Annotated in this window: 195 protein-coding genes, 2 pseudogenes and 1 riboswitch (1 of these 198 cut by a window edge); of the genes and pseudogenes, 114 read left to right on the forward strand and 83 right to left on the reverse strand. The window is 72.8% G+C overall.

What is annotated here, in order from left to right:
* The 7 genes from RAN62_RS03955 to RAN62_RS03985 all read left to right on the forward strand — a co-directional run.
* Nucleotides 1-1827: polymorphic toxin-type HINT domain-containing protein (locus tag RAN62_RS03955; protein ID WP_305783068.1), on the forward strand; the 1827-nt coding region annotated here is incomplete at its 5' end.
* 2 nt (nt 1828-1829) lie between these two features.
* The gene (locus tag RAN62_RS03960) at nt 1830-2318 is read left to right on the forward strand and encodes a hypothetical protein (RefSeq protein ID WP_305783069.1); all 489 of its coding nucleotides are present in this window, start codon (nt 1830-1832) and stop codon (nt 2316-2318) included.
* Between the two features lie 30 nt (nt 2319-2348).
* Entirely contained in the window at nt 2349-3998 is a 1650-nt protein-coding gene (locus tag RAN62_RS03965; RefSeq protein ID WP_305783070.1) for an RICIN domain-containing protein, read from the forward strand.
* A gap of 113 nt (nt 3999-4111) precedes the next feature.
* Nucleotides 4112-5038 carry a DUF6282 family protein gene (locus tag RAN62_RS03970; RefSeq protein WP_305783071.1) on the forward strand — a complete coding sequence of 309 codons (927 nt, stop codon included), beginning with the start codon at nt 4112-4114 and terminating at the stop codon, nt 5036-5038.
* Entirely contained in the window at nt 5035-5784 is a 750-nt protein-coding gene (locus RAN62_RS03975; protein WP_305783072.1) for an ABC transporter ATP-binding protein, read from the forward strand. Before RAN62_RS03970 ends, RAN62_RS03975 begins: the two co-directional genes overlap by 4 nt.
* On the forward strand, nt 5781-6593 hold the full coding sequence (locus tag RAN62_RS03980; protein ID WP_305783073.1) for an ABC transporter permease: 813 nt from the start codon (nt 5781-5783) through the stop codon (nt 6591-6593). Before RAN62_RS03975 ends, RAN62_RS03980 begins: the two co-directional genes overlap by 4 nt.
* 18 nt (nt 6594-6611) lie before the next feature.
* Nucleotides 6612-7640, forward strand: coding sequence for an ABC transporter substrate-binding protein (locus RAN62_RS03985; RefSeq protein WP_305783074.1), 1029 nt, complete (start codon nt 6612-6614; stop codon nt 7638-7640).
* Here RAN62_RS03985 and RAN62_RS03990 read toward each other — a convergent pair.
* Complete coding sequence (locus RAN62_RS03990) at nt 7627-7962, reverse strand: STAS domain-containing protein (protein ID WP_305783075.1); 336 nt, start codon at nt 7960-7962, stop codon at nt 7627-7629. The genes RAN62_RS03985 and RAN62_RS03990 overlap by 14 nt on opposite strands.
* Nucleotides 7963-8131: 169 nt before the next feature.
* On the opposite strand from RAN62_RS03990, the gene RAN62_RS03995 reads away from it, so the two are divergent.
* Nucleotides 8132-8941 (forward strand): SigB/SigF/SigG family RNA polymerase sigma factor, encoded by an 810-nt coding sequence (locus tag RAN62_RS03995; RefSeq protein ID WP_305783076.1) that lies wholly within the window; start codon nt 8132-8134, stop codon nt 8939-8941.
* A gap of 222 nt (nt 8942-9163) precedes the next feature.
* Nucleotides 9164-10024: an aldo/keto reductase gene (locus tag RAN62_RS04000; RefSeq protein WP_305783077.1), complete on the forward strand. Its 861-nt coding sequence runs from the start codon at nt 9164-9166 to the stop codon at nt 10022-10024.
* A gap of 24 nt (nt 10025-10048) precedes the next feature.
* Here RAN62_RS04000 and RAN62_RS04005 read toward each other — a convergent pair whose 3' ends face one another.
* The gene (locus RAN62_RS04005) at nt 10049-11308 is read right to left on the reverse strand and encodes a YbiU family protein (RefSeq protein WP_305783078.1); all 1260 of its coding nucleotides are present in this window, start codon (nt 11306-11308) and stop codon (nt 10049-10051) included.
* 91 nt (nt 11309-11399) lie between these two features.
* On the opposite strand from RAN62_RS04005, the gene RAN62_RS04010 reads away from it, so the two are divergent.
* Nucleotides 11400-12548, forward strand: a complete 1149-nt coding sequence (locus RAN62_RS04010) for an ROK family transcriptional regulator (protein WP_305783079.1) — start codon at nt 11400-11402, stop codon at nt 12546-12548.
* 46 nt (nt 12549-12594) lie between these two features.
* Here RAN62_RS04010 and RAN62_RS04015 read toward each other — a convergent pair whose 3' ends face one another.
* Nucleotides 12595-13752: an AI-2E family transporter gene (locus tag RAN62_RS04015; protein WP_305783080.1), complete on the reverse strand. Its 1158-nt coding sequence runs from the start codon at nt 13750-13752 to the stop codon at nt 12595-12597.
* A 56-nt stretch (nt 13753-13808) separates the two neighbouring features.
* Entirely contained in the window at nt 13809-14573 is a 765-nt protein-coding gene (locus RAN62_RS04020) for a pectate lyase (protein ID WP_305783081.1), read from the reverse strand.
* A 131-nt stretch (nt 14574-14704) separates the two neighbouring features.
* Between RAN62_RS04020 and RAN62_RS04025 the strand changes: the two genes are divergently transcribed.
* The 4 genes from RAN62_RS04025 to RAN62_RS04040 all read left to right on the forward strand — a co-directional run bounded on the left by RAN62_RS04025 (nt 14705) and on the right by RAN62_RS04040 (nt 17484).
* Nucleotides 14705-15811, forward strand: coding sequence for an XdhC family protein (locus RAN62_RS04025; protein WP_305783082.1), 1107 nt, complete (start codon nt 14705-14707; stop codon nt 15809-15811).
* 13 nt (nt 15812-15824) lie between these two features.
* Nucleotides 15825-16670, forward strand: a complete 846-nt coding sequence (locus RAN62_RS04030; protein WP_305783083.1) for a DUF72 domain-containing protein — start codon at nt 15825-15827, stop codon at nt 16668-16670.
* 70 nt (nt 16671-16740) lie between these two features.
* A complete protein-coding gene (locus RAN62_RS04035) occupies nt 16741-17205 on the forward strand; it encodes a nitroreductase/quinone reductase family protein (RefSeq protein ID WP_305783084.1) in 465 nt (154 codons plus the stop codon).
* A gap of 42 nt (nt 17206-17247) precedes the next feature.
* Nucleotides 17248-17484, forward strand: a complete 237-nt coding sequence (locus tag RAN62_RS04040; RefSeq protein WP_305783085.1) for a hypothetical protein — start codon at nt 17248-17250, stop codon at nt 17482-17484.
* Nucleotides 17485-17592: 108 nt separating this feature from the next.
* On the opposite strand, the gene RAN62_RS04045 is transcribed toward RAN62_RS04040, so the two are convergent.
* Together RAN62_RS04045 and RAN62_RS04050 are read right to left on the reverse strand one after the other, a co-directional pair.
* Nucleotides 17593-18321: an SDR family NAD(P)-dependent oxidoreductase gene (locus RAN62_RS04045; protein ID WP_305783086.1), complete on the reverse strand. Its 729-nt coding sequence runs from the start codon at nt 18319-18321 to the stop codon at nt 17593-17595.
* Nucleotides 18322-18331: 10 nt separating this feature from the next.
* Nucleotides 18332-19153, reverse strand: coding sequence for a helix-turn-helix domain-containing protein (locus RAN62_RS04050; RefSeq protein ID WP_305783087.1), 822 nt, complete (start codon nt 19151-19153; stop codon nt 18332-18334).
* Between RAN62_RS04050 and RAN62_RS04055 the strand changes: the two genes are divergently transcribed.
* A complete protein-coding gene (locus RAN62_RS04055) occupies nt 19152-20342 on the forward strand; it encodes an aminopeptidase (RefSeq protein ID WP_305783088.1) in 1191 nt (396 codons plus the stop codon). The two genes, RAN62_RS04050 and RAN62_RS04055, sit on opposite strands and share 2 nt — an antisense overlap.
* Here RAN62_RS04055 and RAN62_RS04060 read toward each other — a convergent pair.
* Nucleotides 20339-21133, reverse strand: a complete 795-nt coding sequence (locus RAN62_RS04060; RefSeq protein WP_305783089.1) for a nitroreductase family protein — start codon at nt 21131-21133, stop codon at nt 20339-20341. The genes RAN62_RS04055 and RAN62_RS04060 overlap by 4 nt on opposite strands.
* A 58-nt stretch (nt 21134-21191) precedes the next feature.
* Here RAN62_RS04060 and RAN62_RS04065 point away from each other — a divergent pair, with 58 nt between their 5' ends.
* Complete coding sequence (locus tag RAN62_RS04065) at nt 21192-22856, forward strand: FAD-dependent oxidoreductase (protein ID WP_305783090.1); 1665 nt, start codon at nt 21192-21194, stop codon at nt 22854-22856.
* Here the strand turns inward: RAN62_RS04065 and RAN62_RS04070 are convergent.
* On the reverse strand, nt 22821-23939 hold the full coding sequence (locus RAN62_RS04070; protein WP_305783091.1) for a flavin-containing monooxygenase: 1119 nt from the start codon (nt 23937-23939) through the stop codon (nt 22821-22823). The two genes, RAN62_RS04065 and RAN62_RS04070, sit on opposite strands and share 36 nt — an antisense overlap.
* A gap of 21 nt (nt 23940-23960) precedes the next feature.
* Nucleotides 23961-24518: a TetR/AcrR family transcriptional regulator gene (locus RAN62_RS04075; protein WP_305783092.1), complete on the reverse strand. Its 558-nt coding sequence runs from the start codon at nt 24516-24518 to the stop codon at nt 23961-23963.
* 86 nt (nt 24519-24604) lie between these two features.
* On the opposite strand from RAN62_RS04075, the gene RAN62_RS04080 reads away from it, so the two are divergent.
* Nucleotides 24605-25789, forward strand: a complete 1185-nt coding sequence (locus tag RAN62_RS04080) for an MFS transporter (protein WP_305783093.1) — start codon at nt 24605-24607, stop codon at nt 25787-25789.
* Here RAN62_RS04080 and RAN62_RS04085 read toward each other — a convergent pair whose 3' ends face one another.
* From RAN62_RS04085 to RAN62_RS04105, 5 genes are all read right to left on the reverse strand, one after another.
* Nucleotides 25790-26026 carry a hypothetical protein gene (locus tag RAN62_RS04085; RefSeq protein ID WP_305783094.1) on the reverse strand — a complete coding sequence of 79 codons (237 nt, stop codon included), beginning with the start codon at nt 26024-26026 and terminating at the stop codon, nt 25790-25792.
* A 25-nt stretch (nt 26027-26051) separates the two neighbouring features.
* Nucleotides 26052-27218, reverse strand: a complete 1167-nt coding sequence (locus RAN62_RS04090) for a glycosyltransferase family 2 protein (protein WP_305783095.1) — start codon at nt 27216-27218, stop codon at nt 26052-26054.
* A gap of 201 nt (nt 27219-27419) precedes the next feature.
* Entirely contained in the window at nt 27420-27716 is a 297-nt protein-coding gene (locus RAN62_RS04095; protein WP_305783096.1) for a WXG100 family type VII secretion target, read from the reverse strand.
* Nucleotides 27717-27728: 12 nt separating this feature from the next.
* Nucleotides 27729-28328: a hypothetical protein gene (locus RAN62_RS04100; protein WP_305783097.1), complete on the reverse strand. Its 600-nt coding sequence runs from the start codon at nt 28326-28328 to the stop codon at nt 27729-27731.
* A complete protein-coding gene (locus RAN62_RS04105) occupies nt 28325-28624 on the reverse strand; it encodes a hypothetical protein (protein ID WP_305783098.1) in 300 nt (99 codons plus the stop codon). The genes RAN62_RS04100 and RAN62_RS04105 overlap by 4 nt, the downstream gene beginning before the upstream one ends.
* A 160-nt stretch (nt 28625-28784) precedes the next feature.
* Between RAN62_RS04105 and RAN62_RS04110 the strand changes: the two genes are divergently transcribed.
* Together RAN62_RS04110 and RAN62_RS04115 are read left to right on the forward strand one after the other, a co-directional pair.
* Nucleotides 28785-31409, forward strand: a complete 2625-nt coding sequence (locus tag RAN62_RS04110) for a putative T7SS-secreted protein (protein ID WP_305783099.1) — start codon at nt 28785-28787, stop codon at nt 31407-31409.
* Nucleotides 31406-31741 (forward strand): YrhB domain-containing protein, encoded by a 336-nt coding sequence (locus tag RAN62_RS04115; RefSeq protein ID WP_305783100.1) that lies wholly within the window; start codon nt 31406-31408, stop codon nt 31739-31741. Before RAN62_RS04110 ends, RAN62_RS04115 begins: the two co-directional genes overlap by 4 nt.
* Here the strand turns inward: RAN62_RS04115 and RAN62_RS04120 are convergent.
* Nucleotides 31738-32589, reverse strand: a pseudogene (locus RAN62_RS04120) (leucine zipper domain-containing protein). The gene RAN62_RS04115 and the pseudogene RAN62_RS04120 overlap by 4 nt on opposite strands.
* A gap of 72 nt (nt 32590-32661) precedes the next feature.
* On the reverse strand, nt 32662-33078 hold the full coding sequence (locus RAN62_RS04125; RefSeq protein WP_305783101.1) for a MarR family winged helix-turn-helix transcriptional regulator: 417 nt from the start codon (nt 33076-33078) through the stop codon (nt 32662-32664).
* 53 nt (nt 33079-33131) lie between these two features.
* Between RAN62_RS04125 and RAN62_RS04130 the strand changes: the two genes are divergently transcribed.
* A complete protein-coding gene (locus RAN62_RS04130) occupies nt 33132-33884 on the forward strand; it encodes an alpha/beta fold hydrolase (RefSeq protein ID WP_305783102.1) in 753 nt (250 codons plus the stop codon).
* Between the two features lie 9 nt (nt 33885-33893).
* On the forward strand, nt 33894-34562 hold the full coding sequence (locus tag RAN62_RS04135) for a class I SAM-dependent methyltransferase (RefSeq protein ID WP_305783103.1): 669 nt from the start codon (nt 33894-33896) through the stop codon (nt 34560-34562).
* Here RAN62_RS04135 and RAN62_RS04140 read toward each other — a convergent pair.
* Nucleotides 34559-35929: a hypothetical protein gene (locus RAN62_RS04140; RefSeq protein ID WP_305783104.1), complete on the reverse strand. Its 1371-nt coding sequence runs from the start codon at nt 35927-35929 to the stop codon at nt 34559-34561. The two genes, RAN62_RS04135 and RAN62_RS04140, sit on opposite strands and share 4 nt — an antisense overlap.
* 136 nt (nt 35930-36065) lie before the next feature.
* On the opposite strand from RAN62_RS04140, the gene RAN62_RS04145 reads away from it, so the two are divergent.
* Nucleotides 36066-40427: a type VII secretion EssC family protein gene (locus RAN62_RS04145; protein WP_305783105.1), complete on the forward strand. Its 4362-nt coding sequence runs from the start codon at nt 36066-36068 to the stop codon at nt 40425-40427.
* A gap of 38 nt (nt 40428-40465) precedes the next feature.
* Here the strand turns inward: RAN62_RS04145 and RAN62_RS04150 are convergent, their stop codons facing one another.
* On the reverse strand, nt 40466-41011 hold the full coding sequence (locus RAN62_RS04150; RefSeq protein WP_305783106.1) for a hypothetical protein: 546 nt from the start codon (nt 41009-41011) through the stop codon (nt 40466-40468).
* Nucleotides 41008-41370 carry a hypothetical protein gene (locus tag RAN62_RS04155; protein ID WP_305783107.1) on the reverse strand — a complete coding sequence of 121 codons (363 nt, stop codon included), beginning with the start codon at nt 41368-41370 and terminating at the stop codon, nt 41008-41010. Before RAN62_RS04155 ends, RAN62_RS04150 begins: the two co-directional genes overlap by 4 nt.
* Nucleotides 41371-41558: 188 nt before the next feature.
* On the opposite strand from RAN62_RS04155, the gene RAN62_RS04160 reads away from it, so the two are divergent.
* On the forward strand, nt 41559-42218 hold the full coding sequence (locus tag RAN62_RS04160; protein ID WP_305783108.1) for a Type 1 glutamine amidotransferase-like domain-containing protein: 660 nt from the start codon (nt 41559-41561) through the stop codon (nt 42216-42218).
* A 216-nt stretch (nt 42219-42434) separates the two neighbouring features.
* Here the strand turns inward: RAN62_RS04160 and RAN62_RS04165 are convergent, their stop codons facing one another.
* The 5 genes from RAN62_RS04165 to RAN62_RS04185 form a co-directional block, all read right to left on the reverse strand.
* The gene (locus RAN62_RS04165) at nt 42435-43427 is read right to left on the reverse strand and encodes a hypothetical protein (protein ID WP_305783109.1); all 993 of its coding nucleotides are present in this window, start codon (nt 43425-43427) and stop codon (nt 42435-42437) included.
* 120 nt (nt 43428-43547) lie between these two features.
* A complete protein-coding gene (yjfF, locus tag RAN62_RS04170) occupies nt 43548-44564 on the reverse strand; it encodes a galactofuranose ABC transporter, permease protein YjfF (protein ID WP_305783110.1) in 1017 nt (338 codons plus the stop codon).
* Entirely contained in the window at nt 44561-45559 is a 999-nt protein-coding gene (locus tag RAN62_RS04175; RefSeq protein ID WP_305783111.1) for an ABC transporter permease, read from the reverse strand. The genes yjfF and RAN62_RS04175 overlap by 4 nt, the downstream gene beginning before the upstream one ends.
* Complete coding sequence (locus tag RAN62_RS04180; RefSeq protein WP_305783112.1) at nt 45556-47085, reverse strand: sugar ABC transporter ATP-binding protein; 1530 nt, start codon at nt 47083-47085, stop codon at nt 45556-45558. Before RAN62_RS04180 ends, RAN62_RS04175 begins: the two co-directional genes overlap by 4 nt.
* 8 nt (nt 47086-47093) lie before the next feature.
* Nucleotides 47094-48077 (reverse strand): ABC transporter substrate-binding protein, encoded by a 984-nt coding sequence (locus RAN62_RS04185; protein WP_305783113.1) that lies wholly within the window; start codon nt 48075-48077, stop codon nt 47094-47096.
* Nucleotides 48078-48426: 349 nt separating this feature from the next.
* On the opposite strand from RAN62_RS04185, the gene RAN62_RS04190 reads away from it, so the two are divergent.
* Complete coding sequence (locus RAN62_RS04190) at nt 48427-48825, forward strand: ChaB family protein (RefSeq protein ID WP_305783114.1); 399 nt, start codon at nt 48427-48429, stop codon at nt 48823-48825.
* On the opposite strand, the gene RAN62_RS04195 is transcribed toward RAN62_RS04190, so the two are convergent.
* The gene (locus RAN62_RS04195) at nt 48826-49749 is read right to left on the reverse strand and encodes an NAD-dependent epimerase/dehydratase family protein (RefSeq protein WP_305783115.1); all 924 of its coding nucleotides are present in this window, start codon (nt 49747-49749) and stop codon (nt 48826-48828) included.
* Between the two features lie 53 nt (nt 49750-49802).
* On the opposite strand from RAN62_RS04195, the gene RAN62_RS04200 reads away from it, so the two are divergent.
* Nucleotides 49803-50498: a TetR/AcrR family transcriptional regulator gene (locus RAN62_RS04200; RefSeq protein WP_305783116.1), complete on the forward strand. Its 696-nt coding sequence runs from the start codon at nt 49803-49805 to the stop codon at nt 50496-50498.
* Between the two features lie 69 nt (nt 50499-50567).
* Here RAN62_RS04200 and RAN62_RS04205 read toward each other — a convergent pair whose 3' ends face one another.
* Nucleotides 50568-51134, reverse strand: a complete 567-nt coding sequence (locus tag RAN62_RS04205) for an AAA family ATPase (RefSeq protein ID WP_305783117.1) — start codon at nt 51132-51134, stop codon at nt 50568-50570.
* A gap of 88 nt (nt 51135-51222) precedes the next feature.
* Between RAN62_RS04205 and RAN62_RS04210 the strand changes: the two genes are divergently transcribed.
* The 7 genes from RAN62_RS04210 (at nt 51223) to RAN62_RS04240 (ending at nt 60341) form a co-directional block, all read left to right on the forward strand.
* Entirely contained in the window at nt 51223-54342 is a 3120-nt protein-coding gene (locus tag RAN62_RS04210; RefSeq protein ID WP_305783118.1) for an FtsX-like permease family protein, read from the forward strand.
* Nucleotides 54339-57017: an FtsX-like permease family protein gene (locus RAN62_RS04215; protein ID WP_305783119.1), complete on the forward strand. Its 2679-nt coding sequence runs from the start codon at nt 54339-54341 to the stop codon at nt 57015-57017. Before RAN62_RS04210 ends, RAN62_RS04215 begins: the two co-directional genes overlap by 4 nt.
* Complete coding sequence (locus RAN62_RS04220; RefSeq protein WP_305783120.1) at nt 57017-57952, forward strand: ABC transporter ATP-binding protein; 936 nt, start codon at nt 57017-57019, stop codon at nt 57950-57952. The genes RAN62_RS04215 and RAN62_RS04220 overlap by 1 nt, the downstream gene beginning before the upstream one ends.
* Nucleotides 57945-58622, forward strand: a complete 678-nt coding sequence (locus RAN62_RS04225) for an ABC transporter ATP-binding protein (RefSeq protein WP_305783121.1) — start codon at nt 57945-57947, stop codon at nt 58620-58622. The genes RAN62_RS04220 and RAN62_RS04225 overlap by 8 nt, the downstream gene beginning before the upstream one ends.
* Nucleotides 58623-58651: 29 nt before the next feature.
* The gene (locus RAN62_RS04230) at nt 58652-58891 is read left to right on the forward strand and encodes a hypothetical protein (RefSeq protein WP_305783122.1); all 240 of its coding nucleotides are present in this window, start codon (nt 58652-58654) and stop codon (nt 58889-58891) included.
* A 206-nt stretch (nt 58892-59097) separates the two neighbouring features.
* Nucleotides 59098-60042, forward strand: coding sequence for an AraC family transcriptional regulator (locus RAN62_RS04235; RefSeq protein WP_305783695.1), 945 nt, complete (start codon nt 59098-59100; stop codon nt 60040-60042).
* 47 nt (nt 60043-60089) lie between these two features.
* Nucleotides 60090-60341, forward strand: a complete 252-nt coding sequence (locus tag RAN62_RS04240) for a DUF3040 domain-containing protein (RefSeq protein WP_305783123.1) — start codon at nt 60090-60092, stop codon at nt 60339-60341.
* Here the strand turns inward: RAN62_RS04240 and RAN62_RS04245 are convergent.
* From RAN62_RS04245 to RAN62_RS04255, 3 genes are all read right to left on the reverse strand, one after another.
* Nucleotides 60271-62505 carry a putative bifunctional diguanylate cyclase/phosphodiesterase gene (locus tag RAN62_RS04245; RefSeq protein WP_305783124.1) on the reverse strand — a complete coding sequence of 745 codons (2235 nt, stop codon included), beginning with the start codon at nt 62503-62505 and terminating at the stop codon, nt 60271-60273. The genes RAN62_RS04240 and RAN62_RS04245 overlap by 71 nt on opposite strands.
* 228 nt (nt 62506-62733) lie before the next feature.
* A complete protein-coding gene (locus tag RAN62_RS04250) occupies nt 62734-63996 on the reverse strand; it encodes an ABC transporter permease family protein (RefSeq protein ID WP_305783125.1) in 1263 nt (420 codons plus the stop codon).
* The gene (locus tag RAN62_RS04255) at nt 63993-64712 is read right to left on the reverse strand and encodes an ABC transporter ATP-binding protein (RefSeq protein WP_305783126.1); all 720 of its coding nucleotides are present in this window, start codon (nt 64710-64712) and stop codon (nt 63993-63995) included. The genes RAN62_RS04250 and RAN62_RS04255 overlap by 4 nt, the downstream gene beginning before the upstream one ends.
* Before the next feature lie 117 nt (nt 64713-64829).
* On the opposite strand from RAN62_RS04255, the gene RAN62_RS04260 reads away from it, so the two are divergent.
* Both RAN62_RS04260 and RAN62_RS04265 read left to right on the forward strand, forming a co-directional pair.
* Complete coding sequence (locus RAN62_RS04260; protein ID WP_438874464.1) at nt 64830-65546, forward strand: Clp protease N-terminal domain-containing protein; 717 nt, start codon at nt 64830-64832, stop codon at nt 65544-65546.
* Nucleotides 65547-65764: 218 nt separating this feature from the next.
* The gene (locus RAN62_RS04265) at nt 65765-67108 is read left to right on the forward strand and encodes a lysylphosphatidylglycerol synthase transmembrane domain-containing protein (RefSeq protein WP_305783128.1); all 1344 of its coding nucleotides are present in this window, start codon (nt 65765-65767) and stop codon (nt 67106-67108) included.
* Here RAN62_RS04265 and RAN62_RS04270 read toward each other — a convergent pair.
* Nucleotides 67019-70498, reverse strand: a complete 3480-nt coding sequence (locus RAN62_RS04270) for a helix-turn-helix transcriptional regulator (protein ID WP_305783129.1) — start codon at nt 70496-70498, stop codon at nt 67019-67021. The two genes, RAN62_RS04265 and RAN62_RS04270, sit on opposite strands and share 90 nt — an antisense overlap.
* Nucleotides 70495-73287, reverse strand: a complete 2793-nt coding sequence (locus RAN62_RS04275; RefSeq protein WP_305783130.1) for a helix-turn-helix transcriptional regulator — start codon at nt 73285-73287, stop codon at nt 70495-70497. The genes RAN62_RS04270 and RAN62_RS04275 overlap by 4 nt, the downstream gene beginning before the upstream one ends.
* A 171-nt stretch (nt 73288-73458) precedes the next feature.
* Between RAN62_RS04275 and RAN62_RS04280 the strand changes: the two genes are divergently transcribed.
* Nucleotides 73459-73890 carry a GlcG/HbpS family heme-binding protein gene (locus RAN62_RS04280; protein ID WP_305783131.1) on the forward strand — a complete coding sequence of 144 codons (432 nt, stop codon included), beginning with the start codon at nt 73459-73461 and terminating at the stop codon, nt 73888-73890.
* 18 nt (nt 73891-73908) lie between these two features.
* Nucleotides 73909-74604, forward strand: a complete 696-nt coding sequence (locus RAN62_RS04285) for a helix-turn-helix transcriptional regulator (protein WP_305783132.1) — start codon at nt 73909-73911, stop codon at nt 74602-74604.
* Between the two features lie 317 nt (nt 74605-74921).
* Here RAN62_RS04285 and RAN62_RS04290 read toward each other — a convergent pair whose 3' ends face one another.
* Nucleotides 74922-75554, reverse strand: coding sequence for a helix-turn-helix transcriptional regulator (locus RAN62_RS04290; RefSeq protein ID WP_305783133.1), 633 nt, complete (start codon nt 75552-75554; stop codon nt 74922-74924).
* A gap of 639 nt (nt 75555-76193) precedes the next feature.
* On the opposite strand from RAN62_RS04290, the gene RAN62_RS04295 reads away from it, so the two are divergent.
* Nucleotides 76194-77015 (forward strand): RNA polymerase sigma factor, encoded by an 822-nt coding sequence (locus tag RAN62_RS04295; protein WP_305783134.1) that lies wholly within the window; start codon nt 76194-76196, stop codon nt 77013-77015.
* A 52-nt stretch (nt 77016-77067) separates the two neighbouring features.
* Entirely contained in the window at nt 77068-77760 is a 693-nt protein-coding gene (locus RAN62_RS04300; protein WP_305783135.1) for a carboxypeptidase-like regulatory domain-containing protein, read from the forward strand.
* A gap of 304 nt (nt 77761-78064) precedes the next feature.
* On the opposite strand, the gene RAN62_RS04305 is transcribed toward RAN62_RS04300, so the two are convergent.
* Nucleotides 78065-79423 carry a S8 family peptidase gene (locus RAN62_RS04305; RefSeq protein WP_305783136.1) on the reverse strand — a complete coding sequence of 453 codons (1359 nt, stop codon included), beginning with the start codon at nt 79421-79423 and terminating at the stop codon, nt 78065-78067.
* Between the two features lie 35 nt (nt 79424-79458).
* Here RAN62_RS04305 and RAN62_RS04310 point away from each other — a divergent pair, with 35 nt between their 5' ends.
* Complete coding sequence (locus RAN62_RS04310) at nt 79459-82401, forward strand: CHAT domain-containing protein (RefSeq protein ID WP_305783137.1); 2943 nt, start codon at nt 79459-79461, stop codon at nt 82399-82401.
* Between the two features lie 165 nt (nt 82402-82566).
* The gene (locus RAN62_RS04315; RefSeq protein WP_305783138.1) at nt 82567-83145 is read left to right on the forward strand and encodes a redoxin domain-containing protein; all 579 of its coding nucleotides are present in this window, start codon (nt 82567-82569) and stop codon (nt 83143-83145) included.
* 123 nt (nt 83146-83268) lie between these two features.
* Here RAN62_RS04315 and RAN62_RS04320 read toward each other — a convergent pair whose 3' ends face one another.
* The 4 genes from RAN62_RS04320 to RAN62_RS04335 all read right to left on the reverse strand — a co-directional run bounded on the left by RAN62_RS04320 (nt 83269) and on the right by RAN62_RS04335 (nt 88064).
* A complete protein-coding gene (locus tag RAN62_RS04320) occupies nt 83269-84882 on the reverse strand; it encodes a methyl-accepting chemotaxis protein (RefSeq protein WP_305783139.1) in 1614 nt (537 codons plus the stop codon).
* A 229-nt stretch (nt 84883-85111) separates the two neighbouring features.
* A complete protein-coding gene (locus tag RAN62_RS04325) occupies nt 85112-85510 on the reverse strand; it encodes an RrF2 family transcriptional regulator (protein ID WP_305783140.1) in 399 nt (132 codons plus the stop codon).
* 70 nt (nt 85511-85580) lie between these two features.
* Complete coding sequence (locus RAN62_RS04330; protein ID WP_305783141.1) at nt 85581-86396, reverse strand: SAM-dependent methyltransferase; 816 nt, start codon at nt 86394-86396, stop codon at nt 85581-85583.
* Nucleotides 86397-86459: 63 nt separating this feature from the next.
* A complete protein-coding gene (locus tag RAN62_RS04335; RefSeq protein ID WP_305783142.1) occupies nt 86460-88064 on the reverse strand; it encodes a sensor domain-containing diguanylate cyclase in 1605 nt (534 codons plus the stop codon).
* 163 nt (nt 88065-88227) lie between these two features.
* Here RAN62_RS04335 and RAN62_RS04340 point away from each other — a divergent pair, with 163 nt between their 5' ends.
* From RAN62_RS04340 to RAN62_RS04370, 7 genes are all read left to right on the forward strand, one after another.
* Nucleotides 88228-88407 (forward strand): hypothetical protein, encoded by a 180-nt coding sequence (locus tag RAN62_RS04340; RefSeq protein WP_305783143.1) that lies wholly within the window; start codon nt 88228-88230, stop codon nt 88405-88407.
* A 67-nt stretch (nt 88408-88474) separates the two neighbouring features.
* Nucleotides 88475-88894 (forward strand): TOBE domain-containing protein, encoded by a 420-nt coding sequence (locus RAN62_RS04345; protein WP_305783144.1) that lies wholly within the window; start codon nt 88475-88477, stop codon nt 88892-88894.
* Complete coding sequence (gene modA / locus RAN62_RS04350) at nt 88891-89649, forward strand: molybdate ABC transporter substrate-binding protein (protein ID WP_438874465.1); 759 nt, start codon at nt 88891-88893, stop codon at nt 89647-89649. Before RAN62_RS04345 ends, modA begins: the two co-directional genes overlap by 4 nt.
* A gap of 5 nt (nt 89650-89654) precedes the next feature.
* The gene (locus RAN62_RS04355; RefSeq protein WP_305783145.1) at nt 89655-90455 is read left to right on the forward strand and encodes an ABC transporter permease; all 801 of its coding nucleotides are present in this window, start codon (nt 89655-89657) and stop codon (nt 90453-90455) included.
* Nucleotides 90452-91492, forward strand: a complete 1041-nt coding sequence (locus RAN62_RS04360; RefSeq protein ID WP_305783146.1) for an ABC transporter ATP-binding protein — start codon at nt 90452-90454, stop codon at nt 91490-91492. The genes RAN62_RS04355 and RAN62_RS04360 overlap by 4 nt, the downstream gene beginning before the upstream one ends.
* Nucleotides 91493-91527: 35 nt before the next feature.
* Nucleotides 91528-93447 carry a Na+/H+ antiporter NhaA gene (gene nhaA, locus RAN62_RS04365; protein WP_438874466.1) on the forward strand — a complete coding sequence of 640 codons (1920 nt, stop codon included), beginning with the start codon at nt 91528-91530 and terminating at the stop codon, nt 93445-93447.
* Nucleotides 93448-93457: 10 nt separating this feature from the next.
* On the forward strand, nt 93458-94510 hold the full coding sequence (locus tag RAN62_RS04370; protein ID WP_305783147.1) for a LacI family DNA-binding transcriptional regulator: 1053 nt from the start codon (nt 93458-93460) through the stop codon (nt 94508-94510).
* 58 nt (nt 94511-94568) lie between these two features.
* On the opposite strand, the gene RAN62_RS04375 is transcribed toward RAN62_RS04370, so the two are convergent.
* Nucleotides 94569-95258: a class I SAM-dependent methyltransferase gene (locus RAN62_RS04375; RefSeq protein ID WP_305783148.1), complete on the reverse strand. Its 690-nt coding sequence runs from the start codon at nt 95256-95258 to the stop codon at nt 94569-94571.
* A 257-nt stretch (nt 95259-95515) separates the two neighbouring features.
* Here RAN62_RS04375 and RAN62_RS04380 point away from each other — a divergent pair, with 257 nt between their 5' ends.
* Genes RAN62_RS04380 through RAN62_RS04395 form a run of 4 tightly spaced genes read left to right on the forward strand, consistent with a single transcriptional unit; the run spans nt 95516 to nt 99226 of the window.
* Nucleotides 95516-96478, forward strand: coding sequence for an ABC transporter substrate-binding protein (locus RAN62_RS04380; protein WP_305783149.1), 963 nt, complete (start codon nt 95516-95518; stop codon nt 96476-96478).
* On the forward strand, nt 96478-97383 hold the full coding sequence (locus RAN62_RS04385; protein ID WP_305783150.1) for an amino acid ABC transporter permease: 906 nt from the start codon (nt 96478-96480) through the stop codon (nt 97381-97383). The genes RAN62_RS04380 and RAN62_RS04385 overlap by 1 nt, the downstream gene beginning before the upstream one ends.
* Nucleotides 97380-98153, forward strand: a complete 774-nt coding sequence (locus tag RAN62_RS04390) for an amino acid ABC transporter ATP-binding protein (RefSeq protein ID WP_305783151.1) — start codon at nt 97380-97382, stop codon at nt 98151-98153. Before RAN62_RS04385 ends, RAN62_RS04390 begins: the two co-directional genes overlap by 4 nt.
* Nucleotides 98150-99226, forward strand: coding sequence for an aminotransferase class V-fold PLP-dependent enzyme (locus tag RAN62_RS04395; RefSeq protein ID WP_305783152.1), 1077 nt, complete (start codon nt 98150-98152; stop codon nt 99224-99226). The genes RAN62_RS04390 and RAN62_RS04395 overlap by 4 nt, the downstream gene beginning before the upstream one ends.
* Before the next feature lie 13 nt (nt 99227-99239).
* On the opposite strand, the gene RAN62_RS04400 is transcribed toward RAN62_RS04395, so the two are convergent.
* Nucleotides 99240-111050 carry a beta strand repeat-containing protein gene (locus RAN62_RS04400; RefSeq protein ID WP_305783153.1) on the reverse strand — a complete coding sequence of 3937 codons (11811 nt, stop codon included), beginning with the start codon at nt 111048-111050 and terminating at the stop codon, nt 99240-99242.
* A gap of 235 nt (nt 111051-111285) precedes the next feature.
* Between RAN62_RS04400 and RAN62_RS04405 the strand changes: the two genes are divergently transcribed.
* A complete protein-coding gene (locus RAN62_RS04405) occupies nt 111286-111795 on the forward strand; it encodes a hypothetical protein (protein ID WP_305783154.1) in 510 nt (169 codons plus the stop codon).
* A 6-nt stretch (nt 111796-111801) separates the two neighbouring features.
* Here the strand turns inward: RAN62_RS04405 and RAN62_RS04410 are convergent, their stop codons facing one another.
* Nucleotides 111802-113166 carry a pentapeptide repeat-containing protein gene (locus RAN62_RS04410; RefSeq protein ID WP_305783155.1) on the reverse strand — a complete coding sequence of 455 codons (1365 nt, stop codon included), beginning with the start codon at nt 113164-113166 and terminating at the stop codon, nt 111802-111804.
* A gap of 221 nt (nt 113167-113387) precedes the next feature.
* Here RAN62_RS04410 and RAN62_RS04415 point away from each other — a divergent pair, with 221 nt between their 5' ends.
* Together RAN62_RS04415 and RAN62_RS04420 are read left to right on the forward strand one after the other, a co-directional pair.
* Entirely contained in the window at nt 113388-114152 is a 765-nt protein-coding gene (locus RAN62_RS04415) for a pectate lyase family protein (protein ID WP_305783156.1), read from the forward strand.
* Between the two features lie 123 nt (nt 114153-114275).
* Nucleotides 114276-114986, forward strand: a complete 711-nt coding sequence (locus RAN62_RS04420; RefSeq protein ID WP_305783157.1) for an ATP-binding cassette domain-containing protein — start codon at nt 114276-114278, stop codon at nt 114984-114986.
* Here RAN62_RS04420 and RAN62_RS04425 read toward each other — a convergent pair.
* From RAN62_RS04425 to RAN62_RS04445, 5 genes are all read right to left on the reverse strand, one after another.
* Nucleotides 114945-115376, reverse strand: coding sequence for an MEKHLA domain-containing protein (locus RAN62_RS04425; RefSeq protein WP_305783158.1), 432 nt, complete (start codon nt 115374-115376; stop codon nt 114945-114947). The two genes, RAN62_RS04420 and RAN62_RS04425, sit on opposite strands and share 42 nt — an antisense overlap.
* Complete coding sequence (locus RAN62_RS04430) at nt 115373-116860, reverse strand: hypothetical protein (RefSeq protein ID WP_305783159.1); 1488 nt, start codon at nt 116858-116860, stop codon at nt 115373-115375. Before RAN62_RS04430 ends, RAN62_RS04425 begins: the two co-directional genes overlap by 4 nt.
* Before the next feature lie 86 nt (nt 116861-116946).
* Nucleotides 116947-117273, reverse strand: a complete 327-nt coding sequence (locus RAN62_RS04435; RefSeq protein WP_305783160.1) for a TraR/DksA family transcriptional regulator — start codon at nt 117271-117273, stop codon at nt 116947-116949.
* A gap of 19 nt (nt 117274-117292) precedes the next feature.
* Entirely contained in the window at nt 117293-117625 is a 333-nt protein-coding gene (locus RAN62_RS04440) for an STAS domain-containing protein (RefSeq protein WP_305783161.1), read from the reverse strand.
* Between the two features lie 109 nt (nt 117626-117734).
* Nucleotides 117735-118445, reverse strand: coding sequence for a nicotinamide mononucleotide transporter family protein (locus tag RAN62_RS04445; protein ID WP_305783162.1), 711 nt, complete (start codon nt 118443-118445; stop codon nt 117735-117737).
* Nucleotides 118446-118507: 62 nt separating this feature from the next.
* Nucleotides 118508-118636: riboswitch (FMN riboswitch) on the reverse strand.
* Between the two features lie 183 nt (nt 118637-118819).
* Here RAN62_RS04445 and RAN62_RS04450 point away from each other — a divergent pair.
* The 5 genes from RAN62_RS04450 to RAN62_RS04470 all read left to right on the forward strand — a co-directional run bounded on the left by RAN62_RS04450 (nt 118820) and on the right by RAN62_RS04470 (nt 128634).
* A complete protein-coding gene (locus RAN62_RS04450; protein ID WP_305783163.1) occupies nt 118820-119878 on the forward strand; it encodes a serine/threonine-protein kinase in 1059 nt (352 codons plus the stop codon).
* Nucleotides 119879-120062: 184 nt separating this feature from the next.
* Nucleotides 120063-122996: a glycoside hydrolase family 3 protein gene (locus tag RAN62_RS04455; RefSeq protein WP_305783164.1), complete on the forward strand. Its 2934-nt coding sequence runs from the start codon at nt 120063-120065 to the stop codon at nt 122994-122996.
* Between the two features lie 19 nt (nt 122997-123015).
* Complete coding sequence (locus tag RAN62_RS04460) at nt 123016-125895, forward strand: beta-galactosidase (protein ID WP_305783165.1); 2880 nt, start codon at nt 123016-123018, stop codon at nt 125893-125895.
* Between the two features lie 178 nt (nt 125896-126073).
* A complete protein-coding gene (locus tag RAN62_RS04465; protein ID WP_305783166.1) occupies nt 126074-127084 on the forward strand; it encodes a LacI family DNA-binding transcriptional regulator in 1011 nt (336 codons plus the stop codon).
* A 29-nt stretch (nt 127085-127113) separates the two neighbouring features.
* A complete protein-coding gene (locus RAN62_RS04470) occupies nt 127114-128634 on the forward strand; it encodes a protein kinase domain-containing protein (RefSeq protein WP_305783167.1) in 1521 nt (506 codons plus the stop codon).
* Here RAN62_RS04470 and RAN62_RS04475 read toward each other — a convergent pair.
* Nucleotides 128598-129371, reverse strand: coding sequence for an FHA domain-containing protein (locus RAN62_RS04475; protein ID WP_305783168.1), 774 nt, complete (start codon nt 129369-129371; stop codon nt 128598-128600). The genes RAN62_RS04470 and RAN62_RS04475 overlap by 37 nt on opposite strands.
* Nucleotides 129372-129515: 144 nt before the next feature.
* Here RAN62_RS04475 and RAN62_RS04480 point away from each other — a divergent pair, with 144 nt between their 5' ends.
* From RAN62_RS04480 to RAN62_RS04505, 6 genes are all read left to right on the forward strand, one after another.
* On the forward strand, nt 129516-132956 hold the full coding sequence (locus RAN62_RS04480; protein WP_305783169.1) for an RHS repeat domain-containing protein: 3441 nt from the start codon (nt 129516-129518) through the stop codon (nt 132954-132956).
* A 193-nt stretch (nt 132957-133149) separates the two neighbouring features.
* Nucleotides 133150-134457, forward strand: coding sequence for an ABC transporter substrate-binding protein (locus tag RAN62_RS04485; RefSeq protein WP_305783170.1), 1308 nt, complete (start codon nt 133150-133152; stop codon nt 134455-134457).
* 47 nt (nt 134458-134504) lie between these two features.
* The gene (locus RAN62_RS04490; RefSeq protein ID WP_305783171.1) at nt 134505-135344 is read left to right on the forward strand and encodes a carbohydrate ABC transporter permease; all 840 of its coding nucleotides are present in this window, start codon (nt 134505-134507) and stop codon (nt 135342-135344) included.
* A complete protein-coding gene (locus RAN62_RS04495) occupies nt 135341-136219 on the forward strand; it encodes a carbohydrate ABC transporter permease (RefSeq protein WP_305783172.1) in 879 nt (292 codons plus the stop codon). The genes RAN62_RS04490 and RAN62_RS04495 overlap by 4 nt, the downstream gene beginning before the upstream one ends.
* An 8-nt stretch (nt 136220-136227) precedes the next feature.
* Nucleotides 136228-138456, forward strand: a complete 2229-nt coding sequence (gene yicI, locus RAN62_RS04500) for an alpha-xylosidase (protein ID WP_305783173.1) — start codon at nt 136228-136230, stop codon at nt 138454-138456.
* A 34-nt stretch (nt 138457-138490) separates the two neighbouring features.
* Complete coding sequence (locus tag RAN62_RS04505) at nt 138491-139864, forward strand: uracil-xanthine permease family protein (RefSeq protein ID WP_305783174.1); 1374 nt, start codon at nt 138491-138493, stop codon at nt 139862-139864.
* Here the strand turns inward: RAN62_RS04505 and RAN62_RS04510 are convergent.
* Nucleotides 139806-140279 (reverse strand): hypothetical protein, encoded by a 474-nt coding sequence (locus tag RAN62_RS04510; RefSeq protein ID WP_305783175.1) that lies wholly within the window; start codon nt 140277-140279, stop codon nt 139806-139808. The two genes, RAN62_RS04505 and RAN62_RS04510, sit on opposite strands and share 59 nt — an antisense overlap.
* Here RAN62_RS04510 and RAN62_RS04515 point away from each other — a divergent pair.
* Together RAN62_RS04515 and RAN62_RS04520 are read left to right on the forward strand one after the other, a co-directional pair.
* Nucleotides 140259-141140 (forward strand): DUF1989 domain-containing protein, encoded by an 882-nt coding sequence (locus tag RAN62_RS04515; protein ID WP_305783176.1) that lies wholly within the window; start codon nt 140259-140261, stop codon nt 141138-141140. The genes RAN62_RS04510 and RAN62_RS04515 overlap by 21 nt on opposite strands.
* 317 nt (nt 141141-141457) lie before the next feature.
* The gene (locus RAN62_RS04520; protein WP_305783177.1) at nt 141458-142222 is read left to right on the forward strand and encodes a dihydrodipicolinate synthase family protein; all 765 of its coding nucleotides are present in this window, start codon (nt 141458-141460) and stop codon (nt 142220-142222) included.
* A 124-nt stretch (nt 142223-142346) separates the two neighbouring features.
* Here the strand turns inward: RAN62_RS04520 and RAN62_RS04525 are convergent, their stop codons facing one another.
* Together RAN62_RS04525 and RAN62_RS04530 are read right to left on the reverse strand one after the other, a co-directional pair.
* On the reverse strand, nt 142347-142703 hold the full coding sequence (locus RAN62_RS04525) for a hypothetical protein (protein ID WP_305783178.1): 357 nt from the start codon (nt 142701-142703) through the stop codon (nt 142347-142349).
* Nucleotides 142704-142716: 13 nt separating this feature from the next.
* The gene (locus RAN62_RS04530) at nt 142717-143199 is read right to left on the reverse strand and encodes a TetR/AcrR family transcriptional regulator (protein WP_305783179.1); all 483 of its coding nucleotides are present in this window, start codon (nt 143197-143199) and stop codon (nt 142717-142719) included.
* A gap of 76 nt (nt 143200-143275) precedes the next feature.
* Between RAN62_RS04530 and RAN62_RS04535 the strand changes: the two genes are divergently transcribed.
* From RAN62_RS04535 to fliQ, 5 genes are all read left to right on the forward strand, one after another.
* Nucleotides 143276-144160: a TIGR03560 family F420-dependent LLM class oxidoreductase gene (locus tag RAN62_RS04535; RefSeq protein WP_305783180.1), complete on the forward strand. Its 885-nt coding sequence runs from the start codon at nt 143276-143278 to the stop codon at nt 144158-144160.
* Nucleotides 144161-144245: 85 nt separating this feature from the next.
* Nucleotides 144246-144653, forward strand: a complete 408-nt coding sequence (locus RAN62_RS04540) for a winged helix-turn-helix transcriptional regulator (RefSeq protein ID WP_305783181.1) — start codon at nt 144246-144248, stop codon at nt 144651-144653.
* Between the two features lie 258 nt (nt 144654-144911).
* The gene (locus RAN62_RS04545; RefSeq protein WP_305783182.1) at nt 144912-146321 is read left to right on the forward strand and encodes an NADP-dependent succinic semialdehyde dehydrogenase; all 1410 of its coding nucleotides are present in this window, start codon (nt 144912-144914) and stop codon (nt 146319-146321) included.
* Between the two features lie 87 nt (nt 146322-146408).
* The gene (locus RAN62_RS04550; protein WP_305783183.1) at nt 146409-148046 is read left to right on the forward strand and encodes a purine-cytosine permease family protein; all 1638 of its coding nucleotides are present in this window, start codon (nt 146409-146411) and stop codon (nt 148044-148046) included.
* Between the two features lie 321 nt (nt 148047-148367).
* Nucleotides 148368-148637: a flagellar biosynthesis protein FliQ gene (gene fliQ / locus RAN62_RS04555; protein ID WP_305783184.1), complete on the forward strand. Its 270-nt coding sequence runs from the start codon at nt 148368-148370 to the stop codon at nt 148635-148637.
* 266 nt (nt 148638-148903) lie between these two features.
* On the opposite strand, the gene araD is transcribed toward fliQ, so the two are convergent.
* The 8 genes from araD to RAN62_RS04595 form a co-directional block, all read right to left on the reverse strand.
* Nucleotides 148904-149614 carry an L-ribulose-5-phosphate 4-epimerase AraD gene (gene araD, locus RAN62_RS04560; RefSeq protein ID WP_305783185.1) on the reverse strand — a complete coding sequence of 237 codons (711 nt, stop codon included), beginning with the start codon at nt 149612-149614 and terminating at the stop codon, nt 148904-148906.
* Between the two features lie 306 nt (nt 149615-149920).
* Complete coding sequence (locus RAN62_RS04565; protein ID WP_305783186.1) at nt 149921-151021, reverse strand: aromatic ring-hydroxylating oxygenase subunit alpha; 1101 nt, start codon at nt 151019-151021, stop codon at nt 149921-149923.
* Between the two features lie 94 nt (nt 151022-151115).
* Complete coding sequence (gene solA, locus RAN62_RS04570; RefSeq protein ID WP_305783187.1) at nt 151116-152249, reverse strand: N-methyl-L-tryptophan oxidase; 1134 nt, start codon at nt 152247-152249, stop codon at nt 151116-151118.
* Nucleotides 152246-154834, reverse strand: a complete 2589-nt coding sequence (locus tag RAN62_RS04575; RefSeq protein WP_305783188.1) for a GcvT family protein — start codon at nt 154832-154834, stop codon at nt 152246-152248. Before RAN62_RS04575 ends, solA begins: the two co-directional genes overlap by 4 nt.
* Nucleotides 154831-155772 (reverse strand): ABC transporter substrate-binding protein, encoded by a 942-nt coding sequence (locus tag RAN62_RS04580; RefSeq protein WP_305783189.1) that lies wholly within the window; start codon nt 155770-155772, stop codon nt 154831-154833. Before RAN62_RS04580 ends, RAN62_RS04575 begins: the two co-directional genes overlap by 4 nt.
* Nucleotides 155769-157757, reverse strand: coding sequence for an ABC transporter permease (locus RAN62_RS04585; RefSeq protein ID WP_305783190.1), 1989 nt, complete (start codon nt 157755-157757; stop codon nt 155769-155771). Before RAN62_RS04585 ends, RAN62_RS04580 begins: the two co-directional genes overlap by 4 nt.
* Nucleotides 157754-158989, reverse strand: a complete 1236-nt coding sequence (locus RAN62_RS04590; RefSeq protein ID WP_438874467.1) for a quaternary amine ABC transporter ATP-binding protein — start codon at nt 158987-158989, stop codon at nt 157754-157756. The genes RAN62_RS04585 and RAN62_RS04590 overlap by 4 nt, the downstream gene beginning before the upstream one ends.
* An 11-nt stretch (nt 158990-159000) precedes the next feature.
* Nucleotides 159001-160698: a GMC family oxidoreductase gene (locus RAN62_RS04595; protein WP_305783191.1), complete on the reverse strand. Its 1698-nt coding sequence runs from the start codon at nt 160696-160698 to the stop codon at nt 159001-159003.
* Between the two features lie 123 nt (nt 160699-160821).
* On the opposite strand from RAN62_RS04595, the gene RAN62_RS04600 reads away from it, so the two are divergent.
* The gene (locus RAN62_RS04600; RefSeq protein ID WP_305783192.1) at nt 160822-161229 is read left to right on the forward strand and encodes an SMI1/KNR4 family protein; all 408 of its coding nucleotides are present in this window, start codon (nt 160822-160824) and stop codon (nt 161227-161229) included.
* A gap of 81 nt (nt 161230-161310) precedes the next feature.
* Here the strand turns inward: RAN62_RS04600 and RAN62_RS04605 are convergent, their stop codons facing one another.
* Nucleotides 161311-161859 carry a CGNR zinc finger domain-containing protein gene (locus RAN62_RS04605; RefSeq protein WP_305783193.1) on the reverse strand — a complete coding sequence of 183 codons (549 nt, stop codon included), beginning with the start codon at nt 161857-161859 and terminating at the stop codon, nt 161311-161313.
* 119 nt (nt 161860-161978) lie between these two features.
* On the opposite strand from RAN62_RS04605, the gene RAN62_RS04610 reads away from it, so the two are divergent.
* The 4 genes from RAN62_RS04610 (at nt 161979) to RAN62_RS04625 (ending at nt 166059) form a co-directional block, all read left to right on the forward strand.
* The gene (locus tag RAN62_RS04610; RefSeq protein ID WP_305783194.1) at nt 161979-162818 is read left to right on the forward strand and encodes an MBL fold metallo-hydrolase; all 840 of its coding nucleotides are present in this window, start codon (nt 161979-161981) and stop codon (nt 162816-162818) included.
* A gap of 238 nt (nt 162819-163056) precedes the next feature.
* On the forward strand, nt 163057-163581 hold the full coding sequence (locus tag RAN62_RS04615) for an NfeD family protein (protein ID WP_305783195.1): 525 nt from the start codon (nt 163057-163059) through the stop codon (nt 163579-163581).
* Nucleotides 163581-165002 (forward strand): flotillin family protein, encoded by a 1422-nt coding sequence (locus RAN62_RS04620; protein WP_305783196.1) that lies wholly within the window; start codon nt 163581-163583, stop codon nt 165000-165002. The genes RAN62_RS04615 and RAN62_RS04620 overlap by 1 nt, the downstream gene beginning before the upstream one ends.
* Nucleotides 165003-165039: 37 nt before the next feature.
* On the forward strand, nt 165040-166059 hold the full coding sequence (locus RAN62_RS04625) for an aldo/keto reductase (RefSeq protein WP_305783197.1): 1020 nt from the start codon (nt 165040-165042) through the stop codon (nt 166057-166059).
* A 24-nt stretch (nt 166060-166083) separates the two neighbouring features.
* Here RAN62_RS04625 and RAN62_RS04630 read toward each other — a convergent pair whose 3' ends face one another.
* A complete protein-coding gene (locus RAN62_RS04630; protein ID WP_305783198.1) occupies nt 166084-167136 on the reverse strand; it encodes a serine hydrolase domain-containing protein in 1053 nt (350 codons plus the stop codon).
* A gap of 216 nt (nt 167137-167352) precedes the next feature.
* Here RAN62_RS04630 and RAN62_RS04635 point away from each other — a divergent pair, with 216 nt between their 5' ends.
* From RAN62_RS04635 to RAN62_RS04670, 8 genes are read left to right on the forward strand one after another with little or no spacing between them, the layout of a single operon-like run.
* Nucleotides 167353-168960, forward strand: a complete 1608-nt coding sequence (locus tag RAN62_RS04635) for an ABC transporter substrate-binding protein (protein WP_305783199.1) — start codon at nt 167353-167355, stop codon at nt 168958-168960.
* Nucleotides 168957-169868: an ABC transporter permease gene (locus RAN62_RS04640; protein ID WP_305783200.1), complete on the forward strand. Its 912-nt coding sequence runs from the start codon at nt 168957-168959 to the stop codon at nt 169866-169868. The genes RAN62_RS04635 and RAN62_RS04640 overlap by 4 nt, the downstream gene beginning before the upstream one ends.
* A 1-nt stretch (nt 169869) precedes the next feature.
* Nucleotides 169870-170676 carry an ABC transporter permease gene (locus RAN62_RS04645; protein WP_305783201.1) on the forward strand — a complete coding sequence of 269 codons (807 nt, stop codon included), beginning with the start codon at nt 169870-169872 and terminating at the stop codon, nt 170674-170676.
* Nucleotides 170673-172184 carry an ATP-binding cassette domain-containing protein gene (locus tag RAN62_RS04650; protein WP_305783202.1) on the forward strand — a complete coding sequence of 504 codons (1512 nt, stop codon included), beginning with the start codon at nt 170673-170675 and terminating at the stop codon, nt 172182-172184. The genes RAN62_RS04645 and RAN62_RS04650 overlap by 4 nt, the downstream gene beginning before the upstream one ends.
* A complete protein-coding gene (locus tag RAN62_RS04655) occupies nt 172181-173305 on the forward strand; it encodes an LLM class flavin-dependent oxidoreductase (protein ID WP_305783203.1) in 1125 nt (374 codons plus the stop codon). The genes RAN62_RS04650 and RAN62_RS04655 overlap by 4 nt, the downstream gene beginning before the upstream one ends.
* The gene (locus RAN62_RS04660) at nt 173298-174620 is read left to right on the forward strand and encodes an NtaA/DmoA family FMN-dependent monooxygenase (RefSeq protein WP_305783204.1); all 1323 of its coding nucleotides are present in this window, start codon (nt 173298-173300) and stop codon (nt 174618-174620) included. Before RAN62_RS04655 ends, RAN62_RS04660 begins: the two co-directional genes overlap by 8 nt.
* A complete protein-coding gene (locus RAN62_RS04665) occupies nt 174617-175639 on the forward strand; it encodes an LLM class flavin-dependent oxidoreductase (RefSeq protein ID WP_305783205.1) in 1023 nt (340 codons plus the stop codon). The genes RAN62_RS04660 and RAN62_RS04665 overlap by 4 nt, the downstream gene beginning before the upstream one ends.
* Entirely contained in the window at nt 175636-176742 is a 1107-nt protein-coding gene (locus RAN62_RS04670) for an LLM class flavin-dependent oxidoreductase (RefSeq protein WP_305783206.1), read from the forward strand. Before RAN62_RS04665 ends, RAN62_RS04670 begins: the two co-directional genes overlap by 4 nt.
* 15 nt (nt 176743-176757) lie before the next feature.
* On the opposite strand, the gene RAN62_RS04675 is transcribed toward RAN62_RS04670, so the two are convergent.
* Nucleotides 176758-177660, reverse strand: coding sequence for a GNAT family N-acetyltransferase (locus RAN62_RS04675; RefSeq protein ID WP_305783698.1), 903 nt, complete (start codon nt 177658-177660; stop codon nt 176758-176760).
* Between the two features lie 167 nt (nt 177661-177827).
* Between RAN62_RS04675 and RAN62_RS04680 the strand changes: the two genes are divergently transcribed.
* The gene (locus RAN62_RS04680) at nt 177828-178601 is read left to right on the forward strand and encodes an alpha/beta fold hydrolase (RefSeq protein ID WP_305783207.1); all 774 of its coding nucleotides are present in this window, start codon (nt 177828-177830) and stop codon (nt 178599-178601) included.
* Here RAN62_RS04680 and RAN62_RS04685 read toward each other — a convergent pair.
* The 5 genes and pseudogenes from RAN62_RS04685 to RAN62_RS04700 all read right to left on the reverse strand — a co-directional run bounded on the left by RAN62_RS04685 (nt 178598) and on the right by RAN62_RS04700 (nt 183735).
* Nucleotides 178598-179740 carry an LLM class flavin-dependent oxidoreductase gene (locus RAN62_RS04685; RefSeq protein ID WP_305783208.1) on the reverse strand — a complete coding sequence of 381 codons (1143 nt, stop codon included), beginning with the start codon at nt 179738-179740 and terminating at the stop codon, nt 178598-178600. The genes RAN62_RS04680 and RAN62_RS04685 overlap by 4 nt on opposite strands.
* A 22-nt stretch (nt 179741-179762) precedes the next feature.
* Nucleotides 179763-181124, reverse strand: coding sequence for an FAD-binding oxidoreductase (locus RAN62_RS04690; protein ID WP_305783209.1), 1362 nt, complete (start codon nt 181122-181124; stop codon nt 179763-179765).
* Nucleotides 181121-181960 (reverse strand): sulfurtransferase, encoded by an 840-nt coding sequence (locus RAN62_RS41045; protein ID WP_438874472.1) that lies wholly within the window; start codon nt 181958-181960, stop codon nt 181121-181123. Before RAN62_RS41045 ends, RAN62_RS04690 begins: the two co-directional genes overlap by 4 nt.
* Nucleotides 181961-182041: 81 nt before the next feature.
* A pseudogene (locus RAN62_RS41050) lies at nt 182042-183013 on the reverse strand (ketopantoate reductase family protein); the annotation flags it as partial.
* On the reverse strand, nt 183010-183735 hold the full coding sequence (locus RAN62_RS04700; RefSeq protein WP_305783211.1) for an alpha/beta hydrolase: 726 nt from the start codon (nt 183733-183735) through the stop codon (nt 183010-183012). The pseudogene RAN62_RS41050 and the gene RAN62_RS04700, both read right to left, overlap by 4 nt.
* A 98-nt stretch (nt 183736-183833) precedes the next feature.
* Here RAN62_RS04700 and RAN62_RS04705 point away from each other — a divergent pair, with 98 nt between their 5' ends.
* Complete coding sequence (locus tag RAN62_RS04705; protein ID WP_305783212.1) at nt 183834-184670, forward strand: LysR family transcriptional regulator; 837 nt, start codon at nt 183834-183836, stop codon at nt 184668-184670.
* A gap of 767 nt (nt 184671-185437) precedes the next feature.
* On the opposite strand, the gene RAN62_RS41345 is transcribed toward RAN62_RS04705, so the two are convergent.
* The 3 genes from RAN62_RS41345 to RAN62_RS04720 are packed head-to-tail and all read right to left on the reverse strand — an operon-like array spanning nt 185438 to nt 187291.
* The gene (locus RAN62_RS41345; protein WP_305783213.1) at nt 185438-185758 is read right to left on the reverse strand and encodes a LuxR C-terminal-related transcriptional regulator; all 321 of its coding nucleotides are present in this window, start codon (nt 185756-185758) and stop codon (nt 185438-185440) included.
* Between the two features lie 18 nt (nt 185759-185776).
* Complete coding sequence (locus tag RAN62_RS04715) at nt 185777-186874, reverse strand: M20 family metallopeptidase (RefSeq protein WP_305783214.1); 1098 nt, start codon at nt 186872-186874, stop codon at nt 185777-185779.
* A gap of 12 nt (nt 186875-186886) precedes the next feature.
* Entirely contained in the window at nt 186887-187291 is a 405-nt protein-coding gene (locus RAN62_RS04720; RefSeq protein ID WP_305783699.1) for a helix-turn-helix domain-containing protein, read from the reverse strand.
* Here RAN62_RS04720 and RAN62_RS04725 point away from each other — a divergent pair.
* On the forward strand, nt 187178-187630 hold the full coding sequence (locus tag RAN62_RS04725) for a hypothetical protein (RefSeq protein WP_305783718.1): 453 nt from the start codon (nt 187178-187180) through the stop codon (nt 187628-187630). The two genes, RAN62_RS04720 and RAN62_RS04725, sit on opposite strands and share 114 nt — an antisense overlap.
* Here the strand turns inward: RAN62_RS04725 and RAN62_RS04730 are convergent.
* Complete coding sequence (locus tag RAN62_RS04730; RefSeq protein WP_305783215.1) at nt 187618-189018, reverse strand: FAD-binding oxidoreductase; 1401 nt, start codon at nt 189016-189018, stop codon at nt 187618-187620. The two genes, RAN62_RS04725 and RAN62_RS04730, sit on opposite strands and share 13 nt — an antisense overlap.
* A 162-nt stretch (nt 189019-189180) precedes the next feature.
* On the opposite strand from RAN62_RS04730, the gene RAN62_RS04735 reads away from it, so the two are divergent.
* The 4 genes from RAN62_RS04735 to RAN62_RS04750 are packed head-to-tail and all read left to right on the forward strand — an operon-like array spanning nt 189181 to nt 192205.
* On the forward strand, nt 189181-189468 hold the full coding sequence (locus RAN62_RS04735) for a hypothetical protein (protein WP_305783216.1): 288 nt from the start codon (nt 189181-189183) through the stop codon (nt 189466-189468).
* Nucleotides 189468-190883, forward strand: coding sequence for a DUF4331 domain-containing protein (locus tag RAN62_RS04740; protein ID WP_305783217.1), 1416 nt, complete (start codon nt 189468-189470; stop codon nt 190881-190883). Before RAN62_RS04735 ends, RAN62_RS04740 begins: the two co-directional genes overlap by 1 nt.
* The gene (locus RAN62_RS04745; protein WP_305783218.1) at nt 190880-191200 is read left to right on the forward strand and encodes a phospholipase; all 321 of its coding nucleotides are present in this window, start codon (nt 190880-190882) and stop codon (nt 191198-191200) included. The genes RAN62_RS04740 and RAN62_RS04745 overlap by 4 nt, the downstream gene beginning before the upstream one ends.
* A 27-nt stretch (nt 191201-191227) precedes the next feature.
* On the forward strand, nt 191228-192205 hold the full coding sequence (locus RAN62_RS04750) for an AraC family transcriptional regulator (RefSeq protein ID WP_305783219.1): 978 nt from the start codon (nt 191228-191230) through the stop codon (nt 192203-192205).
* A 670-nt stretch (nt 192206-192875) separates the two neighbouring features.
* On the opposite strand, the gene RAN62_RS04755 is transcribed toward RAN62_RS04750, so the two are convergent.
* Nucleotides 192876-193892: an EamA family transporter gene (locus RAN62_RS04755; protein WP_305783220.1), complete on the reverse strand. Its 1017-nt coding sequence runs from the start codon at nt 193890-193892 to the stop codon at nt 192876-192878.
* Nucleotides 193893-193920: 28 nt separating this feature from the next.
* Between RAN62_RS04755 and RAN62_RS04760 the strand changes: the two genes are divergently transcribed.
* On the forward strand, nt 193921-194400 hold the full coding sequence (locus RAN62_RS04760; RefSeq protein ID WP_305783700.1) for an Lrp/AsnC family transcriptional regulator: 480 nt from the start codon (nt 193921-193923) through the stop codon (nt 194398-194400).
* Here RAN62_RS04760 and glgC read toward each other — a convergent pair.
* Nucleotides 194382-195614: a glucose-1-phosphate adenylyltransferase gene (gene glgC, locus RAN62_RS04765; RefSeq protein ID WP_305783221.1), complete on the reverse strand. Its 1233-nt coding sequence runs from the start codon at nt 195612-195614 to the stop codon at nt 194382-194384. The genes RAN62_RS04760 and glgC overlap by 19 nt on opposite strands.
* Before the next feature lie 60 nt (nt 195615-195674).
* On the opposite strand from glgC, the gene glgA reads away from it, so the two are divergent.
* Nucleotides 195675-196889 carry a glycogen synthase gene (glgA, locus tag RAN62_RS04770; protein WP_305783222.1) on the forward strand — a complete coding sequence of 405 codons (1215 nt, stop codon included), beginning with the start codon at nt 195675-195677 and terminating at the stop codon, nt 196887-196889.
* Nucleotides 196890-197061: 172 nt separating this feature from the next.
* Here glgA and RAN62_RS04775 read toward each other — a convergent pair whose 3' ends face one another.
* Together RAN62_RS04775 and RAN62_RS04780 are read right to left on the reverse strand one after the other, a co-directional pair.
* The gene (locus RAN62_RS04775) at nt 197062-197961 is read right to left on the reverse strand and encodes an NAD(P)/FAD-dependent oxidoreductase (protein ID WP_305783223.1); all 900 of its coding nucleotides are present in this window, start codon (nt 197959-197961) and stop codon (nt 197062-197064) included.
* Between the two features lie 10 nt (nt 197962-197971).
* Nucleotides 197972-198847: a S1 family peptidase gene (locus RAN62_RS04780; RefSeq protein WP_305783224.1), complete on the reverse strand. Its 876-nt coding sequence runs from the start codon at nt 198845-198847 to the stop codon at nt 197972-197974.
* 131 nt (nt 198848-198978) lie between these two features.
* Here RAN62_RS04780 and RAN62_RS04785 point away from each other — a divergent pair, with 131 nt between their 5' ends.
* Nucleotides 198979-200613: a glycoside hydrolase family 10-like protein gene (locus tag RAN62_RS04785; protein ID WP_305783225.1), complete on the forward strand. Its 1635-nt coding sequence runs from the start codon at nt 198979-198981 to the stop codon at nt 200611-200613.
* A 302-nt stretch (nt 200614-200915) separates the two neighbouring features.
* Here the strand turns inward: RAN62_RS04785 and RAN62_RS04790 are convergent, their stop codons facing one another.
* A complete protein-coding gene (locus RAN62_RS04790) occupies nt 200916-202550 on the reverse strand; it encodes an ABC-F family ATP-binding cassette domain-containing protein (protein WP_305783226.1) in 1635 nt (544 codons plus the stop codon).
* A gap of 310 nt (nt 202551-202860) precedes the next feature.
* Nucleotides 202861-203478, reverse strand: a complete 618-nt coding sequence (locus RAN62_RS04795) for a TetR/AcrR family transcriptional regulator (RefSeq protein WP_305783227.1) — start codon at nt 203476-203478, stop codon at nt 202861-202863.
* 93 nt (nt 203479-203571) lie between these two features.
* Between RAN62_RS04795 and RAN62_RS04800 the strand changes: the two genes are divergently transcribed.
* Nucleotides 203572-204741: an FAD-dependent monooxygenase gene (locus RAN62_RS04800; protein WP_305783228.1), complete on the forward strand. Its 1170-nt coding sequence runs from the start codon at nt 203572-203574 to the stop codon at nt 204739-204741.
* 16 nt (nt 204742-204757) lie between these two features.
* Here the strand turns inward: RAN62_RS04800 and RAN62_RS04805 are convergent, their stop codons facing one another.
* Complete coding sequence (locus tag RAN62_RS04805; RefSeq protein WP_305783701.1) at nt 204758-205588, reverse strand: PhzF family phenazine biosynthesis protein; 831 nt, start codon at nt 205586-205588, stop codon at nt 204758-204760.
* 151 nt (nt 205589-205739) lie between these two features.
* Here RAN62_RS04805 and RAN62_RS04810 point away from each other — a divergent pair, with 151 nt between their 5' ends.
* Nucleotides 205740-207161: a sigma 54-interacting transcriptional regulator gene (locus RAN62_RS04810; RefSeq protein ID WP_305783229.1), complete on the forward strand. Its 1422-nt coding sequence runs from the start codon at nt 205740-205742 to the stop codon at nt 207159-207161.
* A gap of 2 nt (nt 207162-207163) precedes the next feature.
* The gene (locus tag RAN62_RS04815; protein ID WP_305783230.1) at nt 207164-209275 is read left to right on the forward strand and encodes a vWA domain-containing protein; all 2112 of its coding nucleotides are present in this window, start codon (nt 207164-207166) and stop codon (nt 209273-209275) included.
* 318 nt (nt 209276-209593) lie between these two features.
* Here RAN62_RS04815 and RAN62_RS04820 read toward each other — a convergent pair whose 3' ends face one another.
* On the reverse strand, nt 209594-209926 hold the full coding sequence (locus tag RAN62_RS04820; RefSeq protein ID WP_305783231.1) for a YnfA family protein: 333 nt from the start codon (nt 209924-209926) through the stop codon (nt 209594-209596).
* A 540-nt stretch (nt 209927-210466) separates the two neighbouring features.
* Here RAN62_RS04820 and clsA point away from each other — a divergent pair.
* From clsA to RAN62_RS04875, 11 genes are all read left to right on the forward strand, one after another.
* Entirely contained in the window at nt 210467-211069 is a 603-nt protein-coding gene (gene clsA, locus RAN62_RS04825; protein WP_305783232.1) for a cardiolipin synthase ClsA, read from the forward strand.
* Nucleotides 211066-212163, forward strand: coding sequence for a DUF881 domain-containing protein (locus tag RAN62_RS04830; protein WP_305783233.1), 1098 nt, complete (start codon nt 211066-211068; stop codon nt 212161-212163). Before clsA ends, RAN62_RS04830 begins: the two co-directional genes overlap by 4 nt.
* A complete protein-coding gene (locus tag RAN62_RS04835) occupies nt 212160-212492 on the forward strand; it encodes a small basic family protein (RefSeq protein ID WP_305783234.1) in 333 nt (110 codons plus the stop codon). The genes RAN62_RS04830 and RAN62_RS04835 overlap by 4 nt, the downstream gene beginning before the upstream one ends.
* A 2-nt stretch (nt 212493-212494) precedes the next feature.
* Nucleotides 212495-213490, forward strand: coding sequence for a DUF881 domain-containing protein (locus tag RAN62_RS04840; protein WP_305783235.1), 996 nt, complete (start codon nt 212495-212497; stop codon nt 213488-213490).
* Between the two features lie 28 nt (nt 213491-213518).
* Nucleotides 213519-213899: a glycine cleavage system protein GcvH gene (gene gcvH, locus RAN62_RS04845; protein ID WP_305783236.1), complete on the forward strand. Its 381-nt coding sequence runs from the start codon at nt 213519-213521 to the stop codon at nt 213897-213899.
* Nucleotides 213900-214124: 225 nt separating this feature from the next.
* The gene (gene odhI, locus RAN62_RS04850) at nt 214125-214577 is read left to right on the forward strand and encodes an oxoglutarate dehydrogenase inhibitor Odhl (protein WP_015622093.1); all 453 of its coding nucleotides are present in this window, start codon (nt 214125-214127) and stop codon (nt 214575-214577) included.
* 62 nt (nt 214578-214639) lie between these two features.
* Entirely contained in the window at nt 214640-215323 is a 684-nt protein-coding gene (gene ftsR / locus RAN62_RS04855; RefSeq protein WP_305783237.1) for a transcriptional regulator FtsR, read from the forward strand.
* Between the two features lie 355 nt (nt 215324-215678).
* Entirely contained in the window at nt 215679-216143 is a 465-nt protein-coding gene (locus RAN62_RS04860) for a bifunctional nuclease family protein (RefSeq protein WP_305783238.1), read from the forward strand.
* 318 nt (nt 216144-216461) lie between these two features.
* Nucleotides 216462-217010 (forward strand): MerR family transcriptional regulator, encoded by a 549-nt coding sequence (locus RAN62_RS04865; RefSeq protein WP_305783239.1) that lies wholly within the window; start codon nt 216462-216464, stop codon nt 217008-217010.
* An 83-nt stretch (nt 217011-217093) separates the two neighbouring features.
* Nucleotides 217094-217705, forward strand: coding sequence for a class I SAM-dependent methyltransferase (locus RAN62_RS04870; protein ID WP_305783240.1), 612 nt, complete (start codon nt 217094-217096; stop codon nt 217703-217705).
* A 73-nt stretch (nt 217706-217778) separates the two neighbouring features.
* Nucleotides 217779-219323, forward strand: a complete 1545-nt coding sequence (locus tag RAN62_RS04875) for a PP2C family protein-serine/threonine phosphatase (RefSeq protein ID WP_305783241.1) — start codon at nt 217779-217781, stop codon at nt 219321-219323.
* Between the two features lie 95 nt (nt 219324-219418).
* Here RAN62_RS04875 and RAN62_RS04880 read toward each other — a convergent pair whose 3' ends face one another.
* Complete coding sequence (locus RAN62_RS04880) at nt 219419-219997, reverse strand: TetR/AcrR family transcriptional regulator (protein ID WP_305783242.1); 579 nt, start codon at nt 219995-219997, stop codon at nt 219419-219421.
* Between the two features lie 89 nt (nt 219998-220086).
* Here RAN62_RS04880 and RAN62_RS04885 point away from each other — a divergent pair, with 89 nt between their 5' ends.
* Nucleotides 220087-220869: a glucose 1-dehydrogenase gene (locus RAN62_RS04885; RefSeq protein ID WP_305783243.1), complete on the forward strand. Its 783-nt coding sequence runs from the start codon at nt 220087-220089 to the stop codon at nt 220867-220869.
* A gap of 189 nt (nt 220870-221058) precedes the next feature.
* Here RAN62_RS04885 and RAN62_RS04890 read toward each other — a convergent pair whose 3' ends face one another.
* The 5 genes from RAN62_RS04890 to RAN62_RS04910 form a co-directional block, all read right to left on the reverse strand.
* A complete protein-coding gene (locus RAN62_RS04890) occupies nt 221059-222534 on the reverse strand; it encodes an arabinofuranosidase catalytic domain-containing protein (protein ID WP_305783244.1) in 1476 nt (491 codons plus the stop codon).
* Nucleotides 222535-222614: 80 nt separating this feature from the next.
* Nucleotides 222615-224480 (reverse strand): glycoside hydrolase family 30 protein, encoded by a 1866-nt coding sequence (locus RAN62_RS04895; protein WP_305783245.1) that lies wholly within the window; start codon nt 224478-224480, stop codon nt 222615-222617.
* Nucleotides 224474-226957 carry an MGH1-like glycoside hydrolase domain-containing protein gene (locus RAN62_RS04900; protein ID WP_305783246.1) on the reverse strand — a complete coding sequence of 828 codons (2484 nt, stop codon included), beginning with the start codon at nt 226955-226957 and terminating at the stop codon, nt 224474-224476. The genes RAN62_RS04895 and RAN62_RS04900 overlap by 7 nt, the downstream gene beginning before the upstream one ends.
* A 109-nt stretch (nt 226958-227066) precedes the next feature.
* Nucleotides 227067-227561: a DUF6624 domain-containing protein gene (locus RAN62_RS04905; RefSeq protein ID WP_305783247.1), complete on the reverse strand. Its 495-nt coding sequence runs from the start codon at nt 227559-227561 to the stop codon at nt 227067-227069.
* Nucleotides 227562-227601: 40 nt separating this feature from the next.
* The gene (locus RAN62_RS04910; protein ID WP_305783248.1) at nt 227602-228474 is read right to left on the reverse strand and encodes an EamA family transporter; all 873 of its coding nucleotides are present in this window, start codon (nt 228472-228474) and stop codon (nt 227602-227604) included.
* A gap of 84 nt (nt 228475-228558) precedes the next feature.
* On the opposite strand from RAN62_RS04910, the gene RAN62_RS04915 reads away from it, so the two are divergent.
* The 4 genes from RAN62_RS04915 to RAN62_RS04930 form a co-directional block, all read left to right on the forward strand.
* Nucleotides 228559-229419 (forward strand): LysR family transcriptional regulator, encoded by an 861-nt coding sequence (locus RAN62_RS04915; RefSeq protein WP_305783249.1) that lies wholly within the window; start codon nt 228559-228561, stop codon nt 229417-229419.
* 52 nt (nt 229420-229471) lie between these two features.
* Nucleotides 229472-229984 carry an RNA polymerase sigma factor gene (locus RAN62_RS04920; RefSeq protein WP_305783250.1) on the forward strand — a complete coding sequence of 171 codons (513 nt, stop codon included), beginning with the start codon at nt 229472-229474 and terminating at the stop codon, nt 229982-229984.
* Nucleotides 229968-230519 (forward strand): LytR C-terminal domain-containing protein, encoded by a 552-nt coding sequence (locus tag RAN62_RS04925; protein WP_305783251.1) that lies wholly within the window; start codon nt 229968-229970, stop codon nt 230517-230519. Before RAN62_RS04920 ends, RAN62_RS04925 begins: the two co-directional genes overlap by 17 nt.
* Before the next feature lie 108 nt (nt 230520-230627).
* Nucleotides 230628-230686: the 5' portion of a hypothetical protein gene (locus RAN62_RS04930; RefSeq protein ID WP_305783252.1), read on the forward strand. It continues 907 nt past the right edge of the window; 59 of the gene's 966 nt are visible here — the first part of the coding sequence; it begins with the start codon at nt 230628-230630; its stop codon lies off the right edge, out of view.

The following is a 230686-nucleotide window of genomic DNA, read 5'->3' on the forward strand; positions in this document are numbered from 1 at the left end:
AAGGCCGTCAGCGCGGTCGTCAGTCCCATTGTCAACGTGGTCAAGACCGCCTACCATGCGACGGTCGCGGCGGGCAGCTGGCTCGTCAACCAGGCCCGCGCGGCGGCGTCCTTCGTGGTGCGCACGGTCGTCAACGTGGCCAAGAGCTCGTACCACGCGCTGCAGCGGGCGGGCACGGCGCTGCGGGCCAGCTACGACCGGTACATCAAGCCGGCCATGGCCCGGGCGCAGAACTGGGCGGCGCAGAAGGCGGCCCAGATCCATCAGGCCGCGGTCCAGGTCAAGGAACGCGCGAAGGCGGCCATCAGCTCGGCCGTCCAGCACGTCTCGCTCAAGGGCCTGGGCAACGCGGTCAAGAACCAGCTGAAGGCCGGCCTCAAGGCCATCACCATCAGCGTGGCCGCGGCCCTGCCCGCGGTGACGCAGAGCTTCAGCAACGTCGTCCAGGACTTCAGCTCCGCCGCCGCCGACCTCTACGCCGGCGCGGTCAAAGCCGGAAACGCGGTCGTCTCCGGCGTCCAGAAGGCCGGCGACTGGGTCGTCGACCACAAGGCCGAGATCATCGGCGGCATCGCCGGCGCCGTGGTGGGCGTGGGCTGCGGCGCCCTGATCGGCGTCACCGGCGTGGGGGCGGTCGCTTGTGCCGCGGCCGGCGGCGCGGTCGGCTCCCTGGTCACCGACCTGGTCGAGGGCGGCAAGGGCTGGAAGGAAATGGCCGCCGACGCCCTCCTGGGCGGCACGATCGGCGCCGTCATGGGCCCACTGTCCTCGATCGGCGGCTCGGCCGTCTCGGGCGCGGTCCGCGGCCTGCTCAGCGGCGGCGTCCGCGAGGCCCTGTCGATGAGCGGCTCGGCGGCGACCAGCGCGCTGAAGTCGTTCGGCTCGCGCCAGGTCGGCGGCGTGGTCGGCAAGGCCCTGGCCAACCGGTCGGCAAGCTCGGCCGGCCGCGAAGCCGTGGAGTCGGCGGGCGCCAGCGCCCGCCAGACCATCGACGACGCGGCCCCGGAGCCGACCAGCTGCCCGTGGCCGCGCAACAGCTTCGCCGCGGGGACCGCAGTGGTCATGGCGGACGGCACCACCAAGCCGATCGAGCAGGTCAGGGTCGGCGACAAGGTCCTGGCCACCGACCCCACCACCGGCCGGACGGAGACCCGTGAGGTCACCGCTCAGATCATCGGCAGCGGCACCAAGCAGATGGTCGAGCTCACCGTGGACACGGACGGGACCTCGGGCGACGAGACCGGCACGATCACGGCCACCGAGGGTCACCCCTTCTGGGCGCCCGACCTGGGCCGGTGGGTGGACGCCGGAAAGCTGAGGCCGGGGTCGTTGCTCCGGACCTCGGCCGGGACGTACGTCCAGGTGAGTGCGACCCGGCACTGGACCGCCGACGCGACGGTCTACAACCTGACCGTCGACGGGCTGCACACCTACTACGTCTTCACCGCCGGCGCCAATGTCCTGGTCCACAACCAGGGCCCGCTGGAGCCCGGTCAGCAGTACCTCTGGCGCGCGGTGAAGTACCCCGAGCTCTGGGGCATCAAGAAGACCCGGACCTACACCACCCAGGACGGCGGGAGCAAGTACTTCGCCTTCACCGAACGGGGCGCCGCCGAGTACGCCAAGCGTGCCTACAGCGCGCTTCCCGAGGAAGGGCGGTACACCATGACACGGACGGTGGTGAACACCGCGGACATTCCGGCGCTGGCACGCATGACCTACACCGCCGATGTCCAAGAGGGCGGTGTGGCGTTGCCTGACGAGACATTGTCCAAGCTCGGACGGCCGCGCATCATGCCGGAAATGAGTACGGGAGTCGGGTGCTGAGGATGCTCTTCGTCGTCGCGTCGGCCACGGCGCGCGGGTTCGCCGAAGCGTCGCACGCCCTGGCGGATCTTCCCTTCGCGGAAGTGCGGCAGGGGTCGATCCTCGAGGTGGACCCCGGCGCCGATGCCCTGGTCATGCATTACACGCTGGCGAGCGATCGCTACGGCGGGCGACCGGTTCCCGGCACGGCCCAGGTGCTCGCGAACAGGACCGGGGACGGGCTGCCGCCGGTCGTCCTCGCCACCCCACCGCTGGAGGCGGGCGCCGGCCTCGGCCCGGACGTCACCGCGGAGACGGAGCGGCACGCCGAGCGCATGGTCGGCCTGGCCCTCGACGCGTGGCTGGCCTCCGACCTGCGCCCCGCGTCGGCCGACGACGCCTTGTGCCTGATCCACCTCGAGGGAGCGGGCCTGGACTTCGGCGAGACCGGCGCTCTGCTGCGGGGACTCGGACGGGCCCTCGCAGCGCATGCCCCCACGGCTTTTTCCTGACCTTCAGTGCCTTCAGAGAACGGGGAAGTGATGAAGTTGAGTTCCATCGGCCGGATGGTCGCTGCCGTGGTGGTGGCGGTCGCCGGGGTGGCGGCGGTGCCTGCCTCGGCGCAGGCGGCGATCACGCCGGCGGCCGGGATCTTGGTGAAGATTGCCAATGCCGAGAAGTGCATGAATGTCAAGGGTGGCAGTCTGCAGAACGATTCGGTGATCATTCAGCAGGCCTGCAACGACAGTTTCACCAGCGAGAAGTGGCGCGTGGTGCCGAAGGCGGCCGGCAACTATCAGATCGTCAACAATCTGTCGGGCAAGTGCCTGAATGTGCCGAACAGCCAGACCGCGAATGACGTGCAGATCATTCAGTACACGTGCAATGACACGGCCACGAACAACCTGTGGAAGATCGAGCCGGTCGCGGGCAAGACGACGCTCCGGGTCCGGAGCGTGGCCACCAGCAAGTGCCTCAGCGTCAAGGGGAACGGGTCGGCGGATCAGACCGCCATCGTGCAGTTCACCTGTTCGACGTCGGACAGCGGGCTGAACCACCAGTTCTACTTCCCGCCGGCGGGGCCGACCTTCGCGGCGCTGCAGCCGCAGGTGAAGGGGCCGATCGTGGCCGTGCAGGGCGGGGCGGGCACGGGGGCGGTCTTCGGCCCGATCGTGTACGCCTACACCAACGACGCCGGGCACGTGTACCGCGCGTACCAGGAGAACCCGGACGTCACGTCGGGCATCGTCTGGGAGGCGCTGCCCAACCTGGACCAGTACGCCGGGCACGCCACCGTGGCCGCGCAGGCCGACGGCCGGGTGCAGATCGGGGTGCGCGGGGCGGCCGACGGTGACCTCAACCTGTCGACCCAGACGGCCAAGGGCCAGAACACGTACAGCGGGCTGGCCGACGTCGGCGGGTCGAGCGCGTCGCAGCCGGTCACCGGGCGGCTGCCCGACGGCAAGCTGGTCACGTTCTCGCTGGTCGCCGGCAGCCTGTGGCACCTGCCGCAGGACGGGACCAACCTGCCGCACGGCGCGTGGCGGCAGATCGGCGGCTCGGGGCTGGTCGGGGAGCCGGCGCTGGCGACCGTGCGGGACGGCATCCGGGTGTTCGCGCTGAACTCGGCGGGCGCGGTGCAGACGGCGCTCTACAAGAACGGCGCCCTGGGCGACTTCACCAGCCTCGGCGGTTCCGGATTCACCGGTACGCCGGCCGCGGTCGCCGTCACCGGCTACTGGACGCGCGTCGTGGTGCGCGACGCCACCGGCACGCTGCAGTACAAGGCGGAGCACACGGACGGCACGTTCGACGCGGACTGGACGCCGCTCGGCACGTTCGTCGCGGCCGGCTCGCCCGACCTGGTCATGGACCCGGTGACCGGCGCGCTGGCGATCGTCGCCCGCGGCGAGGACACGTATGTGCACTCGCTCTTCGAGACCAGCGCCAGCAGCAACGTCTGGACCGAGGGTGCCCCGGTCATGCGGCCGGTCGTCACCGACCCGACCATCGTGACCTACACCGCCACCGGCGGCGCGAACTGGGGTTACACGGTCCGCGACGAGAACCTGGTGCCCTACCTCTACACCAAGAATGAGGCTGGGGCGGGGCTGGCCGCCCGGGCCGCCGCGAAGGCGGCTCCGACCTCCGGCTTCACCGGGCACGCGCTGCCCAAGCCGCCCGTCGGCTGACGTACCAGCAGTCACGAGGACCCCGGACCGGAAACGGTCCGGGGTTCTTGACTTTTGTTGACAATCCTGTGAACGATATCCGGGCAGAGACCCCCGCCACCGGGAGGATCATCGTGCCGGACCAGGAGCATCCCCCGCCGTCCGATCGCGCCCGCGCCCTCGTGACCGGCGCCTACGACACGCACGTCCACATCGCCCCTGACGTCATGGAGCGCCGGGTCGACGACGTCACGCTCGCCCGGCGTTGCGCGGAGGTGGGGCTGGCGGGCTTCGTCCTCAAGTCGCACTATGTCCCCACGGCCGAGCGGGCCGAGGTCGTGCGCGGGATCGTGCCGGGCGTCGACGTGCTCGGCGCCCTCACGCTCAACGGCTCGGTCGGCGGGCTCAACCCCGGCGCCGTCGAGATCGCGGGCCGGCAGGGCGCCCGGGTCGTGTGGCTGCCCACCGTGGACTCGCGCAACCAGCGCGACAGCCGGGCCGAGGCGCCGCCGGGGGCCACCCCGCCGATGTGGGCGCAGCTGCAGGACGAGCTCGCCGAGCAGGGCATCATGGCGCCGGCGATCGACGTCCTGGATCCGGACGGTGGCGTGGTGCCCGCGCTCCGGCAGGTGCTGACGTTGATCGCGAAGCACGACATGGTGCTGGCCACGGGACACCTGTCCGGCCCGGAGATCGGGGCCGTCGTCGCGGCGGCGGGCGAGGCCGGCGTACGCAAGATCGTCGTCACCCACCCGGAGTTCACCTCCCAGCGCCTGCCCGTCGAGACCCAGCGCGAGCTGGCCGCGCGGGGCGCGCTGATGGAACGCTGCTTCACCACCCCGCACAGCGGCAAGGTCACGTGGGAGCGGCTCGCCGACCACATCCGCCGCGTCGGGCCGGAGCACTCGGTGCTCTCCAGCGATCTCGGGCAGCCGTTCAACCCGCCGGTCGAGGACGGCCTCGCGCTGCTCGCCGACAAGCTCCTCGAGTACGGCTTCAGCGACGACGAGATCCGCACGATGGCCGTGACGAACAGTCGCGCGCTGATGGGATCCCGATGACCGCCTTCGAGGTACGCGGCGTCGCCAAGCGGTTCCCGAAGGGCGCCGACGACATCGTGGCCCTGCGCGACGTTGACCTGACCGTCGAGCCCGGCGAGTTCCTGGTGCTTCTGGGGCGCAGCGGCTGCGGCAAGTCCACGCTGCTCAACCTGCTCGCGGGGCTGACCCGGCCGTCCGGGGGCAGCATCCGGCACCGCGGCCGGCCCGTCACCGGCCCGCGCACCGAGGTCGGCTACCTGACCCAGCAGGACACGCTGATGCCGTGGCGGGATGTCACCCGTAACGTCGAGATGCCGCGTGAGCTGCGGGGCGAGGGCCGGCGGGAGCGACGGGCGGCCGCGCTGGCGCTGATCGAGCGGGTCGGGCTGCGCGGGTTCGAGAAGCACTATCCGCGCGAGCTGTCCGGGGGGATGCGGCGCCGGGCGAGCCTGGCGCGGATGCTCGCTGGGGATCCCGAAACGCTGCTCCTGGATGAGCCTTTCGGAGCTCTGGACGCACAGTTGCGCACCGAGCTGCAGGGCGAGCTGCTGCGGTTGTGGCAGGGCTCCGGGCGTACCGTCGTGTTCGTCACCCACGACATCCAGGAGGCCGTCACCCTGGCCGACCGGGTCGTGGTCCTCGGCCCGCTGGGCCGGATCGTGCTGGACCTGCCGATCGACCTGCCGCGGCCGCGGGATCCCGAGGACGTCCGCGTGGACGCGCGCTTCGTGGAATTGCATCGCCGTCTGGCGGAAGCGCTCCGATGAGTACGGGTCCCGTTCGTGAGCGTTCCGGCCGGGGTTTCCGCGCGCGCCACGGCCGCACGGCGACCGTGTGGGCGTGGCGGGCGATCCTGCTCGTCGCGTTCCTGGTCGCGTGGCAGGTGCTCTCGGGCCGGGTGCTCGACCCCCAGTACGTCAGCTCGCCGGACGGCATCGTCACCCGGCTCGGCGACTGGCTGGCCGACGGCACGCTCGCCACCAACACGTGGATCACCGTGCAGGAGATCGTGCTCGGCTTCCTGCTCGGCGCGGGGGCAGCGGCCCTGATCGCGTACGTCATAGCGCCCTTGCGCATCGTCTGGGACGTCTTGGATCCCCTGGTGATGGCCTTGTACTCGATCCCGAAGGTCGCGCTCGCGCCGCTGTTCATCGTGTGGTTCGGCATCGGCACGTCCATGAAGGTGCTGCTCGCCGCGGTGACCGTGTTCTTCCTGGTGTTCCTCAACACGGCCGCCGGGATCCACGACGTCGACCCGGCGCTGGTCGACGCCGTGCGGCTCATGGGCGGCCGGCGGCGGGACATCGCGCTCAAGGTCATCCTGCCCGCGTCGCTGACGGGCCTGCTCACGGGGCTGCGGGTCGCCATCCCGTACGCGTTGATCGGCGCGGTCATCGGCGAGCTGGTCGCCTCGAACCGGGGCCTGGGCTATCTGATCAGCGACTCGTCGGCGACGTTCGACACCGACGGCGTCTTCGCCACGCTCGTCGTGCTGAGCCTGGTCGCCGCCGCCCTCAACGCCCTCGTCACGCTGCTCGGCCGGCGGGCGAACCGGTGGAAGCCGCTCACCACCTGACACCCGCAGGAGGCTCGCATGTCCGTCGTGTCCCGTCGCACCCTGCTCACCGCCGCCTTGACCGCCGCTCTGCCCGTGCCCCTCGCCGCCTGTCTCGACCAGGACGCGGACGAGCCGGCCACCGGGGCCGACGCCATGAAGGTGAACGTCGGCCAGATCAGCAACTCCGTGGCCTTCTTCCCGCTTTTCGTCGCCGAGGAGAAGGGCCTCTTCGCGGCGGAGGGGCTGACGCTGGGGGAGCGGCCCCGGCTCGGCACCGGGGCCAAGCTCGCCGCCGCCCTGCAGTCCGGCAGCATCGACGCCGGGGCCGGCGTGATGACCGACGCGTTCAACCTCTACAAGATCAATCCGGACATGCGCATCGTGGGCGCGCTGGTCGAGCAGTACTACGTCGACGTCATCGCGGGCCCCGGCATCACCACGGCCGCCGACGCGACGCTCGCCGCCAAGGTGCAGGCGCTGCGCGGCAAGAAGATCGGCATCACGGGACCGGGCAGTGGGACCGAGGCGCTCCTGACGTACCTGCTCAAGCAGCAGAACCTGGACGCCAGGACCGACCTCACGCTGGTCAATCTGGGCGCCGACGCCTCCGCCTCGCTCGGGGCGCTCAAGGCCGGGCGGGTGGACGGGCTGTCGTTCTTCCAGCCCGTCGGGCAGCAGGTCGAGGCGCAGAAGATCGGGCGGATTCTGATCAGCCCGGCGCGCGGGGACGTGCCCGAGCTGCGCGGGGCGCTGCACGGCGTGGTCTTCACCACGCAGAAGGTGCTCGACCGGAAGGGGGCGGCGGTGACGGCCTTCGTCCGGGCGCTGGCCGCCGCCGAGCAGGCGATCCACGGCAGCCCGGACGCGGTCGGCGCGTTGCTGCAGAAGTATCAGACGACGATGGACGCGGAGACCGTTCAGGCTCTCGTGCCTGTGCTGCAGCAGGAGATCCCCGACTCGCCGGTGCCCCGGGAGGCGGCATACACGGTGTCGGCGACCTTCCACCGGGCCAGCGGGCTGGTCGCCGCGCCGCCGGCCTTCGGCGCCGTCGTCACGCCCCGGTGAGCAGGGCGTAGACGCCGGCTACCTCCATGATGCGGCGGGCGGCGTGCTGCGACCCTTGGATGCGGAACCGCAAGCCGTGGTCCTGGGCGTGGTTGAAGGCGCCGATCAGCGCGCCGAGGCCCGCCGAGTCGAGGAAGGGCACGCCGCCGAGGTCGGCGACGACGGTGTCGGTGCCCGGCTCGTCGAGCTCGGCGACGAGCAGCCGGCGCACCTCGTCGGCGCCGGTGAGATCGATGTCACCGGTGAGGCTGACCGTGCGCACGCCGTCGGCGTGCTCGACGCGTGACGACCACGAAGGCGGCGGATACATCGGCTTCCTCACGTCGTGGGAAGCCTCTTCGCTACCCTGGCCCGCCGGTGCCGAAACGGAGGAGGTGACGATCATTCGTTCGGCGGGCCAAATTCGGTCGTTCGGACGAGTTTGGGGACACGTGACCAGCGGGCAATAGCGGTCCACGCGTGGGAAAGCAGTCACGAACAGGAGCCCTTTCATGACCGTCGTCGCAGTGTCCGCTCCCGACACCGACACCAAGGCCGATGCGTCGGCCAGCACGGACCGTGCCGGTGAGCTGATCAACGCGCTGGCGAGCCTCCCCGCGGGGCACCCGTCCCGCCCGGCCGTCCGTGACCGGACCATCGAGGCGTGGCTGCCGCTGGCCCGCCACCTGGCCAACCGCTACGCCGGCCGCGGCGAGCCGACCGACGACCTCTACCAGGTCGCCGTGGTCGGGCTGATCAAGGCCGTCGACCGCTTCGAGGCCGACCGGGGCGTCGATTTCGCGGGCTTCGCGATCCCCACGATCATCGGCGAGCTCAAGCGGCACTTCCGCGACCGCACCTGGTCGATCCGGGTGCCGCGCCGCCTGCAGGAGCTGCGCCTGGCCATCACCGCGGCCAACAGTGCCCTCACGCACAGCCTCGGCCGCTCGCCGCAGGTCTCCGACATCGCCGAGCACCTGGGCATCACCGAGGAAGAGGTCCTCGAGGGCCTGGAGGGCGCCCGCGCCTACAACTCGGCCAGCCTCTCCACGCCGGTCGGCGCCGACGGCAGCACCGAGCTGGGCGACACCCTGGGCGGGGCCGACCCCGAGTTCGAGCTGGCCGAGCTGCGCGTGGCCCTGGGCCCGGCGCTCGCCTCCCTCGACGAGCGCGAGCAGAAGATCGTGAGCCTGCGCTTCTACGGCAACATGACCCAGTCGCAGATCGCGGAGCAGGTCGGCATCTCCCAGATGCACGTCTCCCGGCTGCTGACCAAGGCGCTGGCCAAGCTGCGCACGCGCCTGGACGAGTTCGCCGTCTGAGCCGTCCTTCCCGGCGCTTCTCCTTCGCGCGGCCGCGATCCCACCTGGCGGGGTCGCGGCCGCTTCGCGTTCTCTCCCACCCGGTCCTCGACAGCTCTTCGCTTGACGCTCGTCACATGGCAGCCGCCCGGGCGCGGGGCTAGCTTAGTGGTGATCGGGCTGACGGCTTCGGCCGCTTTCGTCCCTCGACTTTTCGACTCTCGATTTCATCAGGAGCGCACCATGGGCGTCGCGGACAGCGGGACCATCGAGCTCGGCGGGCGGGCCGTGCACCGGCTCGGCTTCGGCGCGATGCGCATCACGGGGCCGGGCATCTGGGGCCCGCCGCGCGACCACGACGAGGCCGTGCGCGTGCTGCGCCGCTCGGCCGAGCTCGGGGTGACGTTCATCGACACCGCCGACTCCTACGGGCCGTTCGTCTCGGAGGAGCTGATCCGCGAAGCGCTCCACGACGGCCGCGGCTACGGGGACATCGTCGTCGCCACCAAGGGCGGCCTGACCCGCAGCGGCCCCGACGTGTGGCCGCCGCTCGGCCGCCGCGAATACCTGCGCCAGTGCCTCCTCATGTCGCTGCGCCGCCTCGGGGTCGACCGCATCGACCTGTGGCAGCTGCACCGCATCGACCCGCGCACGCCGCGCGAGGAGCAGTTCGCCGAGATCAAGTCGTTCGTGGACGAGGGGCTGGCCGGGCAGATCGGCCTCTCCGAGGTGACCGTCGAGGACGTCAAGGAGGCGCAGGCCGCGGGCGTCCCGGTCGCCTCGGTGCAGAACCGCTACAACCTCGGCGACCGGCGCGCGGAGGAGCTGCTCGACTACTGCACCGAGCAGGGCATCGCCTTCATCCCGTGGGCGCCGGTCGACGCGGGCACCCTGGCCCGGCCCGGCGGCCCGCTCGAGGAGGTGGCCAAGGCCCACCCTGGCACGACCACCGGGCAGCTGGCCCTGGCCTGGCTCCTGCGCCGCTCGCCGGTGATGGTGCCGATCCCGGGCACGTCCTCGGTCGCGCACCTGGAGGAGAACCTGGCCGCCGCCGACGTGCGCCTCACCGACGAGGAGTTCGAGACGCTGTCGCAGGCCGCCTGACGAGCGCGTGGCCCGGCGGCGCGGTCAGAGGCCGAGTCCGCGGCGGCCGGTGTTGTTGAGGGCGGCGGCGGGGAAGCGGTCGGGCCACTCGCGCTCGTAGTGCTCGGGCGGGAAGTCGGCCGGGCTGTCGCCGGTGGCGAAGGCCGCGCGCACCGACGCGGCGTAGCGCTCGTTCCGGGGGCACCACGGCGCGGCGGGGATGTACATGACGTTGCCCCAGCCTTGCTGGTCCCGGACCGGCGCGACGCTGTGGATCATGTCGCAATGCCACCACACGGAGTCGCCGGCGCGGACGTCGGGGATGCCGGAGAGCGCGCGCATCAGCAGCGGGTGCCACTTCTCGCTCGCCGGGAAAACCTGGTTGACCGTGACACCGCACATGTCGTCGTCCGAGACGTCGGCCAGCAGCGGGCGCAGCATCAGATAGGCCATCGCCTCGGGGACCGGGACGGTGTGCAGGACGCCTTGGTCGTGATCCATGTCGGACAGCGCGGTCCACCCCTGGAACGTCCGGAAGGCCGAGCACATGGTCGACCCCGGGTACTGCGGGCCGTCCGTGCGGTGGGCCGCGTCCCACGGGTCGTACTGCTCGACGCTGCCGTCGAAGAGGTGCCGGAACGCGCGCTGGTTGGCCGAGGTCATCCACAGGTCGAGCGTGCCGGGATCCAGATGGGTGCCCAGCCCATCCGAATCGGCGCCGGCCGGACGACGGCGGATGCGGTCGGGATACAACGAGTCCCGGTCCGGGTCGAACCAGCGGACGCCCTCGGACTCGTGCGTCCACTGGCTGTTGAGGAACGCCTGCACGCGCGCCATCCGGTCGCTCTGCCGCGCCTCCATCTGCGCCGACGACCAGTAGATCGGGTAGATCTCGGGCTTGGATCCGACACTACCGAAGAAGTCGTCGCCGGGGCCGCGGTAGTTCTCGAAGAAGTGGTTGCCGTCCACGTAGTCGACGATGTCCCGGTCCCACGCCAGCGCCTGCTCACGTGGGAAGTGCCCGCGCACGACAAGGCAGCCGCGCCGGCGCAGCAACGCGATCTGCTCGGCCGGCACGGATCCCGCGGCCAGCTGGTCGTACTCGATGACCGGCCAGACGGATTCCCCGCTCTTGTGCGCCGCCTCGATCTCCTCCACGGCGACCCGGACGCGATCTTCGACAACCCCGAAGACCTCCTCGACGGTACGGCCGGACGCGGCGATGCGATCCCGCAACGCGGCCTTGATCTCGCGCACGGCGGCGGGCAGGTCGGTGGGAGTCTCCTCCCAGTGGGGCAGCGACATGGCGGTTCCTCCTTCTAGTCAGCTCTCCTTATTTGGACGACGGTAAGCGGGCGGGCGCCTTCCAGGCAAGGGCCCTGTCTAGAATCGGCACATGGAAGCCGCCAAGCCGTCGCTGGATCTGGTCCGCTCGGTCACCGACGAGCACGTGCTGCGCGCGCTCATGCGGCACCGGCGGCTGACCCGGGCCGAGCTGGCCCAGGAGACCGGGATCTCGAAGCCGACCGCCGGGGAGAGCGTGCGGCGGCTGACCGAGCGGGGACTGCTCGTCGACACGGGCGAGCGCACGCCGGGCGGCCGGGGGAAGGGCCGCGTGGGGTCCTACTACGCGCTGTCCGGGTCCACGGGGACGGCACTGGCCGTGGCGATCGCGCCGGAGGGGGTCGTGGCGGAGGTCGTCGACGTATACGGGTCGACGGTCGCGCGGACCCGGCGGGAGATCAGCCGCCCGGCGCGCCCGGCCGACGTGGCTCGCGCGCTGCAGGAGGCGGTGGCCACGGCTGCCGGCGACGCGGAGTCAGGGGCGGGGCGGCCGCGGCTCGCGGTGGTGAGCGCCGCGGATCCGGTCGACCGGGCGACGGGGCGGCTGGTGCAGCTGCCCGACGCGCCGTTCCTGGTGGGGGAGCTGGATCCCGTGGCGGTGCTCGGGGCGCACGTCGACGGCCCGGTCACCGTGGACAACGACGTCAACTGGGCCGCCCGCGCCGAGCGGGATCACGCGGACGGCGGGGAGCTGCGCGATTTCGCGTACCTCTATTTGGGCGAGGGTCTGGGGTGTGCCGTCGTCAGCGACGGTGTGGTGCGGCGCGGGCACGGAGGGCTCGCGGGAGAGATCGCCTACCTGCTGACGGCCGGGGCGGACGGGCGGGCCGTGCGGTTCATCGACGTGTTCGCGGAGCTGGGACTGCGGCGGGCGGGCTCGAGCGGGATCCACACCGATCGGCTGCTCGCGGCTCTGCGCTCGCCGGGGGCGGCGGCGACGTTGCGGGAAGCGCTTTCGGGAGTGCTGGCCGCCGTCGTCGCTCTGGCCGACCCGGGGTGCGTGGTGCTAGGCGGGTCGTGGGGGCCGGCCCTGCTCGACGACGCCGCGGAGCCCACGCCGGGGGAAGCGCTTTCGCTCGATGGGCGGATGCCGTGGGCGGTGCCGGTCCGGGCCGCCCGGATGCGGGACGACCCGGCGTTCGCGGGGGCCCGGGCGGATGCTGTGACCCGCCTGCGCGCCGCGATCGTGGCCCCGGCGTAGCCCCGCGTTCGCCCGCCCGCGGCCGGCGGGCGGGCGCTCGGGGTGGTCAGGCTCCGGCGGGAGCGGCGGCGGCCGGCGGCGGGTCGTCCGGGACGACGGGCGGCTCCGGCGCCGGGTCGTGGTCGGGGTCGGGGTCGGGCTCGGGGTCGCTGAGCTGCTCGCGCAGGTAGTTCCACATGACCGCGATCACCGCCGACACCGGCACGGCGAGGAGGCTGCCCACGATGCCGGCCAGGCTGCCGCCCAGGGTGACGGCCAGCAGGACCACGGCGGCGTGCAGGCCCAGGCCCCGGCTCTGGATCATGGGCTGGAAGACGTTGCCCTCGAGCTGCTGGACCAGAATGATGATGCCCAGGACGATCAGGGCGTCGGTCCAGCCGTTGGAGACCAGGGCGATCAGCACCGCGACGAAGCCGGCGAAGAGCGCGCCGACGATCGGGATGAACGCCGTCACGAAGGTCAGCACGGCCAGCGGCAGCACCAGCGGGACGCCGACGATCCACAGGCCGAGGCCGATGAAGACCGCGTCGAGCAGGCCGACGAAGGCCTGCGAGCGGACGAAGGCGCCGAGGGTGTTCCAGCTGCGCTCGGTCACGGCGGGGACGTCGGTGGCGAGGCGGCCCGGGAGCTGGCGGGTGAGCCAGGGCAGGAAGCGCGGCCCGTCCTTGAGGAAGAAGAACATGAGGAAGAGCGCCAGCACCGTGGTCACGACGCCGTTGACCACGGTGCTCACGCCGGTGACCGTGTAGTTGACGATGTCGCTGGCCCGGCCCTGGATCTGGCCGATCGCCGAGTCGAGCACCTGGTTGATCTGGTCGTCCTGGATGTTCAGCGGGGGACCGGACGCCCAGTCGCGCAGCTGCTGGATCCCGTCCACGACACCGTCGGCGAGCTGCGGGGACTGGCCCGCCACCGGCACCGCGATCCCGACCAGGGTGCCGGCCGCGATGAGCAGCGCCAGGATGGTGACCACCGAGGCGGCCAGGGCGGGCTTCCAGCCGTGCTTGCGCAGGAAGCGTACGGGCGGCCAGGTCAGCGTGGTCAGCAGCAGCGCGATGACCAGCGGCCAGATGATCGACCACGCCTTCCCCAGCAGCCACAGCGCCACGGCGGTCATGAGCAGCACCAGCAGCACCTCGAGCGAGACTCTCGCGGAGGTGCGCAGGGCGGCTCGGGTCTTCGGGGCGCTCAGCGATCCAGGCATGCGCTCACCCTATGGTCAGCCGACCGGGGACTTGCGCAGGACACGGCGCGCGTGGATCACTGCGTGGTGACACCCGTGGCGACGCAGGTCACACCGTCCGGCTCGTCGGCGATCTTCGTGGGTTCCTCACCCGTGTCGTTGCCCTCGAACAGCTCGCAGATGTGCGTGTCCGCCGGCACCGTGACGTTCGAGATCGTCGCGCGGTCACCGAGATTCGCGTTGACCCCGGCGAGAACCTTCCCGGGGGCGTTCGCCGTCACGTTCTCGATGGTCACCGTACGGGCGGCCTGCTCGTCGCAGTTGCCGCACGACCGGTAGAGCTTGCCGAAGTCGCTCACCGTGAAGTCGCGGATGGTGACCGACCCGCCGGCGCCGCGGTTGTCCTGGAACACCTTGTCCGTGCCGCTCGCGGCGGATCCGCCCTCGACGAGCACGGTCGCGTTCTCACCCCGGAAGGTCGCCGCGTCCTCGCCGACGTCCTCCCAGGACACGTCGAGCAGGCTGCAGCTGCCCGAGCAGTGGACGCCGTCCGCGGCGGGGGAGCCGAGGATCACATTCCGCAGCGTGGCGCCGTCGGCCAGCTCGAAGAGCGCGTCCTGCCCCTCGTCCTGGCCACCGTCGCCGAGCTCGCCGCCGCCGACGAAGCGCTGCCCCGCCCCGTCGAACACCCCGTCGACCTGGATGGTCTCGGTGACGACCGTGTCGGCCTTGGTCTCCTTCTCGGCGGCGCTCGCCAGCTGCGTCGTCACCGTGGCGGCCACCGCGGCGGCCGCGACGGCGGCCAGGGCGATGATCCGGGTCCTGCGTGAACGCTGTGCCACGTGCGTCTCCTTGCGTCCGGGCGGCCCGCGGGAGGCGGGCCACTGGACCATCACCACGGGCGGGCGCGGCGTTCGGATTAATCAACCTTCTTGACAAAGCGCTTTCCCCAGTACGGACCTAGGATCGGATGATGCGTGAGGTGCTCGACGAGCTGGTGGCGGCGTGGCGGCAGGGCGAGGCGGCCGGGCTGGCGACCGTGACGGCCACGTGGTCGAGCGCTCCTCGCCGCCCGGGAGCGGCCATGCTCGTGCGGGCCGACGGGGCCGCCACGGGCAGCGTCTCGGGCGGCTGCGTCGAGGGCGCCGTCTACGAGCTGTGCCGGGAGACCGCCGCCTCGGGCGAGCCGCGGACGGCGAGCTTCGGCGTGTCCGACGATGACGCGTTCGAGGTGGGGCTGCCGTGCGGCGGCACGCTGGACGTGTTCGTGGAGCCGGCCGGCTTCCCCGAGCTGGGCCGGCTGGCCGAGCTCGTCGCCGCCGGCACCCCGGTCGCGTTGCTGACCTGCGTCGAAGGGCCGCCGGAGCGGATCGGCCGGCACCTCGTCATCACGCCGGACGCGCGCTTCGGCACGCTCGGGCACGACCGGGCCGACGACGCGGCCGCGGACGACGGGCGGGGGCTGCTCGCGGCCGGGCGTACGGGGATCCTGCGCTACGGCCCGGACGGGCAGCGGCGCGGAAGCGGTCTCTCGGTGCTGGTGACGTCCTTCGCCCCGGCCGCCCGGATGCTCGTCTTCGGGGCGACCGACCACGCCGCGGCGGTGGCCCGGATCGGCTCGTTCCTCGGCTACCACGTGACCGTCTGCGACGCGCGGCCCGTGTTCGCCACGGTGTCGCGCTTCCCCGAGGCGGACGAGGTCGTGGTCGACTGGCCGCACCGCTACCTGACGGCGGAGGCGGCGGCGGGCCGCATCGATCCGCGGACGGTGCTCTGCGTGCTCACCCACGACCCCAAGTTCGACGTGCCGGTGCTGGAGGCGGCGCTGCGCCTGCCGGTCGCGTACGTGGGGGCGATGGGCTCCCGGCGCACCCACGACGACCGGCTCAAACGCCTCCGCGAGGCCGGCCTGACCGCGGCCGAGCTGGACCGCCTGGCCTCGCCGATCGGGCTCGACCTGGGCGCGCGCACGCCCGAGGAGACCGCCGTCAGCATCGCCGCCGAGATCGTGGCGCTGCGCTGGCAGGGCTCGGGCTCCCGCCTCGCCGCCACGGACGGTCCCATCCACGCGGACCGCTGATAGGTTGGCCCGCATGCGTCTTCATGTGGGCTGCGCGATGTGGACGCACAAGGCGTGGCAGGGCCGGGTCGTGGCGCCGGGCTCGCAGGAGCGCCTCCGGTCCTATGCGAGCTGGTGCAACGCCGTCGAGGGCAACACGACGTTCTACGCGACGCCGGCCCGGGCGACGGTGGATACCTGGGCCGCGCAGACGGATCCGAGCTTCCGCTTCGTGCTCAAGCTGCCCAAGCCGGTGACCCACGAGCACCGGCTCGCGGGCGGCGACGAGGTCCTGCGCGCGTTCCTGGACGCGATCGAGCCGCTCGGGACCCGCGTGCACGCCCTGTGGATCCAGCTGCCCGGGTCCTTCGGCCCCGGCGACACCCCGGCGCTGGCCGGCTTCCTGCGCCGGCTCCCGCCCGCTTTCCGGTACGCCGTCGAGGTCCGCGATCGCGCTTTCTTCACCGACCCGGGGGCGACCGCCGCGCTCGAGGACGTGCTCACGCGGGCGAACGCCGAGTGGGTGCCCTTCGACACCACCACGTTCTTCGAGTCCCCGCCCACCAGCGACGCCGAACGTGACGCGTGGTCCAAGAAGCCCCGCATGCCCTTCCGCGACCGGGCTCTCACCGCCGACCCGATCGTCCGCTACCTGGGCCGCGACGACCCCGCCCGTACGGTCGAAGGCTGGCAGCCCTGGGTGACCACGACCGCCGCCTGGCTCCGCGAGGGCCGCTCGCCGACCGTGTTCCTGCACACCCCGGACAACGCCGAGGCCCCGGATCTGGCCCGCCGCTTCCACGCCGAGGTGCGCGCCCTGGTCCCGGAGCTCGACCCGCTCCCGGACCCCGAGCCGGTCGCCCCCGCCACCCTCTTCTGACCCTTCGCCGGTTCTGGCACGTGGCGAAGCGCGGTTCCCCCGGGGCGCGCGACGGGGACACGCTCAGGGCATGGCTTTCGACACGCGGAAGGGCACGCGCGGCGCCCGGCAGCCCCGGGGGCGGGCGCTGATCTGGTTCAACCGGCTGATCATGCGGCGGATCCGCGGCGGGGCCCGCTTCCGGCGACGGCAGATGCTGGTGCTGACGACAGTCGGACGGAAGAGCGGGGTGCCGCGGCAGACACCGGTCACGTGGTTCGCGGGAGACGGCGGCGGGTGGATCGTGGTGGCGTCGGCGGGCGGTGCGGCGGCGAACCCCGCGTGGTTCCTCAACCTGGCGGCGCGGCCCGAGGCCGACGTCGAGGTGGCCGGGCGGACCGTGCCCGTCGTCGCGGAGCACCTGCACGGCGAGGAGCGGGCGCGGGTGTGGGAGCGCATCGTCCGCGAGGCGCCACGCTTCGGCGGCTACCAGCGGAAGACCGACCGCGAGCTGCCGGTGGTGCTGCTCACCGAGCGCCGGGGGCAGCCGGGTTGATGTTGCGGCCCGGGGCGGGCGGGGCGGCGGTAGGTTGGGGGCATGGGGCGGGAGGCGGTCGAGCTGCGGCGTTGTCCGCGGTGCGGGCATCTGACCCGGGCGGACCGCATGGTCAAGGGGTACGGGCGGGACTGTGCCACGCAGCTCGGGCTCATCGGGCGGTCGGTCGACACCGGGCATCAGGGGCCCGACCTGCTCGACCTGCTGCAGGGCGACGGGGAGACCGAGCCGCCGGACAGTTGCGACGGGTGGGACCGGCCGGCCGACCGCGCCGACTGACAACGGTGCCCCCGCCGCAGCGTGCACAAGCGCGCGGCGAAAGACGCGGCGGGCACAAGCGCGCGGCCGGAAGACCCGCGGGCGCGCGGCGGGGAGACCCGCGGACGGTCAGTTGACCATGCCGCCGGTGGCGCGGATGTTCTGGCCGGTGACCCAGGCGGCGGACGGGCCCGCCAGCCACGTGACCACGGCGGCCACGTCGTCGGCGGTGCCGATGCGGCCGAGCGGGGTCAGGGACCGGGCGCGGGCCAGCGTCTCGGGGGTGTGGACGCTACGGAGCATGTCGGTGTCGGTGGCGCCCGGAGAGACCGTGTTGACGGTGATGCCTCGTTCGCCGAGCTCGGCGGCGGCGACGGCGGCGATCTGTTCCAGGGCCGCCTTGCTCGCGCAGTAGAGGGCCAGGCCCGGCCCGTGCATGACCGTGTTGAGCGTGGAGACGGCGACGATCCGGCCACCGTCGTGCAGCAGACCGGTGGCCTCGCGCAGGGCCAGCAGCGGGAACAAGGTGTTGACCGTCAGCACCCGGTCGAAGTCGGCGACGGTGATGTCCTTGATCGGCGTCTGGTCGACGATGCCCGCGTTGAGGACCAGGATGTCGAGACCATCGTCCCGCACGGGCGCGAAGGCCGCCTCGATGGCGCCGGGCAAGGAGGCGGCGCCGGGGGAGGACTGGTCGGCCCGGACCGCGATCACGCCGTCCGGGTCGTCGGCGGCCGGCTGCTGCCGGTAGGTGTAGACCACGCGGGCGCCCGCCGCGACGAGGTGCCGGACGACGGCGTGACCGATGCCGCGCGAGCCGCCCGTGACGAGAGCCGTCTTGCCGGTGAGTGAGGCCATGCCCGCGACGCTAGGTGCGTACCGTCCAATGGTCTTGAACGATTGCGCACAGCTCGCCCGGCGTCAGCCCGCCCAGCGCCCGCATCTCCCGCGTCAGGTGGGCCTGGTCGGCGAAGCCGGCCGCCGCGGCCGCTTCCGCCGGCCGGGAGCCGCTCGCGAGCAGCGCGGCGGCCCGCTGCAGCCGGGCGATCCGCGCGATCCTCCCGGGCGACAGGCCGAGCTGCTCGCGCACCACCAGCTCGAGACGCCGGCGGGAGACGCCCAGGCCCGCGGCGACCGCCCCGATGCGGAGCCGGCGATCGGCGTGCAGCCGGCGCCACGCGGTCATCAGCAGGTCGTCCGGCGCCGGGTCCAGCGCCGCCGTCAGCAGCTCGTCGAGCAGCGCCCACCGAGCGGGCCAGCCCGGCGCCGCGGCCAGTCGCTCACTCCACTCCCCGGCGCGCGCTCCGAGGACCGCCGCCAGGTCGAGCGTCTCCCCGGCCAGCTCACGCGCCGGTACGCCCAGCAGCCCGCGCACGCCCGCCGGGGTGAGGGCGACGCTGACTCCGTACCCCCAGGGGGTGCGGGTTTCGAGGTGGGCCTGCCCCCGCATGCCGGTGACCAGTCCCGAGCCGGTGCCGAAGTCGACGATCAGCGTGGTCGCCGTGATCGGCAGCAGCCGGTGCCCGACGCGCGCGGCGGCGGGGGAGCCGAAGCCGGAGTAGCCGAGCACGTGCCCGCGCAACCGCCGCGGCGGCGGGCCGAGGATCGACTCGCAGCCCACCGGCAGGCGCTGCGCCGGCATGGAGTGGATCAGCAGGGGACCGTCGCGATGGTCCATGATGGCAGCCATGACTCTCCTGGAGCGCTACGCGAACCTGGTCGTACGGGCCGGTGTCAACCTACAGCCGGGGCAGGGCCTCGTGCTGGCCACGGACACCGCGCACCTGGAGATCGCGCGCGCTGTGACCGAGGCGGCCTATGCCGCCGGGGCCGCCTTCGTCGAGCCGGTCTTCGACGACGGGCCGATGCGCCGGTCCGCGCTCGACCACCTGAGCGTGGAGCAGCTGACCGCGGACCGGCCGTGGGTGCTGAGCCGCAACGCCGCGTGGGACGAGGCCGGCGTCGCCTTCATCGCGCTGGTCGGCAGCGACCCGGCGGTGTTCGAGGGCGCGGATCCGGCGTTGCTGGCGGCCCGGCGCCAGGAGGAGGCGCGCACGATGCGCAAGGTGGCCACCGGCACCGCCCATCGCTGGTCCGTCATCGGTGCCCCGAACCCGGGCTGGGCGCGGCAGATCTTCGGCGAGCCCGACACCGACCGGCTCTGGGAGGTCGTCGCCACGGCGCTGCGCCTCGACGATCCCGACCCGGTCGCGGCCTGGCGTGCACGGGCCGACGTGCTCGCGTCCCGCGCCGCGCGGCTGGACGCCCTGGAGCTGACCGAGGTGCGCTACACCGGCGACGGCACCGATCTGCGGGTCGGCCTGGTGCCGGGGTGCCGCTGGACCGGCGGCGGGCTGGTCGACGACGGCGGCACGCTCTTCATGCCCAACCTGCCGACCGAGGAGGTCTTCACCAGCCCGCACCGCGACCGCGCCGAGGGCACGATCCGCCTCACCAAGCCGGTCGTCGTGGCCGGGCAGCTGGTGACCGGGCTGCGGGCGACCTTCTCCGGCGGGCGGGTCACCGAGGTCACGGCCGACGCGGGCGCCGAGGTGGTCCGCGCGCAGCTCGACACCGACGAGGGCGCCCGGCGGCTGGGCGAGGTCTCGCTGGTCGACCGGGACAGCCGGATCGCCGCGGCGGGCATCGTCTTCCACAACACGCTCTTCGACGAGAACGCCGGCTGTCACGTGGCCTGGGGCAACAGCTTCGCCTTCGCGCTGCCGTCGCTCGACGCCGACCAGCGGCTCGCCGCGGGCCTCAACACCTCCCTGGTGCACACCGACGTCGTCATCGGCGGCGACGGGCTGACGGTCACCGCAACGGGCCGCGACGGCGAGGTCACGCTGCTGCGCGACGACGAGTGGGTGCTGCCCTAACGGGACGGCAGGCCCAGCTGCGCGAGCGTCTCGCGCAGCGTGTGCCGCCCGGCCATCGACTCCGGCCCGCGCAGCCGGGCGAGCACGCGCGAGCTCCACGTGCCGGCCCCCCCGAAACGCCGGAAGTACGCCGCCAGCCGCTCGTCGTACACCGGAATGTGCTCGTCGGCCGCGGCGGCGTCGTACTGCTCGTGGTGCAGCACGGCCGCCTGCGGCAGGCGGGGCTTGACGTCCGCCGCCTCGGCCGGGTCGGGCTCGCCGACCGCCAGCCCGAACGCGGCGACCGCGTGCGGCGGCAGGCTCAGCTCCGCCGCGATCTCGGCCGGATGGTTGCGCACCGCCCCGACGAACACGCTGCCGAGCCCGAGCGACTGGGCCGCCACGACCGCGTTCTGCGCGGCGAGCGCGGTGTCGACGAACCCGATGAGCGTCGTCTCCAGGTAGTCCGCCGCGTCCAGGGGCGTGCCCGCCGCCTCCGCCAGCCGCCGCGCCCGCGACAGATCCGCGACCCACACGAGGAAGAGCGGCGCCCGCGCCACGAACTCCTGCGCCCCGGCCAGCTCGGCCAGCCGCGCCTTCCGCCCCGGATCCCGCACGGCGACGACACTCCACGGCTGCAGGTTCGACGAGGTGGCCGCCGACTGGGCCGCCGCGACGAGCGCGGCGAGCTCGGCGTCGCTCACGGGCCGGTCGGTGAACTCGCGCACCGACCGGCGCGCCAGCTGAAGCTCCAGCACATCGGTGGAGACGCCGAGATCGAGGGGTACGCCGTAGCGCGCGGAAGCAGTCATCGAGGAGCAACTGTATCCGCGGTTGACAGCCCGGCGGCGGCGGTGCGACGGTCGGCGGATGGCGTACGACTTCGACGTGCTCGTCATCGGGTCGGGGTTCGGTGGGTCGGTGAGCGCGTTGCGGCTGACCGAGAAGGGCTATCGCGTCGGGGTGCTGGAGTCCGGGCGGCGGTTCGCGGACGCGGACTTCGCGAAGACGTCGTGGCGGGTGCGCGACTATCTGTGGGCGCCGGCGCTCGGGTGCTACGGGATTCTGCGGCTCACGATGCTGCGCGACGTGCTCGTGCTGTCCGGGGCGGGCGTCGGCGGGGGATCGCTCGGCTATGCCAACACGCTCTACGAGCCGCCGGACACGTTCTACGCCGATCCGCGGTGGGCGGGGCCGGGCGACTGGAAGGCGGAGCTCGCACCGTGGTTCGACCAGGCGTCGCGGATGCTCGGCGTGGTGACCAGTCCGCTGACCACGCGCGCGGACGTGGTGCTGCGCGAGGTGGCCGCCGAGCTCGGGGTCGGGCCCACCTATCGGCGTACGCCGGTCGGGGTGCTCTTCGCCCGCGAGGGTGAACGCGGCGGGCAGCCGGTGCCGGATCCGTTCTTCGGCGGCGCGGGTCCCGGGCGGCACACGTGCACGACGTGCGGCTCGTGCATGACCGGATGCCGGGTCGGCGCCAAGAACACGCTCGTCAAGAACTACCTGTGGCTGGCGGAACGAGCCGGCGCCACGGTGTGGCCACGGACGACCGTGACGTCGATCCGGCCGGTCGCCGGCGGATACGTCGTGCGGGCCACCGGGCGGCGCACCTTCACGGCCCGGCAGGTGATCGTCGCGGCCGGCGCGCTCGGGACCCAACGGCTGCTGCTGCGGATGCGGGACAAGGGGCTGCTGCCGCATCTGTCGCCCCGGCTCGGGGAGCTCACGCGCACGAACTCGGAGTCCATCGTGGGCGCTCGGGCCCGTACGGAGAAGGGGTTGCACCGGGGGATCGCCATCACCTCGTCGATCCATCCGGATCCGGTGACCCACATCGAGCCGTTCCGCTACGGTCCGGGCAGCAATCTGCTCGCCGCGCTCGCGACCGCGCTCGTCGGCGACACCGGGCGGCGGCCGCGCTGGCTCGCTGCCGTGGCGACGGTCCTGCGGGCGGGCCGCGACCTTCCCCTGTACGTCTCCCCGCGCCGCTGGTCGGACCAGAGCATCGCCTTGCTGGGCATGCAGACACTCGACAACTCGCTGACGCTGGTCCGCCGGCGCGGGCGCCTCACGAGCCGGCCCGGCATCGGCGCGCCCAACCCCGTCTCGGTCCCGGCCGCCCACGACGTCGCCCGGCGCGTCGCGGCGAAGATCGGCGGCGTGCCGATGGGCTCGGTCACCGAACTCGCCGGGCGCCCGATCACCGCGCACTTCCTCGGCGGCTGCACGATCGGATCCAGTCCCGCCTCAGGTGTGTGCGATCCCTATCAACGGGTGTACGGACATCCGGGCTTGCACATAGTCGACGGTTCGGTGCTTCCGGCCAATCCGGGCGTCAACCCGTCCCTCACCATCACCGCCCTCGCCGAGCGCGCCCTCGCGTTGTGGCCGAACCACGGCGACCCGGATCCACGCCCGCCGCTCGGGGATCCCTACGAGCCGGTGCCGCCGGTCGCGCCGCGCCACCCGGCCGTGCCCGCGACCGCGCCGGGCGCCCTACGCCTGGGCGATGGCCCGGGCCACGCGGCGTGACTCCAGCGCGCCCTGGCGCAGCATGCCGCCCAGCGTGACGTCGTAGCCCACGAAGTAGAGCCCGGGCCGGGCCGCCGCACCCCCGTGCACGTGCGGCACGCCGGTCTCGTCGAACAGCGCCGGATCGTCGAACAGGTCGCGCAGCCCGGTGCCGTAGCCGGTGGCGGCGATGACCGCGTCCGGCTGGACGCTCGTGCCGTCGGCCAGCAGCACGGACGACTCGGTGAAGCGCTCCACGGCGGCGACCGGGCGGACCCGGCCGGCCCGGACGTCGCGCACGATGCCGACGTCCTGCAACGGCACGTAGCGCTCGGTGCGCAGCCGGGTCTTCAGGCCCGTGGCGGGGCGCGGGATCCCGTAGGGGCGAAGGTCGGGAATCTCGGCCCGGGACTGGGCGGCGGCCATCGCGTTGAACATCGGCTCGGGCAGCCACCCGCCCAGCAGGACGCCGCTGAGCTGCGCCGGCCAGCCCGCGGTCTGGCGCCGGACGATCTGCGGCGGGGTGCGGATCGCCAGGCTGACCGCCGCCGCGCCGCCCGCCGCGAGGTCCGAGGCGATCTCGGCGCCGCTGTTGCCCGGGCCGACCACGAGCACGTCCTTGCCCCGGAACGGCTCGGCGTTGCGATAGTCCGCCGAGTGCGTCAGCTCGCCCGTCCACTGCTCGCGACCGGGCCACGGCGGCACCACCGGCGTGTGGAGATAGCCGGTCGCCACGACGAGAGTCCGCGCCGCCTGCTCGGATCCGTCGAGCAGACGCAGGATCCAGCCGTCGGCGCCCGCCTTGACCCCGGTGACGGTGGTGCCCGTGCGCACGTCCAGACCGAAACGATCGGCGTACGCCTCCAGATAGCGCACCAGGTCGTCCCGGCGCACCCAGCGCCCGTACGCCCGGGGGATCGGGAATCCCGGCAGGCCGGACAGCCGGCGGGTGGTGTGCAGCTTGAGCCGGTCGTAGCGGCCCCGCCAGCTCGAGGCGACCCCCGGGCCGCGCTCGAGCACGACCGGCTCGACGCCCCGCGACTTGAGCTGGGCGGCCACGGCGAGACCGGCGGCACCGGCTCCCAGCACGATCACGTCGGACACGGTGTCTCCCGTCGCTTGTGGTCAGCGCAGCCGCTCGGCGATGGCGGTCACGGTGTCCAGCACCAGCGTGCGATCCAGGAGCTTACGCTCGTACGCCTGGTGGATCGACCAGCCCTCGATCAAGGCGTCGATCGCCCGGCTCGCCCGCTCCGAGAAGTGCGTCCGGAGGCTGGCGTGACTGCGGGCGATCCACCGGCGGCCGGTCTCCGCCACGGTCGCGTTGTGGTTCGCGTAGGCGTACATCTCGTAGATCAGCGTCTGCTCGCGCTCGGTCGCGTACTCGTCGCCGCAGATGAGATCGGTCACGGCCGCGCACGCGGCAGCGAGGTCCGGGGCCGCGGCGAGGGCGGCCCCGTAGCGCTCGGACATCGACTCGCCGAGATGGGCGAACGCCTGCTCGAGGATCGCGTCGAGGCTCTCGAAGTGGTAGGTGAGCGAGCCCAGCGGCACGCCGGCCTGCTCGGCGATGCGGCGGTGGGTGGTGCGGTGCACGCCGTGGCCCGCGATCACCACCAGGGCGGCGTCGAGGATGCGCTGCTTGCGCTGGGGGTCGTTGGCGACCCGCCGGGCCCCGGCCATGTGATCCTCCTCGCGGCGGCGCCGCCGGAAAGTGTGTACGTTCGTACACAGATTACGTCGTGCAGGGTTTTGCGCAGGGAGATCCTATGGACATCGCCACCGCCCGGCGCCGGGCCGCGCTCTTCGCGCTGTTCTTCGTGCCCGGGCTGGGCATCTCGTCGTGGGTCACCCGCACCCCGGCGATCCGCGACCTGCTCGGCGCGTCGACGGCCGAGATGGGCCTCGTGCTCTTCGGCCTGTCGGCGGGCTCCATGGCCGGCATCCTCAGCTCCGGCCTGCTCGTGCGCAGATTCGGCACCCGCCCGGTCATCGCCGCCGGCGCCCTGGCCGCCGTGGTGAGCCTCTTCGTCATCGGCGGCGGCGCGGCGCTGTCGCAGAGCCTCGTCGTGGCGGCCGGGCTGTTCCTCTTCGGGCTGGGCGTGGGCGGCGGCGAGGTCGGCATGAACGTCGAGGGCGCCGCCGTCGAGCGCATCATCGACCGGCCGGTGCTGCCGACGCTGCACGGCTTCTTCAGCTTCGGCACGGTGATCGGCGCCCTGGCCGGCATGCTCCTCACCGCCGTCGACTTCCCGGTGCAGTGGCACCTCGTCGCCGTCGGCGTGCTCACCCTGCCCGTCGCCCTGGTCGCCATCCGCCAGATCCCGGCGGGCACCGGCCGCGCCGAGGGCCGGGCCACGACCAAGGGCGCCCCGGTCTGGCGCGACACCCGGCTGCTGCTGATCGGCGTCATCGTCCTCGCCATGGCCCTCGCCGAAGGCGCCGCCAACGACTGGCTGCCCCTCATCATGGTCGACGGCCACGGCTTCGACGCGGCCTGGGGCTCCGCCGTCTACGTCGTCTTCGCCGCGGCCATGACCATCGGCCGCTTCGGCGGCAACTGGTTCCTCGACCGCTTCGGCCGCGCGGCCGTCCTGTGCGCCAGCGCGATCGTCGGAGGCGCGGGCCTCGCCCTCGTCATCTTCGTCGACAACAAGATCGTGGCGGCGGCGTCGGTCCTGCTCTGGGGCCTCGGCGCGGCGCTGGGCTTCCCCGTGGCCCTGTCCGCCGCCGGCGACTCGGGCGAGAATGCGACGGCCCGCGTGTCCCTGGTCGCGACGGTCGGCTACGTGGCCTTCCTGGTCGGGCCGCCGGCGCTCGGCTTCCTCGGCGAGCACTACGGGCTGCGCGGGGCGATGATCGCCGTGCTGGCCCTGGTCGCCGTGGCCGTGGTGGCCGCCCCGGCGTTGCGTACGCCGGCGGCCGAGCCCGAACGCGAGCCCGAGCCGGCCTGATCAGGCCCGGTGCCGCGGCTTGCGGCGCCGGGTCACCGGGCGCCCGTTCCAGGTGACCCGGAAGCGGCTTCCCCGCACGCCCACCGGCACCGGCTCGACAGCAACACGCGGCGCCAGCTTGGACAAGGTGATCAGCGTGCCCCCGATGACGGCAGCGGCGATCCCCAGCCACACCAGGTTGAGCGCGGTCATCGTCACGCCGCCGAGCGTCAGCCCGATCCCGGTCCGGGGCAACATTCCGTGATACATAGCGGTCTCTTCTCTAGGTCGCGATCCAGGCGCCCTGGTGGCCCCGGACGAATTTGAGGAACGCCTTGGCGTAGATGAAGGTCAGCAGCAGCGTGTAGAGCTGCTCGGGCACGAAGAGGGCGGCGTAGCAGCGGGCCCGCCAGCCCATGCCCCACACGCTCCACACCCGCTCGGCGAGCAGGACGAGAGAGGGCAGCGTCCACCACCACGAGAAGTCAATGCCGCCCAGCACGATCAGCGACGCCGCCACCGCCAGCAGATAGCCGGCCGCCACCAGTGCCGACAGCAGGAGACCGGCCTGTTGCCGCCAGTAGACCCAGCGCATGTGGAACGGCATCAGCCGGCCGTACTGGGCAATGTTGCGCAGGGCCCCGAGATACCAGCGCTCCCGCTGGGCGACCAGCTTCGGCACCGACTCCATCACGTCCGTGGTCGCGCCCATGCCGTACGCGGGGGACCGCACGTCGTATCCGCAGGCTTGCAAGGCGAATGTCAGCTCGTTGTCCTCGGTCAGCGAGTGCGTGTCGTAGAACGACCGCCCGGCCGGCAGCAGCTCCCCGCGCCGCCGCTGCTCCCGGACGTCGAGCAGCGCGCCGTACGAGAACAAGGTCCCCGTGCCGGTGAGCACGAAGGCGCGCCCGGCCATGCGCTCGGCCACCTGCCCGTACCGGTGATACTCCATGCGCTGCAGGTAGCCGAGGGTGGTGCGGCACTCGCGCCCGGCGAAGGTTCCCCCGACGCCGCCGACGCCCGAGGTCATGTGCTGCTCGGCGATCCGCAGGAAGCCCGGGGCCAGCGTCGTGTCGGCGTCCATGACCAGAACGGCCCAGTTCCACGGGTCGCCCACATCGGGCGCCAGGCGGTCGAACGCGTAGTTGAGGGCGCCGGCCTTTTTGTCCGGGTTGTGACCGGGGTAGGCCAGCACCTCCGCGCCGGACGCCGCCGCGACTCGAGCGGTGTCGTCGGTGCAGTTGTTCGGCACGACCACGATGCGGTCGGGGCGCCGCGTCTGCGCCCGCAGGGAACGGATCGTGTCGGCGATCGCGGCGCCCTCGTTGTACGCGGGGACGACGGCGACGATGTGCAGACGACGTTCGCCCGGGATGACGCGCCGGGTCGACTGGCCCGGGATGCGAGGTGCGGTGGTGGTGCTGGTCCGTCGATGCGTACCTGCCGTCATGCACGTCCCTTGATAGGCCTCAGGGGTGGGCACCCGCGGTGGGTGCGGCAATGACGGTAGGCGCGGGGACCCGGCGGCGGTATCACGCACGCGTGGTCGTCCGGCCGGTTGTGCGACGCCTGAATGATCGGCGGATGTCGACGGAACGCGGAAAGGGCGGGCCGCCGATGTGGCGCCCGCCCTTTCCGGTGATGCGAATTCTTACTTGTTGAGGGCCTTCGCGAGCTCCTCGTCCGCCTGCTGGAACGTGTCCGCGGCGGCGGTCAGGTACTTGCCCATGCCCTCGAGGCCCTCGGCCATCTTGGTGGCGCCGTCGTTGAACTCGCGGTAGGACTCGTCGAACTGCTTGCTGGACGAGTCGGTGACGTAGCCGCCGTTGACCAGGTTCTGGACCATGTTCTGCAGCTCGGTGAGCTTGCTCATGATCTCTTCTTTGCCCCGCGTGAGCCGGTTGGCGGCGTCGCGCATCTCCTGGTACGTCACATTGACGTTCGCCATGGTCGTGCCTCCCTAGGATTCGATGAATCGGAACGTGCCGGTGATGGCGTCGAAGACGTCGAAGAGCTCCGCCTCGAGGGCCAGCAACGGGGAACTGCCGGTGATGAGCGCGACCCGCGCCGGGTTCGGCCCGGGGAAGGGCACGAAGGTCTGCATGATCAGCGACCGGACCCAGCCGGCGCCGTCGGGCAGGGTGATGTCGTCGACGCCGCGGGTGCGCGGGACGCGGCCCAGCGTCGGGATCTCCACGGACTCGACCTCGCGCCACAGCGAGTCGGCGCCGCGCTTCGGGGTCGCGGTGAGGTGGGCGGCGATCGCGTCGGCGGCACCCTCCTCGTTCGGGGCGTCCACGATGCTGACGGTCACGGTGGCGGTCATGACCGCGCCGCCGAGGCCGGCGACGAGGGTGCCGCAGTAGCGGGCGCCGCTGTCGTACGCCCGGCGGGCCGTCTCGCGCAGCACCCGGGCCAGCGTGGCGCGGTGCTCGTGCAGCTCGGGGACGTCCTTGAGGCGCTCGGCGACCAGCGTGTTGATCGCGGCGTTGCGGGCGTCGGGGTGCAGCTCGACCTCGAACCAGGAGTCCGGGACCGTGATGGAGAAGGCGCTGGTCACTGCTCCCCGCTCTCGCGCAGCTGCTGGGCGAGGTCGTCGTCGGCCTTGCGCAGGCTCTCGACGGCCTGGTTGGCCATTTTGATCAGCTGCTCGCAGTTCTTGTCGACCCGGCCGCGACCGTCGCGCCAATGTGACTCAAAGTGACTGACGGCGCCATCGACCTCGCGGCCGCCGAGGTCGCCGGAGAACTCGTTCATCCACGAGCGGGCCGAGTCCATGCCGCTGCGAATGGTCTCCAGCTGGTTCGCAAAGTCGGTCAGACCATCGAGATTGACCGTCAATCGATCGGCAGCCATGCATCCCCGTCTCTGCTCGCCCCGTGCGCCGCCGACGAGAGTACAAGCCCTGTCAAAGATCATCCACTGCGGTGGATCAGGACCGAGCGTAATCGTCTCCGCTAGACTGCCCCTTCGCGCGCCGGCGACAACGCGGCGGGCTGCGGGAGGGGGATCGCCGATGAGCCGGCCGACGGACTGGGACGTCCTCGACATGTCCGGTGACCCGACGCCGGGGGATCCGGCCCGGCTGCGGCAGCTGGCCGGGCGGTTCCACGACTTCGCCGAGACGGCGCACCGGGCGAAACTGGCCGTCGAGTCGTTGCAGGGCGACGGCTCGCTGCTGACGTGGGTCGGCCTGTCCGGCGACGCCTTCCGCAAGCAGTTCGGCGACTTCCCGAACCAGGTCAACAAGCTCTACCAGTCGCACCTCATGGCCGGTGACGCACTCGAAGCCTTCGCCCCGGTCCTGGAGACCGCGCAGGCCCAGGCCGACCGGGCCTTGGTCGACGGGCGGACGGCGGCCGAGAAGGTCCGTTCACTGCAAGGCGCCCTCGACATCGCGCAGACCGATTTCACCGGCGCGTCGCAAGCCGCGAAGACCGCGCAGGCCGAGACGGTCAAGCCCGACCCCGACCAGGTCAAGCAGGCGATCAAGGACGCCGACGCCGCCCAGCAACGCCTCAGCGCGGCGCAGGGGCAGGTCAACGGCGCCCAGCAGGAGCTCGACCTGGCCAAGCAGCTGGCCGAGCAGGCCAAGCAGATGCGCGACGGCGCGGCCCGGACCTGCGTACGGCAGATCGAGGACGCCTCCGACGCGGGCATCCAGCCCCGTAACTTCTGGCAGAAGCTTGGTGACGCCCTCAAGGAACTGTGGAACATCATCTGCGAGGTCGCCAAGTGGGTCGCCCTCGTCGCCGGCATCATCGCCATGATCATCGGTGGCCCGCTGGCCTGGATCGCGCTCGCCGCCGGCGCCATTCTCCTGGTCAAGGCGATAGTCGACTTCGCACAGGGCAAAGGGTCCGTCCTGGACCTGGTCATGGGCATTCTGGGCATCATTCCGGGCGTGAAGGGGCTGACCTCTCTCTCCAAGCTCTCGGCGCTCTACAAGGCCGGCGGCGTCAAGGAGATCGCCAAGGCCACTCTCACCGGCATGAAGAACATGGCCAAGGACATGGTCGGCCTCGTGAAGGCCGCCGGTCAGGGCGCGGTCACGATTGTCAAGAAACTCGGCGACAGCGGCACCTCGGTGCTCGGCGCGGTCAAGAATGCCGGCGTCATCGTCGGCGACGCCGTGAAGGCCGGCGGCGCGAAGATCGGCGATCTCTTCACCGGCGGCGCCCCGAAACCCACCTTCGGCGCCCCTCTGGCCCTGCCGCCCCTGCCCGTCGGCGTGGTCGGGAAAAGCTTCACCCAGCGCTTCCAGGACCTCGCCGCGCTCAAGTCGAGCACGTCGGTCGCCGAGGCGGGCAAGGTGCGCGCCACCTTCGCGAGCAAACTGCAGGCGGACCAGGCGGCGGTCGATGCGAAATACCAGAATCTGCTCACCACCAAGGTCGGTGAGATCAAGGCGGACACCGCCGCGAAGCTGAACCAGGGCAAGCTCGACATCGAGGCGCGCTATCAGCAGGATCTGGCCGCGACGAAGCTCCGGCTCACCACCGACTTCGCGAACAAGCTCAATCTGGAGAAGGCCGCCATCAACGCGCGCTACGACCAGATGATCCAGGCCCGGCCGCAGGAGCTGCAGGCCGCCCATCTGCAACAGCACAACCTCGAGCTGGCGAATATCAAAGGCCAGTTCGAGACGTATGTGAACGGGCTGCACGGCCCGGACGCGGCCGCCGACGCGCAGGCCGCCCGGGTCCAGTACGACCAGCTGGTCAAGAATCTGGAAAGCCGCTCCGACCAGGCCTACCAGGCGGATCTGGCGCAGAACATCCAGCAGCTGGAAAACCTGCGCGCCACCGATCTCACCAACGCGGAGAACCTTTCCGTCACCGCCCGCGACGCCGCGATCCACCAGGCGGACGTGCAACTGACCAACGTCGCCAAGCAGGATCTGGCGGCACTGGAGCTGAAACTGGGCGGGGAGGAGGGGCTCGCCATCCAGACCGCCACGACGAACCTCGACAATCTGCGGATCGGCGAGCTGAACCAGGTCGAGAACATCTCCAACACCGCCCGCGACGCCGAGCTCGTCACCGTGCAGGGCCAGATCGACACGCATTTCAAGACGCTCGACACGGACCTGCACCGCGCGATGCTCAACGGCGTGGGCCAGGACGTCGTGACGAGCAAGGGCACGGTCAAGACCATCAGCCAGTACGCCCCCGGGATCGACCCGGCCGACCTCGACACCATCGTCGCGAAGAACTGGCCGAAGCTGGACCAGATCAACCCGAATCGCGACCTGAATGTCGACGTCAACTGCAGTCTCTGTGTCACGAGCGTCGACAAGCTGGTGAAGACCGGCGTCGTGGTGCCCGCGCCGAAGCTCAACCACCCGCAGATCCTGCCGACGATCGAGAACAGGGTCGGCGGCGGGCACACCTTCTCGCAATTCAACTCGTACGCCGACGTGCTCGCCGAGATGCGGGACACGCCCCGCCGTACGGTCGGCATCATCGGGTACAAATTCGACCATCCGGTGAACGGGCCGCAGGGGCACGTGCTCAATGTGGTCAGCTTCGGCAAGGAACGGGTGGCGATCGTCGACGGCCAGAGCGGCAAGCTCGGCGACCTCCCGAATCTCGACTTCTCCCAGCCGGGGAACGAACTGTGGTTCATGAAGATGCCGTGAGGGGACCGGACATGGACGAGACGGCGGCACGCGCGCACGCCGAGGCGAAACTGCGCGAGATCGAGGACCCGGACATTCCGCTGCGCCTGCTCGGCCCGGCGGTCGACATCGACTGGGCGTGGTACTTCCCGTTCAACTCCGCCGCGTACGCGGAAACCGGCTCCTTCCGCGACATGGTCTTCAGCGGCCCGGTCGTCGTCAACAAGGACGGCACCGACGTCTGGGTCGCCGCGTCCGCCCCGCCGCTCGAGCAGTGGCTCAACGCGTACGCGGAGAAGCGCGGCTATCCGCCCGTACCGGTGCCGGAACCCCCGTCCCCCTTCGGCGCCTAGATGTAGTGCCCAGCACCGTTGTTGACTCGGGTGATCGGTGGTTGCCCGGCGAGGGCGGTGTGCCAGGCTTTGCCACGGCGGTAGGCCAGGGCGTTGTCGGTCATCACGCGTTCGATGCCGGCGATGCCTAGCTCGGTGAAGTGGGCGGCGGCGCGGCGCAGGAACCCGGCGCAGGTGCCGGTCTTTTCGTCGGAGTGGATTTCGGCGTAGGCAAGGCGGGTGTGGTCGTCGATGGCGGCGTGGACGTATTCGTAGCCCACGCGTCGACCGGCGTTGCGTTCGGCTTCTGCGTGACGGTTTTGTTCGCTGTCGCGGCCGTGAACGCGCCAGCCGCCGCCCTCACGGAGCCGGCCGATCTTCTTGACGTCGACGTGGATGAGTTCGCCGGGCCGGTCGCGTTCGTAGCGGCGGACGAGCTGGCCGGTGGGCCGGTCCAGTCAGGCAAGGCGGTTGAGGCTCTGGCGGGTGAGCACGGCGTGCACGGTTGAGGCGGGCATATTCAGCAGGGGTGCGATCCGGCGTGGGCCACGTTCGCGGTCCTGGCGCAGGGCTGGGACACGGGCTTTGAGTTCCGGTGGTGTCGTCGCCGGGATCTGATGGGCGGTGCTGGGCCGGTCGTGCAGTCCCTGTTCGCCTTCGGCGTGCCACCGGGCGACCCATTTGTGGCCGGTCTGCCGAAAGATGCCGAGTTCTTTGACCACATGAGCGACCGGACGTCGCTCATGTACGACACGCTGGATGAGCAGGCGTCGTCCGTGCAGGGGCAGGCGGGCGTTACGGTCGGCTGTAGAAGACCTCCGGTCATGGGTGAAGCGTCGCAACTTCCACCTCGCTGGAGGTCTTCTCATTTCTCAAGCTGGCACGCCGCGTCAACAACGCTCATGATCACTACACCTGACGAAAGACCCACGCCCGCTCGGCTAAGCGTCGCCGGGGACGAGTTGCTGGAGCAGCTTGTCGAAGGCCGCCAGCTCCGCCGGCCCGAACGGCGCGAAGGACTCGCGCAGGACCTGCTCCATGCGGGCCTGGCCCGCCTCGCGCAGGCGCTCGCCGCGCTCGGTCAGCTCGTGGCGCACCGAGCGGCCGGGCCCCGGGACGCGCTCGATCAGGCCGTGGCCGGCCATCCGGGTGGTGAGGGTGCCGAAGGCCTGGCCGCTCTGGAAGGTGAGCCGGGCCAGGTCGTTGAGGGACGCGCCCGGGTTGGCGGCGATGTGGCGCAGGGCGTCCCACTGAACCAGGGACAGGCCGAGGGGCGCCAGCGCGGCGTCGGCGGCTCGGTGATGCCTGACCTGCAGCTGCTTCACCGCTCGGCCGACTTCCAGGAGGGATCGCGTCATGCTGTCCAGCATACCAACTTGTTTATCCAAACATGTTGGCATAGCGTGGCGGCATGCTGATCTCCCTGGACGACATCACCCTTCACGTCGACGAGCACGGCACCGGCCGGCCCGTTCTGCTCCTGCACGGCGGCGCCGGGCCGGCCTCGGTCGGCGGCTTCGCCGCGCTGCTGGCCGGCGGGGGCGACCTCCGCGTGCTCGCACCCACCCATCCCGGCTTCAACGGCACCGAGCGGCCCGCCTCGCTCACCGACATCCGCGGGCTGGCCCGGCTCTACGCGCGGCTGCTCGACGAGCTCGACCTCTCGGACGTCCTCGTCATCGGCAGCTCGATCGGCGGCTGGACCGCCGCGGAGCTCGCCGCGCTCGGCTCGCCCCGGATCACGCGCCTGGTCCTGGTCGACGCGGTCGGGCTCGACGTGCCGGAGCACCCGGTGGCCGACTTCTTCGCGCTGAGCTTCCCGGAGCTCGCGCGGCTGAGCTACGCCGACCCGGAGAAGTTCCGCATCGACCCCGAGGCCATGTCCCCGGAGGCCCGGGAGACCATGGCCGGCAACCGGGCCACCCTCGCGGTCTACGCGAGCACGATGACCGACCCCACCCTGCGCGGGCGGCTCGCCTCGATCGGCGTTCCGACCCTGGTGGTGTGGGGGGAGGCGGACGGCATCGTGACCCCGGCGTACGGCAAGGAGTACGCCGCCGCCATCCCCGGCGCCCACTTCGCCGAGCTGCCCGGGGCCGGCCACATGCCTCAGCTCGAGACGCCCGGGCTGCTGCTGGCCGCGGTCCGGGAGCAGACCGACTAAGGTGCTCGCGTGACCGCCGACCCGAGCACTGTGGAGCTGCGCGACGCGCACGACAAGCTGGCCGACTTCTATGTGGAGCACCTCGACGGGCTCCTCGCGCGGATGCCGGTCGAGCGGATGATGCTCGACCTCTTCGGGGAGGTGACGCGCGAGGCGGGCCTGGGCCCCGAGATCGTCGACGTGGGGAGCGGGACCGGGCGGCTCATCCCGTACCTGAAGGGGCTGGGTCTGAGCCCGCGCGGCGTTGACCTGGCGCCGGAGATGGTGCGGGTGGCCCGCCGGGATCATCCGGGGGTGGACTTTCGCGTCGGCGACCTGCGCGCGCTGCCGTTCGGCGACGCGGAGCTGGCCGGCGCGGTGTGCTGGTACTCGCTGATCTTCCTCGCGCCCGAGGATCGGCCCCGGGCGTTCGCCGAGCTGGCCCGCGTGGTCAAGCCGGGCGGCCACGTGGTGATCGCCGCGCAGGACGGCGACGGCAGCCGGCAGCGGCGCGGGAAGGCGACGGGGCTGGGCATCGAGTTCGACGCCTACTGGATGTCGGCGGACGAGCTGGCGGAGCGGCTCACCACGGCCGGCTTCGTGCCGGTCTTCCGAGGGAGCCGCCCACCGCTGGACATCGAGCGGGTGCCCGGCAATTACGTCCTGGCGGAACGCAAAGGCGCCGAGCGGAAAAGCTAGGCGTAGACGGTGATGCCGAGCGCACCGGTGTCGAGCCGCCCGTCCGGGCCGATGCTGAAGCGCCACCGGTCGTAACGGGTCTGCCCGAGCACGATGACCACCCACACCGCGTCGGCCCGGCTGACCAGGTGCTGCACGCGCTCCAGATCACGGGCGCCGGGGGCCGAGCCCAGGATCAGCACCCCGATGCTGGCGGCAAGGTTGGCCGGACCGCTGCGCAGCGCGACCGTGTGATCGCCGTCGCCGCCCTCGGCCTCGGTGATGGCCTCGCGGACCCCGCCCAGCGACGTGAGCCGGGGGCCGCCGGCCAGGTGCGGGCGGATGTCGCCGGCGACGACCCGCACACCCTCGGCCCACGGGCTGTTGGTGAGCTCCTCGGCCCAGGAGGCGACCAGGGCGCGGGCCGCGGCGCCGTCGCCCTGCAGGCTGATGATGCCGGTGGCCTGGCCCAGGTCGACCAGCTCGCGGACGCCGCCCGCCACGCCGAGGGTCACCAGGCGCGGGCACGGGCTGCCGACGTCGCCGGCGGGCAGGGCCTGCAGGTCGCGCAGGGAGGCCTGCCACACCCGGCCGTTCTCCACGGCCTCCCACGGGTCGGTCGGGTCGCCGTCGGGGGCCGCGAGGCGCAGGACGATGCGGGTCTCGTCGAGCGAGACGCCGTAGACGGCGGGGACCGGACGACCCGCGGCGCTCGCCCCGGTGACCAGGACCCGCAGGGCCCGGTCGATGGTCCAGGCCGCCGCGGTGTCGAAGCTGCGGGCGGGTGCGGCGGTGGCGGGCTTGCCGCGCTGCTTGACCGGCTTGGGCGCCTTGCCCCGCGCCGGCTTGCGGCGGCGCAGCAGCAGCCAGACGACGACGCCGAGGCCGGCCAGGACGAGCACGCCGGCGACGATCAGGACGATGAGCAGGCCCGACGAGGAGGAGTCGTCCGCGGCCGGGGCAGCCGCCTGTGTGGGAGCCGCCGCGGGCTCCGAGGAAGGCGCCGGCCCGCCGGGCAGGGGGCCGAACTCGACGCCCTCGCCCTCGGCGTCCTCGGGCAGGACCAGGATCCAGCCGGGCTCGATCTGCTCGGGCTTCTCCATGCTGCGCCCGTCGGGCTGGACCCGGCCCTTGTTCAGCTCGAACAGCTCCGGGTTGCGGTTGCCGTCGCCGAGGAAGCGCTCGGCGATCTCGTAGAGGAACTCGGGCTCGCCGTTGTAGGCCGACTGCACCCGGTAGTACTTGACGTCCTCCCGCCGCTGCTCCACCACGCTCACGGAGGCGGCGGCCGGGGCCGCGGACGCGGGCGCCGCGGCGACCACCGGCACGGCGAGCAACAGACCGAGCAGCACGGTGGCGGAGCGGCGGAGCGTTCGACGGGGGCCCATGGGCAGACTTCCTCGCGGCGAGATCATTGATCACTGACGCGCACACCTTACATTTACGCGGTGCGATAGCCTCAGCCCACCGTCCGCGCCGGGAAAACCGTGCACCGCCCGCGCGGATCCCCCGGCCGGAGGCACAGTGCAGCTCTTACTTACCATCGTCGATCCACGCACCGGCGACACCGCGGACGTGTCGCTCACCACCGACAGTGAGACCAAGGTGGAGGCACTCGGTCACGCAGCGCAACGATTGCTGCGGGACGCGCATCGGCGTACCGGGGGATCGCAGGGCTCGGCCACCCTCTTCGCCGGCGGCAAGCCGCTGGACCCCGGCCTGACGCTGCGCGAGTCGGACGTCCGCGACGGTGCCGTCCTCGGCCTCGACTCGCCCACCGGCTGGCCGCCGCAGGAGCAGGCCGGCCTGCTGGAGGTACGCGTCGTCCGCGGCCCCGCCGCCGGCACGTTCGTGCGGCTCGGCGCGGGCAGCGGCGACCTGGGCAGCGACCGCGGCTGCTGGGTGCCCGTCGCCGACCCGGGCCTGCCGCCCTTCGCCGCCGCGATCAGCGTCGACGTGCGCGCCCGCTGCTCGGTCGAGCCGGAGCACGGCACGCCGCTCACGCTCGACGGCGAGGAGGTGACCGGCCGCACCGAGTGGCAGCCCGGGCAGCTCCTGCACATCGGCGGGTCCGTGCTAGAGCTCGCCGAGTACACCCGGCCCGACGCCGCCCTGGAGCCGTCCGCCGACGGCACCGGCCTGGACTACAACCGGCCCCCGCGCATCCGCTCGCCCCGGCACCAGACGCGGTTCCGGCTGCCCGCGCCGCCCAAGGAGCCGCCGCGCAACCCGCTGCCCTGGCTCGTGGCGCTGCTGCCGCTGGTCGGCGCGGTCGCGCTGGTCTTCCTGACCGGCAACAAGACGCTGCTGCTGCTGGCCCTGCTCAGCCCGCTGTCGATCCTCGGTAACTACGTCATGCAGCGCCGCAACGGCAAGCGGTCCTACGCCGACCTGCGCAAGGAGTACACCGAGCACAAGGCGCGCATCGAGGCCGACGCCCGTGCCGCCCTCGAGGTCGAAAAGGCCGAGCGCCGCACCAACGCGCCCGACCCCGCGCTGATCGCCGTCATCGCCACCGGGCCGCGCCGCCGCCTGTGGGAGCGCCGGCGCCGCGACGAGGACCACCTGCTGCTGCGGGTGGGCAGCGGCGACCTGCCCGCGGAGGTCGCGCTGGAGGATCCGGAGCAGGACGAGCACCGGCGTACGGTGCACTGGACCATCCCGGACGTGCCGGTGACCCTGCCCCTGCGCGAGCACGGGGTCATCGGCTTCGCCGGCCCCGGCGACACCGCCCGGGCCCTGGGCCGCTGGGCCGTGGTCCAGGCGGCGGTGCTGCACAGCCCGACCGACGTGCAGGTGACCGTGCTCACCGACCCGGCCGGCAAGCAGAGCTGGGACTGGCTGCGCTGGCTCCCGCACGCCCGATCGAACAACCCGGCCGGCCCCGCCGTGCTGATCGGCCTCGACGCCGACTCGGTCGGCCGCCGCGTCGCCGCGCTGCTCGAGATGATCGACGCGCGGCAGGCCGTGCGCAAGGAGACCGGCTCGGCGGGCTTCCGCGAGCCCGACATGCTGGTCGTCCTGGACGGGTCGCGCCGGCTGCGCTCGCTGCCGGGCGTGGTCCAGCTGCTGCGCGAGGGTCCGGCGGTCGGCGTGTACGCCATCTGCCTCGACGCCGACGAGCGGCTGCTCCCCGCCGAGTGCCAGGCCGTGGCGGTCGCCGAGGGCGGGGCGCTGCGGATCTCGCGTACGGGGGCGGACGAGCTGACCGGGATCACGCCGGACGCGCTCCCGGCCGAGTGGGCGGCGTGGATCGCCCGGTCGCTCGCCCCGGTCCGCGACGTCAGCGACGACGAGGAGGACGCCGCGCTGCCCGGCTCGAGCCGGCTGCTCGACGTCCTGTCGCTCGACCCGCCGGACCCGCAGGCGATCGTCTCCCGCTGGGCGATCCGCGGGGCCACCACGGCGGCCGTGGTCGGCGAGTCGTTCGACGGCGCGTTCGAGATCGACCTGCGCCGCGACGGCCCGCACGGCCTCATCGCCGGCACCACCGGCTCCGGCAAGTCCGAGCTGCTGCAGACCATCGTCGCCTCACTCGCCGTGGCCAACCGGCCCGACGCGATGACGTTCGTGCTGGTGGACTACAAGGGCGGCAGCGCGTTCGGCGACTGTGTCCGGCTGCCGCACACGGTCGGCATGGTCACCGACCTCGACGAGCACCTGGTCGCCCGGGCCCTGGAGTCGCTGTCGGCCGAGCTGCGCCGCCGCGAGCACATCCTGGCCGGCGCGGGCGCCAAGGACATCGAGGACTACACCCGGGTCGCCGGCCGGCAGCCCGGCGCCGTCGTGCTGCCCCGGCTGCTCATCGTCATCGACGAGTTCGCGTCGATGGCCCGCGAGCTGCCCGACTTCGTGACGGGCCTGGTCAACATCGCGCAGCGGGGCCGGTCGCTCGGCATCCACCTGCTGCTGGCCACGCAGCGTCCCAGCGGCGTCGTCTCGCCCGAGATCCGGGCCAACACCAACCTGCGCATCGCCCTGCGGGTCACCGACGCGGCGGAGAGCCAGGACGTGCTCAACGCCCCGGACGCGGCGCGCATCGCGAAGAGCACCCCCGGCCGGGCGTACGTGCGGCTGGGTCACGCCTCGCTCGTGCCCTTCCAGGCCGGTCGCGTCGGGGGCCGCCGCCCCGGCAGCGCGGGGGTCACCGACGCCGCGCCGCCGGACCTGCGCATCCTCGACTGGTCCGACCTGGCCCGGCCGATCGAGACCGTCCGGGCCGCGCGGCAGCAGACCCAGGACGAGATCACCGACCTGCAGGTCCTGGTCGAGGCCCTGCGCGACGCCGCCTCGCTCGCCGGGGTCGCCGAGCAGCACAGCCCGTGGCTGCCGGCCCTGCCGTCGTCGGTCGTTCTCTCCGACCTGGCGCCCGGGCTCGTCCCCTTCGGCCTCGAGGACCTGCCCTCGCAGCAGGAACAGCGCACGGCCACGCTCGCGCTGGACCAGTTCGGGCACCTCATCGCCGCGGGCGCGCCCCGCACCGGACGCTCCCAGCTCCTGCGCACCATCGCCGGATCGCTGGCCCGGGTGCACAGCAGCGCCGACGTGCACCTTTACGGGCTCGACTGCGGCAACGGCGCGCTGCTGCCGCTCAACGGGCTGCCGCACACCGGGGCGGTCGTCACGCGTACGGAGGTGGACCGGGCCGTTCGCATGATCACCCGGATCGGGGAGGAGATCCGCCGCCGGCAGAGCATCCTCGCGGCGAGCGGCTTCGCCGACGTCACCGAGCAGCGCGCCGCGGCCGCCCCCGAGGGCCGGCTGTCGCACATCTTCCTGCTGCTCGACCGCTGGGAGGGCTTCCTGTCCACGCTGGGCGAGCTGGACGCGGGCACGCTGACCGACCAGATCTTCACGTTCCTGCGCGAGGGCGCCAGCGTCGGCGTCCACGTCGTCATCACCGGCGACCGGTCCGTGCTCAGCGGCCGCATCGCCACGCTCACCGAGGACAAGCTGGCGTTCCGGCTCGCCGACCGCAGCGACATGGCGATGATCGGCCTGCACCCGCGCAACCTGCCCGAGGAGATCGCCCCGGGCCGCGCCTTCCGCGCCGAGACGGGCGTCGAGGTGCAGGTCGCGCTGCTGGTGCCGGACCCGAGCGGCGCGGCCCAGGCGGCGGCGCTGGCCGAGATCGGCCGCGAGACCCAGGAGCGTGACGCGGCGGTCCCGGCGGTGCTGCGGCCGTTCCGGCTGGGCGAGCTGCCCACCCAGATCGCGTACGCCGAAGCGGCCGCCCTGCCCCGCGCGGGCGACGGTCCCGGCTGGGTCCTCGCCGGTGCCGGCGTGCTCAACGGCCAGGATCTGACCGCCTTCGGCCCCGACCTCGCCGCCGGGGTCCCGGCCTTCGCGGTCGGCGGCCCGGCCAAGTCCGGCCGGTCGTCGATGCTGGTCGCCATGGCCCGCTCCGCCCTCGACCGCGGGCAGCAGGTCATCGCCATGGCCCCGCGCACGTCCCCGGTCCGCGACCTGGCGGGCAAGCCGGGCGTCATCGCGGTCTTCACCGGCAGCGACCTGTCACCTGAGGAGCTGAACGCGGCCCTTGCCCAGGTGACCGGCCGTGCGCTGATCGTGGTCGACGACGCCTCGACGCTGCGCGACGCGGCCGCCTCCAGCGAGCTGCGCGACGTCATCCGCAACGGCGAGGCCCGCCAGCTCGGCGTCGTCTACGCCGGCGACCCGGAGGACCTGGGCGTCGGCTTCAGCGGCTGGCTGGTCGACGCCCGCCGCAGCCGCCGCGGGGCGCTGCTGTCGCCCCAGAACCGTACGGACGGCGACCTGATCGGCCTCCGCCTGCCGCGCACCGCGGTCGGCCAGCCGGTCCGCCCGGGACGCGCCCTGCTGCACCTGGGCGACGGCGAGCCGCTGGACATCCAGGTCCCGGAGTGAACCCTGGGGCCGGGCGCTTCCGGGCGTCCGGCCCCCTCTCATCCGCGGTCGAAGAACTCGCCCTGTTCCGCCAGCTCCGCGAACCATGCGGCCCGGTCGACCGGCACCCACGAGGTGGCCGTCCAGAACCGCTCGGCCGCGGGCGAGGCGCCGCTGAGCCACACGGCCACGTGCCGCAGGCTGGGCGCGTCGGGCGTCCGGACGGTCAGGTCCACGCTGCGCAGACACGGTTGAGCACCGCACGGACGCGCTCCCGGCACGCCGGTGAAGTTCACGAAGACCCGCACCTCCCCGTACGAGTAGACGTCCGTCACGCCGTCGTCGGCCAGCGGCGCGCTCGGATCGATCCGCACGAGACCGGGCGGCATCTCCGGCGGCACGAGGGCGAAGTGCTGGGTCTGCCCGCCCCGCCGCGACGCGTCGACGGCAGCCGCCGACAGCTCGAGGGCATGCGCGGCCCGGAACCGCTCGGCGGCCGCGTGGCGCTCCGCCTCCCGATGCGCGCGGCGCACCTGCCCGGCGACGGCGATCGCCACCGTCGCGACGAGAACCACGGAGATGACGATCGAGGCGGCACGCTTCACGGCTCGTGACTGTAGCCCAGGGCTTCGTCCCGTGTGGAGTAGCGGCGGGCCGCGCTGACGGCACCGTCGCGTACGCGGAAAAGGGTCGCCACCCGGGTGACCTGCTCGGGCGCGGCGTCCCAGGTCGCCTCCTGCTCGACGACCACGGTGGTCGCGTCCACCGGGTGGGTGCGCAGCGGCCGCAGCCGGATGCCGGAGCGGAAGATCCACTCGACGAAGGCCTCCGCGGCGATCACCTGCGCGCCGCGCGGGCCGGCGACCTCGACCGGATCGGTCATTGCGGCCCGCGCCGCCCCGGCCTCCCGGCCGTTGACCGCGTCGTGCCACGCCGCGATCGGGTCTTCCCAAGCGTTCGGCATGGGTTAAATTCTTGCAGAACCGTGTCGGATCCGGCGCACGTCGTTCGTGGGACAGGTGAGAGGCAGCCGACGAGGTTGCCGGGACAAGGGAGTCATGCGATGCCGCGGTACCTGATCTCGATCGACGACGGCGGGATGGATCACAACACCGGCGCGGAGCTGGACGCGATGCTGCGCGGGGCGGCCCGGTGAAGCTCCTGCTGACGTCGGGCGGCGTCACCAACCCCAGCATCGAGGCGGCGCTGGTCCGCCTGCTCGGCAAGCCGATCGCCGAGTGTCACGCCCTCTGCGTTCCCACCGCCCAGTGGGGTCACCCCATGTGCGGGCCGGCCTCCGTGCAGGGCTTCGTCGGCGCCGGGCCCGGCTTCCGGCACTTCTCCGGGCTGGGCTGGGCGTCGCTCGGCGTCCTCGAACTCACCGCGCTGCCCACCGTCGGGGCGGACCGCTGGGTCCCGTGGGTCCGCGAGGCCGACGTGCTGCTGGCCGACGGCGGCGACGCGACGTACCTGGCCCACTGGATGCGGGAGTCCGGGCTGGCCGATCTGCTGTCCACCCTGCCGGACAAGGTCTGGGTGGGCGTGAGCGCCGGCAGCATGGTGATGGCCCCGCGCATCGGCGACTACTTCGTCGAGTGGGCGGGCGCCCCGGACGACCGCACCCTGGGCGTCGTCGACTTCGCGATCTTCCCCCACCTCAACCTCTTCCCGACCAACACCCCGGCCGACGCCGCACGCTGGGCGGCGGACATCGGCGGCCCCGCCTACGCCATCGACGAGCAGACCGCCCTCACCGTCGTCGACGGCACGGTCGAGGTCGTCTCCGAGGGAGAGTGGACCAAGTTCGGCTGAGCCTTACCCCTCGGGAGCAGGCGCCTGCTGCCGGACGTACGGCAGGCGCAGGCCCCGCTCCTCGAGAACGGTTTCGTAGAAGCGCAGCGCCGCGGCCAGCTCTCCGACCGCGTCCTCGAGATCGGCCCCGGCATCGGCGTCGCCCCACGAGCCGCGCAGCGTGGCAACGGCCGCCGCAAGCGCGCACTCGGGCGAGAAGCCGGTGCTCGGCGCGCTTCAACTGCGGGCGAGTTTCAGGGTGCCCACGCCGGCGGTGGCGTCCACGTCGATGCGGTTGCGGCCGGTGCGGAAGGCGGCGTTCTGGAAGGTCGCGTTGCGGGCGACGCCCTCGTCCTTGCGGCCGTCGAAGGTCACCTCGCCGGCGCCGCGTCGCGTGCGGACGCGGACCGGCACGCCCCGGCCGGCCTTGATCGAGAACTGGTCGATGCCGCCGGACACGCGGACCGGCAGGGTGCCGCTCGGGCGGGGCAGGTGGAGCTCGAGGTCGGCCGCGTCGCCGGCGAGGGTCAGGCCGGAGAGCTTGGCCTCGTCGAGGCCGAACAGGCCCCGGCTGAGCCCGCCCGAGACGGTGATCTGCCAGCGGACGGCGCCGGAGAGCGTCACCTCGACCTCTTCGTCGCCGGGGCGGCCGGCCGGGTCTAGGAAGAGGCGGAGCTTGCCGTCCGCCTCCACCACGCGTGGCGTGATGCTGCTGCCCTGGCGGGCCGTGATGCGGTAGAGGTCGGCGCCGGTGTCGCCCACCAGCAGACCGGCGAAGGCGGCGTCGCTGACCAGCTCGAAGGTGCCGGTGGTGCGGCCGCCGGCCGGGGCGGTGACATAGGCCGCCGGCGGGCCCGCGCTGTCGAACCACGGGTCTTCGCCGAGGCCGGGCGGCCCGGTGTCCGCGGGGGAGGGGCTCGCCGGGGCGAGACCTGGCGCTGCCGGCAGAGCGGCGGGCGTACGGATGTCGAGCGGATCGTGGCGCCACAGCACGACCCCGGCGCCGGCGACGATCAGCAGCAGCGCGAGGGTGACCACGAGCCCGTACCGGCGGCGGCGCGGGGGCGTGGGCTCGTCGCGGGTTCGCAAAGTGATGACGGGACCGGGCGGCGCCGGGGTGGGATCCCCGTCGTAGTAGTCGGCCGGCGGGCTCATCCGGTGCGGGGCGTCGGGCCAGTAGTCGGCGATGGCGGGGAGGGGGCCGGGGTCGAGTGGCGGCTGCTGGTCCACGGCGGACTCCTGTGACTCGGTAGTTGTCCTCAGTGACTACGCAGCCGGGGCCCCGGGGGATGAACGAAAGCGGCGGTGGCCCGGAAAGAAGTCCGGGCCACCGCCGCCGCGGGGGCAGGGTCACCGCACCCGGCGGGTGACCAGCCGTTGGAGGACGATGAAGGCGAACAGCAGCGCGCCGACGACGATGCGGGTCCACCACGAGCTGAGCGTGCCCTGGAAGGTGAGGATCGTCTGGATCAGGCCCAGCACGAGGACGCCGAGGACGGTCCCGAAGAGATAACCGGAACCGCCGGTGAGCAGGACGCCGCCGATCACCACGGCGGCGATGGCGTCCAGTTCGAGGCCCTGGGCGTGCAGGCTGTAGCCCGAGAGCATGTAGAAGCTGAGCAGCAGCCCGCCCAGTGCCGAGCAGAAGCCGCTGACCGCGTAGACGCCGATCCGGGTGCGGCCGACCGGCAGACCCATGAGCAGCGCGGAGTCCGCGTTGCCACCGATCGCGTAGACCGTACGGCCGAATCGGGTGTAAGCCAGCACGTAGGCCCCCAGCAGGACCACCACCAGGGCGACCACGACGCTCGACGAGATGAACACGCCGGGGGCGAAACGGATCCGCTGCTGGGCGACCGAGGTCCAGAAGCCGTCGGTGATGGTGATCGAGTTGCGGTTGATGAGCAGCGCCAGCCCCCGGGCGAGGAACATGCCCGCGAGCGTGGCGATGAACGGCTCGATCTTGAAGAAGTGGATGACCGCGCCCATGCCGGTGCCGAAGAGCGTGCCGCCCAGCAGCATCGCCGGGAGCACGACGGCCGGCGGCCAGCCCGCGTCGAGCAGGGTGGCGGCGAGCGTCGTGGTGAGGGCCACCACGGCACCGACGGAGAGGTCGATGCCGCCGGTCAGGATCACGAACGTCATGCCGGCCGCGACCACGAGCAGGAACGCGTTGTCGACCAGGATGTTGAGGACGACCTGGGTGTCGGAGAAGCCGCGATAGTTGGCGGTGCCGATGACGTACATGATGATCAGCAGGGCCAGGGTGGCCAGGACCGGCAGCTGCCGCAGCTTGGGCCGGTAGACCCGGTTGCGCGCCGGCGGCGCCTGCTTGTTCGTCGCGGGGGTGGTGCCGAGGGCCGTCATGCTGGTGCCCCGATCGCGTTCTTCCGGCGCCGCAGGACCAGCGTGCGGAACGTGGCCGACTGGACCAGGCAGAGGACGACCACGACGACCGCCTTGAAGAGCAGTGTCGTCTCGACCGGGATGCCGAGCGTGACCGTGGTGACGTTGAGCGCCTCGATGAGGACGGCGCCGAGCGTGGTGCCGGCCAGCGAGAAGTGGCCGCCGGTCAGCGCCGTGCCGCCGATGACGACGGCGAGGATGGCGTCCAGCTCGATGAGGTTGCCGGCCGCGTTGCTGTCCGCGCTGGAGACGTTCGAGCTGTAGATGAGGCCCGCGATGCCCGCGCACAGCCCGGCGAAGACATAGACGAGCAGGGTCAGCCGCCGGGCGTGGACACCGGCGAGCCGGCTCGCGACCGGGTTGCCGCCGACCGCCTGCAACAGCAGGCCCAGGGCCGTGCGGCGGGTGAGCACGACCGCCACGGCCACCATCGCGGCGGCGATGAGCACGGACACCGGGATCGCCAGGGCGTATCCGGCGCCGATCACCCGGTACGCGTCGTCGGTCACGTTGATGATCTGGCCACCGGTGATGAGCTGCGCGATCCCGCGCCCGGCGACCATGAGGATCAGCGTCGCGATGATCGGCTGGATCCCGATCACCGACACCAGGACCCCGTTCCAGAGGCCCAGGATCAGGCTCAGGGCGAGCGCCGCGAGCACGGCCACGGCCCAGCCGGCGCCGTCGGCGATCCGGACGCAGGCCAGCGCGCCCGAGATCGCCATCACCGACCCCACCGACAGGTCGATGCCGCCGGTCGCGATGACCAGAGTCATGCCCACGGCGACCAGGATCAGGGGCGCCGCCCGGCGCAGGATGTCGACGACCGACCCGTAGAGGTGGCCGTCCTGCAGCGTGACGGAGAAGAAGCCGGGGGAGCTGATCAGGTTGCTGAGCAGCAGCACCACCAGGACGGCGGCCGGCCAGAAGAGCCGGTGCCGGACGACGGTTCTCATTGCGATGTTCCCTCCGCGATGGTGCGCATGATGCGGTCGGCGTCGAGCCCGCCGGTGTTGTCCAGCTCCTCGACCAGCCGCCGGTCGCGCAGCACCTCGATCTTGTGGCTGAGCCGCAGCACCTCCTCCAGCTCCGCGCTGACGAACAGCACGGCCATGCCGCCGCCGGCCAGCTCCGCCACGAGCCGCTGGATCTCCGCCTTGGCGCCCACGTCGATGCCGCGGGTCGGCTCGTCGACGATGAGCAGCTTCGGCTCGGTGATCAGCCAGCGGGCGAGCAGCACCTTCTGCTGGTTGCCGCCGCTGAGCGTGCGGACGGGCAGCTCGGGATCGGCCGGGCGGATCTGCAGCGCCGCGACGTACTTCGCGACGAGCTCGTCCTGGATCCGGCGGGGGAGGGGACGGGTCCAGCCGCGCGCCGCCTGCAGGGCCAGGACGATGTTCTCGCGTACGGTCAGATCGGCCACGAGGCCCTCGGTGCGCCTGTTCTCCGAGCTGAACGCGATGCCGTGCGCCATGGCGGCGTGCGGGCTGCGGATCGTCACCGGCCGCCCGCCGACGGCGAGGGTGCCCTCGTCCGCGTGGTCGGCGCCGAAGAGCAGGCGCGCGAGTTCCGTACGCCCGGAGCCCAGCAGCCCGGCCAGCCCGACCACCTCCCCGGCGTGGATCGCGAGCTGGAACGGCTCGATGGCCCCGCGCCGCCCGAGCCCGCGCGCCTCGACGACGGGCTCGCCGCGTTCCAGCGCCGCGGCCGCCGCCCGGGGTTGCTCCTCGATCTCCTCGAGCGTCGCCAGCTCCTTGCCGATCATGGCCGTGACCAGCTGCATCCGGGGCAGCTCGGCGGTGCGCCACTCGCCGATGAGCCGGCCGTTGCGCAGCACGGTCATGCGGTCGGCGATCGCGTAGACCTGGTCGAGGAAGTGCGAGACGAACAGGATCGCCACCCCGTCGTCCTTGAGCCGCCGCACGACCTGGAACAGCTGCTCCACCTCGCCGGCGTCGAGACTCGACGTCGGCTCGTCGAGGATCAAGACCCGCGCGTCGATATCCACGGCGCGGGCGATGGCGATCATCTGCTGGATGGCCAGGGAGTAGCTGGTCAGCGGGGCGGTGACGTCAAGATCGAGATCCAGGCGGGCCAGCAGCGCGCGGGCCCGCTTGCGCATCTCGCCCCACCGGATCCGGCCCAGCGTACGCGGCTCCCGGCCGATGAAGATGTTCTCGGCGACCGAGAGGTTGGCGCACAGGTTGACCTCTTGGTAGACGGTGCTGATCCCGGCCTGTTGCGCCTGGAGCGGGCCGGCGAACCGCACCGGCGAGCCGGCCAGCCGGACGTCGCCGCCGTCGATGTCGTACACGCCGGTCAGGACCTTGATGAGGGTCGACTTGCCGGCGCCGTTCTCGCCCATGAGGGCGTGGACCTCGCCCGGGAAGAGCCGGAAGTCGACCCCGTCCAGCGCGGTGACCCCGGGGAACACCTTGCGGATGCCGGCCATCTCGAGGACGGCCGGCGTGCTGTCCGTCATGGGGCGGCTCAGTACTTCCGCTCGGGCAGGACCTGCTTGGCCTGCTCCGGGGTGAAGGTCGTCTCCTCGGTGAGCACACGCTGCTCGACCTGCTCGCCGTCGTTGACCTTCTTGGCCAGGTCCATCAGCTGCGGGCCGAGCAGCGGGGAGCACTCGACGATGTAGTTGATCTTGCCCTGGGAGAGCGCGGTCATGCCGTCCTTCACCGCGTCGACCGTGATGATTTTGATGTCGGTGCCGGGCTTCTTGCCGGCCGCCTCGATCGCCTCGATGGCGCCCAGGCCCATGTCGTCGTTGTGCGCGTAGAGCACGTCGATCTTCGGCTGCGACTTGAGGAAGGTCTCCATGACCTGCTTGCCGTCGGTGCGGGTGAACTGCCCGGTCTGCGACGCGACGACCTTGAACTTCGGGTCGGCCTTGATGACGTCGGCGAATCCGGCCTTGCGGTCGTTGGCGGGGGCGGCGCCGGGCGTACCCTGCAATTCCACGATGTTGACCGGGTCGTTCCTGCCCTCGTATTCCTTGACCAGCCACTCGCCGGCCTTCTTGCCCTCGAGCACGAAGTCCGAGCCGATGAACGTCTTGTAGAGGCTGGTGTCCGGCGAATCGATCGCGCGGTCGGTGAGAATGACCGGGATGTCCGCGTCCTTGGCCTCCTTGAGCACGGTGTCCCAGCCCGACTCGACCACCGGGGAGAAGGCGATCACGTCGACCCGCTGCGTGATGAACGAGCGGATCGCCTTGATCTGGTTCTCCTGCTTGCCCTGCGCGTCGACGAACTTCAGGTCCACCCCGGAGGCGGCGGCCGAGTCCTGGATGGACTTGGTGTTCGCGGTGCGCCAGCCGCTCTCCGCGCCGACCTGCGAGAAGCCGAGCACCAGCTTGCCGTCCCCGCCGCCGCTGCCGCCGCCGGCGTCGTCACCCGCGCAGCCGGCGAGGGAGGCGGCGGTTATGAGGGTGGCCGCCAGGGCGGCCAGGGATCGCTTTCCCATGGAGATCAACCTCTCGAAAGCATCTGTTAGCGTTAACAAAATCGCCGTGCGGGCAGCACGGAACCGTCGCGCGAAGGATGAGCCGACGCGGGGAAGAGTGCGGTCGCTCGTCATTCAAGATCGTCGGAGGTCGATCCGGCCGCCTTGGTTTCATGAGTGTTACCGCTCACTCCACCACCGTCAAGAGTTGATCTGCAACGGTCCGCGACGATGCCATTCCTGATCTTGCGAATGGTTGATCAATGAACCATTAACAATCTTTTCCGGGCAGCTCAGCGTCGTCCCGCCGTTTGGAGTGGTGATCTCGCGGGCACGACCAGGGGTGGTAATCGTCGCGAGGGGAGACATCATGCCGGCGCGTGAAGACATGCCCAGCACGCTCAAGCGGTCGCCGAAGAAGGCGCAGGACACGTTCGTCAAGACGCACGACTCGGCCGTCGAGGAGTACGGCGAGGGCGAGCGCGCCCACCGCACGGCGTTCTCCGCGGTCAAGCACTCGTTCGAGAAGGTCGGCGATCACTGGGAGCCCAAGGAGAAGAAGGGCCCCAGCGACGCCAAGGCGGCCGGCGGGCGCTCCACCAAGGCCGAAACGGCCGGGGGAGTCGACGCCAACGCCAGCAAGCAACACCTGATGGACGTCGCGAAGCGGCTAGAGATCAGCGGGCGGTCGCGGATGACCAAGCCCGAGCTTGTCGACGCCATCCAGAAGGCGAACAACCGCAACACCCGCAAGGCGCGCGGTAAGTAGTCAGAGCACGTTCTCCCGGTACCACGCGATCGTCGCGGCCAGGCCGTCGTCCAGAACGACCGGGGCGACCCCGAACGCCTGCTCGAACGCCGACGAGTCCATGATCTGCGGCTCGGTGTGCTGGTAGAACAGCTCCTCGTACTCCGCCATGAACGTCGCGTCGAACGGGCCCCAGGGCTCCGCGGCGGTGAGCGTGTGCACGTCGAAGGCGGCGCCGGTCAGCGTACGGATGCGGTCGAGGACCTCGTCCGTGGTGGGCGCCGGCGCCGTCGGCAGGTGCCAGACCCGGCCCCACGCGCCGTCGCCCGCCTCGGCCAGGGTGGCGAGACCGGCGGCGACATCCCCGATGTACGTGACACTGTGCGCCGCCGTCCGATCGCCGAGCGCCAGGACGGTGCCGCCGGTCAGCGCCGCCGGGAAGATGGCCGCGCCGAGGCTGGAGTTGAGCACCCGGGGGCCGTAGAAGTCGGCGGCCCGGCCGAGGACCACGGGCAGGCCGCTGGACAGGTAGGCCTCGTCGAGCTCGGCGCGCATCCGGCCCTTGCGGGAGGTGGCCCGCCACGGGCTCTGCTCGGTGAGCACCGCGCCGTGCGACGGCCCGTAGGGGTAGAGGGTGTCGAGCACCACGAGCCGGGCGTCGGCGGCGGCGACGGCGTCGAGCACCGTGCGCTGCACCCGGGGCATGACGTCGACCTGGTGCTCGTATCCGACGTTGACGCAGTGGTGGACCACGGTGGCTCCGGCGACGGCGGCGCGCGCGGCGGCGGGATCCAGGATGTCGGCGGCGACGGGCTCGGCGCCGGGTGCGACCTGGCGGCCCTTGCGGTCGACCGTCCGCACGCTGTGCCCGCGTCGGAGCAGCTCCTCGGCGAGGGTGGTGCCGGCGGGCCCGGTTCCGAGAACGACGTGAAGGTCAGTAGTCATAGTTACACGGTAGCACTTTGGTTAGAGGTTGTAACCATCGTAAGATGCTCCGCGTGCAGAACAGCCCCCGGCGGCGCTATCGCGAGCAGGTCATCGGCGAGATCAAGCAGGCGGCCCTGGCCCAGATCGACGCCGGCGGTCCCGGCGCGCTGAGCCTCAACGCCGTCGCCAAGACCCTCGGCGTCTCGGGGCCGGCCCTCTACAAGTACTTCCGCAACCGCGACGAGTTGCTGACGGTGCTGCTGCTCGATGCCTATGACGACGTGGCGGGGGCCGTCCGGGAAACCTTGGAGGCAACCGCCGACGAGCCGGCGCGGCACCGCCTGTGGGCCCTCGCCGCCGCCTTCCTCGGCTGGGCGGCCGCGCAGCCCCACCGGTTCGCTCTCATCGCCGGGACGCCGTTGCCCGGTTACGAGGCGCCGCCGGAGAGCGTCGGCAAGGCGCGCGCGGTCCTCGGCCCGTTCCTCACCGTGCTCGCGCAGGGCCGCCCGGCGCCGGTGGCCGGATCGCTGACCGGTCAGCTGGGAGAGTGGGCCGCCACCACTCCGGCCGTCGCCGACTGGGTCCGGACCTGGGCCCCCGACGGCGACCCGGCGCTGCTCCTGACCACCGTCCTCAGCGTGTGGTCCCGCCTGCACGGCGTCGTGAGCCTGACCGTGCACGGGCAGTTCACGGGCATGGGCTTCGACCCGGCCGCCCTCCTCCGCGCCGAGATGGACGCCGTGGCCGACCGCCTGGGCCTGGACTGACCGCTCACCAGGCGGCGCAGGGTTTGAGCCCGGTCGAGGTTCCGGCCGGCCCGCGCGCGGCCACCCCGGTCAGGGGCTTGGCCGGCGGCACCGGGGGCAGCTGACCGGGCACGGGGTCAGAGCGGCGGCTGTGGCGAGGCCGCTGCGGTGCAGGACGGTCGTGACGATCTCCTCAAGGCTCGCCGCCGGGCCGAGGACGGTTTCGCCGGGCAGGCCGAGGACGTCGGAGGGGGCGTACCAGCCGCGCATCTCCGTCTCGGTGATGTGGGCCATGTCCGGGCGGGTGGCGTGGCGGCGCAGGGTTTCGGCGAAGGGGATGTCCAAGTAGTACACGTGGGCCGGGCCGGGGTGGGTGGCGATCAGGTCGGTCAGGGCCGGGCCGTAGTGCTGGGCGTGGAGGATGCCTTCGAGCACGACGTGGTAACCGAGGTCGAGGGCGCTGCGGGCCGTGGCGGCGATGAAGGCGGGGGCCACCCCGCCGTCGTGGTCGTGCTCGCGCAGCACGATGCGGCGCAGGTGGTCCTGCTCGAGGAGCGCGCACCCACGGCCGTAGCGGCGGCGGATCTCCCGGGCGGCGGTCGTCTTCCCGCTCGCCGAGTTGCCGCGGATGATCACCAGAACCGGAGAGATCAACATGTGATCAAAGGGGGTGGGTGCGGGGCGGGTCATGGACCTATAGTGCTTCCGCAGTGATCGGGGGCGGCATTACGGGGGACGCGCGGACATGAGCTTGGTGCTACGCCGGGCGGCTGCCGCGCGCTCGCTGCTGGCCGCGGCCGGGGCGCTCGCGCTCATCGCGACGCTGCTGCTGACCGGGCTGGCCGCCTACAGCACGCGGATGGTCGCCGCCGGGACCGCGGGCACGATCGAGGCGTCGGCGCCCGGCGAGCGGTCCGTGCTCGTCCGCGGCTCGGGCGGCCGGGACGCCGCCGCGTTCGCCGAGCGGGACGCCGCCGTGCGGGAGCGGTTCGCGAACGGGCTGGGCGGGCGACCGGTCGGGGTGGTCGCCGCGGGGTACGCGTCGGGGCGGGCGCTCGGCGGGGACACCGGCGACGCGGTGCCGGACCAGGGCGGGCTCGTCTACGCGTCGGTCGGCTTCTTCGAGGACCTGGCCGCGCACGCCGAGCTGACCGCCGGGGCGTGGCCGCAGCCCGGGAAGCAGCCGCAGCAGACCGCCGTCGGGGAGGGCGCCGCGCGGGTGCTCGGGCTGGCCCCCGGCGACCGGGTGCCCGTGGTGGACCGCGTCTCGGAGAAGACCACGGTCGTGGTCGTCAGCGGCGTGTGGCGGCCGCGGTCGGCGGGCGACCCGTACTGGCGGCTCGCCCCGGACGTCGCCGGGGGCGTGCTGCCCGGCTCCGCGACCTACGGGCCGTTCGCGGTCGGCCGCGAGGACTTCGACCGGAGCTTCGCGACCGGGGCCTCCGCGGCCTGGGTGGCGGCCGTCGACCTCACCGGGGCCGACGTCGCCGGGGTGCGCCGGGCGGCCACCGCCGCCACGGCCGAGGAGGAGGCGCTGCCGGACGCGACCGGCCTGGGCACCTCGGCGACGGTCGAGGCGGCCGGGCCCGCCGAGCTGGCCGGGCGGCTCGAGAACGCCGACCTGGTCGGCCGGTCCGCCCTGGTCACCCCGATCCTGCTGGTCAGCGTGCTGAGCGGGCTCGCGCTGGTGCTGGTGGCCGCGCTCCTCACCGAGCACCGGCGGGCCGAGTCGGCGCTGCTGCGGGCCCGGGGCGCCACGAACGTCCAGCTGGCCGGGTTCGGGGCCGCCGAGGCGGCCGCCCTGGTCCTGCCGGCCGCTCTCGTCGCTCCGCCCCTCGCCGCGGCGGCCGTGCACTTCTCCGCCGCGCGGGGCTGGTTCGGGCTGCGGGCGTACCCGGGCTGGGGTCCCGAGCCGCAGCTGTGGTTCGTGGCGGTGCTGGCGGCGGCGGGTTGCGCGCTGGCCATCACGCTGCCGGTCGTGCGCGGCGGCACGTACGTGAGTGAGATGGCCGCCCGGTCCCGGCCCGGCCGCCGCGCCTTCGTCCAGCGGGCCGGCGCCGACCTGCTGCTCGTGGCGCTGGCGGTGCTCGGCTGGCTGCAGCTGCGGCAGTACTCGTCGCCGCTGTCCGCGGGGTCGGGCGCCGGGCTGGGCATCGACCCGCTGCTCGCCGCCGCCCCGACCATCGGCATCCTCGCCGGGGCCACCCTCGCCCTGCGGCTGTTGCAGCCCGCCTCCCGGCTGGCCGAGCGGCGGCTGGGCCGGGGCACCAACTTCTCGGCGCTGTTCGGCATCTGGCAGGCCGGTCGCCGTCCGCACGCCGGGCCGGTGCTGCTCCTGGCGCTCGCCGTCGCCGCGGGCACGGTCGGCTGGTGCCTGGCCGGGACCGCCCGGCAGTCGGTCAACGACCAGGCCGACCACGAGGTGGGCGCCGACCTGCGCCTGGTCGAGACCGGCAACGCCGCCCCGGACAGCCGGCCCGCCGCGCTCGCCACCCTGCCCGGGGCCACGGCGATCGTCCCGGCCTGGCGGGAAAGCCTGCAGCCGCCCACGCCGGGCAGCGCCTCGGTCGACCTGATCGCGATCGACGCGGAGGAGCTCGGCCGGACCGTCCGGATCCGCGACGACCTCTACGACGGCGGTCCGGCCGCGCTCACCGAGGACCTGACCCGCCGCCGTCCGGCCGACTCGTTCCCCGAGCTGCCCGCAGGGGACCGGCTCACCGGCCGCGCGTCGCTGACCGGGAGCGCCGGGTCGCCGTCGCTGACCGCGGTGCTGCTCGACGCCACGGGCGCGCAGGTGCGCGTACCCCTCGAGCAGGGTTCTTTCTCGGTGGCCCTGCCCGCGGTGCGGCGACCGCTGCGGCTCGCCGGGTTCCAGGTCACCGCGAGCGGCGGTGAGGTGGAACTGGTCCTGTCCGGCGTGGCCGTCGGAGGCCGGCCCCTGCCGTTCGCCGGCGCGTGGCAGGCGGCGGCCCCCGCCGCCAGCCTGAAGAAGGCCGAGACCGGCCCGGGCTCGCTGCGGGTGCTCTATCCGGGCGGGAGCACGACGCGGCTGCAGTTCACGGTGACGCCGGACATCGCGATCGCCGAGGTGCCGGTGGTGGTCACCGCGGCGGCCCGGGCGGCGCTGCGCTTCGACGACGAGGGGGAGACCCGGCTGCGGATGGGCGGCACCACCGTGCCGGTCCAGGTGGTCGGCACGATCGCGGCGGTCCCCGGTACGCAGGCCGGCGGCGCGCTGCTCGTCGACCGGCCGACGCTCCAGGCCTATCTGCTCGGGCGCGCCGGGCTGCCGCACGGCACCCAGGAGTGGTGGATCGCGACGGGCGCGGGCGACCACACGGCGGCGGCCGCGGCGGCCACGCGGCTCGGCGGGCTGGACGTGCTCGACCGGCGGGCGATCGGCGCGGCGTCGGCCGTCGACGCGTACGGGCTCGGCGGCCGGACCGCCCTGCTGGTGGCCGCGATCGGGGCCCTGCTCCTCGCGGCGGCCGGCATCCTGGTCGACGTGCGCACCACGGCCCGCCGGCGCATCTCCGAGCTGGCGGTGCTCGACACGCTGGGCGCGGGCCCGGTGACGCTGGCCCGGTCGCTCATGACCGAGCAGGCGTTCCTCGCGGGGACCGGGGTGCTCGCGGGGCTGGCCGTCGGCATCGGCGTGGCCGCCACGATGGCGCCGCTGCTGATCCTGACCCCCGCGGCGACGCGTCCGATCCCCGAGCCGGTGCTGGTCGTCGACTGGTGGCGCGCCGGAGGAACAGCGGCGTTGCTGCTGGTGCTCGCGCTCACGCTGAGCGCCCTGACCGGGGCCACGCTGCGCCGCCGGCTGGCCCCGGCCCGCCTCAAGCTGGGAGCCGACCGATGAGAGCCGTGCTGCGCCGCGTCCGCGCGTACGCCGGGAACCTGGGCCTGCTCGCCGCCCTGACCCTGGTGGCGGCGCTGATCGCCGCGGGCGTGCCCCGGCTGGCGAACCACTACACCGACGAGGGGCTGCGCTCGGACGTCGGCGGGCTGTCGTGGGAGGCGCGGGATCTGATCTTCGCGACCAACCCCGACGAGACCGACGGCATCCGGGCCACCGCCGGCGACGGCTTCCGCCAACTCGTCAGCGGCGGGCTGCCCGCCCCGATCCCCGGGTTCGTCGAGGACAGCTGGTTCCGGGCGAGCGTCGAGGCTCCGGGCACGACATTGTCCGGTCCCGCCCCGTACAACGCGAAGTGCCGGCCCACGGTGCGCGCGCTCTACCAGACCGGGGCCGCTGCGGCCGTACGCATGGTGGAGGGCCGCCTCCCGAAGAGCGCGAGCCGCGCGGAAGCCGTGGTCACCGCGGAGGCCGCGGCGCTGGCCGGTCTGAAGGTCGGCACGACGCTGACCGTGGCCACCGAGTACGGCACCGCCGCGCTGCGGATCGTCGGCGTCTACCAGCCGCTCGACTCTGCCTCGCCGCAGTGGGCGGGCACCGCGACCGAGCGGATCTCCTGCCCGGCGATCGACGACGGGTTCACCTGGCGGGCCACCGCGTTGACCGACGCAGCGGGCGCCGAGCTGGCCGGACGCGAAACGGCCCTCCTGCGCTACCAGTGGCGGTACCGCCTGCGCGCCGAGGCCCTGACCGCCCCGGACATCGAGCCGCTGACCACCGCGATCGTGCAGGCGCGCCGGGAGCCGCCGCGCGACTACCTGTCCCTGTCCACCGGGCTCGACCGGGAGCTGACGGTCTTCGCCGGCCGGCTGCACGGCGCCCGCGCGACCGTCGCCGTCGTCCAGGCCGGGCTGATCGTCACCGTGGCCGGGCTCATGGTGCTGGCGGCGCTGCTCATGGCCGACCGGCGGCGGGCCGAGCAGGTGCTGCTGCGGGCGCGCGGGGCGAGCAGCGGGCGGACGGCCGCCCGGGCCCTCGCGGAGGCGGCCCTGGTCGGCATCCCGGCCGTGGCGCTCGGCCGGCTCGCGGCGTCGCTCCTCCCGGGCCGGGCCGGCGACAGCGAGGTCCTCCTGCTGGGTGTTCTGCTCCTGCTCGCCGTCGGCGTCCCGGCCTTCCTCGCGGCGCGGCCTCCGGCGGGCGGCGGGCGTGCGGTCGCCCGGCCGGGCCTGCGCCGGACCACGGCCGAGATCTTCCTGCTGCTGCTCACCGGGCTCGGCGTGGTCCTCGTCCGCCGGCGCGGCCTGCAGAACGACACCGATCCCTTCCTGTCGGTCGTGCCGGTCCTGCTGGGAGCGTCGGCGGCCCTTCTGGTCGTACGCCTGACGCCCGCCCCGCTCCGCCTCGCCGGCCGGCTCGCCGCCCGGGGCCGCGGCGCCGTCGGCTTCCTCGGACTGGCCCGCGCCGGCCGGGGCTCCACGGTGTCCGCCGGTCCGCTCGCGGTGCTCGTGGTCGCGGCCGCCACCGGCATCTTCACCGCGGCGGTCAGCACCACGATCGACGACGCCCGGGACCGCGCCACGGACCGGTCGGTGGCCGCCGACGCCCGCCTGAGCGGCTACTCGTTCCAGCCCGGCACCGAGACCGCGATCGCCCGGGTGCCCGGCGTGGAGGCGGCCGCGCCCCTCCTCACGTACGCCGGGGTGCGGCTCTTGAACTCCCGGGGTTCCGGCTCCGACAGCGCCCAGCTGATCATCGTCGACGGCACCGCCGCGACCGAGGTGGCCCGGCGCAGCGGCGTGCGCGAACAGCTGCCCGCCGCGCTGTCCGAGACCCGCACGGCCGAGCCGCTGCCCGCCGTCGTGTCGCCCGACGTCGCCGCGGAGATCGGCCCGACCGGCGTCGTCTATGTGCAGGGCCACCCGTACGACTTCCGCGTCGCCGAGGTGACCGACGCCCTGCCGCTGCTCGACGCCGGAGCCCGCCGCTACATCGCGCTGCCGTGGCGGGCGATCCCGGTCCTGCCCGAGCAGCCGCTGATCCCGACCGAGTTCCTGCTCGCCGGCACCGGTTACGACCCGGCGCGGGTGCTCAGCGTGGCCGACGCCGGGCAGCGCGAGTACTACCTGGGCGTGCTGCGCCGCACGATCGGCGGCGACGCGGTCACCGAGGTCAGCGACGCCATGCTGCCGCGCCGGGCCGCCCTGACGACCTGGGGCGACCATCGCAGCGCGCTGCAGGACAACGGCGTCAACGCCCTGCTCAGCTTCGTGTTCACCGCGGGCGCGGCGGGCTCGGCGGCGCTGGCGCTGCTCGCGGTGGGACTCGCGGTGCTCGCCGGGGCGCCCGCGCGCGGACGGGCGCTGTCCCGCCTGCGTACGCTCGGCCTCTCCCGCCGTCAGGGCCGTAACCTGCTGATCCTCGAGCTGACGCCGCTGCTGGCGGTGGCTTTCCTGGCCGGCACGCTCGTCGGCTGGGCGCTGCCGCAGCTGCTCGGGCCGGTGCTGGGCCTCGACGCGTTCACGGCGGGCGTCGGCGCCTCGCCCGGTGTCGGGTGGGGGCTGGCCCTGCGGGCGCTCGCGCTGCTCGTGGCGGGAGTGGTGAGCGCGGTGGTGGTGGAGAGCCTGGCCCACCGGCGGATGGGTCTCGGACAGTCGCTGCGGCTGGGGGAGGAAAGCTGATGACGGGTCCCGATCTTCCGGAGTTGCAGCGCCGGGCGGCCGAGCGCGCCGCGGCGCGGGCGGGCGGGACGGACCGGCTGCGCGGGCACATCGTCTGCGACGGCCTGGTCCGGATCTTCAAGACCGAGGGCGTCGAGGTGGTCGCGCTGCAGAGCCTCGACCTGACCGTCGACCGCGGGGAGCTGCTCGCCATCGTCGGCGCGTCCGGCTCCGGCAAGTCGACGATGCTCAACATCCTGTCCGGCCTCGACGTGCCGACCGCCGGCATCGCCCGGGTGGCCGGTTACGACCTGCTGACCATGAACGCCCGGCGGCGGCTGCGCTACCGGCGCAAGATCGTCGGGTTCGTGTGGCAGCAGACCGCGCGCAACCTGCTGCCTTATCTCACCGCGCGGGAGAACGTCGAGCTGCCGATGTCGCTGGCGGGCTCCCGCAAGAAGGGCCGCGCCCTGGAGCTGCTGGAGATGACCGGTGTCGCGCACCTGGCGGACCGGCGGCCGGCGGAGATGAGCGGCGGCGAGCAGCAGCGCACGGCGGTGGCGGTCGCGGTCGCCAATGACCCCGAGGTGCTCTTCGCCGACGAGCCGACCGGCGAGCTCGACGAGGCCACCGCGGCGGACGTCTTCGCCGCGCTGCGCACCATCAACGCCGAGCTCGGCGTGACCATCGTGGTGGTCACCCACGACCACACCGTCGCGGACCAGGTCCGCCGCACGGTCGCGATCCGGGACGGCCGGACCGCCTCGGAGGTACGCCGCAGCGCCCGCACCGGCGCCGACGGGCTGGAGGAGATCGTGTCCCAGGAGTACGCCCTGCTCGACCGGGCGGGCCGGATGCAGTTGCCCGCCGGCTTCGTCGAGGCCCTGTCGCTGAAGGACCGGGTGCAGCTGACGCTCGAGCCCGACCACGTGCAGGTGCGGCCCGGCGATGAGTGACGTGCTGATCCGCGCGGCCGGGGTGGGCCGCGACTACGGGACCGGCGGCGGGGTCGTGCACGCCGTCCGCGACGTCTCCTTCGAGACCGGCCGGGGCGAGCTCGTCGCCGTCCGCGGCCGCTCCGGGGCGGGCAAGACGACGCTGCTCAATATCGTCGGGGGCCTGGACAAACCCACCCGGGGCAGCGTCGAGGTCGACGGGCACGACGTCTCCGGCGCCGGCGAGGACGCCCTGCTCAAGCTGCGCCGGTCGACGATCGGGTTCGTGTTCCAGTCGTTCGGGCTGATCCCGATCCTGTCCGCCGCCGAGAACGTGAGCGTCCCCCTGCGGCTGGCCGGCTTCGACCCCTCGGCGCGGGCCGAGCGGGTGGCCCTGCTGCTGGAGCTGGTCGGGCTGGGCGGGCAGGCCAACCAGCGGCCGTTCGAGCTCTCCGGCGGCCAGCAGCAGCGCGTCGCCGTGGCCCGGGCCCTGGCCAACGACCCGCCGCTGCTCATCGCCGACGAGCCGACCGGGCAGCTCGACTCCGACACCGGGCGCGCGATCATGGACCTGCTCCGGGCCCTGGTCGACGCCCGGGGCATGACCGCGCTGGTCGCCACGCACGACGCGACGCTCATGGACCGGGCCGACCGGGTGCTCACCCTGCGCGACGGGCGGCTCGAGGCTTAGACCCCTCCGCGCGGGGAATGAGGCGTCTCATGACCACACATGATCGGCACCCGACGGATGAACCGGACGGCACGACCGCGTACGAGGCCTCCCTGCGCCGCCCGGGTGACAGCGTGACCAAGCCGGCGCCCTCCGGGGACGACCCGTCCGTGGCGGGCGTGGGCGACTTCGCGGGCGCCGAGGCCGGCGACAGCCCGGCGGTGAACCCGCACGCCGGGTACGACGAGGAGGCGACGTCCGGCGACACGTCGGTCTACCGCCCGGATTGATTTGCCATTCGGCTTTGTCATGGGACACCCCTGAGCGGCCCGGCGGCGAGTATGCTCCGGCCTCGAACGGGTGTCCCACAAGGATCATGCGTCGCCGGGTTTCAGCGCGCGAGCCGCGTGGCATGCGGGGCCCTTCGGGACTCTCGTCCCACGGAAGGAAGCGGGCGATGGCCGCCTGGCATGCTGGAACAGTGCAGTCCGTGACCATGACCACCTCCGATCTCGATCAGGCTCGATCGCTCATCAGCGACCACTTCTATTCGCACGCCGTCGACGTGCTGTCCCCGGCGCCCTGGCGGGCCGAGTTCCACGTGGCCTCCGGCGACGCGGTGACCGTCGGCGACTGTTATTTCGGCGCCGACGTGCGGATGCGCTTCGGCGACCTGGGCGCCTACCACGTCGACGTGCCGCTCACCGGCGAGCTGGTGTGGCGGCAGGCCCCCCGCGAGATGTCCGTGGCCACACCCACCTGCGCCGCGGTCTTCCAGCCCGTGGGGGAGAGCACGCTCGAACGCTGGAGCGGCGACTGCCAGCTGCTCGCTGTCAAGATCGAGCAGGACGCGCTGGAGCGGGAGCTCGCCGCGATGCTCGACGCACCGGTCGGGCAACGGGTGCTGTTCGCGCCCACCTTCGACCTGAGCCGGGGCGAGGGCGCCAGCTGGCTGCGACTGCTGAAATTGATCAGCGCCGACGCCCGCGAGCAGCAGAGCCTGCTGCACCATCCCGAGGTCGGCGACCGGCTCCGCGACTCCGTGATCACCGGGCTGCTGCTGGCCGGCCAGCACCAGTACCGCCCGATGCTGGACGGGGCCGGCGCGGTGGCCGCCTCGCCCCGGGCGGTGCGCCGGGTGGTCGAGGCCGTGCGCGCGGATCCGCAACGCTCGTACACGATCGGGGAGCTGGCCCGGATCGCCCTGGTCAGCCGGCGCAGCCTGCAGTACGCGTTCCAGCGCCACCTCGGCACGACGCCGATGGCCTACCTGCGCGACGTGCGGCTGGAGCTGTCGCACGACATGCTGCGCGACTGCGACCCGTCGGTCACCACGGTGGCCGACGTGGCGTACCGGAGCGGGTTCGCGCACCTCGGGCGGTTCGCGGCGGCGTACCGTACAAGATTCGGGGTGAGCCCCTCCACGACGCTGCGGTCTTGACCTCTTGACGAGGGGGGCTGTGGTCTTTATTTCCTGACGAGGTGGGCATGGCGCAGGACCCGGACGACGCCCGGCGCTTCGACGACATCGTCGCGCGGCTGCACCACGAGGATCCGGGTTTCACCTCGGCCTTCCAGGAGGAGCCGCACCGCAAGCCGGGGCGCACGCGGATGCTGATCGGCATCGGCTTCTGCCTGGTCGCCCTGGGCATGCTGGCGTTCGGCGGGGTCAAGGGCGCGGTGCTGGCGGTCCTCCCGTGGCTCGTGGGGATGGCGTGCGTGCTGAAAGGGCAAGGCTGAAGTCCTCCGCCGGCCCGGGCCGGGCGAAGAGGTAACCCTGCGCCGTCGAGCAGCCCAGCATCTGCAGCTCCGCCACCTGCGCGGCCGTCTCGATGCCCTCGGCGACGGTGGTCAGGCCGAGCACGCCGGCCAGCCGGATGACGGCCTCGGCGACCCCGGCGCCCCGGGTGGTGCCGTCGAGCTTCGCCACGAAGCTACGGTCGATCTTGAGGATGTCCACCGGCAGGTCGGACAGCAGGTGCAGCGACGAATAGCCCGTGCCGAAGTCGTCGACGGCCACCCGGATCCCGTACGCCCGGAGCGCCTCGCACGCCGGCCCGGCCACCGCCGCGTCGACGATCGCCGACTCGGTGATCTCCAGCACCAGCGCGCCGGGCGGCAGGCCGGTCCGGTCCAGCACCGCGCGGACCTGCTCCGGGAAGTCGGGCCGCTCCAGCTGCTGGGCCGACACGTTGACGCTCGCGTAGAGGGGCGTCGTCGCGCGCCACTGCTGCACCTGGCGGCACGCCTCCTCGAGCGCCCACAGACCCAGCTCGGCGATGAGACCCGTACGCTCGGCGATCGGCACGAACTCGGCCGGCGGCACCGCCCCGAGCACCGGGTGCTCCCAGCGCAGCAGGGCCTCCACGCCGACCGGCTGCCCGGTGGCCAGGTCGACCAGCGGCTGGTAGGCCAGCTTCAGCTCCGCCGACCCGGCCGCCGTGGCCAGCGCGTCGGCCAGGGCCGCGTCCCGGGTGCGGCGGTCGGCCATCGCCGGGTCGTAGCGGAGCCAGCCGTGGCTGCCGGAGCGCTTCGACTCGTACATGGCGATGTCGGCGCGGTGCTGCAGCTCGCGGGCGGTGTCGCCGGGCTCCTTGGTGGCCAGCCCGATGCTGCACCGGATGATGACCTGCTGGCCGTCGATCTCCAGCGGGCTGGTGCGCAGGGCGGTCAGGATGCGCTCGGCCACGGCCGTCGCCTGGGCGTCCGTGTCGATGTCGCGCAGCAGCACCACGAACTCGTCGCCGCCGACCCGGGCCGCCACGTCGCCGCGGCGCACGGACTGCCGCACCTGGCGGGCGAACTCGACGAGCACGCGGTCGCCGGCGTCGTGCCCGAGGGTGTCGTTGACCTGCTTGAACCCGTCGAGGTCGAGCAGCATGAGCGCGGCCCGCTCGTCCTTGAGGCTTTGGAGGCTTCTTTGCAGCCCGGTGACGTTGGCGAGCCCGGTGAGGCGGTCGGTGACGTTGAGGCGCCGGCTGTCCTGCAGCCAGAACCACTGGCGCAGGGCGAGCGCGGACGTCGTCACGGCCTGGGCGATGGTCAGCGCGCCCCAGTGCAGGAAGACCTTCTCGTGGATCGTCACGGCCACGAGCAGCAGGTTGCCGGCGCCCACGGCCACGAACGGGACGTGGGCGGACCAGGCGGGGACCCGGCCCGTGCCATTGTCGGCCGGGGCGGGGGCGGCGGCCTGGCGTACGGCGGCGACCGTCATCACCAGCGAGGCGAGCAGCAGCGCGGCGTTGGACACGGCCGAGCCGCTGGTCTGCGCCCCGTTGATCCGGATCGCGGAGAAGATCGTGTCCGCGGCGGCGTAGAGCAGAATGCCCGTCAGCAGCAGCATCGACGGGCCGGTCAGCCGGGTCACCGGGCCGCGCATGAGGACGGCGCTGACCGCGGCGAGCAGCAGCAGGTTGCCGATCGGATAGCCGGCCTCGAAGATCAGCCCCGGACCGTCGTCGCCGCGGCTCAGCACCGGGTCGAGCACGAAGTACCACACCACGAGGAAGCCGCTGCTGAACACGGTGACGACCTCGGCCACGAACGCGCGCCGCAGGCCCCGGTCGAGGCGCTGGGCCGAGGTGGCCAGCGCGGCCGCGGTCAGACAGGCGAACATGATCAGGCCGGCGGCGACGCCGATCCACCACCAGGCGCGGCCGGCGGTGACCTCGTGCGCGGTGAACGCCAGGGTCGCGCTGAGGGAGAAGGCCCGCCCGGCGGCGGCCAGCCGCCACGACATCCGGTACGCCCCGCGCCGCGCCGCCCGGACGCTGTAGACCGCCCCGAAGCCGTCCAGCACGAGCAGCGACAGCAGCATCACGACGCCCCGCAGGTCCCCGTCCAGCAGGGCGGCGACCTGCCCGGCCACGGTGAGCGCGACGAGCACCACCGCGGTCCGCGGCAACCTCCAAGTCCTCCACACGCCCGCATGTTCGGCTTCCGTGACGCCGCCCACAGCCCGGAGCAGCCTTGCTCCCGTCCCGCACCCGCCCCGCACCCGTCGGCCCGGCTTACTCGGCGGCCAGGGTGCGCGGAACGTCTCCCGCTCCCGCTCCGCACCCGTCGGCCGGCTTACTCTGCGGCCAGGGTGCGCGGAACGTCTCCCGCTCCCGCTCCGCACCCGTCGGCCGGCTTACTCGGCCGCCAGGGTGCGCGGAACGTCCTGGCGCAGGGCGGCGGCCGTCGGCAGGACCGTGGCGGCGAGCGTCAGCAGCAGGCCCGTGCCCGTGACAGACAGCACCGCGCCCAGACCGAACGCCGGAGCGTGCCCAGCCGCCAGCGCCCCGGCCACCGCGGTGACGGTCACGCAGGCCAGCCCGAGCAGCAAAGCCGTCCCGGCGTAGATGATCGCCTCGCAGGCCGCCGCGCCCAGGATCACCGCCGGGGTCGCGCCGGCCGCCGCGAGGAGGGCGTGCTCGTGATCCCGGCTCCGGCTCGCCATGAAGATCGTCGTCGCGGCGCCCAGGACGGCGAGCAGCAGCGGACCGCCGAGCAGCAGGATCACCGTGGCCGGGGTGACACTGCCGCCCGAGGCCGACCACAGACCGCCGGCCAGGGCGATCGCCACCATGAGCGGACTGATCGTCGCGGTGCTGCGGCCGGCGTGGAAGGCGGTCGTCTCCCGGGCCAGCCACCACGCGACCGACACGCGGGCGGGCACCAGCGCCGTCCACGCGCGCAGGAGCCGGGTCAGGACCAGCGGGCCGAGGGCCGCCAGCAGGCCCGCGGCGAGGGGCCCGAGCAGCATCAGGGGTACGCCGAGACGGTCGTCAGCCGTACCCGGAAGGCTCGCCAGCACGGCCGCGAGCACGGCGGCCGTGGCGGCAGCGGTCACCCAGCGGCCCGCCGTCATGCCTCGCTCGGGCAGCTCCGGCTCGCGCAGCGTCTGGATCGGCGGCGTGTGCGCCGCCCGGCCCGCGCTGCGCCCGCCGCCCAGCAGCACCACGGCGGCCACGAAGACGATCACCGAGCCCGCCGCCACCGGCCCGAGCAGCGGCCGTTCCAGGTCCAGCGCCGAGCGGAAGAGCACCCCCAGCACCGGTACGGTCGCCGCGCACCCGATCGCCGCCCCGGCCACCGCCACGAGCAGCAGCTGCGCGGTCACCACGAGCCGGACGAGCCCGGGGCGGATGCCGACGAGCTGCCAGAGCGCGTAGGAACGGCCCTGCAACGTGACCGTCAGCCGGGCCACCGAGCCCAGGACGATGAGTGCGGTCACGGTGACGAAGACGGTGATCGTGCCGCCGACGGCGTACAGGGAGAGGGCTGTCGTGCCGCCCACCGCGACCGCGGTCCGGAAGCCGGCGGCGACCACGGTGGCCGGCGCCGCGGTGACCGCGGCGATCAGCAGCGCGCCCAGCCAGATCCGGGAGCCGGCGACGACGAGCGTGATCATTCGACGGCCTCGGCGATCTCCTCGGCGCGGGGCCGGACCAGCTCCCGGTGGACGAGCCCGTCGCGCAGCACCACCACGCGGTCCGCCCGCGCCGCCGCCCGCAGGTCGTGCGTCACCATGATCACCGACCGGCCCGCCCCGGCGACCCCGGTCAGCAGGTCGAGCACCTGCGAGCCCGCCCCGGTGTCGAGCGCCCCGGTCGGCTCGTCGGCGAAGACCACGTCCGGCTGCAGGGCGAGCACGCGCGCGATCGCCACCCGCTGCTGCTGCCCGCCGGACAGCGCCGCCGGCCGGAAGCCCGCCCGCTCGCGCAACCCCACCTCCGCGAGCGCGTGGTCCACCCGGGACGCGTCGATGCCGCGCCGGGCCAGCCGCGCGGGCAGGGCGACATTTTCCCGGGCGGTCAGAGCGGGAATCAAGTTGTACGACTGGAAGACGAACCCCACGTGATCGCGCCGCAGCGTGGCCAGGGCACCCCGGCTGAGCTCGCCGAGCGACCGGCCCAGGACGCGCACCGTGCCCGTGGTGGCCGGCTCGAGCCCCGACATGCAGTAGAGCAATGTGGACTTGCCGGAGCCGCTGGGCCCGACGACGGCCAGGAACTCGCCGGGCGGCACGGCGAGGTCGATGCCGCGCAGGACGGGCACCGGGTCACCGCCGCCCGCCGCCGGGAAGCACTTCGTGAGGCCGGCGACATCGATCAGCGGATCAGGCATGGCTTCGATTGTGCCGACGGCGAGGGGTGTCCGGGATCGCGCTGCCCTCGGGGGACCACCCGGCTTCCCGTTCCGGCTGTCGTCAACTTCTGGTTGACGATGCGGCCCCGTCAACCTATGGTTGACGGCATGACGCAAACGACCCCGCCGGTCAGGCTGGACGACCTGATCACGGCCATCACGAAGAACAACACCGACGCCCTCGACCGCCTCTCCGACGCGGTGCTGCTGGCGGACCATATCGGAGAGATCGCCGACCACCTCATCGGCCACTTCGTCGACCAGGCCCGCCGCTCGGGCGCGTCCTGGACCGACATCGGCCGCAGCATGGGCGTGACCAAGCAGGCCGCCCAGAAGCGCTTCGTGGGCAAGCCCGACGCCGACCCTTCGCACGGCTTCAGCAAGTTCTCCCAGCCGGCCCGCAGCGCGGTCGTCGCCGCCATGAGCGAGGCGAAACTGGCCGGCAACGCCGAGATGATCCCCGCCCATCTCGTGCTCGGCCTGCTCGGCACCGAGGGCACGGCGACCGCGGCGCTGCGGGCGCAGGGCCTCGACCCCACCCAGGCGCGGGACACGGTCGTCGCGACGCTGCCGGCCCGCGGGGACGACGAGCCGGTCCTGATCCCGTACGACGCCCGCGCTAAGAAGGCCCTTGACCTCACCTTCCGGGCCGCCCTCCGCCTTGGCGCCGAGGGGGTCAGCAGCGGTCACGTGCTGCTGGGGCTGCTCGAGGAGGAGAACGGCGCCGGAGTGCTGGCCGCCCTCGGGGTGGACGCGGCGGCGGCTGAGAGTTTCGTCGCCCAGGCTCCGGCCGAGCCCGCCGTCTCCGCTTGACGGAGGCCGCTCCTTTTCCCCGTCCGCTTGATGGCGCTGGTTCACCCGTCCGCTTGAGGGCGCTGGTTCACCGTCCGCTCGATGGCGCTGGGGCGGCTTCGCGTCCGGATGGCGGTGACCGGGCGCCGCTGCGTCGGGGTGACGGCGACGGTGCGCAACGCCACAAGCTCGCAGCGGGGCGGGAGGGGGTTCGAGGTCACCGGGCAGGCTGATGCCCCGTGACCTCGAAACGACCGTCCCGCCGCTGGTGGCAGCTCACCCTCGGGCTGGCGGTGGCCGTAGCCGCCTTCGTGGGCCTGCGCGACCGGCTGCCCGATCCCGGCGACCTGCTGACCACCCTGAGCACGGTCGACGGCTGGTGGGTGCGGGTCGCGGTGCTGGCCGGCCTGGCCTCGCAGGTCGCGCTGGGCGAGCAGCAGCGACTGTTGCTCGCCGGCTTCGGCGTCCGGCTCCCACGGCGCACCGCGGTGGCGATGACGGTGGCCGGCTCCGCAATCAGCGGCGCCCTCCCCGCGGGCGGCGCAATCTCAGCCGCCTTCACCTTCCAAATCTTCCGCCGCCACGGCGCCACCCCCGGCACCGCCGCCGCTGTCACCGTGCTCTCCGGCGCGGTGTCGGCCGTCACGCTCATCCTCCTGTACGCCGCCAGCTGGCTCGCCGTCCCCCGGACCCGCCTCGACATCTGGCGTCACCCCGTCGCCCTGGCCGGACTCGCCACCGTGCTGATCTGCGCCGCCATCGCCGCCCGTCGCCCACCCGCACCGTCCCTCACAACCCGCCTGCGCCAGCCGTCCGTCGCAACCCGCCTCCGCGTGCCGTCCTCCGTGACCCGCCTGCGCCTGCCGTCCTTCGCGACCCGCCTGCGCGTGTCGTCCTCCGTGATCCGCCTGCGCATGTCGCCCTTCACGGCCCGACTGCGCCCGCGGTCCCTCGTAGCCCGGCTCCGCGTCTCTTCCTTGGCGACCAGGCTCCGCGTGTCGTCCTGCGCGACCCGGCTGCGCGTTTCGCCTCTCGCGGCCCGGCTGGCCTCCGGTCTCAGGCTCGACCGGGCGCTCGGGGCGGCCGGCGGGACGTGGCGCCAGGTCCGCGCCGTGCCCGCCCGCATCTGGGCGAGCACGCTCGTGGTCGCCCTGGTCAACTGGGCGGCCAACCTCCTGTGCCTCATCGCCGCGGCAGCCGCGTGTCACGCCGAGCTGAGCGGCGCGCAGCTGAGCCTCATCTACCTCGCCGTGCAGGTACTGCGCCAGATCCCCCTGACCCCGGGCGGCACCGGCCTGATCGAAGCGGGCATGCTGGCCGCCATGATCGCCGCCGGCTGTCCGGAACCGGTGGCCGCCGCCGTGGTCCTGGTCTACCGGCTGGCGTCCTTCTGGCTGCTGCTCCCCCTGGGTCTGGCCGGCTACCTGGCATTGCGCAGCCGCTCGACCGAACCGGCCGCCGGGCAGCCCGAGTGCGTGGACGAGCAGCGCGCCTCACTCGAAGAGACCACCGAGCTCACGCCGGCTGCTCACCCCCAGCTTCGGAAAGGCATGGTAGAGATGCGTACTCACCGTCCGCGGTGACAGCAACAACTCCGCCGCGATCTCATGGTTGCGCATCCCCCGAGCAGCCAGCCGAACAATCTGGCGCTGCTGCGGGGTAAGACTGCTCAGCGCGCTGACCCCGCCCCGCCGACGAAGTCGCGTCGGCTCATCGCCCGCGCCCCGCCCACCCGTGCCGCCACCCGCGCCTCGCCCGCTCGTGCCGCCACCCGCACCCCGCCCGCTCGTGTGGCCACCCACGCCCCGCCGAGCTGTGCCGCCACCCACGCCCCGCCCGGCCGTGTGATGGCCCGCGCCTCGACCGCCCGTACCGTCGCCCGCGAACCGCCCGGCCGTCTGGTCGCCCGCGTCTGGACCGCCCGAGGTGTCGCCGGCGCCCGCAGAAGCCATGCTGCTGCTCGCGCCCCGCCCGGCCGTCTGCTTGCTCGCGCCTGGACTGCCCGAGGTGTCGCCAGCGCCCCGCCCGGCCGTGTGGTCGTCCGCGCCCGGACCGTTCGTGCTCTCACCCGCGCTCCGACCAACCCTCCCGGCGGCGCCCTGACCGGTGCCCGTTGCCCGGTTACCCGAAGAGGTTCCGGCCGGCCCTTCGCCTGGTCCTGCTCCGGCCGGCCCGTCGCCCGGCGCCGCTCCGATCGACCCGTTGTCCGCGGCGGACCAGGAAGACCGACCACCCGATCGGCCTCCGCGCAAGCGACCGTCCGGAGAATCGCCCACCGGCCCCGCGTCCGAGACCGGCGGCGCACCAGCGGCGGACAGCTCGGCGCGCGCGAACTCCGCCAGCCGGGCCGCCCCGACCGCTTCGAACCCGGCGAGAGCCGCCGCGAGCTGCACCCGGGCCTCGGCGACCCGGCGGTGGCGCCGCAGCCGGCTGCCGTAGTTGAGGCGGGCGACGGCCTTGTCGAAGGGCCAGGTGTCCGCGAGCGGATCGGCGATCACCCGCCGGAACAAGGTCTCGCTCTGGTCGTCGTCGATCAGCAGGGCGCGCACCTGATCGACGGCCAGGCGCTTGCGAACGGTGTCCGGCGGCCCGTACGCCTCCAGCAGCCGGATCGCCTCCGCCGTCCGCCCGGCGCGGGGCGCGCACAGGGCAGTGCCGAGCAGCAGCACGCTCGAGCGGTCGGCGTCGAGCGGGGTGCCGTCCGCGGCGAACAGCCGGCGATGGTGCCTGTATGCCGCCTCGAAGTCCCCCTCCGCGAAGGCCGCCAGCCCCAGCGCTTGGCGCAGAACCACGTGCAGGCGCCCGTTCTGGTGCAGGTCGGCGGCGGCCCACACCGACTCGGCCAGCTCCCGGGCGCGGGGACCGTCCCCGGTCACGCCGAGCAGATTCGCCTCCACCGCGGCGAGTTCGAGCTCCAGCAGCGGCAGATCAGCGCCCGCACATAGCCGCCGGCCCTCGGCCACCAGGACGCCCGCCTCCGACCACCTTCCGGCGTCGATGAGGTTGGTCAGCAACGTCAGCCACAGCTCGGGTACCCCGGCCATGCCGCCCGTGTCCCGCAGCACCTCCAGCGCACGCAGACGCAACGTCAGAGCTGTCGCGGTGTCGCCCCCGGCCTCCGCGACCTGCGCGAACAGCAGGGCCCGCGGCACCGAACCGGGTGTTAGCTCCGCAGCCAGCCGGGGCACCTGAAGATGCATCACGTGGCTCCCCAGAACCGCGGCCGCCGACGCGCGCAGCATCGGCAGATCGGCCCGGGACAGCTCACTCGGCTCCGCGGGCCGGTCCAGCGGCAAGGCGTCGGCGCGGCTGAGCAGATCGGCGACGACGGACCGATGCTCGGCCAGCCCGGAGACCCGGGCTACGAACGCCGCCGTGGCCGTCACCATGAGCCCGTCGAGCCGATTGTCCGGCGCCCGATGGCGTACGCAGTCGAGCAGCAGATCCATCGCCTCCCGGATCCGCCCGGTGCGCACCATGGCCGCCGTCGCCGCCCGGACCACACCCGGAATCCGCGCGGTGGCCGGATCGAGCCGGCAAACCTCGGCATACAGATCCAGCACCCACGTCGCCTGGCCCGCACTCTCCGCGCCGGCCATCGCCCCGGCGTAGCGCCGAGCCGCGGCGACCGGCTCCGGCGTCAGCTCGGCCGCCCGTTGCAGCGCCCGGGCCCGCTCGAGCGCCGGCCCACCGGCGAAAGCCTGCTGCAGATCCGCGGCGATCGTCTCGCTCGAGCCGGTCGCGGCGCAGGCCACGTGCATCGCGTACGCCGCCGAGCCGCAAGGCAGCACCGCAGCGAGCCGTTCGTGCAGCGCCGCCCGATCCACCGCGGGCACCGACAAGTACGCCGCGATCTCCGCCCGCGGATCGCTGAACCGCACCGTCGTGCCCTGCACCTCCAGCAGCCCGGCCTCCACGGCCGGCCCCAGCACCGCCATCCCGCCGTCCGCCGCAGCACCGCCGTCCGCCGCAGCACTGTCGGTCGCCACGCGGCCATCGAGCGTGCCGTGTTCTGTCGCCGCGCCGCCGCCGCTCGCCGTGCCGTGTTCCGTCGCCGCACCACCGTCAGTCGCCGTGCCGTCGTTCTTCGCCATGCCGGCGTCGTTCGCCGCGACGCTGTTCGCCGTCACGTTGGCTCTTGCGGCCGCGACCAGCACAGTCAAGTCCTCGTCACCGGCCCGGGCCGCAGCGAGCCGCACCAGCTCCCACGTGTCCGGAGGCAGCGCCGCGAACCGGCTCGCGTAGCGGTGACGCATCGGCAGCGTCCGATCAGGCGCGAGCCGCCGGATGTCCTGGTCGGACGCCCCCGCGAACGCCGCGGCCAGATCGATGAGCGCCCGGGGCCGGCCGGCGGCCCGGCGGAGCAGGTCGAGCCGGCCGCGTCCCCGGGGCAAGCCGGGTTGGGCGGCGAGCAGCCTGCCGGCGTCCGCGGGCAGAAGCGGCGCCAGCACCATCCGGGACGGGACCGGGCCGAGCCCCGCCGCGCCGTCCGGGCGTACCCCCAGCAGGAAAACGATCGGATGACCGCGCAGGTGCGTCATGAGCCGCAGCAGCACCTGCCGGGAGAGATCGTCGGCGAAGTGCAGGTCGTCGATCACGACGGCCACGGGGGAGTGGGAGGCCAGGGCAGTCAGCAGGCTCTCGGCGCCGGTGACCAGCGTCGTGGCGTCGCCGGTGCTCAGGGTCACGGCGGCGGCCGCTGCCGGCTGCGCGTCCGGAGGCAGCTCGGCGACCAGCGGGCGCAGCGACTGCAGCAGCTGCTGAAGAACCAGGCCAGGCAGCTCCCGCTCGTCGGGGTAGCCGGTGGCCTGCACAACGCGGTAGCCCTGCCGCGCCGCCTCCCGGGCCGTCGCGGAGAGCAGCGCGGTCATGCCGAGGCCGCCGCCGGCCACGACGGCGAGGGCAGTCCCGTCCGTACGTCCGGGAGCCACCGCCGCGGCGAGCAGCCGGAGCTCGTCGTCGCGCCCGATCATCGCTCCTCCTGCGGGACGACGGCGCGCAGCTGCTCGCGGCGGGCGATGCCGAGCTTCGGATAGATCTGGTAGAGATGGAAGCCGATCGTCCTCGGGGAGAGCCCGAAGCGGCCGGCGATGGCCTTGTTGGACAGTCCGCGGGCGGCGAGCCGGGCGATCTGCTGGTGCTGCGCGGTCAGCTCGTCGAAGGCCGCGTTGCCGGTGCTCGTCGCGCGCACGCCGGTGGCGCGCACCTTGGCTCGCACGGCGTCGGCCTCCGCTGTGGCGCCGAGCTTGAGAAAGGTGTCCAGGGCGGAGAGCAGCCAGGGCCGGGCCTCGGCGGGCCGGCGCCGCTGCCGCAGCTGGTCGGCGTGGTGCACCTCGACGGTCGCGACGTCGTAGGGGCCGTCGGCCGCCGGGCCCGGCGTGGTCAGCAGCTCGGTCAGGCGGCTCCCGTCCTCGCCCGGGTCCAGCATCGCGAGGGCGGCGTCCCACGACCAGCGCCGGCGCGGGCCGAGCCACGACTGCTTGTCCCGGGCGGCCCGCAGCAGCCGCCACGCCCCGGCCTGCTGACCCGCCGCCACGGCTGCGGCGGCCACCTCGATCACGGTCCACGAGCACCACAGATAGTGCAGCGGCGTTCCGTCGGACTCGAAGATCTGCCGCAGATGTTTCCAGCCGCCGATCGGGTCGCCGGCGGCCGTCGCGACGCGGCCGGTGGCCCGATGGATGAGCATGCGAACCATGCGGTCGTCGTCCGGGCGCGCCGGACCCAGAGCGCGCAGAAGCCGCAGGGCCCGGTCGAGCCGGCCCCGGCGTACGGCCAGGGCGGCGTGCTGAGCGAGCAGCCGGCGCCGGATCCCCGTGACGCTGTCGGCCCGGGCGGCTTCGTCGGCCTCCGTGAGCACCTCCTCCGCCTCCTCGAACAGCCCCAGGTCGAAGAGCACCTCCGCCAGCGCCACCGCGATGATCAAAGTGAGCCCGAGCGAACCGTCGGCGCGGGCGCGGTGCAGCGCCCGGCGGTAGTGGTCCAGGGCAATGCCGGACTCGTCCAGCGCCAGCGCGACCCCGCCGACGCTCATCAGGCGCGACCGTTCGGCGTCACCGGTGAGGGTGCGCAGGATCGGCGACGCCGCGAGGGGACCCCATTGCGCGGTCCAGCTGCCCGGATCGGCGATCGCGTGCAGCATGGCGAGATGGGCGGGCGCCTCGTCGGCGGGGTGCGCCTCGTGATGGATCTCGGCCGGCCCGGCGAGCTCCACGACCCGCGTGTGGATGCGGCGCAGGCGGGTCAGCCCGGCCGGGTCGCCCTCCGCGATCACCACCCGGGCGGCCACGTTGCCCAGGGCGATGGCGAGCTTCGGCGGCACGCCGGTGCTCAGCAGCCGGTCGGCCAGCTCGAAGGTGGGCGGCGCCGGCCGGAACATCATCACGTTGCCGAGTCCGGTGGCGGCCGTGCCCACCGTCACGTCGTCGACGGTCGTCTCGGTGACCCGTTGCCACAGGGCCGCCGACCACGCCACGTCGCCGCAGCGGAGCGCCTCTTGCGCCGCTCGCCCGTACCTCCGGGCGGCCTCGCGCGGGTCGGTGCTGCACTCGGCCGCCCGCTGGAGCAACCCCGCGGTCTCCAGGCCCCGCCGGGCGCGGACCGCCTCGTCGGCCGCTCGCTCGAACGCGAGCGCCATGAAGTCACCGGCCGCCGCCGCGCTGTTGGCCAGGTGCCAGTCCCGCTGCCCGCTCCAGGCCGGGAGCAGCGCGGCCAGCCGCGAGTGCGCCTCCTGTCTCGCCCGCGGCTCGGCCGTGAAGTAACACGTCGCGCGCACCATCGGATGCCGGAACGTCAGCCGTCCGTCGAGGACCTGGATCATGCCCGCGAGCTCGGCGGGCGCGCAGTCCGCGAGGCTCCCACCGGCCGCCGAGAGTACGTTGCTCAGCGGGTCGTCGTCGGCCGCGGCGGCGTGCAGCAGCACTCGCCGGGTGGCCTCCGGCAGCTCGGTCAGGCTCGGGGCAAAGGCGCGCGCCAGCGGGCCGGTCAGGCGGAAACGCAGGGCGGGCAGCGGCTCGGTGGGACCTGTCCCGGCCGCGCGCCGGGCCAGCTCCCGAATCGCGAGCGGATTGCCACCGGCCCGCTCCAGGATGCTCGCGCGGACCCGGCCGGTAGGCGCCGACGGGTACGCGTCGAGCAGCCCCGCCGCGGCGGACTCAGGCAACGGGGGTACGGCCAGCACGGTCACCTCCGCGGCGACCGGTCCGAACGCCGTGAGGCTGCGGGCAGCGTACAGAAGAAGAAAGCGCTCGCGGCGCAGTCGCCGGACCACGAACTGCAGCAGCAGGATCGACTCGGCATGCTCCTCGGCCACGTCGTCGACCGCGAGTGCCAGGGGAGCCGTGCGGCACAGGTGGAGCACGACCGCGAGCGTCGCCAGCCGCAGAGGGACGGGTCCCGGGGCCGTGGGGGCGCCGGCGAGCCACTCCTCGAGCGGGGCGCGCAGGGACGTCGGGAGAGTGCCGGCCGCCAGCAACCCTTCGAGCACGTCGTGGGTGGCCGTCCTCTGCGCCGTCGGGGCGGCAGCGACGGTAGACATAGGTGAGTCGCTCACCGGGGAGAGACTGACTGACGCTGAGGGTGGCGCCGTCACGATGCGGAAGCCGGCGGCCGCGGCGTCGGCGACGGCCCGGTGGAGGAGGGCCGTCTTGCCCACGCCGGCCTCGCCGGTGATCAGCACGACCTGCGGGCTGGTCAGGGCCGCACCGCGGGCCTGGGCGAGCAGTGCCAGCTCAGGCGCGCGGCCGGTGATCCGGATGGTCATTGCTCTCCCTTCGTCGGTTGATGCGTCGCTTCTGGCCCTCGATCTAAGCCCGCGATCCGGCCGGGCGCCATGTCATGCAGAACACGCTGTCCGTCGTCGTGACCAGTCTTCCGACGTATGACACCGCCGCCCCGGCGCGGCAGTCTGGAGCGAGCGAAGAAGGAGGAGCCCATGAGACAGGTCGTCGTGCAGATCTCACCCACCACGCTGCCCTTGTCCATGGCGCAGTCGCTCACCGACGTGGCGGTGGCGCGTGCGGAGGAGCTCGGCATCCCCTGCACGATCACGGTCGTCGACGGCGGCGCCCACGTGGTGCAGGTCACCCGGATGGACGGCGCGGCCCTCGGCTCGATCGACGTCTCGCTGGCCAAGGCGCGCACCGCCGTCTATTGCGGGGCCGCGACCACGGAGCTGGTGAGTGCGGTGCTGCCCGGGTCGCCGCTGTTCACCCTGGCGACCGCGGCCGGGCTGCCGCTCGCCTTCATTCCGGGCGCCGTCCCGGTGAAGGACGCCGCCGGGGTGGTCATCGGCGCGATCGGCGCCGGGGGCGGCTCGCCCCAGCAGGACCACGAGATCGCCGCCGCGGCCGCCGGCGCGCTCTGAGATCGATTCGGGGGAGTCATGACTGTCACCGTCGCCGTCCGCGGCACCGACCCGCTGCGCACCGCCGGGCTCGCCGGCCTCATCGGGGCCGCCCCGGAGCTGACCCTCGTCCCGGGCACCGGCGCGGAGGTCCTCGTCTGGGCCGCCCCGCGCCTCGACGACCAGGTCGTCCCGCACCTGCGCCGCCCGCCCGCTGCCGCCTCCCACGGCGCGGCTGGCGTCCCGGGCACAGGAGGCCCGGATCAGGGTGTCTCGCCCGCCCTGCCGGGGCTGGGCGTCCCCTACGCGCCGCCGGTGGTGCTGGTCGTCGACGAGCTGGGCGCCGCGGAGCTGCCGCTCGCCGTCGAGTGCGGGGTGATGGGCGTCCTGCCGCGCCGCGCCGTGACCGCCGAGCGGCTCGTGCACGCGGTGCGGGCGGCGGCGGAGGGGGCCGCGGTGCTGCCCCCGCGACTGGTGGGCGACCTGCTGCAGCACCTGCGGGAGTTGCACGACGGGGTCCTCCGCGAGGCCGGGATGAGCGCCGGGGGGTTGACCGGGCGCGAGGTCGAGGTGGTGCGCATGATGGCCGAGGGTCTCGAGACCACGGAGATCGGCGTGAAGCTGGGCTACTCCGAGCGAACGGTCAAAACGGTCATCCACGGCATGATCCAGCGACTGGGTCTGCGCAACCGGCCGCACATCGTCGCCTACGCGATGCGATACGGCCTGCTCTGAGAACGAGCGCGACCGGCGAGCCGAGCGGAGCGGCCGCGCGGTTGCGGACGAAGAGTGGCGGTCGGCGCGACATCCGACGCCGCGCTGCTGGCTCCGGTACGTGCGACGATCGGTGCCGCGCTGCTGGCTGCGGTACGTACGACGATCGACGTCGCGCTGGCGGGTGCGGTACGTGCGACGCTCGATGCCGCGCTGCCGCGCTGCCGCCCTGCCGCCCTGCCGCCCTGCCGACTGCGGCTGGCGCGTCGGCGGACCTACAGCGCGGGCGGAGGGCGGCGGGTGTTGGGGCGAGGCGGCGGCCGCGGACGGGAGGGCGCTCAGATCACGCCGTAGCGCATGGCGTGCGCGATGATGTGGGAGCGGTTGCGCAGGTCGAGGCGGCGGATGATTCCGCTGATGACGCTTTTGACCGTACGTTCGGAGCAGTGCAGGCGCGTGCCGATCTCCGCGGTCTCGAGGCCCTCCGCCATGAGCTTGATCACGGCGACCTCCCGTGGCGTGAGGCCGGACGCGCCGAGGCCGGTCTCGTGCAGCACCTCGGCCTCCCGGCGCCGGACGCGCTCGATCAGCTCACCGGCCAGTCCCGCCGGCAGGCAGCCGCCCGCGCCCACCGCCGCGCGGATGCTCGCGCCCAGGCGGTCCGCCGTCACTGCCGCCGTCGGGAGCACGTCGACCACGCGGCACTCCACGGCGAGCAGCATCTCGTTGCGGGTGATCCCGTCGACGACGAGCACCACCGGGCGCCGCGTCTCGATGGACGACCGGCGCAGCACGGGGACCACCCGGGCGTCGACCCGCTCGGCCGCCTGCACGAGCACGTCGGCGTCCGTCCCCGGCCCGGCGGCGACCGTGACGTCCGGATCGTCGGCCAGCATCCGGGCCAGGCCGGCCAGGCTGAGGGGATCCGTGGCCCGCAACGCCACCGTGATCGTCCGCGTCGTCGCGCGCATCGTCGGTCTCCTTCCGGGCGGCCGCCGGGGCCGTCCCGATCTCACCCTGCCCGGACACCGCCACGCCGCCTTGAGTCAAATGACTGACGCTCCGACATTTAACAAGCCCGTCATCGACGCCCCGGCGCCGTGGCGTGTCCCCGGAGCGCGGGTGGTGTCCCGAAAGCGCGCCGGTCCGGCCCCGGCGGCCCGGCCGGATGGACGGGGCCCTCCGGCATGGACTATCGTTCAGGTCACGCCGTTGCGAGTTCTTCCCCCGTGGAATTCGCAGCGGCGCTTACTTTTCCCGGCCCGCCCAGCCACGCGACCGGGCCCCGCCCAGCCACGCGACCGGGCCTCGGGCCGGAGTCGATCCCCTTCCCGGGCCGCGCCGCCGGCCGCTCGGCGGGTCACGGCATCCGGCCGGCGGCGGTCACCCCCGCAGGTGCGGTGTTTCGTCCGGCGGGGCGGTCGGCTTGAATGAACCCCGTTTCGCCGTTTCCCCGGGCTGCCCGGCCCAGTCCGTGGTCTATGGTGAATCGGCACATCTACGGCCGCCGATGGACGTTCCGGGCGGCCACGGCGGAGTCACGGATCACGGCGCGCGCAGGGGCGGAGCGGGCCGGTCCGGGGCGCCGCCAGATCCAGTGGGGGGCAACGATGACTGTGGGGCGGCGGGACGACGACGAGGTGCTGCGCCCGGGCGACGGCGGGACCCACCACGGCCCCGCCGTCGACGGCGCGCACGGCGACGACGGCCGCGAGGAGAAAGCAACCCGCGACCGGGTAGGGGCTCAGCAGGCGAACGGCGGCCGCGCCCGGGACGAGTACGTGAGCGGCGACCGCGCCGGCGACGAGAACGCCAACGGCGACCACGCCGGCGGGACGGACGGCGGTCGTCTTCGGGAGGACGACGTGGCGGGGCTGGTCGCCGGGGCGCTCAAGGGCAGTGCGGACGCCTGGGACGGGCTCGTCGAGCGGTTCAGCAACCGGGTGTGGGCGATCTGCCGGGTCTATCGGCTCGGGCCCGCCGATGCCGCCGACGTGTTCCAGCAGACGTGGCTGCGGGCCCTGGAGAATCTCTCGACGCTGCGGGATCACGCCGCCTTCGGCGCGTGGCTCGGCACGACCTGCCGCAACGAGGCCCGGGCGGCGCTGCGGCGGGCGAAGCGGACCCATCCCGTCGACGAGACGTGGCTGCTCGATCTGGAGGCCGGCCCGGACGGCGACCCCGAGCTGCCGATGCTGGTCGAGGCCCGGGACGCCGAGCTGTGGGCCGCGTTCAACCGGCTGATGCCGCGGTGCCAGCGGGTGCTGCGGGTGCTGGTGGTGGACGCCGAGGACAGGCGACCGTCGTACGAGCTCGCGGCCAGCTCGCTCGACATCCCGATCGGGAGCCTGGGCCCGACGCGGAAGCGGTGCCTGGCCCAGTTGCGCAAATTCCTGACAGAACGTATCGAGGACGAGGGACTGCACTCGTGAGAGTGATGGACACGCTACGCACCGCGTCGCCCTGCCTCCCCGAGGAGACCCCGTGACCGACCCGACCTCCCCCTCCGGACCCCCCGATCCCGCCGGAGACGACCCCCGCCCCGGGCCTGAGCGCCGTCCCGCCCCCGATCCCGCCGAGAGCAGCGCGGCCTCCCCGCCCGAGCCGGATCAGCACGAGAGATCGGGCCGGCGACGACAGGATGAGGGTGCGGGCCAGGCCGAGGGCGCGCAATCGCACAGCAGCGAGGCGGAGGATCAAAGGCTGCTCGTCCGGCTCGGAGCGGTGCTGCGGGAGGTCGACCCCGCCCCGCGCGATCTCGTGGCGCTGGCCAAGGCGAGTTTCATCCTGCGTGATCTCGACGCGGAGCTGGCCGAGCTGGTCGAGGACTCCGCCGCCCCGGACCCCGAGCGGCAACCGCTTGCCGTGCGCGGCTCGGCCACCGTGCCGCAGCCCCGGCAGCTGACCTTCCAGGTGGTCGACGAGCGCGGGCAGGACGAGGTGATCGTCGCGGTACAAGTGGAGGCGGCGGGGGAGCTCCGTCGCCTGTCCGGTCATCTTTTCCCGCCCGAGCCGGCCGACATCGAGCTGCGCCGCCCCGGCACCGCGGAGGTGCAGCGGGTGCCCGCCGACGAGGGCGGCTTCTTCGTGCTGGAGGATGTGCCGCCCGGGCCGATGAGCCTCACCGTCCGCCGCGAGGGAGCCTTCGCCGTCGCCACCCGCTGGACCCTCGTCTGACCGAGGCGCCGCCGAGGAGGGCTTGGAAGCCACCGCCGAGGCAGCGCTCAGAAGCCACCGCCAGGGAGGCGCCCGGAAGCGCCGGCCGAGGAGGCGCCCGGAAGCGACCGCCGAGGAGGCGCCCGGAAGCGGACGAATCGGCGCCGCGCCCGGAAGCGGACAAAGCAGCCCCGCAGCCGGAGGCAAACAAAGCAGCGCAGCGACCGGAAGCGGACAAAGCAGCGCCGCAAGCGGACAAAGCAGCGCCGCCCGGGCGCCCGATCACGGGCACCCGGGCGACGCCTCACCCCCCGGAGAAGAGCTGTCAGACCGGCGTCCCGCGCAGCACGTGGATCACCTTGCCGTAGCCCGGAAGCGTCGTCCGCCCGGTCGTCAGCGCCGCGTAGGCCGCCTTCGGGCTCAGGCTCGCGTTCTCGCCGCACAGGGCCGCGACGGCCGCCGCGACCTGCGGGGCGGAGAAGCTCGTGCCGCTCCACGTGGCCCAGGAGTCGGCGCCGAAGGAGACGTCGGGACCGAGCTTGGCCGGGTCGTTCTCCGGCGGGAGCAGGCCCTGGACGAAGGTCGACACGACGCCCACGCCGACCGTCGAGCAGTCGACCCAGGAGCCCTTGTTGGAGAACGTCGCCGGGGTCAGGCCGCTGGTCAGCGCGCCGACCGCGGTGACGCCGTCGAAGGCGGCCGGATAGAACGGCGTGTCGCGGCCGTCGTTGCCGGCGCTGGCGACGATCAGGACGTCGGGGTGGTCGGTGGTGATGTGCCGGACGGCCTCCTGCAGGGCCAGCGGGGGCGTGCCGCCGACCGCCGGGGCGCCGAAGGACGCGTTGATGATCAGGCGCTTGCCCGCCGCGTCGTCGACCGCCTTGAGCATCATGTCGGCGGCGTCGTCGTCGGTGCCCGTGCCGTCCGGGCCGGTGAAGCGGTAGACCACGAGCTCGCAGTCGGGCGCGATCTGCCGGACGATGCCGGCCGCGAACGTGCCGTGCCCGCCGAACCAGTCGATGCGACCCGTGGGCTGCACCTCGTCGAGCGGGTCGACCCCGTCGCGCACGATACCCGTGTCCCAGCCGTCCCCCCGCGTGACGGCGGTCAGGCCGGTGTCGATGACGGCGACCCGCACCGGGGCGGTCGCGCCGTTGGTGGCGAAGGCCGCCGGCGCCACGGTGCTGCCCGGGTAGGAGTCGCCCTTGATGATGTAGCCCAGCGGCACGATGGTGTTCTGCGCGACCTGGACACCGGCCACGTCGCGCAGCCGCTGGGCGTCAGTGCCGAGGGCGCGGGTGTTGCCGTCGGTGCGGCGGAAGACCCGGGTGCGGCGCCGGCTGTGCCGGGCCGGGCCGCGGACCTCCGTGTACGCCCGGAGCACCTCGCGACACGCCGCCAGCTGCGCGTCGTCGCCGTCGATCACCAGCTCGCCCTCGGCGATCAGCACCGTGTGCGGCTCGTCGGGCGGCGTGAGCGACAGGAAGCGCCGGGCCCCGGGGGCCGTGGCGCGTTGCGCGCGCAGGCGGATGCGGTCGAGCACCTCCGCCAGCTCCTGGCGGGTGGTGGCCTCGGTCTCGGACCGGTTGAGCTTCTCGACCTGCCGGCGCACGGCGGGCTGGTCCCTGGCGAGCTGCGCGGCGTCGCGCCTGTCGGGCAGCGGCCAGCGATCAGCGATCGTCATGGATTCTTCACCCTTCCCCTGGATAGTCTGCTGCGGTGGGAACTGACGGACCGTCCGGCCCCGGCCCGTCCGGTGTGGAGACCGGGACCGGGCTGCGGGACGAGGCTGATGCCGCCTTCACAAGAGTCGTGCGCGATCCGGCCAGATACGCCGCGGGCGCCGAAGCTCTCGTGACGACCGCCACTGCGGCGGGCGATCACGAGGCGCTCGTCGTCGCCCTGCGCGCGGTGGCGTGGACCCGGCACGTGGCGCTGGACAACGAGGGCGCCAAGTCCTTGCTGGACCGGGCCGTGACGCTCGCCGCCCGGCACGAGCTGCCACGCCGGCTCGGCGAGGTACTGCTGACCCGGTCGGTGGCGCTGCAGGAGCTGGGCCGGGAGGCGGCGGCTGCCCGGGACCTGCGCCGGGCCGAGCCGCTCGTGGCGCCCGGCGACCGGCCCGAGCTGCTGCTGCAACTGGCGGTCATCGATCACAACGGCGGGCGGCTGACCACGGCCGAGGCGACGTACCAGGCGGTGCTGGCCGATCCCGCCACGCCACCCTTCGTCTGGGTCAAGGCGGCGAACAATCTGGCCCTGCTCCAGACGGTCGTCGGCCGCCCGCACGAGGCGCTGGCCAATCTGGACCGGGCCGCCGAGCTGGCGCGCGAGATGGGCAGCCGGCTGCCCGCGGTGATCGCCACGAGCGCCGCGTGGGCCAGCTATCACGCCGGGCGCCTGGCCGAGAGCGTGCGGCGTTTCGAGGAGGCCGGGCGCCTGCACACGGCCGCCGGGCTGCCGGTGGGGGAGCACCTTCAGGAGTACGCGGACGTGCTGCGCGACCTCCGCCTGCTCGACGAGGCGATGACCGCCGCCCGCGAGGCCCATGTGGAGCTCGACAAGCACGGCGCCCGGCTCATGGCGGCCGACGCCCGGCTGCGCTGTGCCCGGCTCGCCTTGGAGCTGGGCGATGCCGCCGCCGCGCTGGCCGACGCGCGCGCCGCCGCGGTCGAGTTCCGGCGCCAGCGCCGCCGGGCCTGGGTCGCCCGGGCCGCCGTCACCGAGGCGGAGGCCCGGGCCTGTCTCGACGGGAACTCGCCCGGCGTGCTGACCCAGCTGTGCCGGGCGGCGGCCACGCTCGAGCGGCTCGGCCTGCGCGAGGAGGCGGCGTACGCCCATCTGGCGGCCGGCCGCTCGGCGCTGGCGCTGGGCCGCCTACCGATGGCCCGGCGGGAGCTGACCGCCGTGGGTGACCTGGCGGAGGGGCAGTCGTTGCTGGTCCGGCTGCGCGGCCACCTGGCGCGGGCGCTGCTGGCCGAGGCCGAGGCGCCCGGCGAGGTGGTGCGGGCGTGCCTGCGCGGGCTGCGCGACCTGGCCCGGCACCGGTCGGCCCTGCCGTCGCTGGAGCTGCGCGTGCTGGCCTCCGGGCACGGCGCCGAGCTCGGCCAGCTGGGCCTGCGCACCCTGCTGTCCGGCGCGGGCGGCCCGGCGCGGCAGACGAGCGCGGCGAACGCCCCGGCCGGGAGCGCGCGTCAGACCGGCGCGGCGAATACCCCGGCCGTGAGCGCGCGGCAGGCCGGCGCGGCGAATATTTCGGTCGAGAGCGCGCGGCAGGCCGGCGCGGCAAACACCCCGGCCGGAAGCGCGCGACAGACCGGCGTGGCGACCATCGCGGCCCTGAGCGCGCGGCAGGAAAGCTCGCCGAACACCCCCGCCGCGAGCGTACTGGCCTGGCTCGAGCGCACCCGGTCGGCGGCGCTGCTGCGCGTGCACCCGCCGGCGACCGGCGTCGACGAGGACGTGGTCGCGCTGCGCGGGGTCGAGCGGGAGCTGCGGGAGGCGCGCCTCGACCGGGGCGAGGAGCCGGCCGCGCTGCTCGCCCGGCAGAGCGCCCTGGAGTCGCGGATCCGGCGCAGGTCGTGGTCGCAGGACGAGGGCATCGGCGCCGCCGCGGCCACCCCGGTGGGCGCGGCCGAGCTGCGGCGCGCGCTGGACGGGCGCTGGCTGGCCGAGTACGCGGTCCTGGGCGACCGGGTCATCGCCGTCGTCGTGGAGCCCCGGCGCACCCGGCTCGTCGAGCTCGGCGACGTCGCGGCGGTCCGGCGCGAGTCCGGGGCCGCCGAGTTCGCGTTGCGCCGGCTGCTGCTGGGGACCCGGTTCGCCGCTCCGGCCCGGCATGCGGCGCAGAACGCGGTGGCGGGCCTCACGAAGTTGCTCGTCGCGCCGATCGGCGTCCCCGGCGACGTACCGCTGGTGGTCGTGCCGTCGACGCGCCTGTCGGGCGTACCGTGGTCGGCTCTGCACTCGGCGCCCGTGTCGGTGTCGCCGTCGGCCGGTCTGTGGGCGCATGCTCGCGCCGCCGTTCCGCCGTGTGGAGAGCGCGGAGAACGCGGAGAGAACGTCGGCCCTGACCGCGACGCCCGGCCGGCGCAAGCATCCGGGAGCGGTGGCGTCGCGGTCGTCGCGGGGCCCGATCTGGCGGGCGCGGCGGGGGAGGTCAAGGCGGTGGCGGCGGAGCATGACGACGTACGCGTCCTGCTGCCCCCGCACAGCACGGCCGGCGCCGCCATCGAACTCGCCCGGGGCGCGGACCTCGCCCACTTCGCGTGTCACGGGCGCTTCCGGTCCGACAGCCCCCTGTTCAGCTCGCTGGAGTTGAGCGACGGCCCGCTGACCCTGTACGAGATGCTGGCCCAGGGCGTCGCCCCGCGGCGCGTGGTGCTGGCGTCGTGCCAGTCGGGGGCGCACCAGGCGTACGGCGGGGACGAGGTCCTGGGGTTCGCGGGCGCGATGATGTCGCACGGCAGCGCCGGGGTGGTCGCCGCCGACCTGCCGATCCCGGACGGCGCGTGCGCGGCGGCGATGGCGGTGCTGCACCGGCACCTGGCCGGGGGCGCCGGGCTGCCCGAGGCGGTGTGGCACGCGCGGGCGGCCGTGGCCGGCGGGGGAGCGGAGGAGTACGTCGCCTGGTACGGGCTCACCGCCTATGGACCCGGCTGACGGCCGGCGATCCGGCTCGTCGCGGACGGACCTGGCCCACGGGCCACGAACCGGTGAACTTTCGGCGCGGAGGGGTGTGCTTCGCGTCGCACTGCCGCCGTTGATTCATGTGAATTCCATCAAACGGGGGCACTCGTGGGGAAACCGCCCCGGTAGCCTGGATCCATGACCGTGACCCAGGCTCAGGTTCGGCCCGCCGACGACGCCGCTTTCCAGCGCCAGCTGGAGCGCGACGCCGTGTGGAGCCGCATGATCTCCCCGGGCGCACGCATCCCGGACCTGCCCCTGGTCGAGGCCGACCTCGGCCCGATCTTCCTGCGCAAGCTGCTCGACACCGGCCCGCTGGTGCTGATCTTCGTCCGGCACGCGGGCTCGGCCGAGGGCGAGGCGGCGCTCACGGCCTACGACGAGGAGCTCGCCGGCACCGACGCCCATGTGGTCGCGGTCAGCCCGCAGCGCCCCGACCTGCTCGCCGCGATGAAGCACCGGCTGGGCCTGTCGCTGCTCGTGGCGGCCGACCCGCGGCACGCGCTGATCGACCGGTTCGGGCTGGGCTTCACGTCCGCGGGGGCCAAGGGCACGCTGGGCACCGGCCGCATGACGCTGCCCCACCCGGCGGTGGTCGTCGCCGACCGGGCCGGGCTGGTGCGCTTCGCCGAGGTGAGCGCCGGCCCCGCGCCCGCCACGCCGTCGTCGGCCATCCTCACCGCGATCGCCAACGCCGAGGTCCGCCCCCGCCGCTGACCCGGCCCGCCGTCGACGAGACCACTGGCGGAGGGAGCCGAGGTCCGCCCGCCGGAGAAAGGAGCCGGCCGCGCCGCTCGGATGAGCGACACGGCCGGCACCGTGCGGGGCTGGGGGAGAACCTCAGACGCGGAAGCGAGCCACCGCGTCGTTGAGCGTCCGCGCCAGTCCGGACAGCTCGCCGGCCGCGTCCGCCGCCCGCCCGGCCCCGGCCCGGGAGCCGTCCGCCGTCTGCGACACCTCGCTGACGCTGCGGGCGATGTGGTCGACGCCGGTGGCGGCCTGGCTGACGCTGCGGGTGATCTCGTGCGTGGTGGCGGTCTGCTCCTCGACCGCGGAGGCCACGGTCGTCTGGTGCTCGTTGATCTGCTCGACGATCGCGCTGATCTCGGCCAGGGCCTCGGCGGCCTCCGCGCTGCTGGACTGGATGGCGGCGATCTTGGCGCTGATCTCGCCGGTGGCCTTGGCGGTCTCCTGGGCGAGGTCCTTGACCTCGGTGGCGACGACGGCGAAGCCCTTGCCCGCCTCGCCGGCCCGGGCGGCCTCGATGGTGGCGTTGAGGGCGAGCAGGTTGGTCTGCTCGGCGATCTGGTTGATCACCTTGACCACGTCGCCGACCTCGGCGCTCGCCGCGCCCAGGGCCGCGACCGACGTGTTGGTGCGGGCGGCGGTGCTGAGGGCTTCCTGGGCCACCGACACGGCGCTGGCGGCGCTGCGGGAGATCTCGGCGATGGCGGAGTTCATCTCCTCGCTGGCCGCGGCGACGGTGCCGACGCTCGAGGCGACCTCGTTGGCGGCGTCGGCGGCGGTCTGCGAGCGGCTCGCGGTGGTCGACGCGCCGTCGGCGATCTGCGTGGAGACCTGGGTCAGCGCGGTCGAGGCGTCGGTGAGGCGGCGGGCGTTGTCGAGGACCACGGCGACGCTGGAGCGCATCGACTCGACCGAGCGCCGCAGGCCGCGGGCCATCGTGCCGACCTCGTCATTGGTGCCCGGGTCGTCGACGTGCATGGACAGGTCGCCCTCGGCGATGCGGTCGAGGGTGCCGGCGACCTGGCGCAGCGGCTTGCTGATGCCGCGGGCGACCCACAGCGCCAGCCCGATGCCGACCACCAGCGCGATCGCCAGCGTGGTCAGCGAGACGGTCAGCGCGGTGCGGTAACCGGCCACGAGCTCGGCGCGCAGGGCGGCGGCCTGGGCGTCCTCGGCGGCGAGCATCTGCTTGAGGAGGGTCTTGGAGGCCTCGTACGTGTCCTTGGCCACGTTCTCCCGCAGCCGCATGAACTCGGCGGTGTCGCCCTTCTCGGCGGCCGGCAGCAGCTGCTCGTCGACGATCTTGATGTACGCGGCGGACGATGTCCGGAACTGCTCGACCACGGCGGGGTCGGCGGCGCCGGGCTCGTACTTGTCGATCAGCTCCTGCAGGGCGGTCTCGTCGTCGGCGACGTCCTTGAGCATCGACTTCTGGTCGTCGGAGCCGGGCTCGAGCAGCGCCACCGCGTTCTGGTCGATGCGCAGCAGCCGGAAGGTGTCCCGCAGGTCGGAGGCGATGACCAGCGACGTGAGATTGTTGTCGTAGATCTCCTCGCCGTGGGCGCGCACCTGGCTCGTCTGCATCAGGGTGGCGACGGTGGCCAGCCCCGACACGAGCAACGCGACGAGGACCGCCACGGTGATCTTCACGCCGACCGGCCGGTCCGCCCAGAGGCGTCGCCGTGCTGCCGTCCCCGTACCGCTCATGGTGCTCCTCAAGCGCGTGCTGCCCGATGAATGACCTCTCGGTCAGACACATCGGCCGGCAGATGCCCGAGTTGACCCCGGCGAGCCAGACTTTTGCCGCGACGCCCCGGCGCTCAAAGCCAGGCGCCTCCCAAGGCCAGGCGCCCCAAAGGCCAGGCGCCCAAAGCTCGGTGCCCCAAAAACCCGGCGCCCAAAAGCCAGGCGCCTGAAGCCCGGCGCCCGAAAGCGGTCAGGCCGCGCGGCGGTGCAGGTCGGCCAGCGTCGTGGTGTCGAGGACGCGGTCGACGGCCTGCCCGGCGGCGGCCCAGACCCCGCGCATCGCCTCGGCAGCCGCGCCCCGGGCGGTGGCGGCCGGCCCGTCGCCCTCGGGAACCCCGCCGACGGCCCGCAGGATGTCGCCGACGCTGATCTCGGCGGGCGGGCGGGCCAGGATGTAGCCGCCGCGCACGCCCCGCTTGCTCACCAGCAGGCCGGCGTGGCGCAGGTCGACCAGGATGCCCTGCAGGAAGCTGAACGGGATGTGCTGCGCCTCCGCCAGGGCCGACGCGCGCGCCGGGTGGGAGCCGGTGCCGGCGGCCACGGCCAGCATGGCCCGCACGGCATAGTCGCTGCGCGCTGAGATGTGCACGGCACTCCGATCTCCCGGCTGGCCGCCAGCATACCGAAGCTCCCCAATTCCCACAGGAGGGGTAGAGAAATCAGGCCTTCCGGCCCACCGCCGTCCAGACGTTGACCTGCTGGTCGGTCCAGTCCGGGTCGCCCGGGTCGGGCCGCCAGCGCTGGGCCGGCACCACGCCGGGCGCGACGACCTCGAGCCCGGTGAAGAGCTCGGCGAACTCGTCACGGCCGCGGGTCCAGACGTCGCTCTTGCCCTGCTCCATCATCTCGCGATAGCGGGCCTGCTGGTCGGGCGAGCCGAAGTCGGAGGTGGCGTGGGTGGCGACCAGGTAGCTGCCGGACGGCAGGGCGGCGAGCAGCTCCTCGACGATGGGCCGGGCCGCGCCGTCGCCGGGCAGGAAGTGCAGGACCGCGATCAGCATCAGCCCGACCGGGCGCCCGAGGTCGAGGGTCTCGCGCAGCGCCGGGTGCCGCAGGATCGTCCCGGGGTCGCGCAGGTCCGCCTCGATGTAGGAGGTGCGGCCCTGCGGGCTCGTGGTCAGCAGCGCCCGCGCGTGCACCATGACCAGCGGGTCGTTGTCGACATAGACGATCCGGGACTCGGGCGCCACCGACTGGGCGACCTCGTGCGTGTTGTCCGCGGTCGGCAGGCCGGTGCCGATGTCCAGGAACTGCCGGATGCCGGCCTCGGCGGCGAGGAAACGGGTCGCCCGGCGCAGCAGGGCCCGGTTCGCCAGCGCGCCCGTGCGGACGTCGGGGAAGGCCGCCTCGATCATGTCGCCCGACGCCCGGTCGGCGGCGAAGTTGTCCTTGCCGCCGAGCCAGTAGTTGTAGCGGCGGGCCGGATGCGGCACCGTCGAGTCGATCGCGGGCCGGCCGCTGCCCGTTGCTTCCACTGTGTACTCCGATCGCCGGGGACGCCCGGCGCCATCATGGCAGGTGCCGGCCCGCCGGCAAAGTCAGCGCGGTGCGGCGACGACGAACCGGCCCTTGCCCGACTTCTTCGCCTCGTACATGGCCATGTCGGCCTCGCGCAGCACGTCGTCGGCGTCGTCGCCCGGGCGGTTGCGGGCGATCCCGACGCTCGCGCTCACCGTGGCCGGGCCCGCGCCGAGGTCGTACGGGCGGCCGATGACCTCGACGATCCGCTCCGCGGCGGCCCGGAAGTCCTCGGCGGACGCCAGCCGCTCGGTGATGACGGCGAACTCGTCGCCGCCGAAGCGGGCGATCGTGTCGCTCGCGCGCAGGCACCCGCGCAGCCGCTCCGCCACCTGGATGAGCAGCTCGTCCCCGGCGCCGTGCCCGAGCCGGTCGTTGACCTCCTTGAAGCCGTCGAGGTCGAGGAAGATCACCGCGAACGTGTGCCCGGTGCGCGCGTGGGTCAGCAGCGCGTGGGCCACCCGCTCGTAGAACAGCACCCGGTTGGCCAGCCCGGTCAGCGGGTCGTGCAACGCCAGGTGCCGCAGCTCGCTCTCCCGCTCGCGCAGCCGCACCTCGACGGTCTCGCGCCGGGCGATGTCCTCGCGCAGGTCGGCGGTCGCCCGTTCGACCTGGGTCACCGCCCGGTTGCGGGCCCCGGCCAGCAGCCCGACCAGCAGGGCCAGGATCAGCGTCACGCCGATGCAGGCCCCGATCGCCACGGCCGTGAGCTCGTGGTCGGAGTTGTGGCGCAGACGGCTGGTGGGCAGCAGCGTCAGCCGCCACACCCGCTGGCCGACACTGATCGCGCGTTCGCGTACCAGGGATCGGTCGGGGTCGAGGGTGCCCACGTCGGCGCTGGCGATGACCACCGCGCCGGACACCGACGCCTCGTCGAGGATCACGCGCACCATGCCCTCGGCGCGCTCGCTGAGCGTACGGTCCAGGAAGTCCTTGCCGTGCACGCCCATGACCAGCCACCCGCGGAAGACGCCGGTGCGGGTCCGTACCGGCGCGACCAGGCTGAACGAGGCCTGCTGGCGCGCCGCCGGCAGGCTGCGGTCCTTGAGGAGCACGTACGAGCGGGTGGTGGCCAGCAGCCCGGTGGACCGCGCGACCGTCATGGTCTCGACCAGCTCCGGCACCGTGCTTGTGTCCGCGCCGGGCGTCGCCGCCGGGGATCCGTCGACCGACTGCGAGTAGACGACGAAGGCGTGGTCCTCCCGGGCGCCGACCGGCCGCAGCGTGAGTCCCGTGGCGCCCTCGGCCCGCCAGTAACGCTGGATCGGGGCGAACTCGTCGGCGGAGGCGGGCACCACGAAGGCGAAACCGGACACGCCGGGGAAGCGATCGGCCTCGAGACCGCCGGTGATGTCGGTGAAGTCGTCGCGGCTCAGGTCGCCCTGGGCGGCGAGGGCCCGGGACAGGTCGGTGAGGGTGCCGCCGTACCGCTCGACCTCGGCCGAGACGCCGGAGCCGACGTCGGACGCGTACCGGTTCATGGACTGGGCGGCGTAGCGCTCCTCGGCGCGCTCGAGGGCGTAGCCGACGACGCCGGTCACGACGCCCCCGGCGACCAGCACCGCAGCCACCAGCAGCACCACGACCCAGGAGCGTCCGGTGCGGGGGCCCGCGGTCCACCTCACGCTCCTCCGTTCGGCGCTCCCGGCGATCTCCTGAGCCGCGCGCCACCGGCGTCACTTTCCTGCCCTCCTGGGGGAAGTTGCCCGGTTCGCGCTTGGGAGCGATCCCAGCGGGGTAGAACGGGCCTCGTCCCTGACCGATCACGAGACCAGGAGCCCGCACCGCATGGTTCCCGACAGCATGGCCGCCCCGCAGTTCCGGGCCGAGAACGCCGGCGACCAGGACCCCGTCGTCCTGACCGCCGACCACAGCGACGAGGCGATGCTCCGCCTCCGCCACCCCTTCCAGGCGCCGCTGACGGGCCCGGACTCCGGGGTCGTCGCATCTGCGGGCTCCGTGGGGTGATGCACGTCTTATAAGCGGGGCCCCAGCGGTGCTGCGTGTCGCAGATGCGGCCGGTAGGGTGAGCGCCGTGACGACGTTTCGCATCGGCGAGGCCGCCGATCTGCTCGGCGTCAGCGCGGACACCGTGCGCCGCTGGGTGGATGCCGGGCGGCTCACCGCGCTGCGTGACGAGCACGGCCATCGGCAGATCGACGGCGCCGAGCTGGCCGCGTTCGTCCGGGGCCAGGCCCGCGAGGCCGAGCTCGGCGGCGAGTCGTCGGCCCGCAACCGGCTGCGCGGCATCGTGACCGCCGTGGTCAAGGACACCGTCATGGCCCAGGTCGACATCCAGGCCGGCCCGTTCCGGGTGGTGTCGCTCATGAGCCGGGAGGCCGCCGACGAGCTGGACCTGCGGGTCGGTTGCGTGGCCGTGGCCGTCATCAAGTCGACCACGGTGGTGGTGGAGCGATCCGCCCCGGCCGTGGCACCCCGGGGGAGGACCAGTTGAGGACACTGCGGGCCGGGCTTGCCCTGCTCATCGCGTTCGGCGCGGCCGGTTGTGGTGACGACGACACGAGCGCGGCGGTGACCGGCCAGGTGTCGGTGTTCGCGGCCGCGTCGCTGACCGAGTCGTTCACCACCATCGGCAAGCAGTTCGAGGCGGCGCACCCGGGCACCACCGTCACCTTCAACTTCGCCGGCAGCTCGGCGCTGGCGACGCAGATCAACGAAGGTGCCCCGGCCGACGTGTTCGCCTCGGCGGCGCCGAAGAACATGGCCACCGTGACCGACGCCGGCAACGCCTCCGGCGCCCCGGTCACCTTCGCGCGGAACCAGCTGGTGATCGCGACCGGCAAGGGCGATCCGAAGACGATCGCCGGGCTCGCCGACCTGACCAAGCCCGGTCTCAAGGTGGCGCTGTGCGCCGAGGCGGTGCCGTGCGGCGCGGCCGCGAAGACGGCGCTGGACGCGGCCGGGGTGAAGCTGACCCCGGTCACCCTCGAGCAGGACGTCAAGGCCGCTCTGTCCAAGGTGAAGCTGGGCGAGGTCGACGCGGCGCTGGTCTACCGCACCGACGCGAAGGCCGCCGCGGCCGACGTCGACGCGGTCGAGTTTCCCGAGTCGGCCCAGGCGGTCAACGACTATCCGATCGTGGTGCTCAAGGAGGCGAAGAACCCGGCCGGGGCGCAGGCCTTCGTCGACTATGTGGGGTCCGCCGACGGCGAGAAGGTGCTGACGGAAGCCGGCTTCCAGGCGCCCTGACCGCGATGACCCGTACCCCGAAAGGCGGCCGCGTGCCGCTGCCGCTGCTGCTGCCCGCCGTGCTGGGTCTGGTCTTCCTGATCCTGCCGGTGATCGGGCTGCTGGCCCGGGTGCCCTGGGCGACTCTGCCGCACCGGCTGACCTCGCCCGAGGTCCTCGACGCGCTGCGCCTGTCGGTGCTCACCGCGACGGCGGCCACCGTGTGCTGCCTGGTGCTCGGGGTGCCGCTGGCGTGGCTGCTGGCCCGGGTCACCTTTCCCGGCCGCCGGATCGTCCGGGCGCTGATCACCGTGCCGCTGGTGCTGCCGCCGGTGGTCGGCGGCATCGCGCTGCTCCTGGCCCTGGGCCGCCGCGGCCTGGTCGGCCAGTGGCTCGACGAGACCTTCGGCATCGCGCTGCCGTTCACCACGGCCGGCGTGGTGGTCGCCGAGTCGTTCGTGGCCCTGCCGTTCCTGGTCATCGCGGTCGAGGGCGCCCTGCGCGGGGCCGACGTGCGCTACGAGGAGGCCGCGGCCACGCTGGGCGCCGGCCGGTGGACCACCTTCACCCACGTCACGCTGCCGCTGGTGGGCCCCGGCATCGCGGCCGGCGCGGTGCTGTGCTGGGCCCGGGCGCTGGGCGAGTTCGGTGCCACCATCACCTTCGCGGGCAACTTCCCGGGCGTCACCCAGACGATGCCGCTGGCGGTCTATCAGACGATGGAGAGCGGCGACCTGGACGGCGCGGTCGTGCTCAGTCTCATCCTGCTGGCGGTCTCGGTCACCGTCCTCGCCGCCCTCCGCGACCGCTGGCTGACGGCACCATGACCCTGCTGGACGCCCACCTGGTCGTGGAGCGGGGGACCTTCCGCCTCGACATCGCGCTGACCGTCGCGGCGGGGGAGACGGTCGCCCTGCTCGGCCCCAACGGCGCCGGCAAGACCACCGCGCTGCGCGCCCTCGCCGGTCTCACGCCTCTGAGCGGCGGGCACCTGCGGCTGGGCGACCGGGAGCTGACCCGGACGCCGCCCGAGCAGCGCCCGATCGGCGTCGTCTTCCAGGACTACCTGCTCTTCCCGCACCTGAGCGCCCGGGACAACGTCGCCTTCGGGCCGCGCCGGCACGGGGCCGACCGCCGCGCCGCGCACGCCGTCGCCGACCGGTGGCTCGAGCGGGTCGGGCTCGCCGAGCACGCGCGCCGCAAGCCCCGGCAGCTGTCCGGCGGGCAGGCCCAGCGCGTCGCCCTGGCCCGGGCCCTCGCCGTGGATCCCGAGCTGCTGCTGCTCGACGAGCCGCTGGCCGCCCTCGACGCCCGGACCCGGCTCGACACCCGGGCCGAGCTGCACCGCCACCTCGGCGCCCACCCCGGCGCGGCGCTGCTGGTCACCCACGACCCGCTCGACGCCCTCGTGCTCGCCGACCGGCTCGTCATCGTCGAGGGCGGGCGCGTCGTCCAGGAGGGGGACGCGGCCACGATCACCGCCCGGCCGCGGACCGACTACGTCGCCCAGCTGGTCGGGCTCAACCTCTTCCGGGGGCGGGGCACCGGCACCCACGTCGAGGTCGCCGGCGGCTTCGCGCTGACCACCGCCGAGGCCGTGCACGGCAACGCCTTCGTCGCGTTCCCGCCCTCGGCGGTCGCCCTGTTCACCCGGCAACCCGACGGCAGCCCCCGCAACACCTGGCCCGCCGTGCTGCGCGACATCCAGCGGCACGGCGACAACCTGCGCGTACGCCTCGACGGCCCGATCACCGTCGCGGCCGACATCACCCCGGCCGCCGCCGCCCACCTCGACCTCGTCCCCGGCCGGCAGCTGTGGGCCGCGGTCAAGGCCACCGAGACGCGCGTCTACCCCGACTTGTGAGTTCTCCAGGGCCGATCTTGCGCGGCGGCCCCGGGATGAGCAGGCTGGGGGCCGTGAGTGTGAGCCCCGGCGCGGAACTGCGCGGACGAACCCCGTGGAGCCGCCAGCTGGCCGGCCCGTTGCGCGCTTTCCTGCGTACGGAAGCCGGCAGCGCGGGTGTCCTCGTGGCCGCCATCGCCGCCGCCCTGATCTGGGCGAACGTGGACGTCGCGTCCTACGAGGCGGTGTGGGGCACCGAGCTGGCCGTGCGGCTGGGCGGGCACGGCATCGGCGAGGAGTTGCGGACCTGGGTCAACAGCGGGTTGATGACGCTGTTCTTCCTGGTCGTGGGGCTGGAGGCGCGTCGCGAGTTCGACCTCGGGGAGCTGCGCGACCGGCGCCGGTTCGTGCTGCCGAGCCTGGCCGGGCTGGCCGGGATGCTGTTGCCGGTGCTCGTCTACCTGGCCTTCACCGGGGGCGGGCCGGACGCGCACGGCTGGGGCGTCGCGATGTCGACCGACACCGCGCTCGCGCTGGGCCTGCTCGCGCTGATCGGCCGCAACGTCCCCGACCAGGTACGCGTCTTCCTCCTCACCGTCTTCGTCGTCGACGACCTGGTGGCCCTCGTGGTGATCGCCGTCGTCTACAGCGAGGAGATCGACCTCATGGCGCTGGCCGTCGCCGCGGTCGCGTTCGCCGTGTTCGTGGCCATGCGCTACCTCGGCGTCCGCGCCTACCCCGTCTACGCCCTGGTCGGCGTGGCGCTGTGGGCGGCCATGATGGGCAGCGGCGTCGACCCCGTGGTCGCGGGGCTGGCGATGGGCCTGACCGCCGTCGCGTACAGCCCTGCCCGGGCCACCCTCGAGGAGGCCAGCGGGCTGTTCAAGCTGTTCCGCGAGCAGCCCACGCCGGAGATCGCCCGGTCGGCGGCCATCGGGGTGATCGAGACGCTGTCGCCCAACGACCGGTTGCAGCGGCGCTTCCACCCGTGGTCGAGCTATGTCATCGTGCCGCTGTTCGGGCTGGCCAACGCCGGGATCGTGCTCGACGGGGGCACGCTGGCCCGGGCCTACACGTCCCCGGTGACGTGGGGCGTCATCGCCGGCTACCTGGTCGGCAAGCCGATCGCCGTGGTCGGGGTGTCGGCGCTGCTCACGTGGCTGTCCGGCGGGCGCGTCCGGCCCGGCGTGGGCTGGGCCGCGGTGCTGGGCAGCGGCACGATCGCGGGCATCGGCTTCACGGTGTCCCTGCTCATCGCCGCACTCGCCTTCACCGGCCCGGAGCTGGCCGACGCGAAGATCGGGGTGCTGTCCGCGGCGGCCGGGGCGTCGGCGCTGACGTGGGCGGTGTTCCGGGTCACGCGGCTGCTGCCCCCGGCGCGCCGGGCCCGGCTGCTGCTCGGCGCCACGGAGGACCTCGTCGACCTGATCCCCGAGGTCGATCCGGAGCGCGACCACTGCCGGGGGCCGGCCGACGCGTCGGTCACCGTGGTCGAGTACGGGGACTTCCAGTGCCCGTACTGCGGTCAGGCGGAGCCCGCCGTGCGCGACCTGATCACCGACACTGACCTGCGCTATGTCTGGCGGCACCTGCCGCTGCCGGACGTGCACCCGCAGGCCGAGCTCGCGGCGGAGGCGGCCGAGGCCGCGGCGGCCCAGGGCCGCTTCTGGGAGATGCACGACCGGCTGCTCGCGCACCAGGACCACCTGCGGGTGACCGACCTGATCCGGTACGCCGAGGAGCTCGGACTCGACGCCGAGCGCTTCCACACCGAGCTGACCTCCCGGCTGCACCGGGACCGGGTCGCCGAGGACGTGGACTCGGCCGACCTCAGCGGGGTCTCGGGCACGCCGACGTTCTTCATCAACGGGCGCCGGCACTACGGTGCCTACGACATCGCGACCCTGCAGCACGAGGTCAAGATCGCCCGGGTCCGGGCCGGTTTTTCCCGGACGGAGCCGGTCGAACCGGGCTAGCCTGCAACCGATGGCCGGAAATCGGGCGCCCACGATCTACGACGTCGCCCGCCACGCCGGCGTGGCCGCGTCGACCGTCTCGCGTGCCTTCTCCCGGCCCGGCCGGGTCGCCCCGGCCACCGTCGGCAGGATCCTCGCCGCCGCGGACGAGCTCGGCTACCGCCTCAACCCGCTGGCCCGCGCGGTCACCACCGGCCGGACGGCGATGATCGCGCTCGTGGTCACCGACGTCGCCTGTCCCTACACGGCGGGCATGCTGCGCGGCGCCCAGACCGCCGCGGCCGAGGCGGGCTATTCCACGATCCTGGCCGACCTGGCCTGCCCGGAGGCCGCCGCCGACCTCGACCGCGTCGTCGCCAGCGTCGACGGCCTGGTGATCGCCGCGCCCCGCCTGCCCGACGAGGAGGTACGCCGCCTGGCCGCCGAGCGCCCGCTGGTGCTCCTCGACCGCGTCCTGCCCGGCCTCCCGGGCGTGGTGCCCGACGTGCCCGGTGGCATGCGGGCCGCCGTCGCGCACCTGGCCGCCCTCGGCCACGAGCTGGTCACCTATGTCGCCGGCCCCGAGGGCACCTGGCCGGACGGCATCCGGCGCCGGGCCCTGCGCCAGGCGGGCAGCGAGCACGGCGTCCAGTGCCGGGGCATCGGCCCGTTCCCCGCGACGCTGGCCGGGGGCCTGGCCGCGGCGGGCGACCTGCTGAGCCGGCCCACCACCGCCGTCGTCGCCCACGACGACCTCATCGCCGCGGGCCTGATCCACGCCCTGACCGCGCGCGGCATCCTGGTCCCGCAAGAGGTCAGCGTGATCGGCTTCGGCAACGTCGCCGCGGGCGCGCTGATCACCCCGGGCCTGACGACCGTGGCGGCGCCGCTGCGGCTGATGGGCGACACGGCCGTGCGGTCGCTGCTGTCCCGGCTGGGTGGCGCCGAGGTGCCGGACGAGCCGGCCGTCCTGCCGGTGCGCCTGGTGACCCGCGGCTCGACCGCCCACCGCCGGCTCAACCGCACGGCCCCGGGCGGACCGGTCGTGGTCGCCGGCTCGGGCACCTTCCTGCCCACTAGCTGACCGGACCGCGGTCCGGCTCAGCCTGCGGCGCTCGATCCGGCGGGCCTCGCGCGCCTGATCAGCGGTGATCCGGGTCGCGCCAGACGAGGGCGCACGCGAACGGGTCGACGGTGTCGGCGAACTCGGCCCCGGCGAACACGCCCGCGTAGCGGCGGTGGAAGTCCGGCCGGGTCAGCGGCTGGTTCAGCCGGGCGTGCCGCATCCACACGGGGTGCTGGCGCAGCCGGAGGACAGTCCACGCGTCGCTGATCGACCGCCTCCGGCGCAGAGTGCGTACGGCATCGGTCAGGCCCCACCACCGGTGCATCAGCAGCGCCCGCGGACCGGGCGAGACAATGTCCACGATCACCGCCGTGCCGCCCGGCGCGACCAGCGACCGGACGTGCCGCAGCACCACCTCGACGTCGTGCTGGGCGAACAGGTGGAACAGCGTGTTGACCGACAATACCACGTCGAACCGGCCGTCCTCGTCCGGCGAGACGTCGAGCAGGCTGCCGATCCGGTACTCGACGGTGGGGCGGGCGCGTTCCACCCGGGCGATCGCGACTTCCCGCTCGGCGATGTCCACGGCGAGGACATGGGCGCAGCGGTCCGCCAGCAAGCCGGTGAACCGCCCGGAGCCGCACCCCAGGTCCACCCCGCGGGCCCCGGCCGCCGGCAGCAGGCGGGCGAGGTGCGGCCGGTAGACCGCGTCGGTGATCTCGGCGTACCGCGCGTACAGCTCGGCGATCGGATCGAACAGCGCCATCCCCAGCCCAGACTCATCGAGGTGTCGATCGGCGTGATCCGCTGCTCCTTCCCGGAGCGCGGCGTGTGTGCGGATCGTAGAACCGGCCCGCGGGCGGGGTCCAGGAACGGGTCGCCTCGTCGACAGCCGGACCGTCGGTGAGGTCGACGACGGAGCGGGAGCGGTCGTGCGGGATCACCTCTTTGGCATGATAATTCTCCCGCACGGGTGATCTTGATGTGTCGTGACCACTGACGTCTGCCAGGAAGGGTCCCCCCATGAGCTCTCTCCGTAGTCTGCCGGTACGCGTCGCCGTCGCCGGTCTCGCGGCCACCCTGGCCCTCACCGCCTGCGGCGGCCCGTCCGCACCCCAGCCCGGTGACAAGGCCGGCGGCGCGAGCGGCGGCTCGCCGACCGTCCCCGACACCTCGGCGATCCTCGCCGCCGTCACCAAGGACGACGCGCTCGCGAGCAAGATCCCGGCCGAGCTGGCCGGCGCGGGCGTGCTCAAGGTCGGCTCCTATGTGCAGTCGGCGCCGAACAACTTCTATGCCGCCGACGGCACCACCGTGATCGGCTCCGACCACGACCTGATCACCGCGGTCGCCACGAAGCTCGGGCTGCGCATCGAGTACCAGAACCAGGACTTCGGCGCGCTGATCACCAGCCTTCAGTCGGCGCGGGTGGACGTGACCATCGCGGCCATGAACGACACCGCCGAGCGGCAGAAGGCCATCGACTTCGTCGACTACCTGACCTCCGGCATCACCATCATGATCAAGAAGGGCAACCCGGCCGGGATCACCGGCCCGGACACGCTCTGCGGCAAGAAGATCGCCGTGGTCACCGGCACCAGCCAGCAGGAGTTCGCCGAGAGGACGAGCACCGACTGCCAGGCCAGGGGGCAGGCGGCCCTGGCCGTCACGGTCACCGACAGCGACAGCCAGAACCAGACCCAGCTGCGCACGGGCCGGATCGACGCCATCGTCAACGACCTGCCGAGCGCCGTCTACGTCTCCCGGACCACCCAGAACGGCGAGGCCTTCGAGGTCGTGCCGGGTGACGTGATCGACGGCGCCCCGTACGGCATCGGGGTGAACAAGAGCAAGCCGCAGCTGCGCGACGCGATCGCCGGGGCCCTCGACGCGCTGATCGCGGACGGCACGTACGGCAAGATCCTCGACGCGTGGGGCATCACCTCGGGCAGCCTGACCAAGGCCACCGTCAACGGCGGCAAGTGATGACCCAGGACCTGCTGCCGCAGGTGCGGCTGCGGCACTGGGGCCGCTGGATCAGCGGTGTCCTCATCGTGCTGATCCTGCTGGCGCTGGGCTGGGGCGCCGCGCAGGGCGACATCGCGTACGGCGACATCCCGTACTACCTGCGTTCGCCGATCATCCTCAAGGGCCTGGTCGGCACCATTGTCCTGGCTGTCGTCGCGCAGGGCGTGGCCATCGTCATCGGCGTCCTGATCGCGCTGATGCGCATCTCGCACAACCCGGTGGCGCGCGCCTTCGCCGGCGCGTACACCTGGCTGTTCCGGGGTCTGCCGGTGCTCCTGCAGATCCTGCTCTGGTACAACCTGGCGCTGATCTTCCCGCGGCTGTCGGTCGGCGTCCCGTTCACCGGCCTGAAGATCCTCGACGTCGAGACCAACGCGGTCATGACCACCTTCGTCGCGGCGTTCCTCGGCCTGGCGCTGAACGAGAGCGCCTACATGGCCGAGATCGTCCGGGCCGGGCTCAAGAGCGTCGACCGGGGTCAGATCGAGGCCGCGCAGTCGATCGGCGAGACTCCCACCCAGCGCCTGCGGCGGATCGTGCTGCCGCAGGCGATGCGGGTGATCATCCCGCCGACCGGCAACGACTTCATCAACATGCTCAAGGGCACGGCGATGGCGTCGGTGATCGGCTACGTGGAGCTGATCCGCGCCGCGAACAACATCTCGTCCTTCAACCTCCAGGTGATGGAGACCCTGATCGCCGCGGCGATCTGGTACATGGTCGTCGTCACCGTGGCCAGCGTCGGGCAGTACTACCTGGAACGCGGGTTCGACCGGCAGGACCGCCGGGCCGGGCCCCCGTCGCTGAGGCGCAGGCTCGCCCTGAACCTCGGCCGGCCGCCGATGGTGAGGAGTCCGCAGTGAACGACCCGGGTCTGGTCCTGGACGCCCGCAGGATCACCAAGGCGTACGGCGACCACGTCGTGCTGAACGAGGTATCCCTGCAAGTGCGCTCGGGCGAGGTGGTCTGCATCATCGGCCCGTCCGGTGCCGGCAAGTCGACCTTCCTGCGCACGCTCAACCATCTGGAGAAGCCGGACAGCGGCGAGGTGTGGGTCGGGGGCGAGCCGATGGGCTTCCGCCTGCGCGACGGCAAGCTGCACGAGCTCAGCGAGCGCAAGGTCTCGGCCCAGCGCGCGCGGACCGCCATGGTGTTCCAGCACTTCAACCTCTTCCCGCACCTCACGGTGCTGGCCAACGTCATGGAGGGCCCGGTACGCGTGCAGCGCCGGCCCGCCGCCGAGGTGCGCGCCGAGGCCCTCGAGGTGCTGGGCCGCGTCGGCCTGTCGGAGAAGGCGGACGCCTATCCGGGGCAGCTCTCCGGCGGCCAGCGCCAGCGCGTCGCCATCGCCCGCGCCGTCGCCATGAAACCGCTGTTCCTGCTCTTCGACGAGCCCACCTCGGCGCTCGACCCGGAACTCGTGGGGGAGGTCCTCACCGTCATGTCCGACCTGGCCGCGCAGGGCATGACGATGCTCGTCGTGACCCATGAGATCCAGTTCGCCCGCGAGGTCGCCGACCGGGTCGTCTTCATGGCCGACGCCGGGATCGTCGAGCAGGGCCCGGTCGACCAGGTGCTGGTCGCCCCGCGGGAGGCGCGCACCCGCCAGTTCCTCAAGCGGGTGCTGGCGTGAGCGACTACCTGTCGTCCTTCGAGGAGCCGCCGGGCTATCTGAACTTCGCGAGTTACGGCCCGCCCTCCCGGGCCGTGCTCCGGAGCGTCACCGACGCCGTCGAGGGGTCGGTGACCGGCGTCCCCAGCGCCGGGCTGCACGCGGCCGACGGGCGCGCCCTGGCCGCGGTCTCCCGCCTGACCGGCTTCCCGCCGGCGGCCTGCACCCTGGCCACCAGCACGTCGGCGGGCCTGCAGCAGGTCGCCTTCGGCCTGCCCGGCGGCGAGGTGCTGGTCAGCGGGGGCGAGTTCCCGTCCAACCTCTACCCCTGGTGGCGGGCGCAGGAGGCCGGGCTGCTGCGGGTACGCCAGATCGGCAGCACCGAGATGACGCCGGACGTCGTGGCCGGCGCGCTCACGCCGGCGACGACCGCGGTGGCGCTCAGTGCCGTCGACTTCCGCACCGGCTACCGTGCCGACCTGGCCGCCCTGCGCGAGGTGATCGGCGACCGGCTGCTGATCGTCGACGGGATCCAGGGCTTCGGTGTCCTCGACCAGGACTGGACGCACGCGGACGCGCTGGCGGCCGGCGGCCAGAAGTGGCTGCGCGCGGGCTGGGGCACCGGGTTCGTCGCGCTCTCCGCCCGCGCGCTCGACCGCCTGCGCCCGGTCCTGGGCGGCTGGACCGGCGTCGAGGACCCGACCGGGTACGACGGCCGCCCGCACCCCCTGCGGGAGGGCGCCGGCCGGCTCTCGGTCACCAACCTGTCCCCGTACGCCTCGGCCGCCCTCGGCACCGCCCTGGAGCAGCTGGAGAGCTTCGGCGTCGCCACGGTCGAGGCCCGGATCCGGGAGCGGGTCGACGCCCTCCTCGCGGCGGTGTCCGCGCCGGTGCTGTCCCCTGTGGACACGCGTCACCGGGCCGGCATCGTCGTCGTGAAGGTCGCCGACGCCCCGCAGGCCCTCGCCCGCCTGCAGGACGCCGGGATCACCGCCACCGCGCACGGCGCCGGCCGCATCCGGCTGAGCGTCCACGCGACCACGGACCCCGGCGTCTTCCCGCTCGTCGCCGCCGTCCTGGAAGAAGCCGCGTGAAGCGGTCACCGGGTCAGCGGCGGCGGGTGCGGGCTCCGATCCGGGCGACCGCACCACCGACCACCAGCAGGACGGCCAGCAGGATGAGGCCGGTCAGGTCCTGGCCCGTCTTCGGCAGGTTGCCCGAGCCGTTCGAGCCGCTGCCGGCCGGTGTGTCGGTCCCCGTGTCGCCGTCGGAGTTCGAGTCATCCGGGTCGGAGGTGTCGGTGTCGGAATCGGTGGCCGAGCCGGCGATGGTCAGCGACGCCGTGGCCGTGTTGTTGACCGTGTTGCCCTCGGCGCTGGTCGTGCTGATCGTGACGTTCACCGGGAACGTGCCGGCCTTGGCGGTCTTGGCGACGGCCAGGTAGAGCCACAGCTCGCTGCTGGCGCCGACCGGGGCCTCCGGGCCGGTGCATGTGACGGCGTTAGCGTCCACGTCCGGCGCCGCCGTGCAGGCCAGTTCGATCGTGTCGGCGGCGGTGGCCTGCGCGGTGAAACCGGCCGCCGTGGCGTCGAGCAGGACGGCCGCCTTCGTCAGCGTGGTCCCGGCCGGCGGGTCGATGACGAAGCTGACGTCGGCCGCGCTGGTCGTGCCGTTGTTGCTGTACGGCAGCTTGAGCAGGAGCGTGGCGCCCTTCGTGGCCTTCGGCTGCGGGTTCGAGTACTCGATGTTCAGGTCCACCGACGGCGCGCTGACCGTGAACGTGGGCAGGGCCTGGTCGTCGGAGGAGCCACAGGCACCGTTGCCGCCGCCGTCGACGCAGCCGCCGCTGATCGTGGAGCCGACCGCCGCGCTGCTGCTCACCACGAGCGGCAAGTCGATCTGGGTCGTCTCGCCGTTGGCGATGCCCAGGGTGCAGACCACGAGCCGGGCGCCCGAGCCCGGGACGCAGCCGTCGGGCAGCGTGCCCGCGGTCGTGTTTGTGGGCAGGACGATCGTCGCCACGTACGGGTTCGCGTCCTGCGGCCCCGAGTTGCTCAGCGTGATCGGCAGCACCGTGGTCTGGCCCGGCGCGGGTCGCGGCACGGTCGGGGCGCCGACGGTGACCGTGACGTTGTAGCTCGCGGCGGTCGCGGTGACCAGCGTCCCGGAGCTGCTGAGCGTGCCCGCGGTGGTGTCGCCGGCCAGCAGGACGCCGGTCGGGGTCCACTTGGTGCCGGTGGTGACCGTGCTCGCGAGCGTCACGGCGACCGTGATCGTCAGCGGTGTCCCGGCGGCCAGCGTGAGCCCGGTGCAGGTGATGGCGCTCGCACCGATCGTGCAGTCGCTGCCCCCGGCGTTCGCGCCGGTGACAGTCATGCCGGCGGGCTTGCCGGCGAGCGGGATCGTCAGCGTCAGATCGTCGTACGACGCGATCGCCGACGTGAATCGGATCGTCGCCGGGCCCGAGTCGCCCGCGGCCACGGTCGCCGGTGTGAAGGCGGTGGTGACGTTGCCGGTCAGCGGCCGGTCCGCGGCGAAGGAGACGACCGTCGCGTTGCCGCCGCAGACCGCCGGGCTGCCGGAGACCGTGACGCAGCCGTTCGCGACCGGGTCGCCGTTGCTCGCCGTGCTGCTGACGACCACCGGGACCGTCCACGTGCGGCTCGTCCCGGCGGCCTGCGCGAACCGGCAGGTCAGCGTGGTCGCCGCGCTGCGGTTGCAGTCGAGGGCGACCTGCCCCGCCAGCGTGCCGAAGGTGCTGTTGGTCGGGGCGGTCACAGTGGCGGTCACGGCGGCCGCGTCGGACGGGCCGCTGTTCGTCACGGTGATCTGCGTCGAGGTGACGTCCCCGGGCAGCACATCGCCGGTCGGCCCGGTGACGGTCGCGGTGACGGTGCTGGTGGCGGTGCCGACCGTCAGCGCGGTGACCGGCCGGGTGACGGCGACGTCGCCCTGCCGGACGCCGACCTGTGGCGCCCAGGCCGACCCGGTGACCGCGGCCGCCGTCGCCGAGACCGCGAGCGCGATGCCGGTCGACGCCCCGGCCGCGAGCGTGATGTCCGAGCAGGTGACGGCGGTGGCGCCCACGACGCAGCCGGCGGGGGTCGCGCCGGTGACGGTCACCCCGGCGGGGAGCCCGCTCAATGGGATCGTCACGGTCAGCCCGCTGCGGGCGTCGGCGGCGCGGACGGTCACTGTCGCGGTGCCCGTACGCCCGGGAATGATCGCGATGGTGTCGGCCGTGACCGTGATCGCCTGGTCGAGCGTCCGCGTCAGCGGGATGCCGGGCACGTCTTCCTCGGTGGGGCCGCACACCCCGTTGCCGTCGGCGTCGACGCAGCCGTCGCCGAGCGTGGTCGTCGGGTCGGCGTCCGCGTTGACGATCAGCGGGATCTCCCAGACCAGCGGCGCCGCGGCCGCGGTCAGGTCGAAGCGACAGGTGAGGCGACGGTTGTCAGCCGGCGCGCAGTCCTGGGAAGCCTGCCCGGTGAGCGCGCCGAAGGTGGTGCCGGTCGGCGCGAGAATGCTCGTGGTCGCGTTCACGGCGTCGGACGGGCCGGTGTTGTCGGCGGTCACGGTCAGGGTCGCCGTGCCGCCGGGCGTGACCCCGGCCGCCGCGACGGACGAGTCGTAGACGATCGGCGCGACCGGCGGGCCGGCCGTCACGAGCGTGGCGGCGGAGGTCAGCGTGCCCGCCGTCGCGTCGCCGGCCAGCGTGATGCCGGTCTGGTTCCACGTGCCGGTGGCCGTGCCGGAGAGCGCCACCGGCAGCGTCACGACCAGCGGTGTCCCGGCGGCCAGCGACAGCCCGGTGCAGGTGATCGCCGTGGCGCCCACGACGCAGGTCCCGGCCCCGGTGACGGTCATCCCGGCCGGCTTGCCGCTCAGCGGGATCGTCAGGGTCAGGTCGTCGTAGGAGGCGGTCGAGGTGTACCGCAGGGTGGCGGTCCCCGAGGAGCCGGGAGTCACGGTCACCGGGGTGACGGCGAGCGTCGCCGACTCCTGCAGGCCCCGGCCCGCGGCCAGCGAGGTCACCAGGGCGTTGCCGCCGCAGACCGGCGCACCGCCGGCGACGGTGACGCAGCCGTTCGCGACCCGGTCGCCGTTGGCGGCGGTGCCGTCGACCAGCACCGGGATCGTCCAGGTGCGGCTGGTCCCGGCGGTCTGGCCGAAGGAGCAGGTCAGGGTCGTGGTGCCGGCGACGCCGCAGTCCAGGGCGACCTGGCCCGAGAGCGGCCCGAAGGTGCTGTTCGTCGGGGCGGTGACCGTGGCGGTCACGCCGGTCGCGTCGGACGGGCCGGGGTTCGTGACGGTGATCTGCGTCGAGGTGACGTCGCCCGGCAGCACGGTGCCGGCCGGGCCGGTGACGGTCGCGGTGAGCGGGGCGACGGGCGTGCCGGTGACGGCCAGCCGGCCGCTGCCGGTCGCCGTCTCGCCGCCGGCCTCGAGGGTGATGCCGGTCGCCGTCCAGGTCACTCCGGCGCGCAGCGCGGCCGTGGCCCGGATCAGCAGGGCGACCGGGTCCGAGGTGCCTGCCGCCACGTCGACGCCGGTGCAGCGCACCTCGCCCGTCCAGCCGCAGACGGACCCGGTGGGCCCGGCGGCGGAGACGACGGTGAGACCGGCGGGGAGCGAGGTCAGCGGGACGGTCACGGTGGCACCGGGCACGGCCCGGTCGGCGACGACCCGCACGTACGCGATCCCGGTCTGACCCGGCACGACTGTCGCGTCCCGCGTGGTGAGCTGCACCCGGCCGCTGAGCGGCGTGCCGAGGACGATCTCCGGCAGGTCCGTCGTGCAGCCGCTGCCGGTGTCCACGCAGCCGTCGCCGAGCGTGGTGCCGCCCCCGGCCGTCGCCGCGACGCGGATCGGCAGCGTGAAGCGGAGCGTGGCGGCCGCGTCGACGTCGACCGTGCACGTCGCGGCGCGGGGATCGGCCGCCGTGCAGAAGGCGGGCAGCGGGTCGATGAACGTGGTGCTCTGCGGCGCGCGGAAGGTGAGCACGCGGGCCCGGGCGTTCGACGGGCCGCTGTTGGCGACCGCGACGGCCAGGGACGAGTCGGCGCCCGGCAGGACGGTGCCCGGGGCCGGGGGAGTGACGGTCACGGTCAGCGTGCTCGCGGCGGCGCCGACGGTCAGCGCGGTCACCGGCCGGACCACGGCGATCTGACCCTGGGTCACGGAGACCTGCGGAGTCCAGGTGGCCCCGGCTGTCGCGGCCGCCGTCGTCGTCACGGCCAGGGCGATCGGGGTGGATCCGCCGGCGGCCAGTGTGATGCCCGTGCAGGTGACGTCGGTCGTGCCCACGATGCAGTCGGTGGTGCCGCCCTGGCGGGCGCCTGTCACGGTCACCCCGGCGGGGAGCCCGGTCAGCGGGATCGTCACGGTCAGCCCGCTGCGCGCGTCGGCCGCGCGGACGGTCACTGTCGCGGTGCCCGTACGCCCGGGAATGATCGCGACGTTGTCGGCCGTGACCGTGATGGCCTGGTCGAGCGTCCGGGTGAGCGGGATGCCGGGCAGGTCTTCCTCGGTGGGCCCGCAGACCCCGTTGCCGTCGGCGTCGACGCAGCCGTCGCCGAGCGTGGTCGTCGGGTCGGCATCCGCGTTGACGACCAGCGGAATCGTCCAGACCAGCGGCGCCGCGGCCGCGGTCAGGTCGAAGCGGCAGTCCAGGCGACGGTCCCCGGCGGGCGTGCAGTCGGCCGCCGCCTGGCCGCCGAGCGGGCCGAAGGTCGTGCCGGTCGGCGCGAGGATGCTCGTGGTCGCGTTCACGGCGTCGGACGGGCCGGTGTTGTCGGCGGTCACGGTCAGGGTCGCCGTGCCGCCCGGGGTCACCCCGGCCGCCGCGACGGTGGCGTCGTAGACGATCGGGGCCACGGGCGGCCCGGTGGTGATCAGCGTGCCGGTCCCGTACGCCTGCTGGCCGGCGGCGTTGCGCAAGGTGATCTGGCCCGGGTTCCAGGTGACCCCGGCGGCCGCGGCCCCGGACGCGCGAGCGGTCACGCGGACGACCTCGTTGCGGCCCGTGGTGAGCGCCAGCCCGGTGCACACGATGTCGCCGGTGGACGTGCACGAGCCGGGCGCGACGCCGGTGATCGTCAGGCCGGCGGGCAGCGTGCCGGTCGGCACGGTCAGGGTCAGGCCGGTGAGGTCCTGGGTCGAGGTGACGACGACCGTGCCGGTGGCCGGGTCGCCGCCCGGGACCGCGGTGCCCGCCTCGACGGTGAGCGTGGCGGCCGCGCCCAGCGGCGTCTGCAGCTCGACCGGCGGCAGGGGCTGGTCCGGCGCCCCGCCGCAGACCCCGTCGAGGTTCGCGTCCCAGCAGCCGTCGTCGAGGACGACGTCCGGGTCCGCGGTGCCCGGCACGAGCAGGCCGAGGGTGAAGACGCGGTCGCCGGCGGGCAGGTCGGCCGCGCAGGTGACCAGGGTGGTGGCGGCGGTGCAGAAGCCGGCGGCCGGGCCGCCCAGCGGGGCGAAGGTCGTGCCGGTCGGCGCCTTGAACTGCACCCGCGCGCCCGGGTAGAGCGACGGGCCCTCGTTGGTCAGCGTCACCGCCAGCTCGGCCGTGCCGCCCGGCGGGACCGTGCCGGGGCCGGGGGCGTCGACGGCGACGGTGAGCGGGTGGACGGGCGCGCCGATCCGGGCGGCCACCGGGGTGAAGGTCGCGGTCTCGGTGCCGTCGGTGACCGTGACCGTGGGCGTCCAGGTGGCCTGGGCCGCGTCCGGAGCCGCGGTCAGCCGCAGGGTGAGCGTGACCGGGAGGTCGACGTTCGCGCAGTCCGTGCAGGGTGTCGCGCTCGTCAGCGTCAGGCCGGCCGGCAGCGCCGAGGTGTCCAGCCGCACGGTCGAGCCGGGCCGGGGCTGCGAGCTGCTCACGGTGATCGTGGCAGTGCCGGTCGTGCCCGGCGTGATCGACGGGTTGGTGCTGGTCACGGTCACGACGCCGGCCAGCGGGGCGCGCAGGGCGAGGTCGGGCAGGACCACGTCGCCGGTCCCGCCGCAGGCCCCGGTGCCGTCGAGGTCGGCGCAGCCGCCGGTGATCCGCACGTCCGGGTCCGCGTCGGCCGGGATCACCACGGGCAGCGTCAGGACCAGCGGCTCGCTGGTGGCGGCCAGATTGACCCGGCAGGTCAGCGTGGTCGTCGTGGTGGCGGTGCACGCCTCGGCGGTGGCGCCGGACAGTGGGCCGAAGGTGGTGCCGACCGGCGCGGTCACGGCGACCGGCGCGTCGACGGCGTCCGAGGGGCCCTGGTTGTCGAGCACGAGGTCGATGGCGGCGGTACCGCCGGGCAGGACGGTGCCCTCGGCCGGGGCGCGCGTGGTGCCGGTCAGCGTGAAGCTCGCCGCGCCGGTGCGCAGCAGCACGCCGTCCGCGGACCGGCTGGCCCCGGCGCCGTTGGTGACGGTGATGCCGGTGGCGGTCCAGGTCGCGGCGGGCGCGGCCGAGGAGACAGCCAGCGGTACGGACACCGTGGCGGCACCCCCGGCGGCGATGTCGACGCCGGTGCACCGGATCGTGGAAGCGTCGCCGGTGCACGTGCCGCCCGGGGCGACGGACGGCGTGCCGATGGTGACGCCGGCGGGCAGCCCGGCCAGCGGCACGGTGACGGTCAGCCCGGTCTGGGCCGGGTCGGTGGTCACGGTGACCCGGGCGACGCCGGTGCGGCCCGGGGTGACCGTGACCGGGGTGGTGCTGAGGGCGACCTGCTGGGCGAACGGCGTCGCGAGCGGCACCGGCGGCACGGTCACGTCGGGCGGCGAGCAGGTGCGGTTGTTGTCGAGGTCCACGCAGCCACCGGTCAGGGGCCGGCGCGGGTCCGCGTCCGGGGCGACGACGATCGGCACGGCCACCACGATCGGGTCCGCGTCGGCGGGCAGGCCGAACGTACAGGTCAAGCGGGTCGCACCCGGCTCGGTGTCACAGATCGCGCCGGTCGGCGCGGGCAGGTCGCCGATGGTCGAGCCGGTCGGCGCGTCGAAGCCGATCGTGGTGGTGGGCAGGTCGGACGGGCCGGCGTTGTCGAGCGTGATGTCGAGCGTGCCGGTGCCGCCGGGCAGGATCGGCTCGTCCGGGCCGTCCACGGTCGCCTGCAGCGTGGCGGCGGGCGCGCCGACGACGGCCAGCTGCCCGTCCTGCGTGAGCTGCCCGTCGCTGCCGGCGTCGAGGACGATCCCGGTGGCGGTCCAGGCGGTGCCCTGGGCGGCGGCGGCCGTCGCCCGTACGCGCAGAGCGGTCACCGGCGTCGTCGACCCGTCGGTCACGTCGATCCCGGTGCACCGCACCTCGGACGCGGTCTGCGTGCACCCGGGCGCCACGGCTGTGACCGTCAGCGACGCGGGCACGGCGGCCAGCGGGATCACGAGCGTGAGGCCGCTCAGGTCACCGCGCTGCGACTGGACGCCGACGGTGACAGGCTCCTCCGTACCGGGGGTGACCGTGGTCGGGGTGGTGAGGATCCGCGCCCGCCGGTCGAGCGGCACGCTCAGGTCGAACTCGGGAATCGCGACGCAGTCGGTCGTGCCGGAGAAGGTCACGCAGCCGCCGGCGACGGGCGTGAACGGATCGGCGTTGACGTCGACGGCCAGGGGCAGCGCCAGCTCCGGCGTGCTCGTCCCGGCCGCGAGCGTCACCGAGCAGGTGAGCGACCGGGCGTCGCCGGCCACGGTGCAAGCGGTGGCGGCGTCGCCGGAGAGCGTGCCGAAGGTGGTGTCGGCCGGCGCCGTGACCGTGAAGGAGCGGCCGGTCACGTCGGAGGGCCCGGCGTTCGAGACCACGAGGGCCAGGCTCGTGGTGCCGCCCGCGGCGACCGTACCGTCGGCGGGCGGGGTGACCACCGCGGTGACGGTGGCCTGCGACGGCCCGGCGGTGGCGAGCGTGCCGTCCGCCGTGACGTGCTCGGGACCGTTCGTGACGTCGATGCCCGTGACGGCCCAGGCGGTGCCCGGGGCGACGGCCGCGCCGACGGCCACGGTCAGCGCGAGGGCGAGGGGCTCGTCCTTCTTCAGGTCGACGTCGTCGCACGTGATCGACGCGGCACCGACGGCGCAACCGGTGGCCGCCGTGACCCGGAAACCGGCCGGCAGGTCCGTGAGCGGGATGGTGACGTCGAGGTCGGTCTCCGGGCGGGTGGCGGTCAGCGTGACCGTGGCGGTGCCGGTGCGCCCGGGCGCGATCGTGGCGGACGTCGTGCCGATGGTGACGATGTCCGCGAGCGGGGTCTCGAGCCAGAAGTCCGGGATCCGCGGCTCGCCCGGGTCGCACAACCCGTTCGCGTCGATGTCATAGCAGCCGCCCTCGACCACGTCGTCCGCGTCGGCCTGCGCGCTGACGGTCAGATCGAAGTCGTACGAGATCGGCGCGGCCGCCGCGGTGAGCGTGACCGGGCAGGTGGCCGAGCGTCCGTCACCGGCGATCGTGCAACCGGCCGGGCCGTTGCTCAGCGTGGTGCCTGTGGGCGCGATGACGGCGACACTCGCACCGGTCGCGTCGGACGGGCCCTCGTTGTCGACGGTGACGCGCAGCCGGCCCGTGCCGCCGGGGATCAATGTCCCGTTGGCGGGCGGCGTGAACGTGGTCGCGAGCGTGAACTGCGGCGCCCCGATCGTGGCGAGCGGGCCATCCGCCGTCACCTGCTCGGCGCCCTGCGCCACGGTGATCCCTGTGGCCGTCCACGTCGGTCCCTGCGCGACGCCGGGCGGCACGGAGACGGTCAGCCGGATCGGTGTTGTCGTGCCGTTCTCGACGGAGACATCGGTGCACGTGACCGTGGTGCTCGTGACCGTGCAGTCGCCCGCGCTGGTCACGGTCATGCCGGTGGGCAGGTCCGCGAGCGGCACGGTGACGGTCAGACCGCTCACGTCGCCGTGGGTGGCCCGGACGTTCACGGTGGCCGTGCCGGTGGTGCCCGGGGTCACGGTCACCGGGGTCGTGGTGACGGCGACCTGCTGCGCGAACGGCACCTTGAGCATGATCGGGTCGAACGCGACGTCGGGCGCCGGGCCGCAGCTGCCGTCGTTGTCCAGGTCGACGCAGCCGCCGCCGAGCGGGGTGGCGACGTCCGCCCCGGCCGGCACGACGACGGGCAGCGTGAGCTGCGGGCTGCTCGCCCCGGCGGCCAGGGTCACGGTGCACGTCGCGGTGGTGGTGCCGGGCGTGACCTGGCAGGCCGTGGCGGCCGCCCCGGTAGGCGTCCCGAGGGTGGTGCCGGTCGGCGCGAGCACCCGGAAGGCGGTCGCCGGCGCGTCGGACGGGCCCGCGTTGCGGACGGTCAGGCCCAGGTTCGTGGTCTGGCCCGGCTCGACCGTGTTGTCCGCGGGGCCGGTGACGGTGGCGCCCAGCGCGTAGACCGGGGTGCCCGCGGTGGCGAGGGCGCCGGTCACGGTCAGCTCCTCGCCACCGTCGGACACCGTGATGCCGGTCGCGGTCCAGGTCGCCGGCGGGGTCACGTTCGCGGCCACGGCGACGGTCAGCGGGATGACGAGCTCGCGGCCCGCGGTGAGGTCGACGCCCGTACAGGTGATGGCGGTCCCGGTCCGCGTGCAGTCGCCGCCGGTCACCGTGAAGCCGCTCGGCAGGTCGGCCAGCGGGATCGTGACGGTCAGGTCGTCCTCGTCCTGCGTCGACGTGAGCCGCACCCGGGCGGTGCCGTCCCGGCCGGGCACGATCGTGGCCTGCGTGGTGGTGACCGTCAGCCGGTTCGCGATCGGCGTGCGCAGGTTGACCGTCGGCAGGGCCACGTCGCCGGTGTCCCCGCACGTGGTGTTGTTGTCGAGGCTCACACAGCCGCCGGTCAGCGGGACGGCCGGGTCGGCGTTCGCGGCCACGGCCAGCGGCAGGGTCAAGGTGACGGCGGGCCCGGCGACGGGGATGTCGCTGGTGCAGCGCAGGGCGGTGGGGGAGAGCTGGGTGCAGGCGGCGGCCGCCCCGGTCAGCGGGCCGAAGGTGGTGTTCTGCGGCGCCACGACGATGTAGGAGGCGTTCCGCGCGTCGGACGGGCCGCGGTCGGACACGGTCACGGTCATCGTGGCGGTCTGCCCCGGGCGTACGGTCCGGTCGGCGGGACCGGTCGCGCTGACGCCGAGCGTCCAGGTCGGGTCGGCCGTCACCAGGGTGCCGGTGGCCGTGCCGGTGGAGTCCCCGCTGCTCGCCGTGACGGGCGCGCCCGCTGCGGCCGTCCAGCCCGCGGTGACTCCAGCTGCCAGGCGCACGGGTACGGACACCACGACGCTGCCCGTCGCCGGCACTGTGACGCCGGTGCAGCGCACGCCCGTCCCGTCGGCCGTACAGGTGCCGCCCCCGGTCGTCGTCACGGGGCCGAAGGTGTAGCCGGCGGGCGGGGCGGGCAGCGTGATCGTCGTGCCCGTGGCCGGGATGATGCCGACGTTGCGCACGGTCACCCGGAGCGTCGCCGGGTCGCCACCCGGGATCACGGTCACCGGGGTGACGGTCACGCCGTTGTCGAGGTTGACGTCCGGGTCGCTGACGGTCAGCAGCCGCCCCTGCCCGGTGATCGCGGTGCCGTTGAGGATGGCGGTGAGCCCGGCGAGGTTCCAGACGGTGGTGGGCGGCGTCGTCGTGGTGGCCGCCACCCGTACGGTGATGGGGGTCGATCCACCGCCCGGCACGGTGACGCCGGTGCAGGTGATGGCGGTCGAGGTGACCGTGCAGGGGTTGCCGCCGGCCGTGGCGGAGACGACCGACACGCCCTGCGGCCGCCCGTCGAGCGGGATCGTGACCGTCGTCGTGGCGTCGGACGGCCCGTCGTTCGTGACCGTGATCGTGGCGTTGGCCTGCTTGCCGGCCGCCAGCGAGATCGGGTTGACCGAGATCAGGCCGCCGGTGCTGTAGGCGGGCTGCCGGTTGACCAGCGTCCCGCCGCCGCGCACGGTGATCGTGGTGCCGGTGACCGCCGCGATCGGCGTGCTCACCGCGGTGATGGTGTTCGCGGCGGGCGCCCAGTCCGCGGCCGTGACCGCCGACGCGGCCAGCGACACCGGCAGCGACACGGCGACGCTGCCGGAACCGGGCACGGTCACGCCGGTGCACACGACGAACCCGCCGGTCACCGAGCAGCTGCCGCCGCCGGTCACGGTGGGCGTCCCGAGCGTGTAGCCGGCGGGCGGCACCGGGATGCGGATGGTCGTGTTCGGCGCCGCGATGTCACCGGTGTTGGTCACGGTGACGCGCGGCGTGCCGGTCTCGCCCGGCGCCAGGTTGGCGGCGGCCAGGTTGACCGCGCCCAGCTTCACGATGCCCGAGCAGGTCGACTCGGCCACGACGACCGAGCCGCTGGCCACGACGGCCAGCCCGCCGAGCAGATCAAGATCCACCGCCCGGACGGTGTAGTCGAGCCGTCCCGTCGTCGCGTTGTAGGCGGCGATCCGGTGGTCGATCGTGCCCGTGAGCACGCCCGGCACATTGATCGCCACGTTGGCGTCGGGGTTCACGTTCGCCCCGGCGACGGTCAGGTTGGCGACATCGGTCGTCGTCGTGATCCCGGCCGCCGTCATCTGGCAGGTCGTCTGGATCGCGCCGGTGGTCACCGCCCCGAGCACGTTCAGCCCGGCCGTGCCCGCCTGCGCCCGCCCGCCGCCCGGAGCCGCCGCCCCGACCGCCGTGTTGACCGCGCCCACGGTGAGCAGCTGCGGCAGCAACCCACCGCCGAGGGTCGCGCCCAGCGTGTTCCCGGAGGAGTCGGCCTGCCCGGTCGTCCACGTGCGCGCCGGGTTCGGCAGCGCGAGGGTGAGCGGCAGCCCGCCCGCGAGCAGGTTGATCGTCGCCCTGATCCCCTGGGCCGTCGTGTTGACCGGGCCCACGGCGGCGTACGCCGCGATGGGCGGCCCCACCAGGACCACCACCAGCAGGGTGGCCACCGCAAGCGCCACCCGTTTCGTCATCTCAAGCGCCCACGTCGCCACGGAGCGAACACTAGGACCCCGGAAACGAACAGTCTTCGTTTTTCGCATTTTCCGGACGACCGGCCGGCCGGGCAACCGGTTGCCACGCGTTTCCGCAGCTCAAGCCCTCTTCTCGTGCGGTCGCCCGCCCGCCTCGGGACGGCCGGCTCGCCGGGTGTCGTCGCCGGTGGGCGGGCTCCTGTTGAGTGTCGGTGATCTGGTTGATACCGCCGGTGCCGCACCGGACAGTACTGAAATGACCGGCACCTTCGAACCTGACCGCCCGCCCGCCGGCCCGGGCGATTTCTCCCTGCAGGGCGAGATCAGCGGCGTCAAGCTGATCACCGACCGATCGTCCCGGGGGAAGTCCAACCTCGTTGTCGACGCCACCCGTTCGTTCGAGATCGAGGTCGAGTGGCACGTCTTCGGCAACCTCGTGCCGATCTGGCTGACAGCACTGTCGGTACGCACCAAGGAGTGGGTCGTCACCGTCTACGCAGAGGCGCAAGGGCCAGGGGAAGAGGTTGTGCTGGGCCAGGTCGGGGTTCCGCTCGGCGGGCCGCTGTTCTCGCAGGACGAAGCCTATCGAGCGGTTCTGACAGTGCCGCCGTCCGCGCTGCCCGAGGAACAGATCGCAGATCCGGCTCATGCCGGTGTGTACAAAATCATCGTAATCACCGTTCTGAGTTCGGATCTCGGTGAGATCGGATATGACCTGAACGGGTATGCCGAGGGGCCGGTGATCAAAGTGGAAAGTCCGCTCTGAGAATTGTCATGCCTGCGAGCGGACCAACGCTCCCCGGGTCGGATCGTCCCACTCGGGCCGGACCCTCCAGCCGCGGGGCCAGATCCGGCGAGCGCCGTCCCCGGACCTGGCCAAGTCCACGTCGTCGAGATGGAGTACGCGCGCACCGCGTAGTCCGGCGTCGTTCGTGAATGTCGCCCCGTCGAACCGCGCATCCCTGGTAAAGACCGCGTGGTAGAACTTGACGCCGCGGCTGAACGTCGCACCGGTGAAACCGGCTGTGCCGGCGAATTCCGCGTCGGCGAATCCGGCGACGCCGTTGAACTCGACCTCCGCGAATCTGGCGAGACGGGCGAAGGTCGTCCGGCCGAACCGGGCATCTCCGTTGAACGTGGCCCGGCCGAACAATGCGTCCGCCGACAAGGTGGCGTTGCGGAACAAGGCACCTTTTTCGAACACCGCTCGATCGAATCGCGCATCGCCGAGGAAAGTGGCCTGGGTGAAGTTGGTGTCTTCATCAAAAACAGCTCCGACACAATGCGCTCCGCCTTGGAAGGCGACATCGTCGAAGTAGGCCGCACGCTTGAACTCAGCCTCCGCGAAAAGCGCATTGCCGTCGAAATTCGCCCGGGTGAAACGAGCGTCACCCCGAAAGACTGTTCGCGCGAACGAGGTACTGCCGGCGAAGGTCGCGCCGTCGAACCGGGCGGCGGCGACCTCGGCGTCCTGGAAGGTCCAGTCGATGAGCGTTGCGCCGATCAGGTCGAGGCTGATCCCCGGCCAGAATCTCTCGTCCGGCGCACCCTTGATGTTGTGCGCGGTCTTGCGCGGGGTCCCGACGAGTGGCCGGAGATGCGCGGCGAGGAGTTGCTGGGCGATCAGCCGCACCTGTAGCTCCTGCCGGTCGCCCGGGCTCGAGTCTTCGGACAATGTGGCGAACGGCATGCGGAGATAACCACAGAGAACCTCCGAAACAGATGGTCGGCGTTCGGGATTGTCCTGCGCCAGCTGCACGAGCGAATACATGGCTCCCAGTCGGACCGGAGCGTGCTCGTCGCCGAGCCGGTCGACAGCCTTGATGAAGAATTCGTTGATCTGTTCCGCCTGCTCGAGGGAGTAGGTGCGGTCATGTTCCAAGCGGTTGTATCGGAAAGTTCGGTAGGTCACGAGGGCGCCGCTCGCGACGGCAATTCCCACGAAGGCCTGAACCAGCGTCGTGCGTACGTCGTTCTTGGCTTTGAGGACCTGCTCAGCGGTCAGATCGGCCTGGGGGAAGCGGGTGAACAGCCAGGGGCCGATCACGATCACGAACACCAGGAGAGCCGCGACGACGAGCCCGCCGAGCGTCAGCAGTGCGGGCACCGCGACCTTCCGTAGCTGGAGCCGTTCCATCGCTCCATGAGACAGTGCCTGTTCGCTGCCGCCTACCGGGTTCCCGACAGGGGCGCTGACGCAGGGTTTCCTTGTCGGTGATCGCATGACGCATGTTCCGGCGCAGAACACGATCTCCGAGACAGGGGCCAGTGCCGGAACGCTGGGCGTTTTGTGTTGTCGGACCGTCGCCCGCGGCGTCTACTCATCGCCGCGCTTCTATCTTTTACCGGGAGTCCGTCATGGGAATGATCTCCGCCGCCCGGGGGCGCCACCGCGCCCGGCGGCTCGCCGGGGTGCTGGCAGCGTCGGCCAACGGGCTGTGCGTCAGCAACAAGGACGGCTCGACGGCCGGCAACAACCCGGTGGTGCAGGAGACCTGCGCCACCATCTCCCGCATGCAGTGGTCCTTCACCGCCGTCAGCGCGCCGGGCCGGTGGTCTCATACCGCGGACGGCTTTGCCCAGGTTACGACCGATGGCGCGAGCGGGACGACGGTCACGTTCACGGACGTCAACGACGGTTACATCGACAGCCGGATCGACACCATCAACGTCACGGTGTCCTGGAACAAGATGGGCAACCACAACAAGACGTTCGGCATCGGCTGGACCACCAACGTGACGGCCCGGATGACGATCCACCACAACCACATCTTCAACAGCACGCAACGCAATCCGAGCGCGGACAACCTGCAGTACTGCCACCTCTACAACAACTACCTGCAGAACGTGACCAGCTACGGCAACTACGCCCGGGGCGCGACGAAGATGGTCATCGAGAACGGCTACTTCGACAAGGTGAACAACCCGTACTACCCCGACACCGCCACCGGCGCGCAGCTGCGTCAGAGCGGCAGCACCGTGGTCAACTCCACGGGCCGGCAGGAGACGTCCGGGTCGGCGTTCACCCCGGGCAGCTTCTATTCGTACACCCTCGACCCGACCGCGAACGTGCCCAGCCTGGTCTCGACCTCCTCCGGTCCCCGGGCCGACATCGTCATGTGACGGAGGCCCGGCCGCGCCCCCTTCCCGGGGCGCGGCGGGTGGGGCCTTCGAGTTTTCTCGCAGGCTTGCTTCGATCATCGGTGGCGGGCTATGCAAGGGGCGACCCTGGGGGGAGCCGCCGCCATGGAGAATGCGCCGACCACCACCGAGCCGCTGCTCGAGGCGGAGGGCCTGCGCAAGAGCTTCGGCCCGCGACCGGTCGTCGACGACGTCTCGCTGAGCGTCGATGCGGGACAGGTGCTGGCCGTCGTGGGCGGCGGAGGCGCGGGCAAGTCCACGCTGCTCGACCTGCTCAGCGGCGCGGCGGCTCCGGACACGGGCACGGTGTGGCTGGACGGGGAAGATGTGACGCGGCTGGGGGTGGACGAGCGGCGCCGGCGGGGCGTCGGGCGTACCCGGCAGGTGCCCCGGCCCCTCGCCGGGGTGACCGTCTTTGAGAGCGTGCTCGCCGCCGCGGCCGGGTTGCGGGGTCACCGCGCGCAGGCCGCGGCGGCCGGGGCGCTGGAACGGGCCGGGATCCGGCGCTGCGCCGGGGAGCCCGCCGGGCGGCTGCCGCCGCTGGACCGGCGGCGGCTCGAGCTGGCCCGCGCCCTCGCCGCCGGGCCGCGGGTGCTGCTGCTCGACGGGATCGCCGGCGGGCTGACCGGGGCCGAGGGGCGGATCCTGCTCAACACGGTGTCCCGGCTGCGCTCCGACGGGCTCGCGGTCGTCTGGGCCGGACGCACCGCGCCCGCGGCCGCCGACGCGTGGTTGTCGCTCGGCGGCGCGGGCGGCCCGGGCGACGGGCCCCGGTCAGCTCCAGCGCCGGATGAGGGCGGCCTGCCCGGCCGGTGAGCCGTCGTCGCGGGTGAGGTTCCAGAGCGTGACGTCCTCGATCCAGAAGACGCGGCCGTCCTTCGCGACCCGCCGGCCCCGGTAGTGCTCGGCGTAGCCCTGCCGCGCGACCGTGTCCAGGAACTCCTGCCGGGATCCTCGATCCTCGTCACCCGCGCTCAGCCGGGACGGCAGGCCCACGAACTCGTCCCAGTCGTATCCGAAGAGCCGCTGCGCCGCCCGGTTGGCGTAGGTGAACAGCGGGTCGGCGGACGTGTCGTGGGCCAGCAGGGCGGACGGGGCGTCGTACAGCCAGGGGGTCTTGTCCTGTCCGGCCGGGACCAGCGGCCGGCCGAGCAGGGCCGCGTAGCTGCGGTCGAGCAGGTCCGCGAAGGCGGCGTCGCGCGTCACTGCACGAAGATGTCGACCGAGGGCCGCATCCGGGCGCAGATCGCCAGCACCTCATGGATCGGGTGCTCCTCGAACGCCTCGATCAGGGTCGTGTCCAGCACCGCGGTCTTGTGATCCACCGCCGGGTACGCCGTCTGCGTCAGCAGGTAGTCGAAGCGCGGCGCCCATTTCCGGGAGCCGAGGCGCGCGGTCGTCGAGCAGTTGTCCACCATGAACGAAACGCCACGAGCGTGCATGTACGGGTTGAGCGAATCCGTCGCTTCGATCACCGACTCGTTCGCGATCTCCGAGTACGGGTGTCCCTGCTCGACGAACGTGTCGATCTGCCCCATCATGACGCCGCAGAACGTCCCGGCCGTGAACGGATCCAGGGGCAGCGTGGCATCGTCCCGGGTCTGCCGCGCCACCGCGCCCGCCCGCCACATGTCGCCCTGGTCGATCTTGCCCATCGGGAACCGGGCGAGCCGCTCGCCGGCCAGGATCACGCTGCGGATCTCGTTGCCCGACGCGACCTCGTCGTAGATCTCGTGGGTCAGCTCGAGCCCGACCGGATACGCGGCCGCGTACGCCTTGGCGAACGTCTCCCGGTCGTCGCCGCCGAACGCCCGGAAGAGTCCGATCAGGCCCTCCTTGGACACGATCCGGGAGATCGGCCCGGTCACGCAGTCCACCGAGCGCCGGTAGGCGGCGGTCTCGTCCAGCCCCTGGTCGCGCAGCCGCCGGTAGAGCGACTCGACGATCCCGTGCACCCCGCCGAGCAGGATCGACCGCTCGCCGGTCAGGTCGGACAGGTACTCCGAGCGCAGCGTCGTGCGGAAGGTGTACGGCGCCCCGAGCCCCACCGACCAGCCCAGCGCCCGCTCGACCGCCCGGCCGCTGACGTCCTGGTGCACCGCGAAGCTGGCGTTGATCCCGGCGCCGTTGGTCTCCGCGCCCTGCAGGTAGAGCGCGCGCACCGAGGCGCCCATCCCCTTGGGACACACCGCGACGACGTCGATCCCCTCGGGGAAGCCGCTGCCCTGCTGATCGAGATAGCCGAGCAGGAACCCGTGCGACAGTCCGAGCGTGGCCCCCGGCCGCAGCGCCGCGAAGATCTCCTCGTGCAGCGCGACCTGGGCGGCGTCGGAGATCAGCAGCAGCACCATGTCGGAGGCCCGGATCACCTCGAACATCTCGCCCAGGGTCCCGTCGGCCTCGGTGAAGCCGGCGGCCCGCGCGGCCTCGAACGACGAGGAGCCGTCCCGCAGCCCGACCACGACCTTCACCCGGCCGCCCAGCGAGTCCCGCAGGTTCTGCGCCTGCGCGGAGCCCTGCGGCCCCCACCCGACGACGGCGATCTGGTTCAGCCCCGCGAAGGCTTGCGGCAGCCGCTCGAAGAGGTCGCGCCCGCCGACGACGATCCCCTCCCGCGTCCCGTTGAGGTCGATGTACTCCTTGTCGAAGACGGTCGTCTCGAAGTCCAGCTCTTGTGTCGTCACAGCCATGCCGCAGATCCCACCGGCCGGGCCCCGCGAGCGGAACATGGACACGCCCGAATGCCCGCATCGCCCTCCGAGTCTGCCCGAAACGGTCAGGCGCAGGCGATGCAGTGGCGGGCGAAGGGCCGGATCTCGAGGCGCTCGGCGCCGATCGGGCGGCCGCAGCGTTCGCACACGCCGTAGGTGCCCGCGTCGACCCGGCGCAGGGCGTCGTCCACCTCGGCGACCCGCTGCCGGGCAGCGGCCAGCAGCGCCGTCAGCTGGGCCCGCTCGTAGCCGACGGTCGCGCCCTCGGGGTCGTGCTCGTCGTCGGCGTTGGAGTCGCGGGACGCCGCGAAGAGTGCCCGCAGGTCGCGGTCGAGCTCGGCGGCCTCGGCCTCCGCGGTCGCGCGCCGGCGCAGCAGCTCGTCCCGGATCATGCCTCGAGGGTAAGCCGCGTCAGGGCGTCGCGACCGGCCAGCGCAGCCGGTCGTGGGGCAGGCCGGCGGCGGTCAGCTGCCGGGCCAGCGCCGGCGTGGCCGCGTGCACGAACACCGCGACCTGATGATCGTCGCCCAGGCGGCAGGTGGCGGCCAGCGTGCCCGCGTTGATCGGGTCGAGGGCGGCGACGTCGTGCAGGTCGAGCACCAGCCGCAGCGGGCGGATCGTGCGGACCGCGTGCACGAGCGTGATGCGCAGATCGACCGCGTCGTCGGCGCCCAGGGCGCCGTGGGGCTGGACGACCAGGGTGCCGTCCGAAGTGGTTGCGACGTCGACCAGGGTCGCGGCCATCAGCACGTCCTCCGTAACCCGCTGTTGGGTGCGCAGACAGCCTAGAAACCCCGCCCCGCAACGTCGAGCCGGCCCGGAAGAATTCACCTCGTCACGGCGCGGTAACGCCTCAGGCGACGGTCTCCATGGTGGGGGAGTCGACGCGCTGGACCTGGGCGGTGCGGGAGAGGCGGAGCCAGACCACGAAGCCCCAGATCACGAACGCGGCGTAGACCGCGTAGAGGATCGCGGACGGGTAGTAGCGGAAGTGCAGCAGCTCCGGCACGCCGACCAGGTCGACGGCGATCCAGCAGAGCCAGAACTCGACCCAGCCGCGGGCCATCGCGTAGGTGGCGAGGATCGAGCCGACGAAGATCCAGGAGTCGGCGAGGTAGTACCACCACGGGACCGGGAAACCGGCGCCGATCGCGCGGAAGATCAGGAAGCAGAGCGCCACCGCGACCAGGGCGACCGGGATGCCGATCGCGCGCTGGCGGGCCGTCGCCCAGTGCGGGACGACCGCGGTGCCGCCGGTCGCTTGCTTGTTGCGCCGCCAGGCCCACCAGCCGTACACGCTGGTGATGACGAAGAAGACCTGGCGCGACGCCTGCCCGTACAGGGGAGTGCCCTGGTCGTTGCCGAGGGCCTGGCCCAGGAAGACGGTGAACAGCAGCACGTTGCCGACGATGCCGACCGGCCAGGCCCAGGCGTTGCGGCGCAGGCCGAACAGCGCCGAGCCGAGACCGAAGGCGTTGCCGACGATCTCGCGCCAGTAGATCGCCTGGGTGTCGGTCACCTGCCACTGGGCGTCGTAGAACGAGGTCAGCAGGTTGTCGATCATCGGGTCCACCTCCACGCGGAAGGTGCACGCCGGGGACAGACCGCGCACGGTACGACCAGCGAGCGCGCCGCCTCCCTTCCGGACTTTCACCGTCGGTCCCGGAATTGCACCGGGTCAACCGGCCGCCGGCTGCGGTCGGGTCGCGGACTGTCACCGCCGGTTCGGACTTGCACCGACCCCGGGACGCGCTCGAAACTTGTTGCCAGAGCAAATACTAGACCCGGAATGCCTGGTCCGGGCGGGGAGCGACGAAGGACACAGGCTCAACGACCCGCCCGGAGCCGGGTGACGCTTCGGCCGGAGGGCGTGCGCTGATCGGACAATCCGGCGCCCGGGCGTTGCCACGGCGGACCCCCACGGGTCAGCATCGACCGGTGCCGCAGACCCCTGAGACCGGCCCCGGCGAGCTGAGCGGCCGGCTGGTCGGCCGTTCGTACGTGCTCATCTGCCCGGTCGGCCGCGGCGCCACGGGCACGGTCTGGCGCGGCCTGGAGAGCGCCACCGGCGACCCGGTCGCCGTCAAGCTCATGCATGAGGGGCTGCTCGCTCAGCCGTCGATGGTCACCCGCTTCGTGCAGGAGCGCACGATCCTCAAGCGGGTCCGGCACGAGCACGTGGTCGGCGTCCGCGACCTGTTCAGCGTGGGGGATTCGCTCGGCCTGGCCATGGAGTACGCCGACGGCGGCAGCCTGCGCGACAAGCTGCGCCGCGACGGGACGTTGCCGCCCGCCGAGGCCGCCCGCCTGCTGGCCCAGGCGGCGGCCGCCCTGCGTGTGGCGCACGAGCTCGGCGTCGTGCACCGCGACATCAAGCCGGACAACATCCTGCTGTCGGCGCGCGGCGACGTACGGCTCTCCGACTTCGGCATCGCCCGGGTCCTCGACGAGCCGGGTGTGACCTCCGGGCGCACCGTCGTCGGCACCCCGCACTACATGGCGCCCGAGGCGATCAGCGGCGGCGAGGCTCACCCGGCGGTCGACGTGTACGCCGTCGGCATCGTCCTCTTCGAGCTGGTCACCGGGCGCACGCCCTTCACCGGGGAGCCCTTCGCGGTGCTGCAGAGCCACCTCGACCACCGGCCGCGCCGCCCGGCCGGCCTGGACGACGAGCTGTGGGCCGTGATCGCCCGCTGCCTGGAGAAGGACCCGCGGCGCCGGCCGGACGCGCAGACGTTGCACCAGGCGCTGCTCCGGCTCGCCGCCCGGCTCGAGGGTGTCCCGCGGCTCCCGGCCCCGGCGGCCCCGCCGCTGCGGGTGACGCCGCCGCCCGTGCCCCGGCAGAAGCCCCGGCGCCCGCCGAACCGCGCCCGCGACTGGGCGTTCGGCCGCAAGCCGCTCGCCCTGCTGCTGCTCGTGGCGCTGTCCGCCACGGCGGTGTCCGCCGCCGTGGGTCCGGTCCGCGTGGACCGTGCTCAGGTACGCCAAGCCGCGTAATTCGACGGCGTTACCGGCACATTTCGTCCGGGCTCTTGAGTGAGGCATCGCACGCCATCTATGGTTGGCGCTCGTCCAGCCCTTTTCCGCTGCCTCCCTGCCCACCCCGTAGTCGAAGCGCTTCGACGGCTCCCACCTGCACCTGCGTGGAGCGTGTCCGGCGCGCGAGCGAGGACGAAGGACCATGCGAAAAGTCGAATTCCGGCGCGCTCTCGCCGCCGTCGCCCTGTTGCTTCTCACCCTGGCCGCCGTGCCCGGCCGGGCCTTGGCCGCCGAGCCCGCCCCGCCGTTCCGCGACCCGTCGCTGCCCCTGGAGACCCGCGTCGCCGACCTGGTCGACCGGCTCACCCTCGACGAGAAGATCTCGCTGCTGCACCAGTACCAGCCGGCCATCCCGCGGCTGGGCATCAAGCTCTTCAAGGCCGGCACCGAGGCCCTGCACGGCATCGCGTGGTCGAACGACGTCGACCACAACGGCGACGTCGTCACCGCCACCGGCACCGTCTTCCCGCAGCCGGTCGGCCTGGCCAGCACCTGGGATCCGGAGCTGCTCGAACGGGTCGGCAACGCCGTCGGCGACGAGGCCCGCGGCTACAACAAGATCAATGACCGGGTGTGGGGGCTCAACCTGTGGGCGCCCGTGGTCAACCTGCTGCGCGACCCGCGCTGGGGACGCAACGAGGAGGGCTACTCCGAGGACCCGTTCCTGACCGGGGAGATCTCGACCGCGTACGGCACCGGGCTCACCGGCGGCGACCCCGGCCACCTCAAGACCGCGCCGACCCTCAAGCACTATCTCGCGTACAACAACGAGGCCCGCCGCGACGTGAGCTCCTCCAACCTGCCGCAGCGTGTCCTCAACGAGTACGACCGCGCGGCCTTCAAGCCGGCTCTGGAAGCGGATGCCGCCACGGGCGTGATGGCGTCGTACAACCTGGTCAACGGTCGTCCCGCCACCGTGGATCCCGACCTCGCCACGATAGAGAGGAGCTGGAGCGACTATCCGCTGTTCAACGTCACCGACGCCTACGCGCCTTACAATCTGACCGGCTCGCAGCAGTACTACGCGACCCAGGCCGAGGCGAGCGCCGCGATCATCAAGGCCGGCCTCGACAGCTTCACCGTGGACAACACCGACGGCGGCCCCACGATCGCGTCGGTCAAGGCGGCACTCGCGCAGGGGCTGCTCACCGAGCGGGACATCGACCGGGCCGCCGGGCACGCGCTGAGCATCCGGTTCCGGCTGGGCGAGTTCGATCCGGACGGGGGCCCGTACGCGGGAATCGGTCCCGAGGTCGTCAACAGCCCCGCGCACCAGCGCCTCGCCCGCGAGACCGCCGCCGAGGCCGCGGTCCTGCTCAAGAACCAGAAGCAGGCGCTGCCGCTCAAGCCGGGCGGGAAGGTCGCGGTGGTCGGGCCGCTGTCCGACACCCTTTACAACGATTGGTACGGCGGGAAGCTCCCGTACCAGGTCACAGTGGCCGACGGCATCCGCGAGCGCGCCTCGGCCGTCACCCAGAGCGAAGGCTCGGACCGTATCGCCCTCAAGGACGTCACCACCGGCCGGTACGTGACCGCGGGCGGCACCACCGACACGACGCCCGTGACGGTCACCGGCACCGGCGCCACCGCGAACGCGCAGTTCGACGTGGTCGACTGGGGCCAGGACGTCGTCACGTTGCGCAATGTGGGCACCGGGCGGTACCTGGGCTCGGGCGGCGGCGGCTTCGTCACCCGCGACGAGCAGCCCTCCGGCTGGTACGTCCAGCAGCAGTTCAAGATCGAGGCGCAGGGCGACGGCACGGTCGTCCTCCGCTATGCCGGCTACGAGACCAGTGAGAGCTGGTTCGGATCCAACGTCTATCTGACCGTGTCCGCCGACGGCCGGCTGGTGCTCGGCTCGCCCGACGCCGCCGGGGCCGCCCACTTCACTCGCGAGGTGCTCGTGGACGGCATCGCCCAGGCCGTCGCCGCCGCGAAGGCCGCCGACAACGCCGTGGTCGTCGTCGGCAGCATGCCCTTCATCAACGGCCGCGAGATCAAGGACCGCACCAGCACGGCCCTCGCCGCCGGGCAGAGCGAGCTGGTCAAGGCGGTGCTGCGGGCCAACCCGCGGACGACCGTGGTGTTGCAGACCAGCTACCCCGACAGCATCACGTGGGAGCAGGACCACGTCCCGGCCATCCTGTGGACCACCCACGCCGGCGCCGAGACCGGGCACGCCGTCGCCGACGTCCTCTACGGCAAGGTCAACCCCTCCGGCAAGGTCACCCAGACCTGGTACCGCTCCGACGACCAGCTGCCGCCCGACCTGTACGAGTACGACATCATCGGCAGCAAGCAGACGTACCTGTACTCGACCGCCAAGCCGTTGTATCCCTTCGGCCACGGGTTGTCGTACACGTCCTTCAAGTACTCGAACCTGAAGGTGCGCGGCACCAAGGTCAGTGTCGACGTCACCAACAAGGGCAAGGTCGCCGGCGACGAGGTCGTCCAGCTCTACACGCACCAGCGCACCTCGCGCGACGTGCAGCCGGTCAAGGAGCTGCGCGCCTTCGACAAGGTGCACGTGGCGCCGGGCCGCACGAAGACCGTGACGCTGTCCTTCGACCGCGCCGACCTCGCCCACTGGGACGTGACCCGGCAGCGCTGGGTCGTCGAGACGGCCACCCACGACGTGCTCGTCGGCTCGTCGTCGGCGGACATCCGGGTGCGCGGCTCGCTGGCCGTGCGGGGCGAGACGATCCCGCCGCGGGACCTGACGCGATCGACGCGGGCGGAGGCCTTCGACACGTACGCCGGGGTCCGTCTCGTGGACGAGACCAAGGCGCGCGGCACGGCCGTCGGGTCCACGGCGGACGGTCAGTGGGTCGGATACCGGGACGCCCGCTTCGGACGCACGTTCACCGCGTCCGTGGCCAAGGAGTCGGCGGGCACCGGGACGATCCAGATCCGGCGCGGGTCGCCGACCGGGCCGGTGCTGGGCACGGTGACGGTTCCGAGCACCGGGAGCCGGTACGCGTACACCTCGGTCACCGCGCCGGTGGCCCGTGGGTCCGGCGACCTGTACCTGCTGCTGAGCAACGGCATCCGCATCGCCGACTTCCGGATCCAGTGACATGAGGACGTCATCCACGATGCCGGTCACTCGCCGGGTGCTCCTCACGCTGCTGACCGCCGTCCTCGTCGCGTCCGGGCTGGGTCACCCCGCCCGGGCCGGCGCGGCCCCGGCCGCTGAGGCGAAGGCGGCCGCGCCTTCTCGCGTCTCCTACGATGCGCATTCGCTCACGGTGGACGGTGAGCGGGTGTTCGTTCGCGCAGCCGAGTTCCACTACTTCCGGCTGCCGAGCCCGGCGCTGTGGCGCGACATCCTCGAGAAGTACAAGGCGGCCGGCTTCAACACCGTCTCGCTCTACTTCAGCTGGGCGTATCACTCGCCGAAGCGCGGCGTGTACGACTTCACCGGTGTGCGTGACGTCGACAAGCTGCTGCGTACGGCGGAGGACCTGGGGTTGTGGGTCGTCGCCCGGCCGGGGCCCTACATCAATGCCGAGACCAGCGGGGGTGGCTTCCCCGCGTGGCTCAAGCGGGTGCCGGGGCGGGCGCGCAGCAGTGAGGCCGGCTACACCGCGGCCTATCGGGAGTGGCTCGCGCACATCAATCCGATCCTTGCCCGGCACCAGGTGGACCGGGGCGGGAGCGTGCTGCTCTACAACGTCGAGAACGAGTACCAGGCGAACACCGACGCGCAGTACATGCAGGACCTGCAGGACACCGCGCGGGCGGACGGCATCACCGTGCCGATCACCACGAACGTCTGCTGCGACGCGGCGTCGTGGGCGTCGACGTGGGGATCCGGGCTGGGCGCCGTGCAGATTCCGGGCGTGGACGACTATCCGCAGACGTTCGACTGCGCTTCTTACGAAACGGTGTGGGGCGACTGGGGTGAGGGGGTCACCGAGCGGATCCGGCCCGACGCCCCGGGATACGCGGCGGAATATCAGGCCGGCGCGATCGACCTCGACAACGCCGGGTACGAGGCCTGCCGGAAGCTGACCGGCGTGCCGTACATGAAGTACTTCCAGAAGAACAATCTCGTGCAGAGCGGATCCACGCTGCTGAGCTACTACATGGGCTTCGGCGGCACGAACTGGGGCTGGCTCGGGCAGCCGAACGACGTCTACACCAGCTACGACTACGGCGCCGCGATCACCGAGGCGCGACAGCTGACCGCCAAGTACGACGAGTTCAAGCGGCAGAACTACTTCCAGCGCGCCGTCACCCCGCTGACGTCCACGGACGCCGCCCCCGGACCGGCGTCGAGCAATGCGGCGTTGTCCACCGCGGCGCGGGTCAACACCGCGGAGGGTACGCAGATCGTTCTCCTGCGGCACACGGATCGCGCGGCTGTCTCGGACGACCGCGCGACGCTGGACTGGGCGACGCCGGACGGCCGCTACCAGGTGCCCGTGCGCCTGATCGGCCGGGACGCGAAGCTGTTCCTCGCCGGGTACGACCTCGGCGGCCAGCGGCTCGTCTACTCCACGTCGGAGCTGCTGACCCACGAGCCGATCGGCGGCCGGGACGTGGCCGTGCTCTACGGCACCGGCGGCACAGCGGGCGAGACCGTGCTGCGCTATTCGTCGCGCCCGAAGGTCACCGTCCTCGACGGCAAGGTCGCGTCGTCGTTCTCGGGCGGCGATCTGCGCCTCTCCTACACCCACCAGGGTCTCGCCCGGGTCCTGATCACCGGGGGCGGGCGCCGGCCGTTGCTGCTGATGCTCGGCACCGACGCCTCGGCGGCCACCTTCTGGCGGGCCGACACGGCGTCCGGTCCGGTCCTGGTGCGGGGGACCGACCTTCTGCGTTCGGCGTCTTCCCGGGGGTCGTCGCTGTCCCTGCGGGCCGACACCGCGACGGCGGGACCGATCGAGATCTGGTCCGGCACCGCGGGCGGCGCTCAACCTAGCCTCCTAGGAAGCCAAGGCCGGGCGACCACGGTCACCGTCAACGGGCTGCGCGTCAACACCAATGCCACGGCCAGTGGATCGGTTGTCGGGCGTCTGCCGGGTCCGGCCAAGGTCAGGCTGCCGCAGCTCAGCGGGTGGCAGGGGAAGGCCGAAGCACCGGAGGCCAAGCCGGGGTTCGACGACGCGCGCTGGCGGGTCGCGGACGCGGGGCTGCCGTCCGACGACTACGGGTTCCACAGCGGCGCGGTCTGGTATCGGGGCCGGTTCACCGCCACCGGGGCCGAGACCTCGATCGACCTGAACGCGATCACCGGGCGCCGCGGCGTCTACCTCGTGTGGCTCGACGGGCGCTATCTCGGCTCGGCGGCGGGCGGGACCCAGGCCGACTCGGACGCGCCGATCAATCCGGATCCGGGGCCGGGACATTTCGCCGTACCCCCGGGGGTCCTGAAAGGTGGGCAGCAGGCGGTCGTGTCCGTGCTCGTGCAGAACATGGGCAACAACGACGACTGGACGGCCGACGACAACCGCTTCCGGCAGCCGCGCGGGCTCGTGCGGGCGTCGATCGCGGGCGGCGGCGACGTGACCTGGCGGATCCAGGGCGCGCGGGGCGGCGAGGACCTGCCCGATCCGGTGCGGGGGCCGCTCAACCTGGGCGGGCTCTACGGCGAGCGGGCCGGCTGGACGCTGCCGGGGCACGTCGCCTGGCCGCGGGCACAGTGGGCGGCGCCGGCCGGGGTGACCTGGTTCCGCACCGAGTTCGCGCTCGACCTGCCGCGCGCGCAGGACACGTCGTTGGCGCTGCGGTTCCCGGGCACGCCGCCGGCCGGGCAGCGGGTGCAACTGTTCCTCAACGGCTGGAACCTGGGGCACTACGGCGGGCAGATCGGGCCGCAGACCGACTTCGTCCTGCCCGCCGGCGTGCTGAAGGAACACGGGTCCAACACCCTCGCGCTGAGCGTGGTCGCCACGGCCCCCGGGACGGTCACGCCGCCCGTCCTGGTGACCGCGGGCACACAGCGTGGCGGCCCGGGGTTGGTCCCGTGAATCAGACGGCCTGCGGCGGGCCCAGCTTCCGCCTCGCTGCGCGGGGCGAAACCTGGACTCCGCCTCGGCGACGCCTGATCCGCGGGACCAACCCCGGCAGAGAATCGTTAGGATCCCGATGAGCGACGGGGCGCGTGCCGGTTCCGGCACGTCCGACGGGCTCGGCGGGGGAGGGGCGATGGCGACGATCAGCGATGTCGCCCGGGCGGCCGGGGTCTCGATGAGCACGGTGTCGTACGTGCTCAGCGGCCGCCGCCCCATCTCGGCCGAGACCAGCGCCCGGGTCCGCGCCGCCATCGCCGACCTGGGCTACCACCCGCACGCCGGGGCGCGCGCCCTGGCCAGCAGCCGGACCAGTGTCCTGGCCCTCGTGGTGCCGCTGCGCGCCGACGTCAACGTGCCCGTGATCATGCAGTTCGTGACCGCGGTGGTGACGGCGGCGCGCGCGGTCAACCACGACGTGCTGCTGCTGACCAAGGACGAGGGCACCGCCGGTCTCGAGCGGGTCGCCGGCGCCACCATGGTCGACGCGCTGATCCTCATGGACGTCGAGGGCGACGACGTGCGCATCCCGGCGCTGGGCGGGCTCAAGCAGCCGTCCGTGCTGATCGGGCTGCCCGACGACGCGGCCGGGATCGCGTGCGTGGACCTGGACTTCGCGGCCACGGCGCGCGAGTGCCTGGCCCACCTGGCGGGTCACGGCCACCGCCGGGTCGCCCTGGTGGGACCGTCGCCGGCGGTCTACGAGCGCGGGACGACGTACGCGGGAAGGTTCCTGGGTGGTTTCACCAAGGCCGCGGAGGAGCTCGGCCTGGAGGCGGTGGCGCACTCGTGCGAGCCGGGCACGACCGGCGTGCGCGACTGCCTGGCCTGGATCGACACCGAGCAGCCGGGCACGACGGCGCTGGTGGTGCACAACGAGGAGGCGCTCGGGCCGCTGCTCGAGGAGCTGCGCGCCCGGGGCCGCCGGATCCCGGACGACCTGTCGATCGTGGCGGTGTGCCCGCGCGACGTGGCGGTGGCCAGCCCGGTCGCCCTGACCTCGGCCGACATCCCGGCGCACGAGGTCGGCACCCTCGCCGTGCAGACCGCGATGGATCTCCTCGACGGCCGTCCCGCGCCGGGCGCCCGCCTGCTGCCCCCCACCCTGGTCGAACGGGACAGCTGCGCGGCGCCCCGGCGACCTTGATCGTGGCGTGAGGACTCCGAGGGGGAACGGTGGACGGCGACGCGCTGGGGGAGCTCGAGCCGGGGCGGGTCGTCGGCCCGTGGCGGGTGGTGCGCAGAATCGGTGCCGGCAGCTGGAGCACCGTGTACGAGGCGCGGCGGGTGGACGGCGGCCGGCCGTACGCGGCAGCTCTGAAGGTGTTGCCCACCGGCACGCCGACGCGGCGGCAGCTGGAGCATCTGGCCGGGCTCGCCGACCGGGAGCTGCACGCGCATCGCCATCTGGCGCACCCGTTCCTGCTGGCGATCCACGGCTCGTGGGTGGTGGACGATCCGGCGAGTCCCGGCATCGACGGGGCCACCGTGCTGGCCACGGAGCTCGCTCTGGAGTCCGCCGCGGACGCGCTGGCGGCGGGGACCGGTGGGCTGGCCGGTGCGACCAGGATTCTCGCGGAGGTGACGGCCGGGCTGGCGTACCTGCACGAGGCGGGATGGGTGCACGGTGACCTGAAGCCGTCGAATGTGCTGCTCATGGCTGACGGCTCGGCCCGGCTCGGTGACTTCGGGTTGTCCGCCGAGCTGATCGGGACGCACGCTTTGCTGCCCCCGGCGGGCACGATGGACTTCGTCCCGCCCGAGCGGTGGGCGGAGGAGCTGCGTGACGGCAGTGTGCCGGTCCGCCAGACCGCTGACGTGTGGGCTCTCGGGGTGACGGCATGTCTGTTGCTGACCGGGGGTTATCCGTTCGCCGGCGTGACCGCGCGGGCGCGCGCCGCGGCGGCTGCGGCCTACGCGGACGGCCGGGCCGAGTTGCGTCTCCCGCCGGCGCTGAGCCCGGAGTGGCGGGAGTTCGTCGCCGGCTGCCTGTCTCCCGATCACGGGCGGCGGGCGGGCGTCACAGCCGCGAGCCTGGCCCGGCGGGCCCGGGAGCTGAGCGCTGTGCCGGCTCCGGGGCGACGGCGGCGCACTGTGATGACCCGCACGCTGGTCGCGGCCGCGGCGGTGCTCGCCACGGCGGCCGGGGCAGGGGTGCTGCTGGGCGCCGGCGGCCCGGGCGGAGCCCGCGATCCCGAGCCCGGCTATGAGCGGTATTTCCGGACCGATGCCGTGCCGGCCCGCTACCGCGACCTGATCGTGCGGGCGGGCACCCGGTGTCCCGATGACCCCGCTGTCACGCCGGTGCTGGTGGCTGCGATGCTCGAAGCCGAGACCGGGTTCGACCCCGATTACCGGGACCCGGTGGCCGACGAGTACGGCATCGCCCGGTGGACGCCGCGGGTGCTGCAGTACTACCTGCCGCCCGGGCAGCGGACGGTGACCCCGGAGCCGCCGTTCCCGCCGGAGATGTCCATCCCGCCGCTGGGCGACTACCTGTGCCGGGCCTCCGCCGCCGTCGAGGAGGTGCCCGGCGACCGGGAGGTGAATCTCGCGCTCGCCTTCCGCACTTCCGTGAGCAAGGTCCGGGCAGCCGGTGGTGTCCCGGCGGATCCCTCTCTGGCGGCCTATGCCGCGCGGTTGCGCTCGGCGCTCGCCACCTATCGCGCGGTGGATCCGGCACCCGCGCGCACCTGAGCGCCGGCCGGGCCGAGCAGGGCGAGATGCTCGGGACGCACGAGGTCGAACCGCAGGGCCAAGGAGATCAGGGCGGCCCGCTGCCAGTCCGCCTTGCCCGCCGGCGCAGGCGGCTTCACCCGCAGCTTGACCCGAGCCAGATAGTCGATGTGGAAGTTGACCGACGTCCGGGTCAGCCCAGCGGCACCGGGCGCGCCGGCCAGCCGGTCCAGGATCTCCGGCACCGTACGCACCACCGGGCTCGTGGTGTCGCGCAGGCGCGGTTCGCAGAGCGCGACGAGGACCAGGAAGTACTTGGCGTTCTCGTCGAGGGGGAACGCCGTGCGCGTGGGGTCGCCCGCCGGCTGGTGCGCCGAGCGCTCGGCGTACGCGTGCTGAGGCGCGAAGACGAGGAAGGCCGCCGGCCGGACTGTGCCCGGCACGACGACGCGCGCGAACTCGAACGGGACGGGCATGTCGAGCCGTAGCGGAGCGGCTTTGACGAACTCGCCCCCGCCTTCCGGGTTCTCCACGACGTAGGTGCTGCGGTGGCTGAGATTGGTCAGCAGCCAGTGGTCCTCCGTCGCGGTGACGGTGCCGGCCAGGCGGGAGACACCGGCGTCGGCGCCGGCGAGGACGATGTCGGCTCCCGCGTCACGCCCGAAGCGGGCGGTGGCGCCGACGGGCAGCTCGAGGGTCCGCGAGGGGGCGTCCGCCTGGACGACGATGCCGCGCCACGGCAGGGCAGTTGATCGCACCCATCGATTGTCGTGCGCGTACGGCCGGGGGTCCAGAGCGTCCGGTCCCTGCAAGCTTCCAGGATCGCGGCCGCATTCGCTCGTGTGAGCATCGTCGATGTCCGGACACGAAGAGAAATCTTTCGCTCACGAAACGGGGTCACTGTGACTCGACAACCTGTCCGCGTCGCGGTAGCGGCCGCCCTCGCCGCCACCGCGCTCGTCGCGCCCGCACCGGCTGCGGCCGCTCCTACGCCTGGTCCCGGGCACCACCCGGTGTCCCCGCCGGACCGGTCCCGGGCGAGCGCGTCAGTGGTGGACGGCCCGGGCCGGGGCGCCGCCACTGCCTCACCGCGCTCCCTCGGCACGGTGGCGCTGCCGGCCCAGGGTGGCCCGGCTGCCCGCATCGCCGCGGCGCCCGACGTTCCCAAGGGGACCGGCCCGGTGCGCAACGGCACCTTCTTCTCCGTCCCGCTCTCCGACACCCTGCTGGTGCAAGTGAACGTGGGCTCGGGCAACCTGCTGCTGCGCAGCCGGGATCTGACCCTGCCCGGCCTCGGCGACGACGTCGAGCTCGGAGCCACCTACAACAGCCTCCTGGCGGGCTCGGCCGCCGGCGCGGGCGCCTTCGGACCCGGCTGGAGCACCGGCACCGGTACCGACGAGCGGCTGATCGCCGCCGACGACGGCACCGTGACCTACCTGACCGGCGACGGCGTCGCCGGGGTGTTCACGCCGACCTCGTCGGGTGCCTCCACCTACACCAGCCCCGGCGAGTTCAAGGCGAAGCTCACCAAGGTCACCGGTACGGGCTGGACACTGCAGGAGAACGGCGGCCGGAAGCTGACCTTCACCACGGCCGGCCGACTCGACAAGTGGGCCGACCGCAACGGCAACACGACCGATCTCGAGCTGGGCGGCGACGGCCGGGAAACCGCGGTCGTGTCGACCCGGGGCGGCTCGGGCGCGCGCCGGGCCGCGGTGGAGTGGACAGGCGCCGGGCAACTGGCGGCGTACCGGCAGAGCGGTGACGACGGTACGACCAGGGCCGCCACCTACACGTACGCGGGCGGCCGGTTGAGCGGTATCACCCACCCCACGACCCGGGCGGCCCATTTCGGCTACAGCTCCGCGGGCGACCTGACCTCCATCACCCTGACCGCCGGGTGGGGCGGATCGCAGCGCACGACCGTCACCTACGACAGCGCCCACCGCGTGACCTCGCTGACCCGGGTGACCGATGCCGGCACCGGGGCGGGCGCCACCACCCGCTTCGCCTACCCCAGCGCCACCCAGAGCCTGGTCGCCGACGCCAACACCGACCTGTCGCTGCCGGTGACGTCCGTGGCCCGCACCACCTACACCGTGGACGCGTCGAAGCGGATCACCGCGGTGAAGGACCCCGCCGGCAACACCCGCAGCGCCACCTACACGCCCTTCCAGGACGTGCTCACCGCCACCTCGGCGGAGGGCGGGTCGGTGACCAACACCTACGGCGCCAACGGTGGCCAGTCGCTGACGGCGTCCTTCCCGTCGACCGGTGCGTCCGCCGGCGGCAGCACCGTCACCTACGGCAACGCGGGGACGACCACGAACCCCACGGCAGGGTTCCAGCGATCCGCCGACAAGGACCGGCAGGGCAACTCCTCGTCCTACACCTACAACGGCGCCGGTAACCGGCTCTCCGTCGCGGACGCCTCCGCCGCCACCCCGAAGGTGACCTACAACGCCGACGGGACGGTGGCCACCTCGACCGACCCGGCCAACGGCACCAACGCGACCCGTTATCAGGTGAACACGACCAGCAAGCAGGTCACCGGCATCACCCCGGTGACCGGCACCAGCCTGGGCGCGCGGGACTTCACGTACGACGCCTTCGGCCGGTTGCGCACCGCGAGCGACGGCGCCGGGCGCACCGTCACTTACGGGTACGACACCGACGATCGGCTGATCGACGTCGACTACTCCGACGGCACGGACGGTGTGGTGTTCGCCTACGATGCCTACGGCAATCTCTACCAGCGGGACGACGCGGCGGGCGTCGTGTATCTCGATCACGACCCGCTGAACCGGCTCACCCGCCGGGCCGCCACCACCGGCGGCGGTGATCTCGCGTACGGCTACGATCCGGTCGGCAATCTGACCTCACTGACCGACGGCCGCGGCACCACCACCTACTCCTACGACAGCCGCAACCTGCTGACGACCATGGAGACGGCCACCGGCGCGCGGTACGCCTTCGAGTACGACAAGGACGGGCGCCGGACCGCCACGTACTTCGACACCAACACCGCCAAGACGGCGTGGGCGGCCCGGACGGTCACCACCTACGACAAGACCGGCCGGCTGGGCCGCATCTCGACGGTCCGCGACTCGGGCGCGCAGACCACGGTGTCGGACGTGTCCACGTGCTACACCCCCTTCTCGTACAACGGCTCCTGCTCGGCGCCGGCCGCGGACCGCGACCTGGTGCAGTGGGACTACAACCATCTGACCGCCACCCGCTCCGACTTCACTTATGACAAGGGGAACCGGCTGACCGGCGCGACCAACTACGGGGGCGCGTCGTGGTCGTACACCTACGACGCGAACGGCTTCCGCCGTACCGTCGTGCGCAGCGGCACCACCACCCAGACCCTGACGCCCAACGCCGCCAACCAGGTCACCAACAGCGGCAACACGTTCGACGGCGCGGGCAACCAGCTTGCGGGCGCGGGTTCGGGCGGACCGGCGCTCGTCTGGAACGCCGCCGGGCAGATGGTCGAGGCGGGCGGCACCCCGTTCGTCTACGCGGGCCTGGGCCAGGACGAGTTCATCACGACCGCCACCGCCGACCTCGTCTACGGCCGCAGCGGCACGACAGGGCTGCCGTGGATCCAGTCCTACCGTCAGTACTACTCCGACGGTGACTACACCCAGGGTTACGTCGAGCGCGATCCCACCGGCCAGCCGCTCGGGCTCACGATCGACGGCGAGTCCTACTACCTGGTCACCGACCGGCAGGGCTCGGTCGTCGGCCTCGTCGACCGCGACGGCGCCGAGCAGGCCAAGTATGTCTACGACCCGTACGGCGGCCTGGTCAGCTCCTCGGGCGACCACGCCGAGGACAACCCGCTGCGCTACACCGGCGCCTTCCAGGACAACCTGTGGGGGCTCGGCACGCAGTTGACCAAGCTGGGGACGCGCTGGTACAACCCGTTCCAGGGCCGGTTCGTCCAGCAGGACCCGATCACGCGGCTGCTCGACCCGTCCGAGGGCAACCGCTATGCCTACGCCGCCGACAACCCGGTCAACTACGTCGACCCCACCGGCCGCGCGATCGCCAAGTGCGAGGCCTCGGAGAAGCTGGTCGGCTGGGGCGTCGGACTGGGTCTCGGTGTCATCGGCGGGGCGATCGGAAGCGCGGTGGGACCCGCGGGGACGATCGCGGGTGTCAGCGCCGGCGCCGCAGCCGGCGCGGTGATCGGCCAGCGGATCGGAGCGGGCTTCGGCGGCGCGGCGAAGGAGGCCTGCGTGCAGAACGCGTCAGGCCGTAAGAGCCTCGACCGGGGCAACGTCCTCGAGGAAGCGGTCTATGCCGCGGTCCCGGACATCCCCTTCCTCTAGGAGGAAAGCGCCGGTCCGGATCGTGCCCGTGCGGGCGCGTCCGGGCCGGCGCCGGGCAAGAAACTTCCCGGACACACTGTTGACATCGACCGTGGCGGAAACCTAGCGTCCTCCCCAGTGTCGAAGCGCTTCGACACTGCGATCGTCGAAGCGCTTCGACGACACCCGGAAGCCACCCCACGGGAGACCCGGCATGGCGCATACCCGACTCAAAGCCGCCGCAGGCGCGCTGCTTCTCGCGGCGTCCCTCGGCCTCACCGCATGCGGATCCAACGGCGAAGGCGACGAGGGCGCCGACGCCAAGTCCCTGACCCTCTGGCACTACGAGGCGCCCAACAGCGCCATGGGCATCGCCTGGAACAAGGCGATCGAGCTGTTCAAGTCGAGCCACCCCGGCGTGGAGGTGAAGTTCGAGGAGAAGAGCTTCGAGCAGATCCAGCAGAACGCCGGCATGATCCTCAACTCGGACAGCGCGCCCGACATCCTCGAGTACAACAAGGGCAACGCCACGGCCGGCCTGCTGTCGAAGCAGGGCCTGCTGGAGGACCTGTCCGGTGAGGCGACGAGCCGCGGCTGGGACAAGAAGCTCACCCCGAGCCTGCAGACCACCGCCAAGTACGACGCCGACGGCATCATGGGCGACGGCAACTGGTACGGCGTGCCGAACTACGGCGAGTTCGTGATGGTCTATTACAACAAGGACCTGTTCGACAAGTACAAGATCGCCGTGCCGACGACGCTGGACGAGTTCACGGCGGCCATGGACACGTTCGTCAAGAACAAGGTCACGCCGCTGTCGGTCGGCGGCGCCGAGTACCCGGCCATGCAGATCGCGTACGAGCTGTCGCTGAGCAAGGCCGACCGGGCCTGGGTCGACGACTACCAGCTCTACAAGAACAAGGTCGACTTCCACGGCCCCGAGCTCACCTACGGCGCGCAGACCTTCGCCGACTGGGTGGCCAAGGGCTACATCCCGAAGAACTCGGCGGGCATCAAGGCCGAGGACATGGGCGTCGCGTTCAGCCAGGGCAAGTTCCCGATCATGATCTCCGGCAGCTGGTGGTACGGCCGCTTCGTCGACGAGATCAAGAACTTCCAGTGGGGCACGTTCCTGTTCCCGGGCAACACGCTGCACCCCGGCTCGAGCGGCAACCTGTGGGTCGTGCCGACCAAGAGCAAGGCCAAGAAGCTCGCGTACGACTTCATCGACATCACCATGCAGCCGGAGGTCCAGAACCTGCTGGGCAACAACGGCGGGGTGCCCGTGGCGGCCGACGCGGCCTCGATCACCGACGCGAAGAACAAGGAGCTGCTCGACCTGTGGACCAAGGTGTCCTCGGCCGACGGGCTCGCGTTCTATCCCGACTGGCCCGCGCCCGGCTACTACGACGTGCTCGCCGGCGGTTTCCAGGGCCTGATCAACGGCTCGAAGAAGCCGGCGCAGATGCTCGACGAGGTCGCCAAGCCGTACAACGACAACCTGGCGGACCTCGGCAAATGAGTCAGAAACGGCAGGGAGGCTACGCGCCTTTTCTCATTCCAGGGATCGTGGCCTCCCTGGCGGTGATCGTGGTGCCGCTGGTGATGACCGTCGGCATCAGCTTCACGAAGTGGAACGGCGTCACCGATCCGCAGTGGATCGGCTTCGACAACTACACCCGGCTGTTCGGTGACGCGAACTTCTGGGGCTCCTTCGGGCACATCCTGCTGCTGATCGTGGCGATGGCGGTCATCCCGACGCTGCTCGGCCTGGTGCTGGCGGCGGTGCTGTTCGACTACGTCGCCAAGGTCGTCGGCGACCGGTGGGCGCGCATCCTGCGGTCGGGCTTCTATCTGCCGCAGGTGCTGCCGGTCGCGGTCACCGGCATCGTGTGGGTGTGGATCCTGCACCCCAGCTACGGGGCGCTGAACCGCATCCTCGACTCGATCGGCCTGGGCTCGCTGGGCCGCGACTGGCTGGGCGACCCGGACTGGGCGCTGCTCAGCGTCATGTTCGTGATGATCTGGTTCCAGCTCGGCTATCCGGTCGTCATGTTCATGGCCGGCCTGCAGCGCATCGACCCCGAGCTCTACGAGGCGGCGGACCTCGACGGCGCGAGCTGGTGGCAGCGCTTCCGGGCCATCACGGTCAAGCTCATCCGGCCCGAGCTGTACGTCGTCCTGGTCACCACCACGATCGCCGCGCTGAAGATCTTCGGCCAGGTGTACGTGCTGACCAAGGGCGGCCCGAGCAACGCGACGCTCGTCCCCTCGTACTTCGCGTGGCAGAACTACTTCCAGAAGGCGCAGGTCGGCTACGGCTCGGCGATCTCCACGGTCCTCACCGTGATCATCGTGATCCTCGCCTTCGTGTTCCTTCGCCTGCAGAACCGGGAGAGCGCGAAATGACAATCGTCACCGCGCCGCCCGAGTTGGACAAAACGGATACATCGACCCGTCCGCGCCGGTCGAGAGCCCGGTGGATCATCCTCGCGGTCCTGCTCGTGCTCTGTCTGCTGGTCGTCGCGCCGATCCTGGTCGTGGTGCTCAACGCCTTCAAGACGCCGGCCGACTACGCGAGCAACGGCCCGCTGTCGATCCCCGAGTCGATCAGCTTCCAGGGCATCGTCGACTTCTGGGAACGCGTCGACTTCACCCGCAAGCTGCTGAACAGTCTCGTCACGGCGCTGTCGGTGGCGGTGCTGGGCGTGCTGCTGTCGGTGCTCAACGCGTACGCGCTGGGGATCGGCCGCGTCCGCGGGCGGGTGTGGTTCCTGGTCTTCTTCCTCGTGGCGAACCTGCTTCCGCAGGAAGTCCTCGTGTACCCCCTGTACTACATCTCCAAGGCCCTCTACCTGTACGACAGCCCGGTCGCGATCATCATCATCTTCACCGTGATCCAGTCGGCCTTCGGCACGTACCTGCTGTCGTCGGTGTACGACGAGTTCCCGCGCGAACTGCTCGACGCCGCCGCGGTCGACGGGGCCGGCAAGTGGCGGACGCTGTTCGGCGTCGTCGTGCCCGTGAGCATGCCGACGCTCGGCGTGCTGTTCACGTTCTTTTTCATCTGGACCTGGAACGAGTTCTTCCTGCCGCTGATCTTCCTGGTCAGCGCGGACAACCAGACCGTGCCCGTGGCGCTCGCCGTGCTCCAGGGCGACCGGCTCATGGACGCCACCGCGACCAGCGCCTCGGCCCTCGTCGGCATCCTCCCCGCCGTGCTGTTCTTCCTGATCTTCCAGCGCACCCTCACCCGCGGCATCGCCGCCGGCGCCATCAAGTAAGGACGTCCATGAAGTTCACCGACGGATACTGGCGCAAGCGTGACGGCCTCACCGTGCTGCACCCGGCCCAGCTCCAGGACAGTACGCACGACGACCGCTCGCTGACCGTCTTCGCCGCCGCCCGCAAGGTCCGCAGCCGGGGCGACACCCTCGACGCGCCGATCATCACGGTGCGGCTGTCCACCCCGATGCCGGGCGTGATCCGCGTGACGCTGAGCCACTTCCTCGGCGCGCGGCCCGCTACCCCGTCCTTCGAGCTCTTTCCCGCGGAGGTGGAGCCCGTCGTCGACGGTGTGTCCTTCACCTCGGGCCCGCTGACCGCGCGGTTCCGCGAGGGCGAGGAGTGGGGGCTCGACTTCTTCGCCGACGGCAAGCGGCTGACCGGCTCCGGCTGGAAGGGCATGGGCGTCGTCGACACCGCCGGCGGCGAGCACTACGTGCACGAGCAGCTCGACCTGGGCGTCGGTGAGGCTGTCTACGGGCTGGGGGAGCGCTTCGGGCCACTGGTCAAGAACGGCCAGAGCGTCGACATCTGGAACGAGGACGGCGGCACGAGCAGCGAGCAGGCGTACAAGAACGTGCCGTTCTACCTCACCAACCGGGGGTACGGCGTCCTGGTCGACCATCCCGGCAAGGTGTCCTTCGAGGTCGCGTCCGAGGTGGTGTCGCGCACCCAGTTCAGCGTCGCCGGGCAGTCGCTGTCCTACCTGGTCATCGCCGGTCCTGCCCCGGCCGACGTGCTGCGCCGCTACACCGCGCTGACCGGGCGCCCCGCGCTGCCGCCGCAGTGGTCCTTCGGGTTGTGGCTGACCACGTCGTTCACCACCTCGTACGACGAGGAGACCGTCACGTCGTTCGTCGACGGCATGGCGTCGCGGGGCCTGCCGCTGAGTGTCTTCCACTTCGACACGTTCTGGATGCGCGAGTTCAGCTGGTGCGACTTCGAATGGGACCCGCGCGTGTTCCCCGACCCGCCGGGCATGCTCAAGCGGCTCAAGGATCGCGGGCTGCGGACGTGTGTGTGGATCAACCCGTACATCGCGCAGCGCTCGTCGCTCTTCGCCGAGGGCCTCGAGAAGGGCTATCTCGTCAAGCGCGCGAACGGCGACGTGTGGCAGTGGGACCGCTGGCAGGCCGGGATGGCGCTGGTCGACTTCACGAATCCTGACGCTGCCGCCTGGTACGCGAGCAAGTTGCGCGCGCTGGTCGAGATGGGCGTGGACGCGTTCAAGTCCGACTTCGGCGAGCGGATCCCGACCGACGTCGTGTGGCACGACGGCTCCGATCCCGACCGCATGCACAACTGGTACACGCAGCTCTACAACCGGACGGTCTTCGACGTCCTGCGCGAGACGCGCGGCGAGGGCGAAGCCGTGTTGTACGCGCGGAGTGCCACGGTCGGCGGGCAGCAGTTCCCCGTCCACTGGGGTGGAGACAATTCCGCCACGTACGAATCCATGGCCGAGACCCTGCGCGGCGGGCTGTCCCTGGCGGCGTCCGGCTTCGGCTTCTGGAGTCATGACATCGGCGGCTTTGAGGGGCTGCCGGATCCGGCCGTGTTCAAGCGGTGGATCGCGTTCGGGCTGCTGTCGTCGCACTCGCGGCTGCACGGCAACCAGACGTACCGGGTGCCGTGGCAGTTCGACGAGGAGTCCGTCGACGTGCTGCGCACATTCACGGGGCTCAAGCACACGCTGATGCCGTACCTGTGGAATGCGGCGCAAGAGGCGCACGAGACCGGCCTGGCGGTCATGCGCCCGATGGTGGTCGCCTTCCCGGACGACCCGGCCGCCGTGCACCTCGACCGCCAGTATCTGCTCGGCGGCGACCTGCTCGTCGCGCCGGTGTTCAGCACGTCCGGCGAGGTCAGCTACTACGTGCCGGCCGGCCGTTGGACCCATTATCTGACGGGCGAGGTGGTCGAGGGGCCGCGGTGGATCCACGAGACGCACGGCTTCGACAGTGTGCCGCTGCTGGTGCGGCCGGGGGCGGTGGTGCCGGTCGGCGCGGTCACCGACCGGCCCGACTACGACTATCGGGACGGGGTCACGCTGCGGATCTTCGAGCCTGCCCCGGGTACGTCCACCGTGCGCGTGGGATCGTCGACCTTCACGGTGACGGTCTCCTCCGACGGCGTCGAGGTCTCCCGCGACGGCGCCGAGCTGCCGTGGCGGGTGGCCATCGGGTCCGCGGATCCGGTCGAGGTCGCCGCTTCGGAGGCGCACTTCCGGGGGTGACCTGTATCACCTTCTCCGGCTAGCATCGACCATTGTGGATGATGCCTCCCCGCCGCGGGCTGATGCCGGCCGGGAGCCGGTGCTCGACGTCGGGTTCGACGATCGGGTGCCGGCGCCCCGGCTGGTGCTCTTCGGGCTGCAGCATCTCGTCACGCTGTCGGCGATCTGGGTCTTCCCGGTTCTCATCGGGCTGACGCTGGGCCTCGCGCCCGGCGACGTCACCCACCTGATCCAGGCGTCGTTCCTGCTGGCCGGGCTGGTGACGATCCTGCAGTCCAGCCGGGTCCTGCGGCTGCCGATCGTGCAGGGGCCGACGGCGGCGTTCTTCGCGGCGCTGCTGGCGGCCGGGGCCACGTACGGGCTGGGGGCGGCCTTCGGCTCCATGGTCGTCGCCGGGCTGGTCTTCCTCGCGCTGACCGTGCCGATCGGGCGGTTCGGCGTGCTGATCCACGTCGTCCGCTTCGCCACCGAGCCGCTCGTCTTCGGCACCCTGTGCATCATCATCGGGGCGCAGCTGGCGACGCTCGGGCTGCCGTACTGGTTCGGCACCGAGGGCGCGCCCGGCTACGGCTGGGACTTCTTCTGGGTCGGGCTGGTCACGCTGCTCGTGGTGGTCGCGTGCCTGCTCTTCGGCGGCGCGACGATCGTGCGCCGGGCGGCCGTGCTCGTCGGCATGCTCGTCGGCACCCTGCTCGCCGCGGCGCTCGGACTGTGGCGGAGCCCCGACCTGTCCGGCGTCGTCGTGGTCGGGCCGCCGGCGTTCCTGCCGTTCGGCTTCGAGGTCCGGTGGCCGGCCGTCGTCCTGATGCTGCTGGCGTTCCTGGAGTCGAGCGCCGAAGCGGTCGGCATGTACACATTGGTCGCACGCTGGGGTGCGGTGTCACTCTCCCGGGCGCGCATCACGCGCGGACTGTTCACCGAGTACGCGGGCTCGGTCGTGGGCGCGCTGTTCGGCGGCATCGGGACGGCGACCTACCCGGAGAACGCGGGACTGGTGCGGGTCACGCGCATCGGCAGCCGCCATGTGACCATGACCGCCGGGATCGTGGCCGTGGGGCTGGCTTTCGTACCCGTGCTGGCGTCCTTCGTATCCAGCCTGCCCGGCGCCGTCCTCGCCGCCGCGTCGACCGTGCTCTTCGGCATCATCGCCATGAGCGGCGTCCAGATGATGCGCGACGTCGAGTGGGACGACCTCAACATCACCGTGGCGGCGACCGCGTTCATCCTCGCCCTGGGCGGACAATGGATCCCCGACCCGATCGTCACCTCCATGCCCGACTGGCTCCGCGCCGTCGTCACCACCCCCATGATGGCCGGCGCGGTCCTCCTGATCCTCCTCAACGCCGCCGTCAACCACGGCCTGCGGCCTGTCCTGGAGCGTTCCCGTGGCGTACCTGCGGATCAATGACCAGCAGCGGGAGTTCCTCGACCTGGTCGTCGCCCGCGACCCCGCGCTGTCGTCCCTGGACGCCCTGGTAGCCGCCGCCCTGGCATCCGCCGTCCCGTCCAGCCCTGGTCCCGCCGTCCCTCCCGGCGTTCGTGACGATCGTGCTCGTGAGGAACTCGTTCGCAGCGTTCCCAGCGATCCCGTTCGTGACGAGCTCGTTCGTGGCGATCCCGTTCGTGAGGAACTCGTTCGTGGCGATGGCGTTCGTGAGGACGGTGTTCCTGCTGATCGCGTTCGTGACGACGGCGATCGTGTTCGTGACGATCGGGTTCGGTCCGCACGTGTTCTTGCCGAACATGTTCTGGCGCCGGGCACCGGGAAGGCCGTCGAGGTCCGCGCCGGGCAGGTGCTTACAGTGACGCAGCTCGAAGGGCACCAGTGTGTGGACCTCAACGTGTTCACGCTGGCCGACCGGCACGAGCGGCTGCATGTCGGGCGCACCCGGGGCATCGCGGGGGAGCACCCCGGCGCCGGCGACGTTCTCTGGTCGAACGCGCCCTGGGAACGTCCGCTCATGGTCATCCTCGACTGCACCGGGCGTACCGACACGACGTTCCCGTTCTGCAGCCGCCTGATCTACAGCGCCTTCTTCGGGCTGCACGACCGGACCAACTGCGAGGAGATCCAGCGGGAGGCCCAGCGCGAGTACGGCCTGCTGCCCTGGGAGCTGCACGAGTCCCTGAACCTGTTCATGTCCACGGAGAACGGCGTCATCCAGCGCAACGCGTCCCGCCCCGGCGACCGCATCGAGCTGCTCGCCCTGCACGATGTCCTGGCGGTGCCCAACGTCTGCGGCGACGACCTCACCAACTGCAGCAACTTCGCCCTGCGCCCGGTCCGCGTCACCGTCTCCCCGTCCACCGCCGACGACCAGGCCCGGGCCCGCCGAGCCGTCGCCACCGCCGCCGGCCTCGGACTGCCCCGGCCTGCCCCCAGCACCCAGCCTGTTCAAGCCGGCCAGCCTGCCCACGCTGGCCAGCCTGCCCACCCTGGCCAGCCTGTGGACGCCGCCCAGCCACTGGGTCCGGCTGCTCTGCGCCGGGATCCCGCGTACGTGCCGGCGTATCCCTACCTGTCGCGGCTGGATGTCACCGACATCCCCATCACCCTCGACGCCGATCGTTTCGCCGAGGTCCGCGATTTCACCCTCTACGGCGACGACGACGCGGCCGCCCTGCGCGACCTCGTCCTCTCCCACGCCATCGACCGCCTCGGGGCCTTCGCCGGTAACGCATGACAAGGCTGCGGTGACCTCTGCGGTGGAAAGCTCGGCGCCTCGGCCGCACGTGCGGGAGGACGCGACGTCATCCCTCGCGGTCAGTCGGCTCTGCGCCTTCGCCGGCGACGGGAGTCCGCCGCGCGACGGGAGTCCGCCGGTGGCGCGGGGGCCGCAGGCGGAGTTGCTGGCGTGGCTGCTCGGGCGTTCCGACGGCGCCGGACTCGGCGCGGGGCTTCCGGCTGTGCCGTTCCTCTTCTGACGTTCGCTCGCGTGAGGTGGTCGGGTCATGGGTGATCGTGATGCCGGGCGGGGCGGCGGGGCATAGGCTGGTGTGCATGGCTGAGCCGCTCTGGACCGGGCCCGCGGTGGCGCTGGTCACGCTTTTCACTGCCGACGGCCGCATCGATGCAGAGGCTACTGCTGCGCACGCGGCGCGGGTGGTCGGTGCCGGGTTGCGGGCGGTGCTGGTCAATGGGAGTACGGGCGAGGCCTCCACGCTGGAGGACCATGAGCGGACCGCGCTCGTGGCCGCCGTGCGCGCGGCGTGTCCCGGCGTGCCGGTGCTGGCCGGGGCCTCGGGGGAGTGGTGGGGTCAGGCCGCGCAGCGGGTGCGCGACGCCGCCGGGGCGAAAGCCGACGCCGTGCTCGTGGCGCCGCCGCGGCTGGGGACCGATCTGGGCGGCTACTACGAGGAGGTCGCCGCGGCGGCCGGGGACGTGCCCGTGCTGGCCTATCACTATCCGCCGGTCGCGGGTGGGCCGGTGCCGGTGGAGGCGTTGCCCGGGTTGCCGGTGGCCGGGACCAAGGATTCGAGCGGCGACCCGGTGCGGCTGGGCCGGCAGCTCGACCTCGACTGGCCGGGTCACGTCTACGTCGGCTCGTCCGCGCTGCTCGGCCACGCGAACTGGCTGGGCGCGACCGGGGCGATCGTGGCCGCCGCGAACCTCGTACCGTCGGAGTGTCTGGCCGCCTGGGACCGTGACCCGAAGGCGCAGCTCACCGTGCTGCGGGCCGAGCGGGAGGCCAAGGCGGCACCCGGCGGACTCAAGGGCGCCGTCGCCGCCCGCTTCGGCACGAGCGCCTACCGCCGTACGAGCTGAGCGCGCGGGCGCCTACCGCCGTACAAACTGAGCGCGCGAGCCGGCCGCGCGCCTCGCCCGCCGCGAAGGTGAGGGCCCGCCGCGAAGGTGAGGGCCCGCCGCGAAGGTGAGGGCCCGCCGCGCGTCAAGCGGGTGTGCGGGCGCGTTCGATGCGGTCGGCCGTCGCGCGCGGGTCGGGGGCCTCGATGACCAGCCGGGTGTACTCCTCGTCGGCGAGCTCGATGACCACCGCCTTGGCGGCGTCGCGGACGTTCCAGAAGATGCGGCCCTCGCCGGTGCGGAAGGTGCCCGCGACGATGACGCCGGGCATGTTGGTGCCCTTGGTGCGCACGCCCTTGAAGCCGCGGACGATCCCCGGGTCGGGTGTCGCCCCGCGCACGTGGGCCAGCGGGATCGTCAGCCGCTTCTTGAGCGCCCACAGGACGTCGAGCCCCTCGAGGGTGATGACGAGAGCGTCGCCGGTGATGTCGATGCGTGCCATGTCGTCCTCCGTGTCACTGCGAGACCAGCAGGGTGGCGCCTGTCGCGCGGCCGGGCTGGGCGCGGGCGCGCAACAGCAGGCCGAGCAGGGCGGCGGTCAGGTCGGCGGCCCGGGCCGGATCGGCGCCGGCCGGGCGGAGCGCCGCGTCGAGCAGGTCGAGCGCTCGCCCGACCTCGGCGGCGACCTCGTCGTCCACGGCGGCCCGCTCGGCCGCCGCGAGCAGCAGGAAGCCCAGCTCCTCGCCGCCGGAGCCGAGCAGGGCGCGGGCCGGGTCGGCCGACTGCGCGATGCGCGTCACGTCCTGGTCGACGTGGTGGCGCAGCGCGGCGAGATAAAGGCCACGTTTGCTGCCGAACGTCTTGTAAAGGCTGCCGCGGTGCACACCCGTGGCGCTCACGAGATCGTCGACGGACGTGCCGTCGTAGCTGCGCCCCGCGAACAATTCGGCTGCCGCCGCCACCGCGAGCCGCTCGTCGAAACCCCTCGGCCGTCCCATGCCTGAGGACCCTACGCGTTTGAGAACGACCGGTCAAGAACGACCATTCTCAAACCCGGCGTGGGAGGGTGGGATCATGCGACTTTCCATCTGGCCGCGGGCGACCCAGCCGTACGCGGGAATCCTCGACGCCGCCCGGCACGCCGAACAGACCGGCTGGGACGGCGTCTGGATCGCCGACCACTTCATGCCCAATGCCGACACCTCGTTCGCCGAGACGTCGCCGCTGCTGGAGGCCGGTTCACTGGTGGCGGCGCTCGCGGCGGCCGTGCCCCGGGTGCGGATCGGCACGCTGGTCTACGGCATGACCTACCGGCACCCGGCCGTCCTGGCCAACATGGCCACCACCGTCGACCACATCAGCGGCGGCCGCTTCACCCTCGGCGTCGGCGCGGGCTGGCAGATCAACGAGCACGAGCAGTACGGCATCGAGCTCCCGCCGATCAAGCAGCGCATCGACCGTTTCGTCGAGGGCCTCGACGTCCTGCGCGGGCTGCTGCGCGAGCCGCGCACAACCTTCGACGGTACGTACTACCGGCTCACCGACGCGATCTGCGAGCCCAAGCCCGTGCAGGACCCGCTGCCCGTCATGATCGGCGCCAAGGGCGAGCAGCGGATGCTCAAGGTCGTCGCCCAATATGCCGACCTGTGGAACACCTGGGGCCTGCCCGAACTCATCGCCCACAAATCGCACGTCCTGGACGAATGGTGCGCGAAGATCGGCCGAGACCCCAAGACCATCGCGCGTACGGCCCAAGCCCTCACCGTGGTCGACGGCCCGCTCCCGGAGACGGGCATGCCGGCCATCGGTGGCTCGGAGGCGCTGCTGGCCGAGGCCGTCGAGGCGTACCGCGCGACCGGTCTCGACGAGCTGATCGTCCCGGACACGTACCTGGGCACCGGCGACGACCGCCGCCGCGCGATGGACACCATCTCGAAGATCGTCCGCGACGGCTCCTGACGCGCGGGCGGACTCGGCCCGCAAAAAGCGGCGCCCGGCGCGGGGTCTTGCCGTCCGGACGGCGGGCGCGGGTACCGTTCGGGTGGTGACCGACTTGTTCCTGGCCGACTGCCCGGCGCGGCTGGCGGTCGAGCTGATCGCCGACAAGTGGACCGTGGTGGTGCTGGCCGGGCTCAGCCGGGGCCCGGTCCGCCACGGCGACCTGGCCGACCGGATCGGCGGCATCTCCCGCAAGGTGCTCACCCAGACGCTGCGCCGGCTCGAGGCCCACGGTCTCGTCAGCCGCCGGGTGTACGCCGAGGCGCCGCCCCGCGTCGAGTACGAGCTGACCCCGCTCGGCGCGACCCTGACCGAGCCGATCCAGGTCCTGTCCGAGTGGGCGCGGCAGAACGGCGAGGCCGTGCTGGACGCCCTCGACGCCGGCTCCATTTCCGGCGCACGCCGCGCTGCCGCCGCGCATGACGCCCTCGACGCCGGCCCGGCCTCCCGCTGAAGCCGACGGCGATGCCACGCCCCGGCCTCCCACTGACGCCGGCGGCGATGCCACGCCCCGGCCTCCCACTGACGCTGGCGGCGATGCCACACTCGACCGCTTTCGCTGGCATCGGCGGCGGAGCCGGGTCAGCCGACACCTGAGCCCAGATCGCGCAGCAGGGGCGGCGCCGGACGAGCTCGTAGGCCGAGGCCGGACTGGACCGCGACAGTGCGGGTATGGCGGTCGGTGACAGACGACTGCGATGAGGTGAGACCTGTGCCGATAGCCACCACCAACCCCGTCACCGGCGAGGTGCTGAAGACGTTCGACGCGCTGACGGACGAGGAGATCGACGCCGCGACCGGGCGGTCCGCCGACGCGTTCCGGGAGCTGCGCGGCACGACGTTCGAGCAGCGCGCGCAGTGGATGCGGGCCGCCGCCGACCTGCTGGAGGCGGAGCAGGACGACGTGGGCGCCCTGATGACGCTCGAGATGGGCAAAACGCTCACGGCGGCCAAGGCCGAAGTGCTCAAGTGCGCAAAGGCGTGCCGCTACTACGCCGACAACGCCGAGACATTCCTGGCCGACGAGCCGGCCGACGCGGAGGCGGTCGGGGCGCTGCGGGCGTACGCGCGGTATCAGCCGCTCGGGCCCGTACTCGCGGTCATGCCGTGGAACTTCCCGCTCTGGCAGGCGATGCGCTTCGCCGCGCCCGCGCTCATGGCGGGCAACACCGGCCTGCTGAAGCACGCTTCCAACGTGCCGCAGACCGCCCTCTACCTCGGTGAACTCTTCGCCCGCGCGGGCTTTCCGGCCGGCGCGTTCCAGACGCTGCTGGTCGGCTCGGATGCCGTGGAGAAGATCCTGACCGATTCCCGCGTACGCGCGGCAACCCTCACCGGCAGCGAGGGCGCGGGCCGCTCGATCGCCGCGATCGCCGGGCGCGAGCTCAAGAAGACGGTGCTGGAGCTGGGCGGCAGCGACCCCTTCATCGTGCTGCCCAGCGCCGACATCGCGGAGGCCGCCCGGGTGGCCACGACGGCGCGCAGTCAGAACAACGGGCAGTCGTGCATCGCCGCCAAGCGGTTCATCGTGCACACCGACGTGTACGACGAGTTCGTGAACGCGTTCGTCACGAACATGTCCGCGCTGACCGTCGGGGATCCGATGAGCGACGGCACGGATGTCGGTCCACTGGCGACCGAGCAGGGCCGCGCCGACGTGGAGGAGCAGGTCGCCGACGCGGTCGCCAAGGGCGCCACCGTACGCTGCGGCGGCGCGCGTCCCGACGGCGACGGCTGGTGGTATCCGCCGACCGTCGTCACGGATCTCACCCCGGACATGCGGATGTACGCGGAAGAAGTGTTCGGGCCGGTCGCCGGCGTGTACCGCGTCACCTCGATCGACGAGGCCCTCGAGCTGGCGAACGCGACGCCGTACGGGCTGGGATCCAACGCCTGGACCGACGACTCCCTCGAAGCCGAGCACCTGATCGACGGGCTCGACGCCGGGGCGGTGTTCGTCAACGGCATGGTGACCTCGTACCCCCAGCTGCCGTTCGGCGGTGTGAAGGCCTCCGGCTACGGGCGGGAGCTGTCGGCCGCGGGCATCCGCGAGTTCTGCAACCTCAAGGCGGTCTGGGTCGGCGCGGGCGGCGACGCCGGCATCGATGACAAGACCGAGTGACGAGCGTCCATGTCTGACCACGAATGGTAATGGCGCTGTAACGGTTCGTTCCTAGGTTGGCCGCATCCGAGACGACGGAGGCGGCCCATGACGACAGAGATCCCCGCTGCGGACGCCGATGTCCGCGCCGCGACCCACGAGACCCTCGAGGACTACACCCTCCGGTTCGCCCCGCGCAGCTACCGGCGCTGGTCGACCGGGGTGGTGGCGGTGTCTGCACTGGGTGGCATCGCCTACCTCGCGGACTTCGCGATCGGCGCGAACATCGGCATCTCGTACGGCACGACGAACGCACTGTGGGGCATCGGCGTCTTCGCCGTGGTCATCTTCCTGACCGGCTTCCCGCTGGCCTACTACGCCGCCCGCTACAACCTGGACCTCGACCTCATCACCCGGGGCAGCGGCTTCGGCTACTACGGCTCGGTGGTCACCAACGTCATCTTCGCGACGTTCACGTTCATCTTCTTCGCCCTGGAAGGCTCCATCATGGCCCAGGGGCTGCGGCTGGGACTGCACGTCCCGCTGTGGCTCGGGTACGCGGTCAGCACGCTCGTCATCTTCCCGCTGGTGATCTACGGCATGAAGGTGCTGTCGACGCTGCAGGTGTGGACCACGCCGCTGTGGCTCGTGCTCATGGTGCTGCCCTTCGCGTACCTGCTGATCAGTCACCCCGACTCGATCGACAGCTTCTTCGCCTACCAGGGCGAGAACGGCGAGGGCGGGACCAACCTCGGCTCGATCATGCTGGCCGCCGGCGTGTGCCTGTCGCTCATCGCGCAGATCGCCGAGCAGATCGACTACTTGCGCTTCATGCCCCCGCGTACGCCTGCCAACGCGCGCAAGTGGTGGACCGCCGTGATTCTCGCCGGCCCCGGGTGGGTGTTCTTCGGCGCGATCAAGCAGGTCATCGGGCTGTTCCTCGCCGTCTACATCATCGCGAGCGTGACCGACGGCGCCGCCGTGGCCAACCAGCCGGTGCACCAGTTCCTCGAGATCTACCGGGACATCATGCCCGGCTGGCTCGCCATGACCCTGGCCGTCGTGCTCGTGGTGATCAGCCAGATCAAGATCAATGTCACCAACGCCTACTCCGGCTCGCTGGCCTGGACCAACTCGTACACCCGGGTCACCAAGCACTATCCCGGCCGCATCGTCTTCCTCGGTGTCAACCTGGCCATCGCGCTGGTGCTGATGGAGGCGAACATGTTCGACTTCCTCAACACCATCCTCGGCTTCTACGCCAACTGCGGCATGGCCTGGGTGGTCGTGGTCGCTTCCGACATCGTCCTCAACAAGTACGTCCTGAAGCTGTCGCCGAAGGAGCCGGAGTTCCGCCGCGGCATGCTCTACGCCGTCAACCCGGTCGGCTTCGGGTCGATGCTGCTGGCCGCCGGACTGTCGATCCTGGCCTTCTTCGGCGCGCTCGGTGCCACCCTCAAGCCGTACTCCCCGCTCGTCGCCATCGTCCTGGGCGTCGTGCTGCCGCCGATCATCGCGGTCGCCACGCGGGGCAAGTACTACCTGCGGCGCACGGACGACGGGATCCCGCTGCCGATGTACGACGAGTTCGGCAACCCGTCGGGGGAGCAGCTGACGTGCCACGTCTGCCGCCAGGAGTACGAGCGGCCGGACATGGCGGCGTGCCGGACGCACGACGCGTACGTGTGCTCGCTGTGCCTCTCCACCGACAAGGTCGCCGACCACGTGTTGCCAGCCGTCCCGTGATGCCGCGCGGGTCGTGCTGTCGGCCGCCTGATGCCACGAGGTGCTGTCGGCTCTCGTGATGCCACGGTGTGCTGTCGGCTCTCGTGATGCCACGGGGTGCTGTCGGCCTGCTGATGCCACCGTGTGCTGTTGGCCTTGTGATGCCACGGAGTGCTGCTCGGCCTCCTGATGCCACCGTGTGCTGTCGGCCGCGTGATGCGCTTGGTGCTGGTGCTCACTTCGAGATGCGCCTGGTGCCGGCGTGACGCTCGAACGACGTCGTCAACCGGATTGCAACCGTCCTGCACTTTGCGGAATCCTTCAGCCCCCGAAGAGGAGGGCATGACGGACACGCAGATCGTGGAGCTCGGACTGCAGGCGATGACGATCGCGGCCAAGCTGTGCGCGCCGACGCTGCTCACCGCGCTGGCCGTCGGGTTCGCCATCTCGCTGTTCCAGTCGGTGACGCAGATCCAGGAGGCCACACTGTCCTTCGTCCCGAAGGCGGGCGCGGTCGGCGCGGCCATCCTCTTCAGCGGCAACTGGATGCTGGCGGAGATGGTGAAATTCACGACGCAGCTCTTCGAGAAGATCCCGACTCTGATCGGCTGACCCGCCCGCCGCCCGCCGCCAGCCGGGCTCGCAGGGGGCTTCCCCACGCTCGCCGGCCTCCGCCGCGCCCGCCGCTGCCGGCCGCCCTGGCCGCCGCCCGTCGCGCTTGCAGGCCTTCGCCGCCCGCCCGCCGCTGGTGCTGGCCGTTACGCCCGCCACCGGCGCAGGCCGCCACGCTCGCCGGCCTTCGCCACGCTTCGCAGTCTTCCACCGCGCAGAAGGGTCGCCCGGGTGGGCGGCCCTTTCGCTCTCTCGGGACCGGTGGGTCAGGTATGGCTGGGGTTGCCGTAGTAGGCGCCCGGGCCGTGCTTGCGCTTGAAGTGCCGCTCTTGCAGGTGGGGCGGCACAGCGGCGGCCGCGTTGAGCGCGAGGGTCTTGAGGGCCATCTCGGCGACCTTCTCGAGGATGATGGCGTACTCGACCGACTTCTGCGCGGTGGCCGCCCACGTGAACGGGCCGTGGTGCGCGGCCAGGGCGACCGGCATGCCCTGCGCGTCCTCGTCCCCGCCGACCGTGTCGATGATGGCGTGCCCGGTGTTGAGCTCGTAGTCGACCGCGCACTCCTCGGGCGTGAGGTGCCGCGCCACGGGTACGGGCCCGCTGAACGAGTCGGCGTGCGTCGTGCCCAGCACCGGGATGTCCCGGTCGGCCTGGGCGAAGGCGACGGCGTTGGCCGAGTGCGTGTGGGTGATCCCGCCGACCGACGGCCACGCCAGGTAGAAGGCCCGGTGGGTCTCGCTGTCCACCGACGGGCGCAGGTCGCCGTCCAGCACCTTGCCCGTCTCCAGGCTCACCGGCACCAGCTTCTCCGGGGTCAGATCCTCGTACGCGACACCGGACGGCTTGATCACGTAAAGCCCGGCCTCCCGATCGACGCCGCTGACATTGCCCCACGTGAGCGCGGCCAGCCCGGTCGCCGGAATCATCTGGTTGGCGCGCAGGACAGCCTCGCGCAAAGCGGCGGAACCGTAGGTCATGGCCCGGATGTTAACGCTCACATGAGCCCGAAACAACTGTGCGGCCGCGGTGGCTCAGGCTCACACGGCGGAGTCCAAGGGGAAATGCGGGCTCGCACGACGAAGGCCACACGGTGGCTCACGCCCGCACGACGAGGCCACGCGGAAGCTCACGCCCGCCCAACGCAGTCCAGTGGCTCACGCCCGCGCGACGAAGGCCACGCGGTGGTTCGGTCCGCACGACGAAGCCCACGCGGTAGCTCGGGCCTTCACAACGAAAGTGACGCGCCGGTTCGAGCCCGCACGACGAAGGCCACGCGCAACGCCTCAGGTGAGCTTGTCGCGAACCCACGCGTGGAAGGCGCCGATGTGGTGCTCGCTCGGGACCAGGACACCCCCTTGCGCGTACGCCCGGGAGCTCATCCCCGGCTGACACCGCTCGCACGCTTCAAAGTCCTGCCGGTTGACGCGGTCGAACAGCTCGACCGAGCGGGACAGGTCGGCGCCCGACGCGACGACCGACGGCGAGTACAGCCAGTCGCACTCGACGAGGGTGCGGTCGGCGGCCAGGGGATACATGCGGTGGAAGATCACGTGGTCGGGGACGAGGTTGACGAAGACCTGCGGCTTGATCGTGACGGCGAAGTACCGGCGGTCCTGTCCGGCGTCGATGCCCTCGATCGGGGCGACGCCGGGCGAGCCGTCGACCGTGAAGCCCTCGACGTCCGGGGCGAAGGCGGCGCCGTGCCCGACGTAGCTCTGCGCCGCATAGCCGCCGGCGAACTCGGGGAGCACGCGCACGAGTTCGGGGTGGATAGTCGAGCAGTGATAGCACTCCATGAAATTCTCGACGATGAGCTTCCAGTTGGCGCGGACGTCGTACGTGATGCGCCGTCCGACCGTCAGGTCGCCGATCCCGTAGCGGTCGATCGCGGCCAGATCGCCGAGACGCTCGACCACCGCGCCCTGAACCGTGGATCCAAAGGACGGCGGATCGTCGGAGAGGCACACCCAGATGTATCCCAGCCATTCGCGGACGGCGAGCGGGCGGAGGCCGTACTCGGTGCGGTCGATGTCCGGCATCTTGACCAGGTTGGGCGCGGCGACCAGCTTGCCGTCGAGGTCGTACGCCCAGGCGTGGTACATGCAGCGGAACGTGCGCTTGACCGTGCCCTCGGAGGCCGCGCAGAGTTGCGCGCCGCGATGCCGGCACACGTTGAGGAAGGCCCGCACCCCGCCGGATGACCGTGTCACCAGCACGGACTCGCGCCCGATCGGGACCGTCCGGAAGGCGCCCGGCGCCGGCAGGTCCGAGCCCCGGATCGCGCAGAACCACATCGCCTCGAAGATCCGCTCCTGCTCGACGGCGAACAGCGCGGGATCGGTGTAGAACCGGCCGGGCAGCGTGGGATGCAGGCTCGCGCTCACCGGATCCCCCGCGCGCGTGAGGAGAAGCGCGACGAAGTGAACAGCGCGCGGTCGGTCGAGGGACGGCCGGGCCGGGTGGGGTGCGGGCGAGCGGTCACGGAACCTCCTGCGAGGAGAAGCGCGCCGGGTCGAACAGCGCGATCGGGTGCCGGGTGGATCCCGTGACCGCCAGATCGGCGACGATCTCGCCGATCACGGGTACGAACTTGAAGCCGTGCCCGGAGAAGCCGCACGCGACCGTCACCGCGTCGTGCGCCGGGTGCGGGGCGACGACGAAGTGCTCGTCCGGCGTGTTGCTGTAGAGGCACGTCTTGGCCCGCAGGAAAGTCCCCGGCAACTGCGGGAAGTGCTGCCGGGCCCGCGCCGCCATAGCCGCGACCTCGTCGTCGTGCACCTCGCGGTCGATCGTCTCGGGCGTGGTGACCTGCCCGCGGCGGAAGAACGCGATCTTCGCGCCGTCACCGGCGTCGGGAAAGCCGTACACCTGGCTGCCTGCCGTGTTCTCCCAGATGTAGATCGGCAGGCTCGCGAAGTCGCCGCCCGCCGGCCGGAACCAGTACTGCACCTGCCGCTCGATCGTGAACGCGACGCCGAGGTCGGCGAGCAGCTGCGGCGCCCACGGCCCGGGGGTGATGACAAGCCGGCCCGCGGTGTACGACCCGGCGGGCGTGTCGACCCGGACGCCGCCCCCGGACGTCTGCTCCCAGCGGGTCATCGGCTCGTGGAAACGCAGGTCGGCCCCCGCCCGCCCGGCCAGGTCGAGATGGGCGAGCACGGTCTCCTCGGGGCGGACGTATCCCGCCTTGGCCTCGAAGAGCGCCACCTCGTCCGGTTCGGGATCCATCTCGGGGAAGCGGCGGCGCAGTTCGGCAGCGTCGAGCATCTCGTGCTCCAGCCCCCACTGCCGCGCGCTGGCCAGGCTGCCCGACACGGTCCGGCTCTCCGGCCGCCCGGCCATGACCCCGCCGGTCAGCCTGATCACGTCCCGGCCGGAGTCGTGCGCCAGGCGCTCCCACAGCTCGTACGCCCGGAGCAGCAGCGGCACGTAGTCGGCGCCCTCGAAGTACGACTGCCGCGTGATGCGCGACCCGCCGTGACTGGCCCCGCGGTCGTGGGCCGGTCCGAACTTCTCGAGCCCGAGCACGCGCAGCCCCCGGGAGGCCAGGTGGGAGGCCGTGGCGCTGCCCATGCCGCCCAGTCCGGCCACGATCACGTCGTACGTCGTCATTGTCGTCCTCTCGCCCCTGTCGCCGCGACCAGTGGATCCGCGCCCACGGTGGCGTGGATCCGCCGGTCGAACCAGCCGACCCGCACGGCGGTCCCGGGCGTGGCCAGCGCGGCGGGCACCCACGCGTACGCGATCGGCGCCCCCACCGTGTGACCGTAGGCGCCGCTGGTCACGTGGCCGACGGCGGTCCCTCCGGCGTACACAGGCTCGCCGCCCAGCGGCACCACGGCCCGGTCGGCGAGCACCAGTGGGACGAGGCACCGGGCGGGCGGGGGCTTGGCGAGCAGGGCGGCCCGGCCGGGGAAGTCACCCTTGTCCGGGCGTACGGCGAAGCCGAGCCCCGCCTCGTACGGATCGTGCTCGGTCGTCATGTCGGCGCCCCACGCGCGGTAGCCCTTCTCCAGCCGCAGGCTCTGGAAGGCCGCCCGCCCGGCCGCCACGAGACCGTGTCCCGCCCCGGCTGCCCACAGCGTGTCCCAGAGCCGGCGGCCCAGGTCGGCGCCGGTGTAGATCTCCCAGCCGAGCTCGCCGACGTAGGAGACGCGCAGCATCGTCACGGGCACGTCGCCCACGTGGCCCTGCCGGCACCGGAAGTATCCGAAACCTTCGTGCGTGACATCCAATTCGGTGAGCGGTGTCATCAGTTCCCGGGCGTTCGGACCCCACAGACCCACGCCGCATGTCCCGCCCGTGACGTCGCGGACGCTGACCCCGGGCGGTGCGAGCGATGCCAGGTACGCGGTGTCGAGCGGCCCGTTCACGCCCACCTGGAAGAGCTCGGGGCCGAGCCGGGCGACCGTGATGTCGCTGCGGATCCCGCCCGCGTCGTCGAGCAGCAGCGTGTAGGTCACCGAGCCCACCGGACGGTCGACGTCGCCGCTGGTCAGCCCCTCCAGGAACGACACCGGCCCGGTGACCTCGAGCCGGGTCAGCGGGCTCATGTCGTAGAGCGCGACGGCTTCGACGGTCGCCCGGGCCTCCGTGGCCGCGGCGGGCGACCAGTGCCGCGCCGACCACTCGTCCAGCTCCAGGTCGCCGCCTGCGTCGCGGGGCTCGTGCCCCCGATCGGCGTCGGCGGCGTGAGGCTCGTGCTCTCGGTCCGCGTCGGCGGCGTGGGGCTGGTGCTCCCGATCGGCGTCGGCGGTGTGGGGCTCGTGCTGTCGATCGGCGCCGGCACCGGGGGGCTCGTACCAGAGGGGGCGCTCCCACCCCGCGGCCTCGCCGAAGACCGCGCCCAGCGCCGCCTGCCGATCGTGGAACGGGCTCGTCCGCAGCCCGCGCACCGACGGCGGATCCTGCGGGTGCACGATGTCGTAGACCTCGACGAAGCTGCGGATTGCGCGTTCGCGCACGTACGACGGGGACGTTTGCGCGTTCGTGAACCGGCGGAGATCGCCCTCGTGCACGTCGGCGCCGGGCCGCCCGTCGACGATCCACTCCGCGACGGCCCGGGCGGCGCCGGCGGAATGGGTGACCCAGACGGCCTCGGCGGTCCAGAAGCCGCGCAGTGTGCGCGACTCGCCGAGCAGCGGGAAGCCGTCGGGCGTGAACGAGAAGACACCGTTGAAGCCGTGGGCGACTGTCGCGTCGTGCAGGGCCGGGAGGAGCGTGCGGGCGGCGTCCCACGACTCGGCGAAGTCGTCCGGCGTGAACGGGAGGATCGACCCGGGCACCGCCGCCGGATCCACGGGCAGCGGGCGGTGCAGATAGGAGCCGATGCCGAGGTGGTCGCCGTGGGACCGGAAGTACAGGTCGCGGTCCTGGTGACGCAGGATCGTCGCCGGTGGGGACGCGACGGCGCTCGTCCGGACGTACTGATGGGCCATGGGTTGAAGCGGGACCGGGACGCCGGCCAGGCGGCCGACGATCGGCCCCCAGAAGCCCGCGCAGCTCACGACCACGTCGGCCGGGTAGAAGGTGTCATCGGTGCGGACGCCGGTGACGCGGCCGCCGGCCTGGTCGACGGCGACGACGCGCTGGTGGCCGACGAACTTGGCGCCGCGCTCGATGGCCAGCCCCGCCTGCACCTCGCACGCGGCGGCCGCCCGCACCAGCCCGTCGCCGGGCACCAGCAGCCCGCCCAGCACCACGCCGCCGCCTTGAGGAAGGCCGAGAGCGCCGCCGCCGTCGGCTTGAGGAAAGGCGCGGCCGTGGGACAGACCGCCGGCCGCAGGAACCGCAGGGGTCCGCCCGCCGCCGGGAGCGGGGATCCCGGCATGCAGCAGTGGATACCGTTCGACGCATTCCGCGGGACCGATCACCCGCGACGGGATCCCCCACGACTCCGCGAAGCCGTGCCGCCGGTGCAGCTCCCGCAGCCGCGCCGGGGTGGTCGCCACCTCCAGGCTGCCGACCGGGTCGAAGCAGCCCAGCGCCGTGTACTTCGCCACGGTGTACTGCGCGAGGGACGCCATCATGCGCGACGGGTTGGTGCGGAAGGCGAGTCCCGGGGCGTGGAAACTGGATCCGCCGGTGTCGGCCAGGTCCCCCTGGTCGAGCACCGTGACGTCCGTGGCGCCCCGGCGGGTCAGTTCGTCGGCCAGGGCGCAGCCCACGATGCCCGCGCCGACGACCACGATCCTCACGACGGGATCCACGGCTTCCAGGTGGCCTCGTGCTCCTTGACCCACTTCCCGGCGGCCCGCTCGTGGTCCATGCCCTGGTTGGTCAGGTAGTCGGCGACGAGGTTCTGGTCGTCGTTGGTCCACGTGAAGTTCTTGATCAGCTGATAGGCGGCGCCGCCGGTGTCCGCGAACTTCTTGCTCGCGATCTTGTCGAGCACGTAGTCGGGATAGTCGCAGGCGACCTTCTTCGGGTCCGCGTCGCAGCCGGCCGTATACGTGGGCAGCTTCACCCGTACGTACTTCTCCTTCGCGAACAGCCACTGCGGCTCGTAGAAGTAGAACAGCAACGGCTTCTGCTGGGCCGTGGCCTGCTGGGCGGCCTTGATGAGGGCGGCCTCCGAGCCGGAGTAGACGACCTTGTAGTTCAGCTTCAGGTTGGACACGAGCGCGGCGTCATTGGTCACGAAGGACGGGTCGCCGTCGAGGAGCTGGCCCTTGCCGCCCGACTCGGAGGTCTTGAAGAGGTTCGCGTACTTGTCGAGGTTCTTGTAGTCGGTGATGTCGGGGTACTTGTCGGCCATCCACTGGGGGACGTACCAGCCGATGATCCCGTCGTTGCCCGTCGGCCCCGCGTTGACGGCCACCTTCTTCTCGTCGATGTAGGTCTTCTTGAGGTCGTCGTGACCCCAGTTCTCGACGATGACGTCGACCTCTCCGGTCTCGAACCCCTGCCACGCGATCTCTTCCTTGAGGTTCTTCTCCTCGACGGTGTAGCCGAGCTCGTGCTCGAGCAGGTATCCCAGGACGGCCGCATTGGCCTCGTACCCCACCCAGGGGTTGATCGCGATCTTGACCGTGCCCTTCGCGGAGGGTGAGTCGGAGCCGGCGGTGGAGGAGGCGCCGCCGCAGCCCGCGACGGCCAGCAGCAGCGTGGTCGAAGTGATCAGGGTCCATCTCATGAGGCGCGCTCCTTCGCGAGACCTTGGGTGAGGCGGTCGAGGACGATGCCGAGCAGGACGATCGCGAAGCCGGCGGCCAGGCCCCGGCCGAAGTCCTCGCGCTGGGCGAAGCCGGCCACCACGTCGTAGCCGAGGGCGCCCGCGCCGACCAGCCCGCCGACCACGACCATGGCGAGGACCATGACGATGCCCTGGTTGGCGGCGAGCAGCAGGCCGCGGCGGGCCAGCGGGAGCTGCACCTTGCGCAGCAGCTGACCGGGCGTCGAGCCGGCGGCCCGGGCGGCCTCGACGACCTCGGCGGGCACGTCGCGCACGCCGCGTTCGACCAGGCGGACCACCGGGGGTACGGCGTAGATGACCGCGGCCACGATCGCGGTAAACCGGCTCGCCCCGAAGAGCGCGACGGCCGGCAGCAGGTAGACGAACGACGGCATGGTCTGCGCCGCATCCAAGACGGGTCGCAGTCCCGCCGCGAGCCGGTCGCTCTGGGCACAGAACACGCCGAGGAGGATCCCGAGCACCATCGTCACCAGCGCCGCGACCAGCACGGTGGCGAGCGTCTGCATGGCGTGCAGCCACAGTCCCAGCCCGGCGATCCCGGCGGCGGCGAGCGCGGCGACCAGCGCGGACCGCCAGCCGCTCCCGAGCGTGCCGACCACCGCGACGACCAGCACGAAGAACCACCACGGCGTGGTCGTGAGCACGCTCTCGAGCGGGTTGAGCAGCACGGTGCTGACGGCACTGCGCAGCGCGTCGGTGGCGTCGAACCAGTGCAGCTCCACCCAGCCGGTGACGTCGTTGACCACCGGTGCGAACGAGTGCTCGGGATGACGCGTGCCCCAGGGGACGAGGCTCACCGCGAGGACGGCGGCGGCTGCGAGGCCGGTCCTGATCAGCCTGGTACGGACCGGCCGGTGCGCGCCGGCCCGGCGGGCGGCGCCCGTGGTGATCCGGTCGAGCACGATCGCGAGCAGCACGATGGCCAGCCCCGCGTCGAAGGCCGCGCCGACGTTGACCCGTTCGAGCGCGCGCACGATGTCCTGCCCCAGCCCGGGCGCGTCGATCAGCGCGGTCACCACCACCATGGACAGCGCCATCATGATCGTCTGGTTGACGGCCAGCGCCAGGCTCGGACGGGCCATCGGCAGCCGCACCTTGGACAACAATTGCCACCGCGTGGATCCCAGCGCGGCGGCGGCCTCCACGGTGACGGGCGAGACCCCGCGGATGCCGAGCTCGGTGATCCGGACGGTGACCGGCACCGCGTAGATCAGCGTCGCGATCACCGCGGCCGGCTCACCGATCGAGAACAACAAGGTCATGGGGGCCAGGTACGCGAACGTGGGCAGAATCTGCATCACGTCCAGCACCGGCCGCAGCACCGCCCCGACCGCATCGACGCGCGCGGCGAGCACCCCGAGCGGCATCCCGATCAGCACTGCCAGGAGGACAGCGCTCACTGTCAGCGCGAGCGTGTCGATGCCGGCCTCCCACAGGCCGAGCAGCCCGAGCCCGAGAAAGCCGGCGACGGCCAGGATCGCGGTGCGCACGCCCGCCGCCAGAAACGCCACGGCGCCGGCCGCGGCGACGGTGGCCGGTCCGCTCAAAGCGTGCATGAGCGTTTGCACGATATCGATCACTTCGACGACGGCGAGCCGGAGATAGTTGACGCCGTAGAGGAAGAGCGGATGCGTGTCCCGGTGCGAGTCCACCCAGTCGCGCACGTCGTCGAAGAATCGGAACGCGGCGGCGTCGTCGGTGTCCGCGGCGCCCGTCGTGCGCACGCCGGCCCAGGCGCCGGCGGTCAGGACGACCAGGACCGCGACGAGGGTACGGCGCCCCGGCCGCGACTCCCGGAGTATGTGCACCGGACGCGCGGCCCACGCGGCCGCCCGAGTCGGCACCGCAGTCTCCGCCCGCGTCGCCGTCGCCGCTTCCGGAGCCGCCTCGGCCGTCGCCGCCGCTTCCACGGGGCGGGTGCTCACGCGGGCACCCGATCGGTGGCAGCAGGGGGCTGAGCTTGCGGCGGGGCCGAGCGGCCGGCCAGGACGGGCAGCAGCTCCTCGACGCCGACGACGCCGATGACGTGGTCGCCGTCAGCGATCGGGACCGGTCCGGCGGCGCGCAGGATGCGGGGGACGGCGTCGCGGATGAGCATGGTGGCGGGAAGCGGGTCGCCGGCCGTCGTGATGCGCGTTCGCTCATCGGACGACCCGTGCGCTTGCTCGTTTGCCGTCGGGTGCGCATGCGCGTTTGTTTCGAACGCCTCATGCTGCCGTGGGCGCGCGCGCGTTTCGCGTGCGGGGGGCGCCGGCGGCGACGGTCGGGCGGGAGTGTGTGCGGGGGGCGACGGTCGGGCGGGAGTGTGTGCGGGGTCGGCGGGGCGGGCGATCCAGCGGAGGGTCAGGACGTCGGCGCGGGGGACGTCGCGGACGAAGTCGCGGACGTAGTCGTCGGCGGGGGAGCCCACGAGCTGCTCGGGCGTACCCACCTGGACGAGGGCGCCGTCGCGCAGGACCGCGATGCGATCGCCCAGGGTGAGGGCCTCCGCGAGGTCGTGGGTGATGAAGAGCATGGTCTTGCCGACCTCGGCGTGCAGCCGGCGCACCTCGGCCTGCATGTCGCGGCGGATCAGCGGGTCGAGCGCGCTGAACGGCTCGTCGAACAGCAGCACCTCCGGGTCGCCGGCCAGCGCCCGGGCGAGACCGACCCGCTGCTGCATGCCGCCGGAGAGCTCGTCCGGGTACCGCTGCTCGTGGCCGGCCAGTCCGACCAGGTCGAGCACCTCGGCGGCGCGGCGGTGGCGGTCGGCGCGGCCGGTGCCCTGGATCTCCAGGCCGTACGCGACGTTGTCGAGCACGCGGCGGTGGGGGAGCAGCCCGAAGTGCTGGAACACCATGGCCACCCGGTGCCGGCGCAACTCCCGGAGCCGCCGGGGGCTCAGGGCGCGGACCGGGTCGCCGCCGATCGCGATGTCGCCGGCGGTCGGCTCGATCAGGCGGGTCAGACAGCGGACCAGCGTCGACTTGCCGCTCCCGGACAGGCCCATGACCACGAACACCTCGCCCGCCGCCACCTCGAAGCTGACATCGCGGACGGCGGCGACGCAGCCGGTGCGGGCGTGCAGCTCGGCGCGGGGGAGGGCGGCCAGCTCGGAGCCGGGGATCCGCTCCGGGCGGGGGCCGAACACTTTCCACAGGTGGTCGACGCTGATCATGGGTCCTCGTCTCAGCCGGTGATCGAGCCTTCCGTCAGATCGTGGTTCCGGTCGTCGGCGGCAGCGGCGCCCGCCGTGTCGTGGTCGGCGGCAGCGGCGCCCGCACGGTCGTGGTCGGCGGAGGCAGCGCGCGCATGGTGGTGGTCGGCGGCGCGCGCACGGTCGTTGTCGAGGGCGGCGGCGACAGTGTCCTGATCAGCGGCGATGGGCGCCTTCATGAGGGCGGCCGCCTTCTCGCCGATCATGAGGACGGCGACGACCGGGTTGACCGACGTCATAAGCGGGAAGATCGAGGCGTCGGCGATGCGGGCGTTCGTGAAGCCGTGCAGGCGCAGGTCGGGGCCGACCACCGTCGCCGGGTCCGTGGCAGAGCCCATCCGGCAGGTTCCGGCGGGGTGGTAGACGGTGTGGTGGACTGCCCGCCCGTACGCGGAGAGGTCCTCATCGGTCGTGATGTGCGGCCCGGGCGCGATCTCCCGGGCGATCCACGACGCGAACGGTTCCGTGGCGGCCACCTCGCGGGCCAGTCGCAGGCCGTCGACGATGGTCCGCTCGTCGTAGCCGCCGGGGTCGGTGAAGTAGCGGAAGTCGAGCGCGGGCGGGACCTCGGGATCCGGCGACGTGAGCCACATGCGGCCGCGGCTGCGGGGGCGGGGGACGTTCGGGGTCATGCCGAAGCCGTGCTCGGGCACGTCGTAGCCGAGGCGCTCGGTGTGCAGCGTGAACGGGATCTGGTAGAGGTGGAACATCAGGTCGGGGCGGCTGCCGGCCGGGTCGCGGCGCACGAAGAGGCCGGCGTCCGCGTCCATCGCCGACTCGGGCGGGACCGGGCGGCTCGCCTCCCACAGGATCAGCGACTCGGGGTGATCGAGCAGGTTCTCGCCGACGCCGGGGAGGTCGGCGCGGACTCCGATGCCGAGACGTTCCAGGTCGGCGGCGGGCCCGAGGCCGGAGAGGAGCAGCAGGCGCGGGGTGTCGATCGCTCCGGCGCTGAGGACGTACTCGTCGGCGTGGATCGTGTGGGTCTGACCTTGACGCCGGACCCGCACGCCGGTGACGCGGTCGCCGGCCGTCTCGAGCGCGAAGGCCCACGTGCCGGTGAGGATCGTGAGGTTGGGGCGGCCGAGGTGGGGGTGGAGGTAGGCGACCGAGGCCGACTGCCGGTGGCCCGTGGCGGGGTCGTAGGCGACAGGGAAGAATCCAGCGCCGTCGGTGAAGGGGCCGCTGTTGAAATCACCATTTATCGGTACGTTCAGCGCGGCGCCGGCGGCTTGGATGAAGTCGACAGCCAGCTGGTTGCGTTCGGCAACTGGCTGCATCTTCGGGGCGAGGTCACCCCAAAAGGGGAGCATATCCGCGTACGACCAGCCTGTCGCGCCGGCGGCGACCCAGTCGGCGAAGTCGGCGGGCGGGGGGAGGAGGCTGATCATGGTGTTGTGGGAGGAGCAGCCGCCGAGGACCTTGCCGCGGGAGTGGACGATGTGGTCGTTGCCGCGCGGCTGGGGCACCGTGCGGTAGGCGTAGTCGAATTCGGTCTCGAGCAGGTTCAGCCAGTTGCGCAGCCGCAGGACGCGCTCGTCGCCCACGTCGGACGGACCGCCCTCGATCAGGCACACCCGGACGTCCGGATCCGCCGAGAGCCGCGAGGCGACCACCGCACCGGCGGTGCCGCCTCCCACGATGACCACGTCGTACCCGGTTTCCTCCACCGTGCACCACCTCGGGGAACAGCTTCCGGGCCTCCATATGCGACGGTCAATGTCCGGCGGCGACTTTTACCTGAGCGCAACAATGTGCTTACTGTCGGCTTCGTTTTGTCTAGGATGCCATTCATGCTGGCCGTTTCCTGGCGCGACATCCTGCTGGCGGTAATGCCGTCGGCCCAGCTCAGCGCGGGTGTGCCCGCCCCGGACCTGGCCGCGGCGGCCGACCGCCTCGGCCCGCTGCCCGAGGACCTGGCGACCCTGCTGGCCGAGACCGACGGCGTCCGCAGCCCGGACGGCGTGGAACTGATCTGGACGCTGGACCGGGTCGTCCGCGACAACGCCGACGCCAAGACCGACGACCTCCTGCTCTTCGGCGACGACGACGCCGGGGGAGGCGACCGGATAGCCTTCGGCCCGCCGGGGCCGGTCCGCATCTGGCTCTGGACCCCGGGCACCGGCGAACGCCAGCCCCTCGCCACCAACCTCGCCGACTACTTCACCCGCGTCCTCGTCGTCGACGGCGACGCGGGCTGAGTCGGGCCCTCAGCTCGACGGCGACGCGGGCTGAGCCCGGCCCTCAAGCTCGACGCCGGGCTCGGGAGCTCGACGGCGGCGTCACTCCTGTGCGCGGGCGGCGCGGCGGGCCCGTGACTTGCGCAGGTTCGCGACGTTGCCGCAGGTGCGCACGTCGTGCCACACGCCGCTGGTGTTGCGCGAGCTGTCCCAGAAGGCCACCCGGCAGGCGGGATTGCGGCACAGTTTCATCCGGGACCAGGTGCCGGCCAGCTGAGCGTCGCGGACGGCCAGCAGAACCCGCCCCGCCAGCGCGGCGAGGCTGTCCGGCGCCTCGGTCGTGACCGCCCCGCCGGCGTCGAGCACCAGACGGGCGGACGCTGTCACTCGCGGTGTGCCCGCGTGGTCGTCCCCAGCGAGCAGGGCCTCCCGGAGGGCGTCGCGCAGCGTGCGCAGGTCGCTCACCCCGGGGCTGTCGCCCGCGATCCCGTACGCCCTCAGCCACTGAGCGGTGAGTGCCGCCGCGTCGAGCAGGTCGGGGTCGCGGCCGTCGTCCTTCGCCGCCGTGTTGAGCAGCTCCTGCACCAGCCGGAGGTCGCCGGGCGCGACGGCCACCCGGTATCGCGTGTTGCCCTGCTCCGCAGCCTCCACGACATAACCGTAGCGCATCTCGACGCCCCGGCTTGGCTGTGACCATCGTCTCCACGGCGATGGTGACAGAGTCTAACGGGCTTACGCTTCGGTCAATCGCCGACGAGCAGGAGGAAGAGATGCGGTACGAGGTCTTTGTTTCCGGCATGGTTCCGGTCGCCGGGCCGCCCGCGCCGGACGGCGGCCCCTCGCAGTGGTCGACGTTGTCGCACACCGTGATCCACGGCCCGACCGAGGCGCTGCTGACCGACCCGCCGATCACCCGGGCCCAGGCGGACGCGCTGATCGACCGGGTCGGCCGGCTCGGGGTTCCGCTGCGTTACATCTACCTGACGCATGCGCACGCCGATCACTTCCTGACCACCAACTATCTGCTGCGACGGTTCCCGGAGGCGACTGTGGTCGCCAGTGCGGCGGTCCTCGCGCGGATCGCCCGGGAGACGCCCGAGGGGAAGATCTCCGAGCGGTACGCCGGCTTCTTCGGCGACGCGCTGCCCGAGACGCCGGTGACGGTGCATGGTTCCGTCTTCCCGGCGGAGGGGCTCAAGGTCGACGGGGAGCAGCTGTTCAGCCATGAAGTCGGGCACTCCGACACCGGCGACACGACCGTCCTGCACGTTCCGGCGCTGGATCTGGTGGTGGCCGGCGACGTGGTCTACAACAACGTGCACCAGTTCGTGGGCGAGGGCCGCGACGGTGGCCTGGACGCCTGGCACAAGGCCCTCGACACGGTCGCCGGCCTCCGGCCCCGGGTCGTCGTGGCGTCGCACAAGGACACCCGGCGCCCCGACCTGCCGTCCGACATCGACGAGACCCGCCGCTACCTCGACGAGGCCGCCGCCGTCCTCGAGCGCTCGGGCGACGCCACGGAGTTCTTCCACGGACTCAAGGCACGCTGTCCCGACCGGGTCAACCCGTGGGCGATCTGGCTCAGTGCGCGGCGTCTCTTCGAGAGCTGAGGGGTTTTTCGGGCGCAACCACTTACGCAGGTCGCCCGGTGGGGGCGCGCGTCCTGGACGCGCCAGCGGCCAGCGGGCCGCCGCCGGGCCCTCGGCGTGAGCAGCGATCTGCACCACCCACCCCGCTACGACATCAATCCCTTGAATTTGACCTTGAGGCGGATAACCCCAGGTGGCGGCCGTCCCCTACCCTGATGGCGCCGGTCGGTGACCGGGACGGGGGAAAGAGGCAACAGGGTTGGCTACGGCGACCGTGGTTTTCCTGGTGATCGGCGGCGCGGGTGTGGCCGTGCTGGCGATCGCGCTGCTGGGCGGGTTCGAGTTCCCGGCGTTCGACGCGCTGGTGCCGCTCGAGGTGATCGCCGGGTTCGTGGGCGCGTTCGGGTTCGTCGCGGCGATCGCCGCGGAGCTCGGGGTGCCGGTGGGCCTGGCGGGTGTGATCGGGCTGGTGGCCGCGGTGCCGGCCGCCTGGCTGGCGTGGCGGCTGTCGAAGGCCGCGCGGAACATGCCCACCGACGCCACCCCGGCCCGGCACCATCTCGTGGGCACGCAGGGCGTGGTCGTCACGCCGGTGCCCGCGGGATCCGGGTACGGCGAGGTGCGGCTGCGGCTGGGCGGACAACCCATGAAGGTGTACGCCCGGGCCGACCGCCCGATCCCGGCCGGCGCGCAGGTCTTCGTGGTGGAGGCGCCGTCGGAGACCAGCGTCGTGGTGGAGGAAACCCCCGGGGTCGCCGAGACCCCCCGCTCTGAGAGGCCCTGATGTCCCCTGTGGTGATCGCCGTGATCGGCGTTGTCGTCCTTGTCGTGCTCGTCGTGTTGTTCGTGCTGTCCCGGATCAAGGTGGCCGGCTCGAACGAGGCCTTCATCATCACCGGGCGCAAGGGCCGGGTGACCCAGTCCGCGGACGGCAGCAGCTCCACCGACCTGTCCGGGCAGAAGGTCGTCATGGGCGCGTCGGTGTTCGTGATGCCGGTCGTGCAGAAGCTGCAGTCGCTCGACCTGTCCAGCCGCCGCATCGACGTCAGCATCAAGGGCGCCGTGTCGAAGCAGGGCATCCGCGCCGAGCTGCACGGCGTCGCCATCGTCAAGGTCGGCGGCACCGAGGACGCCATCCGCGCCGCCGGGCAGCGCTTCCTCAACCAGCAGAGCGAGATCGAGGACTTCACCCGCGAGGTGCTGGCCGGCGCGCTGCGCTCGATCGTCGGCCGGCTGACGGTCGAGGAGATCATCCGGGACCGGGCGGCCTTCGCCAGCGCGGTCGCCGAGGAGGCCGAGCACTCGATGACCAACCAGGGCCTGGTGCTCGACACGTTCCAGCTGCAGGACATCGTGGCCGAGGGCACGTACCTGCAGGATCTCGGCCGTCCGGAAGCCGCCCGCGTGCTCAAGGACGCCGCCATCGCCGAGGCGCGCGCCCGCCAGGCCGCCGAGCAGGAACGCCTGCTCGCCGAGGAGGCCATCGCCGAGGCCCAGCGCAACCTGTCGCTCAAGCAGGCCTCCATCCAGGCCGAGATCGACGCGGCCAAGGCCAAGTCCGCCGCCGCCGGCCCGCTCGCCCAGGCCGAGCGCGACCAGGCCATCCTCGCCGAGCAGCAGAAGGTCGCCGAGCGCAACGCCGAGCTCAAGCAGCGCCAGCTCGACACCGAGGTCCGCAAGCCCGCCGACGCCGCCCGCTACAAGCTCGAGCAGGAGGCCGAGGCCAACCGCACCGCCACCATCGCCGCCGCCCAGGCGTCCGCCGAGCAGGCCCGCCTCACCGGTGAGGGCGAGCGCGCCCGCCGCGCCGCGCTCGCCGAGGCCGTCGAGCGCGAAGGTGCCGCCGAGGCCGCCGCCGCCCTCGCCAAGGGCCAGGCCGAGGCGCAGGCCATGGCGAGCAAGGCCGAGGCCTTCTCCGCGTACGGGGAAGCGGCCGTCGTGGACCTGCTGGTGCGCATGCTCCCGCAGGTCGTCGAGGCCGCGAGCGCCCCGATGAGCAGCATCGACAAGCTGACCGTCATCTCGACGGACGGCGCGTCGAGCCTCACCAAGTCGGTCGCGAACAACGTGACGCAGGGGCTGCAGCTGGGCACCGACCTCACGGGCATCGACCTGCCGGCGCTGCTGGCGCGTCTGACCGCGGGCAGCGGTCCGGCCACGCCCGCCACCGCGGCGAACGGGCACGAGGTCGAGGCCAAGAACTGACGGGTTTGAATCGGCCGCCCCGAGGGACTACGAGTTCATGGAATATCGCACCCTCGGGGCCACCGGCACGATCGTCTCGTCGTTGTGCCTGGGCACGATGACGTTCGGCAACGAGAGCAGCGAGGAGGTGTCGCACGCGCAGCTCGACCGGTTCGTGGAGGTGGGCGGCAACTTCGTCGACACCGCCAACGTCTACTCGCGGGGCGGGTCCGAGGAGGTGATCGGGCGGTGGCTCGCGGCGCGGCCGGGCGTACGGGATCGGCTGGTCATCGCCACCAAGGGCCGCTTCCCCATGGGCGACGACCCCAACGCCGCGGGGCTGACCCGGGTGAACCTGAGCCGGGCCCTCGACGCGAGCCTGCGGCGCCTGGGCGTCGAGACGATCGACCTCTACCAGGCGCACGCGTGGGACCCGCTGACCCCACTCGAGGAGACGCTCGGCTTCTTCGACGACGCCGTGCGCGCCGGCAAGATCCGGTACGCGGGCGTCAGCAACTTCCTCGGGTGGCAGCTGCAGAAGGCGGCGCTGCTCACCGAGTTCCGGGGGCTGGCGCCGATCGTCACGCTCCAGCCGCAGTACAACCTGCTCGTGCGCGAGATCGAGTTCGAGCTCGTCGACGTCTGCCGCAACGAGAACATCGGCATCCTGCCGTGGTCGCCGCTGGGCGGTGGCTGGCTCACCGGCAAGTACCAGCGGGACAACACCCCCACCGGCGCCACTCGCCTCGGCGAGGACCCGGGCCGCGGCATGGAGGCCTACGGCCCGCGCAACGCCGAGACGCGTACGTGGCAGATCCTCGACGCCGTCCGCCAGGTCGCCGCCGACCGGGGCGTCTCCATGTCCCAGGTCGCGCTGGCCTGGCTCGCCGACCGCCCGGCCGTCACCTCCGTCATCCTCGGCGCCCGCACCCTCGACCAGCTCGACGACAATCTCGGCGCGGCGGGCCTGCACCTGACCGAGAAGGAGACCGCGCTGCTCACCGAGGCCAGCACGCCGATCGTCGGCGAATATCCGTACGGCCCGCAGGGCATCGCGCAGCGCGACCGCACGATCTGACGCCGCGGTCAGCGGCTGCTGCCGTCAGGAGCAGGCGGCGACGATAGTGTCGCTGAGGTCGCAGAAGTGCTCGGAGGCCTCGCCATGGGGGTGGAGGCGGTTGGTGACGTAGGCGAGGACCAGGTCGCGGTCGGGGTCGGCCCAGGCCAGGCAGGCGTTGGAGCCGTTGTGGCCGAAGGCGCGCGGGCTCGTGCGGCGGCCGAGGGCGCGGACGCGGGCCGGGTCGCCGTCGGGGCCGCCCAGCTGGAAGCCCTCGGACCAGCGGATCGTGCGGCCGAAGTGGCGGTCGGTCTCGCCCTCGCTCGACGGGGTGAGCATGGTGGTCAGGGCGGCCGGGGCGAGGACCTTGCCGTCGAGCAGCGCCTGGTAGAAGGTGGCGAGGTCGCGGGCCGTGGCGGTCATCGTGGCGGCGGGGACGACGGCCTCGCGCAGGATGCGGCGGTTGAAGAGCAGCTGGCGGGGGCCGGCCGCGCCGCGCATGGGCACTCGCCGGGCCCAGGAGTCGCGGGGCATGCCGAGATGGGTGTGCCGCAGGCCGAGGGGCTCGATCAGCTCGCGGCGCATCAGCTCGCGCAGCGGCTCACCGGTGGCCCGCTGCAGGACCTCGCCGAGCAGGAAGCCGTAGCTGATCACGTGGTAGGCCGGCGCCGCCCCCGGCGCGTGGTGCGGCGTCGCGGCGGCGAGCGCGCGGGTCGAACGGCTCCAGCTGGGGCAGGCGAGGGCGTCACGGACCAGGCTCCGGGCGTACGGGAGACCGGAGCGATGCTGCAGCACCTGCCGCACCGTGATCCCGCCCTTGCCGTGCGCCCCGAACTCGGGCCAGTGCCGCGCGACCGGATCGTCGAGGTGGAGCACGCCCGCGGCGGCCAGCTTGTGGGTCAGCACGGCGACGAACGGCTTGCCCGCCGAGAACAGCAGGAACGGCACCTCGGGCGGCACGCCCCACGTGCGGTCGACGACCACCTCGCCGCGGTGCAGCACCACGAGCTGCGCGCTCGCGCCGCGCTCGGTCACCAGGTCGGCCGCCCGGCTCAGCGCGGCGGTGCCCGTGGGGTTGCGGCGGTGGTCCATGAGCATGACGTCCAGCTTGACAGCAGGTGAACCGTTCCGCTGCCGTCTGAGCCGCACATCACCGTCCCGGGTGCGCGCGGCGACCGCGGAGGTCTTGCGCTAATCCTATTTCGGCTATAGGAAATAGGTATGCCGGTCCGGTGCCGCCGGGCCGGTGCGTCCTGTCGCCGCTGACAGCACGCTGCTCCGCCACCTGCCCGGACAGCGACAGGAGAAGCCTTCGTGCGCCGAATCGCCACCGCCCTGGCCGCCCTCGCTCTCACCCTCGCCGCCGCCTGCGACGCAGGCGCCGGACAGACCACCGCCGACGCCGGGCAGCCGGTCGACGGCGGCGCGCTGACCTGGGGGATCGAGACCGAGCCGATCACCTTCAACCCGCACCTCTACGCGCAGGCCAAGGCGCGCCTGCTGGTCTGGAACGCGTACGAGGCGCTGCTCACGCACGACGACCAGGGCGGCTATCGGCCCTGGCTGGCCACCGGGTTCGAGGCGGCCGCGGACGGGAAGGCGTACACGGTCACCCTGCGGACCGGGGTCACCTTCAGCGACGGCACGCCCTTCGACGCGGCCGCGGTCAAGGCCAACATCGATCAACTGCGCAGCCCCGGGTACGCACCCCAGGTCGCCGCCGTGCAGCTGCGCAACCTGAAGGACGCCGAGGTGAAGGACAGCACCACGGTGATCTTTCACCTGACCCGGCCCGACGTGTTGTTCCTCGACTTCCTCTCGTCGCCGCAGGGCGCCGTCGTCAGCCCGAAGTCGCTGAAGGAGGCCAAGGACCTCAAGGCCGGCGGCCCCGAGCTCAAGGGCACCGGCCCGTTCGTGCTGGACCGGTACGTACCCGGGCAGGAAGTCCACTTCGCCCGCAACCCGTCCTATCGCGGTGAGCGGCCGGCGCGTCTGGACGAGGTCACCTATCGGTTCCTCAAGGAGTCGTCCGTACGCGTCGGGGCGCTGACCTCCGGACAGGTGCAGGTCATCGAGGGCGTGCCGGCCACCGACCAGGCGCTGATCACGTCGAACCCGGAGCTCACGTTCCGCAAGGGGCTCAACTCCGGCTCGGCGTACTCGTACTACTTCAACATCGCCCACGCGCCCTTCGACGACATCCGGGTGCGGCAGGCGTTCCGGGAGGCGGTGGACGTGCCGACCGTGCTCGACGCGGTCTATCGGGGGACCGCCACCCGGGCGTGGAGCGTGGTGAGCCCGGCCAGCCCGCTGTACGACAAGAGCCTCGAGAACACGTACTCGGGCGACGCGGCGAAGGCGAACAGCCTGCTCGACGCGGCCGGCTGGGCCACCCGCGACGCGGAGGGCTTCCGGACGAGGAACGGCAAGCGGCTGACCGTACGTCTGGTGCAGTCGGCGCCGTTCGTCCGGGACCGGCGGGAGATCCTCGCCCAGACGGTGCAGGCCGCCGTCAAGCAGAGCGCCGGGATCGATCTGCGGGTGTCCGTGGTGGATCAGGGCACGGCGACCAAGGCGCTGGCCGACGGCGAGTACGAGGTCTTCGACAACTCGCGGGCCGACACCGACGCCGGGGCGGCGCTGGACCTGCTGCTGCACTCGGGGGCGGCGATCAACCGCACGGGGTTCAACGACGCGGGGCTGGACGGGCTGCTGGCCGAGGGCGTGGCGACGTCGGACGCGGCGCGGCGCCGGGCCACGTACGCGAAGATCCAGCAGAAGGTGATCACCGAGCAGGCGCTGATCCTGCCGCTCTACGCCCCGGCCGACCAGATCGCGGCGTCCCGGTCCGTCGGCGGCCTCGGCTTCGAACCCACCGCCGGTGTGCCCGCCGGTGCCGCCGGCGTCTGGCTGGCCAAGTGAACGCTGTCATCCGGAGAATCCTGTCGGGCGTGGTGGTCCTCTGGGCCGCCGCTACGGCGGCCTACCTGGCGCTGCTGGCGGCCCCCGGCACCACCGTGGACACGATCGTCGGCGACGGGGCCGACACGCCGGAGATCCGGGCGCGGATCGTCGCGGAGTGGGGGCTCGACCGGCCCGAGATCGTGCAGTACGTCAGCTATCTCGGCCGGGTCGCCCACGGGGACCTCGGGCGCTCCTATCTGCTGCAGCGGCCGGTGAGCGATGTCGTCGGGGCGCAGCTGGGCCCCACGCTGCGGCTGGCGGTCGCGGCGGCCGGGCTGGGGATCGTCCTGGCCCTGGTGCTGGCGCTCACCACCCGCCGGCCGTGGGCGCGCCGGGTCAGCTCGTCGGCCGAGCTCGTCCTGGTGTCCACGCCGCCGTTCCTGATCGGGATCGTGCTGCTGAGCGTGTTCTCGTTCCGGCTCGGCTGGTTCCCGGTCTCGGGGGACAAGGGCATCGCGGCGCTCGTCCTGCCGGCGCTGACCCTGGCTCTGCCGGTGGCCGGCGTGCTCACGCAAGTCCTGCGGGACGGGCTGGACCGGGCGCTCGACGAGCCGTTCGCCGTCACCGCCCGGTCGCGCGGGCTCGGGGAGAGCGCGGTGCTCGTCCGGCACGCGCTGCGGCACGCCCTGCTGCCGGCGATCGCGCTGGCCGGCTGGCTGTTCGGTGTCCTGCTGGGCGGCGCGGTGATCATCGAGTCGGTGTTCGGGCGGCCGGGGCTGGGCTCGGTCACCCTGCTTGCCGTGACCAGCAAGGACATGCCGGTGGTCCTGGCCGTCGTGGTGCTGTCGGCCACCGTGTACGTGGTCCTGAACACCGTGGCCGACCTCGCCTACCTCGTCGTCGACCCGCGGCTGCGGAGGAGTTGACATGGTCGTCCGACCGGGCGTCGCCGTCGCGGGCGGCTTCCTCGCCGTGGCGGCGCTGGCGGTGGTGTGGCCGTCGGTGCTGGCGGGCGATCCGCTGCGCGCCGATCCGCTGCACGTCCTGCAGGCGCCCAGCGCGGCCCACTGGTTCGGCACCGATCAGCTCGGCCGCGACGTCCTCGACCGGGTCGTGCACGGCGCCCGCCACTCGCTGGCCATCGGGACGGCCGCCACGCTGCTCGCGGTGCTCGCCGGGGTGCTGGTGGGCGTCCTGGCCGGGCTCTCGCACCGGTACGCCGACGAGGCGCTCAGCCGCGGCATCGACGCGCTGTCGGCGTTCCCGCTGATCCTGCTCGCGCTGCTGTTCATCGCGATCGCCGGGACGGGGACCACCAGCTTGATCATCGCGATCGGGGTGGCCACGATGCCGCACTACGCCCGGGTGGTGCGCGCGCAGACGTTCGTGGTGCGGCGGGCGGGCTACGTGACGCAGGCGGTGGCGTTCGGGGACAGCCGCGCCCGGCTGGTGCTGCGGCACGTGCTGCCCAACGTGCTCGGCCCGGTCCCGGTGCTGGCCATGATCGGGCTGGGCGAGGCGGTGCTGGTCGCGGCCGGGCTGAGCTTTCTCGGCATGGGACCGCAGCCGCCGTCGCCGGAGTGGGGCGCGATGCTCTCCGACGGCCGGGGCTACCTGCGGATCGCCTGGTGGGCGTCGGTGCTGCCCGGGCTGGTCGTCACCCTCACCGTCGTCTCGCTCACCGTCGTGGGCCGCCACTGGCAGCGCCGCTTCGAGGGAAGGGCCGCCCGATGACCACGCTGGTGAGCGTCAAGGACCTGCACGTCAGCTTTGGCGAGGTGCGGGCCGTACGGGGGATCAGCTTCGCCATCGAGGCCGGCGAGTGCGTGGCGATCGTGGGGGAGTCGGGGTCGGGCAAGAGCGTCACCGCGCGCACGCTGGCCGGGCTGGCCGGGCCCGGCGCCACGGTGACGGCGGCCGAGCTGACGGTCGCCGGCGTGGACGCGCGGGGCTTCGGGGAGAAACAGTGGCGGAGCGTGCGGGGCGGCTTCGCCGGGCTGGTGCTGCAGGACGCGCTGGTGTCTCTCGATCCCCTGCGGACCGTCGGGGCGGAGATCGCCGAGGTCCTGCGCGTCCACCGGCGCCGGGAGACGCCGGAAGCGCTGCTCACCGAGGTGCACGTGCCGGAGCCCGAGCGGCGGGCGCGGCAGTACCCGCATCAGCTGTCCGGCGGGCTGCGGCAGCGGGCGCTCATCGCGTCGGCCATCGCCGCCCGGCCGCCGCTGCTCATCGCCGACGAGCCGACGACGGCACTCGACGTGACCGTGCAGGCGCAGATCCTCGGGCTGCTGGCCGAGCGGCGGGAGGCGGGCGAGACGCTGCTGCTCATCAGCCACGATCTCGCGGTCGTGTCGCGGCTGGCCGATCGGGTGCTGGTCATGAAGGACGGCGTCGTCGTGGAGGAAGGGCCGGCGGCGGCGCTGCTCACGGGCGCCCGGCATCCGTACACGCGCAAGCTGGTCGCGGCAGCGGCACTGGGCCCGCGCCCGCCGGCCGAGCCCCGGGCCAGCGTGGTGCTGCGGGCGGCGGGACTGCGGAAGACGTACGGGAAACAGACCGTGGTCGACAACGTCGGCGTGACCGTCGGCCGGGGCGAGATCGTCGGCGTGGTCGGCGAGTCGGGCTCGGGCAAGACGACCGTCGCGCAGTTGCTCTTCGGGCTCGTCGCGCCGGACGGCGGCGAGGTCACCTTCGAGGGGGCGCCGTGGTCGGGTGTCGCCGAGCGCCGGCGCCGGCCGTTGCGGCGGCGGATGCAGTTCATCTCGCAGGATCCGCTATCGTCCTTCGACCCGCGCTGGACCGTCGGGCGGATCGTCGCCGAGGCAGGTCCTTCCCGGGGGGACGTGCTCCCGCTCCTGGAACGCGTCGGCCTCACGAAGGACGTCGTGGATCGCTATCCGCGGCAGCTGTCCGGCGGGCAGCGGCAACGGGTGGCGATCGCCCGCGCCCTCGCCCCGCGCCCCAGCCTGATCGTCTGCGACGAGCCGGTCTCCGCGCTCGACGTGTCCGTGCAGGCGCAGGTGCTCGATCTGCTCGCGGACGTGCGCGAACGCGACGGGACCGCCCTGCTCTTCATCTCCCACGACCTCGGCGTCGTCCACCATCTCGCCGACCGCGTGCTCGTCATGCGCGGCGGGCGGGTGGTCGAGCACGGCACCGCCGCCGAGGTGTTCACCACGCCGGCCCACGAATACACGCGCGCGCTGCTGGCGGCCGTACCAACTCTGGAGGTCCTGTCATGACGTCCCCGTTCCCGCTCGCCGTGGCCCTCGACGGGCTCGGCTGGCATCCCGCCGCGTGGCGGACCTCCCCGCTCGATCCGGCGGCCGTCTTCACCCCCGAGCACTGGGTGCGCCTGGTGCGGGAGGCGGAGGCCGGGCTGCTGGACTTCGTGACGTTCGAGGACACGTTCGGGCCGCCGTCCGCCGCGCCGGGCGAGATCAACGGGCGCCTCGACGCCGTGCTCGTCGCGTCGCGGGTGGCGCCGGTGACGCGGCACGTCGGGCTGGTGCCGGTGGCCACGACCACGCACACCGAGCCCTTCCACCTGGCGTCGGCGCTGGCCACGCTCGACTACGTCAGCGGCGGCCGGGCCGGCTGGCAGGCCCGCGTGTCCGCCCGGCCGGGGGAGGACCGGCTGCTCGGGCGGCGGACGGTGCCGCTCGAGGGCGAGGGCGTCTGGGACCTGTTCGACGAGGCGTCCGACGCGGTGGAGGTGGTGCGGCGGCTCTGGGACAGCTGGGAGGACGACGCGATCATCCGCGACGTCGCCACCGGCCGGTTCGTCGACCGGGACAAGCTGCACTACATCGACTTCGCGGGCAAGTGGTTCTCGGTCAAGGGGCCGGCCATCGTGCCCCGGCCGCCGCAGGGCCAGCCGGTCGTCGCCGCGCTGGCGCACGCCCCGGTCCCGTACGACTTCGCCGCGCGCAGCGCCGATGTGGTCTTCGTGACGCCGTCGTCCGCGGAGGAGGCCGGCGCGATCGTGCAGGCGCTCGACCCGTCGCTCAAGGTCTTCGCCGATCTGGTGGTCTTCCTCGACGACCACGCGACGGGGGCGGTCGCCCGGCGCGCGCGCCTCGACGAGCTGACGCCGTGGCAGTCCGACGCGCTCATCGTCACCGGCACGCCCGAGCAGCTGGCCGATCTGCTGGTCGCCTGGCGGGCCGCCGGCGTCGACGGCTTCCGGCTGCGGCCCGGGGCCCTGCCGTGGGACCTGGAGGCGATCACCCGCCTGCTGGTGCCGGTGCTGCAGGACCGCGGTCTCTTCCGTACGTCCTACGAGCCCGGCGATCTGCGGACCCGCCTGGGACTGCCCGTCGCCGTCAACCGCTACTCGTCGGAGGGAATCTCCGTTGCCTGACAAGACGTTGCCCAAGCAGATCATCCTCGCCGCCCACTTTCCCGGCGTGAACAACACGACGGTGTGGAGCGATCCCGCCGCCGGCAGCCAGATCGAGTTCGACTCGTTCGTGCACCTCGCCCGGACGGCCGAGCGCGGCAAGTTCGACTTCTTCTTCCTCGCCGAGGGCCTGCGGCTGCGCGAACAGCGGGGCCTCATCCACGACCTCGACGTCGTCGGCCGCCCCGACACGCTGACCGTGCTCTCGGCCCTCGCCGCGGTCACCACGCATCTGGGGCTGGCGGGGACGCTCAACGCGACCTTCCACGAGCCGTACGAGCTGGCCCGTCAGCTCGCCACCCTCGACCACCTGTCCGGCGGGCGGGCGGCGTGGAACGTCGTCACCTCGTCCGGCCCGTTCTTCGGGGAGAACTTCCGGCGCGGCGGCTTCCTCGACTATGCCGACCGGTACACGCGGGCCGGCGAGTTCATCGACGCCGCCCGGGTGCTGTGGGACTCCTGGAACGCGCTGGAACCGGTGCGGGACAGCGGCTTCTTCGCCGACACCGGGCAGTTCACGGTCCGCAGCCCGCAGTTCGACATCGCCGGGCGCTTCCCCGTGCCGCGCAGCCCGCAGGGACATCCCGTCATCCTGCAGGCGGGCGACTCCGACGGCGGCCGGGAGCTCGCCGCCTCGCGCGCCGACGCGATCTTCTCGCGCCACCACGAACTGGAGGACGGCCGGGAGTTCTACCGGGACGTGAAGGGCCGGCTCGCGCGGTACGGGCGGTCGCCGGACTCGTTGAAGATCATCCCCGGGGTGTCGTACGTGCTGGGGGAGACCGAGGCCGACGCGCAGGAGAAGGCGCACCACATCCGCCGGCAGCAGGTGAGCCCGCAGACGGCCATCCTGCTGCTGGAACAGGTCTGGAACCGTGACCTGTCCGCGTACGACGCCGACGGCCCGCTGCCCGAGGTCGACCCCCTCGACGACGAGAACACGATCATCCAGGGGCGAACCGCGCAGACCCACGACCGGCACCGGACCGCGGCCGAATGGCGGGCCCGCGCGGACGCGAAGAACCTCTCCATCCGCGAGCTGATCATCGAGGTCACCGGGCGGCAGTCGTTCATCGGCACGGCCTCGACGGTCGCCGCGCAACTGAACGAGTACGTGCAGACGGGCGCCTGTGACGGTTTCATCCTCGTCCCGCACCTGACTCCCACCGGGCTCGACGAGTTCGTCGACACCGTGGTGCCACTGCTGCAGGAGCGCGGCGTCTTCCGCACCGACTACGAGTCCGGCACGCTCCGCGGCCACCTGGGGCTCGCGTGAAGTTCCTGCTCATCACGCTCATCGCCCAGCCGGACCAGGACCACGGCAGCCGCGCCCGCTTCCGCGAGGTCGTCGGCAACGCGCTGCTGGCCGAGGAGCTCGGCTTCGACGGCTTCGGGGTGGGCGAGCGCCACGAACGCCCGTTCGTCTCCTCCTCACCGCCCGTCGTGCTCAGCCACATCGCGGCGCTGACCTCGCGGATCCGGCTCTTCACGGCGGTCACCACGCTGAGCCTGCTCGACCCGGTCCGCGCCTACGAGGACTACGCCACGCTCGACAACCTCTCCGGCGGGCGCCTCGAGCTCATCATCGGCAAGGGCAACGGCGCCGCGCAGGCCCGGCTCTTCCACGTCACCGCCGAGGACCAGTGGGACCGCAACCGCGAGTCCTACGAGCTTTTCCGGCAGCTGTGGCGGCAGCCCAAGGTGACGTGGTCGGGGCGCTTCCGGCCATCGCTGACCGACGCCGAGGTCTGGCCCCGGCCGCTGCAGCAGCCGATCCGGGTCTGGCACGGCAGCGCCACCAGCGAGGCGTCGGCCGACCTCGCCGCCCGGTACGGCGACCCGCTGTTCTCGGCCAACGTCACCAACCCCATCGAGCCGTACGCCGCCCTGATCGCCCATTACCGCGAACGCTGGGCGCACTACGGGCACGACCCCGCGCGGGCCCTGGTCGGCGCCGGGTCGGCCGGCTACTACGCGGCCAGGACGTCGCAGGAGGCACTGGCCGTCTACCGGCCCATCTTCGAGCGGCGGCAGGCGCTGTTCCCCCACCGGGTCTTCACGTCGCTGGAGGACGCCGTCGAGCGCGGCTCGATCCTCGTGGGCAGCCCGCAGCAGATCGTCGAGAAGGTGCTGCGCTATCACGCGGTCTTCGGCCACGAGGTGATGCACCTGCACGCCGACGCCGACGGGCTGACCACCGATCAGCACCGCGAGACCCTCGAACTGTTCCAGAGCGAGATCGCGCCGGAGCTGCGCCGATCCGTGCCGAGCCGGCCGCTGGGAGGCGCGCTGTGACCGTACCCCTGTCTATTTTGGACCTTGCTCCGCTGGTGGCCGGCGGCGATGCGGGCGACGCCCTGCGCCGCACGCTGGATCTGGCCCGTCAGGCCGAGCAGGCCGGCTACGCCCGCTACTGGGTGGCCGAGCACCATCTCACCGCGGGCGTGGCCAGCTCGCAGCCGGCGCTGCTGCTCGGGCAGATCGCCGCGGCCACGTCGCACATCCGGCTGGGATCGGGGGCCGTGCAGACCGGCTATCTGACCCCGCTGGCGATCGTGGAGCAGTTCGGGCTGCTCGACGCGCTGTACCCCGGGCGCTTCGATCTGGGGCTGGGCCGATCGGCGCAGAAGCGGACCGATGTCGTCGCCGGTCCGCCACCCCCGCCGCCCGTGCAGGAGGAACAGGTCGTCGACGGGCTGCTGATCCCGAAACCGTTCTCGTTCGCGCCGCTGCTGGCGTCCGCGCGCAGCCGGCTCTTCGCGTCGCTGCTGGGCGGTCCGGGAACCGATTTCAGCGAGGTGCTGGACCAGATCCAGGCGTTGCTGGCCGGCCCGATCCGCGACGCCGAGGGCAACGAGGCGCGGGCGGTGCCGGGCGAGGGCGCCGACCTGGAGATCTGGCTCCTCGGCAGCAGCGGCGGCGAGAGCGCGCGGATCGCCGGGGAGCGCGGCCTGCCCTTCGCCGCCAACTACCACGTGGCGCCGGCGAGCGTGCTGGAAGCGGTGTCCGCGTACCGGAACGCGTTCCGGCCCGGCGTCCTGCCGGCCCCGCGCGTCATGGTCTCGGCCGACGTCGTGGTGGCCGCCGACGACGAGACGGCCCGCCGGCTCGCGTCGCCCTACGCCGCCTGGGTGCACAGCATCCGCACCGGCCGGGGCGCGATCCCCTTCCCGGCGCCGGCCGAGGACCTCTACGCCGCCTGGACCGACGACGACTGGCAGCTCGTGGCGGACCGGACGGCGACCCAGTTCGTCGGGTCCCCGGCCACGGTGGCCGGCCGGCTGAGCACGCTGCAGCGAGTGACGGGCGCCGACGAGCTGCTGATCACGACCATCACTCATGACCACGCCGACCGGGTGCGGTCGTACGAGCTGCTCGCGAAGGAGTGGTACGGGTAGCCGGCCGGCCGCGGGTCAGGGCCAGATCATGTCGAGCTGGCGTTCGTGGACGGCGTAGCCGTTGCGGGCGAACGCCTTCGCCATCGGGACGTTGCCGAGGTCGGTCGACGCCCGGATGCGCGGCGGGTGGTCGGCGGCGAGGAGGCGGGTGCCCTCGGCGAGGAGGTCGTCGACCAGGCCGCGGCCGCGGAACTCCGGGACCACGCCGATGTACGCGAGGACGTGGTTGTACCCGTTGTGCGAGGGGATCACGAAACCGACCGGTGAGCCGTCCGGGAGGGTCGCGACCCGCCACCGGTCGCGCGGGCCCACGTAGCGGGACAGCTCCTCGTCGTACTGGGTGCGGGCCTGCTCCTGCGGTGTCATGCGGGTCAGCTCGTCGCGGCTGTGCGCGTCGAGCGTGCCGTCGAGCACCCGGACCATCAGGCCGAGCAGCTCGTCGGCGCCGGCCGGCTCCCGGAAGAGCAGCCGGCCCGACGGCGGGGCGATCGGCGTGCCGGGTTCCCATTGCAGACGCAGGCGTTCGACGAGCAGCTTCGCCCCGGTACGCGCCATCGCGTCCAGCCGCAGCTCGGTCTCGCGCCGAGCCTCCGGGTCGTCGTGCCAGTCCGGTGGCACGAACCGCAGGTACTGCTCCGGCCGGCCGGCCGTGGCGAGCGCCTTCTCCAGCAGTGCCACCCCGGCGCCGGGGTCGGTCAGGTCGAAGATGTCGAGGCAGAACGGCTCGGGGTCGCCGGGGCGCGACCAGAAGCCGGCGCGGGCGACCGGCCGGTCACCGTCGAGGGCGAGCCACAGCCAGTGGTGATGACGGCGGCCGGCTTCGAGGTCGCCGGCCACTTCACGGTTGAGGACGTACGGGAAAGCGTTGAAGAGATCGATCTCATCCGGCCCGGTGATCGGGCGCAGGTCGAGGGTCACAGCCAACTCCAGGAGTGAGGAACGTACGGGACATCGTTCAGCCTCCTTCCGCATCGTCCGGACGTGTCGCAGCAGGTCTACCGGCCACCGCACCCCGTCGCAACCGATTTAGCGAGGCGGGTCCGGGCGACTGCGCCACCCGCGCCGCCGGCCCGTAGCCTGGGCCGGTGTTCGCGCATGAGACAGGTTCCGGCACCCCGGTGGTGCTTCTCCACGGCTTCGGTCTCGACCACCGGAGCTTGCTCCCGCTGGATCCGGCCTTCGCCCGCTCCGGCCCGTGGCGCCGCGTCTATCTCGACCTGCCCGGCGCCACCGGCACCCCGGCCGGGGCGATCAGCAGCGCGCAGGAGGTCGCCGACGCGGTGACGGACGAGATCCGCGCGCGCCTCGGTGACGAGCCCTTCGCCGTGCTGGGCAACTCGTTCGGCGGCATGATCGCCCGTCACGTCGCCCACGCGCTGCGCCCGCAGGTGCTCGGGCTCGCCACCGTCGCCGGCGTCTTCGTCGCACCGCGCGCCGAGCGGGCCGTCCCGCCCCGCACGGTGCTCCACCGCGCGCCGGAGATCGAGCCGCTGCTCGGCGCCCACCTCGCCACCTATCGCGAGGACGCCGTCGTCGAGTCGGCCGCCGACGCCCGGGCCTTCCTCGACCACGTCCTGCCCGGCATCGAGGGCGCCGACCAGGACGCCCTGGGCCGCATCGCGCAGAGGTACGCGCTCGACCGCGAGCCGGAGGACGCCGCACCCTTCGTGCAGCCGAGTCTGCACATCACCGGCCGGCAGGACGACGTCGTCGGCTGGTCGGACGCGTGGCGCCGCGTCGGGCACTATCCCCGGGCGTCGTTCGCCGTGCTCGACGCGGCCGGGCACAACATCGTCTCCGAGCAGCGGGAGCTGTGCTGCGCCCTGATCGCCGACTGGCTGACCCGGATGCGCCCCTAGCGGGCGACTCCGGCGAAGGGGACGCTCGCCGCCGTCGTGCCCACGTCGCCGGCCGGGTGGCGCCACAGGCCCCGGCGGCGCAGCTCGGGCAGGACGCCTTCGCCGAACCAGTACGCCTCCTCGAGGTGCGGATAGCCCGACAGGATGAACTCGGTGATGCCGAGGGCGGCGTACTCCTCGATGCGGTCGGCGATCTCGGTGTGGCTGCCCACCAGGGCCGTCCCCGCGCCGCCGCGGACCAGCCCGACGCCCGCCCACAGGTTCGGGCTCACGACCAGCCCGTCGCGGTTGCCACCGTGCAGATCGAGCATCCGGCGCTGCCCCTCCGACTCGCTGCGCCGCAGCCCCTCCTGCACCTTGGCGATGTCGGCCGGCGAGATGCCGCGCAGCAGCCGCTCCGCCTCGGCCCACGCCGCCTCGCCGGTGTCGCGGGCGATCACGTGCAGGCGGATGCCGAAGCGCAGGCCCGGGTTGAGCGTCCGGATCCAGTCGAGCTTGTCCTTGACCTGCGCGGGCGGCTCGCCCCAGGTCAGATAGACGTCGGCGTGATCGGCCGCCACCGGGCCCGCCGCCTTCGACGAGCCGCCGAAGTACACCTCGGGCACCGGGTCGGGCAGGCGGCTCAGCTTCGCGCCCTCCACGCGCAGGTGCTCGCCTTGGTGGTCCACGGTCTCGCCGCGCCACAGGGCTTTCACGATGCTGAGGAATTCCGCCGTACGGGCGTAGCGCGCGTCCTTGTCGAGAAAGTCCCCGTACGCCCGCTGCTCGTGCGACTCCCCGCCCGTCACCACGTTGAGCAGCAACCGGTTGCCGCTGAGCCGCTGGAACGTCGACGCCATCTGCGCCGCGAGCGTGGGGGAGATCAGCCCCGGCCGGAACGCCACCAGGAACTTGAGCCGCTCGGTCACCTCGCTCAGCATGGCCGTGGTCAGCCAGGCGTCCTCGCACCACGCCCCGGTCGGCGTCAGCGCCCCGGCGAAGCCGAGCTGCTCGGCGCTGCGCGCGATCTGCCCGAGATAGCCGATGCTCAGCGGCCGGATGCCCCCGGCGGATCCGACGGGCGTCCCGTGCCCGCCGCCGACGATGTCCCGGCTGTCGCCGTTGGTGGGCAGGAACCAGTGAAAGACAAGCTCAGCCATGCGCCGAGAGTATCCCCTTCTCCTATCGAAAAGGTAGAGCCGGGGTGGGAGAGCCGGAAGGAAAGACCTTGCCGGGGTTGAGGATGCCGCGCGGGTCGAAGAGGTCTTTGAGGCCGCGTTGCAGGGCGTGCTGGACCGGGCCCAGCTCGGCCGCCAGCCACTCGCGTTTCAGCGTGCCGACCCCGTGCTCGCCGGTGATCGTGCCGCCGAGCTTGAGGGCCAGGTCGAAGATGGCGTCGGCGGCGGCCGCGGCGGCGGGCGGGATGCCCGGCTCGGCGGGGTCGGTGACGATGAGGGGGTGGACGTTGCCGTCGCCGGCGTGGGCGAGGGTGCAGATGCGGACGTCGTGGGTGGCGGCGATCTCCGTGATGCCGGCGATGGCCTCGGCGACGCGGGAGCGGGGGACCGCGATGTCCTCGATCAGCACCCGGCCGAGGCGCTCGATCGCGGGCAGGGCCTGGCGGCGGGCGGCCAGCAGGTCGGTGCCGGTCGTGCTGACCTCGACGGAGGTGGCGGTGGGGGCCAGGGCGGCGGCCACCAGCTCGCCCTCGCCGGCGCCGTCGGTCTGGACGATGAGCAGTGCGCCGCCGCGGGCGGCCAGGGTGGAGCCGGTCGCGGCGTCGATGGCGGCGATCGTGGCGGCGTCGAGGAGCTCGGCCAGCACCGGCTGGACGGGCAGGCGGGCGCACGCCGTGGCGGCCGCGCCGGCGTCCGGGAAGGCGGCGGCGACGGTGGCCCGGGCGGGCGGGATCACGCGCAGGCGCAGGGTCGCGCCGACGACGACGCCGAGGGTGCCTTCACTGCCGACGAAGAGGCCGGTCAGGTCGTAGCCGGCGACGCCCTTGACCGTGGCCGTGCCGGTGCTGATCCGGCGGCCGTCGGCCAGGACCACGTCGAGGCCGAGGACGGAGTCGCGGGTGACGCCGTACTTGGCGCAGCGCAGCCCGCCCGCGTTGGTCGCGATGTTGCCGCCGATGGTGGAGATCTCGAAGCTGGCCGGGTCGGGGGCGTACCCGAGGCCGTGTTCCGCCGCCGCCCGGTCCAGGTCGGCGGTGATCACGCCCGGCTCGACGACCGCGACGCCGTCGACAGGGTCGATCGCCAGGATGCGGTTCATCCGGGACAGGTCGAGGACCACGGTGCCGGCGCCCGCGGTGGCCGCGCCGGTCATGCTCGTGCCGGCGCCGCGGGGCACGACGGGCGTACCCGCCGTGTGGGCCGCCCGCAGGACGGCTTGGACCTCCGCGGGGTCCGCCGGGAAGACGACCGCCGCCGGCTCGCCGGGGGGAGACCAACCCGATCGGTCGGTACGCCGCGACGCCCGCACGTCCGCGTCCACACTGAACGCCACGCCGGTCCCCGCCAGCCACCCGGGAGCCGTCACGGTGTCGTCTCCACCGGGCGGTCCGGGTCCGAGCTCCACGCCGACCACGAGCCCGGATAGAGCGCGGCGTCGATGCCCGCGACGGCCAGCGCCGCGATCTCGTGGGCGGCGGTCACGCCCGAGCCGCAGTAGACGCCGACCCGCTCGCCCGCCAGGTCGGCGAACCTTTCCGAAAGGTCCGGCCGGAACACGGGTACGTCCCCCGCGACCAGGTTCTCGCCGGTGGGCCGGCTCACCGCGCCCGGGATGTGCCCGGCTCGGGGATCGATCGGTTCCACCTCGCCGCGGTAGCGCTCGCCGGCCCGGGCGTCGAGCAGCACCCCGGTCGCCGGCAGCGCGGCGGCCTCGTCGGCGGTCAGCGTCGGCAGGTGCCCGGGGGAGAGCGTGATCTGGCTCGGCGGCTGCGGCGCGGCAGTGCCGGTCGCCTGCGCGAAGCCCTCGGCTGCCCAGGCCGCGAGACCGCCGTCGAGGATGCGGACGCCGGTGATCCCGGCCCAGCGCAGCAGCCACCAGGCGCGGGCGGCGGCGAGACCGCCGCTGTTGTCGTAGACGACGACGCCCCGGCTGCGGGTGATGCCCCAGCGCCGCGTGTGGGCCTGCAGGTCGGCGACGTCAGGCAGCGGGTGGCGCCCGGCGCCGGGCTCGTGCGGCCCGGCCAGCTCGGTGTCGAGGTCGACGTAGACCGCGCCCGGCAGGTGACCCTCGCGGTAGTGCTCCTCGCCGTGCGGGTCGCCGAGGGCCCACCGGACGTCGAGCAGCACCGGCGGCTGCGGCCCGGCCAGGCGCCGGTGGAGCTCGGCCGCCGTCACCAGCACCTCCGCACGGCGGTCGGCCAGGGCCGGGAGCGTGGCGAGCAGGTCGGCGTCGTCCAGCGATCCGGCGGCGACCCCGTCCGCGTACGCCCGTTGCACCCGGGCCTGGATCGCTGCGTTCAGGGGCGCCTCGGCGCCGGAGAGCCGGGCCAGGAGCACGACCTCGCCGTGCAGGTAGTCGGTCTCGGGGGCGGCGCCCCGGGCGAGGCTCTGCCACGTGGAGTTGTGCCCGCGCGGGTACCCGGGCAGCTCGGCGACGTGGAAGTCGCCGGTGTCCGGGGTCTCGACGGCGACGCCCGCGGCGGCGAACACCTCCCGGGCCTCCCGCCGCAGCTCGGCGAGGGCCCGCTCACGCAGCTCGGAGCCGCCGTAGAGCGCGTCGAGGCCGTTGTAGAGGTTCCCGAGGAGCTTGCCGGCCTTGTAGGGGGCGATGTCGGCGACCTCCCGCACGTCGAACCCGCCGGCCCGCAGCTCGGCGGCGGCGACGGCACTGCGCGCGGTCGAGCCGAGCCAGAGCACGGCGGGCACCGGGGCGCCGGGGGAGAGGACCGTGCCGGCCTCGGTGTACTGGGCGGGGATCCAGATCACGGCCCCGATCACCTCGGCGAAGAACCGCAGGGCGGCCCGCTCGTTGGCCAGCCCGTTCTGCACGGTCAGCAGCGGGAGGTCGGTGCCCGCGAGGCCGGTGCTGCCGTCGGTGCGCTTGACGGGGCGCCAGGCCCACGCGCGTACGGCGGCCTCGGTGTCCTGGCTCTTGACCGCGAGCACGAGGACGTCGCCCTCGCGCAGCTCGACGTCGCCGGGACCGGCCGCCACGGGCAGTCGCACGGGGCGGGGCCCGTCGGGACGTACATAGGTGAGGGGCCCGGACCGCAGCGCCGTGAGCTGGGCGCCGCGCGCGACCAGCAGCACGTCCCGGCCCGCGGTGTGCAGCTCGGCGGCGAGCGACGCCCCGACCGCGCCCGCCCCGATGATGACCAGGCGCCTCATGCTGTTTCCCCGGGGCATGCCCTCCCGGCCCTCGCGGTGCGGGTCATCGTGCGGCTCACGGCCGTGTCGCTCGGTGCGGTCGCTCATGCCGCAACCGCGATCGCGGGAAGATCGGTGCCCAACCGGAGGCGCTCCAGGAACTGCACGACCAGCGCGGCGACCGTGCGATGGGTCACGTCGTTGAGGATGTCGTGGCGGCCGCCCTCGATGACGGTCAGCGCGGCGACCGGGCCAGCGGGGTAGCGGCCGCGGGCCTGCGCGAGCGGGCTGATCAGGTCGGCGCTGCCGTGCAGGCCCAGCACCGGTACGCCGATCGCTTCGGTTTCCCCCGCCAGCTCGGCCGGAACCGGGGCCGACGAGAGGCTGCCCGCGCCGCTCAGCACGCGCTGGTGGTTCGGGCAGGCCGTGCGCGCCTCGATGTCGGCCTCGGCCCACGCCTGCGGGCTCGCCTCGTGGCCGCCCAGGTCGATCCCGAAGGCGGGCGCCCGGCGCGACGCCGGCAGCCCCGCCAGCACGAGACCGTCGAGCCCCGGCGTGCCCCGGGCGGCGAGCGCCAGCGCGAACAGCGCACCCGTGTCCGAGCCGATCACCACGTGCGGGCCAATGTCGCTCAGCAACAACTTCTCCGCCGCCGCGAAGCTCGCCGTCAGGTCGGTGGTGACGTCGGGCAGCACCCGGACCCGGTAGGCGTCGGCGGCGAGGCGGCGGCCGAACCGCGCGTACACCTCGGGGGTCTCACCCCGCCCCGCCGCGACGACGACGGTGCCGCGCGGGTTGATCCCCTCGGGCTCGTTCCACTGGTCGCTCATGCTGTGATCCTGTCCGCCCGCGCCCGCCCGCGTCCAACAACGATCCGCGATCGTCATCGACAACAGTCTGTTATCAATCGGTTGCTAGCGTCCCGGTCATGGGACCTGTACTCGACATCGTGGCCCTGCGCAGCCTCGTCGGCGTGGCCGATTGCGGGGGCTTCCACCGCGCCGCCGAGGCGCTGTGCCTGAGCCAGCCGGCCGTGAGCCAGCACGTCCGGCGCCTCGAGAAGGCGGTCGGCCGGCCCCTCGTCGAGCGCCGGGGCCGGGGCGCCGCCTTCACCGCCGAGGGTCAGCTGCTCCTGGCCGACGCCCGGCGGATCCTGACGGCCCACGACGACGCCGTCCGCCGCCTGGTGCGGCCCGTCGTGACGACTGTCACCGTGGGGACGACCGAGCACGCCGCCGATCTCATCCTGCCGATCGTCACGGCCGCCCTCGACGGGCTGGAGGTCCGCTTCCGCGTCGACCGCACCGCGCGCCTCGACGAGGCCGTCGACCGGGGCACCCTCGACCTGGCCGTGGCGATGTCCGAGGTCTCGGGCGCGGTCACCGAGCCGGTCGGGTCGCTGCCGCTGACCTGGTACGCCGCGCCGGCCTTCAAGCAGCCGGCGCCCGGCGCGCCCTGGCCGGTCGTCGCGATCGAGCAGCCCTGTCTGCTCCGCAAGCGCGCCCTGGAGGCGCTGACCGCGCAGGGCATGAGCCCGTACGTGGTCTGCGACGCCGGTTATTCCGCGGGGGTCACCAACGCCGCCCGCGCCGGGCTGGGCGTGGCCCTGCTGGCCGACACCGGCGACGCGCCGGAGGGGCTGACCGCCCGCCCGGACCTGCCGCCCGTGCAGCCCGCCGCCCTCGGCTTCCGCACGCGGCAGGGCGCCGACCGGGAGCTGGCCGCCACGGTGCGCGGGGCCCTGCGCACCGCTCTGGCCGCTTGACCGGACCTTCACCAGCGCAGGGGGAGGGCGACCGGCCCCCGGACGTTGATCGACCGCCGGATCGGGATGCCGCGCCCGGGGTCGGGGGCCGGCCCGGGCAGCCGCCCCACCAGGCCAGCGCGGCGACGACGTCGCTGATCAGGTCGCCGGTGGGCGTGGCGCGACGACGCCGGGCGTACGCGATCAGCATCAGCTGGAAGGCGACGACGGTCCGCGCGGCGGCCGCCTCCTCGGCCTCGATGCAGTCGCTGCCGCCCAGGGCGAACAGGCACTCGCTGCCCTCCCGGGCCGTCGCCACGTCCTCCGCCGCGAACCCGAACACCCCGGCGGCGGTCTCGGCGGGCAGCGGCCCCGAGAACCGGGCCACCAGATCGGCCCGCCCGTCATCCGCGAACGTGCCGGCCAGCGCCGCGGCCCGCGCCCGGATCCCCGGCTCGAGGCCCTTGATGCGCCCGGCGGCGGTCAGATGCCGCGCGTACGGCTCCCGCAGCCGCCGATGCACCGCGGCGTCGGAGGTCACATGGTCGGCGGATACCCATCGGCCAGCGCGGCGCGTCGCCGGGTAGAGCTCCCGGAACGGGCGCAGCGTGTTGACCGACGAGAACCCGGCCGGATCCTTGAGGATCGCGTCCACGTCGGCGAACCGGTTGACCACCCAGGCGTCCAGCCGCGGCGAGAAGAACACAGGCTCCCGGCGCCGCGCCTGCTCGTAGAACGGGTACGGATCCTCGACGTGCGCGCCGAGCGGGTCGTAGCTCGCCGCGAGCTCACTGGTCACTCCTCCAGAGTGGACGCGGGCCCGCCGCGCAGGAAGGCCGCGCCGAGGAAGAGCGCGAAGAGCAGGGCGCCACATAGAGGGTGGCGGCGATCTCGCGGTTGGACCGGCCGTCGGCGAGCGCCCGCAACACTTCGAGCTCGCGGAGGCTGAGGGGCTCGGAGGGCGTACGCGGGACCGCACGGGCCGGACGCGGCCGCCGGCTGACGATCACGGCGGCGAGCACCGCGAGGAGCACGCCGCACACCGGGGCCAGCCACCACTCGCGGGCGCCGTACTCGACCAGGCCGAACAACAGCCCGGTCAGCACCATGAATCACACAAGGCGACCTCAGAGGACGGCGGAGACCTGCAGCGAGCGCAGGAAAGTGGTCAGGGCCTGCCGGTACGGCGCCACGGTGGCCAGGTCGGCGTACTCCTCGGGGCCGTGCAGGCCGTCCCCGCCGGGGCCGAAGATGACCGCGTTCGTGCCCGCCGCGTAGTAGAAGCGGCCGTCCGCCGCGCCGTGCTTGCGCAGCAGGTCGCCGCTGAAGCCGGCGTCGCGGGCGGCCGCCCGCAGGAGGGCCACGTCGCTCGCGTGCGGGTCGGCCCAGTGCGGCGCGCCCAGGTTGTCGATGGTCACCCTCACCCCGCACAGGCTTTCCAGGTACGCGGTCAGCTCGGCCGCCGTCTTCCCGGTCAGCTCGCTGTCCTGGGGCGGGAACCGGATGTCCAGCCACGCGGTGGCCTCGCCCGGCACCTGGTTCACGGCGGTGTTCGGCGTCTCGATGCGCGCCACGTTGACCGTGGTCACCCACTCCTCGGCCGCGGGCAGCGGATAGCGCTCGAGCAGCCGGCCGATCGCCGCGTGCAAGGTGAGCAGGGCGTTGTCGCCGTTCCACAGGTACGCGGCGTGGGCCGTGCGGCCGGTCGCGTGGAGGCGGATCTGCAGGATGCCCTTGCTCTCGTTGACGACCCGGAGCGCGCTCTGCTCCCCGATGACCACGAAGTCGGCCTCGACGCCCTCGGCGATCTGGTGCGCCGTCCCGTGGAAGCCGCCGACCTCCTCGTCGGTGACCAGCTGCAGCCCCAGGGGGTACGGGACCTCGCGCGCCAGCTCCCGGAACACGTCGGTCAGGACCAGGGTGGCCAGCTTCATGTCGTGCGCGCCCCGGCCGTACAGGCGACCGGTTTTGATCGTGGGGTGGAACTGCTCCCCGGTGCCCGGGACCACGTCGACGTGCCCGTTGAGGAGCACCCGGAAGCGGGGCCGGGGCCCGGACGGCCAGAGCAGCGCGCTGGGCTTCCCGTGCGACTCGAACCACTCGACCTCGAACCCCGGCCCGGCGTACGCGACCACGAAGTCGAGCGCCCGCTTCAGCTCCGCCGGCCGGTCCGCCGTCGACGGGACGGCGATGAGCTCGAGCGCGGCGTCCACGATCTCCTCCATCCGGCCATGATGTCACCCGGCGGCCGAGCGGAAGCGGGCCCGGTAGGTCGACGGCGAGACGCCCAGGTGCTGCTGGAAGACGCGGCGCATGGTCTCCGCGGAGCCGAAGCCGGCGGCGGCCGCCACGGCCTCGACCGGGGTGGTGCCGGACTCGAGGAGGATCTGGGCGGCCTCCACCCGGACCGTCTCGACGTGACGGGCGGGGCTCCGGCCGGGCGGGCGAGGAAGACAACGAGCTCCCGGGCGACCGCGCGGGCCACGCCGGCGCCGTGGTCCTCCTCGACCAGGGCGAGGGTCAGGTCGATGCCCGCCGTGACGCCGGCCGAGGTCACGACGGGGCCGTCGCGGAGGAAGACGGGGTCGCTGTCGACGTGCACCCGGCGATACGCGGTGGCCAGGTCGCCCGCGAGCCGCCAGTGGGTGCGGGTGCAGGGCGGTGACGGCGGCGCGGTCCTGCTCGGTCAGGTCGTCGTAGCCGATGCCCAGGACGTCGTACTCGACGCCCGCCGTGACCAGGGCGACCTCGGGTTCGAGGAACGCGGGGACGCCGGGCGTGGTGTGCAGGGCGATCGCGAGCCACACGCGGCGGACGCTGTCCTCGGGCACGCCGCGCGCCTGCAGGAAGCGCCGGGCCTCGTCCGCGCCGTCGACCTCGAAGCGGCGGTGCGGGATCCAGCCTCCCGTCCGGACCGCCGCCGGGCCATGTCCGTGCCGACCAGAATCCCACAGATCCGGACACCGGGTCAGAGGGCGTAGCGCGAGCGGAACAGCCGGTCCGGGTCGGCCGCCGCGCGGATGCGGCGCAGGCGGTCGAGGTGCGGGCCGTGGTAGAGCGGCAGCGTGCGCGGGTCCGGCTCGAGATAGTTGACGTAGCGGCCCGCCGACCAGCGGGCCATGGTGCGATGGCCGGCCTCGATCCAGGCGTAGGCGTCGGCGGCCGGGGCGTCCTCGACGAGCCACTGCAGCATCGTGTGCGCGCCGCGCCACGGGAAGGCGGTCGCGCCGGGGGCCACGCGGGCCACGGCGCCGGTCATGCGCTTGAGCTTCGCCACGCCGGGGCGGCGGGTGCGGGCGCTTTGTTCCACGGCGGACAGCAGGGCGGCGATCCCAGCGGCGGGCAGCGGGCGGCGGAAGATCTCGCTGCCCACGAGTTCGGTCGAGCGGACGGCGCACGTGGCCGCCGAGTCGCAGCCCGCGCGGTCGTGAGCCACGTCGAGGTACGGCCGGCGGGCCAGGACGGCCTTCGCGGGCGAGCGGCCCACGGCGCGGACGAGCGCGGCGGCCTCCGCGTCGGCGTCACCGCCGAGGACGGACCCGGAGACGCGTACGGACAAGGCGCCCGTCGCCGACGACGCGAACTGACACGCCGACCACGTCTCGTCGGGGGCCGTGGCGATTCGCGCCTGCCAGCCCGTGGCGACCCGGGCCGCGTCGGCCCACGGCCAGGTGAGGACGAAAGTGCCCGTCGCCGGGGCGGGATGGGTGCGCAGGCGCCACGCCGTGACGACGCCGAACTGGCCGCCGCCGCCGCCCCGCAACGCCCAGAAGAGCGACGGCTCGCGGGCACTGTCCACGGTGCGGTGCCGCCCGTCGGCCGTGACCACGCCGGCGGTCAGGACGGCGTCGCAGGTGAGCCCGTACGCAGAAGCCGCCAGGCCGATGCCCCCGCCCAGCGTGACGCCGCCGATGCCGACAGACCCGCAGGACCCGGAGGGTACGGAGACCCCGCGCGCGCCGAGCGTGTTGTACACACTCATCAGCGTGGCGCCGCCGCCCACTGTGGCCGTGCCCTGGTCGAGCGTGACCCCGTCGAGCCGGCGCAGATCGAGGACGAGCCCGGTCGACGACGTCGAGTCGCCGGTGTAGGAGTGCCCGCCGCCGCGCGTGACGATCGCCACTCCGGACCGGCGCGCGAAGCGGACGGTCTCGGCGACGTCGCCGGCGTGGGCACATCGGACGACGGCCGGCGGGCGGACGCCGTCGAAGCGCGGGTCGACGAGGGTGCGGCTGCGCTCGTACCCCGTGGTGCCCGGCAGTTCGACCGTCCCGTCGATCGCACGGTCGAGGGCCGCCCAGTCGGTTCTCTTCATCGGGAGCGGCAGAGCGGCAGCGGCCAGCAGCAGGCCGCGGCGGGTCAGTGACATGCGGGCATTATCCGGCAAAACGGGCAACTGTCTGTGGAAAACCTTTCCTGGGAGAAACCTTTGAACTCTCGTGGAGATCGTCTCGTACTTGTGGCTGTCGACGACGGAATGACCCTCGGAGAAGCGCGGCCGGTGCGGACCGCGCGGAACGAAAGGCAGAGCATGAGTCGTGTTCGTTACGGCAGCCGGGCGGGCAGCAGCCTGTCGCGCCGCCGCGTTCTCACGATCGCCGCGGCCGTCGGGGTGGGGGCCTCGGCCGCGGGCGTCGCGGGCCTGAGCCTCGCCGGGGAGAACGACAGCGCGGCCGCCGGGAACGCCGAGTCGCTGGTGCTGTCGCTGCGCGATGCGAAGAAGGGCACGTTCGACCTGTTCGTCGGCGAGTCCAAGGTCGTCATCACCGACAAGGACCTGGTGAAGACCCTGCTCAAGGCCGCGAAGAAGGAGAGCTGATGTCCTCGCACCGCGAAGCGCCGGAGATCAGCAAGGACCCGGTCGCCGACAGCTCCGACCTGTACGCGTTCGTCAGCCCCGACCACCCGGACACGGTCACGCTGATCGCGAACTACGTGCCGCTGCAGCTGCCCGCGAGCGGGCCGAACTTCTTCGAGTTCGGGGACGACGTGCTTTACGAGATCCACGTCGACTCGAACGGGGACGGGCGGCCGGATCTCACGTACCAGTTCCGCTTCCGCACGGAATTGCGCAACGACCGGACGTTCCTCTACAACACCGGGCCGATCGAATCGCTGGACAGCGAGAACTGGAATCGCCGGCAGTTCTATTCGGTGACCAAGGTCGACGCGCACGGCAAGCACACCGTGCTGGCCGAGAAGCTGCCCTGCCCGCCGTGCAACGTGGGCCCGCTGTCGATCCCGGACTACGACAAGCTGGCCGAGGACGCGGTCCACAAGCTCAAGACCGGCGAGAAGGTCTTCGCGGGCCAGCGGGCCGACGCGTTCTTCGTCGACCTCGGGGCCATCTTCGACCTGGGCACCCTGCGTCCCTTCCAGGACAAGCACCTCATCGGTCAAAACCTTTTCAAGGGCGCCGGTACGGCCGTCAACGCGACCGACCGCATGAACGTGCACAGCATCGCCATCCAGGTCCCGCTGCACATGGTCCGCAAGGACGGCAAGAAGAAGGTCCGCGGCCGGGACCCGGGTGCCGTCATCGGCGTCTGGACCTCCGCCAGCCGCCGTCAGGTGCAGGTGCGCGGCAACAAGGACGACAACGACGTCTTCGTCGGCCCGCAGGTGCAGGTGTCGCGCCTGGGCAACCCGCTCTTCAACGAGGTCATCGTGCCGATGGCGCAGAAGGACCTGTGGAACAGCCTGCCGCCGGCCGAGGACAAGCGCTTCGCCGAGTTCGTCGAGCAGCCCGAGCTCGGTGCGCTGCTGCCGGTGCTCTACCCGGGCCTGTTCGACAACCTCGCCGAGCTCAACAAGGCGAAGACCGCCCGCGCCGACCTGGTGGCAATTCTGCTCACCGGCATCCCGGACGGGCTGATCGACGACTTCCAGAACAACACCGGCGACACGCAGGCCGACATGCTGCGCCTCAACACGGTGATCCCGCCGGCCAAGGAGGAGAACGCCTTCGGCATCATCGGCGGCGACCTGGCCGGCTTCCCCAACGGCCGCCGGCCCGCCGACGACGTGGTGTCGATCTCGCTGCGCGCCATCGCCGGGGCCACGTTCCCCCTGGTGGACGAGAAGTTCACCCCCGACGACGCGGCGACGCTGGTCGAGCAGGGACTGTCGGCCAAGGACGTCAGCTCCAAGCTGCTGAAGAAGTTCCCCTACCTCGGCGTGCCGTTCGACGGCTTCAACAACCCCTCGGCTTCTTCCTCGGGAAGTGACAAGTGAGCCACACCCACCACACTCTGGCTCCCTCGGGCCAGGGAACCGTCGTGCTCAACATCGGCCAGGGGATCGGCGCGCTGATCGTCGACACGCCGGGCAGCCTGCACGGACACGAGATCGAGGTGAGCCCGGTCGAGGACTCCGCCACGCGTACGCACGCGGCCGTCCGGGCCCGCTACGTGCGCGACGGCGTCCGCTTCAGCATGGTGATCGACAGCCTGCGCGAGGGCCGCTACGTGGTCTGGCGCGACCCGGTCACCCCGCTGGCCGAGGTCGACATCGCGAGCGGTTCCGTCACGGAGTTCGCCTGGCCCTCGTAAGCCTCCCGGCCGGTTTACAGTGGGCGGATGGACACGCCGGCGCCGGCTGTACGCGCGGTCCTGCGCACCACCGACGTGGAGCAGGCCCGCGCGTTCTGCCGCCGCATGTTCTACGGGCCCCTGGAGGCGGAGCTGTCCGGCTCCCGGGACGGTTTCGCCTTCTCCGGCGACGTGGTGCAGACCGGGCCGCTCACGATCGGTGAGGTCAGCTACGGCGCCGAGATGTGCATCGCCCTGGGTGACCTGCGCACCGCCTACCACGTCCTCGCCCCGCTCACCGGCGCCGTCCACGCCCGCCACCGCGGCGCCGCCGTCACCGCCGACCCGGGCCGCGCCGCCGTCTTCCAGCCCGCCGGCGACGTCGAGACCCGCTGGACCGCCGACTGCCGCCTGATCAGCGTCAAGGTCGAACGCCTCGCCTTCGAGCGCGAGCTGTCCACCCCGGACGTTCCCGGCGGCCGCCCCCGCCTCGGCCCCGCCTTCGGCCTGGCCGGCGGCCCCGGCCGCAGCTGGCTCGGCCTCGCCCGCCTCCTCCACCACGAGCTGCGCGAACCGGACGGCCTCTCCCGCCTCCCGCCGCTCCTGCGCCGCTGGCGCGACCTGGCCATCAGCGCACTGGCCTCCGCCGTCGAACACCCCGCGGGCGACACCGCCCCCGACCTCCCCACCGCCCGCCGCCCCCGCACGGTCAAGCGCGCCCTCGACGCCATGCACGCCGAGCCCGGCCGCCCCTTCACCGCCCAGGAACTCGCCGCCATCTCCGGCGTCGGCGTCCGCGTCCTCCAGGAATCCTTCCGCCGCCACGTCGGCGTCCCACCCCTCACCTACCTCCGCCGCCTCCGCCTCGAAGGCGTCCACGCCGACCTGACCCGCTCCGGCCGGGGCGAGGTGAGCGTGAGCGAGGTCGCCCACCGCTGGGGCTTCACCCACCTGGGCCGCTTCGCGGGCGCCTACCGCGACCGCTACGGCACCACCCCCTCCGAAACCCTCCGCGACCACCCCTGACGCCCCGAACTGTCCCGCCGGCGACAGAACCGCCGGAGATGACCCGCGCCGCCACTACCATGCGTTGATTCGAGCGATCACCGTGCCGACCGGGAGATGCGCGTGACGGCCGATCAGATCATCCGCCTGGTGACAGCGATCTCCGGCCTGCTCGGCGTGCTGGTGTGGCCGGCTCTGCTGCTTCTGATCGCCTCCCGGTTCCGCGTCCCACTGTCGGACTTCTTCAGCAACCTCGGTGAGCTGTCCTTCAAAGCACCCGGGCTGGAGGCATCGGCGCGGCGCCGGCAGGTGGAGGCTGCCGTTGCGCTGGGAGCCGCAGTGGCGACGCAGCCGGGACAGCAGCCCGGCGCCACGAATCCCACCACTGTCGCCGATGCCTTGGCGCTCGCCGTTCCCGACACACGGACGCAGCGGCGACTGCAAGGCCGCTCGGTGGGCCGGCCCCCGGACGATCGCGCCGGATACACCCTGCTCGACGAGTTGCGGAGGGACGGGGACCGCACGCCGTTCATCATCTACGCCGGTTCGCGCTCGTCCGAGCATGTCGAGGAGGCCCGGCGGCGGGGTGCGCTCGGCTGCACCAACGCGCCGCAGGAACTGATCCAGATGGTGACCCGGGCGTTACGGGCCACCCGCGTCGCGCGAACGGTCGCGCGGTCCGCCGGCGACATCACCCGTTCGTCCTCCGGGCCGTGGACCGGTGTGGCCCGGGCTCCGACGGGGGCCCGGGCGTCTCCCGGGCCGGGGATCGGTGCGGCCCGGACCCGGCCGGGTGCTCGCTCGTCTCTCGGGCCGGGGATCGGTGCGGCTCGGACTCGGTGGGTCGCGAGCGGTGGACGGCGACGCCGGCGACGACCAGGACGATGCCGGTGATCTCGGCCGCCGTGGGGATCTGGGTGAGGACGATGACGCCGATGACGGTGGCGGTGGCGGGAAGGAGGGCGATCATGAGGGCGTACGTGGCCCGGGGCAGGCGGGCCATGGCGAGCTGGTCGGCGACGTACGGGACGACCGACGAGCAGATGCCCACGCCCGCGGCCGCCGGCAGGAGGATCGGGTCGGCGAAGGCGGGAGCGGCCGCGCCGAGGCCGAGGGGCAGGGCGAGCACCGCGGCGATGATCATGGACAGGGCGAGGCCGTCGAGGCCGGACATCCGGTCGTCGCGGGCGACGCGGTGGCCCAGGACGATGTAGGCGGCGAAGAGCGCGGCGTTGGCGGCGGCGAAGAGGAGGCCGAGGGGCTCCGACACGAGGCGGACGTCGGTGAGCAGCCAGACACCGGCCACCGCGGCGACCAGGGCGAGGCCGTTGCGGAAGGAGCGGGCGGAGGCGGCGGCCAGGGCGACGACCGGGAGGAACTCGATCGCGGCGACGGTGCCCAGCGGGAGGCGGTCGATGGCCAGGTAGAAGACGCTGTTCATGGCGGCCAGCACGGTGGCCCAGGCCGTCAGGAGCAGCCAGGCCGGGCGGTCGAGGCGCACCCGCCACGGGCGGCGCCACGCCACGAAGACCAGCGCCGCGGTCGCGATACGCAGCCAGGCCACGCCGAGGACGCCGACGCGGGCGAAGAGGAGGACGGCCAGCGCCGGGCCGAGGTAGTGGAAGATCGCGCTGACGACGAAGTACGCGTGCGGCGGTGGACGTACTGACATTCCTCTATTCTCGGAAGGCCACACGCGCAGGGCCATGAGCGATCGAAGGCGGGAGCGCCCGGGGATGGCCGACAAGGAAAGCGGAACGGCGAAACGGTTTCCCGACGGGATCGACCGGCGGCTGCTCGACGAGCTCGGGGCGGATCCGCGCATCAGCGCCGCCGAGCTGGCCCGGCGGGTCCGGATGTCGGCACCGGCCGTGCGGGAGCGGCTGGCGCGGCTCGAGGAGACGGGCGTCATCCGCGGCTACCGGCTCGACGTGGACCCCGCCGCGCTGGGACTGCCCGTGGCCGCCTGGGTCCGGATCAGCCCCGGACCCGGGCAGCTACGCAAGATCGCCGAGCTGGCCGCGCGTACCCCGCAGGTCAGTGAGTGTCATCGCATCTCGGGCGAGGACTGTTTCCTGCTCCAGGTGCACGTGGCGGCCGTGGAGGACCTGGCCGCGGTGCTCGACCTGTTCCTCCCGCACGGCCGGACGTCGAGCTCCTTCGTGGTCTCGACGCCCGTGCCGCCGCGCCCGCCGGGTCAGGGCTCGACTTTCTGACCCTTGCCGATGACCACGATGCCGCTGTCGGAGACCGTCCAGCGCTTGCGGTCGGCCTCGAGGTCGACGCCGATCCGGGCGCCCTCGGGGACGATGACGTTCTTGTCGATGATGGCGTTGCGGATCACCGCGTTCCGGCCGACCTGCACGCCCTCCATCAGCACCGAGCTCGAGACGGTGGCCCAGGAATTGATGCGTACGTTGGGGGAGATGACCGAGCGCTCGACCAGCGAGCCGGACACCACCACGCCGGGGCTGATCATCGACTCGACCGCGCGGCCCTGCCGGTCCTGGTAGCCGTGGACGAACTTCGCCGGCGGCCAGGAGCCGTAGTTGGTGAAGATCGGCCACTCGTGGTTGTAGAGGTTGAAGATCGGGACCGTGGCGATCAGGTCCATGTGCGCCTCGTAGAACGAGTCGAGCGTGCCCACGTCGCGCCAGTAGCCGCGGTCACGCTCCGTGCTGCCGGGCACGTCGTTGTCGCGGAAGTCGTAGACGTTGGCCTCGCCCTTCTCGACGAGCATGGGGATGATGTTGCCGCCCATGTCGTGCTTGCTGTCCGGGTTCTGCGCGTCCAGGGACACGGCCTCGCACAGCGCCTTGGTGCTGAAGACGTAGTTGCCCATCGACGCGTAGATCTCGTCGGGGGAGTCGGGCAGCCCGTCGACCTGCTTGGGCTTCTCGCGGAAGGCGCGGATGCGCTTGCCGTCCTCGGCCACGTCGATGACGCCGAACTGGTCGGACATCAACTTGGGCTGGCGGATGCCGGCCACCGTCACCGAGGCGCCCGAGGCGATGTGGTCGTTGACCATCTGCTTCGGGTCCATGCGGTAGATGTGGTCGGCGCCGAACACGATGACATAGTCCGGCTTCTCGTCGTTGATGAGGTTGAGGGACTGGTAGATGGCGTCGGCCGAGCCGGCGAACCAGCGCGGGCCGAGCCGCTGCTGCGCCGGGACGGGCGTGACGTAGTTGCCCAGCAGCGTCGACATCCGCCACGTCTTGGTGATGTGGCGGTCGAGGGAGTGCGACTTGTACTGGGTGAGGACGACGATCTTGAGGTAGCCGCCGTTGGCCAGATTCGACAGGACGAAGTCGATCATGCGGTAGATGCCGCCGAACGGGACACCGGGCTTGGCCCGGTCCGCGGTGAGGGGCATCAGGCGCTTGCCTTCGCCACCTGCCAGAACGATTGCGAGCACCTTGGGAGCCATGCCCGTGAACCTATAATTCCGCGCCCTCTTGCGCCAGCCGGACGCACTATTGTGCGTGACGTGACCGACTCGTCCTCGAAACCTGACCTCCGCGTCGACCTGATCACCCGGGAGTACCCCCCGGAGGTCTACGGCGGCGCCGGGGTGCACCTCGAATATCTGACCCGTGACCTGCGCGCCCTCGCGGACGTCCGGGTGCACTGCTTCGGCGCCCCGCGCACCGAACCGGGCGTGACCGCCTATCCGGTGCCCGAGACCCTGACCGAGGCCAACGCGGCCCTGCAGACCATGGGCGTCGACCTGGCGATCGCCGCCGGCGCGGCGGGCACGGACCTGGTGCACAGCCACACCTGGTACGCCAACTTCGCCGGCCACACGGCGAAACTCCTGCACGGCGTCCCGCACGTGGTCACGACCCACAGCCTCGAGCCGCTCCGCCCGTGGAAGGCCGAGCAGCTGGGTGGCGGCTACGCGCTGTCGTCGTTCTGTGAGCGCACCGCCATCGAGAACGCCGACGCCGTCATCGCGGTCTCCGCCGGCATGCGCCGCGACGTCCTCAAGGCCTACCCGGCGGTGGACCCCGCCAAGATCCACGTGGTCTACAACGGCATCGACACCGAGCAGTACGCCCCCCACCGCGACACCGACGTCGTCGAGCGCCTCGGCATCGACCTCAACCGGCCGAGCGTGGTCTTCGTCGGGCGCATCACCCGGCAGAAGGGCCTGCCGTACCTGATGCGCGCCTGCCAGGACCTGCCCAAGGACGTGCAGATCGTCCTGCTGGCCGGCGCCCCCGACACCAAGGAGATCGCCGCCGAGGTCGAGGAGCTCGCCACCCAGCTCCGCAACGCCCGCGACCCCGAGGGCGTGATCTGGGTCCAGGAGATGCTCCCCAAGCACGAGGTCGTCCAGGTCCTCACGCACGCGACGGTCTTCGTCTGCCCGTCGATCTACGAGCCCATGGGCATCGTCAACCTCGAGGCCATGGCCTGCGAGACCGCCGTCGTGGCCACCGCCACCGGCGGCATCCCCGAGGTGGTCGCGGACGGCGAGACCGGCCTGCTGGTCCCGCTCGACCAGGCCGAGGACGGCACAGGCACCCCGCTCGACCCGGACCGCTTCGTCGCCGACCTCGCCGCCGCCATCACCACCCTGGTCCAGGACCCGGCCCGGGCCCAGCAGATGGGCCTCGCCGGCCGCCGCCGAGCCGTCGAGAAGTTCTCGTGGTCGACCATCGCCCGCGACACCCTCGAGGTCTACCGCACCGTCCTCTGACCCCGCCCCGCCGGCCGGCTCTCACCCAGCCGGCCGGCCCGGCCCTCGCATGACGCGCCGCGCCGTCCGCCCGGCCCTCGCAGCGGCTGCTCGACTCCGTCCCCGTTGCGGCCGCGGACCCAGCTCCCGTGGCGCGGCTGCTCAGCTCGGTCCTCGTGTCGAGGCGGGCGGCTCAGCCGGCCTGCTCCAGCAGCGCCCGGGCGACCGCGCGGCCGGACAGCCAGGCGGTCTGCACGCGCGGCTTGCCGAACGCGTCCCCGGCCAGCCAGACCCGCCCGTCGCGCACGAACGGCCGCGTCTCCCCGCCCGCCGGCTGCGCGAACGTCCACCGGTGAGTGTTGATCTCCGGCTCCTCCTTGATCCCGAGCAGCTCGCCGACCGCCGCCGCGAGCACCGGCCCGGCCTGCGCCGGATCGTCGAGATGCCGCCGCGCCAGCTCCGCCGTCGAGTGCGCCACCAGCACCGGAGCCCCGTCCCCGCGCCGGTCCCCGTCGTCGCAGACGGTCGCAAGCACCGGGTGGTCGTTCACGAACGCGCCGTGCAGCTCACCCCAGACCCGCTCCGGGTACGCGAGCACGGCCGCGATCACCGGCTCCCACCGCTGCCCCTTCGCGGCCTCCGCCACCGCATCGGGCGGGTCCAGTCGCAGCGCCTGGGGCCCCGGCATGGCGAGCACCACGGCGTCCGCGTCCTCCGGGATCGCGGTCAGCGGCGTCTCCAGCCGCACGTCGAGCCCCGTGGCGAGGTCCTCGGCGAGGGACCGCAGCCCGTTTCCCGCCGCCCAGCGCTCGGTCCCGGCGACGGGCTCGCCCGGGAACACCTGGAACGTGTCGGTCCACGGCCGGGCCAGCCCCCGCGCCCGCCAGCCCTCTGCCACGGCCCGGAAGCCGGGGTCGTCCGCGACGAAGTAGGCCGCGCCGATGTCCGCGTACCTGTCGGCGTACCTCTTGCTGGCAAGCCTGCCCCCGACCACCCGGCCGCGCTCCACGACCCGCACCCGCACGCCGGCCGCGCTCAGCTCCTGAGCACATGCCAGCCCGGCGATTCCCGCACCCGCAACGACGACGTTCATGCCCACGAGCCTAGGCCGGTCCGCGCCGGGCCCCCGAGTTATCCACAGGCGGGAGTTGTCCACAGGCTGCTTTGCGCCGCCAGGCGAAGCCGCCGAGCATCAGCACGGCCACCACTGCCGCGATCAGAAGGACGAGAGGGAGGTGCGAGACATGGCTACTGCTCATCGTGCCGGTGATCCAGTCGTGCAGCACGTCGACGCGGGCGCTCAGATCGGGGCCCTCGTGCGGGCAGCGGGGCCCGGTGCTGACCACGGCGACGAGCACAGGCGCGCCGCCGGGCCGCTCCGCAACATAGGGGCCGCCGGAGTCGTGCGGGCAGGGGCTGGTGTCCGGGCGCGGCTCCCGGCCCGAGGTCTCGAGCAGCGTGTCCCCGACCGCGTCGACGGTGAAGACCCCGGTCTGCAAGCGGGTCGCCGGCGCACCGTCAGCCGTCAGGCCATAGCCGGTGAGGCGCAGCGTCGCGCCGGCGGCGGGTGGTTCGGTGGCCGGCGCGACCAGTGGCACGCCGGTGATCGGCCGGTCGAGCCGGGCCAGCGCCACGTCCGAGTCCTCGGCCTGGTGGACCGCGTCCACCTCGGCCTCCTGCCCGCCACCGCCGGTCAGATCCGTACGGCCGACGACAGCCGTGGTGCGGTCGGCCACAGTGCGGTCCACCCGGCGCTCGTCCTCGTCCTTGAAGCAATGCCCGGCGGTGATCACCCAGCGTGGCGCGATCAGTGCACCGGAGCACGAGCTGTCCCGGGTGCCGCCGTCCGTGGCCGGCAGTCCCGTCATCGTGAGCAGCACCGTGAAGGGATAACCGCCGTCGGTCACGTCCTCGCCATAGGCGATCGCCGCAGCCGGCCGGGCCGCGGGCAGCAGGGCGGACGCCGCTGTCAGGAGCACGATCAGGGCACGGACGAGAAGTGGGCGCAAGGCAAGCCGTCCGAAAGTCGCAGGGTCAGGAAGTCCCATCGTGCGGCGGTGGACCTATGGGCGGGATAAGGCGCATTCGCCGGGCCGTGCAGACTGGGGGGATGCGACGACCCCCCGTCCGCCTGTCCCTCGTCATCGCCGCCGTGGTGCTCGCGGCGGTCGTGCTCGGCATCGGCCTGGTGCGCGCGGCGACCTACGAGGAGCCCGGGGTGACGCCGATCGCACGGCCGGGGGAGCAGCAGCTCGTCCCGGCGGAGGGCACGGTCGGCACGTGCGCCGGGGTGCCCGTCAAGGCGACGCGCGAGCTGCGGGGCATGTGGCTGACCACCGTGCTCAACATCGACTTCCCGAGCCAGCCGGGCCTGTCGGAGGCGCAGGTCAAGGGCGAGTACCAGAAGTGGCTCGACCTGGCCGTGTCGCGCCGGCACAACGCGATCTTCGTGCACGTCCGGCCGTCCGGGGACGCGTTCTGGCCTTCCGCGTACGCACCCTGGTCGGAGTGGCTCACCGGCCGGCGTGACGGCAAGTCGCCGGGCTGGGACCCGATGGCGTACATGGTCGACGAGGCTCACAAGCGGAACCTCGAGTTCCACGCGTGGTTCAACCCCTACCGGGGGACGCAGCCCGGGCCGTCCGGGCCCGGCGCCGACTTCGCGAAGCTCGCCCCGAACCACCCGCTGCTCAAGCACCGTGACTGGGCCGTCGCCTACCCGAAGGGCAAGAAGACGGCCCGGCTCTACTTCGATCCGGGCAACCCCGCGGCGCGCAAGTTCGTCGAGGACTCCATGCTCGAGGCGGTGCGGAAGTACGACATCGACGGCGTGCACTTCGACGACTTCTTCTACCCCTATCCCGAGGGCGGCGGCAACGAGTTCGGCGACGACGCCTCGTTCGCGAAGCGGACCGACAAGCGGCAGTCGCGCGGCGACTGGCGGCGGCAGAACGTCAACACCCTGGTCCACGAGATGAGCACGCGCATCAAGGAGCTGAAGCCGTGGGTGAAGTTCGGCATCAGCCCGTTCGGCATCTGGCGCAACAAGTCCTCGGACCCGCGCGGCTCCGACTCGGCGGGCCTGGAGAGCTACTCGGCCATCTACGCCGACACCCGCACCTGGGTCCGCAACGGGTGGCTGGACTACATCGTTCCGCAGCTCTACTGGACGATCGGCTTCGACAAGGCCGACTACGGCAAGGTGCTGCCCTGGTGGTCCTCGCTGGTCAAGGGCACCCCGGTCCAGCTGTACGTGGGCCAGGCCGACTACCGCGTCGGCGAGGACGGCGCGTGGAGCAAGCCCGACCAGCTCGACAAGCAGCTCACGCTCAATGACAAGTACGGGGTGCAGGGCAGCGTCCACTACAGCGCCAAGCAGGTCCGGGCCGACCGGCTGGGTGCCGTCTCGAAGTACGCGGCCGACCACTATGCCGCCCCGGCCCTGCTCCCGACGATGAAGCGGCTGCCCCTCGCCGCGCCCGCCACGCCCCGCCTCAACCTGGCCCGTCGCGCGGGCAGCACCGTGACCGTCGAGTGGCAACGGGGCGAGGGCGCTGCCCCGGTGTCCTGGGCCCTCTACCGCGTCGACGGCGCCGCCGCGAATCTGGTCGCCACGGGCCGCGTGGGGGCCCAGGACATCGCCGACCCCGCCGCGCCCGCCGCCGGCGCCACCTATTGCCTGAGCATGCTCGACCGCTCCGGCAACGAGAGCCCGCTGAGCGCCCCGGTCAGCATCAGCTCCTGACGCCCTCGCCTTACCCTCGCCGGGAGCGTCCGGCGTCGGCTGGCTTGTGGTGCGGAGTGCGCCCTGCTCGCCCCACGGTGCGGGAGTGCGGCCGACTCGCCTTTCGGCCGAAGGTGAGCCCAGCACGTGCTGCCGCTCGCCTGGGGGCGTGCGGGTGCGGGCGCGTTTCGGCGTCGCCTGGGTCACGGTCCGGTGCGGGCGGCTGGCATGGCCGATTCTCAGTCGCCGGGGTGATCGTGTTGCCGCGCGCCGGATCCACGGTGAGCGTTCACCGTGGCTTCGACCGGGGCGCGGCCGGGCGGTCAGCCGGTGACGTGGCCGTCGGCGACTTCGAGGTGGCGGGTCGTGTGGACGGCCTCCAGCATGCGGCGGTCGTGGGTGACCAGCAGGAGCGTGCCCGGATAGGTGGACAGCGCCGACTCGAGCTGTTCGATCGCGGCCAGGTCGAGGTGGTTGGTCGGCTCGTCGAGGACCAGCAGGTTCACGCCGCGTGCCTGGAGCAGGGCGAGCGCCGCCCGGGTGCGCTCGCCGGGGGAGAGGGTGGCCGCCGGGCGCAGCACGTGGACCGCCTTGAGCCCGAACTTCGCCAGCAGCGTCCGCACGTCGGCGTCGGACATGTCCGGCACCGCCGTCCCGAAGGCCGTCAGCAGCGGTTCGTCGCCCAGGAAGAGGCCCCGCGCCTGGTCGACCTCGCCCACGACGACGCCCGAGCCGAGGTGGGCCGAGCCGCCGTCCGGCGTGATGCGCCCGAGCAGAGCCGCGAGCAGCGTCGACTTGCCCGCGCCGTTCGCGCCGGTGATCGCCACCCGGTCGGCCCAGTCGATCTGCAGCGTCACCGGCCCGAGCGTGAAGTCGCCCCGCCGCACGACCGCGTCCCGCAGCGTCGCGACCACGGATCCCGACCGCGGCGCGGCGGCGATCTCCATGCGCAGCTCCCACTCCTTGCGCGGCTCCTCCACCACGTCGAGGCGCTCGATCATCCGCTGCGTCTGCCGGGCCTTGGCGGCCTGCTTCTCGGTCGACTCGGCCCGCATCGACCGGCCGATCTTGTCGTTGTCCTTGGACTTGCGCCGCGCGTTCCGGACGCCCGTCTCCATCCAGTTGCGCTGCATCCGGGCGCGGTCCTCGAGCGCCGACCGCTTGTCCGCATACTCCTCGTAGTCCTCGCGCGCGTGCCGCCGGGCCGTGGCGCGCTCCTCCAGGTACGCCTCGTAGCCGCCGCCGTACAAATTGACCTGCTGTTGCGCCAGATCGAGCTCGAGCACCGCGGTCACCGTCCGGGCCAGGAACTCGCGGTCGTGACTCACCAGCAGCGTCCCCGCCCGCAGCCCCGCCACGAACTCCTCGAGCCGCCGCAGACCGTCGAGGTCCAGGTCGTTGGTCGGCTCGTCGAGCAGGAACACGTCGTACCGGCTGAGCAGCAACGACGCCATCTGCGCCCGCGCCGCCTGCCCGCCGGACAGGGCCGTCATCGGATGGTCCAGCGCGACCGCCAGCCCCAGATCGGCGGCCACCTCGCCGGCCCGCTCGTCCAGATCGGCGCCGCCCAGGTCGAGCCACCGCTCGAGCGCCGTCGCGTACGTCTCGTCCGCCCCGGCCGCCCCCGCGGCCAGCGCTTCCGCCGCCGCGTCCATCGCCACCTGCGCCGGGCCGACGCCGGTGCGACGCGCGAGGAAGTCACGCACGGTCTCCCCGGCACGCCGCTCACGCTCCTGCGGCAGATAACCGACCGTCGCGGTGGGCGGGCTGAGCGACACGCTGCCGGCCTCGACCGGCACCAGTCCGGCCAGCGTACGCAGCAGCGTCGTCTTGCCCGCCCCGTTCACCCCCACGAGCCCGACGACGTCGCCCGGTGCCACGACCAGGTCAAGCGAACGGAACAACACGCGGTCGCCGTGCCCGGCGGCCAGATCACGGGCAATCAAGGTGGCGCTCATCGGCTCACGACTCTATCGGCCCGCCGCCCCGCACCCGCCGCCCCCGTCCGCCCCCACGCCCGGCAGGTTCCGAATCGCCGCCCGCCCGCGCACGGCGCTGTAGTCGTCCGCTCGCGCACGGCGCTGTCGTCGGCCCGCCCCCGCACGGCGCTGTCGTCGCCCGCCCGCGCACGGCGCTGTCGTCGCCCGCCCGCGCACGGCGCTATCGTCGGCCCGTCCCCCGCACGGCGCTGTCGTCGTCCGCTCGCGCACGGCGCTATCGTCGGCCCGTCCCCCGCACGGCGCTGTCGTCGTCCGCTCGCGCACGGCGCTATCGCTCTGCCCGCTCGGGCTCCGGCGTCTCCGACCGGCGCCGGGCGTCGAGGACGGCGAGGACGTTGGCGACGAGGCGCTCCGGCTCGGGCCCGTCCGCGGCCAGCGGCTGCGACATCAGCGCCCGCAGGTAGACCGGGGCCAGCAGCAGGTCGACCACGTCGAGGGGCGTCAGCTCGGTGGCGCCCGCCGCGTCGAGGATCCGCTGGAAGCCGTCCAGCCGCCGGTTGATCAGCTCCAGGGTCGTTCCGGCCGCCGCCTCGGAGCTCGACGCCGCGGCGATGATCGTGCGCAGGAAGGCGGGACCGCCGGGCGAGGCGACCCAATCCGCGAGCCGCACGGTGTACGCCAGCAGGTCCTTCCGCAGGTCCCCACTCGCGCCGATCGGCTGCCGGTCGTTGAGGTCGTCGATCGCCACGTCGAGCACGAGCGTCTGCGGCGTGCGCCAGCGCCGGTAGAGCGTCGCCAGGTGCACCCCCGAGGCGGTCGCCACGTCCGCCATGGTCGGCAGGGCGCCGTCATGGGCGACCAGCAGCTCTCGCACGGCTGCGTGCACCGCGGCCCGGGTCTTGCTCGTGCGCCCGCCGGGGCGCCGGGAGCCCGGCGTCTCTGTCATGTCGCTCACCCTATCGCGAATTCTCTTGCATTAAGCCGGTGGCCGGGTCGATGCTCTATTGCGAAACCACTCGCATTAGTTGGGACGGTCGTCATGCCTCGTGTCCTCGTCGTCGGAGCCGGCATCGCCGGTGACACCCTCGCCGTCAGCCTCGATCGCGCCGGATGGGAGGTGACGGTCGTCGAGAACGCCCCGGATCTGCGCACGGGAGGTCAGACGGTCGACCTGCGCGGCGCCTCCACCGGAGTCCTCGACCGGCTGGGCGTGCTCGACGCCTGCCGCGCCGCCCTTGTCGACCAGCGCGGCATCGCCTGGGTCGACGCCTCCGGCCGCCGCCTGGCCGCGATGCCGGTCGAGGCCTTCGGCGGTGCCGGCTTCGTGTCCTCGGAGGAGCTGCTGCGCACCGACCTGGCCCGCATCCTCCACGCGGCCGGCAGCGACCGCATCACCTACCGCTGGTCCGACACCGTCGAGGCGATCGACCCCGCGGACGACCATGTGACCGTCAGCTTCCGCGGCCACCCGGCCGAGCGCTTCGACCTCGTCGTCGGTGCGGACGGCGCCCACTCCCGCACCCGCTCGCTCGTCTTCGGTCCCGAGGACGGCTATCGCCACGCCCTCGGGCTCGGCCACGCGTGGTTCACCCTCGCCGAACACCCGGACACTCCCTCCCTCGACGGCTGGTCCCTCGTTCACAACGCTCCCGGCTCCCGGCTCGTCGGGGCCCGGCCCGGACACCCCGGCACCCAGGAGATCGGCTTCAGCTTCCCGATGCCGTCCGCGCCACGTGGCCTCGACCGCGAGGACCGCTTCGCCCTGCTGCGCACGACCTTCGCCGGCGTCGGCTGGCGCACGCCGGAGCTGCTGGCGGCCCTGCCGGACGCCACCGACTTCGCCCTCGACACCTTCGACCAGATCCGCATGGACACCTGGCACCGCGGCCGCGTGGTCCTCCTCGGCGACAGCGCGTGGTGCGTCAGCCCCCTGAGCGGCCTGGGCACTGCCCTCGCCCTCCAGGGCGCCGAAGCCCTCGCCGCCGAGCTCACCGCCGGCCACCGGGACCTGGCCACCGCCCTCGCCCGCTTCGAGCACGCCATGCGCCCCGCGACGACGGCGGCGGCGAAGCTCATCCCCGGGCGCGTCCGCTCCTACGCCCCGAAGAGCGCCCTCGGCATCAAGGCCGTCGCCGGAGTGATGCGCTTCGTCCAGAGCCCCTTCCTCACCCCGGTCATCGCGCACGTGGGCGCCTCTCGTGGCCACTGACCGCCCGCCGGGGGCATCACGCCGTCATGGGCACCGCCGTCCCCGACACGCGAACGCCCGCCTCGCCCGGGGTCAGCGTCACGGTCAGGTGCCCGGGCCGGCCCATGTCCGCGCCCTGCACCAGCTCGACCACGGCATCGGCGGGCACGAGCCCGAGCGCCCGCAGATAACCGCCGAAGGCGGCCGCCGCGGCGCCGGTGGCCGGGTCCTCATAAACGCCGCCCACCGGGAACGGATCGCGCACGTCGAAGGCGAGCGGTCCGGTCCGGTGCACGAGCTGCACGGTGGTCCAGCCGCGCGCCTCCATCAGCCTTTTCAGGGCGGGCACGTCGTAGTCCAGCTTCGCGAGCCGCTGCCGGGTGGCCGCGGCGAGGACCGGATGACGAGCCCCCGCGTACGCGACCCGGGGCGGCAGCGCCGGATCGAGGTCGCCGGCGGCCCAGCCGAGCGCGGTCAGCAGCGCCTCGAGATCGTCGCCGGGCAGCTCGGACACCGTGGCGGCGACGCTGGTCAGGGTGGCCCGGCCGGCATCGTCCACGTCCACGGGAACCGGCCCGGCGTTGGTGACGAGGTCGAAGCGCCCCGCGCCCTCCCACTCGGCCAGCGCGACGGCCGTGGCGACCGTGGCGTGCCCGCAGAACGGCACCTCGGCCAGGGGACTGAAGTAACGCACGCGGAACGACCGGTGCCCCCGCTGCTCGGTGAGGAATGCGGTCTCGGAATAGCCCACGTCCGCCGCGATCGCGAGCATCTCCGCGTCGCTCAGGCGAGCCGCGTCGAGCACGACGCCGGCCGGGTTGCCACCGGTGGGAACAGCGCTGAAGGCGGCGTACCGCTGGATGTCGATGTCGGTCATGGCGATCAGCTTGCCCGGCCGCTGCCGGCGCGACCACCCTCTTCGGTAGCCATGGCCCCCCTCCTTGGAGGGTGCAAGATCGCTGAATTGGGTACCAAAGAGGCTTGGTCGATGGGGTGGGGCGCGGAGTAGCGTTCCCGGCGTGACACAGGCTTCCCCACTTGTCCCGACCCCACCTGCCGACCTACCGCGCACCCTCGGTGAGCTCCGTGCCTCCGGGCACGAGTTCCGCACCGTCAAGGAGGAGCTGCGCGACAACCTGCTCGACCGCCTGCGCCGCGGCGCTCCGCGGTTCCCCGGCATCGTCGGGTACGACGACACCGTTCTGCCCGAGGTCGAGCGCGCGCTGCTCGCCGGCCACGACATGGTCCTGCTCGGCGAGCGCGGCCAGGGCAAGACGCGGCTCATCCGGGGCCTGATCGACCTGCTCGACGAGTGGACCCCGTTCATCACCGGGTCCGAGCTGCGCGAGCACCCCTACCAGCCGCTGACCCCCGCGACCCGGCGGCTGGCCGAGGAGGCCGGCGACCTGCTCCCGGTGTCGTGGCTGCACCGTTCGGAGCGTTACGGCGAGAAGCTGGCGACGCCGGACACCAGCGTCGGCGACCTCATCGGCGACGTCGACCCGATCAAGGTGGCCGAGGGCCGCGCGCTCGGCGACCCGGAGACGATTCACTTCGGGCTCGTGCCGCGCACCAACCGCGGCATCTTCGCCGTCAACGAGCTGCCCGACCTCGCCGAGCGCATCCAGGTGTCGCTGCTCAACGTGCTCGAGGAGCGCGACATCCAGGTCCGCGGCTACCAGCTGCGGCTGCCGCTCGACCTGCTGCTCGTCGCCTCGGCCAACCCCGAGGACTACACCAACCGCGGGCGCATCATCACCCCGCTCAAGGACCGCTTCAGCGCCGAGATCCGTACGCACTACCCGCTCGAGGTCGAGCTGGAAGAGGGCCTGATCCGGCAGGAGGCGGCGCTGGCGGCCGCCGTGCCCGACCACCTCATCGAGGTCATCGCCCGCTACACCCGGGCGGTCCGCGAGTCGCCGGCCGTCGACCAGCGCTCCGGCATCTCGGCCCGGTTCGCGATCGCGGCCGCAGAGACGGTCGCCGCGTCCGCGCTGCGCCGCGCCGGGCTGCGCAACGAGCGCGAGGCCGTCGCCCGCATCGGCGACACCACCTCGGTGACGAGCACGCTGCGCGGCAAGGTCGAGTTCGACAGCGGCGAGGAGGGGCGCGAGGTCGAGGTGCTGTCCCACCTGCTGCGGGTGGCCACCGCCGAGACGTTCCGGGCCCGGCTGGGCGGCCTCGACCTGTCCGGCTTCACCGACCTCGTCGCCGAGGGCGCGATCATCGAGACCAGTGACCTGACCTCGGCCGAGGAGCTGCTCGGCCAGCTCGGCACCGTGCCCGGCCTGGCCAAGGTGCTCGACCGGCTCGGCCTCGGCGACGCCCCCAGCCCGGGCCAGGCCGCCGCCGGCGTCGAGTTCGTCCTCGAGGGCCTGCACCTCACCCGCCGGCTGGCCAAGGAGCTGACCGACGACGGCCGCACCCTCTACGGGAGCTGATCATGGCAGGAAACCGCTTCCGGTACGGGGCCTGGCGCGACGGGCCCGACCCGCTCGCGCCCCCGTACGACGTGCGGGCCGCCGTGGACGAGGTCGGCGAGCGGGTCCTCGCGGGCGACAACCTGCGGGACGCGCTGCGTGACCTGCTGCGGCAGGGTCCTCGCGAGGGTCGTGGCCTGGACGATCTGCGCTCACGGGCCCAGCGGCTGCGCCGGGAGGCCCTGCGGCGGGGCAACCTGGACGGCGCCGTGACCCGGGCCCGGCAGCAGCTCGACCAGGCCCTCGCCGCCGAGCGCGACGAGCTGCGCGGCCGCGACGACATGGACGCCCGGTTCAACGAGGCGGTGCTCGACAACCTGCCGCGCTCGACGTCCCGGGCCATCGAGGAGCTGCGCGACTACGACTGGCAGAGCGCCGAGGCCCGCCGGACGTACGAGCAGATCCTCGACGGGCTGCGCCGCGAGGTCGTGGAGCAGCGCTTCGCCGGCATGCGCGACGCCCTGCAGAACGGCGACCTGGCCACCGACCAGCGGCTGTCCGAGATGCTGGGCGACCTCAACGACCTGCTGGGCAAGCACGCCCGCGGCGAGGACACCGGCGACGCCTTCCAGCAGTTCATGGAGAAGCACGGCGAGTTCTTCCCGGAGAAGCCCGAGAACGTCGAGGAGCTCATCGACTCCCTGGCCCGGCGGGCCGCGGCGGCCGAGCGGCTGATGCGGTCGCTGAGCCCGCAGCAGCAGGAGGAGCTGTCCCGGCTGATGGACCAGGCACTCGGCGACGGCCCGCTGCGCGGTCAGCTGGGCGAGCTGACCGACAACCTGCGCGCGCTGCGACCCCAGCTCAACTGGGGCCGGGGCGAGCGGATGCGCGGGCAGCAGGACCTCGGCTACGGCGACGCCACCGCCGCCCTCGAGGACCTCGCCGAGCTCGACGACCTGCTCGACCAGCTCGACGACGAGCGGCCCGGGGCGACCCTGGACGACGTCGACGTCGAGGCGATCGAGCGGCAGCTCGGGCGCGGTGCGGCCGACGACGTGCGGCGGCTGCGGGAGCTGGAGCGCGAGCTGCGCCGGCAGGGCTGGGTCACCCGCGACGGCGACGGGCTGACGCTGTCGCCGAAGGCGTTGCGCCGGCTGGGCCGCACGGCGCTGGCCCAGATCTTCAAGGACCTCACCGGCAAGCAGCGCGGCGAGCACGACCTCCGGGACGCCGGGGCGGCCGGCGACCTGATCGGCTCGTCGCGGCGCTGGCAGTTCGGCGACGAGCAGCCGCTCGACGTCGTCCGCACGATCGGCAACGCGGTCCGCCGCGGCGCCTCGGGCAACGGCGGCGCCGGGGGAAGCGGCGGTGCCCGGAGCGGCGGCGGCGGGGGAAGCGGCGGTGCCCGGAGCGGCGGCGGCGGGGGAAGCAGCGGTGCCCGGAGCGGCGGCGCCCGGGGAAGTGGCGGTGCGCTAGGAGGCGGCGCTGGGGGAGGCGCCGGGACACTTCCGGTGCGGCTGCTGCCGGAGGACTTCGAGGTCGCCGAGACCGAGCGGCGCGCGTCGGCGGTCGTCGCGCTGTGCGTCGACCTGTCCTACTCGATGTTCGCCGACGAGCGCTGGGGCCCGATGAAGCAGACGGCGCTCGCGCTGTCGCACCTGGTGGCCACGCAGTTCCCGCAGGACTCGCTGCAGATCATCGGCTTCAACAAGTACGCCATGCCGCTCAGCCAGGGCGAGCTGGCGGCCATCGAGCCGGACATGGTCAAGGGCACCAACCTCCAGCACGCGCTCAAGCTGGCCGGCCGGCACCTGCGCCGCCACCCGGGCGCCGAGCCGGTCGTCCTCGTGGTCACCGACGGCGAGCCGACCGCGCATCTCGAGGACGACGGCACGGCCTGGTTCAACTGGCCGACGCTGCCGGAGACGGTGGAGGCGACCGTGCGCGAGGTCGATCAGCTGACCCGGTACGGGGCGACGCTCAACCTGTTCATGCTGGGCGAGGACCCGGGCCTGCGCCGGTTCGTCGACGCCGTGGCCCGGCGCAGCGGGGGCCGGGTGTTCAGCCCCGAGGCCGAGGAGCTGGGCCGCTACGTCGTGGACGACTACGTGCGGAGCCGCCGCGGCAAGCGCTGACGGGCGCCGGCTCCGGCGACGGGCAGCGGTGCCGATGACCCGGCATCGTCGCCCGGCACCAGCATCCGGTGACCGGCGCAGCGTCGGTGACCGGCGCAGCGTCCGCGTCCGGTCGGCTCCAGCGTCCGGTGACCGGCGCAGCGTCGGCGTTCGGTGACCGGTGCAGCGTCCGGTGACCGGTGACCGGTGCAGGATCGGCATCCGACGATCGAGGCGCCGCGCCCTGCCGAGGGGCGCGGCGCCTCGCCGTTTCAGGGCCATCAGAGACCGGCGCCGGCATTGCCAAAAGCGGCCGGCACTGTGCGCGGAGCGGGGGCGCTAGCCGCGGGGGGCGTACATGATCAGGCCGACACCGGCGAGGCACAGGAGGACGCCGGCGATGTCCCATCGGTCGGGGCGGTAGCCGTCGGCCACCATGCCCCAGGCCAGCGAGCCGGCCACGAAGACTCCGCCGTAGGCGGCGAGGATGCGGCCGAAGGCGGCGTCCGGTTGGAGGGTGGCCACGAAGCCGTACAGGCCGAGGGCGATGACGCCCGCGCCGATCCAGGCCCAGCCGCGGTGCTCGCGGACGCCCTGCCAGACGAGCCACGCACCGCCGATCTCGGCGATGGCGGCCAGCAGGAACAGCAGGATGGAGCGCAGGACGAGCACCCCCGCACCCTATCAACCTATCCTCCTAGGATGCCCAAGACCGTGTGACTGCGGCCGTCGCCGCAAGATCCAGCTCACGGCCGCCTGGTCACCAAGGCTCTCGACCCGATGCGGGCCTTGTTCCGGGGCGTCAACGCCTACGCGGGCGCCGACGAAGCCACGCATACTCCGACCAGCGGCGGGCCCCATTGACGGCGCAGTGATCGGAGCGCGCTGACCAAGCCGGACATGCGCCCGAGCGACGACGGAACGGGGTTGACGAGGCCGTAGATGCGCCGGAACAGCGACCGGACCGCGGGGACGAGGGCGCGGATGGCTGCGAGCCGTGACCGTCCACGGCGGCGAGGCCGGCCACGAAGGTGTGCTGTGGGTAACAAGGGGGGAACGGCGCGGCACGGGGGCGCGGTGGCGGGGATGCGGCTGGATATAGTGGCCCGGCGAGTGACCGGCCCGGTGTGCGCCCCGGTCCGTCTTCCAGGGGGGAGGGCGGCCGCGCGGCGGTGCGAGCCCCCGGGCCGGCTGTGGGGGAGAGGGGACGCCGTGACGCAGCACGCTGCGCCGGTGCAGGTCGCCAACCGGATCTGGACCATTCCCAATGTCATCAGCTTCGTGCGCCTGCTGGGCGTGCCGCTCTTCCTCTATCTCCTGCTCGGGCCGCACCATGACGTCGCCGCCGTCATCGTGCTGGCGCTCGGCGGGACGACCGACTGGGTGGACGGCTACGTCGCCCGCCGCATGAACTCGGTCAGCCGGCTCGGGGAGCTGCTCGACCCGTTCGCGGACCGGCTCTACATCCTGGCCACGCTCGTCGGGTTCACGCTGCGCGAGGTCGTGCCGTGGTGGCTGACCGCGGCGCTGCTGCTGCGGGAGGCCGTGCTCGCCGTGGCCCTGCTGATTCTGCGCCGCCACGGCTACGGGCCGCCGCCGGTGCACTACGTCGGCAAGACCGGCACGTTCGTGCTGCTGGCGGCCTTCCCGGTGATGCTGCTGGCCGAGGCCGTGCCGTCGATCGACTCGTGGATGCTGCCGATCGGGTGGGGGCTGGCGTGGTGGGCGCTCGGCCTCTACTGGGCGGCGGCCGTCCTCTATCTGGCGCAGACGAGCGCCCTGCTGCGCGCTGACCGCAGGGCCGTCGCGCAATGACCGTGCCCGCCGGCAGCAGCGCGGGGAGTGCCCCGCAGGAACCCAAGCGGACCTTCACCCCCGACTTTCTCACCGAGCTGTTCCGTAATCCGCTCGACCCCGGCTATGCGGAGGCCGCGGCGCGCAAGGCCCGGGGCGAAGGCCCCACCGGCTCGCGGAGGAAGGCGCTGCGCGGCGTCACCGCGGTGACCCTGGCGGCGCTGGGTTTCCTGCTCGTGCTGGCCTATCAGCAGACGGTCGCCGACGAGCCGGCCCGGGCGAAGGCGCGCGAGACGCTCATCGACCAGGTGCAGCAGCGCCGGATGACGATGTCGCAGCTGCAGGACCAGGCGGAGAAGTTGCGCACCGAAGTGGCGGACCTGCGGGAACGGCAGCTGGGTGGTGCGGCCGTCGCCCGGCTGCGGCTGCTGGAGGCGGAGACCGGGCTTGCTCCCGTACGCGGTGAGGGCACCCGGGTGACGGTCGGTGACGGCCCGACGCCGATCGATCCGGCGACCGGGGAGCGCAGCACTGATTCCCGGGTACGCGACACCGACCTGCAACGAGCGGCGAACGGTCTGTGGGCGGCGGGTGCCGAGGCGATCGCGATCAACGGTCAGCGGCTCACCGCCACGTCCACGATCCGGCAGGCCGGCGAGGCGATCCTTGTCGACTTCCATCCGGTCAGCACCCCGTACCAGGTGATCGCGATCGGTCCCGGCGACCTGGCCGGCGATTTCGACGACGGGGCGGCCGGGCAGTTCTTCCGGGCGCTCAAGAGCCGATACGGGATGTCCTACGACGTCGCGGAGATCGGTGAGGTGACCCTGCAGGCGGCCACCGAGCCGATCCTGCGCCAGGCCACGCCCGCGGCCGGCGACAGTCCCGGCGCCGGGAGCAGCAGCGACGCCGCGGCCGGCGACAGTCCCGGTGCCACGGGCAGCAGCGATGCCGCCGACCGCCCCGGTGCCACGGGCAGCAGCGCCGCCGACCGCCCTGATGTCATGAGCAGCAGCACCGCCGCCGGGTCCCCGGGCGGCGTACCGGAAAATGCGACCCCCACGGGCGGAGCGTCGCCCGCCGTGTCCCCCTCACCGTCGGAAGGCGGCAGATGATTCCCGTAGTCGCCCTGATCGCCGGGGTCGTCCTCGGCATCGTGTTCCATCCCAGCGTCCCGCCGGCGCTCGAGCCGTACCTGCCGATCGCGGTGGTGGCGGCGCTCGACGCCGTGTTCGGCGGGGTCCGGGCGAAGCTGGACGGCATCTTCGACGACAAGCAGTTCGTCGTGTCGTTCATCGCCAACGTGGTGGTGGCCGGGCTGATCGTCTATCTGGGCGACCAGCTCGGTGTCGGCACGCAGCTGTCCACCGGCGTCGTGGTGGTGCTCGGCGTCCGCATCTTCGGCAACGTGGCGGCCATCCGGCGCCACCTCTTCCGGGCGTAGTCATGACGAACGACACCCCGCCCCCGGTCTCCCCGGACGAGGAGGAGACGGTGCCGATGCGCAACCCGCTTCGGGACGCGCCGGCCGAAGAGCCCGCGCCGAAACGCGAGCCCGCCGCGCCGACGGACGAGAGCGACCCGCCGGCCGAAGCGGAGCCGGCGCGGGCGAAGGCCGTACCGGAGAAGGAAGCGGAACCGGAGCAGGCGGAGACCGTACCGGAGAAGGAAGCGGAACCGGAGCAGGCGGAGACCGTACCGGAGAAGCAAGCGGAACCGGCCGCGGAGGCCGAGCCGGGCCGGGCGCGCAAGTTGTCGTCGGCGGGGTTGCTGATCGGGTTGTTGCTGGCGTTGTTCGGCTTCACGCTGGTGGTGCAGCTGCGCAGCAACGACGACGACTCGCAGCTGGCGTCGATGCGGCAGGACGACCTGGTCCGGATCCTGTCCGACCTCGAGGCGCGCGACCAGCGCCTGCAGCAGGAGATCGCCGCGCTGGACGACAGCCGCCGGCAGCTGACCTCGGACGTCGGCGGGCGGGAGGAGGCCATCGCGGAGGCCGGCAAGCGCGCCGACGAGCTCGGCCTTCTGTCCGGTACGGTCCCCGCGCGCGGCCCCGGGCTGGTGATCAAGATCGCTCCGGACACCCAGGCGGTCAAGGCGTCGGCCGTGCTCAATGCGGTGCAGGAGTTGCGCGGGGCCGGCGGCGAGGTGATGCAGCTGGTGGGCGACAACGGGGTGGCGGTCCGGGTGGTCGCTTCGTCCTACTTCGTCGATGCGGCCGGTGGCGACATCATCGCGGACGGTCAGCAATTGACCGGGCCGTACACGCTGTCGGTGATCGGGGTGGCCGGCACCATGGAGACGGCGCTGCGCATCCCCGGTGGGGTGGTGGCGTCGGTGAGCCAGGCCGGCGGTAACGTGACCATGGAGCAGCGCGCCACGGTCGAGGTGACCGCGGTGCGTCAGGCTGCCAGCTTGCAATATGCGCGTCCGGTCTCCTGAGCGGGCGCGCTTGTCGACGGAGGAACGAGTGATTCCCGAGGATCTTCGGTACACGGCCGAGCACGAATGGGTGTCCGGCGACGGCACCGGTCCCGTGCGCGTGGGCATCACCCATTTCGCGCAGGACGCGCTCGGCGACATCGTCTACGTGGAGCTGCCCGAGGAGGGCGCCACGGTCCAGGCCGGCGAGCAGTTCGGCGAGATCGAGTCGACCAAGAGCGTCTCGGAGATCTACGCGCCGGTGTCCGGCACGGTGGTGGCGCGCAACGGCTCGCTCGCCGACGAGCCGGAGCTGATCAACGCCGAGCCCTACGCGGCCGGCTGGCTCGTCGAGATCGCCCCGGACGACCCGGCGGCCGTCGCGGCGCTGCTGGACGCCGCGGCCTACCAGGCGCTGACCGAAGGCTGATCGACAGCCTTCCGCTTCTCCCGTGTGTCCGGTTGCCCGGTATTTCGGTGCTGACTAGGCTCGCGGAGCACCAGTACGAATGTTGTTACTTCGAAACCGATAGTCGTGCGTCCGGGCCTCCGGGCAGCGGCGGCGGGGGCGCTGCGGGGTTCGGGTCCGTTGAGGTCCGGTCGTCGCTCACCCTGCGTCGTCGGGCGGCGACCGAAATGATCCGTGAGGTGGTCCATGACGCGCCCAGACGACGAGTTCCCCCCGCTCGACGTCACGTCCACGCTGAACCTCGGAGCGCTCGACGAGGTGCTCGAGGGGCCGGAGACCGACGTGGTCCCGAGCCGGATGTCCGGCTCGCTGCCGCCCGGCATGGCGCTGCTGGTCGTGCGTCGCGGCCCGAACGCGGGCGCCCGGTTCCTGCTGGACCATGACGTGACCACCAGCGGCCGGCACCCCGACAGCGACATCTTCCTCGACGACGTGACGGTCTCGCGCCGGCACGCCGAGTTCCACCGCGACGGCGGCACCTTCACGGTGCGCGACGTCGGCTCGCTCAACGGCACCTATGTCAACCGGGAGCGGGTCGAGTCGGCCACCCTGAGCAACGGTGACGAGGTGCAGATCGGCAAGTTCCGTCTCGTCTTCATCGCCGGCCCCCGGCCGGAGGGCGAGGGCGGCCAGGCGTGAACCCGGCGGGGGCGGCGGCACACGACCCGGGCGCGGCTCGCCCGGGTCGTGACGCTGCGCTGATGAGCATCGGGGAGGTCCTCGCTCAGCTGCGCACGGAGTTCCCCGACACGACCATCTCGAAGCTCCGGTTCCTGGAGGCGGAGGGGCTCGTCGATCCCCAGCGCACCGCCTCCGGCTACCGGAAGTACTCGTGGAACGACGTCGCCCGCCTGCGCTTCGTGCTCACCGCGCAGCGCGATCAGTACCTTCCGCTGCGCGTGATCCGCGAGCAGCTGGAGGCGCTGGAGCGGGGCGACGAGCCGCTGGTGCGGCAGCGGCCGTCGCTGGTGGCGGTGGGTTCCGACGCCGACGTGGCCGCCGCGGACCCGGTGGACGCGCGGGTGTCGCGCGCCGACCTGGTCGAGCGCACAGGCGTCGAGGACAAGCTGCTCGCTGAGCTGGAGCAGATCGGCCTGGTGACCTCCCGGCCTCCGGGCTGGTACGACGGCGACGCGGTGGTCATCGTCGAGGCCGTCGTGGGCCTGGCCCGGCACGGCCTGGAGGTGCGCCACCTGCGGGCGTTCCGCACCGGGGCCGACCGGGAGCTGGGGCTCTTCACACAGCTGCTGGCCCCGCTGGTGCGCCAGCAGGACCCGGCGGCGCGGGCGCGGGCGGCGGAGACGGCGCGTGAGCTGCAGACGTTGTCGCAGCGGTTGCACGCGGCGCTGGTGCGGGCGGGGTTGCGGGACACCCTCGGCCGCTGAGCTCGTCGTCCCTCGTCAGGCCCGGTTCTGCCGGGCCTTTGTCGTCTCGTCCGGGCGGTTACGCCGAGCGCTGAACTGCGCGGCCGGGGCCCGGGGGAGTGACGCGCGCCGCAGCCGGCGCCGGGGGGCCTCGGGCAAAGTGGCACTGACCAGGCCCGATCCGGTGGTTGGCGCCGCCGCGAGGGGGTAAGCCCGGCAGGAACGGACACGGCACACGTGTGGCGCTCGTACCGGGCCACCCGTGTACCGTGCAGGATAGGGCGGGAAACAGCCTGAAGATCGTCGTTCGCGGTGATCGACGGGGCCACATGCTGTTCTGCCGGGACAGCGACGACGTGCGACACGGAGGCGGGCGGTGCGCGAGCTGAGCGTGGTCGGAGTTCGGGTGGAGCTGCCCAGCAACCAGCCGATCGTCCTGCTCAGGGAGGTCGACGGCGACAGATACCTGCCGATCTGGATCGGTGCGGTGGAAGCGACCGCCATCGCCTACGAGCAGCAGGGGGTCAAGCCGGCCCGGCCGCTCACCCACGACCTGCTGCGGGACATCCTGACGGCGCTCAAGGCGCCGCTGGAGGCGGTGGAGATCACCGAGCTGAAGGACAACGTCTTCTACGCCGATCTGCTGATCGGCGACGGCGTCCGCGTCTCCGCGCGCCCGAGCGACTCGATCGCCCTGGCGCTGCGCGTGGGCGCCCCGATCCGCTGCGCGGACGAGGTGCTGACCGAGGCGGGCATCGTCATCCCGGACGAGCAGGAGGACGAGGTCGAGAAGTTCCGCGAGTTCCTCGACCAGGTCCGCCCCGAGGATTTCGCCGGCTGACCCGCCGGCCGAGAAGCATCCGAACGCCCGCCGCCGTTGCGCGGCGGGCGTTCGTGTTCTCTTGGGACCCGGCCCGGACGGGTCGAAGCCGGTCGTTCCGGTAAGGAGCGGCAGGCGGCAGAAGCGGTCAGCCGTGACAGGGCCGTTGGTGCCGGGCGTGCTCGTGGGGGTGGTGCGCTGATCCGAGGCGGTCCCCGGCGTGGCGGCTGTCGTCCGTATGCGGCGTGTCGCGGCATTACCTCCCGGTGCGCGGGCACGCTGAGTTATAGGCTCGTCGGGTCAAGGTGAAGCGGCACCGCGCAGCGGGGAGGTAGTCGCGTGCACGACTCAGATCCTCAGGAGGGTCCTCTCGTCGGGGAGAACGGCGAGGTCGGGTATCGCGGGGTCACCGCGTGCCAGGCGGTCGGCATCAGTTACCGCCAGCTCGACTACTGGGCGCGGACGACGCTCGTCGTGCCCAGCATCCGGGACGCGTCCGGGTCGGGGACCCAGCGGCTCTACTCGTTCCGGGACCTGGTGGTGCTCAAGGTGGTCAAGCGACTGCTCGACGCGGGCGTGTCGCTGCAGAACATCCGCAAGGCCATCGAGACGCTGCGCTCGCGCGGGGTCGAGGACCTGGCCGGGATCACGCTGATCTCCGACGGCACGACGGTGTACGAGTGCCGGTCGCCCGAGGAGGTCGTCGATCTGCTCCAGGGCGGCCAGGGCGTCTTCGGCATCGCCATCGGCGGCGCGTTCAAGGAGATCCAGGGCTCCCTGTCGCACCTGCCCGCCGAGCCCGCCGTCCCCCAGCCGGTCGGCCTGCCCGTCGAGCCGGCGGCCGGGGACGAGCTCGCCGCCCGCCGGGCCCGCCGCCGCGCCGGCTGACCGATCGCCCCCGCCGTGCCCGTCTTTGCCAACTTGGCAAAGACGTTCCCGGTCCGGCGGCCCGCGGGACCATGCTGGGAGGCATGGACAGACAGGGTTTCTGGGACGACAAGTACGCCGCGTCGGAGCGCATCTGGAGCGGGGCGCCGAACAAGGCACTCGTGGGTCAGGTCGCCGGCCTGACCCCGGGGACCGCGCTCGACCTGGGCTGTGGTGAGGGGGCGGACGCCGTGTGGCTGGCCCGTCAGGGCTGGACCGTCACCGGCGCCGACATCTCGCCGATCGCGCTCGACCGGGCCGCCCGGCACGCCGAGGAGGCCGGCGTCAAGGTCGACCTGCAGCGCCACGACCTCTCGCGCACCTTCCCGGAGGGACAGTTCGACCTGGTCAGCGCGCAGTTCCTGCACGACTACGGCGACTTTCCGCGCACGGCGATCCTGCGCCGGGCGGCCGGGGCCGTGGCGCCGGGCGGGGTGCTGCTGATCGAGAGCCACCAGAGCCACGGGCCGCACCCGCAGCCCGAGCACGGTGAGGTGCGCTTCCTGTCGCCCGGCGAGCTGGTGGCGGAGCTCGCGCTCGCGCCGGGCGAGTGGGAGCTGGCGGTCAGCGAGGAGCACGACCGCATCCAGCAGGGCCCCGACGGCACGCCCGCGCACCGGACGGACAGCACGCTGCGACTCGTACGCCGGGAGTGAGACCGGCCGGACGAGGCCAGCCGGAGGTGAGAGCGGCCGGGCGGCGATGATCGGCGGGGGTTAGATTCGGCGGGTGACCGAACCGTTCGCCGCCGCCGGCTCGCTGCTGGACGCGTACCGGCGGGTCGACTGGGCCGCGACGGCCGTGGGCGAACCGCACACCTGGAGTCCCGCCCTGCGCGGCGCCCTGGATCTGGTGCTCGGCACCCGCACGCCGTCGACCCTGCTGTGGGGGCCGGAGCAGGTGCTGCTCTACAACGAGGCCTACGCCCCGATCCTCGGCGACAAGCATCCGGCGGCCCTCGGCCGGCCGTGCGCGGCGGTCTTCCCGGAGATCTGGGACACCATCGGCCCGATGCTCGAGGCGGTGTACCGCACCGGCGGCAGCATGTTCTTCGAGGATCTGCGGCTGCTTCTGGAGCGCCGGGGGTTCGCGGAGGAGACGTTCTTCACCTTCTCCTACTCGCCGGTGCGCGGGGTGGACGGCACGGTCGAGGGCGTCATCGACATCGTCTGGGAGACCACCACCCCGGTCGTGGCGCATCGGCGGCTGGCGTTGCTCGGCCGGCTCAACGACAGCCTGGCCGGGGTCGCGGACGTGGCCGGGCTGCTGGAGCACGCGTTGCCGGTGCTGTGCTCCGACGACCTGACCGCCGTGGGCATCCGGCCGGCGCCGCCTGGCGTTCCCGGACGGGACGTGGTGCTCGAGCGGACGCCCGAGGGCACCGAGGCCCGGGTGCGGCTCGCCGGCGCGGACGCGGTGCTGGTCGGCCGGCTGAGCCCGCACCTGCCGGTCGACGAGGCGTACCTGGGCTTCGTCCGGCTCATCGGCACCGCCCTGGCGCAGGGCCTCACCCGCGCGCGGGCGCTGGAGGCGGAGCGGCACGCCGCGACCCTGCAGCGCGAGCTGGCCGAGGCGCTGCAGCGCAGTCTGCTGGAACCGCCGGCCCAGCCCGACCACTTGGAGGTCGCGGTCCGCTACCGGCCGGCGGCTGAGGGCGCGGAGATCGGCGGCGACTGGTACGACTCGTTCCTGCTGCCCGACGGCCGCCTCGCCGTGGTCATCGGCGACGTCACCGGGCACGACCGGCGCGCCGCCGCCGCGATGAGCCAGATCCGCAACCTGCTGCGCGGCATCTCGTACACGGTGGTGCGTCCGCCCTCGGAGATCCTGACCGCGCTGGACGAGGCGATGGCCGGTTTCGGGGTGCGGCAGTTCGCCACGGCCGTCGTCGCCGACATCGACGTGACGACCGAGGGCAGCCACCTGGTCCGCTGGTCCAACGCCGGGCACCTCGCGCCCGCCCTCGTCGCCCCGGACGGGAGCGCCCGGCTGCTGCTGACCAAGGGCGAGACCCTGCTCGGCACAGGCACGGCCGTCGCCCGTACGGACCACAGCGTCCAGCTGGACCCGGGGGCCGCGCTGGTCCTCTACACCGACGGGCTGATCGAGCGGCGGACCGGCTCGCTCGACGACGGCTACCGTGACCTGCTCGCCCACCTCGACGGCCGGTCGGACCGGACCGCCGAGCAGCTCTGCGACCACATCCTGGAGCACTTCGCCGTGGGCACCGAGGACGACGTCGCGCTCGCCGTCGTCCGGCTGCGGCCGGAATGACCCCATGACTTTCCCGGGCTTGGTCCGCGAGTGCGGGCTTGATGCCAGGGGCGGTGCGGCGGGCTCACGCCGGCGGGCCGTGCCGGAGGGCGGGCTCACGCCGGCGGGCCGTGCCAGAAGGCGGGCGAGCCGGCGACGATGAGCCGCTCACCTCGCTGCACGGAGAGCGGATCCAACTCCAGCCACACCTCGAGCGCGCCGACCGTTCCGGCGGCAGCGTAGGCGGCCAGCACGCGGACGTCCTCCGGAGCGCGGGCCTCGGGCGGCAGAATCTCGGGGTGAGCGTCCGCGTGCGCCTCCAGCGACCGGCGCACGACAGTCTCGAGGACGTCGCGTAGCGGGCCGAGCAGATGCGGCCGGGCGGCGTTGCGATAGACGCCCGCGTGCCCGGCGACATGCTCACACAGCGCCCGCACCCCGGCGCGCATCCCGGCGCCCGCCCCGAAGCCGCCGCTCAGATCCGGATGGTCGCCGGCGATCGCCTCCAGATCCTCGCGCAGGACGTCGGCCAGGAGGTCCAGTGGCGCGCCCGCGTGCCGGTAGAACGTGTCTCGCGTGACGCCCGCCTCCCGGCACAGCTCGGTGACGGTGACCTCGGTGATCGGCCGCTGCTCGGCAAGCCGGTAGACAGCGTGACGGAGGGCCACCCGCGAACGTCGGTAGCGCGGGTCCATGCCCGGAATCCTAGTCGTCCGATCTATCTGACACATGTCAGATAAGCGAGCTACGCTGGGGAGGTTCTTTCGAGAGAGTGAGGATCGTCATGGCCAGGTTCGAGCGCAGGACAGTCATCGTCACCGGCGGCGCCCGGGGCATGGGCGCCACGCACGCCCGCGGCTTCGTGGCCGAGGGCGCCAGAGTGGTCATCGCCGACGTGCTGGACGACGAGGGGAAGGCGCTCGCCGGCGAGCTCGGGGAGGCTGCGCTCTACCGGCACCTCGACGTGACCGACGAGCAGCAGTGGGCGGCGCTGGTCGAGGAGACGACCGCCACGTTCGGCGCGCCGACCGTCCTCATCAACAACGCCGGTATCGGGGGCAGCGGCACCCTCGTCGAGGAGAAGACGCTCGAGGACTGGCGCCGGCTGCTCGGCGTCAACCTCGACGGCGTGTTCCTCGGCACGCGCGCGGTCATCCCGGCCATGAGGGGCGCGGGCGGTGGCGCGATCGTCAACATCTCGTCGTTCGCCGGGCTGATCGGCACACCGAACGCCGCCGACTACACGACCAGCAAGTTCGCCGTGCGCGGCTTCACCAAGGCCGTCGCGATGGAGGTTGCCCCGTACGGGATCCGGGTCAACTCCGTCCACCCCGGCTACATCCGCACGCCGATCCTGGGACCGCTGGGCGACGAGGTCGTGCACGGCAAGATCGCCCTCGACCGGATGGCCGCGCCGGAGGAGGTCACGAAGATGGTGCTCTTCGTCGCCTCGGACGACGCGAGCTACTCGACCGGCGCCGAGTTCGTGATCGACGGCGGCTGGTCGGCGGGCTCCCCGGTCGGCATCGGCCAGACCAACTCGGAGTACGACGTCGCGCGCGCTTGAGGCCGTCCAACTCGGAGTACGACGCCGCGCACGCTTGAAGCCGGCCAACTTGGAGCACGGCGCCACGCGCGCTTGAAGCCGGCCGGCACGGATCACGACGCCGCGCGTGTCCCGGGCCCGGCCGACGGGAGACATGCGAAGGAGGCGGCGGCGCACGACGCGCCGCCGCCTCCCGTACGGCCGAAAGGGTCAGGAGCCGAAGGACCAGAGCTGACACGGGTTGTTGAGCCACATCCAGAGCTGCACCTCGGTGCCGTTGGCCGTGCCGCAGTTGGCGTCGTCGAGGACCATGCCGCTGTTCTCGACGACGAGCTCGTAGCGCCCGTTCCCGGCGGGGATGACGGCCCACTGCTGGCACGTGTTGCCGAGCGAGTCCCACAGGTTGACGTCGGTGCCCAGCGCCAGGCCACAGTTGACGGCGTCGAGGACCTTGCCCGCGTTGGCGTTGGTGATCGTCCACTTGTTCGGGCCCACGTTGGTGAAGCGCCACTGCTGACAGGCGTTGCTCAGGTTCTGCCAGACGTCGATCTTCGTACCGTTGGCGGTGCCGCAGTTGACGGCGTCGAGCAGCTTGCCGCTGGCGAGGTTGGTGAGCCGGTACGTCTGCCCGCTCATCGGGAACGTGACGCTCTTGCCGTACCCGACGGCCACGATGTTGGCCTGCACGGCGTTCTCGGTGGCGTCGCTGGGATACCCGCTGGTCATCACGCCCTCGAAGAAGGAGCCGACCGAGCCGTTGCTGTTGTCGCCGCCGATGCCGAGGATGATGGCGCCCTGTTTGGTCATCGGCTGGTAGCCGCCGATCGTCGGCAGGGCCCCGTTGTAGCGCGTCGCCAGGCCGCCGGACTGCGCGTTCCCGTCTTTGATCGCGTACGTGGAGGTGCCGTTGTTCTTCAGAACGGCCGTGACGAACGCGCTGTTGCGTCCGGTGTTGGCCGTCCAGGATCCGTTGCCGCCGGCGAAGAGGCCGTTCTCGAGGTCGGCCGCCACGCGCGGGCCCGCCGAGCAGGGCGAGAACCAGCACAGGTTGCCGAAGTAGATGGCGTCCATGTCGCCGTTGCCGGTGTCCATGTTGTTGGTCTCGGCGTTGCCGTAGTCGAAGCAGCAGCGGTCGTTGACGTGCGTGCCCTCGGTCACCATGTACATGCCCTCGGGCTGGCTGCCGGTGGCGACGCCGTTGGTGGCGTTGTTGCGATAGCCGTTGCCGGCCGAGATGTAGACGCCGTAGACCTTGTGCCCGCCCGCCGTCACCGGCAGCGCCGCCGCGTTCGCACCCTGGTCGGCGGTCGGGTTGGCGCCGCCGCCGGGCGCGATCGTGAGGTCGTTGTGCCGCGACGTCTGGTCGTAGATGCGCACGATCGTGCAGTACGTGCCCGAGCAGAACGAGTCCTGCGTGGCCGCGTTGGCATAGCCGCCGGCGCTGAGCACGCCGATGTTCGTGGTCGCGTTGTCGGACCAGCGGCGAACCTGATAGAGCGAGCCACTGTACGCGCCGAAGAGCGCGCGGGTCGTGCTGTGCGCGGCGACACAGGGCGTGCCGCCGGCGGCGTAGAGGTCGCACGGTCCGGTGCCGGCGGCCTGGGCGGGGGCCGGGCCGGTGACGAGGGCGGCGGCGACGAGGAGGACGGTGGCGGCGAGCGTGCGCCGCAGGGAGCGTAGATCCATGGGCGTGCCTTTCTCGGGGTGATCGGTGGCTGCCACCCGATGTGAGCGCTAACAGAATAGGACCGTGGCATTTACATCTGTCAATAGATGGTCAGGTCGTCGAACCGCGCGGGGGCGTAGGAGCCGAGGCCCAGGCCCACCTGACCCCGCCCGTACGTGGCGTCGGTGACCCGCGCGACCCGGGCGCCGTCGATGCGGGCCGTGATCGTCGAGCCGGCGAACCCGAGCTGCAGCCGGTGATCGGCGCGGGCCGGGACGCTGCCGGTGGCCAGCACCCGCGTGGACTTGTCCGGATCGAGCACCGTCAGCGACCACTCGCCCGCGGCCGACAGCGACAGGTGATAGCCCTGCCAGGTGTTGACCTTGCCGGGGCCGACGTTGTTGAGCTGGTTGACGACGCGGCCGAGCAGGGTGGCCGTCCCGGTGGTGCGCGATCGCACGGACACGGTGTAGTCGGTCCACCGGTGATCCCCGAGCAGGGTGAGCGGTGCGGCGACCCGCGACCACTTGATCGGCTCGGTGGTGATGACCTGGCGCAGGCACCGGCACCCGCGATCGGCCTCGAAGGCGCCCTCCATGTCGGAGAGATAGCGCGACCCGCCGTCGAACCGGTACGGCAACGGCATGACTCGCGTATCCGGAGTACGCGTCACGGGATGCGAACCGGTCATCGTCGTCAGCGTGGTCACCGTGCCGGGATCCAGCGTGACCGGGTCACCGGCGCGCACGTCGGCGCCGCGGACGAACCAGCCGGCCGGGTCGGTGGACGCGAGCGTCGTCGTCCAGCGGTGCAGGGCCCGGCCGGGCGTCACCCGCACCGACTGCGGGCCGGCGGCGCCGGTGGTCTCGAACACCGTCGTCTGCTGGGATCCCGACCGCAACGTCACGTACGTGCCCCCGCCGTCGAGGTATCCACTCGCCGAGTCGACGTACCGCCACCCGGGGCGCACGAACTGCGCCGTCTGCGCCACCGTCCACAGCGTCGGCCCGAGCTCGAAGCGGCCCGTCCACGGCTCGTTCGCCGCGAGCAGCCCGCTGCCCTGCATCTGCACGGTCGGATACCACGCGTACGCGGCGGGCCAGTTGATGAACGCGGTGATGCGCGAGTCCACGTACTCGTGGTTCATCTCGGCGGCGAGCCGGACCGCGCCGGTCAGGTAGTTGTTCCAGCCGGACTCGCTGGCGAACAGCGGCTTGCCCAGATCGAGGGCGTCCTGCGAACTCGAGCAGTGGATCTCCGAGCACGGATAGTGGATCCCCACGACGTCGGTCGCGGCGTAGAAGGCGGGATCGTTCTTCAGGTCCGTCGCCACGTCCCACTTGGCGTTGTCGGCGGCCACCACCTTCACGTCGCCGTATCCGTGGGCGAGCAGGGCGCGCTTGAGCTCGGCGTACCAGGCGGCGTCCCAACCCTTCTCGTTCCAGCCGCCGAGATAGTCGATGTGCAGCCCGTGCCGTTTCGCGCAGCCGAGCCACCGCAGCAGATAGGTGATGTTGTCGGCCGACCAGAAGCCGCCGTCGAACCAGCCGGGCGCGCCCCATTCCAGGCCGTAGAACTTCATGCGCGGATTGCGGCGCCGCGCCTCGGTCATCAGCCACCATTCATAGCCACGGTCGCAGTCGAGGTCCGTACGCGATCGCATGTGGCTGGGCTCGGCGCCGTTGCTGGAGTTGGTGTCCGCGCCGATCTCCACCTTGAGGATCTGCAGCGACGCCCCGGCGCCCGGCTCGAACAGGTAGTCGAGCACCTGGCTGCGCTGCGGCTCCGAATAGTCGACGAGCAGCCGCGACGTGCCGCCGCCCCCGCTGATCGCGCCGATCCCGTCGAACGTGCGGCCGCCGCTCGCGCTGTCCACCACGATCTGCTGCACGGGCTCCGGGGCGGCGGTCACGAGCGGGCCGGTGGCGAGCAGGGCGCTCAGGGCCCAGGCGACGAGTTTCACCACGACACCTCCGTACGCCCGGCGGGCACCCGGCGCGGGCGGTGGCCGGGCACTTCGACGGTCGCCGGGCCGGCGGCGGTGATCGTGAAGCGCTCGCCGTCCGTGAAGCCGCGGACGGCGACGCGGGCCCCGGACGCCCGGAACACGACGTGGCCGTCGCGGGTGAGCGTGGTGCGGTCCGGTCCCGCGGTGACGGCGTACGTGTGCCCGCGGAGACGTACATTGGCCAGGGTGTTGGTCCCCGGCAGCCCGAGCGAGCCGAACATGATCGCCGCCGGGTCGCCGCCCCACGGGCTGTCGGAGATCAGCTCGTGCAGGCCCTGGACGGCCATCGCGTTCGACCATGAGTAGGTGCGCCAGGCGGTGTCCACGGCCGACGACATGACGGCCTGGCCCGGGTCGGGGTCGAAGGACTCGGGGAACCAGCCCTGCTCGTCCCACGCCCGCAGGTACATCGCGGTGCTGCGGGCGGCGAACTGTCCCGCCGCCTCGTCGAAGCCGTAGCGCTTCAGGCCGTCGTACACGGTGAAGTTCATCGGCGGCCACACCGCGCCCTTCCACTGCTCGGGCGCGGACCCCTCGTTGTAGCGCTCGAAGTAGCGGAAGCGGGCCGACTGCGGATGGACCGTACCGCCGGTGGCGAACGTGGGGTCGTTGCGCGCGACGCTCGGGATGACATAGTCACCCCAGAACTCGTCCGGATCGAGCAGGTGCTCCTCGACCAGGATCCGCGCCCGCCCCGGCGTCGCGAGGCCCGCGAACATCGGATAGAACACGGTCGGGGTGACCACCTCATCCCACGTGCCGTCGAGGTAGCGGCTCAGGTAGAGGCCCCGGCCGGGGTGCCACAGCCGCTCGTTGAGCAGCGTCCTGAGCCGCGCGTGCCGGGCGGCGAACCGGGCGGCCTCCGCGGGCCGGCCGAGCACCCGGGCCATCTTCGCGAGCGTCTCGGCGAACAGCGCGTAGTACGAGTTCAGCGCCACGTCGGTCAGATCGGTGTTGTCCCGCGAGTCGCCGCTGCCGCCCTCCTTGGCGATCCGGTGGTACGCGGCGTAGACGGGACTGTCGTCGAGCCCGAGATGGTTGCCGCGCCCGCCGATCCGGTCGCCGAAGTAAGGCGTCTCGAGCAGCCCGTCGCCGTCGGTGTCCCACTCGGGCAACAGGTCGTAGAAGGTGACCAGTTGGGGGTACACCGCGTCGAGCACCGTGCGGTCGCCGAGCTTGGTGTAGAGACGCCAGACCGCGTACGCGTGCATGGGCCCGCTGTTCTGCTGGTCGTACCGCGGGCCGGTGAGCGGCACCTGGTTCGGCGGCGCCGGGGCGGCGAAGACGTCGGTCTCGTGCTGGACGGCGAGCGGGCGGCTGACGACGGCGGCGGTGACGGCGTCGAAGGCGGAGTCCCAGCCGGTGAACAGGCCACCGCCGCCGCCCCAGCCCCACATGACGAAGTTCCGGTGCCGGTCCTTGTCGTAGTTGGTGTTGAGCGACATCGCGTCCCGCACGGCGTCGGCGGCGCGGCCGACCGGTCCGCCGCCCGTGAGGTGGTCACGCTTCACGGCCCGCGCGGCCGCGGCGAGAATCGTTTCCGTGGGGGCGGGTGCGGACACCGTCGGCTGACGCATGCCCGCCGTGAAGTGAATCGTTTCACCGGCGCGAAGACGATAGATCAGGCCCGTGACAACGTTGCCAGCAGTGCCGGTGCCGCCGGTGGCCGCGGTCGTGAGGTCGGCGATCGACGCGTACGAGCCGGCGATGTCCGCGGGCCGGCCGGGGGAGAGGCGAGCCTCGGCGGTGCGGGACGGGTCGACGACACCGGGTGCGATGCCCGTCGCGTCGCCGCCGTCCACGGCGAACGTGCCCGGCTCGCCCCACGGGGTGCCCAGCTCGAGCACGATCGTCGTGTCGTCGTTCTCGGCGGTCACCGCCCCGATCAGGCCGGCGCCGCCGGAGGTGCGGGCATAGCGCACCCGGATCGTGCGCTTGTCGCGCTGCGCCTGGTCGTACTTCTGCTGCAGCTGGGGCAGCTTGACCGTGGCGTCGGCGACGGCGCTCGCGGACCACTGCTCCGGGTGGGTGATCACCTCCCGCAGGGCCTCGAGGTGAGCGGGCATGACGAGGCGGTCGTCGGTGGTGAGCCGGAGCTCCTTGTAGGCGCCGTCCGGGGTCATCGGGCCGATGCGCCAGAGCTGGTTCGTGAGCTTCTCGCGCAGCAGCTTGCCCTGCCCGGTGAGCAGGCCGACGCGCACGGCGAAGCGGACCTCGCCGTCGCCGGCCAGCAGGGCGCCGGTCCAGTCCTGGTCCTTGACGCCCGGCATGGCGAACGGGCGCCGGCTCGTGGGATAGGGCGGCGGTCCGGCGGGCGCAGGCGGTCCCGCTTGTGGTTCCACGGCTGCTGCCGAGGCGGGACCGGCGGGGAGTGCGGCGGCGATGCCGGAGGCGCCGGCCGCGGCCAGGAGATGACGCCGGGACACGTTCGTCACGGGTGAAGCCCTCCTCAACGATTCGTCAACGTCAATGTGAGCGTTAACAGCACATTACGGCGGGTTTCACGTATGTCAATGCCTCCGGACCGCGGACATGACCATGAGATCAGGGAGCGTGCTGCCGGACGTGGTCGGCGAACGGGGCGAGGCCGACGGCGGCGCGGCGGTCGTCCATGGTGTCCGGGTCCTCGCACGGCCAGGGGACGGGCTCGCCGTTCGCGACGCCGGCGATCTGGGTGCCGTAGCGCTGCGGGTGGCCCTCGTTGACCAGCACGCGGTCCTGCAGCATCGCGAGCTGGGCGGCCGGGGCCTCGCCCGCCGTGACGGCCGCGGTGAGCAGGGCGAGGGCGCGGCGCTGGAGGTCCAGGCAGGTGTCGGCGTGCTGGGCGACGAGGAAGGCGCGCCGGGCCGCCTCGGCGCCGACCAGGGACTCGCCCGGCCAGCCGTGCTCGTCGAGGATCGCCGTCAGCCGGTCGGCGTTGCGGACGGTCACGCGGCGGTGGGCCAGCCGGGCGGCCGGGTCGTCGCCGAGGGCGCCCGGCTGCAGGCGGCGGTCCTCGTCGGTCAGGGTGATGAGCTCGGCGGCCAGGTCGTTCTGCATGGACACCGACGGTAGGCCTCCCACGGCGCGGAACCGGTGGTCACCCGGCGACGCCGGCCGGGACCGGGTCGGCCACAATTGACTCCACGGGCGCGGGACGGCGGGCCGCGCGGGCGGCGCCGATGCCGGCGGCCACGACGCAGGCCACGCCCGCGGCGGCGGACCAGCCGGGCCGCTGGCCCAGCACGAGGACGCCGATGACCAGGGCATAGACGGGCTCGAGGGCCATGAGGATGCCGAAGGCCGCGGTGTCGAGGTGGCGCAGGGCCACGAACTCCAGCAGGAACGGCACGACCGGCAGCAGCACCGCCACGCCGAGCGCGGTCAGGATCAGCGGCCAGGTGAGTTCCGGCGCCGCCGCGGGCGCCGCGACCACGGTGGCCACGAGGGCGGCCACGGGCAGCGACACGGCGATGCCGGCCAGGCCCGGGACCTGGTCGCCGACCCGCTGGGTGAGCAGGATGTACGCCGCCCAGCACAGCCCCGCCGCCAGTGCGAACGCCACGCCGACCGGGTCGATGTCGCCCCGCCACGGCGACGTCAGCAGGACGACCCCGCCGCCGGCGACAAGCGCCCACAGCTTGGCCGTGCGCCCGCCGCGCCACACCGCCACGCCGAGCGGGCCGAGGAACTCGAGCGAGCTGGCCGTGCCCAGGGGAAGACGCGCGACCGCGCCCATGAACGTCATCGTGATGCCCGCCGTGACGACGCCGAGCAGGACCGTGCTGAGCAGGCCCGCGCGGGTGAAGCGGGTCAGCCGGGGGCGCACGAGGGCCAGCACGATCAGCCCCGCCCAGCACAGCCGCACCCACGCCGCCCCCGCCGGGCCGAGGTCGTCGATCAGGCCGACCGAGGACGCGAGGCCGAGCTGGGCGAACAACATCGAGACCAGAGCCAGGGACACACCACGCATGGCGACCAGTAGACGTCGGCGCCATCGTTCGCGTCCACGTGGTAATCATGGACATACCGTTCGGCATCGGCGAACAATGACGGCATGGAGACCCGCCGCCTGCGGCTACTGCTCGAACTGTCCCGCCTCGGCTCGATGCGGGAGGTCGCCGATGCGATGCACGTCACCACCTCGACCGTGTCGCAGCAGCTCGCCGTGCTGGCCCGGGAGACCGGCGCCGCGCTGATCGAGCCGGACGGGCGGCGGGTCCGGCTCACCCCGGCGGGCCGGCGCCTGGCCGCCCACGCGGTCGACATCCTCGCCGCGGTGGACGCCGCCCGGCTCGACCTGGATCCGGCAGCCGAGCCGGCGGGCACGCTGCGCGTCGCGTCCTTCGCCGCCGCGATCCGGCGGGCGCTGGTCCCGGTGATCGGCACGCTCGCGCGTGACCACCCCCGCGTACGCCTGCACCTGCGCGAGCACGAGCCGGCGGAGGCCCTGTCCCTGCTGGCCGCCGACGAGGCCGACCTGGCGCTGACCTACGACTACGACCTGGCCCCGGCGACCTTCGACCCCGCGTTCGGCGTGACCCGCCTGTGGAGCATCCCGTGGGCCCTGGGGGTGCCCGACCAGGGCGGTCCGGCGAGCTTCGGGGACGCCCGCGACCTCGACTGGATCGTCAACTCGCGCAACACGGCCGATGACGACGTCATCCGTACGGTGGCCGCGCTCGAGGGTTTCGAGCCACGCATCGTGCACCGGGCCGACAGCCTCGGCCTCGTGCAGGTGCTCATCGTCGCGGGGCTGGGCGTGGGGCTCCTGCCCGCCGACATGCCCGTGGCCCCCGGGGTCCGGCTCGTGCCGCTGACCGGGCCCGAGGTGCACCTGAGGGCGTACGCGGTCGTCCGCCGCGGCCGGGCCGCCTGGCCCGCGCTCGCCCTGGTCCTGAAAATGTTGCGGGCTTAGGCAACCAGGCGTGCCCCTGCGGTGTGTTCCCCGATGTGGAAAGACGAGCGACATGACGGGTACGGACAGCGCCGCCTTCGACGCCTTCTACGGCGCGACGGCCCGGCGGGTCGTGCTGTACCTCTACGCCGCGTGCGGTGACCGGGCCGAGGCGCAGGACCTCGCCCAGGAGGCCTACGCGCGGGCCTGGCAGCACTGGCCCCGCGTCGAGCGCTACGAGGACCCGGAGGCCTGGGTCCGCACGGTGGCCTGGCGCCTGCTGGCCAACCGCTGGCGCAGCCTGCGCCGCCGCCTCACCGCCCTGGCCCGCCTCGGCCCGCCGCCCGAGACGACCGCGCCGTCGCCGGACCGGGTGGACGTGATCGCCGCCCTGCAACGGCTGCCCCAGGCCCAGCGCCAGGTCGTCGCGCTGCACTACCTGCTGGACATGCCGATCGCCGACATCGCCGCCGGCACGGGCGTGCCCGCCGGCACCGTCAAGGCCCGCCTCTCCCGCGCCCGCACCGCCCTCGCCGGGATGCTCGGCGACCCCGACCTGGAGGCCCGCGATGTCCCTCTCCGATGAGCTCCGCCAGCTGGACCACGACGTGGCGGACCTGCCGCTCGCCCCCGCGGCCGCCATCCGCGCCCGCGGCCGCCGCCGGGGACGGGCCCAGCTCGCCGCCACGACCGTGGCCGTCGCCGCCGTCGCGGTCACCGCCGGAGTCGTGCTCACCCGGCCGGACGAGCCGCAACCGGTTGCCGACGTCCCCCCGCCGGTGGCCTGCGACGTCGCCCTGCCCGCCGAGCCGGCCGAGGTCCAGGTCCGGGTGGGCGGCGGCGACGTGGCGGCCGAGCTGCGGGTCCGGGGCTTCACCGTCCTGTCCGGCCCGCCCGGATCGGGCACCACGGCGCTGGCCTACGGGCCCGCGGCGATCGGGGACGCGGCCCTGCTGCGGGCCTATCTCCCCGGCGAGGTCGCCATGCACTACGACGCCGCCCGCCGGGACGCCGTCGTCGACCTCACGCTCGCCCCGGGCGCCGACCGGCTCGCCACCACCATCGCGATCAACCAGGCCCTGGTCGAAGCGGGTGAGCCCACGCCGCCGCCGGGCTGCTGAGGTGCGGCGCTGTCCGTGATCTGCCAGGTCACGCCGGTCGGCGCCGCGCTTACGCTGGCCCTGGCGGGCCGGACCGCGGGTCGCCGGATCCGGAAGGCGGCCGCCGTCATGACTTCCGACACCGACACGAAGGCGCGCCCGGGCCCCCGCAACTCCGGGCGCGGCCG

The sequence above is a fragment of the Symbioplanes lichenis genome (genome assembly GCF_030709675.1).
Taxonomy (GTDB): Bacteria; Actinomycetota; Actinomycetes; order Mycobacteriales; family Micromonosporaceae; genus Actinoplanes; species Actinoplanes lichenis.

Coding starts and splice junctions, on each gene's coding strand:
- RAN62_RS03960 (WP_305783069.1), top strand. CDS start 1,830: ATGCTCTTCGTCGTCGCGTCGGCCACGGCGCGCGGGTTCGCCGAAGCG.
- RAN62_RS03965 (WP_305783070.1), top strand. CDS start 2,349: ATGAAGTTGAGTTCCATCGGCCGGATGGTCGCTGCCGTGGTGGTGGCG.
- RAN62_RS03975 (WP_305783072.1), top strand. CDS start 5,035: ATGACCGCCTTCGAGGTACGCGGCGTCGCCAAGCGGTTCCCGAAGGGC.
- RAN62_RS03980 (WP_305783073.1), top strand. CDS start 5,781: ATGAGTACGGGTCCCGTTCGTGAGCGTTCCGGCCGGGGTTTCCGCGCG.
- RAN62_RS03985 (WP_305783074.1), top strand. CDS start 6,612: ATGTCCGTCGTGTCCCGTCGCACCCTGCTCACCGCCGCCTTGACCGCC.
- RAN62_RS03995 (WP_305783076.1), top strand. CDS start 8,132: ATGACCGTCGTCGCAGTGTCCGCTCCCGACACCGACACCAAGGCCGAT.
- RAN62_RS04000 (WP_305783077.1), top strand. CDS start 9,164: ATGGGCGTCGCGGACAGCGGGACCATCGAGCTCGGCGGGCGGGCCGTG.
- RAN62_RS04005 (WP_305783078.1), bottom strand. CDS start 11,308: ATGTCGCTGCCCCACTGGGAGGAGACTCCCACCGACCTGCCCGCCGCC.
- RAN62_RS04010 (WP_305783079.1), top strand. CDS start 11,400: ATGGAAGCCGCCAAGCCGTCGCTGGATCTGGTCCGCTCGGTCACCGAC.
- RAN62_RS04015 (WP_305783080.1), bottom strand. CDS start 13,752: ATGCCTGGATCGCTGAGCGCCCCGAAGACCCGAGCCGCCCTGCGCACC.
- RAN62_RS04025 (WP_305783082.1), top strand. CDS start 14,705: ATGCGTGAGGTGCTCGACGAGCTGGTGGCGGCGTGGCGGCAGGGCGAG.
- RAN62_RS04030 (WP_305783083.1), top strand. CDS start 15,825: ATGCGTCTTCATGTGGGCTGCGCGATGTGGACGCACAAGGCGTGGCAG.
- RAN62_RS04035 (WP_305783084.1), top strand. CDS start 16,741: ATGGCTTTCGACACGCGGAAGGGCACGCGCGGCGCCCGGCAGCCCCGG.
- RAN62_RS04040 (WP_305783085.1), top strand. CDS start 17,248: ATGGGGCGGGAGGCGGTCGAGCTGCGGCGTTGTCCGCGGTGCGGGCAT.
- RAN62_RS04045 (WP_305783086.1), bottom strand. CDS start 18,321: ATGGCCTCACTCACCGGCAAGACGGCTCTCGTCACGGGCGGCTCGCGC.
- RAN62_RS04055 (WP_305783088.1), top strand. CDS start 19,152: ATGACTCTCCTGGAGCGCTACGCGAACCTGGTCGTACGGGCCGGTGTC.
- RAN62_RS04050 (WP_305783087.1), bottom strand. CDS start 19,153: ATGGCTGCCATCATGGACCATCGCGACGGTCCCCTGCTGATCCACTCC.
- RAN62_RS04060 (WP_305783089.1), bottom strand. CDS start 21,133: ATGACTGCTTCCGCGCGCTACGGCGTACCCCTCGATCTCGGCGTCTCC.
- RAN62_RS04065 (WP_305783090.1), top strand. CDS start 21,192: ATGGCGTACGACTTCGACGTGCTCGTCATCGGGTCGGGGTTCGGTGGG.
- RAN62_RS04075 (WP_305783092.1), bottom strand. CDS start 24,518: ATGGCCGGGGCCCGGCGGGTCGCCAACGACCCCCAGCGCAAGCAGCGC.
- RAN62_RS04080 (WP_305783093.1), top strand. CDS start 24,605: ATGGACATCGCCACCGCCCGGCGCCGGGCCGCGCTCTTCGCGCTGTTC.
- RAN62_RS04085 (WP_305783094.1), bottom strand. CDS start 26,026: ATGTTGCCCCGGACCGGGATCGGGCTGACGCTCGGCGGCGTGACGATG.
- RAN62_RS04090 (WP_305783095.1), bottom strand. CDS start 27,218: ATGACGGCAGGTACGCATCGACGGACCAGCACCACCACCGCACCTCGC.
- RAN62_RS04095 (WP_305783096.1), bottom strand. CDS start 27,716: ATGGCGAACGTCAATGTGACGTACCAGGAGATGCGCGACGCCGCCAAC.
- RAN62_RS04105 (WP_305783098.1), bottom strand. CDS start 28,624: ATGGCTGCCGATCGATTGACGGTCAATCTCGATGGTCTGACCGACTTT.
- RAN62_RS04110 (WP_305783099.1), top strand. CDS start 28,785: ATGAGCCGGCCGACGGACTGGGACGTCCTCGACATGTCCGGTGACCCG.
- RAN62_RS04125 (WP_305783101.1), bottom strand. CDS start 33,078: ATGACGCGATCCCTCCTGGAAGTCGGCCGAGCGGTGAAGCAGCTGCAG.
- RAN62_RS04130 (WP_305783102.1), top strand. CDS start 33,132: ATGCTGATCTCCCTGGACGACATCACCCTTCACGTCGACGAGCACGGC.
- RAN62_RS04140 (WP_305783104.1), bottom strand. CDS start 35,929: ATGGGCCCCCGTCGAACGCTCCGCCGCTCCGCCACCGTGCTGCTCGGT.
- RAN62_RS04155 (WP_305783107.1), bottom strand. CDS start 41,370: ATGCCGAACGCTTGGGAAGACCCGATCGCGGCGTGGCACGACGCGGTC.
- yjfF (WP_305783110.1), bottom strand. CDS start 44,564: ATGACGGCCCTCGGCACCACCCCCGCGACGAACAAGCAGGCGCCGCCG.
- RAN62_RS04175 (WP_305783111.1), bottom strand. CDS start 45,559: ATGAGAACCGTCGTCCGGCACCGGCTCTTCTGGCCGGCCGCCGTCCTG.
- RAN62_RS04180 (WP_305783112.1), bottom strand. CDS start 47,085: ATGACGGACAGCACGCCGGCCGTCCTCGAGATGGCCGGCATCCGCAAG.
- RAN62_RS04185 (WP_305783113.1), bottom strand. CDS start 48,077: ATGGGAAAGCGATCCCTGGCCGCCCTGGCGGCCACCCTCATAACCGCC.
- RAN62_RS04190 (WP_305783114.1), top strand. CDS start 48,427: ATGCCGGCGCGTGAAGACATGCCCAGCACGCTCAAGCGGTCGCCGAAG.
- RAN62_RS04195 (WP_305783115.1), bottom strand. CDS start 49,749: ATGACTACTGACCTTCACGTCGTTCTCGGAACCGGGCCCGCCGGCACC.
- RAN62_RS04205 (WP_305783117.1), bottom strand. CDS start 51,134: ATGTTGATCTCTCCGGTTCTGGTGATCATCCGCGGCAACTCGGCGAGC.
- RAN62_RS04210 (WP_305783118.1), top strand. CDS start 51,223: ATGAGCTTGGTGCTACGCCGGGCGGCTGCCGCGCGCTCGCTGCTGGCC.
- RAN62_RS04215 (WP_305783119.1), top strand. CDS start 54,339: ATGAGAGCCGTGCTGCGCCGCGTCCGCGCGTACGCCGGGAACCTGGGC.
- RAN62_RS04220 (WP_305783120.1), top strand. CDS start 57,017: ATGACGGGTCCCGATCTTCCGGAGTTGCAGCGCCGGGCGGCCGAGCGC.
- RAN62_RS04225 (WP_305783121.1), top strand. CDS start 57,945: ATGAGTGACGTGCTGATCCGCGCGGCCGGGGTGGGCCGCGACTACGGG.
- RAN62_RS04230 (WP_305783122.1), top strand. CDS start 58,652: ATGACCACACATGATCGGCACCCGACGGATGAACCGGACGGCACGACC.
- RAN62_RS04235 (WP_305783695.1), top strand. CDS start 59,098: ATGACCACCTCCGATCTCGATCAGGCTCGATCGCTCATCAGCGACCAC.
- RAN62_RS04240 (WP_305783123.1), top strand. CDS start 60,090: ATGGCGCAGGACCCGGACGACGCCCGGCGCTTCGACGACATCGTCGCG.
- RAN62_RS04250 (WP_305783125.1), bottom strand. CDS start 63,996: ATGATCACGCTCGTCGTCGCCGGCTCCCGGATCTGGCTGGGCGCGCTG.
- RAN62_RS04255 (WP_305783126.1), bottom strand. CDS start 64,712: ATGCCTGATCCGCTGATCGATGTCGCCGGCCTCACGAAGTGCTTCCCG.
- RAN62_RS04260 (WP_438874464.1), top strand. CDS start 64,830: ATGGTTGACGGCATGACGCAAACGACCCCGCCGGTCAGGCTGGACGAC.
- RAN62_RS04270 (WP_305783129.1), bottom strand. CDS start 70,498: ATGATCGGGCGCGACGACGAGCTCCGGCTGCTCGCCGCGGCGGTGGCT.
- RAN62_RS04275 (WP_305783130.1), bottom strand. CDS start 73,287: ATGACCATCCGGATCACCGGCCGCGCGCCTGAGCTGGCACTGCTCGCC.
- RAN62_RS04280 (WP_305783131.1), top strand. CDS start 73,459: ATGAGACAGGTCGTCGTGCAGATCTCACCCACCACGCTGCCCTTGTCC.
- RAN62_RS04285 (WP_305783132.1), top strand. CDS start 73,909: ATGACTGTCACCGTCGCCGTCCGCGGCACCGACCCGCTGCGCACCGCC.
- RAN62_RS04290 (WP_305783133.1), bottom strand. CDS start 75,554: ATGCGCGCGACGACGCGGACGATCACGGTGGCGTTGCGGGCCACGGAT.
- RAN62_RS04295 (WP_305783134.1), top strand. CDS start 76,194: ATGACTGTGGGGCGGCGGGACGACGACGAGGTGCTGCGCCCGGGCGAC.
- RAN62_RS04305 (WP_305783136.1), bottom strand. CDS start 79,423: ATGACGATCGCTGATCGCTGGCCGCTGCCCGACAGGCGCGACGCCGCG.
- RAN62_RS04315 (WP_305783138.1), top strand. CDS start 82,567: ATGACCGTGACCCAGGCTCAGGTTCGGCCCGCCGACGACGCCGCTTTC.
- RAN62_RS04320 (WP_305783139.1), bottom strand. CDS start 84,882: ATGAGCGGTACGGGGACGGCAGCACGGCGACGCCTCTGGGCGGACCGG.
- RAN62_RS04340 (WP_305783143.1), top strand. CDS start 88,228: ATGGTTCCCGACAGCATGGCCGCCCCGCAGTTCCGGGCCGAGAACGCC.
- RAN62_RS04355 (WP_305783145.1), top strand. CDS start 89,655: ATGACCCGTACCCCGAAAGGCGGCCGCGTGCCGCTGCCGCTGCTGCTG.
- RAN62_RS04360 (WP_305783146.1), top strand. CDS start 90,452: ATGACCCTGCTGGACGCCCACCTGGTCGTGGAGCGGGGGACCTTCCGC.
- nhaA (WP_438874466.1), top strand. CDS start 91,528: ATGAGCAGGCTGGGGGCCGTGAGTGTGAGCCCCGGCGCGGAACTGCGC.
- RAN62_RS04370 (WP_305783147.1), top strand. CDS start 93,458: ATGGCCGGAAATCGGGCGCCCACGATCTACGACGTCGCCCGCCACGCC.
- RAN62_RS04375 (WP_305783148.1), bottom strand. CDS start 95,258: ATGGCGCTGTTCGATCCGATCGCCGAGCTGTACGCGCGGTACGCCGAG.
- RAN62_RS04380 (WP_305783149.1), top strand. CDS start 95,516: ATGAGCTCTCTCCGTAGTCTGCCGGTACGCGTCGCCGTCGCCGGTCTC.
- RAN62_RS04385 (WP_305783150.1), top strand. CDS start 96,478: ATGACCCAGGACCTGCTGCCGCAGGTGCGGCTGCGGCACTGGGGCCGC.
- RAN62_RS04405 (WP_305783154.1), top strand. CDS start 111,286: ATGACCGGCACCTTCGAACCTGACCGCCCGCCCGCCGGCCCGGGCGAT.
- RAN62_RS04410 (WP_305783155.1), bottom strand. CDS start 113,166: ATGGAACGGCTCCAGCTACGGAAGGTCGCGGTGCCCGCACTGCTGACG.
- RAN62_RS04415 (WP_305783156.1), top strand. CDS start 113,388: ATGGGAATGATCTCCGCCGCCCGGGGGCGCCACCGCGCCCGGCGGCTC.
- RAN62_RS04420 (WP_305783157.1), top strand. CDS start 114,276: ATGGAGAATGCGCCGACCACCACCGAGCCGCTGCTCGAGGCGGAGGGC.
- RAN62_RS04430 (WP_305783159.1), bottom strand. CDS start 116,860: ATGGCTGTGACGACACAAGAGCTGGACTTCGAGACGACCGTCTTCGAC.
- RAN62_RS04435 (WP_305783160.1), bottom strand. CDS start 117,273: ATGATCCGGGACGAGCTGCTGCGCCGGCGCGCGACCGCGGAGGCCGAG.
- RAN62_RS04440 (WP_305783161.1), bottom strand. CDS start 117,625: ATGGCCGCGACCCTGGTCGACGTCGCAACCACTTCGGACGGCACCCTG.
- RAN62_RS04445 (WP_305783162.1), bottom strand. CDS start 118,445: ATGATCGACAACCTGCTGACCTCGTTCTACGACGCCCAGTGGCAGGTG.
- RAN62_RS04455 (WP_305783164.1), top strand. CDS start 120,063: ATGCGAAAAGTCGAATTCCGGCGCGCTCTCGCCGCCGTCGCCCTGTTG.
- RAN62_RS04460 (WP_305783165.1), top strand. CDS start 123,016: ATGCCGGTCACTCGCCGGGTGCTCCTCACGCTGCTGACCGCCGTCCTC.
- RAN62_RS04465 (WP_305783166.1), top strand. CDS start 126,074: ATGGCGACGATCAGCGATGTCGCCCGGGCGGCCGGGGTCTCGATGAGC.
- RAN62_RS04485 (WP_305783170.1), top strand. CDS start 133,150: ATGGCGCATACCCGACTCAAAGCCGCCGCAGGCGCGCTGCTTCTCGCG.
- RAN62_RS04495 (WP_305783172.1), top strand. CDS start 135,341: ATGACAATCGTCACCGCGCCGCCCGAGTTGGACAAAACGGATACATCG.
- yicI (WP_305783173.1), top strand. CDS start 136,228: ATGAAGTTCACCGACGGATACTGGCGCAAGCGTGACGGCCTCACCGTG.
- RAN62_RS04520 (WP_305783177.1), top strand. CDS start 141,458: ATGGCTGAGCCGCTCTGGACCGGGCCCGCGGTGGCGCTGGTCACGCTT.
- RAN62_RS04525 (WP_305783178.1), bottom strand. CDS start 142,703: ATGGCACGCATCGACATCACCGGCGACGCTCTCGTCATCACCCTCGAG.
- RAN62_RS04530 (WP_305783179.1), bottom strand. CDS start 143,199: ATGGGACGGCCGAGGGGTTTCGACGAGCGGCTCGCGGTGGCGGCGGCA.
- RAN62_RS04535 (WP_305783180.1), top strand. CDS start 143,276: ATGCGACTTTCCATCTGGCCGCGGGCGACCCAGCCGTACGCGGGAATC.
- RAN62_RS04550 (WP_305783183.1), top strand. CDS start 146,409: ATGACGACAGAGATCCCCGCTGCGGACGCCGATGTCCGCGCCGCGACC.
- fliQ (WP_305783184.1), top strand. CDS start 148,368: ATGACGGACACGCAGATCGTGGAGCTCGGACTGCAGGCGATGACGATC.
- araD (WP_305783185.1), bottom strand. CDS start 149,614: ATGACCTACGGTTCCGCCGCTTTGCGCGAGGCTGTCCTGCGCGCCAAC.
- solA (WP_305783187.1), bottom strand. CDS start 152,249: ATGACGACGTACGACGTGATCGTGGCCGGACTGGGCGGCATGGGCAGC.
- RAN62_RS04580 (WP_305783189.1), bottom strand. CDS start 155,772: ATGAGATGGACCCTGATCACTTCGACCACGCTGCTGCTGGCCGTCGCG.
- RAN62_RS04590 (WP_438874467.1), bottom strand. CDS start 158,989: ATGATCAGCGTCGACCACCTGTGGAAAGTGTTCGGCCCCCGCCCGGAG.
- RAN62_RS04600 (WP_305783192.1), top strand. CDS start 160,822: ATGCTGGCCGTTTCCTGGCGCGACATCCTGCTGGCGGTAATGCCGTCG.
- RAN62_RS04610 (WP_305783194.1), top strand. CDS start 161,979: ATGCGGTACGAGGTCTTTGTTTCCGGCATGGTTCCGGTCGCCGGGCCG.
- RAN62_RS04620 (WP_305783196.1), top strand. CDS start 163,581: ATGTCCCCTGTGGTGATCGCCGTGATCGGCGTTGTCGTCCTTGTCGTG.
- RAN62_RS04625 (WP_305783197.1), top strand. CDS start 165,040: ATGGAATATCGCACCCTCGGGGCCACCGGCACGATCGTCTCGTCGTTG.
- RAN62_RS04630 (WP_305783198.1), bottom strand. CDS start 167,136: ATGCTCATGGACCACCGCCGCAACCCCACGGGCACCGCCGCGCTGAGC.
- RAN62_RS04645 (WP_305783201.1), top strand. CDS start 169,870: ATGGTCGTCCGACCGGGCGTCGCCGTCGCGGGCGGCTTCCTCGCCGTG.
- RAN62_RS04650 (WP_305783202.1), top strand. CDS start 170,673: ATGACCACGCTGGTGAGCGTCAAGGACCTGCACGTCAGCTTTGGCGAG.
- RAN62_RS04655 (WP_305783203.1), top strand. CDS start 172,181: ATGACGTCCCCGTTCCCGCTCGCCGTGGCCCTCGACGGGCTCGGCTGG.
- RAN62_RS04685 (WP_305783208.1), bottom strand. CDS start 179,740: ATGGCTGAGCTTGTCTTTCACTGGTTCCTGCCCACCAACGGCGACAGC.
- RAN62_RS04700 (WP_305783211.1), bottom strand. CDS start 183,735: ATGAGCGACCAGTGGAACGAGCCCGAGGGGATCAACCCGCGCGGCACC.
- RAN62_RS04705 (WP_305783212.1), top strand. CDS start 183,834: ATGGGACCTGTACTCGACATCGTGGCCCTGCGCAGCCTCGTCGGCGTG.
- RAN62_RS41345 (WP_305783213.1), bottom strand. CDS start 185,758: ATGGTGCTGACCGGGCTGTTGTTCGGCCTGGTCGAGTACGGCGCCCGC.
- RAN62_RS04715 (WP_305783214.1), bottom strand. CDS start 186,874: ATGGAGGAGATCGTGGACGCCGCGCTCGAGCTCATCGCCGTCCCGTCG.
- RAN62_RS04725 (WP_305783718.1), top strand. CDS start 187,178: ATGCCCGCCGTGACGCCGGCCGAGGTCACGACGGGGCCGTCGCGGAGG.
- RAN62_RS04730 (WP_305783215.1), bottom strand. CDS start 189,018: ATGTCACTGACCCGCCGCGGCCTGCTGCTGGCCGCTGCCGCTCTGCCG.
- RAN62_RS04735 (WP_305783216.1), top strand. CDS start 189,181: ATGAGTCGTGTTCGTTACGGCAGCCGGGCGGGCAGCAGCCTGTCGCGC.
- RAN62_RS04740 (WP_305783217.1), top strand. CDS start 189,468: ATGTCCTCGCACCGCGAAGCGCCGGAGATCAGCAAGGACCCGGTCGCC.
- RAN62_RS04750 (WP_305783219.1), top strand. CDS start 191,228: ATGGACACGCCGGCGCCGGCTGTACGCGCGGTCCTGCGCACCACCGAC.
- RAN62_RS04755 (WP_305783220.1), bottom strand. CDS start 193,892: ATGGCCCTGCGCGTGTGGCCTTCCGAGAATAGAGGAATGTCAGTACGT.
- RAN62_RS04760 (WP_305783700.1), top strand. CDS start 193,921: ATGGCCGACAAGGAAAGCGGAACGGCGAAACGGTTTCCCGACGGGATC.
- glgC (WP_305783221.1), bottom strand. CDS start 195,614: ATGGCTCCCAAGGTGCTCGCAATCGTTCTGGCAGGTGGCGAAGGCAAG.
- RAN62_RS04775 (WP_305783223.1), bottom strand. CDS start 197,961: ATGAACGTCGTCGTTGCGGGTGCGGGAATCGCCGGGCTGGCATGTGCT.
- RAN62_RS04785 (WP_305783225.1), top strand. CDS start 198,979: ATGCGACGACCCCCCGTCCGCCTGTCCCTCGTCATCGCCGCCGTGGTG.
- RAN62_RS04790 (WP_305783226.1), bottom strand. CDS start 202,550: ATGAGCGCCACCTTGATTGCCCGTGATCTGGCCGCCGGGCACGGCGAC.
- RAN62_RS04795 (WP_305783227.1), bottom strand. CDS start 203,478: ATGACAGAGACGCCGGGCTCCCGGCGCCCCGGCGGGCGCACGAGCAAG.
- RAN62_RS04800 (WP_305783228.1), top strand. CDS start 203,572: ATGCCTCGTGTCCTCGTCGTCGGAGCCGGCATCGCCGGTGACACCCTC.
- RAN62_RS04815 (WP_305783230.1), top strand. CDS start 207,164: ATGGCAGGAAACCGCTTCCGGTACGGGGCCTGGCGCGACGGGCCCGAC.
- RAN62_RS04830 (WP_305783233.1), top strand. CDS start 211,066: ATGACCGTGCCCGCCGGCAGCAGCGCGGGGAGTGCCCCGCAGGAACCC.
- RAN62_RS04835 (WP_305783234.1), top strand. CDS start 212,160: ATGATTCCCGTAGTCGCCCTGATCGCCGGGGTCGTCCTCGGCATCGTG.
- RAN62_RS04840 (WP_305783235.1), top strand. CDS start 212,495: ATGACGAACGACACCCCGCCCCCGGTCTCCCCGGACGAGGAGGAGACG.
- odhI (WP_015622093.1), top strand. CDS start 214,125: ATGACGCGCCCAGACGACGAGTTCCCCCCGCTCGACGTCACGTCCACG.
- ftsR (WP_305783237.1), top strand. CDS start 214,640: ATGAGCATCGGGGAGGTCCTCGCTCAGCTGCGCACGGAGTTCCCCGAC.
- RAN62_RS04870 (WP_305783240.1), top strand. CDS start 217,094: ATGGACAGACAGGGTTTCTGGGACGACAAGTACGCCGCGTCGGAGCGC.
- RAN62_RS04880 (WP_305783242.1), bottom strand. CDS start 219,997: ATGGACCCGCGCTACCGACGTTCGCGGGTGGCCCTCCGTCACGCTGTC.
- RAN62_RS04885 (WP_305783243.1), top strand. CDS start 220,087: ATGGCCAGGTTCGAGCGCAGGACAGTCATCGTCACCGGCGGCGCCCGG.
- RAN62_RS04890 (WP_305783244.1), bottom strand. CDS start 222,534: ATGGATCTACGCTCCCTGCGGCGCACGCTCGCCGCCACCGTCCTCCTC.
- RAN62_RS04905 (WP_305783247.1), bottom strand. CDS start 227,561: ATGCAGAACGACCTGGCCGCCGAGCTCATCACCCTGACCGACGAGGAC.
- RAN62_RS04910 (WP_305783248.1), bottom strand. CDS start 228,474: ATGCGTGGTGTGTCCCTGGCTCTGGTCTCGATGTTGTTCGCCCAGCTC.
- RAN62_RS04915 (WP_305783249.1), top strand. CDS start 228,559: ATGGAGACCCGCCGCCTGCGGCTACTGCTCGAACTGTCCCGCCTCGGC.
- RAN62_RS04920 (WP_305783250.1), top strand. CDS start 229,472: ATGACGGGTACGGACAGCGCCGCCTTCGACGCCTTCTACGGCGCGACG.
- RAN62_RS04925 (WP_305783251.1), top strand. CDS start 229,968: ATGTCCCTCTCCGATGAGCTCCGCCAGCTGGACCACGACGTGGCGGAC.